The sequence below is a fragment of the Anditalea andensis genome, assembly GCF_000714815.1.
GTDB lineage: Bacteria > Bacteroidota > Bacteroidia > Cytophagales > Cyclobacteriaceae > Anditalea > Anditalea andensis.
Genome location: NZ_JMIH01000015.1, coordinates 1 through 230,686 on the forward strand (window position 1 = coordinate 1; position 230,686 = coordinate 230,686).

Annotated in this window: 191 protein-coding genes, 1 tRNA gene, 1 other RNA gene, 1 pseudogene and 1 riboswitch (1 of these 195 cut by a window edge); of the genes and pseudogenes, 129 read left to right on the forward strand and 65 right to left on the reverse strand. The window is 38.6% G+C overall.

What is annotated here, in order from left to right; genetic code table 11:
* Nucleotides 1-521 precede the first annotated feature (521 nt).
* Genes EL17_RS07410 through EL17_RS07430 form a run of 5 tightly spaced genes read left to right on the forward strand, consistent with a single transcriptional unit; the run spans nucleotide 522 to nucleotide 4,784 of the window.
* Nucleotides 522-1,769 (forward strand): dihydroorotase, encoded by a 1,248-nt coding sequence (locus tag EL17_RS07410; protein WP_035072236.1) that lies wholly within the window; start codon nucleotides 522-524, stop codon nucleotides 1,767-1,769.
* Complete coding sequence (locus tag EL17_RS07415; protein ID WP_240485949.1) at nucleotides 1,762-2,277, forward strand: DUF4199 domain-containing protein; 516 nt, start codon at nucleotides 1,762-1,764, stop codon at nucleotides 2,275-2,277. The genes EL17_RS07410 and EL17_RS07415 overlap by 8 nt, the downstream gene beginning before the upstream one ends.
* A gap of 3 nt (nucleotides 2,278-2,280) precedes the next feature.
* On the forward strand, nucleotides 2,281-2,853 hold the full coding sequence (locus EL17_RS07420) for a DUF4199 domain-containing protein (RefSeq protein ID WP_051719866.1): 573 nt from the start codon (nucleotides 2,281-2,283) through the stop codon (nucleotides 2,851-2,853).
* A gap of 6 nt (nucleotides 2,854-2,859) precedes the next feature.
* Nucleotides 2,860-3,822: a glycosyltransferase family 2 protein gene (locus tag EL17_RS07425; protein WP_035072238.1), complete on the forward strand. Its 963-nt coding sequence runs from the start codon at nucleotides 2,860-2,862 to the stop codon at nucleotides 3,820-3,822.
* Nucleotides 3,822-4,784, forward strand: coding sequence for a glycosyltransferase (locus EL17_RS07430; protein ID WP_035072239.1), 963 nt, complete (start codon nucleotides 3,822-3,824; stop codon nucleotides 4,782-4,784). The genes EL17_RS07425 and EL17_RS07430 overlap by 1 nt, the downstream gene beginning before the upstream one ends.
* Here the strand turns inward: EL17_RS07430 and EL17_RS07435 are convergent.
* Nucleotides 4,781-5,545, reverse strand: a complete 765-nt coding sequence (locus tag EL17_RS07435) for a class I SAM-dependent methyltransferase (RefSeq protein WP_035072241.1) — start codon at nucleotides 5,543-5,545, stop codon at nucleotides 4,781-4,783. The two genes, EL17_RS07430 and EL17_RS07435, sit on opposite strands and share 4 nt — an antisense overlap.
* A 265-nt stretch (nucleotides 5,546-5,810) precedes the next feature.
* On the opposite strand from EL17_RS07435, the gene EL17_RS07440 reads away from it, so the two are divergent.
* From EL17_RS07440 to EL17_RS07450, 3 genes are read left to right on the forward strand one after another with little or no spacing between them, the layout of a single operon-like run.
* Nucleotides 5,811-7,106, forward strand: a complete 1,296-nt coding sequence (locus EL17_RS07440) for an efflux RND transporter periplasmic adaptor subunit (RefSeq protein WP_035072243.1) — start codon at nucleotides 5,811-5,813, stop codon at nucleotides 7,104-7,106.
* Between the two features lie 36 nt (nucleotides 7,107-7,142).
* The gene (locus EL17_RS07445) at nucleotides 7,143-8,528 is read left to right on the forward strand and encodes an ABC transporter permease (RefSeq protein ID WP_035072245.1); all 1,386 of its coding nucleotides are present in this window, start codon (nucleotides 7,143-7,145) and stop codon (nucleotides 8,526-8,528) included.
* Between the two features lie 52 nt (nucleotides 8,529-8,580).
* Nucleotides 8,581-9,996, forward strand: a complete 1,416-nt coding sequence (locus tag EL17_RS07450) for a TolC family protein (protein WP_240485950.1) — start codon at nucleotides 8,581-8,583, stop codon at nucleotides 9,994-9,996.
* Nucleotides 9,997-10,014: 18 nt separating this feature from the next.
* On the opposite strand, the gene EL17_RS07455 is transcribed toward EL17_RS07450, so the two are convergent.
* From EL17_RS07455 to EL17_RS07465, 3 genes are read right to left on the reverse strand one after another with little or no spacing between them, the layout of a single operon-like run.
* Nucleotides 10,015-10,200, reverse strand: coding sequence for a hypothetical protein (locus tag EL17_RS07455; RefSeq protein ID WP_035072249.1), 186 nt, complete (start codon nucleotides 10,198-10,200; stop codon nucleotides 10,015-10,017).
* Nucleotides 10,201-10,203: 3 nt separating this feature from the next.
* Nucleotides 10,204-10,686, reverse strand: coding sequence for a hypothetical protein (locus EL17_RS07460; protein ID WP_035072251.1), 483 nt, complete (start codon nucleotides 10,684-10,686; stop codon nucleotides 10,204-10,206).
* 37 nt (nucleotides 10,687-10,723) lie between these two features.
* Entirely contained in the window at nucleotides 10,724-11,572 is an 849-nt protein-coding gene (locus EL17_RS07465; protein WP_035072253.1) for an SPFH domain-containing protein, read from the reverse strand.
* 405 nt (nucleotides 11,573-11,977) lie between these two features.
* On the opposite strand from EL17_RS07465, the gene glgX reads away from it, so the two are divergent.
* A complete protein-coding gene (glgX, locus tag EL17_RS07470; protein WP_035072255.1) occupies nucleotides 11,978-14,128 on the forward strand; it encodes a glycogen debranching protein GlgX in 2,151 nt (716 codons plus the stop codon).
* An 869-nt stretch (nucleotides 14,129-14,997) separates the two neighbouring features.
* Nucleotides 14,998-16,611, forward strand: coding sequence for an FG-GAP repeat domain-containing protein (locus EL17_RS07475; protein WP_051719867.1), 1,614 nt, complete (start codon nucleotides 14,998-15,000; stop codon nucleotides 16,609-16,611).
* Between the two features lie 250 nt (nucleotides 16,612-16,861).
* Here EL17_RS07475 and fabG read toward each other — a convergent pair whose 3' ends face one another.
* Nucleotides 16,862-17,608 (reverse strand): 3-oxoacyl-[acyl-carrier-protein] reductase, encoded by a 747-nt coding sequence (gene fabG / locus EL17_RS07480; RefSeq protein ID WP_035072257.1) that lies wholly within the window; start codon nucleotides 17,606-17,608, stop codon nucleotides 16,862-16,864.
* A gap of 292 nt (nucleotides 17,609-17,900) precedes the next feature.
* Here fabG and lpdA point away from each other — a divergent pair, with 292 nt between their 5' ends.
* From lpdA to EL17_RS07565, 18 genes are all read left to right on the forward strand, one after another.
* Nucleotides 17,901-19,298: a dihydrolipoyl dehydrogenase gene (gene lpdA, locus EL17_RS07485; protein WP_035072259.1), complete on the forward strand. Its 1,398-nt coding sequence runs from the start codon at nucleotides 17,901-17,903 to the stop codon at nucleotides 19,296-19,298.
* Between the two features lie 96 nt (nucleotides 19,299-19,394).
* A complete protein-coding gene (locus EL17_RS07490; RefSeq protein ID WP_035072261.1) occupies nucleotides 19,395-19,928 on the forward strand; it encodes an RNA polymerase sigma factor in 534 nt (177 codons plus the stop codon).
* The gene (locus EL17_RS07495; RefSeq protein ID WP_035072263.1) at nucleotides 19,928-20,749 is read left to right on the forward strand and encodes an anti-sigma factor; all 822 of its coding nucleotides are present in this window, start codon (nucleotides 19,928-19,930) and stop codon (nucleotides 20,747-20,749) included. The genes EL17_RS07490 and EL17_RS07495 overlap by 1 nt, the downstream gene beginning before the upstream one ends.
* Before the next feature lie 213 nt (nucleotides 20,750-20,962).
* Complete coding sequence (locus tag EL17_RS23455) at nucleotides 20,963-21,145, forward strand: hypothetical protein (RefSeq protein ID WP_164675001.1); 183 nt, start codon at nucleotides 20,963-20,965, stop codon at nucleotides 21,143-21,145.
* Nucleotides 21,146-21,610: 465 nt separating this feature from the next.
* Nucleotides 21,611-22,306 (forward strand): hypothetical protein, encoded by a 696-nt coding sequence (locus EL17_RS07500; protein WP_035072265.1) that lies wholly within the window; start codon nucleotides 21,611-21,613, stop codon nucleotides 22,304-22,306.
* Between the two features lie 184 nt (nucleotides 22,307-22,490).
* On the forward strand, nucleotides 22,491-22,940 hold the full coding sequence (locus EL17_RS07505) for a DUF2721 domain-containing protein (protein ID WP_035072267.1): 450 nt from the start codon (nucleotides 22,491-22,493) through the stop codon (nucleotides 22,938-22,940).
* The gene (locus tag EL17_RS07510) at nucleotides 22,937-23,863 is read left to right on the forward strand and encodes a glycerophosphodiester phosphodiesterase family protein (protein WP_035072269.1); all 927 of its coding nucleotides are present in this window, start codon (nucleotides 22,937-22,939) and stop codon (nucleotides 23,861-23,863) included. The genes EL17_RS07505 and EL17_RS07510 overlap by 4 nt, the downstream gene beginning before the upstream one ends.
* Nucleotides 23,841-24,854, forward strand: a complete 1,014-nt coding sequence (locus tag EL17_RS07515) for a threonine aldolase family protein (RefSeq protein WP_035072271.1) — start codon at nucleotides 23,841-23,843, stop codon at nucleotides 24,852-24,854. The genes EL17_RS07510 and EL17_RS07515 overlap by 23 nt, the downstream gene beginning before the upstream one ends.
* A gap of 117 nt (nucleotides 24,855-24,971) precedes the next feature.
* Nucleotides 24,972-26,234, forward strand: a complete 1,263-nt coding sequence (locus tag EL17_RS07520; protein WP_035072273.1) for a replication-associated recombination protein A — start codon at nucleotides 24,972-24,974, stop codon at nucleotides 26,232-26,234.
* A 255-nt stretch (nucleotides 26,235-26,489) separates the two neighbouring features.
* Nucleotides 26,490-27,977 carry a DUF5687 family protein gene (locus EL17_RS07525; protein ID WP_035072275.1) on the forward strand — a complete coding sequence of 496 codons (1,488 nt, stop codon included), beginning with the start codon at nucleotides 26,490-26,492 and terminating at the stop codon, nucleotides 27,975-27,977.
* Nucleotides 27,974-28,669, forward strand: coding sequence for an ABC transporter ATP-binding protein (locus EL17_RS07530; protein ID WP_035072277.1), 696 nt, complete (start codon nucleotides 27,974-27,976; stop codon nucleotides 28,667-28,669). Before EL17_RS07525 ends, EL17_RS07530 begins: the two co-directional genes overlap by 4 nt.
* 138 nt (nucleotides 28,670-28,807) lie before the next feature.
* Nucleotides 28,808-29,074: a SemiSWEET family sugar transporter gene (locus EL17_RS07535; RefSeq protein ID WP_035072279.1), complete on the forward strand. Its 267-nt coding sequence runs from the start codon at nucleotides 28,808-28,810 to the stop codon at nucleotides 29,072-29,074.
* A 335-nt stretch (nucleotides 29,075-29,409) separates the two neighbouring features.
* Nucleotides 29,410-29,616 carry a hypothetical protein gene (locus tag EL17_RS07540; RefSeq protein WP_035072280.1) on the forward strand — a complete coding sequence of 69 codons (207 nt, stop codon included), beginning with the start codon at nucleotides 29,410-29,412 and terminating at the stop codon, nucleotides 29,614-29,616.
* A 120-nt stretch (nucleotides 29,617-29,736) separates the two neighbouring features.
* On the forward strand, nucleotides 29,737-31,476 hold the full coding sequence (locus EL17_RS07545; RefSeq protein WP_084166139.1) for an alpha-amylase family protein: 1,740 nt from the start codon (nucleotides 29,737-29,739) through the stop codon (nucleotides 31,474-31,476).
* A 463-nt stretch (nucleotides 31,477-31,939) separates the two neighbouring features.
* Complete coding sequence (locus tag EL17_RS07550; protein WP_035072281.1) at nucleotides 31,940-35,170, forward strand: SusC/RagA family TonB-linked outer membrane protein; 3,231 nt, start codon at nucleotides 31,940-31,942, stop codon at nucleotides 35,168-35,170.
* A gap of 24 nt (nucleotides 35,171-35,194) precedes the next feature.
* Nucleotides 35,195-36,940 carry a RagB/SusD family nutrient uptake outer membrane protein gene (locus EL17_RS07555; RefSeq protein ID WP_035072282.1) on the forward strand — a complete coding sequence of 582 codons (1,746 nt, stop codon included), beginning with the start codon at nucleotides 35,195-35,197 and terminating at the stop codon, nucleotides 36,938-36,940.
* 166 nt (nucleotides 36,941-37,106) lie between these two features.
* Nucleotides 37,107-40,628, forward strand: a complete 3,522-nt coding sequence (locus EL17_RS07560) for a VCBS repeat-containing protein (RefSeq protein WP_035072283.1) — start codon at nucleotides 37,107-37,109, stop codon at nucleotides 40,626-40,628.
* 257 nt (nucleotides 40,629-40,885) lie between these two features.
* Entirely contained in the window at nucleotides 40,886-41,821 is a 936-nt protein-coding gene (locus EL17_RS07565) for a fasciclin domain-containing protein (RefSeq protein WP_051719869.1), read from the forward strand.
* A 270-nt stretch (nucleotides 41,822-42,091) separates the two neighbouring features.
* Here the strand turns inward: EL17_RS07565 and ssrA are convergent.
* Nucleotides 42,092-42,499, reverse strand: a transfer-messenger RNA (tmRNA) gene (ssrA, locus tag EL17_RS23065).
* Between the two features lie 254 nt (nucleotides 42,500-42,753).
* Between ssrA and EL17_RS07570 the strand changes: the two genes are divergently transcribed.
* The 3 genes from EL17_RS07570 (at nucleotide 42,754) to EL17_RS07580 (ending at nucleotide 45,261) form a co-directional block, all read left to right on the forward strand.
* Complete coding sequence (locus tag EL17_RS07570; protein WP_084166150.1) at nucleotides 42,754-43,461, forward strand: DUF481 domain-containing protein; 708 nt, start codon at nucleotides 42,754-42,756, stop codon at nucleotides 43,459-43,461.
* Between the two features lie 91 nt (nucleotides 43,462-43,552).
* Entirely contained in the window at nucleotides 43,553-44,698 is a 1,146-nt protein-coding gene (locus EL17_RS07575) for a DNA polymerase III subunit gamma/tau (RefSeq protein WP_035072286.1), read from the forward strand.
* A 77-nt stretch (nucleotides 44,699-44,775) separates the two neighbouring features.
* Nucleotides 44,776-45,261, forward strand: a complete 486-nt coding sequence (locus tag EL17_RS07580; RefSeq protein ID WP_051719870.1) for a hypothetical protein — start codon at nucleotides 44,776-44,778, stop codon at nucleotides 45,259-45,261.
* On the opposite strand, the gene EL17_RS07585 is transcribed toward EL17_RS07580, so the two are convergent.
* From EL17_RS07585 to EL17_RS07600, 4 genes are read right to left on the reverse strand one after another with little or no spacing between them, the layout of a single operon-like run.
* Nucleotides 45,258-46,250, reverse strand: a complete 993-nt coding sequence (locus EL17_RS07585) for a DUF3078 domain-containing protein (RefSeq protein WP_035072290.1) — start codon at nucleotides 46,248-46,250, stop codon at nucleotides 45,258-45,260. The genes EL17_RS07580 and EL17_RS07585 overlap by 4 nt on opposite strands.
* A gap of 54 nt (nucleotides 46,251-46,304) precedes the next feature.
* Nucleotides 46,305-47,891: a LysM peptidoglycan-binding domain-containing protein gene (locus EL17_RS07590; RefSeq protein ID WP_035072292.1), complete on the reverse strand. Its 1,587-nt coding sequence runs from the start codon at nucleotides 47,889-47,891 to the stop codon at nucleotides 46,305-46,307.
* Between the two features lie 10 nt (nucleotides 47,892-47,901).
* Nucleotides 47,902-48,546: an O-methyltransferase gene (locus EL17_RS07595; protein WP_035072294.1), complete on the reverse strand. Its 645-nt coding sequence runs from the start codon at nucleotides 48,544-48,546 to the stop codon at nucleotides 47,902-47,904.
* Nucleotides 48,547-48,548: 2 nt separating this feature from the next.
* Nucleotides 48,549-49,784, reverse strand: coding sequence for a M16 family metallopeptidase (locus EL17_RS07600; protein WP_035072296.1), 1,236 nt, complete (start codon nucleotides 49,782-49,784; stop codon nucleotides 48,549-48,551).
* Between the two features lie 116 nt (nucleotides 49,785-49,900).
* Between EL17_RS07600 and EL17_RS07605 the strand changes: the two genes are divergently transcribed.
* Nucleotides 49,901-51,190: an aminopeptidase P family protein gene (locus EL17_RS07605; protein WP_035072298.1), complete on the forward strand. Its 1,290-nt coding sequence runs from the start codon at nucleotides 49,901-49,903 to the stop codon at nucleotides 51,188-51,190.
* A 95-nt stretch (nucleotides 51,191-51,285) separates the two neighbouring features.
* Here EL17_RS07605 and EL17_RS07610 read toward each other — a convergent pair.
* Nucleotides 51,286-51,567, reverse strand: a pseudogene (locus tag EL17_RS07610) (translation elongation factor Ts); the annotation flags it as partial.
* A 241-nt stretch (nucleotides 51,568-51,808) separates the two neighbouring features.
* Here EL17_RS07610 and EL17_RS07615 point away from each other — a divergent pair.
* The 4 genes from EL17_RS07615 (at nucleotide 51,809) to EL17_RS07630 (ending at nucleotide 53,518) form a co-directional block, all read left to right on the forward strand.
* The gene (locus EL17_RS07615; protein WP_035072300.1) at nucleotides 51,809-52,057 is read left to right on the forward strand and encodes a hypothetical protein; all 249 of its coding nucleotides are present in this window, start codon (nucleotides 51,809-51,811) and stop codon (nucleotides 52,055-52,057) included.
* Between the two features lies 1 nt (nucleotide 52,058).
* Nucleotides 52,059-52,364 (forward strand): hypothetical protein, encoded by a 306-nt coding sequence (locus tag EL17_RS07620; protein ID WP_035072302.1) that lies wholly within the window; start codon nucleotides 52,059-52,061, stop codon nucleotides 52,362-52,364.
* Nucleotides 52,355-52,816 carry a hypothetical protein gene (locus EL17_RS07625; RefSeq protein WP_035072304.1) on the forward strand — a complete coding sequence of 154 codons (462 nt, stop codon included), beginning with the start codon at nucleotides 52,355-52,357 and terminating at the stop codon, nucleotides 52,814-52,816. The genes EL17_RS07620 and EL17_RS07625 overlap by 10 nt, the downstream gene beginning before the upstream one ends.
* A 318-nt stretch (nucleotides 52,817-53,134) precedes the next feature.
* On the forward strand, nucleotides 53,135-53,518 hold the full coding sequence (locus tag EL17_RS07630) for a hypothetical protein (protein ID WP_035072307.1): 384 nt from the start codon (nucleotides 53,135-53,137) through the stop codon (nucleotides 53,516-53,518).
* A gap of 250 nt (nucleotides 53,519-53,768) precedes the next feature.
* Here EL17_RS07630 and tsf read toward each other — a convergent pair whose 3' ends face one another.
* From tsf to EL17_RS07655, 5 genes are all read right to left on the reverse strand, one after another.
* Nucleotides 53,769-54,599 carry a translation elongation factor Ts gene (gene tsf, locus EL17_RS07635; protein ID WP_035072309.1) on the reverse strand — a complete coding sequence of 277 codons (831 nt, stop codon included), beginning with the start codon at nucleotides 54,597-54,599 and terminating at the stop codon, nucleotides 53,769-53,771.
* 135 nt (nucleotides 54,600-54,734) lie between these two features.
* Nucleotides 54,735-55,502 carry a 30S ribosomal protein S2 gene (gene rpsB / locus EL17_RS07640; protein ID WP_035072311.1) on the reverse strand — a complete coding sequence of 256 codons (768 nt, stop codon included), beginning with the start codon at nucleotides 55,500-55,502 and terminating at the stop codon, nucleotides 54,735-54,737.
* Between the two features lie 48 nt (nucleotides 55,503-55,550).
* Nucleotides 55,551-55,937, reverse strand: a complete 387-nt coding sequence (rpsI, locus tag EL17_RS07645; RefSeq protein ID WP_035072313.1) for a 30S ribosomal protein S9 — start codon at nucleotides 55,935-55,937, stop codon at nucleotides 55,551-55,553.
* A 12-nt stretch (nucleotides 55,938-55,949) separates the two neighbouring features.
* Nucleotides 55,950-56,393 (reverse strand): 50S ribosomal protein L13, encoded by a 444-nt coding sequence (gene rplM, locus EL17_RS07650; protein WP_035072314.1) that lies wholly within the window; start codon nucleotides 56,391-56,393, stop codon nucleotides 55,950-55,952.
* A 275-nt stretch (nucleotides 56,394-56,668) separates the two neighbouring features.
* Nucleotides 56,669-57,379, reverse strand: coding sequence for an RluA family pseudouridine synthase (locus EL17_RS07655; RefSeq protein ID WP_035072316.1), 711 nt, complete (start codon nucleotides 57,377-57,379; stop codon nucleotides 56,669-56,671).
* Nucleotides 57,380-57,669: 290 nt separating this feature from the next.
* Here EL17_RS07655 and EL17_RS07660 point away from each other — a divergent pair, with 290 nt between their 5' ends.
* Nucleotides 57,670-58,215, forward strand: coding sequence for a hypothetical protein (locus tag EL17_RS07660; RefSeq protein WP_164675002.1), 546 nt, complete (start codon nucleotides 57,670-57,672; stop codon nucleotides 58,213-58,215).
* Nucleotides 58,216-58,318: 103 nt separating this feature from the next.
* On the opposite strand, the gene EL17_RS07665 is transcribed toward EL17_RS07660, so the two are convergent.
* The 3 genes from EL17_RS07665 to EL17_RS07675 form a co-directional block, all read right to left on the reverse strand.
* Nucleotides 58,319-59,359: a sensor histidine kinase gene (locus tag EL17_RS07665; RefSeq protein WP_035072320.1), complete on the reverse strand. Its 1,041-nt coding sequence runs from the start codon at nucleotides 59,357-59,359 to the stop codon at nucleotides 58,319-58,321.
* Nucleotides 59,360-59,361: 2 nt separating this feature from the next.
* Nucleotides 59,362-60,051, reverse strand: coding sequence for a response regulator transcription factor (locus EL17_RS07670; RefSeq protein ID WP_035072323.1), 690 nt, complete (start codon nucleotides 60,049-60,051; stop codon nucleotides 59,362-59,364).
* A gap of 139 nt (nucleotides 60,052-60,190) precedes the next feature.
* Nucleotides 60,191-60,979, reverse strand: coding sequence for a DUF3108 domain-containing protein (locus tag EL17_RS07675; RefSeq protein ID WP_035072325.1), 789 nt, complete (start codon nucleotides 60,977-60,979; stop codon nucleotides 60,191-60,193).
* Nucleotides 60,980-61,165: 186 nt separating this feature from the next.
* Between EL17_RS07675 and recA the strand changes: the two genes are divergently transcribed.
* The 4 genes from recA (at nucleotide 61,166) to EL17_RS22600 (ending at nucleotide 63,689) form a co-directional block, all read left to right on the forward strand.
* Nucleotides 61,166-62,209, forward strand: coding sequence for a recombinase RecA (gene recA / locus EL17_RS07680; RefSeq protein ID WP_035072327.1), 1,044 nt, complete (start codon nucleotides 61,166-61,168; stop codon nucleotides 62,207-62,209).
* 609 nt (nucleotides 62,210-62,818) lie between these two features.
* On the forward strand, nucleotides 62,819-63,097 hold the full coding sequence (locus tag EL17_RS07685; protein WP_262482679.1) for a Spi family protease inhibitor: 279 nt from the start codon (nucleotides 62,819-62,821) through the stop codon (nucleotides 63,095-63,097).
* Nucleotides 63,098-63,211: 114 nt separating this feature from the next.
* Nucleotides 63,212-63,400, forward strand: coding sequence for a C10 family peptidase (locus EL17_RS24335; RefSeq protein ID WP_394332158.1), 189 nt, complete (start codon nucleotides 63,212-63,214; stop codon nucleotides 63,398-63,400).
* Nucleotides 63,401-63,452: 52 nt separating this feature from the next.
* Nucleotides 63,453-63,689: a polysaccharide deacetylase family protein gene (locus EL17_RS22600; protein WP_051719871.1), complete on the forward strand. Its 237-nt coding sequence runs from the start codon at nucleotides 63,453-63,455 to the stop codon at nucleotides 63,687-63,689.
* A 279-nt stretch (nucleotides 63,690-63,968) separates the two neighbouring features.
* On the opposite strand, the gene EL17_RS07695 is transcribed toward EL17_RS22600, so the two are convergent.
* Complete coding sequence (locus EL17_RS07695; RefSeq protein WP_240485951.1) at nucleotides 63,969-65,420, reverse strand: SLC13 family permease; 1,452 nt, start codon at nucleotides 65,418-65,420, stop codon at nucleotides 63,969-63,971.
* A gap of 26 nt (nucleotides 65,421-65,446) precedes the next feature.
* Entirely contained in the window at nucleotides 65,447-66,688 is a 1,242-nt protein-coding gene (locus EL17_RS07700; protein WP_084166152.1) for an ABC transporter permease, read from the reverse strand.
* Nucleotides 66,689-66,821: 133 nt separating this feature from the next.
* Here EL17_RS07700 and queA point away from each other — a divergent pair, with 133 nt between their 5' ends.
* The 7 genes from queA to EL17_RS07735 all read left to right on the forward strand — a co-directional run bounded on the left by queA (nucleotide 66,822) and on the right by EL17_RS07735 (nucleotide 72,985).
* Nucleotides 66,822-67,871 carry a tRNA preQ1(34) S-adenosylmethionine ribosyltransferase-isomerase QueA gene (gene queA, locus EL17_RS07705; RefSeq protein WP_035072333.1) on the forward strand — a complete coding sequence of 350 codons (1,050 nt, stop codon included), beginning with the start codon at nucleotides 66,822-66,824 and terminating at the stop codon, nucleotides 67,869-67,871.
* Nucleotides 67,872-68,217: 346 nt separating this feature from the next.
* Nucleotides 68,218-68,892 (forward strand): 2-C-methyl-D-erythritol 4-phosphate cytidylyltransferase, encoded by a 675-nt coding sequence (locus tag EL17_RS07710; RefSeq protein ID WP_035072335.1) that lies wholly within the window; start codon nucleotides 68,218-68,220, stop codon nucleotides 68,890-68,892.
* Nucleotides 68,893-69,016: 124 nt separating this feature from the next.
* Nucleotides 69,017-69,823, forward strand: a complete 807-nt coding sequence (locus EL17_RS07715) for a LiaF transmembrane domain-containing protein (RefSeq protein ID WP_035072337.1) — start codon at nucleotides 69,017-69,019, stop codon at nucleotides 69,821-69,823.
* Between the two features lies 1 nt (nucleotide 69,824).
* Nucleotides 69,825-70,862: a sensor histidine kinase gene (locus EL17_RS07720; RefSeq protein WP_035072339.1), complete on the forward strand. Its 1,038-nt coding sequence runs from the start codon at nucleotides 69,825-69,827 to the stop codon at nucleotides 70,860-70,862.
* Nucleotides 70,859-71,590: a LytR/AlgR family response regulator transcription factor gene (locus tag EL17_RS07725; protein ID WP_035072341.1), complete on the forward strand. Its 732-nt coding sequence runs from the start codon at nucleotides 70,859-70,861 to the stop codon at nucleotides 71,588-71,590. Before EL17_RS07720 ends, EL17_RS07725 begins: the two co-directional genes overlap by 4 nt.
* Before the next feature lie 80 nt (nucleotides 71,591-71,670).
* The gene (locus tag EL17_RS07730; RefSeq protein WP_035072343.1) at nucleotides 71,671-72,039 is read left to right on the forward strand and encodes a hypothetical protein; all 369 of its coding nucleotides are present in this window, start codon (nucleotides 71,671-71,673) and stop codon (nucleotides 72,037-72,039) included.
* 472 nt (nucleotides 72,040-72,511) lie between these two features.
* Nucleotides 72,512-72,985 (forward strand): hypothetical protein, encoded by a 474-nt coding sequence (locus EL17_RS07735; protein WP_035072345.1) that lies wholly within the window; start codon nucleotides 72,512-72,514, stop codon nucleotides 72,983-72,985.
* A 174-nt stretch (nucleotides 72,986-73,159) separates the two neighbouring features.
* Here EL17_RS07735 and EL17_RS07740 read toward each other — a convergent pair whose 3' ends face one another.
* On the reverse strand, nucleotides 73,160-73,381 hold the full coding sequence (locus EL17_RS07740) for a DUF2795 domain-containing protein (RefSeq protein ID WP_010855875.1): 222 nt from the start codon (nucleotides 73,379-73,381) through the stop codon (nucleotides 73,160-73,162).
* A gap of 86 nt (nucleotides 73,382-73,467) precedes the next feature.
* A complete protein-coding gene (locus EL17_RS07745; RefSeq protein WP_035072348.1) occupies nucleotides 73,468-74,706 on the reverse strand; it encodes a DUF349 domain-containing protein in 1,239 nt (412 codons plus the stop codon).
* Nucleotides 74,707-74,852: 146 nt separating this feature from the next.
* Between EL17_RS07745 and ettA the strand changes: the two genes are divergently transcribed.
* The 4 genes from ettA to EL17_RS07760 all read left to right on the forward strand — a co-directional run bounded on the left by ettA (nucleotide 74,853) and on the right by EL17_RS07760 (nucleotide 79,955).
* Entirely contained in the window at nucleotides 74,853-76,532 is a 1,680-nt protein-coding gene (gene ettA / locus EL17_RS07750) for an energy-dependent translational throttle protein EttA (protein ID WP_035072350.1), read from the forward strand.
* Nucleotides 76,533-76,801: 269 nt separating this feature from the next.
* Entirely contained in the window at nucleotides 76,802-77,011 is a 210-nt protein-coding gene (locus tag EL17_RS23460) for a hypothetical protein (RefSeq protein WP_164675004.1), read from the forward strand.
* 330 nt (nucleotides 77,012-77,341) lie between these two features.
* Nucleotides 77,342-78,682 carry a pyridoxal phosphate-dependent aminotransferase gene (locus EL17_RS07755; RefSeq protein WP_035072352.1) on the forward strand — a complete coding sequence of 447 codons (1,341 nt, stop codon included), beginning with the start codon at nucleotides 77,342-77,344 and terminating at the stop codon, nucleotides 78,680-78,682.
* A gap of 229 nt (nucleotides 78,683-78,911) precedes the next feature.
* Complete coding sequence (locus EL17_RS07760; RefSeq protein WP_035072354.1) at nucleotides 78,912-79,955, forward strand: DUF4407 domain-containing protein; 1,044 nt, start codon at nucleotides 78,912-78,914, stop codon at nucleotides 79,953-79,955.
* 272 nt (nucleotides 79,956-80,227) lie between these two features.
* Here EL17_RS07760 and EL17_RS07765 read toward each other — a convergent pair whose 3' ends face one another.
* Nucleotides 80,228-81,235, reverse strand: coding sequence for a zinc dependent phospholipase C family protein (locus tag EL17_RS07765; protein ID WP_035072356.1), 1,008 nt, complete (start codon nucleotides 81,233-81,235; stop codon nucleotides 80,228-80,230).
* Between the two features lie 253 nt (nucleotides 81,236-81,488).
* On the opposite strand from EL17_RS07765, the gene rpsT reads away from it, so the two are divergent.
* Complete coding sequence (gene rpsT, locus EL17_RS07770) at nucleotides 81,489-81,746, forward strand: 30S ribosomal protein S20 (protein WP_035072358.1); 258 nt, start codon at nucleotides 81,489-81,491, stop codon at nucleotides 81,744-81,746.
* A 221-nt stretch (nucleotides 81,747-81,967) separates the two neighbouring features.
* On the opposite strand, the gene EL17_RS07775 is transcribed toward rpsT, so the two are convergent.
* Nucleotides 81,968-83,149, reverse strand: a complete 1,182-nt coding sequence (locus EL17_RS07775) for an erythromycin esterase family protein (RefSeq protein ID WP_035072360.1) — start codon at nucleotides 83,147-83,149, stop codon at nucleotides 81,968-81,970.
* A gap of 245 nt (nucleotides 83,150-83,394) precedes the next feature.
* Between EL17_RS07775 and radC the strand changes: the two genes are divergently transcribed.
* The 7 genes from radC to EL17_RS07810 all read left to right on the forward strand — a co-directional run bounded on the left by radC (nucleotide 83,395) and on the right by EL17_RS07810 (nucleotide 90,327).
* Nucleotides 83,395-84,090: a RadC family protein gene (gene radC / locus EL17_RS07780; RefSeq protein WP_035072362.1), complete on the forward strand. Its 696-nt coding sequence runs from the start codon at nucleotides 83,395-83,397 to the stop codon at nucleotides 84,088-84,090.
* 7 nt (nucleotides 84,091-84,097) lie between these two features.
* Nucleotides 84,098-84,715, forward strand: coding sequence for a DUF1684 domain-containing protein (locus EL17_RS07785; protein ID WP_035072364.1), 618 nt, complete (start codon nucleotides 84,098-84,100; stop codon nucleotides 84,713-84,715).
* Between the two features lie 122 nt (nucleotides 84,716-84,837).
* Nucleotides 84,838-87,249 (forward strand): phenylalanine--tRNA ligase subunit beta, encoded by a 2,412-nt coding sequence (gene pheT / locus EL17_RS07790; RefSeq protein ID WP_035072366.1) that lies wholly within the window; start codon nucleotides 84,838-84,840, stop codon nucleotides 87,247-87,249.
* Between the two features lies 1 nt (nucleotide 87,250).
* Nucleotides 87,251-87,535 (forward strand): hypothetical protein, encoded by a 285-nt coding sequence (locus tag EL17_RS07795; protein ID WP_035072368.1) that lies wholly within the window; start codon nucleotides 87,251-87,253, stop codon nucleotides 87,533-87,535.
* A 1-nt stretch (nucleotide 87,536) separates the two neighbouring features.
* Nucleotides 87,537-87,821: a cell division protein ZapA gene (locus tag EL17_RS07800; protein ID WP_035072370.1), complete on the forward strand. Its 285-nt coding sequence runs from the start codon at nucleotides 87,537-87,539 to the stop codon at nucleotides 87,819-87,821.
* Between the two features lie 64 nt (nucleotides 87,822-87,885).
* Nucleotides 87,886-89,451, forward strand: coding sequence for a ribonuclease Y (rny, locus tag EL17_RS07805; protein WP_035072371.1), 1,566 nt, complete (start codon nucleotides 87,886-87,888; stop codon nucleotides 89,449-89,451).
* A gap of 69 nt (nucleotides 89,452-89,520) precedes the next feature.
* A complete protein-coding gene (locus EL17_RS07810; protein ID WP_084166143.1) occupies nucleotides 89,521-90,327 on the forward strand; it encodes a zinc-dependent peptidase in 807 nt (268 codons plus the stop codon).
* A 501-nt stretch (nucleotides 90,328-90,828) separates the two neighbouring features.
* On the opposite strand, the gene EL17_RS07815 is transcribed toward EL17_RS07810, so the two are convergent.
* The 3 genes from EL17_RS07815 to sucD form a co-directional block, all read right to left on the reverse strand.
* Nucleotides 90,829-92,463: an ABC-F family ATP-binding cassette domain-containing protein gene (locus EL17_RS07815; protein ID WP_035072373.1), complete on the reverse strand. Its 1,635-nt coding sequence runs from the start codon at nucleotides 92,461-92,463 to the stop codon at nucleotides 90,829-90,831.
* Nucleotides 92,464-92,773: 310 nt separating this feature from the next.
* Nucleotides 92,774-93,586, reverse strand: a complete 813-nt coding sequence (locus EL17_RS07820) for a glucose 1-dehydrogenase (RefSeq protein ID WP_035072375.1) — start codon at nucleotides 93,584-93,586, stop codon at nucleotides 92,774-92,776.
* A gap of 114 nt (nucleotides 93,587-93,700) precedes the next feature.
* The gene (gene sucD, locus EL17_RS07825; RefSeq protein ID WP_035072377.1) at nucleotides 93,701-94,585 is read right to left on the reverse strand and encodes a succinate--CoA ligase subunit alpha; all 885 of its coding nucleotides are present in this window, start codon (nucleotides 94,583-94,585) and stop codon (nucleotides 93,701-93,703) included.
* Between the two features lie 127 nt (nucleotides 94,586-94,712).
* Here sucD and EL17_RS07830 point away from each other — a divergent pair, with 127 nt between their 5' ends.
* The 5 genes from EL17_RS07830 (at nucleotide 94,713) to EL17_RS07850 (ending at nucleotide 101,864) form a co-directional block, all read left to right on the forward strand.
* Nucleotides 94,713-98,156 (forward strand): sensor histidine kinase, encoded by a 3,444-nt coding sequence (locus EL17_RS07830; protein ID WP_035072379.1) that lies wholly within the window; start codon nucleotides 94,713-94,715, stop codon nucleotides 98,154-98,156.
* A 19-nt stretch (nucleotides 98,157-98,175) separates the two neighbouring features.
* Complete coding sequence (locus tag EL17_RS07835) at nucleotides 98,176-99,360, forward strand: hybrid sensor histidine kinase/response regulator (protein WP_035072380.1); 1,185 nt, start codon at nucleotides 98,176-98,178, stop codon at nucleotides 99,358-99,360.
* On the forward strand, nucleotides 99,360-99,995 hold the full coding sequence (locus EL17_RS07840) for an ABC transporter ATP-binding protein (RefSeq protein WP_035072382.1): 636 nt from the start codon (nucleotides 99,360-99,362) through the stop codon (nucleotides 99,993-99,995). The genes EL17_RS07835 and EL17_RS07840 overlap by 1 nt, the downstream gene beginning before the upstream one ends.
* A complete protein-coding gene (locus EL17_RS07845) occupies nucleotides 99,992-101,272 on the forward strand; it encodes an ABC transporter permease (RefSeq protein WP_035072384.1) in 1,281 nt (426 codons plus the stop codon). The genes EL17_RS07840 and EL17_RS07845 overlap by 4 nt, the downstream gene beginning before the upstream one ends.
* A 151-nt stretch (nucleotides 101,273-101,423) precedes the next feature.
* A complete protein-coding gene (locus EL17_RS07850) occupies nucleotides 101,424-101,864 on the forward strand; it encodes a hypothetical protein (protein WP_035072386.1) in 441 nt (146 codons plus the stop codon).
* A 31-nt stretch (nucleotides 101,865-101,895) separates the two neighbouring features.
* On the opposite strand, the gene EL17_RS07855 is transcribed toward EL17_RS07850, so the two are convergent.
* The gene (locus EL17_RS07855; RefSeq protein WP_035072388.1) at nucleotides 101,896-102,717 is read right to left on the reverse strand and encodes an aminotransferase class IV; all 822 of its coding nucleotides are present in this window, start codon (nucleotides 102,715-102,717) and stop codon (nucleotides 101,896-101,898) included.
* A gap of 251 nt (nucleotides 102,718-102,968) precedes the next feature.
* Between EL17_RS07855 and EL17_RS24340 the strand changes: the two genes are divergently transcribed.
* Nucleotides 102,969-103,358, forward strand: a complete 390-nt coding sequence (locus tag EL17_RS24340) for a MerC domain-containing protein (protein ID WP_051719873.1) — start codon at nucleotides 102,969-102,971, stop codon at nucleotides 103,356-103,358.
* A 62-nt stretch (nucleotides 103,359-103,420) separates the two neighbouring features.
* Complete coding sequence (locus EL17_RS07865) at nucleotides 103,421-103,888, forward strand: hypothetical protein (RefSeq protein ID WP_051719874.1); 468 nt, start codon at nucleotides 103,421-103,423, stop codon at nucleotides 103,886-103,888.
* Between the two features lie 18 nt (nucleotides 103,889-103,906).
* Here EL17_RS07865 and EL17_RS07870 read toward each other — a convergent pair whose 3' ends face one another.
* Genes EL17_RS07870 through EL17_RS07880 form a run of 3 tightly spaced genes read right to left on the reverse strand, consistent with a single transcriptional unit; the run spans nucleotide 103,907 to nucleotide 105,578 of the window.
* On the reverse strand, nucleotides 103,907-104,347 hold the full coding sequence (locus tag EL17_RS07870; protein WP_035072390.1) for a c-type cytochrome: 441 nt from the start codon (nucleotides 104,345-104,347) through the stop codon (nucleotides 103,907-103,909).
* Nucleotides 104,344-105,030: an SCO family protein gene (locus EL17_RS07875; RefSeq protein ID WP_084166144.1), complete on the reverse strand. Its 687-nt coding sequence runs from the start codon at nucleotides 105,028-105,030 to the stop codon at nucleotides 104,344-104,346. Before EL17_RS07875 ends, EL17_RS07870 begins: the two co-directional genes overlap by 4 nt.
* 11 nt (nucleotides 105,031-105,041) lie before the next feature.
* Complete coding sequence (locus EL17_RS07880; protein ID WP_035072394.1) at nucleotides 105,042-105,578, reverse strand: CopD family protein; 537 nt, start codon at nucleotides 105,576-105,578, stop codon at nucleotides 105,042-105,044.
* Between the two features lie 243 nt (nucleotides 105,579-105,821).
* Here EL17_RS07880 and EL17_RS07885 point away from each other — a divergent pair, with 243 nt between their 5' ends.
* A complete protein-coding gene (locus tag EL17_RS07885; RefSeq protein ID WP_035072575.1) occupies nucleotides 105,822-106,490 on the forward strand; it encodes an HAD family hydrolase in 669 nt (222 codons plus the stop codon).
* A gap of 122 nt (nucleotides 106,491-106,612) precedes the next feature.
* Here EL17_RS07885 and araA read toward each other — a convergent pair whose 3' ends face one another.
* The 3 genes from araA to EL17_RS07900 form a co-directional block, all read right to left on the reverse strand.
* Entirely contained in the window at nucleotides 106,613-108,115 is a 1,503-nt protein-coding gene (gene araA / locus EL17_RS07890) for an L-arabinose isomerase (protein WP_035072396.1), read from the reverse strand.
* Nucleotides 108,116-108,147: 32 nt separating this feature from the next.
* Nucleotides 108,148-110,022 carry a sodium/sugar symporter gene (locus tag EL17_RS07895; RefSeq protein ID WP_035072398.1) on the reverse strand — a complete coding sequence of 625 codons (1,875 nt, stop codon included), beginning with the start codon at nucleotides 110,020-110,022 and terminating at the stop codon, nucleotides 108,148-108,150.
* A gap of 116 nt (nucleotides 110,023-110,138) precedes the next feature.
* Nucleotides 110,139-110,852, reverse strand: coding sequence for an NUDIX hydrolase (locus EL17_RS07900; protein ID WP_035072400.1), 714 nt, complete (start codon nucleotides 110,850-110,852; stop codon nucleotides 110,139-110,141).
* Between the two features lie 401 nt (nucleotides 110,853-111,253).
* Between EL17_RS07900 and EL17_RS07905 the strand changes: the two genes are divergently transcribed.
* From EL17_RS07905 to EL17_RS07950, 10 genes are all read left to right on the forward strand, one after another.
* The gene (locus EL17_RS07905; protein WP_035072402.1) at nucleotides 111,254-114,355 is read left to right on the forward strand and encodes a SusC/RagA family TonB-linked outer membrane protein; all 3,102 of its coding nucleotides are present in this window, start codon (nucleotides 111,254-111,256) and stop codon (nucleotides 114,353-114,355) included.
* Between the two features lie 34 nt (nucleotides 114,356-114,389).
* A complete protein-coding gene (locus tag EL17_RS07910) occupies nucleotides 114,390-115,952 on the forward strand; it encodes a RagB/SusD family nutrient uptake outer membrane protein (RefSeq protein ID WP_205623548.1) in 1,563 nt (520 codons plus the stop codon).
* A 107-nt stretch (nucleotides 115,953-116,059) separates the two neighbouring features.
* Entirely contained in the window at nucleotides 116,060-117,046 is a 987-nt protein-coding gene (locus EL17_RS07915; RefSeq protein ID WP_035072404.1) for an arabinan endo-1,5-alpha-L-arabinosidase, read from the forward strand.
* Nucleotides 117,047-117,185: 139 nt separating this feature from the next.
* Complete coding sequence (locus EL17_RS07920; RefSeq protein WP_051719875.1) at nucleotides 117,186-118,778, forward strand: alpha-N-arabinofuranosidase; 1,593 nt, start codon at nucleotides 117,186-117,188, stop codon at nucleotides 118,776-118,778.
* Nucleotides 118,779-118,810: 32 nt separating this feature from the next.
* Complete coding sequence (locus EL17_RS07925; RefSeq protein WP_035072406.1) at nucleotides 118,811-120,295, forward strand: arabinan endo-1,5-alpha-L-arabinosidase; 1,485 nt, start codon at nucleotides 118,811-118,813, stop codon at nucleotides 120,293-120,295.
* Between the two features lie 157 nt (nucleotides 120,296-120,452).
* Nucleotides 120,453-122,822, forward strand: a complete 2,370-nt coding sequence (locus tag EL17_RS07930) for a glycoside hydrolase family 127 protein (protein ID WP_035072408.1) — start codon at nucleotides 120,453-120,455, stop codon at nucleotides 122,820-122,822.
* Nucleotides 122,823-122,931: 109 nt separating this feature from the next.
* Complete coding sequence (locus tag EL17_RS07935; protein ID WP_035072410.1) at nucleotides 122,932-124,479, forward strand: alpha-N-arabinofuranosidase; 1,548 nt, start codon at nucleotides 122,932-122,934, stop codon at nucleotides 124,477-124,479.
* Between the two features lie 25 nt (nucleotides 124,480-124,504).
* Complete coding sequence (locus EL17_RS07940; RefSeq protein ID WP_035072580.1) at nucleotides 124,505-126,205, forward strand: ribulokinase; 1,701 nt, start codon at nucleotides 124,505-124,507, stop codon at nucleotides 126,203-126,205.
* Nucleotides 126,189-126,890: an L-ribulose-5-phosphate 4-epimerase gene (locus tag EL17_RS07945; RefSeq protein ID WP_035072582.1), complete on the forward strand. Its 702-nt coding sequence runs from the start codon at nucleotides 126,189-126,191 to the stop codon at nucleotides 126,888-126,890. The genes EL17_RS07940 and EL17_RS07945 overlap by 17 nt, the downstream gene beginning before the upstream one ends.
* Nucleotides 126,891-126,906: 16 nt before the next feature.
* Nucleotides 126,907-128,034 (forward strand): aldose epimerase family protein, encoded by a 1,128-nt coding sequence (locus EL17_RS07950; protein ID WP_051719885.1) that lies wholly within the window; start codon nucleotides 126,907-126,909, stop codon nucleotides 128,032-128,034.
* Between the two features lie 365 nt (nucleotides 128,035-128,399).
* Here the strand turns inward: EL17_RS07950 and EL17_RS07955 are convergent, their stop codons facing one another.
* The 3 genes from EL17_RS07955 to EL17_RS07965 are packed head-to-tail and all read right to left on the reverse strand — an operon-like array spanning nucleotide 128,400 to nucleotide 131,590.
* Entirely contained in the window at nucleotides 128,400-129,401 is a 1,002-nt protein-coding gene (locus EL17_RS07955) for an ABC transporter ATP-binding protein (RefSeq protein WP_035072412.1), read from the reverse strand.
* A gap of 1 nt (nucleotide 129,402) precedes the next feature.
* A complete protein-coding gene (locus EL17_RS07960; protein ID WP_205623549.1) occupies nucleotides 129,403-130,440 on the reverse strand; it encodes an iron ABC transporter permease in 1,038 nt (345 codons plus the stop codon).
* Nucleotides 130,433-131,590: an ABC transporter substrate-binding protein gene (locus EL17_RS07965; RefSeq protein WP_035072414.1), complete on the reverse strand. Its 1,158-nt coding sequence runs from the start codon at nucleotides 131,588-131,590 to the stop codon at nucleotides 130,433-130,435. Before EL17_RS07965 ends, EL17_RS07960 begins: the two co-directional genes overlap by 8 nt.
* 181 nt (nucleotides 131,591-131,771) lie before the next feature.
* Nucleotides 131,772-131,985, forward strand: a riboswitch (cobalamin riboswitch).
* Nucleotides 131,986-132,174: 189 nt separating this feature from the next.
* On the opposite strand from EL17_RS07965, the gene EL17_RS07980 reads away from it, so the two are divergent.
* The 3 genes from EL17_RS07980 to EL17_RS07990 all read left to right on the forward strand — a co-directional run bounded on the left by EL17_RS07980 (nucleotide 132,175) and on the right by EL17_RS07990 (nucleotide 135,830).
* Nucleotides 132,175-134,085 carry a TonB-dependent receptor gene (locus tag EL17_RS07980; RefSeq protein WP_240485952.1) on the forward strand — a complete coding sequence of 637 codons (1,911 nt, stop codon included), beginning with the start codon at nucleotides 132,175-132,177 and terminating at the stop codon, nucleotides 134,083-134,085.
* Nucleotides 134,082-135,155, forward strand: coding sequence for a YncE family protein (locus EL17_RS07985; RefSeq protein ID WP_035072420.1), 1,074 nt, complete (start codon nucleotides 134,082-134,084; stop codon nucleotides 135,153-135,155). The genes EL17_RS07980 and EL17_RS07985 overlap by 4 nt, the downstream gene beginning before the upstream one ends.
* Nucleotides 135,156-135,542: 387 nt before the next feature.
* Nucleotides 135,543-135,830, forward strand: coding sequence for a Dph6-related ATP pyrophosphatase (locus EL17_RS07990; protein ID WP_084166146.1), 288 nt, complete (start codon nucleotides 135,543-135,545; stop codon nucleotides 135,828-135,830).
* A 164-nt stretch (nucleotides 135,831-135,994) separates the two neighbouring features.
* On the opposite strand, the gene EL17_RS07995 is transcribed toward EL17_RS07990, so the two are convergent.
* Both EL17_RS07995 and EL17_RS08000 read right to left on the reverse strand, forming a co-directional pair.
* Nucleotides 135,995-136,411 (reverse strand): HI0074 family nucleotidyltransferase substrate-binding subunit, encoded by a 417-nt coding sequence (locus tag EL17_RS07995; protein ID WP_051719877.1) that lies wholly within the window; start codon nucleotides 136,409-136,411, stop codon nucleotides 135,995-135,997.
* A gap of 181 nt (nucleotides 136,412-136,592) precedes the next feature.
* Nucleotides 136,593-138,023, reverse strand: coding sequence for a S1C family serine protease (locus tag EL17_RS08000; RefSeq protein WP_035072422.1), 1,431 nt, complete (start codon nucleotides 138,021-138,023; stop codon nucleotides 136,593-136,595).
* 299 nt (nucleotides 138,024-138,322) lie between these two features.
* Between EL17_RS08000 and EL17_RS08005 the strand changes: the two genes are divergently transcribed.
* The 5 genes from EL17_RS08005 to EL17_RS08025 all read left to right on the forward strand — a co-directional run bounded on the left by EL17_RS08005 (nucleotide 138,323) and on the right by EL17_RS08025 (nucleotide 146,160).
* Nucleotides 138,323-139,489, forward strand: a complete 1,167-nt coding sequence (locus tag EL17_RS08005; RefSeq protein ID WP_035072424.1) for a 1-deoxy-D-xylulose-5-phosphate reductoisomerase — start codon at nucleotides 138,323-138,325, stop codon at nucleotides 139,487-139,489.
* A complete protein-coding gene (rseP, locus tag EL17_RS08010) occupies nucleotides 139,489-140,808 on the forward strand; it encodes an RIP metalloprotease RseP (protein WP_035072426.1) in 1,320 nt (439 codons plus the stop codon). Before EL17_RS08005 ends, rseP begins: the two co-directional genes overlap by 1 nt.
* Nucleotides 140,809-141,149: 341 nt before the next feature.
* Nucleotides 141,150-143,633, forward strand: coding sequence for an endopeptidase La (gene lon, locus EL17_RS08015; RefSeq protein WP_035072592.1), 2,484 nt, complete (start codon nucleotides 141,150-141,152; stop codon nucleotides 143,631-143,633).
* Nucleotides 143,634-143,724: 91 nt separating this feature from the next.
* Nucleotides 143,725-145,119: an ATP-dependent protease ATPase subunit HslU gene (gene hslU, locus EL17_RS08020; protein WP_035072428.1), complete on the forward strand. Its 1,395-nt coding sequence runs from the start codon at nucleotides 143,725-143,727 to the stop codon at nucleotides 145,117-145,119.
* Nucleotides 145,120-145,428: 309 nt separating this feature from the next.
* Nucleotides 145,429-146,160 (forward strand): SDR family NAD(P)-dependent oxidoreductase, encoded by a 732-nt coding sequence (locus EL17_RS08025; RefSeq protein ID WP_035072430.1) that lies wholly within the window; start codon nucleotides 145,429-145,431, stop codon nucleotides 146,158-146,160.
* Here the strand turns inward: EL17_RS08025 and EL17_RS08030 are convergent.
* Entirely contained in the window at nucleotides 146,139-146,648 is a 510-nt protein-coding gene (locus EL17_RS08030; RefSeq protein ID WP_035072594.1) for a SixA phosphatase family protein, read from the reverse strand. The two genes, EL17_RS08025 and EL17_RS08030, sit on opposite strands and share 22 nt — an antisense overlap.
* Before the next feature lie 87 nt (nucleotides 146,649-146,735).
* On the opposite strand from EL17_RS08030, the gene EL17_RS08035 reads away from it, so the two are divergent.
* Nucleotides 146,736-146,927, forward strand: coding sequence for a cold-shock protein (locus EL17_RS08035; RefSeq protein WP_035072432.1), 192 nt, complete (start codon nucleotides 146,736-146,738; stop codon nucleotides 146,925-146,927).
* 314 nt (nucleotides 146,928-147,241) lie between these two features.
* On the opposite strand, the gene EL17_RS08040 is transcribed toward EL17_RS08035, so the two are convergent.
* The 5 genes from EL17_RS08040 to EL17_RS08060 all read right to left on the reverse strand — a co-directional run bounded on the left by EL17_RS08040 (nucleotide 147,242) and on the right by EL17_RS08060 (nucleotide 150,999).
* On the reverse strand, nucleotides 147,242-147,595 hold the full coding sequence (locus EL17_RS08040) for a hypothetical protein (protein ID WP_035072434.1): 354 nt from the start codon (nucleotides 147,593-147,595) through the stop codon (nucleotides 147,242-147,244).
* Entirely contained in the window at nucleotides 147,577-148,086 is a 510-nt protein-coding gene (locus EL17_RS08045) for a hypothetical protein (RefSeq protein ID WP_035072435.1), read from the reverse strand. The genes EL17_RS08040 and EL17_RS08045 overlap by 19 nt, the downstream gene beginning before the upstream one ends.
* Nucleotides 148,087-148,209: 123 nt before the next feature.
* Entirely contained in the window at nucleotides 148,210-148,860 is a 651-nt protein-coding gene (locus EL17_RS08050) for a YiiX/YebB-like N1pC/P60 family cysteine hydrolase (protein WP_035072437.1), read from the reverse strand.
* Nucleotides 148,861-148,862: 2 nt separating this feature from the next.
* Nucleotides 148,863-149,153 (reverse strand): hypothetical protein, encoded by a 291-nt coding sequence (locus EL17_RS08055; protein WP_035072439.1) that lies wholly within the window; start codon nucleotides 149,151-149,153, stop codon nucleotides 148,863-148,865.
* A gap of 133 nt (nucleotides 149,154-149,286) precedes the next feature.
* A complete protein-coding gene (locus EL17_RS08060; protein ID WP_035072441.1) occupies nucleotides 149,287-150,999 on the reverse strand; it encodes a helix-hairpin-helix domain-containing protein in 1,713 nt (570 codons plus the stop codon).
* 107 nt (nucleotides 151,000-151,106) lie between these two features.
* On the opposite strand from EL17_RS08060, the gene EL17_RS08065 reads away from it, so the two are divergent.
* The 4 genes from EL17_RS08065 (at nucleotide 151,107) to EL17_RS08080 (ending at nucleotide 154,793) form a co-directional block, all read left to right on the forward strand.
* Nucleotides 151,107-151,517 carry an EVE domain-containing protein gene (locus tag EL17_RS08065; RefSeq protein ID WP_035072443.1) on the forward strand — a complete coding sequence of 137 codons (411 nt, stop codon included), beginning with the start codon at nucleotides 151,107-151,109 and terminating at the stop codon, nucleotides 151,515-151,517.
* Nucleotides 151,514-153,091: a hypothetical protein gene (locus EL17_RS08070; protein WP_035072445.1), complete on the forward strand. Its 1,578-nt coding sequence runs from the start codon at nucleotides 151,514-151,516 to the stop codon at nucleotides 153,089-153,091. The genes EL17_RS08065 and EL17_RS08070 overlap by 4 nt, the downstream gene beginning before the upstream one ends.
* Before the next feature lie 227 nt (nucleotides 153,092-153,318).
* Nucleotides 153,319-153,867: a bifunctional pyr operon transcriptional regulator/uracil phosphoribosyltransferase PyrR gene (gene pyrR / locus EL17_RS08075; protein ID WP_035072447.1), complete on the forward strand. Its 549-nt coding sequence runs from the start codon at nucleotides 153,319-153,321 to the stop codon at nucleotides 153,865-153,867.
* Between the two features lie 2 nt (nucleotides 153,868-153,869).
* Complete coding sequence (locus EL17_RS08080) at nucleotides 153,870-154,793, forward strand: aspartate carbamoyltransferase catalytic subunit (RefSeq protein WP_035072449.1); 924 nt, start codon at nucleotides 153,870-153,872, stop codon at nucleotides 154,791-154,793.
* Between the two features lie 161 nt (nucleotides 154,794-154,954).
* Here the strand turns inward: EL17_RS08080 and EL17_RS08085 are convergent, their stop codons facing one another.
* Together EL17_RS08085 and yidD are read right to left on the reverse strand one after the other, a co-directional pair.
* Nucleotides 154,955-155,485: a hypothetical protein gene (locus tag EL17_RS08085; RefSeq protein ID WP_164675006.1), complete on the reverse strand. Its 531-nt coding sequence runs from the start codon at nucleotides 155,483-155,485 to the stop codon at nucleotides 154,955-154,957.
* A gap of 26 nt (nucleotides 155,486-155,511) precedes the next feature.
* A complete protein-coding gene (yidD, locus tag EL17_RS22605; RefSeq protein ID WP_051719878.1) occupies nucleotides 155,512-156,651 on the reverse strand; it encodes a membrane protein insertion efficiency factor YidD in 1,140 nt (379 codons plus the stop codon).
* 383 nt (nucleotides 156,652-157,034) lie between these two features.
* Between yidD and EL17_RS08095 the strand changes: the two genes are divergently transcribed.
* The 5 genes from EL17_RS08095 to EL17_RS08115 all read left to right on the forward strand — a co-directional run bounded on the left by EL17_RS08095 (nucleotide 157,035) and on the right by EL17_RS08115 (nucleotide 164,194).
* Entirely contained in the window at nucleotides 157,035-157,745 is a 711-nt protein-coding gene (locus EL17_RS08095) for an ABC transporter ATP-binding protein (RefSeq protein ID WP_035072453.1), read from the forward strand.
* Nucleotides 157,738-159,360, forward strand: a complete 1,623-nt coding sequence (locus EL17_RS08100) for a putative ABC exporter domain-containing protein (protein ID WP_035072455.1) — start codon at nucleotides 157,738-157,740, stop codon at nucleotides 159,358-159,360. Before EL17_RS08095 ends, EL17_RS08100 begins: the two co-directional genes overlap by 8 nt.
* A gap of 189 nt (nucleotides 159,361-159,549) precedes the next feature.
* Entirely contained in the window at nucleotides 159,550-160,917 is a 1,368-nt protein-coding gene (locus EL17_RS08105; protein WP_035072463.1) for a cystathionine beta-synthase, read from the forward strand.
* 75 nt (nucleotides 160,918-160,992) lie between these two features.
* Nucleotides 160,993-161,625: a hypothetical protein gene (locus tag EL17_RS08110; RefSeq protein ID WP_035072465.1), complete on the forward strand. Its 633-nt coding sequence runs from the start codon at nucleotides 160,993-160,995 to the stop codon at nucleotides 161,623-161,625.
* 31 nt (nucleotides 161,626-161,656) lie between these two features.
* Nucleotides 161,657-164,194 carry an ATP-binding protein gene (locus EL17_RS08115; RefSeq protein ID WP_035072467.1) on the forward strand — a complete coding sequence of 846 codons (2,538 nt, stop codon included), beginning with the start codon at nucleotides 161,657-161,659 and terminating at the stop codon, nucleotides 164,192-164,194.
* A 1-nt stretch (nucleotide 164,195) separates the two neighbouring features.
* On the opposite strand, the gene EL17_RS08120 is transcribed toward EL17_RS08115, so the two are convergent.
* The 3 genes from EL17_RS08120 to EL17_RS08130 all read right to left on the reverse strand — a co-directional run bounded on the left by EL17_RS08120 (nucleotide 164,196) and on the right by EL17_RS08130 (nucleotide 166,371).
* Nucleotides 164,196-165,560, reverse strand: coding sequence for a sigma-54-dependent transcriptional regulator (locus tag EL17_RS08120; RefSeq protein WP_035072469.1), 1,365 nt, complete (start codon nucleotides 165,558-165,560; stop codon nucleotides 164,196-164,198).
* A 110-nt stretch (nucleotides 165,561-165,670) separates the two neighbouring features.
* The gene (locus EL17_RS08125; protein ID WP_035072471.1) at nucleotides 165,671-165,988 is read right to left on the reverse strand and encodes a hypothetical protein; all 318 of its coding nucleotides are present in this window, start codon (nucleotides 165,986-165,988) and stop codon (nucleotides 165,671-165,673) included.
* Nucleotides 165,985-166,371, reverse strand: a complete 387-nt coding sequence (locus EL17_RS08130) for a hypothetical protein (protein ID WP_035072473.1) — start codon at nucleotides 166,369-166,371, stop codon at nucleotides 165,985-165,987. The genes EL17_RS08125 and EL17_RS08130 overlap by 4 nt, the downstream gene beginning before the upstream one ends.
* A gap of 949 nt (nucleotides 166,372-167,320) precedes the next feature.
* Between EL17_RS08130 and EL17_RS08135 the strand changes: the two genes are divergently transcribed.
* Together EL17_RS08135 and EL17_RS08140 are read left to right on the forward strand one after the other, a co-directional pair.
* Nucleotides 167,321-169,204: an amidophosphoribosyltransferase gene (locus EL17_RS08135; protein WP_035072475.1), complete on the forward strand. Its 1,884-nt coding sequence runs from the start codon at nucleotides 167,321-167,323 to the stop codon at nucleotides 169,202-169,204.
* Between the two features lie 22 nt (nucleotides 169,205-169,226).
* Nucleotides 169,227-169,772: a hypothetical protein gene (locus EL17_RS08140; RefSeq protein WP_035072476.1), complete on the forward strand. Its 546-nt coding sequence runs from the start codon at nucleotides 169,227-169,229 to the stop codon at nucleotides 169,770-169,772.
* 51 nt (nucleotides 169,773-169,823) lie between these two features.
* On the opposite strand, the gene EL17_RS08145 is transcribed toward EL17_RS08140, so the two are convergent.
* From EL17_RS08145 to EL17_RS08155, 3 genes are read right to left on the reverse strand one after another with little or no spacing between them, the layout of a single operon-like run.
* Entirely contained in the window at nucleotides 169,824-170,177 is a 354-nt protein-coding gene (locus EL17_RS08145; RefSeq protein WP_035072598.1) for a response regulator, read from the reverse strand.
* A gap of 24 nt (nucleotides 170,178-170,201) precedes the next feature.
* Nucleotides 170,202-171,593: an ATP-grasp domain-containing protein gene (locus EL17_RS08150; RefSeq protein ID WP_035072478.1), complete on the reverse strand. Its 1,392-nt coding sequence runs from the start codon at nucleotides 171,591-171,593 to the stop codon at nucleotides 170,202-170,204.
* Nucleotides 171,594-171,627: 34 nt separating this feature from the next.
* Nucleotides 171,628-172,383: a sulfite exporter TauE/SafE family protein gene (locus EL17_RS08155; protein WP_035072480.1), complete on the reverse strand. Its 756-nt coding sequence runs from the start codon at nucleotides 172,381-172,383 to the stop codon at nucleotides 171,628-171,630.
* Nucleotides 172,384-172,557: 174 nt separating this feature from the next.
* Here EL17_RS08155 and EL17_RS08160 point away from each other — a divergent pair, with 174 nt between their 5' ends.
* On the forward strand, nucleotides 172,558-173,610 hold the full coding sequence (locus EL17_RS08160) for a M42 family metallopeptidase (protein WP_035072482.1): 1,053 nt from the start codon (nucleotides 172,558-172,560) through the stop codon (nucleotides 173,608-173,610).
* Nucleotides 173,611-173,718: 108 nt separating this feature from the next.
* Here the strand turns inward: EL17_RS08160 and EL17_RS08165 are convergent, their stop codons facing one another.
* Both EL17_RS08165 and EL17_RS08170 read right to left on the reverse strand, forming a co-directional pair.
* Nucleotides 173,719-174,171 (reverse strand): hypothetical protein, encoded by a 453-nt coding sequence (locus EL17_RS08165; RefSeq protein ID WP_035072484.1) that lies wholly within the window; start codon nucleotides 174,169-174,171, stop codon nucleotides 173,719-173,721.
* Nucleotides 174,168-174,764 (reverse strand): acyl carrier protein phosphodiesterase, encoded by a 597-nt coding sequence (locus tag EL17_RS08170; protein WP_035072486.1) that lies wholly within the window; start codon nucleotides 174,762-174,764, stop codon nucleotides 174,168-174,170. The genes EL17_RS08165 and EL17_RS08170 overlap by 4 nt, the downstream gene beginning before the upstream one ends.
* 76 nt (nucleotides 174,765-174,840) lie before the next feature.
* On the opposite strand from EL17_RS08170, the gene EL17_RS08175 reads away from it, so the two are divergent.
* On the forward strand, nucleotides 174,841-176,772 hold the full coding sequence (locus EL17_RS08175) for an AAA domain-containing protein (RefSeq protein ID WP_035072488.1): 1,932 nt from the start codon (nucleotides 174,841-174,843) through the stop codon (nucleotides 176,770-176,772).
* Here EL17_RS08175 and EL17_RS08180 read toward each other — a convergent pair.
* Together EL17_RS08180 and EL17_RS08185 are read right to left on the reverse strand one after the other, a co-directional pair.
* Nucleotides 176,751-177,602 (reverse strand): FIG domain-containing protein, encoded by an 852-nt coding sequence (locus tag EL17_RS08180; protein WP_035072490.1) that lies wholly within the window; start codon nucleotides 177,600-177,602, stop codon nucleotides 176,751-176,753. The genes EL17_RS08175 and EL17_RS08180 overlap by 22 nt on opposite strands.
* Before the next feature lie 9 nt (nucleotides 177,603-177,611).
* A complete protein-coding gene (locus tag EL17_RS08185; protein ID WP_035072492.1) occupies nucleotides 177,612-178,181 on the reverse strand; it encodes an NUDIX domain-containing protein in 570 nt (189 codons plus the stop codon).
* Between the two features lie 85 nt (nucleotides 178,182-178,266).
* Here EL17_RS08185 and EL17_RS08190 point away from each other — a divergent pair, with 85 nt between their 5' ends.
* Nucleotides 178,267-178,779 carry a pyridoxamine 5'-phosphate oxidase family protein gene (locus EL17_RS08190; protein ID WP_035072494.1) on the forward strand — a complete coding sequence of 171 codons (513 nt, stop codon included), beginning with the start codon at nucleotides 178,267-178,269 and terminating at the stop codon, nucleotides 178,777-178,779.
* Nucleotides 178,780-178,807: 28 nt separating this feature from the next.
* Here EL17_RS08190 and EL17_RS08195 read toward each other — a convergent pair whose 3' ends face one another.
* The gene (locus EL17_RS08195) at nucleotides 178,808-179,353 is read right to left on the reverse strand and encodes a DUF4924 family protein (RefSeq protein ID WP_035072496.1); all 546 of its coding nucleotides are present in this window, start codon (nucleotides 179,351-179,353) and stop codon (nucleotides 178,808-178,810) included.
* A gap of 87 nt (nucleotides 179,354-179,440) precedes the next feature.
* Nucleotides 179,441-180,028 (reverse strand): DUF922 domain-containing protein, encoded by a 588-nt coding sequence (locus EL17_RS08200; RefSeq protein ID WP_051719880.1) that lies wholly within the window; start codon nucleotides 180,026-180,028, stop codon nucleotides 179,441-179,443.
* A gap of 106 nt (nucleotides 180,029-180,134) precedes the next feature.
* Here EL17_RS08200 and lepA point away from each other — a divergent pair, with 106 nt between their 5' ends.
* From lepA to EL17_RS08295, 19 genes are all read left to right on the forward strand, one after another.
* Nucleotides 180,135-181,928, forward strand: a complete 1,794-nt coding sequence (gene lepA, locus EL17_RS08205; protein ID WP_035072498.1) for a translation elongation factor 4 — start codon at nucleotides 180,135-180,137, stop codon at nucleotides 181,926-181,928.
* Nucleotides 181,929-182,644: 716 nt separating this feature from the next.
* Nucleotides 182,645-183,523: a bifunctional methylenetetrahydrofolate dehydrogenase/methenyltetrahydrofolate cyclohydrolase FolD gene (gene folD / locus EL17_RS08210; protein ID WP_035072500.1), complete on the forward strand. Its 879-nt coding sequence runs from the start codon at nucleotides 182,645-182,647 to the stop codon at nucleotides 183,521-183,523.
* Nucleotides 183,524-183,663: 140 nt separating this feature from the next.
* On the forward strand, nucleotides 183,664-184,248 hold the full coding sequence (locus tag EL17_RS08215; protein WP_035072502.1) for a class I SAM-dependent methyltransferase: 585 nt from the start codon (nucleotides 183,664-183,666) through the stop codon (nucleotides 184,246-184,248).
* A 266-nt stretch (nucleotides 184,249-184,514) separates the two neighbouring features.
* Nucleotides 184,515-187,559: a SusC/RagA family TonB-linked outer membrane protein gene (locus tag EL17_RS08220; RefSeq protein WP_035072504.1), complete on the forward strand. Its 3,045-nt coding sequence runs from the start codon at nucleotides 184,515-184,517 to the stop codon at nucleotides 187,557-187,559.
* A gap of 12 nt (nucleotides 187,560-187,571) precedes the next feature.
* Nucleotides 187,572-188,987, forward strand: coding sequence for a RagB/SusD family nutrient uptake outer membrane protein (locus tag EL17_RS08225; protein WP_035072506.1), 1,416 nt, complete (start codon nucleotides 187,572-187,574; stop codon nucleotides 188,985-188,987).
* A complete protein-coding gene (locus EL17_RS08230; RefSeq protein WP_035072508.1) occupies nucleotides 188,987-190,516 on the forward strand; it encodes a S10 family peptidase in 1,530 nt (509 codons plus the stop codon). The genes EL17_RS08225 and EL17_RS08230 overlap by 1 nt, the downstream gene beginning before the upstream one ends.
* Nucleotides 190,517-190,650: 134 nt before the next feature.
* A complete protein-coding gene (locus EL17_RS08235) occupies nucleotides 190,651-191,277 on the forward strand; it encodes a 7-carboxy-7-deazaguanine synthase QueE (protein ID WP_035072602.1) in 627 nt (208 codons plus the stop codon).
* A 97-nt stretch (nucleotides 191,278-191,374) separates the two neighbouring features.
* Nucleotides 191,375-193,285 carry an OmpA family protein gene (locus tag EL17_RS08240; RefSeq protein WP_035072510.1) on the forward strand — a complete coding sequence of 637 codons (1,911 nt, stop codon included), beginning with the start codon at nucleotides 191,375-191,377 and terminating at the stop codon, nucleotides 193,283-193,285.
* Between the two features lie 582 nt (nucleotides 193,286-193,867).
* The gene (locus EL17_RS08245) at nucleotides 193,868-197,017 is read left to right on the forward strand and encodes a SusC/RagA family TonB-linked outer membrane protein (protein ID WP_035072512.1); all 3,150 of its coding nucleotides are present in this window, start codon (nucleotides 193,868-193,870) and stop codon (nucleotides 197,015-197,017) included.
* Between the two features lie 10 nt (nucleotides 197,018-197,027).
* Complete coding sequence (locus EL17_RS08250) at nucleotides 197,028-198,488, forward strand: RagB/SusD family nutrient uptake outer membrane protein (protein ID WP_035072513.1); 1,461 nt, start codon at nucleotides 197,028-197,030, stop codon at nucleotides 198,486-198,488.
* A 198-nt stretch (nucleotides 198,489-198,686) separates the two neighbouring features.
* The gene (locus EL17_RS08255) at nucleotides 198,687-199,031 is read left to right on the forward strand and encodes a transposase (protein WP_240485953.1); all 345 of its coding nucleotides are present in this window, start codon (nucleotides 198,687-198,689) and stop codon (nucleotides 199,029-199,031) included.
* A gap of 583 nt (nucleotides 199,032-199,614) precedes the next feature.
* Nucleotides 199,615-202,737, forward strand: a complete 3,123-nt coding sequence (locus EL17_RS08260; protein ID WP_084166148.1) for a SusC/RagA family TonB-linked outer membrane protein — start codon at nucleotides 199,615-199,617, stop codon at nucleotides 202,735-202,737.
* Between the two features lie 11 nt (nucleotides 202,738-202,748).
* Nucleotides 202,749-204,203, forward strand: a complete 1,455-nt coding sequence (locus EL17_RS08265) for a SusD/RagB family nutrient-binding outer membrane lipoprotein (protein WP_035072519.1) — start codon at nucleotides 202,749-202,751, stop codon at nucleotides 204,201-204,203.
* Nucleotides 204,204-204,329: 126 nt separating this feature from the next.
* Nucleotides 204,330-204,755, forward strand: coding sequence for a hypothetical protein (locus tag EL17_RS08270; RefSeq protein ID WP_164675008.1), 426 nt, complete (start codon nucleotides 204,330-204,332; stop codon nucleotides 204,753-204,755).
* 566 nt (nucleotides 204,756-205,321) lie between these two features.
* Nucleotides 205,322-208,213 (forward strand): SusC/RagA family TonB-linked outer membrane protein, encoded by a 2,892-nt coding sequence (locus EL17_RS08275; RefSeq protein WP_051719881.1) that lies wholly within the window; start codon nucleotides 205,322-205,324, stop codon nucleotides 208,211-208,213.
* A gap of 20 nt (nucleotides 208,214-208,233) precedes the next feature.
* Nucleotides 208,234-209,616, forward strand: a complete 1,383-nt coding sequence (locus tag EL17_RS08280; protein WP_051719882.1) for a RagB/SusD family nutrient uptake outer membrane protein — start codon at nucleotides 208,234-208,236, stop codon at nucleotides 209,614-209,616.
* 1,178 nt (nucleotides 209,617-210,794) lie between these two features.
* Entirely contained in the window at nucleotides 210,795-211,049 is a 255-nt protein-coding gene (locus EL17_RS08285) for a hypothetical protein (RefSeq protein WP_035072523.1), read from the forward strand.
* A gap of 632 nt (nucleotides 211,050-211,681) precedes the next feature.
* Nucleotides 211,682-212,374: a hypothetical protein gene (locus tag EL17_RS08290; protein ID WP_164675009.1), complete on the forward strand. Its 693-nt coding sequence runs from the start codon at nucleotides 211,682-211,684 to the stop codon at nucleotides 212,372-212,374.
* Nucleotides 212,375-212,765: 391 nt separating this feature from the next.
* On the forward strand, nucleotides 212,766-214,940 hold the full coding sequence (locus EL17_RS08295) for a bifunctional alpha,alpha-trehalose-phosphate synthase (UDP-forming)/trehalose-phosphatase (protein WP_035072527.1): 2,175 nt from the start codon (nucleotides 212,766-212,768) through the stop codon (nucleotides 214,938-214,940).
* 38 nt (nucleotides 214,941-214,978) lie between these two features.
* Here the strand turns inward: EL17_RS08295 and EL17_RS08300 are convergent, their stop codons facing one another.
* Nucleotides 214,979-216,760 (reverse strand): glycoside hydrolase family 15 protein, encoded by a 1,782-nt coding sequence (locus tag EL17_RS08300; RefSeq protein ID WP_035072528.1) that lies wholly within the window; start codon nucleotides 216,758-216,760, stop codon nucleotides 214,979-214,981.
* 357 nt (nucleotides 216,761-217,117) lie between these two features.
* Between EL17_RS08300 and EL17_RS08305 the strand changes: the two genes are divergently transcribed.
* The 5 genes from EL17_RS08305 to lpxB all read left to right on the forward strand — a co-directional run bounded on the left by EL17_RS08305 (nucleotide 217,118) and on the right by lpxB (nucleotide 222,404).
* Nucleotides 217,118-217,687, forward strand: coding sequence for a DUF2911 domain-containing protein (locus tag EL17_RS08305; RefSeq protein WP_035072530.1), 570 nt, complete (start codon nucleotides 217,118-217,120; stop codon nucleotides 217,685-217,687).
* 191 nt (nucleotides 217,688-217,878) lie between these two features.
* Nucleotides 217,879-220,305 (forward strand): penicillin acylase family protein, encoded by a 2,427-nt coding sequence (locus EL17_RS08310; RefSeq protein ID WP_035072532.1) that lies wholly within the window; start codon nucleotides 217,879-217,881, stop codon nucleotides 220,303-220,305.
* Between the two features lie 2 nt (nucleotides 220,306-220,307).
* Complete coding sequence (locus EL17_RS08315; protein WP_035072542.1) at nucleotides 220,308-220,670, forward strand: hypothetical protein; 363 nt, start codon at nucleotides 220,308-220,310, stop codon at nucleotides 220,668-220,670.
* A gap of 88 nt (nucleotides 220,671-220,758) precedes the next feature.
* Nucleotides 220,759-221,178, forward strand: a complete 420-nt coding sequence (locus tag EL17_RS08320) for a 6-pyruvoyl trahydropterin synthase family protein (RefSeq protein WP_035072544.1) — start codon at nucleotides 220,759-220,761, stop codon at nucleotides 221,176-221,178.
* A 119-nt stretch (nucleotides 221,179-221,297) separates the two neighbouring features.
* A complete protein-coding gene (gene lpxB / locus EL17_RS08325) occupies nucleotides 221,298-222,404 on the forward strand; it encodes a lipid-A-disaccharide synthase (protein ID WP_035072545.1) in 1,107 nt (368 codons plus the stop codon).
* A gap of 129 nt (nucleotides 222,405-222,533) precedes the next feature.
* Here lpxB and clpX read toward each other — a convergent pair whose 3' ends face one another.
* From clpX to EL17_RS08345, 4 genes are all read right to left on the reverse strand, one after another.
* Nucleotides 222,534-223,760: an ATP-dependent Clp protease ATP-binding subunit ClpX gene (gene clpX, locus EL17_RS08330; protein WP_035072547.1), complete on the reverse strand. Its 1,227-nt coding sequence runs from the start codon at nucleotides 223,758-223,760 to the stop codon at nucleotides 222,534-222,536.
* On the reverse strand, nucleotides 223,760-224,446 hold the full coding sequence (locus EL17_RS08335; RefSeq protein WP_035072548.1) for a ClpP family protease: 687 nt from the start codon (nucleotides 224,444-224,446) through the stop codon (nucleotides 223,760-223,762). Before EL17_RS08335 ends, clpX begins: the two co-directional genes overlap by 1 nt.
* Nucleotides 224,447-224,525: 79 nt before the next feature.
* Complete coding sequence (tig, locus tag EL17_RS08340) at nucleotides 224,526-225,851, reverse strand: trigger factor (RefSeq protein ID WP_035072549.1); 1,326 nt, start codon at nucleotides 225,849-225,851, stop codon at nucleotides 224,526-224,528.
* An 89-nt stretch (nucleotides 225,852-225,940) separates the two neighbouring features.
* Nucleotides 225,941-226,022, reverse strand: a tRNA-Leu gene (locus EL17_RS08345).
* 213 nt (nucleotides 226,023-226,235) lie between these two features.
* Between EL17_RS08345 and EL17_RS08350 the strand changes: the two genes are divergently transcribed.
* The 4 genes from EL17_RS08350 to EL17_RS08365 form a co-directional block, all read left to right on the forward strand.
* Complete coding sequence (locus EL17_RS08350; protein WP_035072550.1) at nucleotides 226,236-228,461, forward strand: RelA/SpoT family protein; 2,226 nt, start codon at nucleotides 226,236-226,238, stop codon at nucleotides 228,459-228,461.
* A 68-nt stretch (nucleotides 228,462-228,529) separates the two neighbouring features.
* A complete protein-coding gene (locus EL17_RS08355) occupies nucleotides 228,530-229,003 on the forward strand; it encodes a Fur family transcriptional regulator (protein ID WP_035072551.1) in 474 nt (157 codons plus the stop codon).
* Nucleotides 228,993-229,340, forward strand: coding sequence for an STAS domain-containing protein (locus EL17_RS08360; protein WP_035072552.1), 348 nt, complete (start codon nucleotides 228,993-228,995; stop codon nucleotides 229,338-229,340). Before EL17_RS08355 ends, EL17_RS08360 begins: the two co-directional genes overlap by 11 nt.
* A gap of 246 nt (nucleotides 229,341-229,586) precedes the next feature.
* On the forward strand, nucleotides 229,587-230,686 hold the 5' portion of the coding sequence (locus tag EL17_RS08365) for an adenylosuccinate synthase (RefSeq protein WP_035072554.1). 172 nt of this gene lie beyond the right edge of the window; 1,100 of the gene's 1,272 nt are visible here — the first part of the coding sequence; the start codon lies at nucleotides 229,587-229,589; its stop codon lies beyond the right edge, outside the window.

Consider the following 230,686-nt stretch of genomic DNA (forward strand, 5'->3'; position numbering starts at 1 on the left):
GGACATCTATTACTACAGCCGATGGCCTGATTCTCAAAAACAGCAGTTCCCATTTCTTCCTATTCCATACCTCCTGTGAGGCAAATCCCTACCGTTACGGTTATACTTCACCTAGGTCCGATAATGTGTAAAAGCCGCTGGGAATAGCTATTTTAGATGCCTTCAAAGGGATCTGGATGGTTTTCGCGACTGTGAAAACAGTATACTGGATGATTATATCCCACAGTTTGGCAAATATTTCTATTTATTGTGGGACCTCGTAAAGGAAATTTGATTAAATATGGAAATAAAACATGGTTTATCAAACACCAGATTTTCTTTACTTAAATGCAAAACATAATAAACCTAAGAATAAAGATTTAAGCCATTATTATCTGATATCACTAGGCAATATTTGGTGGGTTATGAGGATTTAATTTGTTTAAGCATCAACTTCTTACAGCTATCAGATACGAAAATACACTCTCTCTCATTTCCATTTTAGAGAATAAAATTGCAGTTTTGCACAAATCAAATCGCATATGGCTGTATTATTTAAATCACTCCAATTAATCAAAGACGATAAAATCAGCGCACCTGCTGATTATTTTTTTGATAATCAATCAATCCGATTAGTTCATGGAAAGGATTCACCGGAGGCAGATCAGATAGATTGCACGGGACTATATGCCTCTAAAGGCTGGGTTGATTTAAAATGCTTTAATGGTGAGCCAGGATTGGAGCATAAAGAGGATCTTAATAGTTTGAATGAGTCACTTTCCCATAGTGGTTTTGTAAAGGCAGTATTACTTCCCAATACGCTTCCATCCGTACAAACCAAAAATGAGGTTTCGTTTATAAGAAACAAAAGTCAAAATTATTTTTCAGACATTGTGATTCAAGCTTCAGTCACGCTAAATAACCAAGGTGAAGACCTTACCGAAATATTGGACCTGCACCACCATGGGGTAAATGTTTTTGGAGATGGACTTTTGCCAATTTCCAACTCTGATCGGTTGATGAAAATTCTTCAGTATCTACAGAAATTTGATGGGATACTGTTTGATCATAGTTATGATCCTTTACTGGCCATTTTTGGTCAGATGCATGAGGGAAACGTTTCTACCCGTTTGGGTTTAAAGGGTATTCCTTCTTTAGCTGAAGAAGTGGCAATCCAAAAAAACCTTGAAATACTTAAATATGCAGGGGGCAATCTGCATTTCCAAACCATCAGTACTGCCGGTGCTGTACGCATGATCCGCGAAGCTAAATCGCAAGGTCTTTCTGTTACAGCTGATGTATCCCTGTATCAACTTTTGTTTTCAGAAAATGATTTGGTGACATTTGATACAAATATGAAAGTGGACCCTCCTTTTAGGGGTGAAATAGATAGAGTAGCTTTAATAGAAGGATTAATAGATGGGACGATTGATGCCATAGTATCTAATCATAGACCTCAGGATATGGATGCTAAACATTTAGAATTCGATTATGCCAGTCATGGTATGCTTGGCCTACAACCCTTTTTGGCAGGTTTAGCAAAGCTTTCAGTGGAACTGCCCTGGCCTCTATTAATAAGTAAGGTTACGTCCGGTCCATTAAAAGTATTGAGGGAGGAAGCAAAAGCGGATTTTTGGACCACTATGACCGTTTTTGATCCACAAGAAAAATGGGTATATGATAGAAATACAAATAAATCTTTATCACAAAACTCTCCGTGGTGGGAAAATGAGCTCCAAGGAAAGGTGAAATATGTTATTAATGGTTCTAAATTTTTACAATGTGATTGATAAATATATTGATGCAGCGTATAAATTTGGAGTTATAGGAGGGGCGTTGTGCGGAATAGCATTTTGGCTAATGTACCTCTTAGGAGCAGAACCAGTAGGCATGACATTAGTATTTGGTTATCTGATCACACCAATATTTGTATTTATAGGTGCTAAGAATTTCAGGGATAATTATAATAATAGAGAGATGACCTTTGGTCAAAGCATGACAGTAGGATTTTTTGTCTACACATTAATTGCTGTTATATCGGCCATTATTGTATACATCTCTCTTTTAATGACACCAGATGTATTAATAGATTACCGAGCAGTGAATTTACAGTTACTGGATGGGAAGAAAAGCGAATGGATAGACCAATTAAATGTGGAAGCATTTGAAACGACCAGGTTAAGTATAGCGCAGATGTCAGCATATAATGTAGCTATGAATGATTTTCTTCGAAAAATAATACCTGGCTTATTTTATACCATTATTATTTCCATAATTTTAAAACAAACTAAAGAGTAGTCTATGGTTAACTTGTCTAAAAGCTATGAGGTAGAAGGCGGTACTGGTCTTCAGGCTGCAATAAAAGCTGGCATTATAGTAGGACCCGTGTTACTAGCTATATATTATGTAGCTTATTTTATGGAGGTGGCATTACTTTCATCCTCATGGTTGGGCTTAGTTATGTTTGGTCTTGCTTTAGTTTTGGTAATGTATTTTAGTATAGCCCTTCGTAATGATTTGGGGGGATTTATGTCTTTCACAGTAGCGTTTCAGTTTGTGTTTATTACTTTCGTTATCAGTGGATTTATATCTACGATAGGAAATATGCTCCTCTTTCACGTCATAGATCCTGCTTTACCCGTGCTCTTAGCTGATGCCCAAATGGAAAACACTTTGGCAATTCTAGATAAAATAGGGGCCGGCAGCCAGCTTTCATCTAAACAATTAGCTGAAATGCAAACAGATCTCGAGAAAGGTAGATCATTGATCGGCTTAGCGCAGTCATATGGTATTTCGCTTATCATCTATGCCATCATATCTTTAATATTGGGGGCAATTGTAAAAAAGAGAGATAAAACTCTGCACTATCAATAGATATAAATGATTCAGATTTCAATAGTGATACCTGTGTATAATGAAGAAGAATCCCTGCCTGAATTGGTTCAATGGATAAACCGTGTCATGTTTGATCATGGTTATGCCTATGAAATCATTTTTGTAAATGATGGCAGTACAGATAGATCTTGGGAGGTAATCAATGAGCTTGGGAAACAAAACGGAAATGTAAAGGCCATCAGTTTTACCAGGAATTACGGGAAGTCTGCTGCACTTGATGTAGGGTTCAATAAGGCAATAGGCGAGGTAGTGATAACTATGGATGCAGATTTGCAGGACAGCCCTGATGAAATTCCGGGTCTTTATGATATGGTGTGTAATCAGGACTATGATATAGTTTCAGGTTGGAAAAAGCAACGGTTTGACCCTATTAGCAAAACTGTGCCTTCAAAATTTTTTAATGGGGTAACCAGTATCATTTCGGGTATACCGCTTCATGATTTTAATTGCGGTTTAAAAGCCTACAAAAATAAAGTCGTCAAGAACGTCAACGTTTACGGAGAAATGCACCGCTATATCCCATTAATAGCAAAGTGGAATGGATTTACCAAAATAGGCGAAAAGGTGGTTGAGCACCGTCCCAGAAAATATGGTTCTACCAAATTTGGTATGGAAAGGTTTATCAATGGTTTTCTGGACCTGATGTCAGTATCATTTGTAAACAGGTATAAAAAGAAGCCTATGCACTTTTTCGGTGCATTCGGAATTTTATCTTTCATAACTGGATTCTTGATAACGGTTTATTTGATTGTAGAAAAAATAAGGGGCTTGCGTCAGGGTATATTTGTTAGGGAGATAACTGACCAGCCAATGTTTTTTTTAGCTTTAGTGGCCTTGATTATAGGGGTTCAGCTATTTTTGACCGGTTTTTTGGCAGAGATGATGACTTCAAACAATGCCAGACGAACTGATTATAACATAGAAAAGGAGTTAAATTTTAATCCCTGATGTTATTCAGTATCATAATCCCGGTATATAATAGGCCTTATGAAATAAAGGAATTGCTGATGAGTTTACTACATCAACGATACAAATCCTTTGAAGTTATCATTATCGAGGACGGATCCACCATCCTATGCAGTGAAATAATAGCGGATTTTAATGATAAATTAGATCTTAAGTATGTCTATCAGGAAAACACCGGCCAGGGGTTTGCCAGAAATAACGGGATGAAGCTGGCTTCAGGAGATTTTTATATTCTGTTTGATTCAGACTGTGTCATTCCTCCAGATTATCTTGAAACAGTGTACCGCCACTTAACTCAGAGAAATCTGGAAGCATATGGTGGTCCTGACGCTGCGGATGCTACTTTTTCATCTGTTCAGAAAGCCATGAATTACAGCATGACCTCTTTTTTTACCACAGGTGGTATTCGTGGCAAAATGAAAAATCCAGGTAAATACCAGGCAAGAGGTTTTAATATGGGCCTATCTAAAGAAGCATTTGAAGCATCAGGAGGTTTTATAGATCCCAATCGGGCAGAAGATATAGAGCTGAGCATCCGGCTAAAAAAAATGGGTTTTAGATTAGAGTTGATCAAAGAAGCCTATGTTTACCATAAAAGGAGAAATACGGTGCTTTCATTCTTTAAACAAAGCCATTCATTTGGTAAAAATAGGGTGCATGTCAGCAGGTATCATTCCGAGGCCATCAAATTGGTACATCTGCTACCATTGGCGTTTTTAATAGGTATTTTATTTATTCCGTTGCTTTACTTTTTATTCCCTCTTTTATTTTCATTATCACTTTTTTTGATGGCGGGGTGGTGTTTGGCAATTTTTATAGGCTCAGCTTTAGAGAATAAAAGTTGGTACATAGGATTGATCACTGTGCCAATAGCGTTTGGACAATTATGTTCGTATGGAGCCGGGCTGGCTACAGAAGGTATGAAAAAATTCTTTTACAGTTAATATCCTTTTGTACAATAGAAAATAACTTCATTTTTTGGCAGGGCATATTTTTGAATGATTTCTGGGGACAATGTTTTGACATAATTGTTTTCTGTTACTTTTAGCCCAGACCGACTGATTCTTGATGCGTAATCTTTTCCGTATTTTCTCACGTGATCCCGTTGCCCAAATAGCCTTTCCTTTTCTTTGGGATCAATTACAGTTTTATCTTCGATCGTTTTTTCTATTTCATATACAGGTGATTGGATGATGGCCCATCCATTTGGCTTAAGGACCCTGTTGATTTCTGCACAAGACCTAATATCATCATCGACGTGCTCCATGACATGGTTACAAAACACCACATCAAATGACTCAGATTCAAATGGAATATCATGAATGTCCATCTTTACTTTAGCCAGGGGTGATTCCAGATCCGCAGTAATGTAATCTATATTTTCCAAAGCTTCAAATCTTTCTATAAAGCATATTTCAGGCGCTACATGAAGCACTTTAAGGGAGGCTGTAAAAAAAGTAGTCTGTTCTTTCAGAAATAGGTACATTAACCTGTGTCGTTCTAAAGCCAAACAATTAGGGCAGAGGGCATTTTCTCTAGCCTTTCTACCATAGGGAAGAAATTTTTTGAATGTGTGGTCACATACGGAACAGGAGACGCTGGTTCCCTTATAAAAATGAGCAATTACCCGTAAAAAGAAATGACTTACCAGCTGCAGGTATTTCCTCGGTATATACCGTATAACAAAACTTATGATAGATCTCATGTTTGTAAAAATAATATTTATAAGCCGCAATTTAATAAATCTTCTTCACAGCTTGTGTAAAATTAATTTTATCAGGAAATACCTCATTAGTCATATGTAGTAACCGTTTATACCAGTGGTAAAAAGGTTTTTTAGAAAAAAACTATATTAGTATATCATTTAAGGAATATTATCTTTATATTTCAATCTAAAAATATAGTTGGTCGTTGTACGTTTTGCGTATAGGGCAATATATTCTCTAGCTACGTTTTAAACTGAGAGAACAATGAAAAAGAAAATTTACCTTGCTATAGGTATCGGTGTATTTCTAATCATTCTGATATATTTAATATTAAGTCCTGGACAGGTTGGGGATGGTGCAGATATTATCGTGTCCACTAAAAAAGGGAGTTTTAGAGTAGAAATCACCACTACTGGAGAATTGAAAGCGCTTCGGTCGGTGCAGATCATGGGCCCTAGCAGAGCTAGAGAATTTAGGGTGAACCAGTTAAAAGTGGAAAATATAGTAGATGAGGGCACTGTAGTAAAAGAAGGTGAATTTATAGCCGCCTTGGATAAGTCTGATCTTTTTGGAAGGGTAAGTGATGCAGAAAATAACCTTGAACAGGTGAAATCACAATTTGAACAGGCTCAATTAGATACTGCATTAACCCTCAGACAGGAAAGGGATAATCTTATAAATCTTGAATATAATGTAGAAGAACAAAAGCTAGTATTGGACCAGTCCCAATATGAGCCCCCTGCCACCGTAAAACAATACGAATATAATCTTGAAAAGGCCAAAAGAGATTTGAGACAAGCTCAGGAAAATTATAAAATCAAATTTAACCAAGCACTGGCCAAAATGGCTGAAGTTTCAGCATCATTGAGAAAAGAGGAAAGGGATTTTGCCCAGATGCAGGCTATGCTGGAAGAATTCACTATATACGCGCCTCAGGATGGGATGGTAATATATGAAACTGGTTGGGATGGAAATAAAGTGGCAGCTGGATCCAATATTAGTGCATGGAACCCAGTAGTAGCTACCTTGCCCGATCTTACTGTCATGCAGAGCATCACCTATGTGAATGAAGTAGATATCAGAAAAGTAAAGGTGGGACAGGCAGTAGGCCTAAGTTTAGATGCATTTCCGGAAAAAAGGTTGACAGGAAAAGTAACCAGAGTAGCCAATGTAGGCCAGCAGCGTCCTAATTCAGATGCCAAAGTATTTGAAGTGACTATTTTGATCAATGAAAGTGATCCGGTCATGCGTCCTGCAATGACCACCAGCAATGCTATCCTAGCTGAAGAGGTACCTAATGCGCTATACATACCATTGGAAGCGGTGCATGTAGAAAGGGATTCTATTAATTATGTGTATTTGAACAATGGGTCTAAGCAGGAAGTGAAGTTGGGACTGGCAAATGCTAATGAAGTAGTGGTGGATCTGGGATTAAATGAAGGTGACAGGGTATATCTTTCTATGCCTAAAGTCGGAAGAGAACAATCTGTAAGAATGCTAAAAGAACTGGACGGCAAAAGAGGAAATGACCTGGTCAATACCGTATCAACTATAGACTAATGGTAAGTAAGCTTCATCATTCAATAAGATAATTAAGTGAACCAGAATAACCAATTTAAAACCAAACAACGTTTAACAGCTAATTTTTATATAGCATTAGAAGCCGTAATTGCAAATAGGTTACGGTCTTTGCTCACGGCACTGGGGATCATATTTGGAGTCGCTGCAGTGATAGCCATGCTCGCTATTGGTAATGGTGCCCAGCAGGAGATTATGGAGCAGATCAAACTGGTAGGAGTAAATAATATCATCATAGAACCGATAGTAAATCAGGTAGAGGATAGGGTGGAAGAAAATCCTTCAGGCCCTGGGATAGAAAAAAATAAATTTTCGCCTGGATTAAAAATGTTAGATGTAGAGTCCATTAAGGCGACCGTACCTGGAATCAAAAAAATCAGCCCAGAGGTCATATTGGATACCTATATCGTAAAGGACGGAAACAGGCGTTCTGCCAAATTAGTAGGAGTACTGCCAGTGTATTTTGACGTAACCAATTTTGGATTACAAGAAGGTAAAATGTTTACCAGTTCTAATTTATTGAAAGGAGATCCTGTATGTATCATTGGCAGAAGTGTTCAGACCAAGTTTTTCAGCAAGGAAAATCCTATAGGGAAAAAAATTAAATGTGGTAACCAGTGGCTGGAAGTAATTGGTGTAATGAATGAAAGATTAGTCTCTGATCAGAGCATAGCCAAACTAGGTATCCGTGATTTTAATATGGATGTATATGTCCCTATCCAAACGATGCTCGTCAGGTATAGAAACAGAGACCTGGTGACAGCTGGTGGTTTAACTGCTAATGGAGGAGGCAACAGTGTATTTTCTGTCTCTACGGATGAGGGAGCCAAAATAGGCAGCAGTCCTAAAAATTACCACCAGGTAGACAAATTGGTAGTGCAGGTAGAGCAGAGTAAATTACTGAATCCAACGGCAGAAGTTATCAGCAGAATGCTGGAGAGAAGACATTTTAACGTAATAGACTTTGAAATCACCATTCCTGAACTTTTGCTTAAACAGCAACAAAGGACCCAAAATATCTTCAATATAGTATTAGGTGCCATAGCAGGCATATCCCTGCTAGTGGGGGGGATTGGGATTATGAACATCATGTTGGCTTCGGTGATGGAGAGAATTAAAGAAATAGGGCTGAGATTATCTTTAGGGGCAAAAAAGTCAGATATCGTAAATCAGTTTTTGTTTGAAGCAGTGATGATCAGTGTTTCCGGTGGTGTTTTGGGGGTAATATTAGGTATAGCTTTGGCCGAAGCTGTATCCCGTGTCGGTGAGTTCCCTACTATCGTCACCTTGAGTTCAGTATTGATATCCTTCAGTGTAGCAGCTACTGTGGGATTGGTTTTTGGCATTGCCCCAGCCAGAAGAGCTGCAGAACAAGATCCAATAACCTCTTTGAGACATGAGTAATACGCAAAAATTCACATTTCTTTTTTGTCCATTTTTAATAATAACCTTCTTAGTGAATGCTCAGAACAAAGCTACATTTACCTTAGAAGACATAGTAGCAAGAGCGAAGGCTGAATCTCCTGCAGCGCTAAGGGAGGAAACTATCCGTGAAAACAGGTACTGGGAATACCGGCTGTTTAGGGCTGATTATAATCCCCAACTCAGGCTGAATGGTATTTTTCCACAGTACCAGCAGGCGTTTAATAGGGTGGAACAGCCAGATGGTACTTTTGCCTTTGTACCTGTTCAACAAAATTTGGTGGATTTAGAACTAGGTTTACAGCAGGTCATAAGTCCTACGGGAGGTATGCTTTCTGTTAATTCAAGTACACAGCGTTTTGATAATTTTAGGCCTAGACCTGGATCACCTCAGACCCTTTGGAGTGGTGTGCCGGTCAATATCAGATTAGAGCAGCCTATATTTGCCTTCAACCGGTTCAAATGGAACAGGAAATTGGCTCCTTTGCAGTATGAAGAGAGTAAGCGTGACTATGTAGAAGGGATGGAAGAGGTGAGCCAGAGAGCAGCACAGTTGTTTTTTAGTTACCTTATAGCTCAGGTCGATCTGGAAATTGCAGAAAAGAACTTGGTCAATACAGAAGAGATCTATAAAATAGAAAGAGGAAGGTATGAGATAGGTACTACATTTGAAGATAAATTGCTGCAGGTAGAATTACAGGTACTACAGGCGAAGCAGGCCAGGGCACGGGCACGACTAGATATGGAAACATCCGCACTAGGTTTAAGGTCTTTTATTGGTATCAATGAGACAACAGAAATCAGTCTCATACTTCCAGATCAGATTCCAGAATTAAATGTAGATGTAGATCGCGCTATTGAACTTGCTTTCCAAAATAGGGCTGATGCCTTAGGGTTTGAAAGAAGGGTGATAGAGGCAGATGCAAACGTGGCACAGGCCAGAGGGGATAGGTTTCAGATGGATATAAGGGCTAGCTATGGTTATAACAACGCAGCCCTTAATTGGTCAGATATATATGCTGATCCGAATACCCAAGCATTGGTAAATATGACACTGAGCGTGCCTGTATTGGACTGGGGTAGAAACAAAGCCAGGATGGAAGTATCCAAGGCGAATAAAAGACTGGTAGAGTATACTGTTCAACAAGATGTCATTAATTTTGAAGAAGAAATATTCACCAGGGTGAAAAATTTCAATATGTTAAAAGATAGATTGGAAATAACCAAAACCTCGGATCAGGTGGCTGATAAAAGGTATGAAATAGCTCGTAACAGGTACCTGAGCGGAAAAGTGACGATAACTGACCTTAATATAGCACAGCAGGAAAAGGATACTAACCGGAAGGAATTTGTAAATTCTTTAAGGGAATACTGGACAGCCTATTATTATTTGAGACAGCTCACACTTTATGATTTTCTAAACGATCAACTGCTTTATGTGCCGGAATAAAAATGTGTCATATAATGGTCAGGGTTTAATGTCATCCTGACCATTTTTTTTGGAAGCAGGCAGTCTTTTTGATTTTTTTAAAGCTTCATGTATGATATATTCGATCTGCCCATTGGTACTCCGGAATTCATCTGCTGCCCATTTCTCCACAGCTTTCATCAGCTTCTCGTCTATCCTAAGTGCAAATGGTTTTTTAGCGGGCATATATTATTTATACTTTATGGATTTAAATTGTTCTATGGCTTTAGAAGCTTCATCAGGTTTATAAGTTCCAAGAATGAATTTTTTGTTTCCAGAAATAACTTTTATGCCATACCTACCTCCGGTGTTGTAAAGCCATGAATCAAAATTATACCTTATGCCCCATCCCCCAAATTCCCTAAGAGAGTGGTATTTTATGATTTTTATATCTTGAATCTCATCAGTAGAGTATGTTTTCCATGTGTTTATAAAAGGTATGTATCTAAACATTAGTTTATTATGGTCTATTCTCACCTGCATTCTTATAGATGATATAAGTATAATTACAGCGCAGAGAACCAATACAAATACCCAAATCCCATTCGAAATTCTATTTCCGAAGAAAGAAACAAGGGGTGCTAAGAGAAATATGGATAAAGAGAAAATCATTATCACCCATATGAATACTTTTTTAAATTTTTGATTTTCATTGAAAATATAGTCAGCCATATTTTTTATTTGTTTAAATATTTTCTGCTATAGCCTTTTATTGGTTTAGTGTACCTACGTTCACGACTGGACTTGCGTTTTTATCAGAGCAGAGCACTACCATCAGGTTACTGACCATTGCTGCTTTTTTCTCCTCCTCGAAATCAATAATGCCTTTTATCTTCAGGTCTTCCAATGCCATTTCTACCATGCCTACTGCACCATCAACTATCTTTCTTCTAGCTGCTACTATAGCGGTAGCTTGCTGTCGCTGCAGCATGGCGGATGCTATTTCCGAAGAATAAGCCAAATGGGAAATCCTTGCTTCGATAACCTTTATCCCCGCATGTTTTAATCTGTCAGATATTTCGGCTTCCAGAGAGTGATTAACCTCCTCTACACCTGATCTTAAGGTCACCTCCGCTTCAGGGGCTTCAAAATCATCATATGGATAAAGCCCTGCCATTTTTCTTACCGCAGCATCTGCCTGTAAGTGAACAAAGTTTTCATAGTCCTGCACATCAAAGCTGGCTTTGAAGGTGTCTTCCACCTTCCATACCACTATCGTGCCTACCATTACCGGATTCCCGATTTTATCATTTACCTTAAGGGGTTTGTTTTCAAAATTCCTAACCCTCAGGGATATTTTGTTTCTGGTCATAAAGGGGATTACCCAAAAAAAACCAAACGCTTTAACAGTGCCTTTATATTCCCCAAATAAAAGGAGTACCATAGACTTATTGGGTTCTACTATAAAAAATCCAGGTAGGGTAAAAATAAACATCAAGCTTGAAAATAACCCTAAGAAATGCATATCTGAAGTGAAAAAGAAAATACCTAGTCCTAAAAACAACAAGGCAATCAATACCATAAGGTATCCTGAAACTGGTTTTGTGATTTTTTCCATATTATTATGATGTTAAAATGATATCATTTCAATATACGAAAAGATTCTATAAAAGGATTTGAAATTGGGAAAAAATTACAATCAATTCGAGCATACTCTTTTAGGGAAGCTTCAATTGATTACGGAAACGGATGTTAAGGTATCAATTAGCGGTGCCAAATGATAAAGAAGTAAACCCCGATTACAGGAAGAAGCCTACTATGTTTCAAATATTTTTATGCGGGAAGAAGAAAATATAAGATTTATACTTTATGATTTATATCTGGTCGGAATATTGCATTAGATATTATGATTTTTTGCCTGCACGATGGTAGCTAAAATTTAGACTAACTGGATTTAGAAAACTTTTCAGTGCTGTATAAAAATAACAAGCAGAGTGAAATATAATTACAAGAAAAAAATAACATGGAAGATAAGAATTATCAAAATCAGGTGTGGCCGGGAAAACCCTATCCACTTGGTGCAAATTGGGATGGAGAAGGGGTGAATTTTGCTCTATTCAGTGAAAATGCTACTAAAGTAGTCCTGTGTTTGTATGACTCGAAAGATGAAAAGGAAAATGCACAAATACAACTTACTGAACATACTGATCAGGTTTGGCATGTATACATACCGGGAATTAGGCCTGGCCAGCTATATGGGTATAGGGTATTTGGTCCATGGGATCCAGAAAATGGAATGGTATTTAATGAAAACAATCTATTGCTAGATCCATATGCCAAAGCTATCAATGGAAGTATAGATTGGAGCGATGCTATGTTTGGATATCCTGTCCAAAATCCGGATGAAGACCGAAACCTTTTAAAAACCACCTCTGATAGTGCCAGTGGAATGAATAAATCTATTGTAATAGATAATTCATTTGATTGGGAAGGAGATAAATTACCGAATACTCCACTGCATAAATCTATCATTTATGAGTTGCATGTGAAAGGATTTACCGCTTCACATCCTACTATAGACCCTTCCATCCGTGGGACTTATAAAGCTTTGGCACATCCTGAAGTCATTGGCTATTTAAAAAAGTTGGGTGTTACTGCTGTAGAGCTGTTGCCTGTTCACCAGTTTGTCAATGACCGCCATCTGGTGGAGAATGGATTAAGCAATTATTGGGGGTACAATTCTATTGGGTTTTTTGCGCCTCACTTTGCTTACTCTTCCGCAGGATCTGCTGGTGAGCAAGTAGTTGAATTTAAAGAAATGGTCAAAGCGCTCCATAAAGAAGGCCTTGAAGTAATATTGGACGTAGTGTATAACCATACCGCTGAAGGTAATCACTATGGACCTACGTTAAGTTTTAAAGGTATTGATAATGAAGCATATTACCGTTTGGTGCCGGACAATAAAAGGTACTATATGGACTATACCGGTACTGGAAATACCCTTAATATGTTACACCCCAGGTCGCTACAGTTAGTAATGGACAGTTTGAGGTATTGGATCACTGAAATGCATGTGGATGGATTCAGATTTGATCTTGCTTCCACGCTTGCGAGAGGACTGCATGAGGTAGGAAAACTTTCTACATTCCTGGATACTATACATCAGGATCCTATTATTTCCCAGGTAAAACTCATAGCGGAGCCATGGGATGTGGGAGAAGGAGGCTATCAGGTAGGTAACTTCCCTGTACTTTGGGCAGAATGGAACGGTAAATACAGAGATAGTGTGCGTCGTTTTTGGAAAGGTGACGAAAGTCAGGTGCATGAGCTGGCTTACAGACTTAGCGGATCTAGTGATTTATATATGCTAAACGGACGCCAGCCATCAGCAAGTATCAATTTTATTACCGCCCATGATGGGTTTACCCTTAATGACCTTGTCAGCTATAATGAAAAGCACAACGAAGCAAATAAGGAAGGTAACAATGATGGAGAGAGTAATAATGAAAGTTGGAACTGTGGGGTAGAGGGACCTTCAGATGATCCTGAAATCAATGCCATTAGAGAACAGCAGAAAAGAAATTTTATGGCTACACTTCTGTTAAGCCAGGGGGTCCCCATGATTAGTATGGGAGATGAATATGGAAGGACACAGCACGGAAATAACAATGTGTATTGTCAGGATAATGAAATAAGTTGGTTTAACTGGGATTGGGAAGACAAGCACAAAGAATTTTTTGATTTTACCAGAAGCCTTATCGCTTTCACGCATGATAAACCAGTATTTCATAGAAGAAGGTTTTTTCAGGGAAGGCACATTTATGGTCAGGATGTAAAGGATATTCGTTGGATACGTACGGATGGCAAAGATATGACTGATGAAGAGTGGAATTCTTCCTATGTTAGAACACTCGGAATGCTGCTAAACGGGAAAGAAATGGATGAAGTAGATGAAAAAGGCAATCCCGTAAAAGGAGATGTTTATTTTATAATGGTCAGTGCATATTGGGAAGCGATTGAATACAAGCTACTTAAATATGGATCCGATGTGGAGTGGGAAATCATATTAGATACCGCAAATCCTTCGGGGTCATTTAAAGGTAAAAGTGTAAAAAAGAACACTTATTCTGTAAAGCCAAGGTCTTTGGTGATGTTGAGGCAAAAGGAGGATTGAAACTATCTATACAAAAAAGGAGCTATTTAGCTCCTTTTTTTGTGTGTGAGGCATGGTTATCACGTTATAGGGTGCAAGTCCCGGACGAGAGTGGCAGTATCGTTAACCAATATCAAGGGTGCCGTGGGCGACTGCAAATCTGAAAGAAGCTGGCGGCAAATGTTCGGTCCTAAGGACAGGAATTTCATATAAGGAGGGTATGTGTGGGTGATGTTGCAAAAGAAACTAAAGCCCTTTAAGAGTAAGATTACGCTTATGTTTATGGAAAGAATTGAAAATGTGTAGTACACGGGTTTTCAACCTATTGAAATTAAAGGTGGCTAAACAAATTCATATGAATGGGGAACAATAGCAGAGATTATTGCCGGGGGCACATAGTCCGATACTCTGTACCACACCTAACAATGCATATTCCACCAAGCTGGGATACACCGGATTTTACAGCATTTACAGCCGGCTGACCTATGAAAAGCAGCCACTATTATTTTAACAAACCGCCGTATACCGAACGGTACGTACGGTGGTATGGGAGGTCGAAACGGAAAATAATCCCGTTTCTCCTATCCTATTTTAGCATATATAATCACTATGTTTTTTTTTTTGATAGTCAGATGATGCTTAATTTGAACGCTACCTGTTTAAGTCCTGTCTAACAACACATTATTTTTGAAATGGATAAATATTTTAAAAACTGTTTGATCAATTTAATAATATTAAACTTGCCCTAGATGTTTTTCATATGAAATAGAACAGTTTGTAAATGGGAATGATGTCTACATCTTTAGTAAGATATATTTTTTACGTTGGCCATTTTTATTTACATAAAGCTATATTGCACCACTTTAATAGTGTCCTGATAAGGGAAGCGTATGGTTATTAAATTGAAACTTATGCGGTTGGATGGTTATTTATCTCAAGCTTATATTTATAAAGCAGTTCTTTTATTGTTTTTACTCGGCTGTACTCGGGAGCATAGAGAGTATATTCATAGTGACGAGGAGCAGGAAACAGCCAGACTTCAAGAATTAGCCGAAATGGATTTAATACTAGATGGGCACCAGTTAGCAAATGCTTACTGTAATGTGTGTCATATCAAACCAGAGCCTGATTTATTGACCAAAAACGTTTGGAAAGGGAATGTGCTTCCAGATATGCGAAAGAGAATGGGATTACTTTATCCCCATGAATCAAAATCTATTCCTGGTACAATAGAAGCTAAGATTTACCATGATCACACCTATATTAGTATAGAAAATTATGCTAAGATTGAGGAATATTATGTTCAAAATGCTCCTGAACAACCCCTGCCTCAAAATCAGCATCAGGAGATTCTATTAGGTATACCTGGGTTTGAATTAGAATCACCGGACTTTCCTTATAAAAAACCATCGGTCACTACCATGTTACGTAAAGGAGAAAGGGATAATTTGATACTATTGGGAGACAGGCTGAATAGCTTATATGTCATAGATCATAAAAATCAAATAATATTAGATTCGATCCCCATTGATAGCCCTGCTTCCGACATTAGGTTAAAAAAATCTAAAGGTTTTGACCTACTTACTATGGGGAAAATGGATCCATCTAGTGAAGCCATAGGAAGCTACTGGGATTATTCAATTTTAGGTGATGATAAAATTGATTCTAAAAAATTAATTAATAGTCTGAACAGACCTGTGAATTTTTCATTTGCGGACCTTAATCAAAATGGGCATGAAGATGTGGTTATCAGTAATTTTGGTAATCATATGGGGTCTTTATCCTGGTATGAAAAAAATGAAAGTGGATATCAGGAGCATGTTTTAAGAAATCATCCAGGGGCACGAAGATCTATCATTAAAGATATGAATGGAGATGGTTTGCCAGATATTGTTGTTTTGATGGCACAGGCAAAGGAAGGCGTTTATATATTTTATAATAAGGGGAGTGGGCAGTTTAAAGAGGAAATGGTTTTACAATTTCATCCATTGTTTGGTTTAAGCGATTTTGAATTGGTGGACTTTAATGGTGATGGACATCTAGATATTTTATTAACCAATGGAGATAACGCAGATTTGTCCGCTATTTCAAAAAATTATCACGGTGTTAGGATTTTTTTAAATGATACAAAGAATCATTTTGATGAAAAATGGTTTTTCCCAATGTATGGAGCATCCCGGGCGGTAGCGGGGGATTTTAATGGGGATGGGAATATAGATATTGCTGCCATTTCTTTTTTTCCGAATAAAGCTCAATCTCCTCGACAGGATTTTCTTTATTTTGATAATGAAGGAGATTTTAATTTTAAACCATATGCATTAGATGTACCACTAGATGCGAATTGGCTTATTTTAGAAAAAGCAGATATAGATGGGGATGGGGATGAAGATTTATTGCTGGGCTCTTTTAAATTTAGTGATATGAAATCATTTGGTTTTGCTTTAAGTGAATTTAATGAAAATTGGAAACCTTATTATATATTGAAAAATCAGTTTGTAAGGTAATTAAAAGATATACTACTGAGACTTTATCGTTTACAAATGTTAGGTTTATTATCAGGGGAGGGCTTATTGACTCAGGTGAAAATGATAATAAAAACCCTTCGAGGTTTCAGCTCAAAGGGTTTTTTGGTTTAAAGCAAGTTTTGACTTTGTGAATTACAAGAACTGGCCTTAGTCCATATTGCGTATCATTACTGTATTTCCAGGTTCGGATTTATATAATTTTTGTGAGTAATAAAATTAAAGGAATATTTTACGTCAGCATGGCCCCGTCCACCTGGATCACTTGTCCAGAAATATACGAGCTCAAATCTGATCCTAAGAAAACACAGGTATTGGCGACTTCATCCGGCTGTCCACCACGCTTCATTGGAATGGCATCTCTCCAGCTCTGTACTGTTTTTTCATCTAATACCCCGGTCATTTCAGTTTCTATAAAACCAGGAGCCACGGCATTGCTTCGGATGTTTCGAGAGCCCAATTCAAGGGCAACTGATTTGGTGAATCCAATGATGCCTGCCTTGGAAGCGGCATAGTTGGCTTGGCCTGCATTTCCTTTGATGCCAACCACCGATGTGATATTGATGATGGAGCCTGCTTTGGCTTTCATCATGGTGCGTGTGGCTGCTTTTACAGTGTTAAAACAGGACTTAAGGTTGATGTTTATCACCTCATCCCAGTGCTCTTCGGACATTCTCATCAGGAGGTTGTCTCGGGTGACACCGGCATTATTGATTAGGATGTCCAGTCCGCCAAATTCACTGACTACACCACTGACGAGGTCTTCGGCAGCTTTAAAATCAGAAGCATCGGATCTGTACCCTTTGGCTTTTATACCAAATTCAGCCAGTTCTCTTTCCAATGCTTCACCTTTTTCTACGCTGGATAAATAGGTGAAAGCTACATTGGCCCCTTCTTCTGCATATCTGATAGCTATAGCTCTGCCTATTCCTTTGGATGCGCCAGTGATCAGCGCGGTTTTTCCGGATAATAATCCCATATATATTCTGGTTTAAAATGTCTATTGATCACTCAAAAATAAGGATTTAAATTAAAGAATGGAATTTTTACTTATTGGTATCATATAGGCAGGCATAAAGGGTATATCTCCCGACTGTGCGCTTATATGGTAAGGTATCTATCTACCTACAAATGCCAATCCTATCACTTATTCCGGCTAAGCGTTATTTACCTGTTAACTATCAGAGAACTTATGTACCAAATTTTTTTCTGTGGTCAAAAAGCTTATTTTTGCATAGCTTAATTGATATAAATAATAAATTAAAACATATATGTCTTCAACTAAATTCGATGTTATAGTAGTGGGTAGTGGCCCGGGTGGTTATGTAGCAGCCATTCGCGCTTCCCAGCTGGGTTTAAAAACTGCTGTAGTGGAAGCCGCTGAATTGGGTGGTATTTGTCTTAATTGGGGCTGTATCCCTACCAAGGCTTTGTTAAAAAGCGCTCAAGTTTTTGAATACATTAACCATGCAGCCGATTACGGTATTCAGGTTGGCGAACCAACCGCTGATTTTGAAGGCATGGTCAAGAGGAGCCGTGGGGTAGCCGACGGTATGAGCAAGGGCATCCAGTTTTTACTGAAGAAAAATAAAATCGAACAGCTTCTAGGCTGGGGCAAGATTAAGCCCGGTAAAAAAGTGGAGGTTGAAAATAAGGAAGGGGACAAAACAACCTATTCAGCAGAACATATCATCATCGCCACCGGTGCTAGGTCAAGAGAGCTTCCTGCTTTGAAGATCGACAATGAAAAAATCATAGGTTATAGGAAAGCAATGACGTTGGAAAAACAACCCAAGAGCATGGTTGTGGTAGGTTCAGGTGCCATTGGGATTGAATTTGCCTATTTCTATAGGGCTTTGGGCACTGAAGTGACCGTAGTGGAATTTTTGGACAGGATAGTGCCTAATGAGGATGAGGAAGTTTCTAAAACTTTAGAAAAAGTCTATAAAAAAGCTGGAATGAAGATCATGACCGGCACTGAGGTAACGGGTGTGGATACCAGTGGCGAAGGCTGCAAAGTGACAGTAAAAAGTAAAAAAGGAGAAGAAACTATTGAATGCGATATCGTTCTTTCCGCTGTAGGCATTGTAGCCAATATCGAAAACTGTGGGCTAGAAGATGTAGGTATACTTGTGGATAGAGGAAGGGTCAAAGTAGATGAATACTATAAAACCAATATGCCTGGTTACTATGCTATAGGTGATGTGATCCCTGGACCTGCTTTGGCGCATGTAGCATCTGCAGAAGGGATCATATGTGTGGAAAATATAGCAGGACATCATCCGGAGCCACTGGATTATAATAATATTCCTGGCTGTACTTATTGCACTCCAGAAATATCTTCTGTAGGATATACAGAAAAAGCAGCCAAAGAGGCAGGCTATGAAATCAAAGTGGGTAAATTCCCCTTTTCTGCCTCTGGTAAAGCTTCGGCTTCGGGTGCTAAGGATGGATTTGTCAAACTGGTATTTGATGCGAAATATGGCGAACTTTTGGGTGCCCATATGATAGGTAATAATGTGACAGAAATGATAGCAGAGATAGTAGCTATTCGTAAACTCGAAACTACCGGTCATGAACTCATTAAGACTGTTCATCCGCACCCTACCATGTCAGAAGCTATCATGGAAGCTGCCGCTGCCGCATATGATGAGGTAATTCATTTGTAATACTCGTCTGATTGTTTTAATATTATAAGCACAAGGTCTTAAATTCGGCCTTGTGCTTTCTTTATAGGGATAAAATAACCTATTAACACTATACTTTTGGAAGAAGAACAGTTAATTGCCGGCCTTAAGGCTCAAAACCGGCAATCGGTAGAATACCTTTACGATAAGTATTCCAGAGCACTCTTTGCTGTAATTTCGCGTATAATTGCGGACAGAGATATTGCGGAAGAAGTTTTCCATGATGCTTTTATTAAAATTACCAAAAAAGTAGACGGCTATGATGAATCTAAAGGACGGCTTTATACATGGATGGCCATAATATGTCGCAATGCGGCCATAGATAAATTGAAGTCAAAGGAATATTCCCAAAAGGGTAAGACCAATTCAATAGATGAGATCGTATATGGATTAGGTGATGATTCCGGTACATTAGACCGAGTTAATGGTATCGGTGTGAAAGAGTTGCTTACAGAATTGAATGAGGAGCAAAGATTTTTAGTGGATTGCATCTATTTTAAGGGGTACACCCATTCCGAAGTTTCTGAGCAATTTGCTATTCCTTTAGGAACGGTCAAATCGAGAATACGTGCAGCAATCAATGTTTTAAAAAAGAATTTAGATAGGATCTAGTGGATATTCAATCTTATATATCGTCAGGAAAACTTGAACTCTTCGTATTGGGAGAGTTGAGTGAAAGGGAGCGGGAGGAAGTTATCCGCTTAGCAGCAAAGTATCCAGCCATAAATGAGGAACTTAGGTTAATAGAAGAAGCCATTTTGGCATTTGACAATAAATCAGGGGCATCGCCAAGTGAGGCTGTGAAAAACAAAATTTTTGAAAGTTGGGAAGATGAACAGAGACACGTACTAAGGCAAGGGGATGATTTTTCTGATAAATCAAGTTCTATTGTAGCTTTGCAGCCATGGAAAAACTTTGCCATAGCAGCATCTATAGCAGCCATTATTGCTTCAGTTTTTGCTATATACTATGCCAATAGATATTTTGATGTGGAAGGTAGGTATATGGCATTAGTACAGGACCAGGCTGTGATGGCAGAAGAACTGGATGCTTTTAGGGTTAATATTGAACAGGCAGAGGTGACCTTGGAAACTTTACTAGCGGGTGAGTTTTCAAAAGTGCCAGTAAGGGGAGAAAGTTTTGAAGTGCAGACGGATGCCAATGTAGTGGTTTGGTGGGAACAAAGTTCCGCCCAAGTATATGTATCAGTAGAAAACCTATCACCTTTAGGAGATGACCGGGATTATCAGCTATGGGCTATAGGTGATGATGGTCCTATTGGTATAGGACTGATCAATCCAGGCCAAAGGCTCAGTTTGCAACAGATGCAGGAAGTAACAGAAACAGGGGCATTCGCCATCACCATCGAACCCAAAGGAGGTAGCGAAAGCCCAAATCTGGAGCAGCTGGTAGGTTTGGGGCCTGTGGGGTAAAATTATAGTTTAGTAAATACATCATAGTCAGTTATATATAATAGTAAGGGGTACTATTAAGTTCTGAACTATTATTATAAAATAATAGTAAAAAAATTTGTAATTATATTTTATTTTTTTTAGTTTCATATAATCATTTTTATCGATAAATTTTTGATTGGGTTAAATTGTCCTACCTGTATAATTACAAATGGATTATTAATTATTTAAACAATGAAAAATTCATTAATTATTTTAGGAGTATTCTTTCTAGTGATAGGGTTCCCTATATTGTCTCCAAGTATGGTAAATGCTCAATCCTCTTCTCCATGTGGCATGTTGGTGATAATGACGGATGTGATGTATACGACTGTGGGAGTTATATCATGTGGGCATGTGGTTCTGATGGAGGTATGAATGTATGTGGTGTAGAGTAGGGACCAATTAAGTGAATCAAATTTATTACTCAATACGATACAGCGCTGTATTTTTAATTTAGTTGTTATTTTTTCAATAGGAATCTCTTCTTGTAATCTTAAAGAAGAGATTCAATTGATTTTAGTGAATTTGATATAGTAATTAATCAATCTATTAAATTAAATGATATTAAAGGATTTTATCAGATACTTGATAAAGTGGAATTAGTTTCCGATTCTATTATCGTAGCATTTAGTGGAATATCAGGTATTTCTATATATAATATAAATAATGGAAACCAAATTGAATTAATAAATCCAAAAAGCAATCCAAAAAGAACTTTATTTTTTTTCTTCGTTTGATGCAAGTGACTTTCCTAATATTTACTTATTAGAAGCACGGCAAAACAAAGTCTATATATATAGTTTCGAAAAAAAGGAATTTATAGAAGAAATTAAATTAGAAATGGAACGAGGAACTTCCATTCGAGTTTTAGGAGGAAAATTTAAAAGCTATAAAAATAAATTATATATTGAACTCAACCCAGAAGGTACTTCTTTTTTGGATCCAGATTATTATAAGAAGTCAGCTAATTTTTTGGGCGTCTATAATTCTAAAGGTTCACTTGAAAGCAGGATTTTAAAATATCCAGATGAACTTATAAATCCAAAAGGATATTTCGTGCCGGCAAATTATTATTCCTTTGATATTTTTGAAGAGGAATTATATATATGTTTTCCTTTTGAGTATATTATTCGAATTTATGATGTTAATTCAGATTTTAGTAATTTTTCGAGAATACCTATCCCACAACTTGATTACATGGATTTGGATTTAATATATATGCCACATAAGTTTAATCCGGATGAAATTTCAGTTCAAAATCGGCAAATTTCTGCTAGAGTAAATGGATTGATAGTGGATGAAAATAACCTTTATTTATCGGTTGCTTTAAATGATAATATTAACACTGATAGGTTTAGGACATATTCCTCCGTTTTTAAGTATGATTTGAAAGAAAAGAAATGGATGGTTCAGCGTGATCCGATAGATTATTTTGATCTTGGAGTTTTTGCGGGCAGCTTAAATGAAGAACTCTATCTGGATGCTGCATTAATTATAAAAGATAATAAATTTGTAAATAAAGCTAGCATTAAATAATAGTGTAGGCTTTCGAACTAAATCTGAAACGCCCTAAATATTACCAGGATTGTTTAAAAATAATTTGATAAAGTAAATATTTAAGTTGTTTTGTAAGACAGGATTTTAAAAAGGCATAGGTTTATAACTTATGCCTTTTCTTTTCTTTATTTATTCCCCAATTTTATCTTTCTAAAACATATTCATGGAACTCCAATTATCCACACCGGCTCTACTCTTCTCTGCCATCACACTTTTAATGTTGGCTTATACCAATAGATTTTTGGCAATCGCCAGCTTAATCAGGGGATTACACAAAAAGTTTCTCGATAATCCTGAGCAGGTAATCTTGGTAGACCAGCTCCAGAATCTCAAAAAACGGTTGAATATGATCAAAAACATGCAGCTTTTTGGGGTGCTTAGCTTTTTATTGTGCGTAATTTGCATGTTCTTAATCTATCAGGGCTATACTATGCCGGCTAATGTTGTATTTATTTCCAGCATGGTTGCTCTTTTGGTTTCGCTTGGCATCTCTTTCGTGGAAATTCAAATATCCACCAAGGCACTCAATTTGGAACTGGCAGATATGGAGGAGATTTTTAAGAAAAAATCCGGCAAACTGGATTTCATATTCAAAAAGGATTCAAAAAAATGATAAGATATATAAATCTTTTATTAGTAGTGTGCCTGGCATCATGTGCCGCACCGGTAAAGCAATTTATTACTAAAACCACTACACATACTTTAACACTTTCCTCTACAGAAGAAGCCCAGACTTTCTTTACTTGGAATGCTGAGAGAAAGCCGATGGTCAGTGCGCATAGAGGCGGTCCCTATGAAGGTTTTCCGGAGAATGCCATCGAAACCTTTGAAAATGTGCTTTCTTTTACGCCTGCTATCATTGAATTTGATGTGGAGCTTACAAAGGATTCCATATTAATCCTGATGCATGACAATACGCTGGACAGAACTACCAATGGTTCCGGTAAAGTTTCTGACCATACCTGGGATGAAATAAGGCAACTGAATTTAAAGGATCCAGCCGGAAATCTGACAAACTATCGTGTGCCCTCCCTGATAGAGGCTCTTGTATGGAGCAGAGATAAAACCATTCTTACCGTAGATGTGAAGAAAAGTGTTCCCTTTGAGCGGGTCATCAAAGTGATAGAGGCTACCCATACAGTTCCCAATGCAGCTGTAATCACCTATAACTTTGATGATGCCAGGAAAGTGTATGAAATTAATCCTGATTTGATGTTGTCCATTGTAATCAGAAACAGTGAAGAAATAGAACGTCTGGAAGCTACCGGTATTCCATGGAGCAATGTAATTGCTTTTACAGGCCTTTCAGAGAGGAGTCCCGAGTTCAATGAGCGGTTGCATCAAAAAGGTGTGTTTACCATTCTCGGGGTGATGGGTAATTTGGATAAAAAAGCCATAGCACGGGGTGATCAGGTTTATTTAGAACTTGTGAAAAGCGGTGCCGATATTTTGGCTACAGACAGGCCTATAGAGGTAGGAAAGATTTTGAACGAGGAATTTAGCATAATAGAAGATGATAATAGAGTTAAGGAGTGATACATTCACCAGGCCTACCCCAGCCATGCAGGAGGCTATGTTCAGCGCCAGTGTAGGGGATGATGTCTTTGGTGAAGATCCGACAGTCAATGCGCTGGAGCAAAAACTGGCTGATATGTTTGGGATGGAAACAGGACTGTACTGTCCATCCGGTACGATGACCAACCAGATCGCTATCCGTTTGCATACCGGGCCGCAAACAGAGATCATCTGTCACAAATACTCCCACATTTACCTTTACGAAGGTGGGGGGATTATGTCAAATAGTATGGCATCTGTAAAGCTTCTGGATGGTCCTCTGGGCAAAATTTCTCCAGCGGATATTCTGGAAAACATCAATCCTGATGATGTCCATGCTCCCGAGACGACGCTGGTGGCCTTAGAAAACACCATGAACAAAGGTGGGGGCAGTATATATACCTTGGAGGAAATAAAACCTATTAAGGATATCTGTGTAAATCATGGGCTCAGATTACACTTAGACGGTGCTAGGCTATTTAATGCCCTCACTGTTACCGGAGAGAATCCAAAAGACTGGGGTCAGGCATTTGATACGATTTCAATATGCCTAAGCAAGGGGCTGGGCTGTCCGGTAGGATCTGTATTATTGGGAAACAAAGCCTTTATAAAAAAAGCCCGAAAAGTAAGAAAAGCTTTGGGTGGAGGTATGAGACAGGCAGGGATTTTGGCGGCAGCGGGGATTTATGCACTGGATCATCATGTGGAGCGCCTAGCCGAAGATCATAGAAAGGCCAAAAAGATAGGGGAAATACTGGAAAAACAAAGCTGGGTTTTAGAAGTATTTCCTGTACAGACCAATATCGTAATAGTGAAACTTAAAGATGCCACCCCGGCAGAGATGTTGGCCAAACTCGCAGAAAAAGAAATCAGAGCGGTAAAGTTCGGCAAAGACCAGATCCGATTTGTGACGCACCTTGATTTCACGGATGAACATCTTGATGAGTTTGAAAACAGGGTTAATGAGATTTAGGATCGATGATTGATGATTAAGGATTTTAGATTGCATTTTCTTTTAACCTCAAGTCTAATATAACTAATTCCACTAATTACCTTACCTAACCTAACTAATTCTCTAATCTCAATCCCCATGAGCCAAACTCCCCTAGCCGAAAGAATGCGTCCTTCCCGACTGGAAGATCTGATCGGGCAGGATCACTTATCAGCTCCCAGTTCTTTTCTTTATAAAGCGATCAAAAGCGGTAATGTGCCTTCCCTGATACTCTGGGGTCCTCCCGGAGTGGGTAAGACCACTATCGCCAATATTATTGCCAATGAGATCAAAGCGCCGTTTTATACCTTAAGTGCCATCAGTTCCGGAGTGAAGGACATCCGGGAAGTGATCGAAAAAGCACGGTTCCAGATGGGCGTGGTATTGTTTATCGATGAGATCCACCGATTTAATAAATCCCAACAGGATGCTTTATTAGGTGCAGTAGAGAAGGGTACTATCCGGCTGATAGGAGCCACTACAGAAAACCCTTCCTTTGAAGTCAATGCTGCTCTTCTGTCCAGATGCCAGGTATTTACCTTAAATCCATTGGGAAGGACAGAGTTGGAGGCGATGGTAAGGCAGGCAATGGAGCATGATGTGTTATTGAAGAAGAAAAATATAGAGATCAAAGAAATAGAGGCCCTACTGAGACTTTCCGGCGGAGATGGCAGAAAATTGCTGAATTTATTTGAAATCGTGGTAGAAGGGATCAATGAGGATCCCTGCGTACTGACCAATGATAAAGTAACAGAAATAGCCCAGCAGAAGATCGCGATGTATGATAAATCCGGCGAGATGCACTATGATATCATATCGGCATTTATAAAATCGATAAGAGGCTCGGATCCGAATGCTGCTGTTTACTGGCTGGCCAGGATGATAGAAGGAGGTGAAGATGTGAAATTTATAGCCCGTAGACTGGTCATTTTGGCTTCTGAAGATATAGGCAATGCCAATCCAAATGCTTTGCTTTTAGCTACTAATTGTTTTGAAGCAGTAAGAATGATTGGATATCCTGAGTCAAGGATCATCCTTGCCCAGTGTGTCACCTATCTGGCCAGCAGTGCCAAGAGCAATGCCAGTTATATGGCTATTAATAAAGCTCAGGCTATTGTAAGACAGGAAGGTGACCTGCCGGTCCCGCTACACCTGCGCAATGCGCCTACCAAGCTGATGAAAGACCTTAATTATGGAAAGGAATATAAGTATTCCCATGATTATGAAAACAACTTTATCCAGCAGGAATTTATGCCCGATAGGCTGAAAGGATCTAAACTTTATGAACCTGGGAACAATGCAAGGGAAAATGAGCTACGTAAAAATCTGCAGAAGTTATGGAAGAATAAATATGGGTATTAAATGATAGTTCAGACAGATTTTTCAGATACATTCCTGCACTATGGTTGTTACTATAATTTTCCTTTTTCCATTAGGGTCCAGGGGGGGATGTAATCGTAGTAATGATTTTTTAATTATATATGAGCATTTTACAGGCTTTACGCTTCAGATTTTTAAAGGCCATAGCATAAGATAAATCTGATGATTTTCCTACAGCATTAAAAACTTTTGTTAAATTGTAACAGGATTAATGAATGTTTTATAAACAAAGAATTTATGATTTTTGAATTAATTCGGCTAGAATTTCTTAAGGCTAGCCGTTCCTCTTCATTTGGTAAAAGTTTGGCAGTGGGAATCTTCTTGTTTTTATTGGCCATTGTTCTACTGTTGTATATCCTTGCACTTGGATTGGCATTAAAATATATCATAACTGAAGTGATCCAAGAGGAGGATGCCTATTCATTCTTGAGTGGAACCGTGATATATTTTTTCCTTTTTGAATTTATGTACAGGTATTTTATTCAGAAACTTCCAGTGATAGAATTGGAAAGTCTGCTTCATTTACCGATCAGTAAGTCCAAGATCATTAACTTTCTTTTGTTACGATCATTTATTTCTCCTTTGTCTATCATTGCATTGCTTTTATTTATGCCATTCACAATCATGGAGGTGGCACCGCGTTTTGGGATTGAAGCCGCGATATACTGGTTGGGTACACTTGTATTTACCAGCTGGTCATTGCATTGGGTGATGCTTTGGTTTAAACAACAATTTGATGATACCCTGACGGGAATTATCATAGTTTTTTCCGTGATGATTCTGGGTATAGGTTCGACTTATTACGGTTGGTATAACCTAGGCGAAATCTTAAAGCCGGTATTTGACTATGCATTGGAAAGCCCCATTCCATTGGTTATAATGATTGGTTTTTTTTTATTGACCTATTATTTGGCTTATCAGTATTATGTAAAAAATGCTTATCTGGAGGATCTTGGAGAAGAGGAGCAGATTAGATTTGCTAACAGATCATTGGGAATATTTTCAAGATTGGGCTTGGCTGGAGAGATGGCTGACCTGGAGTGGAAGCTAATTATCAGACATAAAAAGAGCAGGAGTTACCTCATGTTAAGTGGGTTTTTCTTACTATACGGTTTGATATTTTATACCAATCCTACCTATAGAGGTGGTGAAGGGGTGCCCTTTATGTTTATTTTTGTGGGAGCTTTTATCACAGGGATATTTATGCTCCAGTATGGACAGTTATTTTTGAGTTGGAATTCCAGTAATTTCGACTTTTTTCTCAATAGAAGGGGTGGGGTGGAAGCTTTGGTCAAAGGGAAGTATTATCTATTTATAGCATCTGCATTTATGACTTTCCTGCTGTCTGTGCCTTATGTTTATTTTGGGTGGGATGTACTTATGATCCATTTAGTCACATTTCTATTTAATTTGGGAGTGACTATTCATTTGGTAGTCTATTTGGCCCTATGGAAACCAAAGCCAATGGACATCAATAAAGGAGCGGTTTTTAATTATGAAGGCATTGGAATTGCGCAGTTTTTAATGATAATACCAATGATGGGAGCACCCTATCTTATATATATCCCCATGTCTCTTATGTTTGGGGATGTGAGCGGGTTACTTGCTTTAGGGACTATAGGGATTACAGGTATTATATGTTTTCCTTTGTTAAGTGACCTTGCAGTACAAAAAGTAATACGAAACAAATATCAAATATCAGCATCATTTAGACAGGAATTATGATTAGGATAGAAGGACTAAAGAAACAATACAAAGAGGCAGTAGTTTTAGATGTACCTTTTTTGGAGATTGCAAAAGGTGAATGTTTTGGGTTGGTAGGCAATAACGGAGCAGGAAAAACCACTTTGTTCAGAATCATGTTGGACTTGGTAAGGGCATCTTCTGGTCATGTATTGATAGAAGGCCAAGAAGTGAGCAGGCATGAAGAATGGAAGGCATACGTAGGTGCATATTTGGATGAACACATGTTATTATCCTATCTCACTCCAGATGAATATTTTCAAAGTCTAAGAAAAATTTATAGATTGTCAGAAACGGACCTGCAGACACATTTAAATAAATTTAAAGATTTTTTCAACAATGAAATACTTGGAAAGAAAAAATACATCAGGGACCTCTCAAAAGGAAATATAAAAAAAGTAGGTATAGCAGCGGCCATGATAGCAAATCCCAAAGTGGTAATGCTTGATGAGCCATTTGAAAACCTGGATCCCACTTCCCAGAATAGGTTAAAGAAGCTTATACTGGAGGAAACTGTTAACAATGAATTGACATTTTTAATATCCAGCCATGATTTAAATCATGTCACTGAAATTTGTAATAGAATTGTCCTGTTAGAAAAAGGGACTGTCATAAAAGACTTGAAGGACAAAGGATTAATGGCAGGAGAACTGGATACCTATTTTAATTATTAAATAATATGTTTGATGATATCTAAGTCATTTATAAAAGAAAATTTGATAATGACTAGATATTAATCATTTATTGGCATATGGTAGTAGCTTACATAACTGATAGTTAATACTTAAATCACATATTTTTTTGTTAAGCATATGGAATGGATCACCATATTAGGTTTAGTGGCTGGGGCATGCACTTCTATAGCCGTATTTCCCCAACTTATAAAAGCTTATAAGTCCAAAAGTGTAGAAGATGTTTCCCCCGGCATGTTTCTGGTAATGATTATAGGATTTTCGCTATGGTTGATTTATGGTGCCATTCAAAAAGAGGTAGCCATAATCGCGACCAATGGTTTATCCTTAATTTTGAATGGAATCATGGCAATTTTTTTAATAAGATACCGGTCTAAAAGATATTGAGAGCAAATTCTATTCCTTGAGCCTATTTTTATAATCGTATGAACCGCACTATAGGTCTATCGAAATAGTCAATATGCTATACAGCTGGATCAATTCATCAAAATTCAATAAAAATAGAACTAATATAATAAAAAATATTTATATACTAGCATGTTAATGGCTCAACATTTGTTATCTTATAAATAAATATATCAAAAATATAGCATTTGTAAGGAACTATATTTAATTTTGTATAGTTAAATTTGTATTTCAAATAAATTAAAAAGTTTTTTGTGTTTAGTATTATCGATGGGATGTAGCAATTGATACCATTGTTTTAAATAAATGAAGTAGTTATGAAATATGTAATAAAACTTGAAATCAATGGGATTGACTTTGAAGTCAATACAGAGGCTTCCAATGAAAGAGAAGCCAAAGATCTGATGTGGGAAACCATCAGAAAAAGTACGTCTATTCACTCCATAGATGTGGAGCCTATTGCAAAACAAGCATCTATCAGCAGCCGGTTTGTAAGTGGGTTGAAAAGTGCCTTATTATTATAAAAATATAGGTTATAAAGATAATTGTTCATCATTTTTTTTAATCCGATTACTTCAGTATATTAACTGCTGATGTGATCGGATTTTGTGTGTATGCTATAATGATTTAAATCTTTATAAGATATGAAGAAAAAAATATCAGTACATTTTACGATAATTTTTTTATATGTAAGTACTTTTTTTATTTACGCACAAGAAAAAACAGAAGGCCAGACTTATAGTCCTGCAGCTAAAGAAGACCTTTGGTATAAAAACAGTATCATTTATAACCTTGATGTAGATTCTTTTTATGATGCTGACGGTGATGGTATAGGGGATTTTTCAGGACTAAAAGAAAAGCTTTATTATCTAAAATCTTTGGGCATAGATGCTATTTGGCTATCACCTTTTCAAAAATCACCAAACCGGGACAATGGGTATGATATTGAGGACTATTATATGGTGCATCCTGATTATGGTACAGCGGGAGACATGGTAGCTTTCTTCCATCTCGCCAATGCTTTAGGAATTCGTATAATTACAGATATGGTAGTCAATCATACATCAAATGAGCATAGATGGTTTCAGGAGGCAGTGAAAGATAAAGAATCAAAATATAGAGATTATTATGTATGGTCAGATGAAAGGCCCGATGATTGGGATAAGGGAATGGTGTTTCCCGGAGTACAGGACAAAACATGGACCTATCATCCCGAAGCAGGGGCCTATTATTACCATCGCTTCTATGAATTTCAACCCGATCTCAATAACCGGAACCCTAAAGTAAGGGAAGAGGTAGATAAGATCTTGGGATATTGGCTTTGGATGGGGGTAGCAGGCTTCAGGTTGGATGCAGTTCCATTCATTATTGAAGACCCATATACAGGAGTAGAAGATCCAGACCTTGATTTTGGGATGGTGTCTGATTTCAGGAAATTTATGCAATGGAGAAGAGGTGATGCGATCATATTGGGAGAAGCGAATGTAGAACCGGGGGAGAATAAAAATTATTTTGGAGATGATGGTGAAGGCATGCACATGATGTTTAATTTTTATGTCAATCAACACCTTTTTCATTCTATGGCTACTTCCGATAAATCCTCATTAGAAAAGGCATTGTTGGATACACAGGATATTCCCCAAATATCCCAATGGGCTCATTTTTTAAGAAACCATGATGAGTTAGATTTGGGAAGGCTAACAGAAAGCCAGCAACATGAAGTGTTTGCTGCATATGGTCCAGATGAAGATATGCAAGTGTATGAAAGGGGGATAAGAAGAAGGCTGGCTCCTATGTTGGACAATAACCGAAAAAATTTAGAATTTGCTTACAGTCTGATATTTTCCTTACCGGGTACGCCTGTGATAAGATATGGTGATGAAATAGGTATGGGTGATAACCTTAACCTCCCCGAAAGGGAAGCTGTAAGAACACCTATGCAGTGGAATGACGAAAAAAACGGAGGGTTTTCGATAGCAGAAAAACCTGAAAACCCGGTTATTGATGAAGGCCTTTATTCCTATGATCGAGTAAATGTGGCTTTACAGCAACAGGATCCAGGATCTTTTTTAAACTGGACAGCTAATTTAATAAGAATACGCAAACAGTGTCCAGAAATTGGAATGGCAGGATGGGAATTGATAGACACCGGCTCACCCCATGTGATGGGTATTCGGTACTTTTCCGGTAAGGAGTCCCTCATTGTATTCCATAATTTCAGTGAAGGTATTCAGAAATTAAAACTGCAGAAAAAATCATTTGGCGAGAAGCATGTATCACTCTTTCAGAATGGGGTAAATTTTGGTACAAGAGGTGACTTTTATCATATAGATTTTGAAGGGTATGGTTACCAATGGATAAGAGTAATAGGGGGCAGCTATTGAAAAAGAAGCGATGTAATATTAAGGATGGCAGGAATAGTTTGTTTTAATTATCGTTCTATAACGATTTTTTATTTTTTTTTGTTTAACCTTTTAATGTTCAATCACTATCTATAATATCCCCATATGTTGTGGTGTATGCTGGTTATTTTGTATTTAAATTTTTAAAAAAAATTCTTTTGCCAAATATCATATGATTTATTTTCATTCATTCTGTAAAATTTGTTATAAGTTTTTTCTAGTTTGACAAATTTTGATTAATATAGGGTTTAAGTTGTAAATCTTTTTTTTGTAAGTGAATTACGCCTGAAGTAGAATAAGTTTATTCGGTTAGGGGACTTAAAAAAATATATTTTTTATAACTCATATAAGTTCTTTGTTAAAATGTTTTTACAGCATCTAGATGCTAGAGAGTTTATACGTACATAGTCAATTAATTAATTATTAACCCAAACAAATCAGATTTATGAACAAATTTTACAGAATGCTAAGTGCATTTACCATGCTCTTGGCTCTTTCAAGCACCACCCTACTAGCTCAGCGTACAGTGACGGGTACGGTATTGGATGAATATGATATCGGTCTTCCTGGTGTCACAGTTCAGGTGAAAGGAACAGGGACAGGTACCGCTACAGATGCTGATGGTAACTTCTCTATTACGGTTCCCGGTAACGAGAGTACATTAGTGTTTTCTTTTATCGGCTATTTCCCAAAGGAAGAATTGGTGGGGAATAGAACAACTGTCAACCTATCATTGATTCCTGATGTACAGACCCTGACAGAAATGGTGGTGACAGGGTATGCCGTACAGGAGAAAAGGGATATTACCGGATCGGTAGGCACAGTCAATAGGGAAGAGCTAATCGCTGTTCCTGCTGCCACGGTAGAAAATCAGCTACAGGGACGGTTAGCCGGTGTGAATGTAACTAACAGTGGCCAACCAGGAGCAGCAGCACAGGTAAGGATCAGGGGATTTTCATCCTTTAGCAATAACAATCCCCTTTATGTAGTAGATGGTGTGCAGACGCTGGATATTACCACATTAAACCCTAATGATATCGAAACCATTACTGTATTAAAAGATGCTGGGGCTGCCTCTATTTATGGTTCCAGGGCTTCAAATGGTGTGATTTTGATCACTACAAGAAGAGGCGTAAAAGGAGGTACAAAAGTAACCTATAATGCATATTATGGTTCACAAGACCCGGGTAGGGGATTCGATAATTTATTGAATACACAGGAAATGGCAGATCTCCAGTGGTTGGTATATGATAATTCCGTTGATGGGCAAGGACAGCCTATTCAGACTGCTTCACATCCTCAGTATGGTAGCTATCAAAGAGGTGTCAACCGACCAATAATTCCTGATTACATAGTACCATCAGGTGCTATGGAAGGCGATCCACGGGTAGATCCATCCCTTTATGCATTAGATTTACCAGGCGGGAATATCAATCAGATAGTTCGTGCCAATAAACAAGGAACAAGATGGTTTGATGAAGTAACCCGGGCTGCACCTATACAGAATCACGATATCACTTTATCAGGAGGAGGGGATAATTCCCGTTTTATGGTTTCTTTGAATTACTTCAATCAACAGGGTGTCATATTGGAAACTTTCTCTAAAAGATATTCCATTCGTGGAAACTCTGAGTTCAATATCGGTGATAGGGTCCGCATAGGAGAAAATTTACAGGTAGTTTATAGACAAAATAGAGGCATAACCAATCAAGATGAAGGAAACGCTATTTCCTTTGCTTATAGAAATCAGCCTATAGTACCTGTATACGATATTATGAACAATTTTGCTGGTACCAGAGCTCAAGGAACCGGGAATGCTGCTAATCCAGTAGCTAACTTAGTGAGGTCTCAACATAATGATGCTTTTGATGTCAGGATTTTAGGAAATCTTTATGCTGAAGTAGATATATTAGAAAATCTTACCTTCAGAACCAGTATGGGTGGGTCTCTTCAGAATGGTTACAACCATAACTTTACCTATCAAACCTATGAAAGAGCTGAAAATATCAATACAAGTACCTTCTCTGAAGGAGCTTATTATAATGCAGATTGGACATGGACCAATACAGTTACCTACCGAGAGACATTTGATAAGCATGCAATAACTGCAGTGGGAGGTTATGAAGCCATTCAATTTGGTATTGGAAGAAATGTTTCCGGCACTAGAGGTGGGTATTTCTCCTTGAATCCGGATTTTTGGACATTAGCCAATGGAGCAACCATATTAAATGCTACCTCTGAAGTAATCACTCCCACAACAGGTGTTTCGTATTTTGGACGTGTGGATTATGGATTTGACGATAAGTATTTATTAAGCTTAACACTGAGAAGAGATGGCTCCTCCCGCTTCCGACAGCAATTTGGTACCTTTCCTTCTGTGACAGCAGCCTGGAGAATCTCCAGTGAGGAATTTATGAGAGGAAGTCAATTGATTTCTGATTTGAAACTAAGGGCTGGTTACGGCCAAATGGGAAACCAGCAGGCACTTAATCCAGCTAATCAATTCTTTCTTTTTGGTGGCGCACCCAACACTTCCTTTTATGATATAGGGGGAACCAATACCACTTCACAGCAAGGATTTCGTCCTACCAGAATAGGTAACCCTGATGCCCGATGGGAAACAGCTGAAAATATAAACGTAGGTATTGACTTGTCTTTATTTGAAGATAAATTACAGTTTATGGTGGACTGGTATAGAAAAGAAAACAGGGACCTTCTGTTTGCCCCAGAGTTACCAGGTACAGCAGGAGCAGCATCTCCACCGGCTGTAAATCTGGCCAACATGGTCAATTCAGGTATTGATGCACAGGTCATCTATAGACATAATTTTAATAATGATGTCCGTTTTGAATCTAATTTGACCTTTACTTCCTTTAGAAATGAAATCTTGAATATTGCTGAAGGACAAAATGAGTTCTTTTCCGGTGGATCTAGATTTGGTGATGTTGCTATTAACAGAGTAGGGCATCCTCTTTCTTCTTTCTTTGGATACCAGGTACAGGGTATTTTCCAGTCCAACGAGGAAGTGGCTAATGCTGTGCCTCAAGATGGAGCAGCACCTGGTAGATTTAGATTTCAACACTTTGAAGGTGTAGATGAAAACGGGGATCCAAGGATTGGTCCTGCAGACAGGGTTATCTTAGGTAGTCCAATTCCTGACTTTACTGCTGGTCTTAATTTATCTTTGGCAGTAAAAAACTGGGATTTTACAGCTTTCTTATTTGCCTCAGTAGGTAATGATATTTACAATTATACGAAGTGGTGGACAGATTTCGTCCCATCATTTGTGGGTGGTAAAAGCCACGATTTATTATATAACAGCTGGACGCCGGAGCGTCCAAATGCTACTACGCCGATTGCCGAAGGAGTAAGTAATTTCAGTACCAATACTCAGTCTAACTCTTACTATATAGAAGATGGATCTTTCTTAAGAGCAAGAAACATACAGGTGGGCTATACTTTTCCTACCAGAATTTCCAGTAGGTTAAAAATGGATAGGTTAAGGATTTATGCCCAGGGAGTGAATCTATTTACTATCACAGGTTATTCAGGACTAGATCCAGAGCTGCAGCCACAAAATGTTACATCGGGAGAAGCTGATAGGGCTATGGGGATAGATTATGGTAATTACCCTGTAGTAAAGCAGTTCATTTTTGGAATAAACGTAGGATTTTAATTCAAACTCAAGATTACTTATCAGATGAAAAAATATATAAATAGATATTCTTTAGGCGTAGTGGGTGTTATATGCATTTCATTACTCTCCTGTAAGGATGAATTCCTTGAGGTGAATGCCAGGGGAGCCTTGGATCAAACTGTATTGGCAACAGAAGCAGGCGCAAATGCGCTTCTTATAGGAGCATATTCTAATATTGACGGAACTACGCAGAATTTAGGAGGCGTGGAATGGGCAGGTGCCAGCTCTAACTGGGTATATGGGAGCATTACCGGAGGAGAGGGCAATAAAGGATCTGATGCCGGTGACCAACCTCCTATCAATGCTATTCAAACCTATACCGCTGATGCTGCCAATGATTTTATTAATTCTAAGTGGCGTGTCATTTATGATGGTATTGCCAGGTCCAACGCAGTACTAAGCTTATTACCTTTAATTCCTGATGGTACACCTGAAGTGTTGGATAGGATTAACGGGGAGGCTCGTGCCTTACGTGGTCATTATCACTTTGAAGCTAAGCGTATGTGGCAAAATGTACCTTATTTGGATGAGAATACTACTGATTTTTATGTGCCAAATGACAGGGATATCTGGCCTGAGATTGAAGCAGATTTAAGATTCGCCTATGATAATTTACCAGCTTTAATGCCAGAGATCGGAAGAATCAATAAATGGGTAGCGGGTGCAATGTTGGCAAAAGCTTTAATGTACCAACAAAAATTTGCTGAAGCAAAACCTATTGTGGAAGCGATAATGGCTGAAGGGGTAAAACCAAACGGGGTGAGATTTGCCCTATTGCCAAACTATAGAGATATTTTCGATACCGAATACGGAAATGCTGCAGAATCAGTTTTTGCCTGGCAGTATTCCGTAAATGATGGTGCGCAGGCATGGAACGCCGGAATGGGAGAAGTTTTGAATTTTCCTTATCTCCAAGGAGAAAGCCCAGGTGGGTGCTGTGGGATATTTCAGCCTACCCAACATTTTGTCAATTCCTTTAGAACTACTCCTACTGGCTTACCTTTATGGGACGGATCATATAATACGCCGGCTAATGAGGTAAAAAGTGATTTAGGCCTTGGAGAAGATGATCCGTTTACCCCGGATGCCCGGCCATTGGATCCAAGACTGGATTGGTCTGTAGGCAGAAGAGGTATACCCTATTTAGATTGGGGTATTTATTCAGGTAGACGATGGGTGAGAGATCAACCTTATGGTGGACCTTATTCTCCAAAGAAACAGGTTTACCGCAGGGATCAGGAAGGAACCTTAACAGAAGTAGGCAACTGGACGGCTGGATGGACAGCCAATAATTATCAGTATATCAGATTTGCAGAAGTCATATTATGGGCTGCAGAAATTGAAATCGAAGTAGGAAGTTTAGAAATGGCGAGACAATATATAAACCAAGTACGTACGCGGGCCAGAACCGGTGATGTGGTTACTATGCCTAATGGCACACCAGCTGCTAATTATGTTATCGCTGATTATCCAGCAGGTGTTGCACCTTTTGACAGCCAGACCAATGCTCGGTTAGCATTACAACTGGAAAGAAAGCTTGAGCTGGGAATGGAAGGACACCGTTTCTTTGATCTGGTAAGATGGGGTATTGCTAAGCCCTATTTGGATAGTTTTTTGGCTTATGAAAGGCGGTTAAGGCCTGATGCATATGTCGGAGCCAGTTTTGATGCGCATAATGTGCTTTATCCTATTCCATTAAGACAGATAGATCTTATGAGAGGCCAGCTGGTGCAAAATCCAGGTTATTAATTAGACTTTCAAAAAATAAATAAATAAGGGCTTTTCATTTGAAAGCCCTTATTTATTTGAAAAAATCAAAAATGTACATTGCCTTTTTTTTTAAAATGTGTGGAGCTTATAATATATTTATAAATATTTAAACCTATCATTTGGTTTCTGATTACATCCCAATACTATGCCCAAAATATCCAATATTTTTTCTGTATTAATTCTATTAGTGCTATGCCTTTCATGCAAGCAGGGTGAGAAAACACTATTCCAGTCAATTCCTTCTTCTTTCTCTGGTATCACATTTAACAATCTGATCACTGAATCAGATACATTTAATATTCTTACGGATGAATACATCTTTAATGGGGGAGGAGTGGCCGTAGGTGATTTTAATAATGACGGTCTTCCCGATTTATTCTTTACAGGTAATCAGGTGAGTAACAAATTATATCTCAATGAAGGAAACCTCCAGTTCAAAGATATATCCAGTATGGCAGGTGTTGAAGCTGTAGGTAAATGGTGTACAGGTATAGCTGTAGTAGATATCAACGGGGATGGCTTACTTGATATATATGTGACAGCCACGATGAAAAAAGATTCCCTTGGCAGGGCAAACATGCTATTTGTCAACCAGGGGTTGGACGAACAAGGAAATCCTATTTTCACCGAACAGGCAGCTCAATATGGTATAGCGGATATGGGCTACAGCATGTCGGCCACTTTTTTTGATTATAATAATGATGGTCTGTTGGATTTATATGTGCTCAATAATGTGCAAAGCAATACAGTGCCGGGAACTTTCCGGGAAAAAATAACGGATGGCTCTTCCGTAAACCAAGACCAATTGTACCGAAACAATGGTAATGGTACTTTTACAAATGTAGGAAAAGAAGCAGGTATCACTATTGAAGGCTTTGGTCTGGGCCTGGCCATAGCAGATTTTAATAATGACGGCTGGCCTGATATTTATGTCTGCAATGATTATCTGGCAAATGACCTTCTTTATATAAACAATCAGGATGGTACATTTACCAATGAAATCAAAGATAGGATGCGCCATCAAAGCCTCTTTTCAATGGGGGTAGATGCTTCTGACTTTAATAATGATGGGCTTCTGGATGTTATTACTTTGGATATGTTGGCAGAGACCAACCAAAGAAAGAAAACTACGATAAGTAAAAACCTTTACCAGACATTTATCAATAACGAGCTTTTTGGATTTGAGTACCAACATGTAAGAAACATGCTTCAGCTAAACAATGGTGAAGGAATTCCATTCAGTGAAATAGGTTTTATGGCAGGTGTCTATCAGACAGACTGGAGCTGGTCTCCGCTTTTTGTAGATTTGGATAATAATGGATATAGGGATCTATTGATCACTAATGGTTTTCCCAGAGATATTACCGATAAAGATTTTGCAAACTATCGAAAAGATGTAGGAAACGTAGCAGGTGTTCCTCATTTGCTTTCAATTATTCCAGTAGTAAAGATCCCCAATTATGGTTTTAAAAACAACGGGGACCTTACCTTTTCAGATTTAAGTAAGGAATGGGGACTGGATATAGCATCTTTTTCCAATGGGGCCGTATTTGTAGACCTGGACAATGATGGGGATATGGATTATGTGGTAAACAATATAAATGATGAAGCTTTTGTCTTTGAAAATACCACAAATACGCAAAAGGAAATTAAAGGCAATTATCTTCGGGTAGAACTGAAAGGTCCTGCTTCAAATCCATTGGGAATAGGAGCTAAACTGACGATCAACTATGGTGATAAGCAGATGCAATATCACGAACAATACCTTACCAGGGGGTATCTTTCGTCTGTAGATCCTATAGTTCATTTTGGACTGGGAGTGCAGGATCATGTTCAATCGCTGCATATAGTGTGGCAAGACGGAACCGAGCAAATCATTCCGGATATCTCTTCCAATCAATTGTTACAAATTAGCCATAGCGAGGCGGGTACAGTAAAGAATGCTCATCCAAGGGCTAAAAATTCACCTATATTTCAGTCTGCAAGTTCACATCTAAACATTCATTATTTTCACCAAGAGGATGATAAAATTGATTTTAACCTTCAGAGAACGGTCCCTCATAAAGTCAGTCAATATGGGCCTGCTATAGCTGTAGGAGATATCAATGGGGATGGATTAGAGGATTTTATACTTTCTGGAGCTGCCAACTATAGTGCTACAGCCTATATACAAAATAATGATGGCACTTTTAATAAAAAAGACCTGCCATTAGGTGATGCCGATTTTGAGCAGGAGGATTTAGGTCTATTGCTATTTGATGTGGACAATGACGGAGATTTGGATTTATATGTGGTAAGCGGGAGCATAGAGCATGAACCAGGGTCGAGTTTCTATCAGGATAGATTGTACCTAAATGATGGCTCTGGAGATTTCAGTGAACGGGGTCAATTACCAGAGATTGTTTCAAGTGGTTTCACGGTGAGAGCTGCAGATTATAACGCAGATGGATATTTGGATCTTTTCGTGGGCGGTAGGACAGAGCCTGGAAAATATCCCTATGCGGATAAAAGTTTTCTGTTAAAAAATGACAACGGCGCCTTAATCGATGTGACGGATAAAGTGGCTCCTGGTTTAAGAAATATAGGAATGGTGACTGATGCCTTATGGACAGATTTTGATAATGATGGTAAGGTAGACCTCATGGTGGTAGGTGAATTTATGTCCATTAGCTTTTTTCGGAATGAAGGGGATAAATTGGTGAAAGTAGAAAATACAGGGATTGATCACTATGTAGGGTGGTGGAACAGTATAACAGCGGGTGATTTTAATAACAATGGATTGACGGATTATGTGGTCGGAAACCTCGGGGAAAATAATTATTATCATGTCTCTGAAGATAGGCCTTTACGGGTAGTGGCAAGTGATTTTGATCAAAATGGCAGTATAGACCCTATTTTATTTGCCTATTTTAAGAACAATCAGGGTAATTACGAATCATTTCCGGTGCATTTTTGGGATGACCTATACGGACAGAGTGTCCTGTTTAGAAGAAAATATAAAGGTTATCATGATTATGCTACCGCTACTTGGGATAATCTATTGCTCCCAGACCAGCGATCAGCTGCTTTAACTTTAGAGGCTAATATGATGAAAACTTGTTTTCTAGAGAATTTAGGGAATGGCCAGTTTAAGCTCATACCTCTTCCCTTACAGGCGCAGATTGCCCCGGTAAATGGTATGCTGACAGACGATGTGGATGGGGATGGGTTTTTGGATATATTAATGGTGGGCAATGATTACGGAAATGAAATATTTGCAGGGAGACATGATGCCTTTACGGGGCTTGTTATGAAAGGTGATGGTAATGGGAATTTCCTGCCTATGAGAGCTGGTATCAGCGGATTTAATGTATTCCAGGACGGAAAAGCACTTGCCAGATTAACAGATAGAAACCATAATGACATTTATCTGGCAACCCAAAACCGCGGGGAATTGAAAGTTTATACCAAGCGTGATAAACATGCCTTCAAAATGTTTACTCCCGGCCCATTGGATCATCTTATATTTTATAGTTCAGATAAGGGACACCAGATAAGGCAGGAACTTTATCATGGGAGTGGCTTTTTGTCCCAATCCAGTAGGGGTGTGAAGATACCGATTGGAATCAGTAAAATAACTGTGGTTAATTTCAAAGGAGAAAGCAGGGTTGTTAATTTTTCAAAATAAAGGAAGCCTAATGCTGAAAACATAACTCTTCGATTTCTCTGGAAAAAATGAGTTGTATATTTAATGAGTTGTTCAGATTGTTTAGTTTAATTCTATATAAATTAAACTGATTATTTGTGTTTTTAAGCTTCCTGACGCCTATTTTCTAATAATTTCTATATATTGTTTAATTTTTTTTAATCTTTTTTAAACAATAATCTATTTTTTGACTTTTATAGCTATTGAACACATTAATTATCAACATAAACAATATAACCATGAAAACGCAGACCTTTAAAAAATTAATGCTGATACCAGCTTTGGCCTTTGGGTTAGTGGCTTGTAACTCAAATGACAATCCTGAGCCTATGCCAGAAAATGATATAGTAGATATCGTAGTGGCAAGTAGTCAATTTAATACTTTGGAAGCCGCCTTAATCCAGGCTGATTTGGTAGAGACTTTAAGAGGTGCTGGTCCATTTACTGTATTTGCACCTAATGATGACGCATTTGGCTCATTTTTAACTTCAAATAATCTGACCGCTGAACAGTTATTGGCAAATCCTGCACTTGGCGATATATTGACCTATCATGTGGTAGGTTCATCAGTAATGGCATCTCAAGTGTCTCCTGGGGCTGTTGCGACTGTCAATACAGCTAATTTTTATGTAAGTCAAGATCCAGCAGGTGATTTTTGGATCAATGGTTCAGCTCGGATAATCGATACGGATATCAGTGCTTCTAATGGAGTGATTCACGTGCTTAATAACGTTATCGTTCCTCCTAGCCAGAGTATTGCCGAAATAGCAGTAGGCATGACAGAGGGAGAAGAGCCAGAGTTTACTCAGTTAGTAGGAGCGCTGTCAAGAGCAGGTCTAGTAGGTGCGGTAAGTGGTGATGATGGTAATTTTACAGTATTTGCGCCAACAGATGCTGCTTTTCAGGCGCTTTATACTGCCTTAGGTGTAAATGGATATAATGATATTGATTTAGAAACATTGACCGCTGTATTGACTGCGCATGTGGTGGAGATTAGGGCTTTCTCTCAAGATTTAAGACAGGGTGATGCTTTAGAAACATTAAACCCTGAAGCCACGCTTGATATTGATCTTGCTGCTCTGACTGTGGGTGGTGCGGCCTTAAATGCAGATATGTTAAACATACATGCTACTAATGGTGTAATTCACGTATTAAATGAAGTAATAGTTCCATAATCCCATTTTTTCATTTTATTCAGTGTTCAGTAGTGAAGGCTGTCGGCTTAGGTCGGCGGCCTTTTGCTATTTAAATTTAATTTTTTATCATGGAATACCCGATGTAGCCTAAATACATATAGGAGGGTTAATAAATAAGGGTCCGAAGGCATGCATAATTGCTGCTTTTAATAAAAGTTCTATAAAAGCATACCTATCTTAGGATAAGGGCACATGTTTTTATCAAAAAAAATCCTGATATGTAAAGTAACACATCAGGATTTAATTTATCGGTGGAGCTGGCGAGATTCGAACTCGCGTCCAGATAGGGAAACACCGTACCGTCTACATGTTTAGTTACCTGTTGGGTTTTCGACACCGGACTGCTGGGCAACACACCTGTCCTGGTGCTTAGCTATTTGATTTTCGCACCTATTTAATAGCATGATAGGTGCTAGTCCTGCCTTATCGACACTCCATATACTGCTCCAACAAGACAAAAAGCAGCGGAATGTGGCCGGGGAACTCTTTTGAGCTCAACCCTAACGCCCTACATTAATCCTTTGAAGGTATTAATTAGGCAGCCATGGCGTAATTAGATTCGCCAATTATAGTTTGTATGAATTATTCACAGGCGTACATACTCCACCTGACATGCGAGCCCAATCTTCACACCTACTGTCAAAACCGGTCAGCCCCATTTTCATTAGGATGACAAATGTACGTTAAATTTTGTTCCAATGGAAGCAGTTATTTTTATGCTTTTTGACTATTATTTCTATATATCTGTTCATGTATTCCATTTTACCGTGGTTTTCACATAGGTTTTTATAAATTTGTGTTCCCTTAATTAAGCCTACCGCGTTTTGAAAAATATTATACTTATATTGTCAATTTTATTTTTATCATACATTTCAACAGAAGCTCAGATACTTAACATAGAGAGGTTAAGGATGGAGAAAGATACTTCCAGGAACTTCATGTTCAAGACTACATTTGGGCTAAATGTCTATAACCGCAGTGCAGCAGCAGATGAACCGGTGAATCTTTTTGGGTATAATCTAGATGTTAACGCCATTTATTATCCTAAAAAGCATGCATATATATTTGTTTCTAAATTTGATTACCTCAGAATAAATGATAGTGATTTCCTTAATTTTGGCTTTATTCATGGGAGAATCAATTTCCTTAGAGAGAACAGACTAAATTATGAAACTTTTGTCCAGTATTCATTTGATAATTTTAGAGGACTGGATCCCAGATGGATCGGCGGTGGTGCGGTTAGGTATAATTTAGTTAAGAATGAAAAAATCACCCTTATACTTGGGGTAGGGGGCATGTATGAACATGAAAGGTGGCAGCATCCTCATTCTGAAGAAATAGAGGAAGTGAATTTTTTAAAGAGCTCAAATTATTTTTCTCTTCGTGCCACCCTGAATGAATATGTGGACATAAATTTAGTCAATTATTATCAAGTGGGATATGACCGGAACATAGAGCGGTTTAGAAACAGAATCAGCAGCTCCACCATCATTAATACCAGATTGACGGACAGACTATCCCTAACCAACTCCTTTGATTTGGCATATGAAGATAGACCTATAGTTCCTATTACCAATGTTATTTTTAATTTCAGAACCGGGCTTTCCATTGATTTTTAATCTCCCATTATATCAAGGTTTTAAATGGAACCGTACCATGAATTTAATAGGTTAAGACGCTGGTATTAGAATAATTTTATATCTTGCAGTAATGGAAAATTTCGTAGTTTCGGCCAGAAAATATAGACCATCCAACTTTAAAAGTGTGGTAGGTCAGCAGCATATTACCACCACCCTAAAAAATGCGATTAAGAATAACCACTTGGCCCAGGCTTTTTTGTTTTGTGGACCTAGAGGCGTAGGTAAGACTACCTGCGCTAGAATTCTTGCCAAAACCATCAATTGCGAAAATCTGACTGCGGACTTCGAAGCATGTAATGAATGTGATTCCTGTAAAGCCTTCAATCAGAATGCGTCTTTCAATGTGCATGAACTAGATGCAGCATCAAATAATTCAGTAGACGATATAAGAAATCTGGTGGAGCAGGTACGGTATGCCCCTCAAAAAGGTAACTATAAAATATATATTATAGATGAGGTTCACATGCTTTCTACCCAGGCCTTTAATGCCTTTCTTAAAACCCTGGAGGAACCCCCTAAATATGCAATTTTCATCTTAGCCACCACTGAAAAACATAAGATTATCCCTACTATCCTTTCCAGATGCCAGATATTTGATTTTAACAGGATACAGATTAAAGATATAGCAGAACATTTAAAATACATAGCCTCTGAAGAGACCATAGCATATGAAGAAGAGGCTCTTCGTCTGATAGCTACCAAAGCTGACGGAGCTCTGCGTGATGCGCTGTCCATATTTGATCTTATCGTAACTTATTCTGCAGGCAATAAACTGACCTATCATGAAACAATAGACAATCTACACATATTGGATTATGACTATTATTTCAAAGTTACTGATGCACTTTTAAATGAAAGTATTAGTGAGACGTTACTGATCTTTGATGAAATTCTGAAGAAGGGTTTTGATGGACACAATTTTATAGTAGGACTAAGTGAGCACTTCAGAAACTTAATGGTTTGTAAAGATCCTGCTACTGTGATGCTGTTGCAAGTATCGGAAAATGCTCAGGAAAGATATGTTCAACAGTCTTCCAGCTCAAGCCTTTCATTCATACTTTCTGCTCTGAATGTTTGTAACCAATGTGATATAAATTATAAATCCAGTAAAAACCAGCGCCTCCATGTGGAACTTGCACTCATGAAACTGGCAAAACTTCCTCAGGCGATCAACTTAGCGGCATTGGCACAGGAAGAATCAAAAAAAAAAAACTGAGTATCCCTGAGCCATTAGAACAAAAGGAAGCCTCAAAGTCAATTACTGCTCAAAAGCAAACCCCTATAAAAAAAACCATGGCCATACCTTCCAACCTTATGGAAGTGACCAGAAAAATTCACGAGGCGCCTACGCAAACCATTGAAACAGATACCCCCGTATATAATGCTTTGGAGGAGGTTTCTCAGGAGGAGGAAGTGTTTGATTTTTATAAGGTACAGGGCGTAGTCAATGATATTATATATGACTATAAAGAGCAGGGAAGGAGTATGGAGCTGGCTGTATTAAAGCAACCATTTGATCTGAGGGATAATGTAGCGGTTTTTAAGCTGATCGGTGAAATCCAAAAGGATATTTTTAATAAAGCAAAGCCGGATATTCTCAAGTTGTTGAGAAAAAAACTCAATAATTACAAAATTGATCTGAATTTTGAAATCAACTCAGAAGCTATAAATCCAGGTAAAAAACTTTACACTTCTACTGATAAGCTGAACTACCTAAGGGAGAAATCACCTGCTCTGAAGGAGTTACAGAAAAGATTTGGTTTAGAAACTGATTTTTAAAAGTCTATTCCCAAACCAAAATTTATGAGGTTTTGAAGTTGGATAGCCCTTGATTTGGTACCATCTTCCATTTCAATAAATACATTTTCGTCATAGATAAGAATGGTTTCTATACGGGTGGTGATAAATCGGTTTATTTTCATGTTAAGTATAGAATTAAAATTGACAACCATGTTTCCTAACCTTTCATAGTTGGAAAAGAGGTTTAAATCAGCTCTCCATGATATGTTTTCCATAAGCGTCAGTTTAGCCGAAGAACCTAATGATATACCTGCTTCTGGTCTCACCATTTCCCCGGGCATTACCCCGAAAGCACCTGCCCGGCTCAATGAATCATTAAGTACTACGGTAAATCTCCCCGTAAACGGTGAAAGTATAACCGAAACCATATCTTTATTTTTAAATTCTTTTTGGTAGTTAAGCCCCGTGGACGATTGGATATAAGCGGGACTTAACAAATCAGAAATGAGGGTGCGTTGTTCTCTTTCTTGTGCCGCTGGTCTAAAATACCTATACCCTTTTAGCAACTGTGTACGGGCATCAATCTGAGTGGACAGATAAAGCTGGGGAGAAAGCTCCCGACCATATTTACTTATAAAGATAAAATTGTCATTGGTTTTTCTGGTGGGAAAATTACGTTCTGTTTGCCTGTTGAAACCATAACTTACGGTTAGTTTAGTGTCCCATATTTTATTGTCCTTATTAAAATTGGCAAACAAAGTAATGCCGGTATTTAACGCCAATGAACTCTGCCCCCCTGCGGACCAGTTAGTAAGGCTTACCTGCTGTATGCTAAGGTTAAAATTCCCACCTTTTTCCCAATATACTGGTTGAGCTTCAGGTGTGATAAGGAGTGAATCACCTAATATGATAAGCGTGTCCCCATCTATAAATACAGTATCAGCTTTGATATTGCCCAAATCCTGCGCTATGGCGGTAGTTTCACTTATTAAAAATAAAAGTAAAAAAAGCCCAAAGATCCGCAACATCAACTTATAAGTTATATCAATCAAAGCATTTAGAATTTATCATTACAAATTTATCTATTTTCTGATAACTATCTGCTGTCCTACGCTTAAAATACTGTTAGTGTTCATATTATTCCACTGGCGGAGTTGATCCACAGTTACATTATACCTTTTTGACAATGCATATAAGGTTTCACCCTGGGTCACTTTGTGATAAATGGCCTGGCTCCGCGTACTGTTCACAGGTGCAGAGGCCTGTACAGATGGAGAAAGAGTTTGTCCTGGAGGTTGGTGTATGGTGACCTCTCTTTCATTCCTTTGTGCTATCTGTGGGGGGGAGGCGAATTGCTTTTGCTGGATTATTTCGATATCCTCGTTTCTCTTTCTGTAATCCTTCAGCTTTAGGACCATACCTGTCTTAAGATCGGCATCTTTATAAATACGGTTTTTGGCTTTTAAGGAATGTAATCTTATTCCATATCGTTGGGAAATCTGCCATAAGTTTTCTCCAGGCTGTACGATGTGTTCTTCGGCGTCTGATTTACCTTTTTTCCTTTTTGTATAATAATAGTTACCAGCTACTATTTTATCCTTTTTCTTTAGATCGTTTACTCTCCTTAGTTTTCCTTCACGGATGCCTATTTCCTCTGCTAAAGCTTCCTGACTGCCGGTCTTTTGGGCCTGCACTGCCTTAATGCTGTTTACTTTTATCTGATTAGGTTTTCCTGCATTGCTGGTATTGCCCGTTACATTTGGGTATCCAGCTTTGTTTTGCTTAGATGGGATATAGTTTACCTGTGAGGGTGTTGATGCAGGTTCATTGGAGGTAAGTACTGGTCTAATAGGGGCACTTCCTTCTCTGATATAAACTACCGTATAAGGTTTCCCTGCCGGGATCTTACCGTTGGTGGCCCACTTATTGTATTCCTTAAGGTGATTTTCACTTACACCAATGGTGGAGGATATCCTCCCCAAGTCTGTGGGGCCGTGTACCACCATTTCTTCCAGGTAGCTACCATTACTTACGAGCTGTCCTATCTGACCTTCAAAGGCGATTTTATGGGCTAGGAATTTTTTAAAATACCAATGGCTGTTTTTGTCTATGTCTATTACTTTTTTACCTGAATACTGTTCACCAAAGTATCCCCGTGCTCCCCCGAGGCCCATTTGGTAGGAGACTACAGCGCACATCCAATTATCCAGATAGCGGTTATGTTTTTTGAGATACAGCGCTGCTCCCCGGGTGGAGGCTACAATGTTTTTTCTTTCATCTATTTGGTTGTCCACACGCATAAATACTTCTTCAGCAGTACCCTGCTTAAATTGCCAAAAACCCACCGCATTGGAGGTAGATACAGCATCTGAAATTAAACTGCTTTCTTGGATAACCAGGTACTTTACATCAGGTGGAAGACCTTCTTCCCGCAAAACCCTTTCTATGGTAGGCATATATAAGTTTACCCTGTCCAATTTGATCTTAAAATAGGTCTGATTACGATATAATGCATCTACATCCTGCTGGATTTCTCTTTGGGCATGTTGGTTTAGACGTAGGGTAAGGTCAGCAAACTTTAGTTGACTTGGCACCTGTGGCACCTGAGCATATCCCTTTACCGTAAAAAAACACAGGGTTAGGACTATTAGTAATCTATTGATGATCATATTTACAAACTTATAGTTTTCGGGCCATAAATATACCGTCCCTTATAGGTAAAAGTACATTTTCTACCCTAGGATCCTCATGGATCTTTTTATTAAAATCTAGTATGGCTCTCGTGTCCTTATCTACTTTTTTATCAGGGCTAATCAATATTTTGCCGGACCAGAGTACATTGTCAGCTAGAATAATTCCTCCTTTCTTTACCCGATCTATCACCAGATCATAGTACTTACCATAATTTATCTTGTCTGCATCTAAAAATACCATGTCAAACTCTTCCTCTAATTGTGGGATTAGTTCAAGGGCATTGCCGAGTCTGTATTCTATTTTTTCGGTTAGACCTGCTTTATGAAAAAAGCCCCGTACCATCTCTTCCAGTTCATCATTGATATCCAGTGTGATCAGTTTTCCATTTTTTGATAATCCTCTGGCCATACAAACGGCAGAATAACCGGTGTATGTACCGATTTCAAGAATAACGTCAGGATTAAGCATTTTAGTAAATAATTCGAGGACTTTTCCCTGCAGCTGTCCCGAAAGCATTCTGGGCATGAGTACTTTCGCATTGGTTTCTCTTATGATGTGCCGCAGCAGATCATCTTCTGGAGAGGTGTGTTCCTGGCAATACTCTAGTAGTTCTTGGCTTATAAATTCCATAATCAATATTTCTTAGGCAAATAAGTAAGGTAACTAAAATCTTCTTCAGCTAGATATTCGTTTGCCAATTCCTGAAGCTGCTCTGCTGAAGTTTCTTTGATAATCTTAAATATCTGATCCAGCTCTGTTACTTTGTTTTGGTCAAGCAGGTTTTTGCCAAAAATAAGCATCAATGAGGCATAGTTTTCTTCAGCCATGGCCATCTGACCTACCGCTTGTTCTTTGGCCATATGTATTTGCATAGAGCCCAGTTTTTGGTTTCTCAGTTTGGCCAGTTCTTTCATAACCAGCTTTTTGGCTTTAGCGGCGGTTTTTTCTTCGGTGCCGTAAAATATGCCTAGAAATCCGGTATCTGTATATGCCTGATAGGTAGATTCCACACTATAGACATAGCCATGCCTTTCCCGTAATGCGAGATTAAGCCTACTGGTCATGCTGGGGCCGCCAAGGATATTATTTAACAGATAGAGTTTAAATCTATCAGGGTGATAAAGGCTAATAGCAGGTTTCCCAATGGCAAAGAGTGATTGTGTGATATCTTTTTCGACTGTTTTGTGAATAGGCTGATAATTGGAGAATCCGCTGCGGATGTATAGTCTTTTTTTCACTGGTATATTAGTAAGAAATCCTTCTATCTGCTTCAGTACTTTTGAGAAGCTTATATTACCAACTACTGAAAAAACAATCTTCGAAGTATCTAACCTCGAAGAGACAAAATCGAAAAAGTCCTTTTGGGTAAACTTGCTGACCGTTTCTTCCCTGCCAAGAATATTCCTGCCGAGGGCATGGTTTTCAAATATCTGTGCATCAAAATCATCTTGAATGGCATCTTCCGGGGAGTCTCTGTACATGGACATCTCTTCCAGTATGACCTGTCTTTCTCTGTTGATCTGATTTTCCGGAAAGGTACTGTTGAAGGTGATGTCACAAAGCAGTTCAGCAGCTTTGTTGAAATGCTGATTTAAAATACTGGAATAAAAGCAGATTTTTTCTTTGGTAGTGTAGGCATTTAACTCACCACCTACAGAATCCAAGCGGTTTAGGATGTGAAATGCTTTTCTTTTTTTGGTACCCTTGAAGGCCATGTGTTCCCAAAAATGCGCTATACCTTCCTGTTCCTTGGTTTCGTCCCTACTCCCGATGTCTAAAATAAATCCGCAATGGATCAGTCGGGTGTGGGTTATTTCTTGGTGAATGATGCGTATTCCGTTTGCTAACTCTTTAATGTTATATGACATGTGTGATATTCCGGCGATCAATATGACAAAAATAACAGACTTTATCCGGATATTTTTTTGAGGGGGATAAATATGTTAATTTTAAGTACCGAACATACATATAATTTAGAAAGTTTATGAGATATACACCACTGAATAAGTCTCTTTATATAAAAAACAGACAGAAGCTCGTCAGTAAATTAAAACCCAATTCAGTAGCTATTTTTAATGCTAATGATATCATGCCTACCAATGCGGATGGGACCATGAGGTTTAGGCAAAATAACGATCTTTTCTACCTGACAGGAATAGATCAGGAAGAAACTATTTTAGTACTATGCCCGGATTTTCCCAATGAAGATATGCGTGAAATCCTATTTATCAGAGAAACCAATGAGCATATAGCGATATGGGAAGGTCATAAATATACCAAAGATGAAGCTTATGAAGCTTCAGGCATACAGAATATCCAGTGGGTAGAAAATTTTAACGGTGTGATTAATACACTCGCTGCACTACAGGAAAATATTTACCTCAATACAAATGAACACCTGCGGGCTGACGTTCAGGTGGAAACCAGAGATACCAGGTTCTTCAAAGCCTTTAAAGATCGATTTCCGTTACATCATTATCACCGGGCAGCACCCCATATGCATGAACTTAGAGCAGTAAAAGAGCCGGAAGAATTAAGGCAGCTGCAGAAAGCCTGTGATATCACAGATAAAGCTTTCCGAAGAGTGCTTCAGTTTGTGAAACCTGGTGTGATGGAGTATGAAATAGAGGCAGAGTTTATCCATGAATTTACCCGTCAGGGCAGTATGGGGTTTGCTTATATCCCTATCATCGCCTCCGGGGCCAGTGCATGTGTACTGCATTATGTGGATAATAATCAGCCTTGCAAAGATGGGGATCTCATTTTATTTGATGTGGGGGCCGAATATGGCAATTATAATGCGGACATGAGCCGTACCATACCCGTAAACGGCAGATTTACCAAAAGGCAGAAGGATGTGTATAATGCGGTACTTAGGGTACAACGGGCTGCTATGGACATATTGAAGCCCGGAAATAATATTCAGGCATATCACAAAGAAGTCGGCAAGATCATGGAAGCAGAGCTGATCAACTTAGGTCTGCTGGATAAAACGGATGTAAAAAATCAGGATCCCAATAAACCATTATATAAAAAATATTTCATGCATGGGACTTCTCACCATTTGGGATTGGATGTGCATGATGTGGGTACTATGTATGGGCCGATTTCCTCCGGGATGGTATTTACCGTAGAGCCGGGGATTTATATCCAAGAAGAGGGATTAGGCATACGTTTAGAAAACAATATTGTAATCCTACCAGATGGCCACCTCGACCTGATGGGGAATATTCCTATAGAGGTGGAGGAGATAGAGGAGTTGATGAATAGGTAGGTTGAATAATTTGCCAAGAAGACTGGAAACTCAAATAAAACAAAAAAGGCTGATCCGTATGAATCAGCCTTTATATTATCTAAAATTGGATATAATTATCCGATAGAAATTCTCTTGAATTCTTTTACAGCCAATCCTTTGGATACGCTGTCAAGATACTGAGCGATGGTTTTGCTGTTGTCTTTTTCAAAAGACTGGCTTAGCAAAGTGTTCTCTTTGTAGAACTTCTGCAATTTGCCCATGGCTATTTTTTCAATCATTTCTTCAGGCTTGCCTTCTTGTCTGGCTTGGTCTTTACCTACTTCGATTTCTCTCTCTACAGTAGTTGAATCCACTCCGTCTTTATTTACGGCTACCGGGTTCATGCCCGCGACTTCATATCATAATCTTAAGATACGATCTATTTAAATACTTAATATAATTTTATTAATATAATTTTAATCTATGAAAAATTATATTAAAAGTATTTAATGATGAGCTTAATCTTCAATTTTTACAATATCTTACAATATAAATTGTATTATTTATAGATTAGTTTATCCTTATGACGTTTGGAATATAATATTTTAATTATTATATTTATTAACTAAAATTTTGGATAATATAAACTAAAAAATCTTGAAAAACTCGTATCTATCTATCCTCTTTTTTGGATTGGTAGCTATTAGTTCTTGTGAAGATGCAGGGCAAGATGAATTTACAGATCAAAAAAAACAAAAATTATCTGTTCAAGATCGTGAAGCTTATGAAACGAAGCTAAAGGAATTTACTTTGTTTATGGGAGAAGTTTTTAAAGACCCTGAGGCAAGACGAGAGTTGTTTGATTTTGCTAAAATTGAGGGAAATGAAAATGATGTTTTAGTATAATATGAAATTGTTATTTACAGAAAATGATAACCCACTTGCAAGACAAAAATCGGCTATTGTTTCTGCATTTTATAAAAATGCAGAAAATTACAGGTTATTAGAAGATGATGAGTTTAATGAACAAGAATTAATTGATTTTATTAATGATAATAATGTGGGAGTTTTAGCTCCGTATCTATATGACAATTTTGATCCGGAATCAATTACAGAACTGACAGTATCTTGGTGGACTGAAGAAATGGAACTTGAAGGAATGGCACAAGATCGGGATTGGGATGGTGAACCCCTGGTTTTAAAGTGGCATTAAATGAAGATGGTAATTTTATTCAGTTCAGGACTTCAGGATCTGCTTTTGTAGAAAATGATTTAATATATGCCAATGACGAATATGCTTATGAAAACCCAACGGTGGTATTTGGGAGTTTTAATGATGATGAAATGATCGTTGATCCAGGAGATCCTTGGTATGGTGGTAGAAGAGGTAATCCAAGCCCTCAACCGTCAGTTCATTACCCTTATGATTTAGGGCTTAATTGTACCAATGTCAGTAATACTGATATTATAAATTGGAGTATGAAAAATTTTAAAATTACTGGGAATACAAGAGGGTGGCCTCATCCAAATAGAATTTCCATGTGGGTATTAGGAACTAATCCAACTTCAGCACCATTTTTTGATAGGGAAAAAATAAGTAGAGGTGACTTTGATTGGAAAAATGATTTTATTCCTTATGGGGGTGTAATTGCAACAGGCTGGTAATTATCTAATTATAATCAAAATATAATAATAGGAGTCAAAAGACCTACTAATTCAATTGAACAAACCGTTCTTCTTTATCAGACAAATTCAGATGGAGAAGCGGAAATTAGTACTTCTGTTACTATTAGTAGAGCTCGTACTTTTTTAGTCACTAATCAATCTTGGTTAAGGTGCAGTGAATTGAATGGTAATTATTTGGTTGATAGGGGTAACGATTTTATAGGGCCTGTAGCTATTTGGGCATATGATGTGGGAAGAAAAGGGTTTGAAGTTCAATTTACTGTAGCACCACAGGTTATTAGATTAAATTAAAGAGTTATGAAAAAAATCTTTCTTATACTCACACTATTATATACAAGTCAAGTTAAAGCCCAACATTCTTCTGAATGGTTTGCCCGAACCAATGCCAATATTGTTCAAAATTATACCTTTGACCGAGGATATGCCTTAGGCATAGGTGCTCATTTGGGTTATAAGCCAAGCAGTAAGATAGCTAGAAAATGGAGTCCAGTGTTTTTATTAGGTATGGAGACTGTTCCAGGATGTATCAATCCGGATAATTGTGATGTGTTTTGGTATGATTATAATTTTAGGATCCAGGGTGGCTTTGAAAGGATAATTTTGGATACAGGGAGAGATAAGCTGACACTTGGTCTAGGCGCATCAATTTTTGCTGGTAGACTTTTAACTGGTAGGTTATAATCTATAGAAAATAATGGTAATGTGCAATCTTCCTATATTAAGGAATTTGAGGCAAGTCCTTCCCCTCAAATATCACTTAGGTATACTAATCCAGCTATTTCTTCCAGGTTATCTTTTGGATATATATTAGACTGGGGTATAATTGATGATGTGTTGCTTCATGGTTTTTCTATAGACTATAGAATAAAGTAAAATAAAAGGCTGATCCATATAATGAATCAGCCTTTTTAATATCTTAAATCGATTAGGATTATCCGATAGAAATTCTCTTAAATTCTTTAACAGTCAATCCTTTGGATACGCTGTCAAGGTATTGAGCTATAGTCTTGCTGTTGTCTTTTACGAAAGACTGGCTTAGCAAAGTGTTTTCTTTGTAGAACTTTTGCAGTTTACCCATAGCGATTTTCTCAAGCATCTCTTCAGGCTTGCCTTCTTGTCTTGCCTGGTCTTTACCTACTTCGATTTCTCTTTCTACTGTAGTAGAGTCTACTCCGTCTTTGTCCACTGCTACAGGGTTCATAGCAGCGATCTGCATAGCAACATCTTTACCGGCTTCTTCTACGTCAGAGCCGTTTGCATTTGTCAAAGCTACCAATACACCTAATTTACCATTGGAGTGGATATAAGGAGTAACTGCTTCACCTTTCACGATTTCAAAATGGCTGATATCGATTTTCTCACCGATCTTACCTGTCATTTCAGTGATTTTTTCACCTACGGTGATATCATCATAAGGAAGCGCAAGGATTTCTTCTTTGGATGTAGCGTTGTTTTCTACTGCCAGGCTAAGGATATTGTTGGCGAATGAACCGAACTCTTCGTTTTTAGCTACGAAGTCAGTTTCGCAGGTCAAAGAAAGAATGATACCGGTGGTGTTATTATCGCTGACTTTAGTTACTACCACACCTTCTTTAGTTTCACGGTCTGCTCTGGAAGCAGATACTTTTTGACCTTTTTTTCTAAGGATATCAACAGCTTTTTCAAAATCTCCTTCAGCTTCGGTAAGGGCTTTTTTACAGTCCATCATACCGGCGCCGGTCATTTGTCTTAGTTTGTTTACCTCTTGTGCAGTAATAGCCATTATTATAGGAAGTTTAAATGTGATAATTATTTAGTAAAACCGCTGGGGTTGATATGTCGGGGGTATTAACGAAAAATTGAACATAGGTAGGGATACCGTATGTTCAATCTCACGTCAATAAATAATCATAGTGGATTACTCTTTTGTTTCTGCTTCTGTGTCTACAGCTTTTTTAGCTTCTTCTTCTTCAGAAAGTTTAGCATCGTCTTTGTCTTTTCTTCTTTCAGAAAGACCTTCTTCGATAGCTGTACCAAAAGCTTTAATTAACAAAGAGATGGATTTGAATGCATCATCATTGGCTGGTATAGGGAAATCTACCTCATTCGGGTTAGAGTTCGTATCTACCAATGCGAAAACAGGGATACCAAGCTTTTTTGCTTCGGAAATAGCGATGTGTTCTCTTTTGATGTCCACTACAAAAAGTGCAGCAGGTAATCTGGTCAGGTCAGCGATACCGCCCAAAACTGATTCCAGTTTCTCTCTCTGTCTAGAGATCATCAAACGCTCCTTTTTGGCAAGGTTTGTATAAGCGTCTTCCTTCTGCATCTTATCGATGGTAGACATCTTCTTTAAAGACTTACGGATAGTAGCGAAGTTTGTCATCATACCACCTAACCATCTTTCGGTCACGTATGGCATGTTTAATCTCCTAGCTTCTTCAGCCACTAAGTCTTTCGCCTGCTTTTTGGTAGCTACGAACATTACTTTCTTTCCTGATCTTACGATCTGCTTGATTGCGTTGGATGCTTCTTCAAGGCAAACGAGCGTTTTATTAAGGTCGATGATATGGATACCGTTCTTCTCCATGAAGATATATGGTGCCATTCTCGGATCCCACTTTCTTGTTAAGTGTCCAAAGTGAACACCAGCATCCAGTAAGTCTTTATATTCAATATTAGCCATTATATATATGTGTGTATCTTAAAATATATGATTGAATAAAATCCCAAATTAACGTTTTGAGAACTGGAACTTTCTTCTTGCTTTCTTTCTTCCCGGCTTCTTACGTTCCACCATTCTTGGGTCACGGGTAAGGAAACCTTCTTTTTTCAAGGGAGATCTGTGCTCTTCGTTTATTTCACAAAGTGCTCTGGAGATTGCCATACGGATAGCCTCAGCCTGTCCTTTGATACCACCACCGTCTACATTGATTTTAATGTCATACGCATCGTTCTCGTTTACTAAAGCGAGAGGCTGCTTCACAACAATCTGATGCAAATCAAAAGGGAAGTAAACTTCAAGAGATCTGTTGTTTACAGTGATCTCACCTTTACCTGACTGCATATAAATTCTTGCTACAGACGTTTTTCTTCTACCTATTGTATTGATAACTTCCATTGATTGCTAGAATTAAAATTTAACTTCTTTTGGTTGTTGAGCGCTATGAGGATGCTCAGAGCCTGCATATACATACAGGTTACCATAGAGCTTGTTACCCAATCTTGTCTTGGGCAACATACCTCTGACTGCCTTCTCTACCAACATGATAGGAGATTTCTGCATCAGCATCTTTGGAGTAGCGATACGCTGGCCTCCTGGGTATCCTGTGTGACGGACATATACTTTGTCATCCCACTTTCTACCGGTAAGTCTGATTTTCTCTGCGTTGATGACAATTACATTGTCACCGCAGTCTACGTGAGGAGTATAACTAGGCTTAGTCTTTCCTCTCAAAATTTTTGCTACCTCACTGGCAAATCTACCTAGAACCATTGACTGGGCATCCACTACGATCCAGTTTTTCTCTACGGTAGAGTCATTTGCCGATACGGTTTTATAGCTTAAAGTATCCACTGTGTAAACGTTTAATTATTAGCTTGTTAAATACATTTCACCCTCAAAAAGGGACACAAAGATATAAGCTTTAATTTTTATATGCAAAGGAAATAGAAGTTTACTGCCTTATTTTCACGAGAATAGCTTCTTTAAAGCCTTCCCAATTCAATAATTTTAGAAAATTTCACAACGTATATTTCATTTGGCTTCAATGTAAGGTTTTTTTATAGAAAAAACGCTGTAACCTCTTTGCCCAACTTTTTTAACGCTGCCATTAAATTCTTTCTGACAAACTATCTGTTCTTCTCCAGCTGCTTCATCATCACTGCATAGTCCTTATGGTAAGGAGCTTCGACTTTTATAGTCTGCCCGTCCAATCCCGTAAAGCCTATGGAGTAGGCATGAAGTGAGACCCTCTGCATGATAGGCTGCTCTTCTGTGTCTTTCTTAAGGTTAAATCGCCTTTTTAGGTTAGATAAGTATAATGGCTTTCCCCCATACAGATCATCCCCACATATTGGAGCCTTCAGATAGGCCAGGTGAACCCTGATCTGGTGAAGCCTTCCGGTGACCGGCTTGCACTCTATTAAGGAGTGGGCATAGTAGGTCTTCAAAGTGGTGAAATAAGTGGTGGCAGGCTTGCCTTCCTTACTGACCTTGGCGATACCTTTATTATTGGCGAGCAGGTTTCGGTCCACAAGCGTATTATTGTGCTCATGTATGCCGTCCACTACTGCATGATAGATTTTTTCCACTTTCCTGTCTTCAAACTGTATCGCAATGTTACGGTAGGCTTCCTGGTGCTTTGCTATGACCAGGCATCCTGATGTTTCTTTATCCAGCCTGTGACACACCTGGGCATCAGGGGTGTACAACTTGGCCAGATGCAGGATGTTTTGAGACTCATGCCTATCGTCCAAAGTCGATAAATACGGAAGCTTATTGATTACGATGTAATCTGCGTTTTCAAACAGGATAAGATTTTTGAAATCTATTTTCTTCATACAGCTTTACGCTCTTCCAAATTAAGGCGCAAAATTAATATTTTTTGTAGTGATATCAAAATTATATTTTATGGGGGGTGTATATCTTTAGGATTACTTTATCTTTTGTAACCTGTTAGACCTGAACGGGATCTGTAATATAAGTACTATCATAAAATTGGAATAAAAGGATATTATTGATATTAATTTTTCAGTCTCAGCACTGCTTACTAAATTCATATTCTGTTTTTCATTCTCCATTAACTTATTTGGATACTTATACCCCAGTTGCTTTTAAAAAACGATTGAATGTGAAAATCTTATTGTTTACTGTACTCCTTTTAGGATTTACCTTATTCGATCTATTTGCACAGCGGGGCAATAACCAGTTAGCAATAGGAGCAGAGCTGGATCCGGTAATATCAGTTGATTCCTTTTTGGAGTATAATTTTCAAGTAGGTTTGCCTATTAAAATTTATTATGGTACGGGAAACCATGGTCAGTGGATGTTCCGTACTGGGCTACACTATTTATGGACGTATCCGAAAAACTTATTTGATCCCGTCAATAGCATAACGGCTAACGTGGTCCCTTTTGCTTTGGGATATAGGAGGAATTTCCAACATTTGTATGCGGAAGGGAGTGTCGGTTTGGCCTGGCAAAATAATAGGGTTGATACTGGAGATCCTGTTGTTGGATTTTCAGATTACCCGCTCGATTATGGATTTGAAGTAGGCTACCAATTGCATAAAATAGATATAGGGATTTCACTACAGAATTTGCCCTACACCTTTGAGCACATAGGAGGAAATACGGTACTGGTTGGGCTAAAAGCTATGTATAGATTCGGGTTATAGTATCACAATATTTTTCTATTCAATATGTTCAAATAAGGTCATACATGATGCTTTTAATAATAGCTTCTTAAATAAAGAGCATGAAATTCCCAAAGGGGTATGATTAAGATTTAGCTTCAGGCAGAGAAAAGCTGAAAGTAGATCCCTTCCCGAGTACACTTTCTACCTTGATTTTACTATTGTGGCCCTCCAGAATATGCTTAGCTATGGCTAAACCCAAACCGGTTCCACCACCTTCTCTAGAGCGGCTTTTATCTACACGGTAGAATCTTTCAAAAATTCTTTTTACATCTTCTTCCGGGATACCTTTGCCGTTATCCTTTACACTAAGATGGACTTTCTTTTTCTCAGCTTTTAAATCCACATTTACTTCGCCTCCTTCATTGTTGTATTTTATAGCATTGCTGATGAGGTTTTGGCATACGCGAAAAATTTTGTCCTTGTCTGCAGTGATATGGTATTTCTTTGCTTTATCAAAATAAAACCTTACTGTCACATCTCTTTTTTCAGCCTTGTTTTCCAGCTGTTCGATCACTTCCAGGATAAGGTCTTTCAGGTCAAATGTCTCCAAGTGAAATTTGACTACCCGGTTTTCCATTCTGTTAAGCGTAAGCAGGTCACCTACCAGATTATCGAGGGCATTAAGACTTTTGGCAGCACGTTCTAAAAATTTATAACGAACAGCTTCATCTTCTACTGCACCGTCGAGCAGGGTGTGAATGTATCCGGATGCCGCAAAAATGGGGGTCTTCAGCTCATGTGAGATGTCAGCTATGAATTCTTTTCTGAAAGTAGCATTTTCCTGAAGTGTTTCGATCTCTTTATCCTTGGCCAAAGCATAGGAATTGATAGTACTGTTGAGATTTTTTAAAGGGGATATGGATGGTTTTTGCCTTTTCTTTCCCACTAATGAAAGATCTTTTTTTTGGATTTTATCCAGTACCATATAGATCTTGCTAATCTCCCGGAATATTAAAAACTCCAAAGTGATATTGGTAAGGATGAATGACAGGGCGAATGAAAGCACACCTGCCACTAATAATATCGTGGTGGTGGCTTCGTCCAAAAGAGAAAGAAAGGCTAATGTAAGGGCAGATATGGCAAATGCCAAAACAATAGATATCCCCCTTGATGTGGTAAACATGGTTAGTTTAATTCAAATTTATAACCTACTCCCTTTACAGTAGTGATATAGTCATCCCCTATTTTCTCCCTTACCTTTCTAATGTGAACATCTACGGTACGGGCTAAAACAAAAACATCCGCTCCCCAAATGTTCATCAATAAATCATCTCTGCTAAATACCATATTGGGGTTTTTGGCAAGGAAATATAACAGTTCAAATTCTTTTTTGGGAAGTATAATTGTTTTGCCGCTTTGATCTATGGTGTAGCTGGTACGGTCTATTGTTAGGTCTTTAATCCTGATCTGTAATACTTCCTGTTCTTTTTTCGTTTCTCTTCTGAACAGCGCAGAAATTCTGCTTAGAAGTGCCCTTGGTTTGATAGGTTTGGTGATGTAATCATCAGCGCCTACATCAAAAGCCGCAACTTCTGAATATTCCTCTGACCTGGCAGTAAGAAATATAATGAATGCGCTTTTCAGCTCAGGTATATCTCTTATCTGGCGGCATGTCTCTACGCCGTCCTGATTTGGCATCATGATATCCAGTAATATGACATCAGGCTTAAATTTAATAGCGGCTTTGACAGCTTTTATGCCATCACTAGCGGTTTCTACCTCGTAACCTTCTTTTTCCAGGTTGTATTTTAATAAATCAATAATGTCAGGTTCATCGTCTACGACCAATACCCTGGTTTTAGTTTTTTCACTCATGTGAGTTCAATCATTAATCTTATATAAACACTGCTAATTTAGAAAAAGAAACATCAGGATGAAGACAAGCTACAATTATTTAAAAGTTAATCGGGAATTTCTATCAGTAATTGTTAATTTATTGTGAAGGAAGTGTGAATTAATTGTTGCGAAGGTTTTTTGCTTCCGTTATTTCCATATCCAGGGCTCCGACGACCATATTGGCTTTTATCTTAACAGGAATTTTGTTTTTATCATTTGTTATCCAAACTTTAATGGGAAATTCTCCGCTAAATAATTTATTATTGGGCATTATCGGGGAGAAAATTAATGTTTCAAAACTGCCTATTTTAGTAGAAAGCCGTTCCCTTCCTTCATATATTAATTTTAAGTTATATATTTCTTTGTCGAAAAAACCTTTTATTACTATTTCCTCTCCTTTTTTAAGTTTGCTGAGGTTCATGGTCCTAAGCTGATAAAAACCACTGACGATATCCTGGGCATTGGGCGGTATATCATAAGTATTTGTTTCTTCCACTCGCTTATTTTCCCTATCAAATAGTTTTACATTCGCTTTTCCTTTTGAATGATCAAAGGATACCTGTTCATGCTTCCTGTAATTACCTTCTTCTATATGTCTATATGACTGGAGCGGGATAAGCCGCGTAGTATCTACAAAGGTCCCCCAGTTATCTTTTACATAGAATATTTTAAATATGCTGAGGGTTCTTCCGTAAACATCTATTTTATAGGTAGGTTTTCCATTTATATTATAAATATCAGGATTGGTGATCATTTTGGCTTCCGCAGCATTAAAAAAAAGATATTTAACTTTAAAGGTAAGTTCCTCTCCATTAGAAAAAGCTTCATTCCTTGCCATCTGAACCGTGTCGGCAGCTGTCAAGGTAATAGCGGTAAACAAAAAGAGCAGTTTAATCTTTATACGCATACAATTTATTTCAATAGTCTATACAAACTCAAATGATATTTCAATTAGTTCTTCAAGACATCCGTAGGAATGTTAAAAGTACTAAAAGACGATTGTAAAACAATGCTTATTATTAAGTTGATATTCATCAGCCGAATGTTTACTTTCACATAATTATTCTATATACGAAAAAAACACCAATTATATATGAGCGATAACAGTGAAAAATTAAAAGCACTTCAACTCACCATTGATAAGTTAGAAAAAGCATACGGTAAAGGGACCGTCATGAAATTGAGCGATAACCATGTGCAGGATATTCCTGCCATTTCTACTGGGTCTTTGGGTTTGGATATGGCTTTGGGGATAGGTGGTATACCCCGGGGCAGGGTTATAGAAATATATGGGCCAGAATCATCCGGTAAAACTACCCTTTCTATGCACTGCATAGCAGAAGCTCAAAAGGCAGGCGGCATGGCTGCATTTATAGATGCAGAGCATGCTTTTGATAAAAGTTATGCCGAAAAGTTAGGGATCGATACAGAAAACCTACTCATATCACAGCCGGACAATGGAGAGCAGGCATTGGAAATCGCTGAACACCTGATCCGTTCGGGAGCTATAGATATCATTGTCATAGATTCAGTGGCTGCATTAGTGCCGAAAGGTGAACTAGAAGGGGAGATGGGGGACAGCAAGATGGGCCTACAGGCACGTCTGATGTCCCAGGCACTGAGGAAGCTTACCGGAGCTATCAACAAAACAGGCTGTGCCTGTATCTTTATCAATCAGCTAAGGGATAAAATAGGGGTGATGTTCGGAAGTCCAGAGACTACTACCGGTGGTAATGCCCTGAAATTTTATGCTTCTGTGAGACTGGATATCCGTAGGATCGGTCAGATTAAGGAAAACGCTGATACCATACTCGGTAACCGGACAAAAGTTAAGGTGGTGAAAAATAAAGTGGCACCTCCATTTAAAGTTGTCGAATTTGATATTATCTATGGTCAGGGAGTTTCCAAGGTAGGGGAGATTATTGATCTCGGCGTTGAGTTTGAGATAGTGAAAAAAGCCGGGTCATGGTTCTCATATGAGGGCACCAAGCTGGGCCAGGGCAGAGATGCTGTTAAAAGCTTACTTTTGGATAATCCTGAACTGATGGAGGAACTGGAAGTGAAGATCAAAGAAAGGGCAGGCCTGGCACCGGCTGTCCCTGAAAAGAAAGGAAAGAAAGTAGCAGAAGAAAAATAATAGAAGGGAAGCGGAAGCTTCCCTTTTTGTTTGGTCGTTTTATTACAAAGAAAATGATAATTATGATTATCCGCTCGTATATGAGTAGGAAAAACGTTTGTAATAACTTATCTGTCAATCAGTTACTTCTGAAATATTTCCAGTTAAGTTTTGTTATAGCTTAACAGGAGGTATTTTAGCAAAAAGGCCCATCGATAGATTAGTTATTGATTCAAATTAACCCTACTGTCATAGTAGCGGATATATTTAAAAATAAAATATAACGTAGCTCTTAAATTATTAACTACTTTTTCTGTATTTATCCAATAAACAAAACAGTATTAAGTAAAGTCCTTTTTAAAACATTTTATCTATGTTAAGCAGCAAAAAAATAACTTACAGTTAATTTAGCATTCTCTTTTCTTGGCAGTTTATGGTCTTGTACTGAAGAGTTCTCTGAAATCATATAGGAACAAAATAGTAAGGAAAACCTTATTACGTTAGAAAATGCCATTGGATTTGCTTCCGTCTTAAAATTTCCAGTGTCTTCGTATAACGAAAGTCCAGAGAGTAGGTCAAAAGATGCTGAACCTTTTATAACTTATAAAACTGTGAATACATCTTCTTTCAATCTTAGACACAAATGAACTACCCGCACTTCACATAGTAAATTACGAAAAAGGGGGTTATGTCGTGATAGCAGGAGATAAAAGGGTTTCCCTTATTCAAGCTTATGCGGAAAATGGTAGTTTAACGCCTGATACCGAGGAATTACAAGAAGGCTTAATTATGTGGTTATCAAAAATTACTGAAGTAGTTATTAAAACTAGAAATGACATTGTTTATGGCAATGCTCCCATAGTGCAAAAATTTGAACCTAGTCAAACCAGAGCGTTAACAAATGCCTAACAGTAATTCATGTCCAGAAAATTGTCTTAGAAATAGTTATTCTAGAGTCAATCCATTATTGAGTACAACTTGGGGGCAGGGGGGTGGCTATAACAATGAATTAGAGAATTTAGGCTGTACCATTACTCAAAAGGGAGAGCTCCGGCTGGGTGTGTGGCAACTGCAGTTGACCAAATAATGAAGTACCATAAATTTCCTAATACATACAACAGGGACGCAATGCCAAACCATTCGGGAAGTGCAGCGACTTCAATACTTATGAGGAACATAGGAAACGGGTTTATGAATAGACTCATTAGTTAATACTGCTCTGATCAAAGAATTTAAGGGGGATAACCCTACCGGAAGTACAGCTGTGCTTGTAGAAGTGCTCATGGCCAGTAATGTAGGAAGAGAAGTATGGGATAAAGGGTTGCCCGTATTGGATGACCTGCATAATATGAATTACGGATGGAGGCTACCCGAGGGGGTTCTGGCTACTGATGAAAATCTCCAGGAATTCAAAACTGATAAATACATAGAAGACCTCCGCGAGTTAAAGCCCGAAGTGACGATGGTCATCATGCACTGTACGGATCACAGAAGTATTTGAACATATCTCTGCATCAGGTGAAACACGTAAAGGGGACATGCTGGCCATGATAGATCCCAGGTTCAAAAAATTTATAGAAGATGAGGGATTTATTTTGACTACTTGGAGAGAGCTTAAAGAAAGAAGGGATAGGATAAAATAAAATGGGCGTGGGTTTCTACATCTGCAAGCAATCAACTACCCCATGGTCAGGGAATAAGCTATATATTATTTCTTCTTTGGTTCTCTTAAATCAGGAAAGGTAAGATGCCTATATAAAAAAATGGCGACCGCTTCAAATCAATAAATCCACTTTATTATAGTAAGTGCGAAAAACACGATAATTAGTGTGGCGATGAGATTAAGCCATATACCTGCCTTAATCATGTCTTTCATCCTGATCAGTCCGCTGGAAAAAAGGATAGCATTTGGCGGGGTAGCTATAGGTAGCATAAAGGCGAAGCTAGCCGCCAATGTCACTGGTATGACCAAAATCAGAGCCGGTAAACCCATGCCTGATGCTATTCCTATTACCACAGGTATAAAGATGGTCGTAAGGGCTACATTGCTCATCAGTTCTGTTAAGAACAGAGAAGTAAACGTCAGTATTAGGATCAGGGTCCATTCTGGTATGTTTTCAAAAGAGCTGACAAAATTGCCTACCTCCAATACGATTCCTGAGGCTTCCATGGCTTTAGCCAAGCATAATCCGCCTCCAAAGAGCAGTAATATGCCCCAAGGCATCCTGTCCATTTGCTGCCAGCCCATCAGTCCCTTTTGGCCTGTTTGCCCAGCTGGTATGATAAACATCAGCACGCCGCCTACCATGGCTATCAGTGTGTCGTTTAAGACCGGGGTTCCTATCACATTATTAATCGGAGATCTAAGGATCCAGCCTAATGCTGTAGCCATCACAATGAGGCTTACTCTGATTTCTGCATTTCCCATTGGCCCCAATTCGGCCAATTGTGATTTGATCAACTGATCCGAACCAGCTATTGCAGCCATTCTATTGGGGTACAGAACATAGACAAGCAATCCATACATGATGACTATCATCAGAAGTCCCAACGGAATACCGATCAATAACCATGTGTTAAAATCTACCTCCATATTTAAAAACTGCCGCATCATTCCTACCATCACCACATTGGGCGGTGTGCCTATGATGGTCACCACTCCGCCTATATTAGCAGCGTAAGCTATGCCCAGCATCAAGGTAAGAGCAAAGTTTTTATATCCTTTATCCTGTTCTATTGAGGGTACCTGGATTTTAAATAAATTAATGATAGATAGTGCTACAGGAAGCATCATGACCGCCGTGGCTGTGTTGCTGATCCACATGCTCAAAACAAATGTGGCAGTGTAGAAACCCAGGATGATGCCGTTAGGTTTACTTCCTGTCAGGGTGATCAGTTTGAGTGCTATTCTTAGGTGCAGCTTATTATGCTCCATAGCTAAGGCGATAATAAAGCCACCCATAAATAAGAATATGACAGGATCTGCATAAGGGGTGGTAGCACTCATCATGTCGAATATTCCTAAAACAGGGAATAAAATTATCGGCAGCAGGGATGTAGCTGGTATAGGTACAGCCTCTGTGATCCACCAGGTGACCATCCACGCGGCTACTCCTAATACCAAAACCATGTCAGGTACCTCAGAAGTGAGGGAAATAATATATGAAATGAAAAAAAGTACCGGCCCTATGATCAAGCCGACACTTAACTGAAATTTTTTAGGAATACCCACTGCGCATACTTATCTAAAGCACTAATTTACGTGGACCTGATAGCTTCCACGGGATCTAATCTTGCAGCGAGAGTAGCAGGTATGATGCCCGAGACTACCCCTATGGCAGATGATAGGCCTACCCCTAGCAAAATGTTTTTAAATGAGATAGTGACCTCCAGCGATCCTAAAGGCACAAAAGTCATCAAGAAAACGATTAATAGACCAGCCATACCGCCAAACAAACTAAGGAAAGTAGCTTCAAACAGAAACTGCAGCAGGATAAAATAATTTTTGGCTCCAAGGGATTTCTGTATGCCTATTATATTGGTTCTTTCTTTGACTGAGACAAACATGATGTTAGCTATTCCAAAACCGCCTACTAATATAGAAAATCCCCCTATTACCCATCCCGCTATGCTGATCACATCAAAAATGGAACCTATAGCATTTTGTATATATTCTGATTTATTTAAAGCGAAGTTATCTTCTTGGGTAGGTTTGAGTCCTCTTTTGTTTCTGAGAAGTCCTGCCATTTCATTTTCCAACGCGATCAGACCAATGTCATCTTCAGTGCCTTGGGCGGCTATAGTAGGTTCAATGCCGAAACGGCCTACATTATACATCTTGGCAAAAGAGCCATAGGGTACCAGGCAGGCCTCATCTTTAGAGGGCAAGTCAAAAAGACCTTCTCCTTCTTCTTTAAATATACCTACTACCAGGAACTTATGTCCCTTGATTTTTAATTCTTTTCCCAGCGGATCTTGTCCTGGAAAAAGGGCATTGGCAATTTTCATTCCGATGAGTGTCACGTTTCGGGCAGCACTAATTTCCAGCTCCGTGAAAAATCTCCCCTGATCTACAGGAACATCAAAAACTTCCTTATAATCAAAGAGTACACCTTCCAAATTTGCACCTGAGAAGGAATTGCTTCCTGCTTTTAAAAGGGCATCGGCAGACGCAGAAATAGTAACAGATTCTGCGTTTTTTAAGCGTTGTTTTAAAAACTGATATTCTTGGAAGGTGGCAGGAGGCCTTTGAAAATATTTCCACCAGGGATATTCACCTCCTCCGCCAAAAGGAAACCTATCTACGCGGATGACATTTGTACCAAGGAACGAAAAACTCGCTTTGATGTTCTTTTCTAAAGAATCTACGAGTGTAAATACTGCTATGATAGCAAATATACCTATGGTTACCCCTAGCAGGGATAATATGGTACGGGTAAGGTTTGATTTTAACGCTTGAAGAGCAAATCTGAAACTTTCCCAAATCAGTTTTAAGAATATTACCACCTTCTTTTTGTCTTGGTTGAAAAACTAATTCCCAATATAGATAGATTTGGGTATTATTCTTATTATATTTGCAGTTTTTACGAACATTTCGTTAAAATCAAAAAACCAGAAACATTCAACCTAATATATGAAATTATCAGATTTCAAATTCGACGTTCCTAGAAAGCTTATATCCCTATACCCTCAGTCAAACAGGGACGAATCCCGTCTTATGGTGGTACATAAAAAAACCGGTCAGATTGAGCACAAGGTATTTAAGGATATCATTGATTATTTTGATGAAGGGGATGTTTTCGTTACTAATAATACAAAAGTTTTCCCTGCCAGACTTTATGGCAACAAAGAAAAAACTGGTGCTAAAATAGAAGTTTTCCTTCTTCGTGAATTGAATCAGGAACTTAGATTATGGGATGTACTCGTAGATCCAGCCAGAAAAATTAGGGTAGGAAATAAACTGTATTTTGGGGACAGTGATCTGGTAGCCGAAGTTATAGATAATACTACCTCAAGAGGGAGGACCATCAGGTTTTTATTTGATGGTACTGATGAGGAATTTTATAAAACCATCGATACATTAGGCGAAACACCTATCCTAAAAGAATTTATAGAAAGACCTATTGAAACAGAGGATAGAGAGCGCTATCAGACTATATATGCTGAGCACGTAGGTGCTGTGGCAGCTCCTACAGCAGGTATGCACTTCACTCATCACCTGATGAGAAAGTTAGAAATCAAGGGTGTGGAGGTAAGTCCTATCACACTTCATATCGGTTTGGGCACTTTTAGACAAGTGGACGTTGAAGATCTGACCAAGCATAAGATGGACTCTGAAAACTATGACATCCCTTCTGAAACAGTAGAGCTTGTAAATAGGGCTTTGGACGCCAAGAAAAAGGTGGTTTCTGTCGGTACTACTTCTCTTAAAACGATAGAATCTTCAGTGACAGCTAATGGTCGACTTAAGCAGAGCAGTGGATGGACTGACAAGTTCATCATCCCGCCGTATGATTTTAAAATTGCCAATGCTTTGGTGACTAATTTCCATTTGCCTGAATCGACACTTTTGATGACTACTTCTGCTTTTGGGGGATATGACCTGATCATGAAGGCCTATCAGGAAGCTATCAAAGAGAAATACAAGTTTTTCTCCTACGGAGATGCTATGTTGATCATCTAATTAAAGGCTCTTCGGAGCTTTTTTTTATGTTCATTATTGGTTTACTCGATCGAATCAAAATGTGACATAATTAGTCATTCCACATCAGGCTTCTTGCCAATAGTATGATTTTCATCCTTTTGATTATTTTTGGAAACTTTTGGGCCAAGGATGTAAATTATCTGAGCTAATTACGAGCATAGAATGACTGATTTCATGCTTTAGGTTACTAAACATTAAAGCCCATTCATTACCTTAAGCATCTTCTGCTGGTATAGGTTTATTAAAATGTAGTTTTCATCTATTTGCTATACTAAATTTTTTCTGCTAAAAACCAGTTCTACCTTTCATTTTGCTATTTTTGGACATGAATAACTGTGCCATCATAGTAGCCGGTGGAAGCGGTACCCGTATGGGGGCTCCGCTTCCTAAGCAATACCTGGAAATAGGTGGAAAACCTATCCTTATGCATACACTTTCTAAATTTCTTAAATTTTCACCCAAAATAGATTTGATATTGGTCCTTCCTTCTCCGGATATGGATCTATGGAAAAGCCTGTGCCTACAACATGAATTTACTGTGAAACACACCGTTATATCAGGTGGAAAAACCAGGTTTCAGTCTGTAAAAAATGGATTGGCCGCTTTGGGCGAAGATCATGATCTGGTGGCTATCCATGATGGGGTCAGACCATTTGTGAGTGTGGAGGTGATAAAAAATTCATTTATAGAGGCACAAAAATCAGGCAGTGCTATAGCTGTGGCACCTTTAAAAGACTCTCTGCGAAAACTCCGTGTGCATGGAGGCTCCCACTTTCAGGATAGGCAACAGTTCAGGCTGGTACAAACACCCCAGACTTTCCAGGTAAAGAAAATAAAGCGGGCTTTTCAGATAGATGAACTGCCTATATTTACAGATGATGCCACTGTATATGAACATCAGGGATGGGAAGTGAGTCTCATATCTGGAAATCCCGAAAACATTAAAATCACCACTCCCGAAGACCTGGATTATGCGGAATATTTACTAAGTAAGCAATAGCTTCTTTTACCGACATAAGGCTGACGTTTACCGATATCATGCTATCCTTTGTCCGGTTGGCATTTTAATCATCTGACTTTCTATTTAGATTTGATTATAATTTACACTGTTAAACATCTATTTTATGAGAGGAAGAGATTCAATAGCTAATAATGGTAATGTAACCTTTGGATTAGTGATCTTAATTATCGGTACGGTATGGCTGCTCAAGACCATGGGGGTATTGATCCCCGGTTGGGTGATATCTTGGCCTGTGGTGCTTATTGCCATTGGCATAGTTGTCTCGGTGAAGCATAGTTTTCGAAGTAGCGGGGGCGCGATCCTAATATTGGCAGGTAGTTATTTTCTTCTGAAGAGAGAATTTTTGATTCCATTGGAGTTTGAGCAGTACCTATTGCCAGTAGGGCTTATACTCCTAGGTATAATCATCATGTTTAGAAGAAGGAGGAGATCCCATATATGGGAAGATTCAGGAAACTGGGATGATAAAAAAAAAACAGTAACTGAAGATACTTCTGGGCAATCGGGTAAATCTTGGAGCCCAAGATTTACTGAAGGGGCTGGAATTTTTTCCACTATATTTAATGATAGTTCAGAGCATATCAATCTGGAAGCAGTATTTACCAGTGTGCAAAAAAGAGTGCTTTCAAAAAAATTTAAGGGGGGTAAAGCTTTTGCTTTATTTGGAGGTATGGAAATAGACCTCTCACAGGCTGACCTTGGCGAAAATCCGGTGTTGGATGTAGAGATTTCCTTTAGTGGCTTAAAGCTTATATTGCCGCCACATTGGGATGTGCAGTTGGATGTGACCAATATGTTTGCAGGAGTGGAAGATAAACGTATTTATCCACAGACTACAGCTGAGCCTGCCAAAGTGTTACTGATCAAGGGAACGGTCATATTTGGAGGTTTGGAGATAAAATCGTACTGAGTTGGTCACCGGGATTTTTAAACTGAAAGGGGTAACACTGGCTGTCATTACGGTGGGCGTCCTCCTTTGGATTGTCTTCGTTACCTTTTTGCTTTACCATTATGGAGTTAGATTATCTGTTGCTTTTGTGGATAGTTTCCTTACTACAGTTTTTGTGATCGCTGGATGGTTACTCTTAGAGAATGTCTTTAAATTCTACACCCCTAAAAAATCTAATTATTGGTTGATCGTGTTTTTGCCATTGGTGATCAGTTTCCTGATTACGCTGGTATTAAAATTTGTTTTACCCGCACTTATAGAGGATCTTTTGTATACTGGATTTTTATATGAATCTATAGCAGTAAGGGGAGCTATGATATTTATATTGTTCATAGCCTTTACCATTATTGCAGTCATTTATAACCGGCTAGAGGATCAGTTTAAGTCTAAGGAAAGAGAAGAAGGGGTGTTGAAAATGTCCCGGGAAGCTGAATTATATCACCTGCGCAGCCAGCTGCAGCCGCATTTTCTTTTTAATAGCCTTAACTCCATCAATGCTTTGATGATCAGCCATCCTGAAAGTGCCCGGCAAATGGTCTTTCAGCTATCAGACTTTTTGAGAGGCACTATCAGAAAGGGAGCGGAGCAATGGGTGTATTTCCCCTCAGAATTACATACTTTAACGCTCTATTTGGATATAGAAAAAGTGAGGTTTGGACACCGTCTAGCTGTAGATATTCAGGCTGATCCCAATACTGATGCAATGCTATTGCCTGCTTTATTGTTGCAGCCATTGGTAGAGAATGCAGTTAAGTTTGGTTTATATGGGCTTGTCGGGGAGGTTTCCATATCTTTAATGGCAATATCTAAGGGAGGGAATCTTTACATAGAGATTACTAATCCCTTTGATCCTACAGATACCCCGCCAAAAGGTTCTGGTTTTGGGCTCAGTGCGGTAACAAGGAGGCTTTATCTTTTATTTGGTCGACATGATCTGCTAGAGACAAATATTGATCATAATATTTTTAAGGTGAAATTAAACATACCACAGCTCAGATGATAAAAGCAGTTTTAATAGACGATGAACCATTAGCCATAGCCATACTTCAGGAGTATCTTTCTGGATACCCTGATATTGAGATAGTAGCTATTAGCCATGATGGGTTTTCAGGATTTAAGGCCATACAGGAGTATAAGCCTGAATTGATTTTTCTAGACGTACAGATGCCTAAAATCAGTGGGTTTGAAATGCTTGAACTTCTAGAAAATCCTCCAGGAGTTATATTTACCACCGCTTTTGATGAATATGCTATTCAAGCGTTTGACAAACATGCTGTGGATTATTTATTAAAACCATTTTCTCCCGAGCGGTTTGATAAAGCCTTGCAAAAATTCAGACTGCAGCTTCCTGAAGAAAGGAAACATGCTTACCAAAATTTGTCTACCACAGGAGCAAAAAGTGTTCATCGCGTAGTGGTGAAAACTGGGAATAGCATCAGAATAATCTCACTTCAGGATATTGTATATATAGAAGCATCTGATGACTATGTTATTTTTTATACGGCAAGTGAAAAGTTTATCAAAACCCAAACGCTAAAATCACTGGAGAGAGGGCTTGATGAGAAATTATTTGTAAGAATACACCGATCTTACATAGTACAGTTGCAGCAAATTGCAAAGATTGAACGCTATGAAAAAGATGGACATGTAGTGATTCTTAAAAATGGTAAGCGTCTCCCGGTAAGCAAAACCGGTTATCCTAAATTAAAGGCTTCTCTTAGTTTTTAAAGAATAGGGTTAGTAAAATATACTATCTTGATTATTTAGTTGATGATGATGTTTTAGAAATTATTCTCAACTCCAATGGGATGGTACAAATAAGTAACTATATTTTTAGAGTTGATCTTGAGAATGAATTAGTTTATGCCGTATCTAGCCATGATGATGGTGATTATGCAGATTTATTTAATCCTGAAAATAATTTTTCTGGATTAATGGTTTTCTCTACAGATGATAATGTTCTTGACATATTAGAATCGGGCTCCGGAAAGAGTATCAGTATAGCTAATCTAGCTATCTTATGTGGAGGAAGATGTAGTTCTTATGATTTTTCAAAAGGGGTGTCGCTTGGTAGTGATAATTATGTATATTCAGAAAACAAGTACAGAAAGGCTGGGATTTATTTTGAACTATCCCATTATATATATTCTACATATATGTCTACCAAGTGGAACTGATCCGAACAACGAAAATATACCTGATGCTCCTTTGACATCCTATAATGCTCGGTATACTGCAAATTGTAAAAGCAGCAGTGAAATATTTAATAATCAATCCAATCTGGATATGAAATATAAAAGTAGAGAAAGTGGTTTTTTTGTGGGATCATATACCTATAAATATAAAGACTCTTTATATAAATCGACAAGAGGTCTGAAAAAATCTCTTTTTCACCAGTTTATTCGACTAGGGGAATCATTTTAACTGCAAGGCCCATTAATTGTATCTAATCAATTCAAAATGAAGCTAGTTCAAATATTTGTTTTGCTATTATTTCTTTCTCCAATTGTAGGTTATGCTCAATGGGAGAAGGTTGAATTTTATAGTGGAGTAAATTTAACCTAGCCTACTTTTAGTGAAAAATTTGCCACTTCAGAAGCAAGGTTAGGCTATACCTTTGGTGGGTTATATACTATCAAGGAAAGACCGATGTCAGGGGTTTCTTATCAACTCGGATTGGGATTTGCCCGTAGGGTTTATAATGTAAACTTAGATTTTAGCATGCCAACTGATGTTCCTAGTGGAGTATTTGCAAAAAACTTAATTCAGGACATTGAAATTCCTTTCTTAGTTGCCTATACTTGGCACTTTAATGAATTTCAAATTAAATTGAATACAGGGTTGATTCCTGGGTTTAATGTTTTTTACAAAAGTGAACTGAACTTTATCAATATGCCTAATAATGAAGGAGGCCGAGAATCTTATGATGAAATTAGGTCAGTGAGACCTAATGCATTCAAGAGAATGAATGTGTTTACAGGCATATCATTCATCAAACAGATGCAAAATTTTAAAGTAAGTCTACAACCGCATTTGCAGTATAATTTTCTGCCTGCCCTTCAAGAAAATAGCTTAGGCCCAGAATTTTGGACCATTGGTTTGAACTTGACCCTTTCAAAATAAACACTAATGGCCGGATAGAAATGACTGGCTATTTTTTATATCCATGATGGATAATAGGACTATTAAATAACTCTAGGTTTGTTTAAGTGGTTCTAGCATCTCAATGAAAAGCCCTAAAAAACTTGTGGTGCAGCAAAAAAAAAATCTGTCCCGAGCTAGCGGAACAGATTTTTATTAATATTCATCTTCGTTAAAGAAGAAATCATCTTTCGTAGGATAGTCTGGCCAGATCTCCTCGATATTCTCATACGGTTCACCGTCATCTTCAAGTTCCTGAAGATTCTCTACCACCTCGAGAGGAGCCCCTGAGCGAATTGCAAAATCAATTAACTCGTCTTTGGTAGCTGGCCATGGAGCATCTTCTAAATAAGACGCAAGTTCTAAAGTCCAATACATAGTTTCAAAATTTTTATGTTGCCGTGTTAACGGGTTGCAAAAATATAAATTCTTTTAAGATTTCATATCCAAACCCACAAATACTTTTATAGTTCCTTTAGGATATAATTTTTTACGTCTAATTTCCTTTTATATCCTCCGATTTTTCTTTGGAGGATCATATCAAAGCTTCCTTCGGGGGCTCTGAAATTCTCTGCATTGTTTTGAATAGTTTCCAGTTCTTTTTGGTCCCGATGTATTAAGTCCCTCATCAGATGGATTTTCGCTTGTTTTTGTTCTGTGACATTCATTTTGTCATAGTCCGAATTTTTTGATTTAACCAAACGCTGAAGAAAAGATTTTTCAAAAACCACATCTGAAAAAAAGACGAATGTTTTAGAAAATTGTTGTGCATCGCGGGGTTTTTTTGGTGGAAGTTGTTTCCAGTCAGCCTGTAGTTTTTTTGCTGCAGCAAATACTTCAGAAGTAGGCTCCGATTTGGCAAGTCTCTTCATCTCATTTGCCATTTGTTCTGTTTTTTTGATCAGTTCACGTGGAGGTAGAAATGCAGCCTGCTGGGCTACTCTTTTAAACTTGCTGAAGATTCTGTTATTGAGTTTTGAAAATTCATCCCAAAGGGGCTGTCTTTTTTCTGCAGGCACCCTACCTGATTCTTTCCACTGTTTCTGTATTTTTTTGCTTATTTCAAAAGCTTGCTTTACATCGTGAAGATCATGTGCATCCCGCGCCTGCTGGACGAGTGATTCATATACTTTAATGTTTTCTTCTGCCTGGAGCGCTAAACCGTCATAATAATCTTTTCTCTTCTGGAAAAAATGTTCTACCGCTTCATTGAATTGGTTTTCTATCTCCATTTCAATTTGCTTTTCCACGGGGCCGGTTTTGATCCATCTGAGTTTAAGGTTTTTATATGCCTCAGTGGTGTTTTTCCAGTCGGTATCGTTTTTTAAAGCATCTGCTTCTAGGATTAATCCTTTTTTGATTTCCAGATTCCGTTCTCTATTGGATTGGATGATTTCTTCCAAATAAGTCTCCAGGTGGTTGAGTTCTTCTATCAAAGGCACAAAATCTCCCAGGGCGTCATACTGCATCAGGGCGTCACGCAGGTGGATCAGTTTCATTAGAAATGATCCTTTATTTTGATTTTCTTCGATATCTTTCTTTAAAGTGGCTACCTTTTCTTCCACCATTTTAAAACGCTCCTCAAAGTATTTTATAGTAGATGCTTCGTCCTCCTTCACTTCTCCGATAATCCTGTCTCCCTGATTTAAAAAGCCTTTTAAATAAACTTTATCTTCTTTAATGTATCCGTATGGATGCTCCATTGTGATCTAATAGGTTGGTGGTTGTTATTCTCCTACTGGGTTTTTCTGCAAATTAATTAATTAAGAAGCATTTATCCTAAAAAAGAGCTTTTTTTGCCATCTTTGTTGCATATAAATATTCAGACCATAAGATAAAACATAATTCTATGAGTTCAGAGAAAATTATATTTTCAATGGCCGGGGTGTCCAAAATTTATCCTCCCCAAAAAAAAGTATTAAACAATATATACCTTTCATTTTTCTACGGCGCCAAAATTGGCGTGCTGGGTCTCAATGGATCAGGTAAAAGTTCCCTGTTAAGGATCATCGCCGGTATGGACAAAAACTTCAACGGTGAAGTAGTATGGTCCCCTGGGTATACAGTAGGTATGCTGGAGCAAGAACCCCAGCTAGATCCAGACAAAACCGTAAAGGAAGTAGTGGAAGAGGCTGTTGCCGAAACAGTAAACCTCCTTAAAGAATTTGAAGCAATCAATGAAAAATTTATGGACCCGGCCCTAATGGAAGATCCGGATGCCATGGATAAGCTCATAGAACAGCAAGGTGAAGTGCAGCAGAAGCTCGATGCTGCAAATGCATGGGAACTGGATGTCATGCTGGACAAAGCCATGGATGCGTTAAGACTTCCCCCCAGTGATGCCATAGTGAAAAACCTGTCCGGTGGTGAGAAAAGAAGAGTGGCACTTTGCAGATTGCTTCTTCAGGAACCGGATGTATTATTGCTGGATGAACCTACCAACCATCTGGATGCCGAATCTGTGCACTGGCTGGAGCAGCACCTTAAAAATTATAAAGGAACAGTGATCGCAGTGACACACGATAGATACTTCCTGGATAATGTCGCCGGATGGATTCTGGAACTGGATAGAGGTGAAGGCATTCCTTGGAAAGGGAATTACTCTTCCTGGCTGGACCAGAAGCAGCAGCGGTTAAAGCAAGAGGAAAAAACAGAATCCAAACGTCAGAAGACCTTGGAAAGGGAGCTGGAATGGATCAGAATGTCTCCTAAGGCCAAGCAGTCCAAAGGTAAAGCCCGTCTGAATGCCTATGATAGGCTGGTAGGCGAAGATGCAAAAGAAAGGGAAGCCAAACTGGAACTTTATATTCCGCCTGGACCTAGATTGGGATCCAAGGTGATAGAGGTAAACAATGTTTCCAAAGCTTTCGGCGATAAGTTATTGTTTGAAGACCTTTCTTTCTCACTGCCCCAGGGTGGTATAGTAGGGGTGATAGGACCAAACGGTGCCGGTAAATCCACCTTATTTAAAATGATCACCGGAAATGAAAAGCCGGATTCAGGAAATTTTGAAGTGGGAGAGACCGTGCAGCTGGCTTATGTGGATCAGGAGCACGATACACTGGATCCCAATAAAAGCGTTTACCAGCTGATTTCTGATGGTAATGAGTATGTTAAGCTAGGTAACAAAGAGATGAATGCCAGAGCTTATGTCAGCAAGTTCAATTTTGGCGGAGGCGACCAGGAGAAGAAGGTAGGCGTACTCTCGGGTGGTGAAAGAAACCGTGTTCACCTGGCCATGACATTAAAGGAAAATGGCAACCTCTTACTTCTCGATGAACCTACCAATGACCTTGATGTGAACACCTTGAGGTCATTAGAGGAAGCACTGGAGAATTTTGGGGGCTGCGCGGTAGTCATTTCCCACGATAGGTGGTTCCTGGATAGGATCTGTACCCATATTCTGGCATTTGAAGGAGAATCGCAGGTGTATTGGTTTGAAGGGAATTTTTCTGATTATGAAGAGAATAAGAAGAAAAGACTGGGAGATGTAACTCCTAAGCGGATTAAATATAAGAACTTGAAGTAATAGTATTCAGTGAAAGTAAAGCCATCTTTTTCGTTATTAAATCGAATGAAGATGGCTTTTTATTATTTGTGATATTATAAAAATTTTAGTCCCAATAAAGCAAAGACATGAAAAATAGCTCATTTAGGATACTTAAACAAACTTAATATTTATGTATCTTAGGGTCAATATCCATAATGTAAGAAATCAATCAGGGGAGAATACACATAATAGTACTGATTATAATCCAATAAAACCCTCCTGACCGTTAAAAAACAAAATATAAACAGATGAAAAGAGTTTTATTCATCCTTTATAATCTATCAATGGCAGCTATTTTACTATATCTGGCCAATCATTTTTTAGGATTGTTCTTCATCCCCAGATGGATAGTTTATACTATTTTAGTGGTAGGGGCCATCAGTTTTTTTGGCAATGCCATGGTCAGAAGATCTGAAATAAGAAAGCAGCGGGATGATGAGAAAAATATGAAAGATTAATGAGGGTGATCCTTAAATAAAAAAGCCATCAGGTTTTATTTACAATATAAAAAGCCAAATAACCAGAGGGGGGCTTGGTGCCAAATCCAGTGGAAGTGTCATCATCAATGTAATAGGCCGGAATTGTACTATATACTTTTATATAATTTTTTGATTTTATACTACAGCACTTAACTTATATATTTTTGTGGAATAAGATAAATAGGTCTTTAAGATTAGGCATTTTCGTATATTTTAAAATTTTCTAACTAAGGCTTATATTTTTTAAGTAATCCATAATTATTTGTTCTAATTTCTGTTTATTTGCTGATAACCATATGAGTTATGATGATGAGACAGTTACTATTAAGACCAGGAGCAGAAGAATTGAGTTATGAGATAAGGGGTATAGTGAAAAAAGCTAGACAGATAGAAGCTTTAGGTGTTAAAATCACCTGGGAAAACATCGGAGATCCTATCCAAAAAAACAATACGGTGCCTCAGTGGATGAAACAAATCATTTCCGATCTGATGACGGAGGACAAAACCTATGGCTATGCAGACTCCAAGGGTGTACTGGAAACACGTAGTTACCTGGCCGATCTTAACAACCTAAAAGGAGGCTGTCAAATAAATGCCGATGATATTTTGTTTTTTAACGGTCTGGGAGATGCTATAGCCAAGCTGTATCAGTTTCTCATCCCTACAGCCAGGATCATAGGACCATCACCGGCTTACAGTACACATAGCTCAGCAGAGGCTGCACATGCCAATACAGCTCCCATCACTTATAAACTTGATCCAGATAACCAGTGGCTTCCGGATATGGAAGATCTGTATTATAAGGTAAAATATAATCCATCCATCGTAGGCATCCTGATCATCAATCCTGATAATCCCACCGGAATGGTGTACCCCAAGGAGGTGCTGGAAGATTTTGTGAAAATTGCCAAAGAATTTAACCTCCTGCTCATAGCAGATGAAATATATCAGAACATTACTTATAACGGCATTACATCCGTGGCTTTGGCCGAAGTGATAGGAGATCTTCCGGCGATATCTTTAAAAGGCATATCGAAAGAATTTCCCTGGCCGGGGTCTCGCTGTGGCTGGATGGAGTTTTATAACAGAAAGGCCTCACCTGAATTTGACAAGCTCTGCCAGACACTGGAAAATGCCAAGATGATAGAGGTATGTTCAACGATTCTTCCCCAGCTGGCGATTCCTAAAATCATGAGTCACCCTGCCTATGCGCTTTATAGGAAAGAGGCAAACAATAAAATAGGGAGGAGGAGTGAAATTATGAAGGAGATATTAGGTGACATTCGCGGAATAAAATTTAATCCAACCCAAGGAGCTTTTTATAATACCATCATTTTTGATGAGTCTTATCTAAATACAGGTCAGTATTTGCCGATTGAGCATCCGAAAGTTCAGGGCTTTTTAGATTCTTGGCTTGAGGAAAGGGTGATGCCTTTGGATAAACGGTTTGTTTACTGCCTTTTGGCTTCCACCGGAATATGTGTAGTACCCATAAGTTCTTTTTGCTCGGATTTGAGAGGCTTTAGAGTGACATTATTGGAGGAAAATGAGGAAGTATTTAGAGAAACATTTGAAAAGATGGCTTTTGCTATAAAGTTTTATTTAAAATCAAACATCCTAAAATCAGCAGAAGACAAGGTGCTTAACTGACCGATTACGTACAAAAAAGTGGTCGGTTATGATAGTAGCTTTCTCCAGATTTTTGATGTCATGCCTGAAGTAAAAAATTAATTCACACCACTGTACGTGATTCCACATCAGGAAAGGGGTTTTTTGTCACAGTTTTGCTTTAAAACATTTGATTATTGATATATTCATAGGTATGAGTCCGATATTTGAGGATTTATTAAAGCTTATCTAATTTGTAGCAAAATTTTATATGAATAAAGTTGCCCGTTTTTTATGGTTTTGTAGTGGAGCCCATATTCCGCTATTGTTAAGGTCTCCCACAGATACCAATAAATATATAGGCATAGGAGGGACTGTTTTATTTACGGGAATATTAGCGGCACTTTCTGCAGGATACGCTCTTTACACTATATTTCAATCCCTCTTGCCGGCTTTATTTTTTGGGATACTATGGGGTTTGATGATATTCAATCTGGACCGTTTTATAGTGTCCAGCATGAGGAAGAAGGCATCTGCCTGGAATGATTGGAAACTGGCTACGCCCAGATTGGTCTTTGCCGTACTATTGGCCCTGGTCATCTCCAAGCCACTGGAGCTTAAGATGTTTGAGCGGGAGATCAACCGAAAGCTGGATGAAAAAAAAACCGTTTTTCTGGCCGAAAGTAAGGCGGCCATAGCAGCTGGATTTCCAGAAATAACAGCATTGGAAGGAAAGGTAGATACACTGAAATCAGAGACAGCAAGGGTAGAAGCCTATAGAAACCGACTTCAGCAGGAATATGACTATGAAAGGTTCGGTACCAAAACTGACGGGACCAGTGGCATAGTAGGCCTCGGCAGCAATGCCCGCAAAAAAGAACAGCAGCTGGATGCGGCCCAAAACGCATTGGATCAGACTAAGGCGGATAACTTGGTACGGATCGATACACTTGAATCTCAGATCAGGGGACTGATGGCGATAAGACAGGCTGAATTTGAAAAGCAGCAACCTGGAATCGATGGTTTCGATGGCCTGGCTGCCAGACTGGATGCCCTGCACCTGCTGACAGAAGAAAGCATCGCGATGAAATACGCCAATATCTTTATCATCCTGCTGTTTATAGCCTTGGAAACTGCACCTATATTTGTAAAGCTCATCGCCCTGCGGGGACCGTATGACTCTTTGCTGGATCTGCACGAGGACTATGTGGAAGTCTATGTGGACGAGCAGACGATCAAGAGCAGGGAGAAGAGTGAAAGGAGGATTAAGGAATTTAGGCTGGAGAATGGGGTTTCGGAGAGTTTTACTACATAGAGGGAAATTAGTAAGAAGTAGTAAGTAATAAGTAAGAAGTCAGATCGTCCTAATTTTCCAAGGCACAATTCCTTTCTTATCAAAGCTTTAATATTCCGTACCTACCTGCCTTTGCCGCAGGCAGTCGGCACAGCATAAAATCTTATTTTGAACTATCTACCAACATTCTGGACCTGCTTTAGGGTCAAATTTTTCGTATGATTTCGATCTTCCGTACTTTCACTTCTTACCTTTTACATCTCACTTTTTACTAAATAACATATTATTAAACGTCACCCACCCATCCTCCACATCGCCGCAATAAACTGCTCCCTTGGGGAGGGTAGGGATACAGATCCCTCATGCTCCCTTATCCGAAGATCAGGATCCTGCTTCTCTACTTCATCTTTTGGAGTAGGCAATTTAAGCAGGACTGAGAGATCGGGCTGGCCGGCGTCTATCCAGGCGGTGTACCAGAAGTCTGCCGTCATCTTGATGGACCTTCTCATCTGCCTTTCTACCTGACCGGAGAGCATTTGGTTATAGGCCTGGGTAAATTCTCTGGAATAAACCCTTGTATTGATGTTGCCACGCTCTTCATAGCTGTATTTTTTATCTTTGGGGAATTTAGCAGATAGATCCTTTTCAAATTGCAGAACACTGTCTAGAGCTTCATGGGCCTGGATAACAGCTTTCCAAGCGGCCTGTTGAGTATTGGTCAGGTATTCTGCTTTGCCTACAAAAAAATCAAAATCATCTGAGAGCAGTTCGGGTATTCTACTCTCCCAAAACGCATGTATGCCTATCTGATCTGTATATTGACCATTGTAGTTTTTGGTAGTATGTAGCGGGACATTAATGTCTCCAATATAATGCCCAATATCCGCAGCAAGCCTTAGTATAGCTTTCTTGTTTTTAATTCTAAAAGCTTCTGTCAGTTGCAGTTTTACTTGATAGGCGTTCCAAGGGCCTATACCGTATCTCCTCAATGAATCCTCCCCGTAAAGGTCCACTGCATCTTTCCAGTATCTGGGAAGTTGGTATATGGCACTGTCTCCATAGGCGTCCGCATCTATATAATGCTTTTCAGCTTCTCCCTTTACAGCGTACCTCCTGCGATCAGGATTGACAGCGTTTTCGGTGATGTATTGTATATTTTCTTTGAAAAACCCAAGCATTTCAGGTGGAAGCGAAAATACTGCAAGTCTATTGATCCGTCGATGGGCAAAAAATCCCCAAGCAGAAAGCTGCCCATATCCTAGCAGGCAAAATATCAGGCAAGTAAATATTTTTTTTGCCATATTGATGGTTTACGAAAAAATACTCTTACAAAAATTAGCTGGATTAAAAATACACAATATTTATAATATGATAAAATAAATATTCATTACATTTGCAGCCATAGCAGAAAAAGCAAAAAGCTCTTTTAGCTTGATTTTAAATCTTTTCCACGGATAAGTTTTTAAAATCTTTTGTAATTAAAAATTATTCAATTAAATTTGCACTCCCAATTACTCATAGCGGAAGCAAAAAAAGAAATTAAGTTATATAGATATGGCAAATCATAAATCAGCTCTTAAAAGAATTCGTTCTAACGAAGCCAAGCGTTTAAGAAACAGATACCAAGCTAAAACGACTAGAACGTTTATCAAAAGGCTAAAAGGTTCTACAGACAAATCAGAAGCAGAAGAACTTTTGAAAAATGTTTCTGCTATGATCGATAAATTGGCAAAAAAGAACATTATTCACAAGAACAATGCTTCTAACAAAAAATCTAAACTGGCTAAGTTCGTTAATACATTAGGTCAGTAAGATCTTTTTATATAGATATATCAAGAAGCTCTACCATTCGGTAGGGCTTTTTTTTTGTTTACCCACCAAGCCATGAAGGTTCAAAGTTTTTATTTTTTAACTACAGATTGCGCAGCATTTTTTACTACAATAAAGGGGTTCACTTATTCATCGTAATGAATAATTGAACCAGTTCATTCAAGACTATTTTATCATGTTTGTTTTATTCAGTACTGATACTATTACTGCACTCTTCTACTGGCCTTTACCTGAGGAAAAACAATAACACCATCAAAATTTTTACCCCAATTTGCTTGAATCAATTCAAACCCCAGTATACCACTAAAATAAACAGAATCTATTTTTCTTAAGTCCACAATTGTTATAGCTTGGTTTTTTTCATAAACATTCATTTCTAGGTTTGGTATAGAATCTAATTTGAAATTTATTTCTTTTTTATCCACAAAATCATAAAAACCGCCCTCATATGCGGAAAACGCCAGGTTCAGCATTTTATCTCCAAAATGCGACTTAGCTAAATTTCCTAAAGTAACCATGTCTGCGTAAGTTTGCCCTATTTCTTTTAAATCATCCGGATCTACGATATTTGAGGGGCTTTCCAAAGCGTGTGCACTAGCAAGCCAGACTACAACTTTTTTATTGTTATTAGCATGACTTTTAATTGATTCGAACATTAAACTGTCCCGATAATTAAATTTTGTCCAAAACCCTTCGTGAAGATGAGGCAGACTTTCGAAGGCAGCATATTGCATTAGGTTATCGATTCCTTCCTTTAAATAAATTGACTTTTTAGTATGCTTTAATTTGTTTTTTAAGAGATCCAGCTTTGCTGACTCATGGGGGCTTAAATAATATCTTCTGGGCAAAAGTTCAGTGGTTGCTATGGAGTCTATCATAGATTGTAAAAGTTGCTCTTCTGCTTTGGTCAGATTAACAGCATTTTTTAATTCATTTAAAAAATGCTCTTTCATCACCGTGTGTGGATAGTGGTCCATTCCTAAAAATTTTACATTATTATTGTCCATTAAAAACTGCCATAATTCTTGTAGTTCTAAGGTGTGCCCCCATATGGAAAATGTGCTTTGCCCGAAATGTTTTTTATCTATCTCACCTCTTCTCCTCAATTCATTAATGTGATAGGCATCATATCCATTGCTTTCAAAAATGACAGCATCAAAACCATGCATTTCAACAAGATATTTAATAATTTTAATTCTCGCAGTAAAAATGGTACCATCTCCATGTGTAGGTTCGCCTAAAAATATTATCTCTTTATCATGTACCCATTGATCTAAGATTGATAAATTTTCGAAATTCTCCTGAATTATCATTGGATTTTTCTCTGTAGGAGAGCAAGCTAAAATCTGAACATATATTAATAGGGCAAATATTCTTTTAACCATATAGTTGGTGAATTTGTCTACAACTAGCTCTTTTAAAGCCGTAATGTAATAGATTATCTTTAAACCCTATGATGACTTAAATCAAATTATTTGTTAGATCTTAAGATTTTGTTAATTATGATTACCCCAGGTTCTTATAAAAAAAAAAACTTAGTGGCTTTGTGGCAAAAACTTAAATCTATTTCCTGAATTTTACTTATTTTTATAACTATATTCTTTTTATTTTTCATCATAATCCTATTTTTATGGATTCATATACCTCTATCAAGATAGCTTCGCTCGCTGAAGAAGATAGGCCAAGAGAAAAACTATTGCTCCAGGGTAGGTCAGCGCTTACAGATGCGGAGCTGATAGCCATTCTGATCAGATCGGGGACTAAGCATACCAGCGCGGTGGATCTTGCCAAGAATATCCTGGGGAGTGTAGACAATGATCTAGGTCAGCTGGCCAAAATGACAGTAAATGAGCTTCAGAAATTTAAAGGGATAGGAGAGGCAAAAGCGATCAGTATAGTCAGTGCCTTAGAGCTGGGCAGGCGGCGTAAAAGCACTGAGCCAAAGAAGAGAGCCAAAATAACATCTTCTTCTGACGTATATGAACTGATGAAGCCTGACCTGATGGATGAACCAGTGGAGCATTTCTATATCCTATTGCTTAATAGGTCTAACCATGTCATCAAAAAATATAAGATCAGTTATGGGGGAACCAACGCGACCATTGCAGACCCCAAAATGATTTTTAAAGTAGCACTGGAATATTTGGCTACTGCCATAGTTTTAGTGCACAATCATCCTTCTGGAAACCTAAGACCGTCCCAGGCAGATATGAATTTGACCAAAAAGCTTGTAGCGGTAGGCAGAAATTTAGATTTAAACGTTATAGATCATGTAATATTCACCGATGTTGGTTACTTTAGCTTCGCGGATGAAGCCATGATGTGATTAACCTATGAACCAAAGATATGTGATATGGGCCGGTGTGGCAGTAGTGATCGTGATCGCCATATTTTATGCCCTTTCTGCTGGAGAGACCACAGAACAGTATGTAGAAAAAGTACAGAAAGAAAGGGGTAGGCAGTTTAAATACCTGCGTTATAATGCAGATTCACCCCTCACGGATGAGCAAAAAAATGAATTGGATCAGCTCCATCATTATCCTATAGATCCCGATTATCGTGTAAAAGCTAGAATAGTGCCCGTCACTAACCGTGTGATTCTCGAAATCCCTCTGACGGATGGCTCCGTAGAGAAGTATGTCAAGCATTCCTATGCTGAATTTACCGTAGCTGGCAGTAACGAAAGACTCTTGCTCCTTCAGTCTGTGAAAGAACAGGACAAGCGTAAATTTTTTCTGGCTTTTGCAGATGAAACCAGTGCAGATGAAACATATGGAGGTGGACGATATGTAGATGTAAAGTTGGATGGGCAACATACCGCCATCATAGATTTTAATATGGCCTATAACCCATACTGTGCCTATAATCCTGACTATGCCTGTCCTATACCTCCGAGAGAAAATTTACTGGAGATACCTATTAGAGCAGGGGAGAAAAATTACTCCAAATAAGCTTTAAGGGTCGGGCAATTATCTTAAATTTGTTGTTACCAAATATTTTGCGGAACCCATAAGGGCTTTCCTTATCAATTACCTTTGATATATGTCTGAGGTTTTAATCATTCTATTGATCAATGAAAATATCTATAAATAGGCTTAAGGAGTTTATCCAGCTAAACCATACATCCGAAGAGATAGCAGATATGCTTACCCAAAGCGGTTTAGAAGTGGAAGGGATCGAGCCTTTTGAATCTGTACCAGGGGGGCTAAAAGGCATCGTGATAGGAGAAGTCATTACCTGCGAGCCCCATCCAAATGCGGATAAATTAAGTTTGACCACAGTGGATATCGGTGGAGAAGTGCTGCCTATCGTCTGCGGTGCCCCAAATGTAGCTCAAGGTCAAAAAGTGGTGATCGCCACTGTCGGTACAACTTTATATCCAAGCAAGGGAGAAGGATTTACTATAAAAAAGGCTAAAATCCGGGGTGAAGTATCCATCGGAATGATCTGTGCCGAGGATGAACTGGGTATTGGTGAAAACCACGCCGGTATAATCGTATTAGATACGGATCTGCCTAATGGTACCCCTGCGGCTGAATATTTTAATATCAGCTCTGACGATGTTCTGGAGATTGGGCTTACCCCTAACAGGGCCGATGCAGCTTCCCATCTTGGAGTAGCAAGAGATCTCAAAGCTATTCTAAAAACAGACCTAACCATGCCATCCGTGGAGGCATTTGCTGTGGATAACAACAGCAGACCCTTTCAGGTAGAAGTGGAAGTAGCTTCAGACTGTCCGAGATATGCAGGTCTTACTGTTTCTAACATCAAAGTAGGGCCCTCACCTGATTGGCTTCAGAAATATTTAAAGTGCCTGGACCTTGAACCTATCAATAATATAGTGGACATCACCAATTTTATCTTACATGATCTTGGGCAGCCACTCCATGCTTTTGACGCAGATAAAGTGTCCGGAGATAGCATAATAGTAAAAAAGCTTGATAAAGATACTCCTTTTATCACCTTGGATGATAAGGAAAGGAAGCTGTCAGGAGAAGAATTGATGATTTGTGATGAAAGTAGTGGCCTTTGTATAGCTGGGATCTTTGGAGGCAAAGGGGCCGGTGTTTCGGAGTCGACTACTTCTATTTTTCTCGAAAGTGCTTATTTTTCTCCTGATGTCATCAGAAAAGGAAGTCAGCACCATGGTTTAAAAACAGATGCTTCTTTTCGTTTCGAACGAGGAACAGACCCGAATATGCCAATCTATGCACTGAAGAGAGCCGCCATCCTGATAAAGGAGATCGCAGGGGGAGAAATAACATCCGAAATAATCGATATATACCCTCATCCTATAGCCGATTTTGAGGTGCATGTTTCTTATAAGAACATCCACCGCCTGATCGGTAAAGAGGTAGATAATGAAGAGATCAAATCTATTTTGGAACACCTAGAAATAAAGGTAGTGGATGAAACCGAACACGGATTTAAAGCTATAGTTAAACCTTACAGGGTGGATGTGAACAGGGAGGCGGATATCATTGAGGAGATCTTGAGGATATATGGATTTGACCGGGTCGAGCTAACAGAGCATTATAAGGCAGACTATCTGGCCGAGCATCCAGCCAAAGATGGTAATAAATTACAATACAGGCTTTCTGAATTGATGGCTGGTTTTGGCTTTCATGAGATGATTACCAATTCACTCACTAAGCCTATCTATGGTGAGAAATCAGGATTTTTGGACCCAGTAGATAATGTAGTGATACTGAACAAACTGAGTGAGGATCTGGGTGTGATGCGGCAAAGCCTTCTATTTTCCGGATTGGAAGTGCTTTCCCATAATATCAATAGGAGGCAAAAGGATCTCCGATTCTTCGAATTTGGCACGGTTTATAAAAAGTCCGGAGAGGGGTATCAGGAAGATAAGGTGCTTTCTATATTCCTCACAGGAGATAAGGCAGCTGAAAGCTGGCTAGAACCCTCTAAGTCGATGAGCTTTCCTGACTTATTTTCGGTAGTGGAAAGGGTTTTGGAAAAACTGAATCTCCCGGATCTTGAGATGGAAATCACTCATGAACTGCCTTTTGACTATGCCCTCCAATTGTCACTGGGCAATAAAATGGTAGGGAAAATAGGTTTGGTTAATGATAAAATCACTAGATTGGCTGAGGTGAAGCAGGAAGTATTTTATGCCGAACTAAATTGGGACTATTTATTGAAGAGATCCACAGGGTTAAAGCAATATGCAGAGATCTCTAAATTTCCAGAGGTGAGAAGGGATCTGTCTCTGGTGATAGACAGGGAGATAACTTTCGATGCCATCCGGAAGGTGGCAGTCAAAGCAGGGGGCAAATTACTTAAGAGGATTGGGGTTTTTGATGTGTATCAGGGAGATAAGATAGATAAAGAAAAAAAGGCATACGCTTTGAGCTTTTATCTACAGGATTTGGAAAATACTTTAACAGATAAAGTAATAGACAAAACCATGGGAAGACTGATGCAGTCTTTTGAAAATGAAATTAATGCTTTGATTAGAAAATAGAATGATCCACGAGGAACTTCATCGCTTAGAGCGACTTGCTCATCAGATAACTAAAAAATTACAACAGGTAGAAGCAGAAAAAGCGGCATTAAAGGAAGAGCTGGATATGGCAAAAACTATCCTGCGGGAGCGAGATGAAAGCCTGGATCATTTTAAAAATCAAATTAAAATTAGTAAAATTGTAAATAACATACCGGTAGAAAATACAGAGTCTGCGGAATTGAGAGAAAAGATCAATAATTATATAAAAGAAATCGATAAAATCATCACTTATCTGTCTGAATGATATGAATACACTTTCCATTAAAATAAAAATAGGAGATAGAGAATATCCTATGAAAGTAAAAGTGGAAGATGAGGCTAAAATCAGGCGAGCGGGTAAATTGATTAATGATAAACTTAAAAGATATAGAGAAGAATTTGGATTGGATGACAGGCAGGATTTATTAGCAATGGTCGCATTTGACTGTATGGTAGAGACCATGGAGTCAAGTGAATTGAACTCCGAAGAGAGTGATCAGATCAGATCCACCCTTACCCAAATCAATGACCAATTAACATCCTTGATATAATTATACATTATCTCAAATCGGGACTTTTTAAGCACTGCCGGTAGGTCTAAACCAAAATATACCTATGGGAGTAACACTATACATCATCATAGCAGGCGTGGTAGGTCTCGGACTTGGCGCACTGCTAGCAGGAGTTTTTCTTAAAAGCAACAATAAAAAGATAGAGGATGAAGCTCGGGAAAAAGCCAAGAGCACTGTAAGAGAGGCTGAAATCACTGCAGAGGCCATTAAAAAGGACAAGATTCTGGAAGCCAAAGAAAAGTACCTTAGGCTGAAATCGGAATTTGAGGAGGAAACTAATAAAAAGAAAAATATCCTCATCACTAATGAAGGCAAACTAAAGCAGAGAGAGCAAGTGCTCTCTAAGGAAATGGAACAGCTTAAACGCAAAGAAGCTGAACTGGAAAGTAAAAAAGAAAACCTCAATGCACAGCTGCATTCTGTACAGGTCAAAAAAGAAGAACTAGACAGAGTGACCAGTCAAAGGATTTCTGATTTGGAAAAAATAGCCCTTCTATCCAAAGAAGAGGCCAGAGAGCAGATCATTGAGATGCTTAAAGATGAGGCCAATACCAAAGCCTCTTCGCAGATCAAAGATATCCTGGATCAGGCCAAGCTTACTGCTACCAAGCAGGCCAAGAAAATCGTACTCGATACTATTCAGAGGACAGCTACAGAGCATGCCATCGAAAACTGTGTGTCTGTCTTTAACATAGAAAGTGATGACATCAAAGGTAAGATCATCGGTAGAGAAGGTAGAAATATCCGTGCCTTGGAAGCTGCTACTGGTGTAGAGATAGTAGTGGACGACACTCCGGAGGCGATCATCATCTCAGGATTTGATCCAGTGAGAAGAGAAGTGGCCAGACTGGCACTTCACCGTCTGGTGCAGGATGGAAGGATCCACCCGGCCAGGATCGAAGAGGTAGTGGCCAAAACTGAGAAAAACATAGAAGAGGAAATCGTAGAGATAGGTGAAAGAACCTGTATCGATCTAGGTATTCATGGCCTGCATCCTGAGCTTATCAGGATGGTAGGGCGTATGAGGTTCCGTTCTTCCTATGGTCAGAACCTGCTACAGCACTCCAGAGAAGTAGCCAAGCTATGTGCTACCATGGCAGCTGAAATGGGATTAAATGCGAAACTTGCCAAGAGAGCTGGATTGCTTCACGATATCGGAAAAGTGTATCCTGAAGAAGCAGAACTGCCTCATGCTATCCTAGGTATGGAGCTGGCCAAGAAATATAAAGAACACCCTGAGGTAATCAATGCCATCGGTGCCCACCATGATGAGATTGAGATGACTTCTATGATCTCCCCTATAGTACAGGCTTCTGATGCCATCTCAGGTTCAAGACCTGGAGCAAGAAGGGAAATCATGGACAGCTATATCAAGCGTCTTAAGGATCTCGAAGAATTGGCTTTGAGTTTTGATGGTGTTAATAAATGTTTTGCTATGCAAGCTGGCCGAGAGTTGAGAGTGCTCGTGGATGCAGATAATGTGGATGACAACACTGCAGGAAAGCTCTCCTTTGATATTTCCCAGAAGATAGAGAAAGAAATGCAGTATCCCGGACAGATCAAGATTACAGTGATCAGGGAAATGAGATCGGTCAACTACGCCAAATAAACTAAGGGCTCCTATTTATCGTTTTAAATGGGAGCCCTTTTTTAATTTTTACGTCTATTTTATTGCTGTATGAGATCACTATTTAGGAAATCAAATTATCTCAGTACTCTTTGGTACCAGCTTTTAGTAGAATTTGGATTTTTAAAATTAAGTAAAGCCGAACTTGATGTTCTTAGTACCTATTTTCCTTATTATCACCGCCTGTCTTTGAAGTTTCAAAGAGAATTTAGGGAAAGATTAGTTTTATTTATGAATAATAAAAGCTTTTATGGAAGGGGGGGGTATTCAGAAGTAAGCGTAGAAATGAAAGTGTTGATCTCAGCCACAGCTATCAAAGTATTGTTCGGGTTTCCCAAAACTATTACACTAAGCCATTTTGATAAAATATTGGTCTATCCAGATCGATATTATTCCAGCCATAGTCTGCAATATCATAATGGAGAGGTCAATCCCAAGTATGGTATTATTGTTATTGCCTGGAAGGAATTTATTAAAGGATTAAATAATCCTACGGATGGCTGGAATGTGGGCATCCATGAATTTGCCCATGCCCTTAAGATTGAGAACAAAATAAAATATAACGGAGAGTATGGTTTTCTGATGCCCATGTGGTGGTCTAAATATGTGCATTTGGCTACCGATGAACTTAAAAAGATCAAAGAAGGAAATAGCATTTTCAGAAGCCAGGCGCGCGAAAATATACATGAATTTTTTGCTGTATCAGTGGAGGCTTTCTTTGAAAACACAATAGCCTTTAAAGCTTATCATCCCGAGATGTACGAATGCCTCGTCTTCCTACTCCGACAGGACCCTATGTTGCTCTACACTGGTGTAAATGTCAAAAAAGACGCTAATGAAAAAGAAGAGGGGACATAGAACTAGTCAATAGCCTATAGATACTTTATAGTAGATCGATTTTAAATAATTATTCTAATTACAGGGAACGGGCTGGATTCATGGATGCCGTCCTCTGGTCCGTACCTAAACTATTATAAGTATATTTGAGAGGCCAGATGTCTATTCTATTGGAGATTTAAATATGATCATTTGCTGCATTCCCTCTTTTAAAGTAGCTGTTTAAAAATGATTGACAACGCAGTTAAGTTTACGATCCACATAGTTGTTTAGTTTCATTGTTTCTCCGAAAAGGTTTTTAATGCCCCTAAAGTGGGCAGCAGCAACGGAAATACCAGCTTCGGGTATAGGTGGATCTTAACTTTTCTTGTCTCCGAGGAAATTTATCCATTTGGCAGGATGCTACAAACCAAAATTCACTAACTTTTAGCTAGTGCCAAACCCCCGATTTTTATATTTAAGCTTCAGTTAAAATATCATCTAACTAAACCAAATTAGAAATCAGAAATCTTCCATTAAAAATCATTTCCTCTCCACTTCCCTCAAATTCTCCAGCTTCTTATTTCTCAAGAATCCATTGATATCCTCAAAGTGCTCTCTTACCCGCTTATTGCCAAATTCAAATACCTTACCGGCCAGTCCGTCCAAAAAATCCCTGTCGTGGGAAACTAGTATTAAGGTACCATCAAAAGCTTTCAAGGCATCTTTGATGATGTCTTTGGTCTTCATGTCGAGGTGATTGGTAGGCTCATCGAGAATAAGTAGATTGACAGGTTCCAATAACAATTTGATCATGGCCAGTCGGGTCTTTTCTCCACCGGATAGCACCTTGACCTTTTTCATAGAATTGTCTCCACCAAACATAAAAGCTCCCAAGAGATCTTTTACCTTTGAGCGAATCTCGCCTACAGCTATTCTGTCTATGGTGTCGAAGACTGTCAGGTTTTCATCCAAAAGCGAAGCTTGGTTCTGCGCGAAATAGCCGATTTGGGTATTTTGGGCTAACTCCAACTTGCCTTCAAACTCTATCTGGCCCATGATAGCCTTAAGCATAGTGGATTTACCTTCACCGTTTTTACCGACAAAGGCCACCTTCTGTCCGCGCTCTATAGTCATAGAAGCATTCTTAAAGACTACGTGATCTCCGTATGTTTTGGTAAGTTCTTCCACTACCACAGGATATTTTCCGGATCTAGGGGCAGGAGGGAAACGTAGCCTAAGGGCTGAGTTGTCTACTTCGTCAATTTCTACAATATCCAGTTTTTCCAGCATCTTGACTCTGGACTGTACCTGAAGGGTTTTAGAGTAGGTTCCTTTAAAGCGCTCGATGAATTGCATATTGTCCGCAATCATCTTTTGCTGCTCATCATAAGCTTTTTGCTGGTGCTCGCGTCGTTCCTTGCGAAGTTCTAGGTAATGGCTGTATTTGGCTTTATAGTCATAGATACGGCCCATGGTCACCTCGATAGTACGGGTAGTGATATTGTCCACAAAAGCCCTATCATGGGATATAACGATTACAGCTTTCGCCTTCTCGGTCAAAAAATCCTCCAGCCACTGTATGGATTCGATGTCCAGGTGGTTGGTAGGCTCATCCAAAAGAATAAGGTCAGGTTTTTGAAGCAGGATCTTGGCAAGTTCTATTCTCATTCTCCAGCCACCGCTGAATTCGGAAGTAGGTCTTTGAAAATCTTCCCTTACAAATCCTAATCCTAGCAATACTTTTTCTACTTCCGCCTCATAATTGACCTCTTCTATGGCATAGAACTTTTCACTGATTTCGGATACTTTTTCTATTATTTTATAATATTCATCAGAATCATAATCTGTACGTACGGTCAATTCTTCATTGAGTCTTTCTATCTCAGTCTTCATATCCAGATAGGAGGCAAATGCTTTGGCTGTTTCATCAAATACCGAGCAGTCATCCTCTGTCAATAAATGCTGTGGGAGGTAGGAAATCACAAAATCCTTGGGAGCTGACACGCCTCCGGACGAAGCTTTGCTCTCACCGGCTATGATTTTCAGTAGTGTAGACTTGCCTGCCCCATTTTTGCCCATCAGGGCTATTTTATCATTTTCATTGATAGAAAAAGAAACGTTGCTAAAAAGAGGGGAACCTCCATGCAATACCGTAAGTGCGTCTACTGAAATCATGCTACTGGATTTTTTGAAGGAGCAAAGATATCAGTCTCTTATGGATTATAGAGAAACAGAGCATAAAAATTATTGTTAAAACTCAAATAGGTGCATAGCGTCATCAGCTGACTAAGATACTAAAAATACGGTACAGCCGGTCTCAAAATTCAATAATCGCCCAGGTGACTGAAATGGATCTATAAATTATGGATTTCCAGTTTATAATTTAATAAGGGCTCTGCTAAATACAGAACCCTTTTATTTTTTCGGTCAATTCCAATTATCTGATATGATACATCCTTTATAGGACATCCAACCTCCATGCATTTTAATCTTCCTCCTGGAAGGAAGGATATAGTGTCATCCCCCCATCTACATAAACAGTAGTACCGGTAATATAATCTGCCTGGTCAGAAACCAGCCATGCCGCCACTCCACCGATATCATCCGGTTCTCCTATCCGTCCATAAGGGATTTTTGCAAGCATTTTCTGTTCTCCTTCTTTATTTCCCCATTCGTGTTCGTTGATTGGCGTTTTGATGGCTCCCGGTGATATGCTGTTTACCCTTACCTTGCTGGGGGCCAGTTCCTGGGCGATGGATTTCATCATCATTTTCATACCGCCTTTGGAAGTGGCATAATTTACCCTTCCAGACCATGGTATGGTATCGTGTACTGAACTGATAAATACGATCTTTCCACTGGCTTTAGACACCTCTTCGTCCACACCCTGTTCATCAAAGCATTTGGCGGCTTCTCTGGCGCATAAAAAAGCACCCGATAGATTTGTCTGTATAACCTGTTTCCAGCTTTCATAAGAGAGTGATAAAAAAGGTTCATCTATCTGTATGCCGGCATTGTTGATAAGAATGTGTACTGCTCCAAACGTTTCCTTCGCTTTTTGAAAAAGTTCTATAACATCTTCTTCTTTCCCTACATCTCCTTTCAGGATAAAAGCCTTACTGCCTGCGTCTACAATCGCTTGCTGTGTTTCTTTGGCACCCTCTTCATCTTTATAGTAGTTGATAACCACATTGGCCCCTGCCTTTCCCAGTGCTATGGCTATGGCTCCTCCTATACCTCCACTGGCACCTGTTATTACTGCTGTTTGGTTTCTTAAAAGTAGTTTTGTATTGCTCATGGTATCTGATTGTTTTACGGTTAAGTCGTAAAAAGAATCAAAAGTGGTTCCAAAAAACAAATAAAAAAGGGAGACTGTTAAGATCTCCCTTTTTATAATTAATATATACCTAGTTTACTGCACCTCTACACCTAAAGCCTTTGCCATTACGGCTCCGATTTCGGCAGGTGATTCGGCTACATGTATCCCGTTTTCTCTCATTATTCTCATTTTAGCCTCAGCAGTATCATCTGCACCGCCTACGATAGCTCCGGCATGTCCCATCCTTCTACCTGGAGGTGCAGTCTGGCCTGCGATAAATCCTACCACCGGCTTTTGGTTGCCATTTTCTCGGATCCACCGGGCAGCATCAGCTTCGTAGTTACCGCCTATTTCTCCGATCATCACGATCGCATCTGTTTCAGGATCATTCATCAATAGCTGAACAGCATCTTTGGTAGAGGTACCGATTATAGGATCACCACCTATACCGATAGCTGTAGATACTCCCATGCCCGCTTTAGCTACCTGGTCGGCTGCTTCATAAGTTAAGGTACCTGATTTAGATACTATACCCACTCTTCCTTTTTTGAAAACAAAACCCGGCATGATACCGACTTTAGCTTCTCCCGGAGTGATGACACCTGGGCAATTTGGACCTATCAAAGTAGCTCCTTTTTCTTTAATGTAAGGCTTAGCCTTCATCATATCTTTAACCGGAATACCTTCAGTGATGGCAATGATCACTTTAATTCCTGCATCTGCTGCCTCCATGATGGCATCAGCGGCAAAAGCAGGCGGAACAAAAATTATAGAGGTATCAGCACCAGTTGATTCCACCGCTTCTTCAACAGAGTTAAATACAGGCTGGTCCAGGTGGGTAGATCCGCCTTTACCTGGTGTCACTCCACCTACTACATTGGTGCCATATTCGATCATCTGCTGCGCATGGAATGAGCCTTCTGAGCCCGTAAATCCTTGCACGATTACTTTTGAATTCTTATTTACTAATACACTCATGTCGCGATTTTTATAGTTTGTTACAAAAATAAAACAATAAGCCCACTCACAAAAGAATTATCAAACAATCTCATTTTATTTATTCTATATCATATCTTTTTATAATTTAGTGTACGAATATACTCTTATGCAAAAGTTTTTTATTTCTTTAATCTTTATGTTTTGGGTTTTTACGGGATTTTCCCAGTCATTTCAGCAAAACAAGAATATAAAGGGACTGAATTTACCATCAAATCAAATATTGAGTTTATGTCAAGATGATGCGGGGCGGATATGGGTTTCTACAGCTAAAGGTATATACTATTCGGATGGTATCACTACCTATGGCATTCCAGATTCCATTCATCAAGTGCTGCAGAACCGACCCAATACCTACGTAGATACAGATGGGGTTATATACATGTTCAATACTGAAAGGACAAAGAAAATCTATTATGTTTCTGATTATAAGTGGGATGAACTGGTAATTCCGGGTCCGGTCATTGAAAAAGTAGGCAGTATAGGTAAAGTTTCCGTTTCAGTAGCCTATGTCAATGGCAATAAAAATCTATTTTTGGTCGTACCGGGATTCATAGCTGTATATGATTTTTCTTCAAGTAAATGGGATTATAGACCTTATGATGTTCCTACCTTGGGTGATTTCAGTTCTTTTTATCAGTCAGGGGACACCACTTATTTTTATTTTGAAAAGATAATTCTGAAATTATACAATAGTGAAATCTCTTCAGAGGAAAATTGGTCAGATTTATTAGATGGACCTGTTTATAAAGTAGTCCTTGATGCTGAAAATACCTTTTATTTCCTGGGACATGGAAAATTGGCAAAAGGTAAGGAGTTTAAAAAACCCCAGGATATTATCCATAGCGGGTTTGCACAGGCCAAATTTGGTAATCATCATTACTTTGATTTAAAAATTAATGATGGGAAGGTTTTCTATTACTTTAATTCCCATCTGTATAGACATTCCAGTATGGATAGGTTGCCACTTCTGATTTCGGCTGAAGAAAACCTACGTATTTATCTTATTCAGGCTTTGTTGATCGATAGAGAAGATATCATATGGATAGGCAGTCAGAGAGGACTGGTTAATGTACCTACCCTAAGGTTTCAAAATTATACAGTTAGGGATGGACTGTTGGATAATGAAGTCACTGCCATATACAAAGACAAGCCGCAAAAATTTTATCTGGGGTTTAATAATGGCATTCAACTATGGGAAAACAATGTGCTGAAAACCTTGGATATTTTCGATCATTTAAAGGGAACATCCGGTAATAGGATTAATAATTTTACCCCTACTAAAAAGGGCATATATTTCTCAGCCGGGCAAAAAGGGGTAGGCTTGATCAATCTATCCAATAACCAGGTGACCTATAAAACCGCACCGAATGGCCAAGGAGTTCAGTTTACCTCCATTATTGATGACCATTTATATATATTGGCAGGTTCTAATGTCTACAAAAGCCATATTACTGGCAATAATGTTTTTGCCCAAGATGTTACTTCTACAATATATTCTGGCCAAGGCGAAGGCAATTATTTAAGGAAAATAGATAAGCTGAGTGATGGTAAGATTATTTATCTCCACAGCACCAGTACTTCTGGCATTCAGGAGGGACTCGTGGAGAGCCAACATTATTTAAGGGTGGGTGGATATGATTTTTTGGAAATAGAGGAGGGTGTCTTATTGGCGACAGAGGAAGGGTTAAAAATATATAAACAGGGAAAAATCGAGGTGTTCTCTGTAAACAACAAGACCGTGGACAGACCTATTTTCTCTCTTTTGCAGGATGAAAGAGGAGCTGTCTGGATGGGTACTGACAAAGGGGTGTACGTGCTTTACAATGGTTATATTACATGGTTTGATTCTTCGCGGGGACTTGTAGGGGATGAAGTAAACCGGGGAGCATTTATAAGGGGTAATCCAGGGAGGATATGGATCGGTACTGAAGAAGGTATTTCTATATACAGACAGGATGAAGACGAGGAACTATTGGCCAGCCCTATAGTGAAGATAGAAAATATAAGACTGCTCACAGATGGGGAACAGTCTTACAGTTTTTCTAATATTCCCTATAATCATAATAATATACAGATAGATTATTTGGCAGTAAGTTTTATGCAACAGAATAACCTGCACATTCACTATAGGTTAATGGGGTTGTCAGATAAATGGGAGACTGTGATAGATCCCAGGTCGAAACAGCTGATTTTTGAAAACCTACCTCCAGGAACCTACCACCTTGAATTGAAAGCCAGTTTGGGAGGACAGTTTGAATCACCTGTAGTAATTTCTGATGGATTTATTATTGATCAGCCATATTATTACAAACCTATATTTATATTCTTTGTGCTCGTTCTTTTTTTGGCCCTGGGATTTATACTCAATACGCTGTTAAACCAGTTTAGGAATGAGATGCTTTTAAGAAAGACCATTTCCCAAAAAATATCAGAAATCCAGTTGGCGGAAGAACAGTTTAGAAATGTGTGGAACAGTTCTAAAGATGGTTTGTGCCTATCTATCATCAGCGGAAAAATCATCGCAATAAACCCTGCTATGACCAAACTCTGTGGAGTACCGGCCAAAGAACTTAAAAAGGGACATCTGGGTGAAATGTTTTCAGACCCGAATTTCTATAAAAACCAGGAACCTTATATACTAGAATCTCTTCATAATCACGGTAAAGCCGGGATGACCAAAGAATTGACCATGCCGTTTAAGAATGGACCTAAAACCATTGAACTTTATAGTACTATGGTGGACATCAAACATGGCAATGATACTGTGATGTTGAGTGTGTTTAGAGATATTACTGAGAAAAAGAACAGTGAAATCCAGTTACGATTAGCCAAAGAAAAAGCTGAAGAATCCAATCAGTTAAAATCCAGGTTTTTAAGTAATATGAGTCATGAGATCCGAACCCCCCTTAACGGAATTCTGGGAAGTGCTGAAAACCTAATTATAACCAATCAAGATAAGCCCGAGTTGCTGTCTGGATTGGAAATAATACTGGAAAGTGGAGAGAGGCTATTGAAAACCATCAACAGCATTCTGGATATGTCAAAAATAGAATCAAGGACTATGGAAACCAGAATGGAAAAAACCAATATCAATGATTTTATTTCCAAGATACTCATGCCATTAAAGGCAGCAGCTATGAAAAAAGGGCTGCTCCTTACGGCTAAGTTCGAGACTAAATCTTTTGTGGCACCAATAGATAAGGCGTCTCTGGATATGATCCTAAATAATATTGTGAGCAATGCTATCAAATATTCAAATAAAGGATTGATCCAGGTCAAAATAAAATTATTGGACCAATCATTATATATACAGGTGCAGGATGAAGGAATAGGTATGAGCGAGGATTTTTTATTGAAAATTTTTCAGCCATTCCAGCAGGAAAGTGGTGGATATGCCCGTAAGTTTGAAGGTAGTGGATTGGGGCTCTCTATAACCAAAAGTCTAATGGACATGTTGAAAGGACAGATTTATATCACCAGCAGTAAAGGTAAAGGTACCACAGTGACCATTACCTTACCTTTAGACCTACAGATAACCAAAGAGCAATAATTAAATTTTTACTTCGCCCATGTTAAAGCTGAATATATTAATTACCGAAGACGATACTGTTTCTGCCCTTTTATTAAAAAAGGCGCTGGAAAGGAATAACCATAATATTTTAGCCATAAAAGAAACCGGTGAAGAGACCCTGGAATTTTTGGAGCACCACACTGCTGATATGGTCATGATGGATATTAACCTTGCCGGGGAACTAGATGGTATCCGCACGACAGAAATTATTAATGAAAAATACCATATTCCGGTAGTTTATCTGACAGCTAGCTCAGATGAGGAAACATTGCAAAAGGTGGTAGGGACAAACCCCAGTGCATATGTGATCAAGCCATTTAATATACGGGAACTTAATATGGTCATCGAGCTGGCTATTTTTAAAGACCGGGAAGAAAAAGAGCTTAAAGCACTCAATAAATTGCTAGAAGAAAAAGTAGCTATTCGGACTGCGGAGCTATATGAAGCTAATAAGGAGCTTCAGCGAGCTTTGGAAAAAGAAAGAGAAATTAATGAACTCAAGTCAAGAATAGTACTTAATGTATCGCATGGGTTTAAAACACCGCTTACTTCGATATTGAGTTCGGCACAACTGCTTCAGAAATATGCCGAAAAAGATCATCCTTTCAGGGTAAAAATGATGAAGCATGCTTCAAAAATAGAACTTTCAGTCAGAAATTTAAATAATTTACTGACGAGTGTACTTTTCTTCGGAAAAGCAGATGCCAATAAGATTGATTATAAACCGTCTACTGTATTTACAGTCGCATTCTTCAACGAAGTGATAGACGTGGTAAAAGCTGGTGTGGAAAATAATTCAGAAATTAAAGTGGTACTGAAAAAATTGCCCAAAACCATATTCTGTGATCAGGAACTTCTTTACCAGATTTTTGAGAATCTCCTTTCCAATGCTACAAAATATTCTAAACCCGGTGGGGTGGTGGACTTCACCGTCTGGATGGAAGGGGATGAACTGAATGCTACAGTAGTAGATTCTGGGATAGGCATACCTGAAAAGGAACAAACGCAACTGTTTGATAGATTTTTCAGGGCAAATAATGTTGGCATCATAGAGGGATCTGGGCTTGGACTGTCTATAGTGAAAAAATGCATGGATGTATTGGAAGGTAAGATCACATTTAAAAGTACAGTAAATAAAGGCACCTCTTTTCATATTCAGATACCTATAAAAAAGAAAAAGTAATGTTGAATACCCATAACATTTATTTTCGATATGATGCCGAAAATGAATTTCATCTTCCCGATTTAAGTCTTAAAGGAGGGCAGAACCTATTGATATTAGGCCAATCAGGAAGCGGTAAGACTACACTGTTAAATATTCTGGGAGGACTGTTGAAGCCTATAAATGGGGAGGTTATTATTGATAATACTTCCATATATAAACTTTATGAAAGTAAACTGGATAAGTTTAGGGGCAATAATATAGGCATCGTTTTTCAAAAACCTCATATTATTACCGCTCTGACGGTAAGGGAAAACCTGCAATTGGCAGCATATTTTGCCCATTCACAGAGCGGTGATAGAATAGATTATATTTTAAACGAGCTCGATATAGGCCACAAAGCGCAATCAAAAATCCAGCATCTCAGTGAGGGTGAAGCTCAGCGCGTTTCCATTGCAAGAGCTTTGGTAAATTCTCCAAAAATTATATTGGCTGATGAACCCACTTCTAGTCTGGATGATGTCAATTCACATAGAGTGATGGAACTGCTTATGGAGCAAGCGGGTAAAATGGACGCTGTTCTTATCGTCGTAACGCATGATCAAAGGGTGAAAAACCACATTTCTAACCGTATAACTGTAGGAGTAAAGAAATGAATATATTAAAATTAAGTTGGAAATACCTCATTTCAAAGCCCCTGAATACAGGTCTGAATATTTTACTGCTGGCACTGGGCCTATCTGTTATTACGGTGCTGATTCTGCTGCAGCACCAGTTTGAATCTAAACTTACAAAGGGAGCAGAAGGAATAGATTTAGTAGTAGGTGCCAAGGGCAGTCCTTTACAACTGATACTTTCCAGTGTATATCATATCGATTTTCCTACAGGTAATATACCTTTGGAGGAAGCACGGAGACTGTCCCAAAACAGATTGGTAAAGAATGCTATTCCTTTGGGGCTTGGTGATAATTATCAGGGATTTAGGATAGTGGGTACAAATCATGATTACCTGGCGTTATATCCACATGCATTTTCGGAAGGAAGAGTATGGGATAAGCCATATGAAGTAGTATTGGGAAGTATAGTAGCGGACAAAACATCTCTTTCTGTGGGAGATACATTCATCGGCTCTCATGGCATCTCGGCAGGCAGTCATGATCATGATGAGCATCAGTATGTAGTGGCAGGGGTATTAGAAAGTGGAAATAATGTTCTTGATAATCTTGTCCTGACCAGTATAGAGACGGTGTGGTTTACTCATGATGAGGAAGAGGAAAATGACCATAACCATGACCATGATCATAACCATGACCATGATCATAACCATGACCATGACCATGATCATGAGAAGACTGATGTAGTGGTTAAATCAGGTCTGCCGGAATCAGAAGAAGAAAGGGAGATTACCACCTTACTTGTCCAGTATAGAAATCCTATTGCAGCGGTTCAGCTTCCCCGGTTTATAAACAGTAGAACTTCTATGCAGGCAGCTTCTCCTGCTTTTGAAATCAATCGGTTGTTCGAACTATTGGGCATAGGAGTTTCATTAATGCAGGGATTGGCTATAGCTATAATAATTGTGGCGGGGTTAAGTATCTTTATTGCACTATATAATGCTATGAAGGAACGTAAATATGATTTAGCTGTGATGAGGACTTTAGGAGCCTCCAAGGGGTTGCTTTTTTTTCATATTATATTGGAAGGGGTAATTCTTACCGGAATAGGAGCTGTGGCAGGGATTTTAATGGGGCACCTTTTTCTAAGTGTTTTAGTTAATATAAACGAGCAGGGACCTATTTCCGGAATTTCTGCTTGGGTATGGCTTCCTGAAGAGATATTTATCTTGCTATATGCTCTAGGGGTGGGGATTTTAGCTTCTATTATACCGGCGTGGAGGGCTTACCAAACTGATATAGCAGGACAATTGACCTAAATGTTAAAAAGAATTTACAGTTGAAATTAAATATGATCCAATTATCATTCAGTAAAAATATTGCTTTGATAGTTCGGCAAATCAGGCTATCTAATGTGATTACACCTGCCTGACGGAAGTCAGGCTTGACCTTTGAAAAAAATATAATCAGATGAATAAAATTAAAATATCTTTAGTTGCTTTAATCACCTTTTTGGTATGTAACGCATCTTTCTCACAGGAGGTTAATGTCTGGAAGGACCTGTCTAATGTTACTTATAAAATAGGTGAAGACGATTTTGGAGAATTGTACTTGCCGGTTTTTGATGATAAAATCAAAAAACTGGAAGGAAAAGCCATTACGGCAGATGGCTATATCATTCCTTTTGAGGGGATGTTTAAGCCCGAGCATATTATACTCTCATCTCTGCCCCTGGCTGAATGTTTTTTCTGTGGATCAGGTGGACCAGAGACAGTGATGGAAGTCATGCTTAAAAAACCTATAAAATATACCTCTAAAAGGGTTCAGGTTAAAGGGACGTTAGTCTTAAATTCAAAGGATCCTGAAAAGCTCATGTATATTTTGAAAGATGCAGAACTGCTGACCAATTAAAATAGGCTCCATAAAATAAAAAAAAGCTCCATTAATTGGAGCTTTTTGCTTCTTCAGCTTTAAAGTTTTCCAGGACAGAAAGTGTTAAAGGCCCAGGTTTGCCGTTGCCGATGATATGGTCATCTATCTGTGTAACTGGCAGCAGACGCTTAGTGGTACTGGTCATAAAAACCTCATCGGCAGATATAACCTCTTCCAAAGTAATATCGCGAACCTCTGTTTCTGGTACTAGTTTTAAGACATTTTTCCTGGTTATTCCATTTAAGATGTTTGATTGGGGGGTGGCCAATCTACCTTTTTGTACTATGAAAATATTGCTTCTGCTACTTTCCGATATAAGTCCTTTATGGAAATATAATACATCTTCTGCATTTTTTTCTTTCCATGTTATGCTGGAAAAAACCGCCTGGCTATAGTTGGTAGTTTTTATAGTTGGAAGGGGTCTGACATATTCTTCGGTTATTAATTTAACACCGTTCCTAAATTTTTCTTCTCCAGGGAGTAATAAATCTTCGCAAAATATAAACAATTTTCCTTCTGCCGGGCTAAAATGATTGGCAGAGACTCCACCGGATAGCACCATTCTCACCCCCCCTTGTTTGAGGTCATTTTTATCTATAAGCATACCAATTATCTCGGTTAATTCCTTTTTGCTGTAGGATAAAGGAAGATGGGTGTGGGAGGCGGAATTAATAAACCTATCTAAGTAATCTTCCAAAAAAAGGGGTCTGTAATTTACTGTTCTGAAAAAGTCAAATATACCATATCCTCTGGTCAGTCCTATATCGGAAGGATGAATACGGGCTTCTTCAGTCAATATTATTTTTTGCTCTGCGAAACAATAGGTTTTCATAAATCAGGAAGTTGTTTATTAATAAAGTCAATCAATACCTTTAAAGGAATTGTTTCTATAAATGTGGCCGCTTAATAATAGGCCTATTCTGTCCATAGCGTTAACATTTATTTATGTCAGAATTTTTTTGGTGTTGTAAAATTTTGTTTTTTATGATGCATTAAAGGTAATTATAATTTGCTATTAAAGTAAATGGTTAGAATTTCAGCATTTATTTTTTTAAAAGGGAAACATATTTTATATTTGCAATTATGTTGCATAAACTTAAACTTATATCTCAAAGCAAATCCGATTTTATCGGTATATCTGCCTCTATAGCCTGCATAGTTCACTGTTTGGCTGCACCTGCTCTGGTATCTATAGGGTATATATTCAATTATACCATTCTGGGGCATTGGCACATATTGGATTATTTTTTTATTGTTATAGCAGTTATTGCTGTATATTTTAGTACCAGAAACTCCCCGTCCTCCAGATTAAAGTATTTATTTTGGATAATTGTATCTATGTTTTCTCTTAGTATTTTACTTCACGAAAGATATGAAGGACTGGAAGTAATTACGCTATTGAGCTCTATATTTTTAATCATATTACACTATCTTCACCATCGGTTGTCGGCAGTCAAAAAGCGAACGAAATAACTGTTATATAGATTCCTTCTGATTTTTTCATAACTTGGGGGGATTATTAAATACGCTGCATCATGATTACTAAATGTCCCCAGATTAGTTTATTATATGGTATATTTTTAGGTGTTTTATTGAGTTGTGGATCACCTGGATCTTCCAATAAAGAACAAAAAGTCACAGTAGAGGAAAAGAGCACAAATGATGAATTAAAAAATGAAGTGATAGCCATCCATGATGAAGTTATGCCTAAAATGGGTGCCCTGAAATCTCATCAAAAAAGATTACATGATGAAGTAGCGGATCTTCAATCACGAAATGAGGGTCAGTATCAAGAGGGAATTGAAATACGTCAGCGGCTGGCACATGATCTAGACCAGGCATACGAAGATATGTTTATCTGGATGAGGCAATTCCGTCCTGAGTTAGAGGGTATGGATGAACAAGAAAGCAAAGCTTATTTATTGGATCAGAAAGAGAAAGTGATTATAGTCAATGAAAATATAAAATCTGCTTTGAGTCGGGCTGAGGAGGTGACATTATAAAGTAAAAAAATTTATTGATTAGTCTTTTAAGAAATCTGCTACTTGATTAGCATCAATTACACCAGTATGATCTCCCCAGATATTATAAATATATGTAGTGATTTGCGCTATTTCCATATTAGTAAGGTGAGGATTACTCGGCATGTTTTGATTATAAACTACCCCGTTTACAGTTATTTCTCCTCTTAATCCATGTTTAATAATTTTTACAGTTCTGCTTATATCATCCTTCATATAATCTGAATGAGCAAGTGGAGGTATGACCCGTCCCAAACCCGATCCATCTGTCTGGTGACAATTAGCACAGTTTTTTTCATACAGGTTTTTGCCTTCTACTGCATATTGCTTTGTTTTGGTATCTTTAATATGGGATAAGGATGGCGATTTACCTTGTTCACTATCACATCCTATAAAACACAATAGTATGCAGAAGGTCAAAAATGGAAATTGAATTTTCATTCTATACTGGGTAATAGTTTGGGAATATCATTCATCAGCTTGTTTACCTGATCAGATTTGGTGCCATCATAGATGCCCCTTATATGGCCGTTTTGATCTACCAGTATGAAAGCACCACTGTGAAGAAACCCCCCGGGTTCATCCTTATCTTCCATAGCGGTAGTCATATAGCTGGTTTGGCCGATTTCGTATACATGCTCCTGATCTCCTGTAAGGAAATGCCAGGTATCCGCATTTGCTACCCCCAATCTTTCAGAATAGTCTTTTAATAATGGGACAGTATCATAGCTAGGATCTATACTGTGGCTCAATATTTTAAAATCCGGATGATCTCCAAAGCGATCATAGACCCTCAGCATTTCTGTTTTCATAACAGGGCAGATGGTGGGGCAACTGGTAAAAAAGAAATCAGCTACATATACTTTCCCCTCTACTGTTTCATTGGTTACTGTGTCGCCATCTTGGTTTACAAATGAGAAATCTGCTATTTGATGATATACGGTATCGATGATTACCCTTCCGTCTACTTCCCTGTTTTCTGTATATCGGTGGCCTAAAATAGGAAGTTCCCCTCTTTTATCCCCTTCTGTATTGCAGCTGGGGAACAGTAAAGTAGAACATATCGCGGATAAAATTAAAACAAACTGATTTCTAAACATCGAATTTTTATTAGCTCTACACATCAAATATATTTTTAGTTCCTTTCCCTCACTTTCTTATATGCCCATATTCCAAACATAAGAGCAGCACTTAATAATATGAGGCCTGCTAGTCCCCAGGCCATGTCAACAAGGTTTTTTAATACTATCAGAAATACTATGGCAAATAATAGTACAGTAGCTCCTTCATTCCATAGTCTTAGCTGGTTACTGGTCCATTTAGTGATGCCACTTTGTAGCTCTTTATAGATAAAATGGCATTTGAGGTGATAGATATAAAGGAAAAAAACAAATGCCAACTTTGCCTGCATGAATCCCATCTGCAAAAATCCCCACCTGTAATATAAAGTCCAAAACCCGAATAAGAGAGTCAGTATGGCCGATGGCCATGTTATTCCCATCCAAAGCCTTTTAGCCATGAGGTCCAGTTGGGGCTTTAAAATTTTTATTTCACCTTCTGGTCTTTCCATAGCCTCTGTTTGGTATATGAATAGCCGTACAATGTAAAAAAGGCCTGCAAACCAGGTGACGATAAATATAATATGTAAGGATTTAATATAATCGAATGCCATTACTGAATTTTTCCCCTAAATTAAGGCCTTATCTGTTTACCTGCAATTGGCCTCTAATCTATTATCTCATAAATTACAAATGTGATTAAATAGACTCAAGGCTGCATTTATTTATTTGATTATATGTAGCATATCTTATTTATGCTGGACGGCATATTTTTTTATAGCTTTTGAAATATTTATAATTTATGAATGGCAGATTTCTTGCGTAAAATTGACCATAAACTATTTACCAGATGTTATATGGCAACTACTAATAAGTATAAAGCATTTATTTTTGATATGAATGGCACTTTAATAGATGATATGAAATACCATACTGATGCTTGGTATGAAATTCTTACTAAAGAACTGGGTTCAGATCTAAGCTATGAAAATCTAAAAGCTGAGATGTACGGAAAAAATGCTGAATTGCTTGTCCGGGTTTTTGGAGAGGATTATTTTCAGCCTGAGGAGATAGAACAGCATTCGGTCAACAAAGAGAAGCAATATCAAAAAATATATAAACCTCACCTCGAAGCCATTTCAGGGTTACAGGATTTTTTGTCAAAGGCAGAGAAAAATAATATAGCCATGGGCATAGGGTCAGCCGCTATAATGTTTAATGTCGATTTTGTTTTGGATAATCTTGATCTTCGCAGATATTTTGCCTCATTGATCAGTGCAGATGAAGTCGAACGGAGTAAACCTGATCCTGAAACATTTTTAAAAGGAGCGGAAGCTTTAGGGGTAAAACCCGAGGAATGTCTGGTATTTGAAGATGCCCCGAAGGGAGTGGAAGCAGCCAGGAATGCCGGGATGGATGCTGTAGTTTTGACTACGATGCACGGGAAAGAGGAATTTGCAGCGCTCGATAATATCAAGTTCTTTATAAAAGACTATGAAGACCCCCAGCTTGACCAGCTGATTTAAAAAATAAGAGGCTGTCTCATAAGTAAAGACAGCCTCTGTTTCATTCGGGTCAGTATCTGAATCAATTTTCATACAGCCAAGTCCCAGGCTATTGAATCGACTTACAAGACAGCCTCTTTATATTATTTATCATAAATTTTATAATAAACATCACTCCATCTCAGCTCATTTTGAAGCTGTCTTAAATCAGTGGTTCTATCGATATTTACTGATTCTATTCCCGCAATATTAGCAAAATCATTGAGTATTTCGGTACTGATATTTTGGCTAAAGCAGGTATGGTGTGCGCCACCTGCGAGAATCCATGCTGCGCAGCCTGTTTTCATATCGGGTAATGGCTTCCACATTACTCTGGCTACAGGTAATTTGGGCAAGTCATGTGTAGGGGCCACCGCTTCCACTTCATTGATGATCATTCTGAATCGATTGCCCATATCTACGATAGAAGCATTTAATCCCTGACCTCCATTTACATTAAAAACTAGCCTCACCGGGTCTTCCTTTCCTCCTATACCCAGTGGATGAACTTCACAGGAAGGCTTATTTGCTGCAAGACACTCATCCACTTCAAGCATATGAGAACCGAGTACCAAGCTATTGTCTGGATCAAAATGATAAGTGTAATCTTCCATAAATGCATTGCCTCCTTCCAGACCTGTGCCCATCACTTTCATAGCCCTTACCAGTGCAGCAGTTTTCCAATCACCTTCTCCAGCAAATCCGTAACCTTTGGCCATCAGTCGCTGGACTGCTATGCCGGGCAATTGTTTCATTCCATGCAGGTCTTCAAATGTGTCCGAGAAACCTTTAAAGTTTCCGTTTTTAAGAAAAGTTTCCAATCCTATTTCAATACGGGCTGCCTCTATCAAAGACGCTCTTTTTTCTCCGTTTTCCAATAAATTATCCGAAAGATCGTACGAGGTTTCATATTCAGTCACCAAATCTTGGATCTGAGCATCTGATACGTCATTGATCACCTTCACCAGGTCGCCTACTGCAAAGGTATTTACAGAAAAACCGAATTTCAGTTCTGCCTCGACTTTGTCTCCTTCGGTAACGGCCACATACCTCATATTGTCACCAAAACGGGCAAATTTCGCCCCCTGCCAGTCATGCCATCCACTTGCAGCCCTGGCCCATCCGTCTATTTGCTGGTGGACTTGGTTATCCTGCCAATGGCCTACCACCACTTTACGGTTGATACGCATACGGGTGGCCATAAACCCAAACTCCCTGTCTCCATGAGCACTTTGATTAAGGTTCATGAAGTCCATATCAATGCTGTTCCAGGGAATGTCCCTGTTATATTGCGTATGGAGGTGAAGTAATGGTCTGTTAAGTATCTTTAGGCCATTGATCCACATTTTGGCAGGGGAAAATGTATGCATCCAAGTAATAACTCCTATACAGTTCTCAGCTTGATTGGCCTGCTGACAGACAGCATAGATTTCTTCCGTAGTGGTTACTATAGGTTTGAATACTATTGATACTGCTATGGAATCGGAGTTGTTCAATTCTTTGGCTATTGCCTCAGAATGATCTGCAACTTGCTGCAGTGTTTCTGGCCCGTATAGGTGCTGGCTTCCGGTTATAAACCAGACTTCATTATTTTTTAAGCTTTTCATTCTTTACGTGTTGATTTATAAAATTTCATTAATTACATCCAAAAGAAATAGTAGAGTAGGCCTACTATTAATATAATTCCAGCGGCACCTAGGTTAAATGGTGTAGCCGTATCGAATAGTTCTGGATCTGTGTCCAGTGCATTGACATCAGCGTTTTTGAATTTTACATTTGTGTATAATATTACGCCAAGCATGGTAAACATCGTAGCAGTCATAAATATGGATTCTATACCGATATGCTGGTATCTACTGAAGAAAACCGTCCCTAGTATAAGGCAGATCACGCCCCAAGCTATAAAGAAATAACTTGTATTTTTTATAGACCTCTCGTTACCGTATTCGGTTGAATTTGTTTTAGTAGAGTTACCTTTTTCATATAAGCTGATGAGGGAGGCTATAAAGCACAATACTATAAACACATATCCCATTCTGATGAGGAAAGGCATGTCCGGGTACAGAACTTTGCATACTATGCCTGCAGGTATAGTGGCTATGGCGGTCCATAGTGCGGCATTGGAGGTAATGTGCTTCCAGAAGAGGCCCATGCAGAATACTGCCACTACTCCAGGATAGATATATCCAGTATATTCTTGTATATATTGGAATACCTGATCCAATGTTTGAAGGGCAGGTGCCACATATATGGCGATTAATAATGCTATGATGGCTACTATTCTTCCGGATCTTACCAGTTGCTTATTACTTGCATTTTTATTGAAATATACCCTGTAGATATCCATTGTGAAAATGGTGGAGGTACTATTGATCATGGAAGCTAGAGATGATACTATGGCCGCTGCTAATGCAGCAAAAGCCAGACCCCTTACTCCTTGAGGAACAAAATTTTTCAAAAGCCAGGGATAGGCCTCATCTGATCTGTCTATAGTTCCTACCTGGTCCACCGGAACATTTAACATAGCAGCCAAATCCTCCGGACTGTATTCATTAATCAGGACATAAGCCGCTATACCGGGTATAACCACCAGAAGAGGTATTAGTATTTTAAGAAATGCAGCGAAAATAAGGCCTTTTTTTGCTTCATCAATACTTTTAGCAGCCAGGCCTTTTTGTATGATATATTGGTTAAAACCCCAGTAGCCTATATTCGTTAGCCACATTGCCCCAAAGATTACAGCTAGACCGGGTAAATCCTGAAAGGCATCTTTCACTCCCCCAGTTCCATCAGGAACCATAATTTCTCCTCTTGGGACTATCATGATAAAATGCTCACGTGCATTGGTATAGATGCCCTGAAGACCTGCCAGGACCCCATCGCCATGACCTACAGCATCAAGTGCCAAATAAGTAGTGATAAGCCCTCCGCCTATCAGTACAAATACCTGTAATACATCAGTCCAAGCCACTGCTTCCAGCCCTCCATAGACTGAATAAATACCGCTGAATAACAATAGGCCTATTATGCCATATATAAGGGGTACACCCATTATCTTCTCTAAAGCTAAAGCTCCCAAATAACTGACAGATGTTAAATTCACAAATACATATACCAGAAGCCAGAATACTGCAAAGGCTGTACTAACTCCCTGGCTGAATCTTTGGCTGAGGAACTGAGGCATAGTGTAAATTCCGTTCTTGATGAAGATCGGTAGAAAAAACTTAGCTACAATGATGAGCGTTATTGCTGCTATCCATTCATAAGCAGCTATACCTAACCCAATAGCATAACCTGAGCCTGAAGTGCCAATAAAATGTTCCGCAGAAATGTTTGCAGCGATTAGTGATGCTCCGACTGCCCACCATGTCAGCGACTTGTCGGCTAAAAAATACTCTTGAGCTGTTTTTTGTACCCCTTTTTTAGTGCGGGATACCCATAGGCCTAAGGAGATGATCATCAATCCATAGACTGCAAATATAATGTAATCCAATGTAGAAAATCCAGCATTCATTTAAATTAGGTTTGGGTTTGAGTATAGCATATATTTCTTAAAAGGTATTAACCAGTTTCAATGAAGTGTTATATTTACACTTAAATTTTGAAATTTAAAAATGCTATCAAAAATTTTTATTCATTGAGTGCTGTAATCTCTGTTTTGGGTACAAAATTTAATAAACTTTCAAACTTTTCTTTGTAATGTTCTTTATCGATAGAATAATAGAAGGCCCCTTTTTTTGAACTGGATTTGTCTTTTTCTTGCTCTTTTATTAAAAGGTTGGTGGATAGGACCTTTCTGCTAAAATTTCTTTTGTCTATTTTAGTGTCATATAGTCCTTCGTACATGGCCTGAAGCTGTGGAAGGGTAAATTTTTCGGGCAGTAATTCGAATAAAATTGGATGAAAGGCAGCCTTGTACCTCAGTCTTTGGAGAGCGGTATCGACCATTTGGGCATGGTCAAAAATTAATTTTGGCAGTTCTCTAAGTAAAAACCATCTTGCATGAAAATCATCATTGATTTGTTGCTCGTATTTATGGATATCGATCAAAGCAACATAGGCCATGGCAATGACCCGTTCGATGGGATCTCTGTCAGGTTCACTGAATGCCTGCAACTGTTCTAAATACACGTTTTTTAAACCGGTCAGCTGTTTCAAAACCCGGTCCGCCGCCTGTTCTAACGATTCTTTTTCCTGAACAAAACCGCCCATAAGGCTCCATTTTTCCTTTTCAGGGGCAAAACCTCTCTGGATCAACAATACCTTATAATCAGTGCCATCAAAACCGAAAATAATGCAGTCTACGGCTACCAACATGCGGTTCTGGCTAGAATATTTAATCATATTACATGGGTTTTTAAAATTGGTATTAAAGATACCATTCTATAATTAAAACACAAATTTACACTTATCATATCAAGAATGTATTTATTGAATTTTCTAGTCATTCTATCCTTTTAAATGATGGATTTATACTCATATGAGCTCAATATTTTAACAGGGCTGGATCAATATGATTGATAATTGAAACAATATAAAGGGGATATGATTATGATTAAAATCAATTAGTGTAAAAAATACATTTAAAATTTTGCATGCTATCTTTTAATTTTCTAATATTCGAAAACAAACGATTGCTGAAATCAAATTGACCTTGATGATTATCAGCTATTGTAGGCTTAACGGTCCTGTTAAAAGCAGGTGTTTTTAAATAAAAATCTAATTATACTATAAACCCCCACAAAATGAAATTAAAATTTTTACCCCCCAAGCTACTGATGGCTTTTATGGTGCTAGTTTCTAGCATCGGGCCCATACAGGTAATAGCTTCTCCAGCTTCCTCAAATGTTACGGTTAGTGATTTTGAGGATATTACAATTACAGGTAGGGTCATTTCGGCTGCAGATGGTGAGCCTATACCAGGCGCATCTGTTACAGTAAAAGGAACTACCAGAGGTGTTCCCACGGATATGGATGGTGCCTTTGAAATATCCGTACCCGATGAAAATGCGGTCTTAGTTGTATCATTTATCGGATTTATGTCCCAAGAAGTGCCTGTTGGTAACAGGACGCTACTCAATGTGCAGCTTCAGGAAGATGTAAGCAGCTTAGATGAAGTAGTAGTAGTAGGATATGGTACACAGAGAAGAGCTGATATCACCGGATCTGTGGCTATAGTAGAGACGTCTGAGATGAAAAAGTTTGCCACAAGCGATGTCGCCCAAATGCTTCAAGGCAGGGTTTCGGGTGTTCAGGTAACAGCAGATGGACAACCTGGTGCAGTTCCGAATGTGCGTGTAAGGGGAGTAGGTACATTTGGTAATAACCAGCCACTATATGTAGTGGATGGTGTGCCGGTGGGTACTACGGTAAGGGATTTTAACCCGAATGATATTGAATCGATGCAAGTATTGAAGGATGCCTCGGCAACTGCCATATATGGTAGCCGTGCTGCAAATGGCGTCGTCATCATTACTACCAGGCAGGGTAGGAAAAATACTGATCTTACCGTAGAGTATAATGGCTATTATGGTATCGATCAAGTATGGCAAAGAATGCCAGTATTGGGAAGAGAAAATTATCAAATGATGGCCAATGAAGTGAGGGTCAATGCTGGAAGGCCTTTGATTCCAGGCAATAACCCCACTTCTCCAGTTTATATCAATGATGTAGACAATGATTGGCAACAGTTAGGTTTTAAAAATGGAATGCGGCAAAACCATAATCTAGGTTTTTCCGGGGGGGGTGAACGTACTACTTATAATTTATCTCTGGACTTTTTTGGTAATGATGGAATATTGGTAGGTAATGGTCCTTCTTACGACCGGTATTCTGCGAGATTGAATACCACCGCTGAGAAAGGCATATTTAAAATGGGATCATCTTTTTATTATACCCATTCCAGAGAAAACACCTTGACTTTTAATGACCAAGTTTTAACCGGTGGCAGGCCCCCTCTAGTGAATGATCTGCTCATGACCCCGCCTACTATGAGATTATATAATCCTAATAATGTAGGGGGTTTTGGCGGTACTGATGCAGATGTTCATAGTGTGATAGCGCTAAATGCCCCTGGAATTAATACTTTATTTGAAAACTGGGTGGATGTAGACCGGATTTTTGCCAATATTTTCGGAGAACTTCAGCTATTGGATAAAGACGGTCACCGGTTAAAATACAGGGTAAATTTAGGATGGGACAAAACCATGACCCGAGATTTTTCATTAGTCCCGGAATTTAATATGGGATATTTCTTTAATAATGCTATAGCAAGGCTAAATGACGGGTCTAGGATTTTTACAGTAGGACTAGTGGAAAATACCTTGAATTATAACAAGTCATTCGGCAACCATAATTTAGATGTTCTGATAGGTCATACATTTCAAGCAAACAGTACCATAAACAGAAACGGGTATACTGAAGGCCTTCCAAGACCCTATTATCCTGTTTTGTCAAACGGTACAAACCAGACTGCCAGCGGATCAGAGTTCCGTAGTGCCTTAGATTCTTACCTGGGTAGGATAAATTATGATTATGATGGAAAATACCTTATGACGGCCACTATTAGACAGGATGGTTCATCGAGATTTGCCCCTGCTTCTAGATATGGAGTATTTCCATCGCTGGCATTGGGTTGGAGAATATCTCAGGAGGAATTTTTCCCCTTCAATCAAGATGCCGTATCAGATCTGAAAATAAGAGGAAGTTATGGTCAGTTAGGAAACCAGGAAATTGGAGACTACTTATATCAAAATTATGTAAATAGAAATATACCTTATCACTTTGCCGGTGATGATGTAGTCATCGGTGGTATACAGACTGCATTGGTGGATCCGGATATACAGTGGGAAACAGCTACTTCTATGAATATAGGTCTAGATGGTACCTTGTTTAAAGGAAAACTGACTTTCGCTGCTGACTATTATAATAAAACTACTACAGATTTGTTGGTAGGCGTGCCTATACCTGCCTCGACAGGGTCGATAAATACTGCTCCTGTGGTAAATGCAGGGTCTCTTCGTAATAAAGGATTGGATTTTGATCTTGGATATCATAAGTATGAAGGGGAATTTACCTTTGATATCAATGCCAATGTGAGTACACTATCTAATGAAGTGTTGTCTTTGGGTGGTTCTAATGAGCCCATATATGGTGTAGGGACTATCACCCGGGTAGGTGGTGAAGTAGGGGAGCATTTTGGTTGGCTTTATGATGGATTGTTTCAAAGCCAAGAAGAAATACAGAACCATGCCTTCCAAAATGCCAGTACCTCTCCAGGTGATGTTAGGTTTGTGGATGTAAATGGTGATGGAGTGATCAATGATGCAGATAGGGTAGCTTTAGGTAGTTCTATACCTTCTTTAACCTATGGATTTAACTTTTCAGCCAGATACAAAAGTTTTGACTTTACTACTTTCGCTTCCGGCGCGAGTGGATACGATATACATAGCAGGCTATATAGAACACTGATGCATACATCAGATTTTATAAACTGGCATGAAGATATTCTTGAAAGATGGACACCGGAGAATACCAATACTGATATACCAAGAGTAGTGGAATTTGATCCTAATAATAATGGCAGAGATTCCAACCGTCCGGGATGGTTGCAGCCAGGAAGACACCTCAGGTTAAACACAGTATCTTTAGGCTATACGATTCCAGAAAATTCCATACAAGGTATTAGAACAGCCAGAGTATATGTTACGCTGCAGAACTTATATACCTTCCAGAATTATAAAGCATACAATCCCGACTTTACATCTGGCGTGTTTGAGCCCGCATTTGACAATGGATCTTACCCATTGCCAAGAACCTACATGCTGGGTGTTCAACTTTCATTTTAACTGTAGTGATTACTGAATCAAAGACTTTATTATTATGAAAAATATACAAAAAATATACATTTGCCTATTACTCCTTTTCGGAGCGGTGGGATGTGGTGATCAGTTGGACCTCAACAATCCTAATAATCAGGTTCCAGCCGATTTTTGGCAGACGGAAAGCCATGCGTTAGAAGGTATAAACGCTGTCTATACTGCACTGATCATAGATGGTACCTATATGAGAATGATACCGGCCCTTACAGATGGGAGAGGGGATGATTTCCAGCAGGATACTCCTTGGTTGGATCTTGCACAGGTAGCTAATTTTTCTGCATTGCCTTCCACGGGCCCCATTCAATGGTTATGGCATGCCCATTTCCAGATCGTATTCAGGGCAAATCAGGTCTTGGAAAATGTACCCCCTATCGACATGGATGATGAATTGAAAAACCGAATAGTAGGTCAGGCACATTTTTTAAGAGGACTCGCTTATTTTAATTTGGTCACTAATTTTCAAAGGGTACCCCTGATCACATCTGTTCCTATAGAAAGTGCTGAATTTTATCCAGCCACTGCCTCAGAAGAGGAACTTTGGAGCCAGATCACAGCAGATTTTGAGCAGGCTAAGCAATTATTGCCAATCTCCTACTTAGGCGTAGGAGGTCCTGATAACAATCAGGTGGGAAGGGCTACCAGAGGTGCTGCCGCAGGCATGAAAGGAAAAGCTTTGTTATATCAAAGAAGATGGGCGGAAGCCACTACTGAATTTGAATTTGTGGTAGGATTAGGCATTTATGGATTAGTAGATAATTTTAGAGAGAATTTTGGTTTTAATAATGAAAACAACAGGGAGTCATTATTTGAAATTCAGTTTGCTACTCCCGATAGAGTTGGAGGCAATACATATAATTATGGTGGAGAGCCTAATGCCAACTGGATGCAGGTTTCATCGGTAGGCCATACCTATGCCCAGCCTGGGTTCGGATATAATGATTTTGTTCCGTCAAGAGGTTTATATGATGCTTTCCATTTAGAAAGAACAGTTGACGGAAGAAAAGATCCTAGGCTTCTGTCTACCATAGCTTCATATGAGCCTGAAGAGAATTCTACCACTGTATATAACGGGGTGCCATGGCCTCATGCTCAAGATGCTATTTTTCCAAGGAAATATACCCATGATGGGTTAGGAGTAGCTACTGAAAGCCAAGGAGGTGTAGAGCGTTCAGGTATTAATTATAGGGTATTAAGATATGCTGATATTTTATTAATGCATGCTGAAGCACTGAATGAATTAGGAAGAACTGCTGAAGCTTACGATTTTATACAAATGGTGAGGGACAGAGCTAATTTACCTAGCCTATCAGTAGTAAGGCCCAATATGAATCAAAACCAGATGAAGGATCAGATTGCCCACGAGCGTTTTTTGGAATTTGCAATCGAGAGCCTACGCATCCATGATATTATCAGATGGGGTTGGTTTTATGACAGTGAAAAGCTGGCTATGCTAAGAGCAAATGATGTAGAGTTTACTAGATGGTCTCCGGGTAAAGAATACCTACCGATACCGCAAACTGAGCTGGATGTGAATCCAAATCTACTTCCAAATGATGCTAACTAAACAGGTAGAGATAAATAGATTTATCAAGATATAACCTATTACACCTTTCTAAGAACACACGGATGTTTATTTGACATTCCTGTGTTCTTGGATTTTAAATATTAAAAATGAAAAATCACCTCATTCTCATATTTTATTTTGCTTTTTCTATAATAGCCTATGGCCAAGAAAAGGTTACTGAAGTACCTGCACATGATCCTGTGATGGTCAAAGAAGGAGATAAGTATTTTTTGTTTACTACAGGTCTTGGCATTTCCGTATGGTCATCGGATGATATGAATTCATGGCAGAGGGAGAAACCCGTATTTACAGAAGCACCAGCATGGGCGAAAAGCGTAGCTCCTGATTTTAAAAATCATATATGGGCACCGGATGTCATTTTGCATGAAAACACCTATTATTTGTATTACTCGGTATCCTCTTTCGCAAAAAATACTTCCGCCATAGGTGTGGCTACTAATAAAACACTTGATTCTTCATCTCCAGAGTATAAATGGGAAGATCATGGAATAGTCATACAGAGTGTCCCCGGCAGAGATCTATGGAATGCCATCGATCCCCATATTATCAAAGATGATAACGGAACTGCATGGATGAGTTTCGGATCTTTTTGGAATGGGCTTAAACTTGTAAAATTAGCTGATGATCTTCTTTCAGTAGAAATAGGCCCAGAAGATTGGTTTACCATAGCACGCAGGGAAAGAACCTTCACCCTCGATGATAGAGATCCTGGAGATGGCGCTGTGGAAGCTCCCTTTATATTTAGAAAAAATGGGGAATATTATCTGTTTGTATCATTTGATCTGTGCTGCAGAGGGGATAAAAGCACCTACAAAATAGTGGTGGGCAGATCGGATACCGTTCAAGGTCCATATGTGGATCGCGAAGGTACTAGCATGTTTGAAGGAGGTGGAACATTGGTCGTGGAAGGAAATAAAGACTGGTACGGTGTGGGTCATAACTCTACTTATACATTTGATGGTAAAGATTTTCTCCTATTCCATGGATATGAGGCGGCAAATGAAGCACGTCCTAAATTACTCATTCGAGCAATAGAGTGGGATGAAGACGGATGGCCCACAGTTAAACTTTGATACAATTAAATCATGACAGCGCTTCAGATGAAATCGATCATGACGGAAGCGTCACACAGAGGGAGGACTGGACAGTATGAGAGATACCATCCCTACCTATCTGGAAAAGTTATGACCATTAAAAACAAAATGTAAACAGATGAAATTAAAATTTATCTATGCTGGGGCAATTATAGTTGGATTAGAACTGGCAAATGTGATTGGCGTTTTTGCCCAAAACGCAAGAATAAAAATTGACCTAGATAGGACTATAGGTGAAGTAGACGAAAAAATTTACGGTAATTTCGTGGAGCACCTTGGCAGGAATGTTTATGGGGGAATTTATGATCCGGGTAATCCTCTTTCAGACGAAAAAGGTTTTAGAAAAGATGTACTTGAAGCTGTCAAAGGTTTGAATGTTTCTTTAACAAGATACCCCGGGGGAAATTTCGTTTCCAATTATCAATGGCTGGATGGTGTAGGGCCACGTGAAGACAGACCTACCAGACTCGAACTGGCCTGGAATAGACTGGAGAGTAATGAGTTTGGTACCAATGAATTTATGGAATATGCCAAACTGATGGGGACCCAACCTTATTTTGCTGTTAATTTGGGTACTGGAACCATAGAGGAAGCCCGCCGGTGGGTAGAATATACCAATGTAGCTTCCGGTCCAAAATATGCAGAGCTGAGAAAAGAACATGGGTATACTGAGCCACATAATATCATCTACTGGAGTCTGGGCAATGAGATGGATGGTCCATGGCAGATGGGGCATCTGAGTGCAGAAGATTATAGTAAAAAAGCTAGAGAAGCCGGCAAACTGATGAAATTGACTGATCCCAGTATCAAATTAGTGGCTGCAGGATCATCTAACTTCTATCCCGGCGCTGATCCTATGCAATGGAACAAGGTGGTTATAGATGAGCTTAAAGATGTGGTGGATTATCTGGCTTTACATATGTATGTAGGGAATGTTGACGATGATTACTATTCATTTGTAGCCTCACCACTAGTGCTGGAGCAGCGTACCCGTCTGGTAAAAGGATTAATAGACGAAGCGATGCACCGTGCCGAAAGAGCAGATAGAGATCCTATATATATAGCATGGGATGAATATAATATTTGGTACCGCTGGCGGACCGGTGACGCTATGACAGGTGAGAGGGCATTGGAAGAGCGGTATAATCTAGAGGATGCCCTCGTAATAGCATCATTCCTCAATGCCTTTATCAGAAATTCCGACGTAGTAAAAATTGCTAATATGGCACAATTGGTGAATGTGATAGCTCCGATTTTTGCCGAAGAAGATGGTATGTTTTTGCAAACAATTTATCACCCCATGGCACTTTTTGCAAATCATGTATTCGGTACAGCCCTGGATGTATATGTCGATTCAGAAAAATATGATACAGGAGATTTTGCATTGGGAATGGGTGAGCAGCGGGCAGATCTAAAAGATGTTCCATATCTGGATGTATCTGCTACTTATCATGGCGATGAAGTTATAATTAATGTTGTAAATAGGCATAAAGACAAAGCCATTACTACTGACATAATAGCTCAGGAAGGGGCCTTCACAGGTGAATTTGAAGTATATGAAGTGAACGGACCGGATATTAAAGCTGAAAATGATTTTGGAAAAACTAATGTGGAGACAATGAAAAAAAGTCTTAAAGGGAAAGGTGATAAAATTACATATAGTTTTCCTGCACATTCCTTTACGCTTATTAAAGCTAAGGTACAAAGGTAATATTACCTCATGCAGAGCTTAATAATGAACCCATGAAATCCATAGAATCTAATCATATAAATAAGATCTTACTTTTATTTATTAGTCTTTTATCCTTATGGGGATGTCAGGAAGAGGTAGGGGAAGAAAGTCAGCCTGACCAAGTTCCCGAGGCGGAAAAACCTTTTGAACTTACAGATATCCGGGATTCGTATGGGGAGATTTCTTCATTCCAGTTTGCCAGTTATTGGGGTCCATATAATGTTCATGATCCTTCAGTATTGAAAGATGGAGATTGGTTTTACAGTTACTCTACGGACGTAGCTTATGGACAGCCGATTAGTCGTGTTGGTATACAGATAAGAAGATCCAGAGATCTGGTGGAGTGGGAATTTGTAGGTTGGGCATTAAATGGAAGACCAGCTCAGGCTGTAGATTATATCAGAAGAAATGGGGTAGAGCCTTTTGGCAATGTATGGGCACCATACATTATCAGAGTAGGAAATGAATATAGGTTGTACTACTCACTGGCATCTGAAAGGCATAAATTAAGTGCTACGGGACTTTTGGTCGCTGATTCTCCGACAGGCCCCTGGTCCGAAAGAGGATTAGTAGTGACTTCTAATACCCATATTCCTATGACCAATGCCATAGATCCTGCCGTTATCATAGATAAGACCGGTGCACATTGGATGTATTACGGGTCTGCATTTGATGGCATATACGTCATGGAACTGGATCCTTCATCTGGATTGGCTAAAACCGATAACGATAAAGGGTTTAGGATAGCCCAAAGGGGTTTTTCAGGTACTAATATCAATGGGAATATCGAAGCACCAGAGGTGATTTTTAATGAAGCTACTGGATTTTATTACCTTTTTCTTTCTTATGACTGGCTGGAGACCAAATACAATATCAGAGTAGGAAGGTCTGAAAATCCTACTGGGCCTTTTTTGGATTATAATGGGAATGATATGAACGGAAAAAATGATGATATCCCGATGATAGTCGCTCCGTATCAATTTCAGGGGCACTCCGGATGGCAGGGGGTGGCACATAATGCGGTGTTTAGAGATGGTGATACTTTTTATATAGCTCATCAAGGTAGGCCGGCGGCGGATAAGTTTTACATGATCATGCATGTAAGGAAGCTTTATTGGACAGATGATGGATGGCCCCTGGCTTCTCCCCAGCGATTTGCCAATTTGGAAACGGTAAACGTGAACACGGAAGATCTGGTGGGTAACTGGGAGGAAATAGTACTTAATTATAGGATAATTCCTGGCTATGCAGATGAGCAGTTTTTACCCGATATGCAGCAGGCCTCAGATCTTGTGTTCAATGCGGATGGATCTATTGGAAATGAAGCAGGACAAACCTGGACCTATGCCGCCCCCTGGCTTACGGTGAACCGTGGCGATGGTAATATTTTGAAAGTTTTTGTAGATAATGGATATGACTGGGAAAATCATAAACCTACTATACTCTTTACCGGATTAGATCAAAAAGGCACAGCAATATGGGGAAAGAAAAAATGAAAAAACAGATCTTGTCATACCGTAGGATAAAAGCTGATGTGCCATGTTGATAAGTTAAAATCCTTACTCAGTATAGGGAAGGTAAATGAGTTTACATGAATATATACTATCATCTTTATAGGTAACGTAGTTAGAAATTCAATATAAAATAAAGAATATGAAGAAAATCCAGGGCTTAATAGTAATTATGTCTATAGTTAGCTGTTCCAGCATAGCTTATGGCCAAGGGCATTCAAAGGCCAAATTATTTAATCTCGAAGATGTCAGGCTTTTGGAAAGTGATTTTCTCAAAGCTCAACAGACAGATATCCATTATATGTTGGAAATGGATATGGACCGTTTGCTAGCTCCCTATATGCTGGAGGCCGGTCTGCCCTGGAATGCTGAGCGGTATACGAATTGGGAAAACACAGGTTTGGACGGGCATATCGCTGGCCACTATCTATCTGCGCTATCAATGATGTATGCCTCTACCGGACGAATGGATTTAAAAGAGCGGTTGGACTATATGGTATCAAATTTATCCATAGCCCAGGAGGCACATGGTGATGGCTATCTAGCAGGGATACCCAATGGCAAAAAAATATGGGAAGAAATTAAGATAGGAAAAATAAATGCAGAGACTTTTTCTCTTAATAACCATTGGGTTCCTTTATACAATATACATAAAATTTTTGCGGGACTGGCTGATGCCCATTTAGATGGGGGCAGCGTAGAGGCTAAAGTGGTATTAGATAAATTGGGAAAATGGTTTTTGGATATCTTTTCTGATCTTTCTGAGGAACAGGTTCAGCAAATACTTGTGAGTGAGCATGGTGGATTTAATGAGATTTTTGCCATCATGTATGAAATATTTGAAGATGATGGGTATTTAGAAGCAGCCAAAAAAATGTCTCACCATGAAATTCTTAACCCCCTTCTGGATAAAGAAGACAAGCTTACTGGCTACCATGCCAATACCCAGATTCCAAAGGTTATTGGTTACCAAAAAATAGGGTTAATCGAAGATAAAGAAGAATGGAAGTCAGCTTCTGCTTTTTTTTGGGACAGAGTGGTTAATCACAGGTCTGTCTCTATAGGCGGGAATAGTGTAAGGGAGCATTTTCATCCAAAACAGGATTTTTCTGAAATGCTGTCATCCAATCAAGGACCAGAAACGTGCAATACTTACAACATGCTTAAGCTCACGGAGCTTTTGTTTCAGGACGACCCCGCAGCACGGTACGCTGATTACTATGAAAGAGCCCTGTACAATCACATATTATCTTCACAGCATCCAGACGGAGGGTTTGTGTATTTTACACCTATGCGTCCAAAGCATTATAGGGTTTATTCCAAACCTCATGAAGGATTCTGGTGCTGTGTAGGGTCTGGTTTGGAAAATCACAGTAAATATGGGAAATTTATATATGCCTATGAAGGTGAAAATTTATATGTCAACCTATATGTCCCATCTGTATTATCATGGAAAGATAAAGGCATTGAAATAACCCAAACTACAAAATTTCCTTTTGATGACAAGATTACTCTTACTATTAACACCCATAAGGAGCAACAGTTATCATTAAAAATCAGAAAACCCATATGGGTTACATCTTCTGATAATATTAGTTTGAAGGTGAATGATGAGATCATAGGTTTAAATATACAGGAAGATTATATTACAATGGATAGAAAATGGAAGGATGGCGATAAGATAACGGTAAATCTTCCAATGGAAATCCATAAGGAATATTTGCCAGATGATTCTAAGTGGGTGTCTATCCTATATGGACCGATAGTTTTGGCAGCTGCAGACCGAAATGAGGAGGTGCTAGATGGTATCTGGGCCGATGACAGCAGGATGGGCCATATAGCACATGGTGAAATGAAGCCTTTGAATACCTCTGATATGTACTTAGCCGACCGTACCCAGAAAATTAATCAAGAAAGAGAAATCCTTACCTTCGACTTTACTGACCAAATCACTTCTATTAAAAATGAGAACATTTTATTAGAGCCTTTTTACAAAATTCATGAAGCCAGGTACCAGATATATTTCCCTGTAATAGATCATGAAGAGGAGATTACATCCCGCAGAGTAATGCTCTCTGAAAAAGACGAGGTATTCATGAAATTAGCATCTAGGACTGTGGATGAAATTGCCCTGGGTGAGCAGCAGCCGGAGTCAGACCACTTTTACCGTAGCGGCAGGACCAGATCAGGTAATATAGATGGTTTTTTTTGGCGCTCCCCGATAGATTGGATGTCATATCAGCTCCGTAATATGGATAAAAAAGCCCAAGAACTTCAGCTTACTTTCATCCCTCAAGATGCTTCTACTAAGGTGGATATATTTATCAACGATACATTATTGGTAGAAGAAGAAATAAGTAAGCGTTCTGATAAAGCTCCTTTTACTAATAATTATATTTTATCCGAAGATATGATGAATTCGGAGATTTTGGAGATCCGGTTTAAAACTAAAGAAGGGCATCAAGCTCCAAATATCCATCATATCAGATTACTCAATGGCAGTAAGAAATAATAAGTTTAAAAAAAATAATATCTAATATACAATGGAAAGCTCCCATAAAATTCCAAAAGGGCAGTATTAATAGTTTTTATCAATTATATCCAATAGTAACGATTAAATTATGATCAACTTACGAAAGAAATTTCTAACAGCAGCCGTTTTGACAGCGGCGGCTTTCTCTGCAAATGCCCAAACGAATAGGCTAATCATCAATGCCGACCAGGGTGATGTCACCATTAATAAACATATCTATGGCCATTTTGCAGAGCATCTTGGGACTGGTATCTATGGTGGGATTTGGGTAGGAAAAGACTCTGATATAGCTAATCAAGATGGCTATAGAAGTGATGTGCTTCAGGCGCTTATAGATTTAGAAATCCCGAATCTAAGATGGCCCGGTGGATGCTTTGCAGATGAATATCACTGGACTGACGGTATAGGTGAGGACAGGCCTACGATGGTAAATACGCACTGGGGAGGTGTGACAGAAGATAATAGTTTTGGGACGCATGAATTCTTAGATCTATGTGAAAAAATAGGCACAGTACCCTATATCACCGGTAATGTGGGGAGCGGGTCTGTAGATGAAATGAGCAAATGGATAGAATATATCAATTTTGATGGTATAAGCCCTATGGCCAAACTCCGTGAAAAAAATGGCCGGTCAGAGCCTTGGAATATAGAATACTGGGGTGTGGGAAATGAAAGCTGGGGATGTGGTGGCAACATGACACCGGAATATTATGCCAATGAATATAGACGATATGCGACCTTTGCCCGTAATTATGGAGGGAATAAACTTTTCAAAATAGCTGGCGGTGCAAATGATTGGGATTTTAGATGGACAGAGGTATTGATGCGCGATATTCCCTTAAACATGATGGATGGCATATCTTTGCATTATTATACTATTCCTGGAACTTGGGAGAAAAAGCAGTCCGCTACCGACTTTACCAAAAAACAGTTTTTGGAGACTTTAATCAAAGCAGGAAGGATGGATGAATTACTGGTAAAACATGGTACCATAATGGATAAATTTGATCCAAACAAAAAAGTAAAATTAATAATAGATGAGTGGGGTACCTGGTTTGAAGCCACTCCTGGGTCTAATCCTGGTTTTCTTCAGCAGCAGAATACCCTTAGAGATGCCTTGGTAGCCGGTATTACATTAAATGTCTTCAATAAGCATGCAGAAAGGGTTCATATGGCTAATCTGGCCCAGACCGTAAATGTGCTGCAAGCCATCATTTTAACTGAAGGCGACCAGATGTTGTTAACGCCTACTTATCATGTGTTTGACCTTTATAAGCCTCACAAAGATGCAAAGTTGGTTCCACATCATTTGACTTCGGAAAAATTTAAAATAGATGAATTGGAAACCGAAGCTTTGCATGTAAGCACCTCCCGGTCTGAGGATGGGATGTTAAACATTTCCATAGTAAATATTAATCCTGACAAAGAAATTAACTTAGATTGTGTTTTGAGAGGTATCAAGGGAAAAAGAATTACAGGACAAGTGGTCACCACTGATGCCATGGATGCCTATAACACTTTTGACAACAAAAACAGAATAGGTATAGAGGAATTCAAAAACTTTAATTTAAAAGGGGATAATCTCCAGGTTAAAGTTCCATCCAAATCAGTATTAATGCTTCGGGTGGCAGAATAAAAATATATATTAGATAATGATAAAAATGGATAATAAAACATATGTAATAGGACTTGATTATGGATCTGATTCTGTCCGGGCCGTACTGGTAGATACCGCAAATGGAGAGTGTCTGGCCAGCGAGGTATTCTACTATCCACAATGGAAGGAAGGTAAGTTCTGTAATCCTGTCAAGAACCAATTTAGACAACATCCTTTAGACCATTTAAAAGGGCTGGAAGTTACCATAAAAGGCGTAATAGCTGCATCGGATATAGATCCTTCATTAGTAAAGGCTATTTGCGTAGATACCACCGGATCATCCCCACTTCCAGTAGATGAAAGAGGGGAGTCTTTGGCTTTTGACCCGCAGTTTGCCAACAATCCTAATGCCATGATGATTTTATGGAAGGACCATACCTCTATCAAAGAAGCGGATGAAATCAATTCGGTAGCCAAAAATTGGGGTGGGGAAGATTATACCAAATATGAAGGCGGAATTTATTCTTCGGAATGGTTCTGGTCAAAGATCCTCCATATCGCTAGGGTAGATCCAGCTGTAGCAGAAAAAGCCTACTCTTGGATGGAGCACTGTGATTATATCACCAGTCAACTGATAGGTAATGAAGATCCCCTTTCTCTGAAAAGGAGCCGATGTGCAGCTGGTCATAAAGCTTTATGGCATGAGAGCTGGGGTGGCTTGCCCTCAAAAGAATTTCTTGGCCACTTTGACCCATATCTGGTGGATCTCCGAGACAGACTATATACAGAAACCTATACTTCTGACGAAGCTGCCGGCAATCTTTCTACTAAATGGGCAAAGAAGTTGGGGTTAGATGAAAATGTATTGGTAGCAGTAGGAACGTTTGACGCCCATGCTGGCGCTATAGGTGGAGAAGTGGCTGAGAATACTTTAGTTAAGGTAATGGGTACATCCACCTGCGATATCATGGTAGCATCTAGAGAAAATCTGGGTGACAGTCTTGTAAAAGGAATATGTGGACAGGTAGATGGGTCCGTTATACCAGGTACCATAGGGCTGGAGGCTGGACAATCTGGATTTGGGGATGTCCTGGCCTGGTTTAAAGACCTTATAGCAAAACCTGCTATAGATATTATAAAATCCAGTAGTCAAATAGAAGTTAACCAAAAGCAAAATCTCATAGATGAAATTGAAGCCAACACCATTGCTCTCCTTTCAGATAAAGCTGAAAAAATACCAGTAGAAGAGTCCACTTTAGTAGCACTGGATTGGATCAATGGAAGGCGGACACCGGATGCCAATCAAGGCCTTAAAGGTGCCCTGATGGGGCTCAGTATGGGTTCTGATGCGCCTAGGGTATTTAAGTCATTGGTAGAAGCTATATGTTTTGGCTCTAAAAAGATTGTAGATCGATTTGAATCCGAAGGTGTAAGGATAGACAATGTAATTGGAATGGGCGGAGTGGCCAAAAAATCTGCCCTAGTGATGCAGACCCTGGCAGATGTATTGAATAAGCCTATTAAAGTGGCCACATCAGAACAAGCCCCGGCACTGGGTGCTGCAATGTATGCTGCAGTCGTCTGTGGGGCCTATCCAGATACCCAGTCAGCTATTAAGGGCATGTCTAATGGATTTGATAAAGAATATCAACCAATACAAAAAAATGTAGCCATCTATGAAAAATTATACGAGCAGTATAATAACTTCGGAAATTTTATAGTCAAAAATACCAAGAATCAAAATGAATATGAGCAAATACATTGAATTGAAAAAAGAATGTTACGAGGCTAATATGGAATTGCCTAAACTGGACCTAGTGGTATACACTTTTGGCAATGTAAGTGCAGTGGACCGTAAAGAAGGAGTTTTCGCCATTAAACCCAGTGGTGTTCCGTATGTGGATTTGAGGCCTGAAGACATAGTGATTCTAGATTTTGATAATAATGTGATAGAAGGAAACATGCGTCCTTCTTCTGATACTAAGACGCATGCTTTGATGTATAAACATTGGGAGAAGATAGGTGGAATATCACATACCCATTCCACATATGCCGTAGCATGGGCGCAGGCCCAGCAGGATATTCCTATTTTCGGGACCACCCATGCTGATCATACGACATTTGACATTCCATGCGCCCCTCCTATGGCTGATGAACTGATACAGGGGAATTATGAGCATATGACCGGTCAGCAGATTTTTGACTGTTTTATAGATAAAGGATTTTCCTATGAGGATGTAGAAATGGTCCTTATCGGCAACCATGGTCCATTCACTTGGGGCAAAAGTGCTGCTAAGGCAGTCTATAATAGTAAAGTTCTTGAAGAATTGGCAAGAATGGCCTATCTTACCTTACAAATAAATCCTAATGCTCCAAGGCTAAAAGATGCTTTGATCAAAAAGCATTATGAAAGGAAACATGGAGCCAATTCCTACTATGGACAATCTTAATCTTAACAGTATCTATATGAGCAAATTTGGAGTTTTAGCATTGGCTTGCCTTATGTTTTGGTCCTGCGGTACCGATAACGGAACTGCTGAAAATGAAACAGAAAATGAAAATTCTATCACTATGATAAATACAGAAACCATCAATGGAAAAGAGGTTAAAACCTTTGAACTCAAAAACAAAAATGGAACTACCATACATATTACCAATTATGGCGCAATAGTTACCAAAATGCTGGTAGCAGACAAAGAAGGTAATCTGGAAAATATAGTATTGGGTTTTGATAGCGTAAGTGAATATCAACAAAACGGATATTATTTTGGAGCAACAGCCGGTAGATATGCAAATAGAATAGCAAAGGGGAGATTTTCAATAGATGGAGAAGCTTTTCAGCTTACCACCAATGATGGACAAAATCACCTTCACGGTGGTAATGAAGGTTTTAATGAGGTGGTTTGGGAAGCTGAATCCTTTGAAGACAATTCTGGAGTAGGTGTAAGAATGGTTTATGTAAGCCCTGATGGTGAAGAAGGCTATCCGGGAGAACTAACTACCACTGCTACCTTTTCCTTAGATGATAATGATGTATTGACTATTTTGTATGAAGCCAGCACGGATAAAGCGACTATAGTCAACATAACCCATCATGGCTATTTTAATCTGAGTGCCATGAAGGAGGATATTTTAAACCATGAACTGACCATATATGGTGACCACTATACACCTGTGGATGAAACGTTAATCCCCACCGGAGATATTGTAGAGGTAAATAATACACCATTTGACTTTACCAGTGCACATAAAATAGGTGAAAGAATAGCGCAAGTGGAAGGCGGATATGATCATAACTATGTGATAACTAAAGAGTATACAGGTGATCTTAAAAAGCAGGCAGAGTTGTACCACAGTGGTTCAGGTAGATTGCTAGAAGTCCATTCAGATGCACCTGGAGTACAGTTTTATTCAGGCAATTTTTTGGATGGTGCACAGGGCACGGATGGCAACACGTATAATAAGCATACCGGATTATGCCTGGAGCCCCAGTTTTTCCCTGATTCTCCTAACCAACCTAATTTTCCTTCAGCTTCTTTAAAACCTGGCGAAACATATTCACATAGAATAGAACTACATTTTAAAACGAGGTAGACACCTATTACAAGAAAAGAAGCCTGATAGTGTATGCTAAGCTGCTGTTTTATGGCTTGTGAAGGCAAGTGAACTTATGTATCAATAAAAAAGGAGCAATTATCTGCTCCTTTTTTATTGATAAACAGAGGGGTGTATATCGGTTTATGTAGAATAAAATAGGTTGAGATGGAATGTAATGGGATTTGTTTTTTAAGAATATATAGTATTCGGAATTTCTTCAGCCCAATTTAATATATAGGACCTTTGTGAAAGTTACCGACAGTTTAATGATTGTATTACATCCAAAATGGAGGTAATCTAAAAAGTAAGTGGTATCAAAACCTGAAAAATATATGCTTTTAGTTATAATATAAAAAGTAAATCTATAAAGATCGAATGGTCAACTCCCTAATCACCGTTTCGATATTATCATGGATACTCTTATTAATATCATATTCAAGTTCAAATTTTAGAGGATTCTTTGAAATTGAAATTTTAAAATCTGTTTTATCCAATTCTGCTTTCCCCAATGCCTTTTTGACCCATTGTACGATCTCATGAGGTCCATCTATGGTATAATCTATTTCTGCCGTCAAAGGCAATATTTTTCCTGATCTGATATCAAAAGAAAGTTGGTCATCTGGCAATAACCTGTTGATCTCTCCGGATAAGATGAGGTCTTCTGGTAGTCCTGCAGTGAGAGGGAAGCCACACTCCATCAGCCAAAACTGATCGGCAGTCTCTATGGCTATCTCCAGGTCATGGGTGACTACCAATACCGATTTGCCCTGTCTGTGGGCAATGTCTTTGAGCAGGTGCATGATCTCATAGCGGTTCACCAGATCCAGGTGGGCGGTGGGTTCGTCCAGAATCAAGAGTTCTCCATCCTGCGCCAGGGCACGGGCGATCATGACTTTTTGCAGCTGCCCATCACTTAATTCTGACAGTCTTCGGTCATGAAGATATCCTATTTTAGTAGATTCTATTGCATGCTCTACCTTTGATCGGTCTTCGTCCTGAAGCCTCCCCAACCATCCAGTATGGGGAATCCTGCCTAAAGCTACCAGTTGACCTACGGTTAGGTTGCCTGAAGTAATCTTATCGGTGAGAACTACAGATATATTTTTGGACATAGCCCGACGGTCATATTGGGCAATGGGTGTATCCCGAAAAGTCAATACTCCACCGATAGGAGGGTTTTGACCCAATATGGCTTTCAGCAATGTGGATTTACCGACTCCATTAGGACCCAGCAGGCACGTAAGCTCTCCTTTCATTAGAGAAAAGGAAATATCTGAGGTGACCTCAAAAATCTTTTTCCCTTTACGGTAGCCAAGTTGGAGGTTTTTGCCTTCCAGTATGATATTTTTCCTGCCTTCTGCCATCTTAAAATTCTTTACTGAAGTTTCTTTTTAATATCAACCAGATGACCATAGGGGCACCTACCAATGAGGTGACGGCATTGATGGGCAGGGTCTGGGCCGACGTTGGCATCTGGCTGATGGCGTCGCAGACCAATAGCACCATGGCGCCGATCAGTGCTGAAGCTGGAAAGAGTACCCGGTGGTCTGCTGTCCGGAATATTAGCCGTGCCATATGCGGGACGGCTATGCCTATAAAAGCTATAGGTCCACAAAATGCCGTGGCGCTGCCCGCTAAAATCCCGGTACTGATGATCATCGCCCAGCGGAGTCTGTTAATATTGATGCCCATACTTTCTGCATAGGTTTCCCCGAGCAGCATCGCGTTATAGGATTTGATAAACATCAATACGGGTATAATGCCTATTATCTGAGCCACAAAGAATGCCTTGAGCTGAACAGGTGCAGTGGCCCCCAAGCTTCCCATAGACCATACCGTAAAAACCTTCAGCTGCTCCGCATCACTAAAGTATGCCAATACACTGATCACGGCTGAAGTGGCACTGCCAAACATCAGTCCTACGATCAATAAAGTCATGCTATCTTTAACTTTCCAAGCTGTGAGGCTCATCAGCAGCAAAACGAGTACAGCCCCGGCAGTAGCCGCCATGATCACAGACCATAGCCCTACCCCTGTCTGGTAGAGCATGGTAATCCCGAAGGCCGATCCCGCCATTACCAAGAGGGCCACCCCGAGCCCCGCCCCGGAACTGATCCCCAATACAAATGGGCCTGCCAAAGGATTGCGGAAAAATGTCTGCATCTGTAATCCGCTTACCGAAAGGGCTATCCCTGCCAATATAGCCGTAAAGGCTTTTGGAATCCGATAATTATAGATAATGGTTTCCCATGATCTTCTATTGAACTCCCCTCCTGTCAAAGCTGAAATAATATCGCCAAAAGGGATGTAAACAGACCCTATACCTATATTGAAGATAAAGAGAAGCCCACAAAGGAATACCCCTATGAGGAAAATCAAAGCATATGTATTTGACTTAATCATCTAGTCGCGAGTAAAAATATGGCTCGTATTCCGGTAACAAATCCGGATGCAAAATTTTGATCAGGTCCTTCAGTATCCAATCCGGTCTCATATAGCCAAGCTCAAAATATTCAATTCCTCCGGTTTCACCTTTTTTAGAGGTATAAGAATAAACATTCCCTATCTGGAACGCTTTAAAGTCAGCATATCTTCTATCTGCGGTACCCATGGCCGAAAGGCTTTGAAAATCCGAAGCGCCAAGCCAATAATCCGCATCCTGGGCCTCATCAAGTACAAATTCATAATTGAGTTGGATACTCCCGGTTCCTTTTTGGGCATCAAAAATGTAATTGCCCCCAGCAGCATGGAGCAATCTTGCTCCCCATGAATCCGCCCCCGGCACATACCAGACATCTTTATACATCACCCCGGCCATTACTGTAGGTCTTTCGTCTTGCTTAATTTTTTTTGCCAGATTTTCTGCAGCCAGGTATTCTTTTTCTATCTCCTTAAAGATAATGTTAGCTTCCTCAAATTTTCCCATTAGGGCACCGGTAAATTTGATCCATTCAGCCCTGCCGAGTGGATTTTGTTCTACATATTCCCCGTTGATGACTGCCGATATACCTGCTGCCTGCAGTAGATCCAGATTTTTCAGATCTTCTCCGAGCGTGGAGATCATTACCCAGTCAGGCTGTAGGTCTATGATAAGCTCTATATTGGTTTGCGCCCCCCTGCCCAGATCCCTAATACGGTGCTGTTGGATCAATTTTCTGGTCTGCTCAGAGGATATAAGATCTAAGTTTGGGAAACCTATCAGTTTATCAGAGGCGTGCAGCAGGTCAAGGTGGGGGATGTGGGTAGTGGAAGTGACGATAATTGTTTCTGCGGGTAGTAGGATGGTAGCATCATACATCTGTTCCGGAAGGTCCGCCTGTATGTCGTTTAATATCAAATATCTAAATGGGCGGTGGTTTCCAGGGAAAGCTTGGGTTACTTCTATGATTTGATAACCGGCACCCTGGTATATTTTAAAACCTTTGGCATGGTCCATCAGAATTTCTTGCAGTTCTATGCCTATTTCTTCTTCCCGGGGTGCTGAACAGGAAGTCACCATGAGGATCAAAATGACAGGAATTAAAAAAAAAGATAGGAAACTTTTTTCGGACATGCTTCGGAAAGTTGGTTAGTTTTTAAGTGTTTGTAATTTCAAAATAAAGCATTGTTTTGTCTAGATCCAAAAACAAAATCTTAAACAATATTTTTTCAAAGCATTTTTTACTTTAAGTTTGCAGTATAATTTGCCATCATGATAAAAGCACATAAGCTTCGAATATGATGTTGGCAATACTGTAATATACCTTGAAATTGGTTTTCATGCTTCTGTCTGAAGTATGGAATTAATAGGGAATTCGGTTTAAATCCGAAGCTGTCCCCGCAACTGTAAGCTGTACCGGAATGTATCCGGAAGCTTTTGTCTACCTCATGCCACTGTCCTGCTTTGCAGGGTGGGAAGGCGGCAAAAGTCAAGCGAGCCAGGAGACCTGCCTGTTTCAAAAAAAAACATTTAATTCAAAGCTTTCGGGTGAAAGGCTGGGATGGATACTTTCTATATAATTACCGCTAAGGCTGCTCACAGTATTAATCCAGATTAAAGCATCCTCTTGTATGAATTTATACGTGTAGATCTCCAATTTCCCCTCTATTATGCTTTGAAAATAAAATTGATCCATTTCAATTTATGATTCTTACCCATTGAAAATCATTTCGTCCATTATATTCTTAACCGGCGCGGTGCTGCTGACGGTGGCACCTGTAAATCATGCATCTGCCCAGCAAGTAGCGGGACAGCTGGATCGGGATACGATTCCATTGGAACAAGTGGAGGTGTATGCCCCACCATTGGACAGGTTTACCAACGGGCAGACCGTCCGTACGGTGGATAGCCGGACATTGGAGGAGTTTGCCGGGCAGAATTTAGGGGAAGTCCTTCAGCAGCGGACGGGGATTTTTGTCAGACAATACGGGCCGGGAATGATCGCTTCAGTGACCATGAGAGGTGCAGCAGCAGGGCATACTGCGGTGTTTTGGAATGGAATCCCTATTAATAGCGCCTCATTGGGACAAAGTGATTTCTCTATCCTCCCGACTAATGGCTTTGACCAGGCCACTGTACACCAGGGATCTTCGGGCGCACTATATGGTACCGATGCCATAGGGGGTTCCATACACTTGAACAGTAAACTCAGCTTTGGACTAGGGAGTAAATTTTCCTTTTATCAGGGTATAGGTTCCTTTGGAAGGATGAACAACCAACTTCAGTACAGCTACTCTAATCAAAAAATAGCGACCACTACCCGGATCTACAGAAATTTTACGGAAAACAATTATCCCTATACCAACAGGGCAAAATTCGGAAGTCCTACCGAGCGGCAGGACCATGCTGCCATAGAGCAGTATGGGGTTAATCAGGATATTGGCTGGAATGTGGGTGAAAATTCCCAGCTCAGCACTTCACTCTGGTGGAACCTTACTGATAGAGAAATACAGCCGGTAATGGGTTCCAATACCCATGAAGTCCAAAAAGACCAAAATCTGAGATGGGTGATGGATTACTTCCGTTTTGGAACCTCGGGTACCTGGAATGTAAAACTTGGAGCTGTCCATGATGAACTCCTGTTTAACAGATCTTCGCAGAATTTGGTCACCCAATATTTTGCTTCCAGTGACTATGAGCATAGCTTTTCCGAAAATTGGCAGATCAAGTCTGGGATCAGATATACCCAGATAGAAGGAAATCTCAGTACCTATGAAGCTACAGATAACAGATTGGAGTTGTACCATTCTTCCAGCTTGGAGGTTTCAGATAAGTTAGCGCTTTCGGTAAACCTACGGCAGTTGGTTTATGAAGGTACATTTGCACCATTTACACCATCTATCAGCGGTGGTTATGCTATTTATCAGGCGGATAGAAATGCATTGAAAATTAACGGTGCTTTTTCCAGAAGCTTTAAAGTACCTACTATAAATGACAGATTTTGGGTGCCTGGAGGAAACCCGGATTTGCTGTCAGAAGATAGCTGGAGTGGAGAGATTGGGCTGGTTCATACTTTCGAAAAAGAAAGGTTTAAAGTAGAAACTCAAGCGACATATTTTAAAATGTGGGTAGACAACTGGATCATTTGGCTGCCTACGGGAAATTTTTGGAGTCCTACTAATTATCGCGAAGTACAAAACCAAGGTTTGGAAATTTTTACCGATGCTCTCTGGAAAATCAATGAATGGTCTATTATCGGAAATGTAAATTATGCCTATACACATGCACTGATACTATCGGAAGACAATGAAAATACTCATGAAAAACAACTTCCATATACTCCTGTCCATAAAGGATCAGCTAAACTAGGTTTAAGACGAGGAGCTATTGGAAGCTACATCAATCTCATGTACGTAGGTGAAAATTTTGTAACTACTGACAATACATTAAGCATTCCTTCTTATGAAATATTAAGTGCGGGGATGGATTATAAATGGAGATTTAAAAAAATGAGTGGCACGGCTAATTTTCAAATTTTCAATTTATTAAATACAGAATATCAAGTGATGAGGCAGCGTCCTATGCCCGGAAGAAATTATCAATTAAACATAAATATTAATATACTATGATGACTAATGTTACCAAATCAGCATTTTATGCTATTGCGCTCACGTCTGGATTTCTATTTAGCTGCAACAACGACCCTGAGAATCCAGCGGAAGCGTTCGGTAGATTTGGAGAAGGGGTTTATATAACCAATGAAGGAAATACCCAGACTAATACAGGGACTATTTCTTATTTCAACCCATCCACCTCGCAAGTTGAAAATAATATCTTCAGCACTGAAAATGATATGGATCTTGGGATTTATGTACAGTCTATAGCTGACCATAATGACAAGGGATATATAGCGGTGGATAATATGAACCGTGTGTATGTAGTGGATATTAATTCATTTGAATTAGAGGCAATTATTGAGGATTTGGCTAAGCCGCAACATTTCATTGGACTAAACGACACGAAAGGTTATATAGCCCAGTGGGGGGCAGATGGATTTGGGGGTGATATAGCAGTGGTGAATCTGGCTACAAATACTGTGTCCGGTAATATTGCGGTAGGTTTAGGTCCCAAGCAAATGCTTTTGCATGGTAATAATCTAATTGTCTTAAATACGGGAGGATTTGGCTTAGGTAATAGTTTTTCAGTCATAAATACTCAAAATGATCAAGTAACCCATACGGTAGAAATTGGCGATAACCCTAATAGTGCCGTGATAGATAGAAATGGGGCATTATGGATCCTATGTGGAGGACGATATAAATCAGACTGGAGTGGATTGGAGACAAAAGGTAAGATATATAAAATCAATACTTCTTCGTACAGTATTGAAGCACAATATGAATTCGAAAGTGATTCAAGCCAGCCTGGCAATTTGGCTATAGACAATACGGGGGATAACTTGTTCTATACTTACAATAGAGGCGTTCATACCTCTAGTATTACTGATTTTGCCGTTACTAATCCTATTATTAATAGAAGCTTTTATGGGTTTGGCGTAAGTAAAAGTGATAACATGATATATGGAGCCAATGCAGTTGATTTTGCATCTGCTGGATGGCTTATACGATTTACATCTGCCGGAGTTCCCCAGGATTCAGTAAGGGTGGGAATAGCCCCTTCAGGATTCTTGTTCAGATAAAAAATCCAATAGCCCCATCTTTCGGTGGGGCTACACTTTTATGTTTACTACCTTTGAATATGTACAATAAGGGCTTCACTTTTCACTGAATGAAAGTTCGGTAAGTCCATCATGTAAGGAAACAGTAGCTCATCCAGCTCATTTTCGATTTTGAAAAGGTCGGTAAGCTCTAGGTTTTCGCCAAACTATTAGCCATTGGGGTTGACCAAATTTTATCTCTTTTATAAAATTGCCCATTGTTCTTTAAAAAGTGGTTTAATAAATGAGTATGATCAGAAAAATTAAAAATTCCCTTTCCTGGTCGGGAGGTAAAGGCAGCTCCCATATCCTTTTTAAATTGCTTCAAGGTGACCGCTAAGAGGTCGATAATCTCCAACCACTTTAGGTATACATCATATAACCTATGGAGATATCTTTATTGAAGACGTAAAGATGTATAGAGAAGAACAGCTGGCAACAAAAGGTTTTAAAGCTGTTTTTACTATAAAGAAAAATGAAAATTCTGATTTAGCGGTAGAATTTATCGATCAGGGATTTAAAACTATCATCTGTGCAGCAGATGCCGATAAAAGAGGTGATAAGTGGGTGGGACATGATTTCAACCACAGATTTCTCGATGTGCTGCCGGACTCGGTAGATCCCTGTGGGAAAAATGGAGAATTTCATTCCTTTTGATACGATGGGCCGATTTGTGAGCAATCCATCCAAATCGTAGTCATGGAAAAGATTAAAAATTCCTATAGATTTAAATATGCAGATGGTACCGATGGAGATTAGGGGTTCTGGTTTGCCGGGGTGGACTTTCTCTCAAAAATCTAACATGTGTCAACCGTTTTCAATTAATTATCTTCAAGCCACTTCATTTTCCTTTCAAAGTTCTCCAGATGGATAATAAAGCGTTGGGCTGTTTTATCCACTAGTTTTTTATTGACATCTTCATTATAAAGCGGGGAAGCTTTGATCCGGCAGATGATCATGTCCAGCCAGGCTTCACCGTCATCGATAAGGTCGGCATGAAAAGCCTCTGTAGTAGCATCCCTAGGCCCAGTGATGCCTTGATGGCCCTGTTCCCTGAAGTATTCCATCATGGTATTTAAGGCAAGCTCATGTGTTACTTCAAAAGATCGAAGAATTTTCTGTTCAAGTCTGTCGGATATTCCATTAATTTTATATTCCCCGGTATATTCTTTTAGCTCACTAAGTGCTTCAGAATAGCTAGAAAGTCTGATATGCCAATTTATGGTTTGTGTTTTCATGGGTTTTTGCTTTGATATAAAAATAACAAAATTCTCTATAGGAAAGAACTAACAGCACAGAAAAATGGAAGACATTTATAGCCTTCCATTTCTACTGTATTTAATTATCAGATAAAATTCCGCATATCAAGATAATCTTCCCGGGGTGTGAAGTTCTCGTCTTGTTCGTTTTTATTATTGATTATCTCACATTATATGACTGCATAAATCGCTGACCGTTGGCAGACAAACCTTCTATAAGCAATTTTCCGCTATATTTTTCCAAAAACACCCCGACCTCATTGGGATCTCTTGCCGGTTCCTTATTGATATGTGTGAGGATAAAGCCGTTTCCAAGTCCCAGGTCTCTCAAATATCCTCTAGTCAGTCCACTCACTTTCACACCATAAGGAATATCCAGCCTGTCTCTTTCTATGGCATTTACAGTTTCTAGCCTGGCACCTAAAATACTAGAAGTAAAAAATTCCCTTTTTAATGTTCCGGTTCCTCCTTCTAGGTTCTGTAGAGTAAGGTTGGCGGTGTTTTGCCGGTTGCCACGCTGAAAATTAACCGTAATCTTATCACCTGGATAATGATACGATATGGCTTCTTCAAAACTTCCTTTGCCAGTTACTTGGATCTCTTCTATCTGATATATTACATCATCTTTACGCAATCCTGCCTGTTCGGCAGCACCTCTGCGCTGTACATGGGTGACGATGACCCCATCCATTGAAGAAAGATTCATCTCTTCAGCGAGTTCGGGGGTGATTTCTACTACTTCGATACCGGGAAGGGCCTTTTGTACCTCTCCGAATTTGATAAGATCATTGGCCACTTTTACTGCTATGTCGACCGGTACAGCAAAGCCATATCCAGTATAAGAACCTGTTCGGGAGAGAATGGCGGTATTGATCCCTACCAGTTCTCCATTTGTATTGACCAGCGCGCCTCCGGAATTTCCCGGGTTGATAGGCGCATCTGTTTGGATAAATGATTCTAATGGAAACTCTCCGCCCAGAATATTGATCTGTCTCTCTTTGGCAGAAACGATTCCAGCAGTGACGGTGGAGGTAAGATTAAATGGATTGCCCACTGCCAGTACCCATTCTCCTATTCTAAGATCCCGGCTACTGCCCCGTTTGATAGCGGGTAGGTTTTGAGCTTCTATTTTGAGCACAGCTATATCTGTATTTTTGTCAGTTCCTACTAGTGAAGCTTTATAAGTTCTTTTTTGATGAACCACTTCTATGGTTTCTGCCCGGTCTATTACATGATTATTTGTGATGATATAGCCATCTCCGCTAAGGATTACTCCAGACCCCGTACTTACCCGCTGCGAAGGACCCTGCCCGAAGAAATATTCAAACATACTGTTTCGTCGGGGATCAGAGCCGGAGAAATTTTTAATAAATACTACCGATGCAGTACTGTTTTCCGAAGCATCTACGAATGAAACAGGTATTTCTAACCGTTTTGGGCGTTCAGAATATGCGATTGAATGGACCTGCTGCGCATATGGCACCTCCTGAACCACCTGTGTAATGGTGCCTGTTTCTATGGTTTGGTAGAAAGCCCATGAACCTGCTATCCCACTAATGAAGGAAATAAGGATGGTTTTAATCGACTTCATATTTGATTTTTATATATGTTTTTATTCATAGGAACTGGAAATTTATACGAAAGATTTAAAATATCATTTCCTTTTTAACATATTTTAATTTTACTATTAAGGTGGAAGAGTGAGCTGACAGGCGCTTTTTTTGCCTCCAGTAAATTTATAAAAAGATGAAGAGAACTTCAAGCCTGCCAAAAAGTAGGGAAAAAACAACAGATTTACTTTTAACCTTGTAAATTTGTGGGCATATTGAGCAAGTTTGTCAGCTGATAGAATTGACTGCATCAATACCCATTTGAGGAATAGATAATTACATGTCAGAAAAAAAACGAGTGGCCATTTTAGGTTCCACGGGAAGTATAGGTACACAGGCTCTAGAAGTGATTAAGAGCCACCCAGATAAATTTGAAGTGGAAGTGCTCACGGCCCAAAATAATGCCGAACTTTTGATCCAGCAGGCCATTGCTTTTCAGCCCAATGCTGTAGTCATTGCAAACGAATCATTGTACAAAAAAGTCAGTGATGCACTTTTTACCCATGGTGTTAAAGTTTTTGCCGGAGAAAAAGCTTTGTCACAGGTGGTAGAGATGGAGGGCATAGATGTGGTGCTTACAGCGCTGGTAGGCTATGCAGGTCTTATCCCTACTATACATGCTATCCAAGCGGGGAAACCCATAGCTTTGGCCAATAAAGAAACGCTGGTAGTAGCGGGGCAGTTGATCACCAGTTTGGCCGCTGAGAAAGGGGTAAATATTTATCCTGTAGACTCGGAACATTCTGCGATCTTTCAGTGCCTGATTGGTGAATTTCACAACCCTATCGAGAAGATCATCCTTACTGCATCAGGGGGACCTTTTAGAGGAAGAGATAGGACATTCTTAAGCAGCGTAACAAAAGCTCAGGCTTTAAAGCATCCCAATTGGGATATGGGTGCAAAGATTACAATAGACTCTGCCTCTCTTATGAACAAAGGGCTGGAAGTAATAGAAGCCAGATGGCTGTTTGGTGTGCAGCCTGACCAGATTGAGGTAGTGGTCCATCCACAGTCTATTATACATTCTTTGGTTCAATTTACCGATGGCTCGATAAAAGCGCAACTCGGATTACCAGATATGCGTATTCCTATTCAATTTGCGTTGAGTTATCCTGATAGATTTAAGTCAGAGTTTCCAAGGTTTGACTTTGTAAATTATCCAAATTTAACATTTGAAAAGCCAGATACTAAGACGTTCAGGAACTTACAGCTGGCCTTTAACGCTTTAGAGAAAGGCGGTAATGTACCTTGTGTATTAAATGCTGCCAATGAAATGGCAGTATCAGCATTTTTAAAAGATGAAATAGGGTTTCTAGAAATGTCTGACGTAATAGCTGACGCCATGAGTGCAGTAGAATTTATTAAAAACCCTTCCTTGGAAGACTTTATTGAGTCTGACAAAGAAACCAGAATAATAACAGAAAAATTAATTAAGAGTAAAGTCTAATGGATACATTAATAATGGCGGCCCAGTTGCTGCTGGGATTGTCACTTTTGGTAGGTCTTCATGAGTTAGGTCACCTGCTCACTGCAAAGATGTTTGGAATGAGAGTGGAGAAGTTTTCCATCGGATTTCCTCCTAAAATAATAGGATTCAAATACGGTGAAACTGAATATTCTATAGGGGCTATACCTTTGGGAGGATTTGTAAAAATATCAGGCATGGTGGATGAGTCCATGGATACTGAGAAACTTAACGAAGAACCACAGCCCTGGGAATTCAGATCTAAACCTGCCTGGCAGCGATTAATAGTGATGCTGGGAGGTATAATAGTCAATGTGGTTACTGGGGTAGTAATATTTACTTTTCTAATGTATGACCGTGGAGATACCTATTTTTCTAGAGACCAGGTATTAGAGCACGGCATTGCTGCCTATGAAATAGGAGAAGAAATAGGATTCAGGGATGGAGATCGGGTGCTAGATATCAATGGAGAACCTTACAAAAGATTTGATGACCTGAGCAGTGGTAATGCCCTGCTGAACAGCGGTGGATATTATACCGTAGAAAGGGATGGAGAACATGTGCAGATACAGGTTCCGAGAGGTTTTATCAATGAATTTTCAGATGAAAAAAGTATAGGGAATTTTATCGAAATAAGAAGGCCATTTCAGGTAGAAAGAGCTACCCAGGGAGGCCCTTCTGAATCAGTTGGTTTTCAGCAAGGAGACAGGATAGTCAGAATAAATGGAAATCAGGTAGCTTATTTTCATGAATTTCAGAAAGCTTTAAGGGCCAATGCATCTGAAGAAGTGCTGCTAGGGATCCAGAGAAATGGAGAAGAGATTGAAAGGGCAGTAAGGGTAACTGAAGATGGTACTATAGGCATTGAGATTTCGTCCACTGTAGAACCTGTGAGAGAAAGTTATACTTTCTTTGAAGCCATTCCACGCGGAGCTGAGAGAGCCTTCAGTGCTGTGATTATCAATGCCAGAGCACTGGGCCGGATGTTTACCGGAGAAGTTTCAGCCAGAAATGTAAGCGGGCCAATTGGCATGGCCAAAATCTACGGGAATCAGTGGGACTGGATCAAGTTCTGGAGCATTACTGGCTTGATTTCTATGATCCTTGCTTTCATGAACTTACTTCCTATCCCGGCACTGGATGGTGGACATGTGGTTTTTTTACTCTATGAAATGATCTCAGGCCAATCCCCTTCAGAGCAGTTTTTAGAAAATGCACAGAAGGTAGGCATGGTGCTTCTACTTGCGCTGATGGTTTTTGCTATCGGTAATGATATATTGAAGATATTCACCAGTTGGTAAATAATAAGATAAACTTATATTATAGTCTAAAGGTCTGAAATTTATTTTTCAGACCTTTAGTTTTTATTGACCTCTATACGTGCATGGCTTTAATATATTTCTGAAGTATGAAATAGAGATCAGAGCAATGCAGAAATATAATTCCGACATTATGTGTATCTTTAGGAATAAAATTTTGATGTGATATTCATTGTATTTTTCTTAAGGGAACATATCCTGACATTATGCCCCTTCTAAACTATTGGCATATCCCTTGAGTTTTATAGGAGAACGCTCAAAATTGAGGGTTTTGCTTTTAAATAATCATTAGCATGGCAGGCAAACTGTCACAATGTCTTTATATGAATAATTTCGGAAATCAATTATACCAATCAATAATGTTAGGCGACTATGCGGGGGAGGGAGACCTTATCCAACTGATCACAGATGATGAAGACGATGAGCAGATTCTGCAGGAAAACTATTCTGAGCAGATACCTATTTTGTCTGTTCGTAACACTGTATTATTTCCTGGAGTAGTAATACCGATTACTGTAGGCAGACAGAGGTCAATTAAACTGGTCAAAAAAGCTCAAAAAGGAGATAAATTAATAGGAGTCTGTGCTCAGATCAGCCCAAATAATGATGATCCAGGATGGGATGATATCTATCAGGTGGGCACATTGGCCAAAATCATCAAAATGATAGTTTTGCCTGACGGCAATACCACTATTATAATCCAAGGCAAAAAAAGATTTAAGATTACAGAGCAAATAGCGGATGATCCTTACTTTATAGCCAAAGTTGATTATCTGGAAGAAAATTTCCCTGAAGGGAATAAAAAAATAGAGGCATTGGAAGAGTCTTTGAAGGAGGCTGCGGCCAAGATTCTTCATCTTAATCCTGAAATCCCGAGAGAAGCTCAGGTGGCTCTAGATAATATAGACAATACACCATTCCTTACGCACTTTCTATCTTCAAATATAAATGCTCCTGTAGAACCTAAGCAGCGTCTCCTTGAAATAAATGATGGTATAGAGCGGGCCACGCTCTTACTGGAATTTATGATGAAGGACATTCAGATGCTGGAACTGAAAAGCGAGATACATAAAAAAGTTCATACCGATATTGATCAGCAGCAAAGGGACTATTTTCTCCGACAGCAAATGAAAGTGCTGCAGACAGAGCTGGGCGAAGAAGGGCCTGAAAAAGAAGTAGAAGACCTAAGGGCAAAGGGGCTGAAAAAAAATTGGCCCAAAGAAGTGGCTAAACATTTTGAAAAGGAGCTGGATAAAATCTTAAGGATCAATCCTGCTGCAGCTGAGTATCCCATTGCGCTGAACTATGCAGAATTGTTGGTAGAAATGCCGTGGAATGAATTTACCACAGATAATTTTGATCTGAAAAGGGCCAAAGCCATCCTTGACAAAGATCATCATGGACTGGAGAAGGTCAAGGAAAGGATCATAGAATATCTGGCGGTATTAAAACTGAAAAATGATCTGAAGGGGCCTATCTTATGTCTGTACGGACCTCCAGGAGTAGGCAAAACATCTTTGGGAAAATCGATAGCGCGAGCGCTAGGCCGAAAGTATATCAGAATGTCCTTAGGTGGGCTGCATGATGAAGCGGAGATCAGAGGACATAGAAAGACTTACGTCGGAGCCATGCCTGGAAAGATCATCCAGAATATGAAAAAGGTGAAGACTTCAAACCCCGTATTTGTGCTGGATGAGATAGATAAATTATCTTCTGACTTTAGAGGTGATCCTTCATCCGCTTTCTTGGAAGTCTTGGATCCAGAGCAGAACAATGCCTTTAATGATAACTATCTGGAAGTAGAATATGATCTGTCCAAAGTCCTGTTTATAGCTACAGCCAATTCATTGGAGAGTATTCAGCCAGCATTAAGAGACAGGATGGAAATCATTGAGGTGACGGGCTATACGTTAGAAGAGAAAGTCGAGATAGCCAAGAAGCACCTGATTCCAAAGCAAAGGAAAGAGCATGGGCTTAAAGGAAAAGATATCACTTTTGATGCTAAATCAATAGTGAAAATAGTAGAGGATTATACCCGTGAGTCCGGTGTGAGAAATCTGGAAAGGATGATAGGTAAGGTAGTCCGTAATATAGCCAAATCCATAGCTATGGAAGAAGTGCACAATAAGAAAATCACTCCTGCCATGGTCCGTGAAATATTGGGAGGAGAGGTGTTTGATAAAGAAATCTATCAGGACAATGGAGTGGCCGGAGTTGTTACAGGTTTGGCCTGGACATCTGTAGGAGGAGAAATTCTATTTATAGAAAGTGCTCTGAGTAAAGGTAAAGGAAAGTTAACGTTATCGGGGCAATTGGGAGATGTGATGAAAGAGTCTGCTATGACCGCGATATCGTATTTGAAATCAAAAGCTGATAAATGGGATATAGATCACCGCGTTTTTGACCAATATGATCTTCACATACACGTGCCTGCCGGAGCGGTACCTAAAGACGGGCCTTCGGCTGGTATCACGATGCTGACAGCTTTGGCTTCACTATACACCCAGAGAAAAGTCAAAGGCAAATTAGCCATGACCGGGGAGATTACGCTTCGAGGTAAGGTAATGCCGGTAGGAGGTATTAAAGAGAAAATACTGGCAGCCCGAAGGGCAGGATTGACAGAGATTATCCTTTGCAATAGGAATAAGAAGGACATTGAGGAAATTGACCAGCATTATCTGGAAGGTATGAAATTCCATTTTGTGGAGAGTGTAGATGAAGTCCTACACATAGCCCTCACTGATGAGAAAGTAGAAGACCCCATTCATTTTCATTTTGAAAATGATCATAAGGTATTAGAAAATTAAGATTTAAAAAGGGATGCTTGATAGCATCCCTTATTTAATATTCCCGTAATTAACTGGGAAGTAATGATATTTAAGAACCATAAAATTTACCATGGATAATTTAAAACACTTAACACCTAAGCAGATTGTAGCAGAACTTGATAAATATATCATAGGTCAGCATGATGCTAAAAGGAATGTAGCTATAGCCCTTAGGAATAGGATCAGGAGACTGATGGTAAAATCAGACCTTCAGAAAGATATAGTCCCCAATAATATACTAATGATAGGTTCTACGGGTGTGGGTAAAACGGAAATAGCAAGAAGGCTAGCCAAAATTGCCAATGCTCCTTTTACCAAGGTAGAAGCCTCTAAATTTACCGAAGTGGGATATGTAGGTAGAGATGTGGAAAGTATGGTGAGGGATTTGGTGGAGCAATCTGTAAATCTTGTAAAATCTACAAAGAATGAAGAGGTAAAAGAGAAAGCCACTATCATAGTTGAAGACCTTATCTTAGATATACTTATCCCTCCTGTCAAAGGGCAATCATTTTCCGGAGCAGGATCCCAGGGTAGTTTTAATCCAGATAATGCTTCTGAGCAGGAGCTCAATGAAAAGACACGGGAAAAGTTTAGAGATAAGCTAAAGAACGGTGAACTGGAAGACAGAAAAATAGAAATCAATGTCAAACAATCATCTCCTCTTGGAGTCGGGATGATAGGCAATGGTATGATGGACGATGCCAGTATGGCAGGCCTCCAGGATATGATCAGTGGCATGATGCCTAAAAAGACAAAGAAAAGAAAACTAACCATTGCTGAGGCCCGTAAAGTCCTGATGGAAGAAGAGGCTTCTAAACTTATAGACTTCGATGAAGTGAAAGAGGAAGCTATTCGTTTGGCGGAAAACAACGGGATTATATTTATAGACGAAATAGACAAGATAGCTAAAAGTGGCAAAGGTGGGGGCGGTGGTCCAGATGTAAGTAGGGAAGGGGTACAGCGAGACCTATTGCCAATAGTGGAAGGCAGCTCAGTCAATACCAAATATGGCATCATTAACACAGATCACATCCTGTTTATAGCTGCTGGCGCCTTCCATGTAAGCAAGCCCTCGGATTTAATACCTGAACTTCAAGGTAGGTTCCCTATCAGGGTAGAGTTAAGCAGTTTGACTGAAGAAGATTTTTATAAGATCCTTCGAGAACCAAAAAATGCACTTTCAAAGCAATACATTGCCCTTTTTGAAGCTGAAGAAGTTTACTTGGAATATACAGATGATGCGTTACAGGAAATAGCCAGGCTGGCCTTTCAGATAAATGAAGAAGTAGAGAACATAGGGGCCAGACGGCTACAAACTGTAATGGTTCATTTATTGAATGATTTCTTGTTTGATGTGCCTGATACTATTCAGGCAAATTCTAAAATCATGATCACAAAAGAGATGGTGACAGATAGATTAAGTACATTAGTTAAAAACAGAGATCTTTCTCAATATATTCTATAATTTCATCTGTTTATATTTTGATTTTTAATGGGCAGATGGAATCTCTCAATGTTTATAATCATCCCGGTGTGTTAAGGATACTTCATGCTCGATTTCATATGACAAAATTCAATATTCTTATATAGAATAATTAAACAGCTCGGATATTTTTTCGAGCTGTTTGTTTTTCTATATTATAAGCATGTTATAAGTCCTAACACAGGAGGATACCGTTGCGATAGTTTTTAAGGCGATAAAAAAAAGCATGCAGATTTTCTTCCCAACCTTAGGTTCAAAACTTAGATAACCTAAAACATACAAGACACAAAGATGAAAAAAAACTTATATATCGTCACCGGAAGCAGTAAAGGCCTGGGCAAAGGGCTGGTCCATGTATTATTAAGAGATGAACACCATGAAGTCGTGGGAATATCACGGACTGGACTTGATTTACAGCTCACAAACTATATAGATTTGCGTATAGATTTGGCTGATACACAATCACTGATAGATAAATTGCCTGAAATATATCTAGAAAAGGATTATGCGAAGATAGTATTGATCAACAATGCAGGATGGATAGGCCAGATAGGCCCCCTTGGCAGGTTAGATCCTAAAGGTATATGGGACATCCATGCGGTAAACGTCATAGCTCCAGCGTTGCTTATAAATGCTTTTATCCGCACATATCAAAATCATCCCGCTGAAAAGATTGTTGTCAATATGAGTTCGGGAGCAGCCGAAAAAAACATTGACGGATGGTCTGGCTATGGAAGTTCCAAAGCAGCTCTAAACCGTATGTCACAAATAGCACAGGAAGAAAGTGTTCTAAATAATTACGGAATAAAATATTTTGCCCTTTCTCCAGGAATAATAGACTCACCTATGCAGGAATCCATAAGATCCGCGGATCCGTCTGATTTCAGTAAAGTAGGTGTTTTTCGAGACTATAAAAACAGCCAACAGCTAGCTAGTCCAGAAGATGTAGCTGAGAAAGTTGTATATCTTATCGACCATGTAGAGAGATTTAACGATGTGCTTCAGGATGTTCGTAAGTTTTGAATATTATTTTTAGGAAAGTCATAAAACCAGTGTTCCGCTTTGTCCTTATGAATTTCTGACCATTTATTTACTTTTAAATTAAACCCATATTGTCCAGCGGTGGGCAGGTTGTCAATTTCTCCACCTAGCATCCATATCAATTCATTAAACCCTGGATTATGGCCATATAGAAAGACAATATTGATATGGTCTGAAATCATCTGGAGGTGTTCCAAAATTGTATTTGCACTGGCGTGAAATAAAGATGCGTGCTGCTCAATTTTTTCTTTGTTTATTCCTAATATATCAAAGGTAAAAAAAGCAGTATCCCTTGCTCGTTTAGCATCAGAGGACAGGGCCAGATCAGGTTTTATGGAGCGGGATAATAACCTTCTCGCCATCTCTTTTGTGTTTATTAAACCTCTGGCTGCAAGTGGCCTATCATGGTCAGATAGATAAGGGTCTTCCCAAGAAGATTTTCCATGACGGCATATTAAAATTTTTTTCATATAATTTTTCATAAGTTAAATTTTTCTTGTACTTTAACATATATATTTACATTAATTATTCTTTTAACCACATACCGCTATTATATTATGCTTACCGGAACAATTAAATTTTACAATGATTCTAAGGGTTTTGGATTCATCATCGATGACCAATCTCAAAGTGACGTTTTCGTTCATGCTACTGGTTTAGTAGATAAAGTCGCTCAAAATGACAAAGTATATTTTGATCTAAAAGAAGGAAAGAAAGGCCCGAATGCTATCAATGTTAAGAAAGTCTGATCAAAGCATTGAAAACTGGTAAAAAGGAGCCTATATTCTTATAAGGTTCCTTTTTTTTTACTCAGGAAGTTTTTTGATTTTATAATATTTGGCTTTATGTTTTTTAACCGAATATTATTCTTTTTAATTTTAAATCTGTATTAAATTTGTAAATTTTAATATAAAGATCAAAGCGAAACGGGATTGAATATTAAGAGGGTCATGTATTAAAGAAATAATGCTGTCATGTTCTTAAACTGTCTTTTTGCCAGAAGTCAAATCACAAATTAAAATAGATAGCTTAGCTAGTTAACATCTCCAAAGAATATTTCATATTAAAATATCCTATATTTAATTCCTATATTCGTACCTAAACTATTAAAAAATGTTGTATTGGTTAATTCGTCAGCAGGTGCGTTTTCATTTATGTTTGGATTAGTTCTTGGGTTATTGCTAGATGGTGTCAATTCATTTACATAATTTGTTTCTATGTTATACCGGTTCAGTTGGGGAAGCGCATCATTACCATTTACACTATATGATGTCACTAGGCTGCTTTGCCTTTGTATAGCCAGATGAATAGCTTCTACCTCGGCAAATATATACATCCTTTCGTATAAACGGTATTGAGCCCCTAGCGTACCTGAATACCCTACACCAAATTTTCCCTTTATCTCTTCGGTCTGCAATGTTTGCGTTCATTAGTAGTAAAGGTACCCGGAATATCATATTTCACAGTGGTCACACCTCCTAGGGGGAGTACCAGACCTACTCGAGAATAAGCACTTAGGTCCAGATCTCTATTCGTAGAAAAAACAATAGCTGGATTTAGCCGCGCTTGTCTGGTCTGGCCACTGACGTTTGCCATTTCACTATTGGCTAAGATTTGTGAAACTACCCTTTGTTCACCTATGAGATAATTGAAGCCTAGATCTGCACCGACAAAATTATTGATCATGTATCCAGCTCTAACAGTCAGCGGAACTCCTGCACCTAGTTCACTGCGGGTGTTTTTTATATTTAAAAGATTGCCATTAGGTCCCAGGGTAACGATTTCACCCCCCTGACCGGCCGATGTAGGGAAGGTGTATCCTCCTCCTACCTGAAAATAGGCATGTTGTCCAAGGCAGGAGAGGCTGATCAAGAAGATCGGAAGTAGGATGATAAATTTATTGTTCATTATGCAATTCCATTTTATGAATTACTAAAATATAGAATTAATACTATAAAAATTTATATAAAACCAATTAAGTTTAAAACAATAAATCTGTTTTGGTTTTATTATGGGTTATATATCAAATGGTCAGCGTTTTGTAAAATCATAGATTATAGTTAGAGCCGGGTCAGTGGACATTCCACCTGGGTTTAATCCTGGTTCGTTTTCAGGTATGTCTATTCCTAATTTATTAAAATATGTCACCCAAATATCAAACGGCTCCATGGTATCTGGATCCATAAATGTCATAGGATAAATCTGAAATACAGGGATGCCTTCATTAGCTTTTTGGAGAGATAAATGGATCAGTTCAGAGCAATAATAGGCGTCATTATTTAAATCAAAGTAGGCATCGTAGGGTTTTCCTTCCAATGAGGATGCATGCACCAAAGCATCCTGGATTAGGTGGCGATATTTTGCTTTGAGCCTTCCCACTATTATTTTTGGGTTGCCATTTACATCCATATCCCTGTTAAGAAAATCCTCGAGAGGTGTTTTGCTCACACCTTTAGAAATAGCTTCTAATACATACCATTCGCCATTTTCATTTGTCAATATACCATTATGGGAAAAATCCCTTCCCTGATAACCTACCGTTACTTTTCTGATGGCTTCACAAAAATCCCCGCAATCTCCATCCTGAAATAGAATATCTCCTTCCGACCATTCTAAACCGGATGTATGTTTACTACCAAATAATATAAGAAAACATGATATTAATATATATAAACCATGCATACCTAAACAGCTAGAAAGAAAAACAATAGAGAGACAGCGAGGACTAAGGTCATTTTTTTTGCTTTTTCCTTTGTTTCTTCTTTTATTTTCCGTTTTCGCATGACTAATACAGCTATACTCATAGCCAAGAGCTGTGCCGCTAATCCTGCCCCATGGACCACGGTAATGATGCCTGTAGGGGCAAAGGGGCTGTAATTTTGGTAAAGGGCAATAAGACTAAGGATAATTCCCACTAGACCAATGGTAAAGGACCTTTGGAGTAAAGCCCCCTCGTTTTTATCAAAATATTTCATTTTTTATATAGTTTTTAATGACCATAACTTGTCCTGTACCGAAATTGGACGTGGGGTCGCGCAGAAGTGATCATCAAATTGGTGAGAAGACTTCGTCCTGACGGAATCTATTTGTTAAGCTTTTGGTGTCGTCCTATTGTACTTTTCCTATGCTTGCTTTTCTGTTATTGAAGTAGGAAGAAATCTCAGTAAGAGACATTGCATTTAAGGTCATTTCTTTTGTCAATCCCCCTTTTCTTCCGACCAATACGCCATATTTCATATGGGCAAAATCCACTTTGTCATGAGCATCAGGATTGATGGATAATTTTATACCTTGGCTGATCGCATAGTGAACCCAGCGCCAGTCCAGGTCCAGTCTCCAAGGGTTAGCATTGATTTCTATCACTACATTGTGCAGGGCACAGGCATCTATAATGGCTTTGTGATCGATAGGGTATCCATCTCGTCTCAGCAGCAGTCTTCCTGTAGGATGGCCTAGCATAGTAGTATAAGGGTTCTCTATTGCCTTTATTAATCGGGTAGTTGCTTTTTTCTTGTCCATATTCAGGATGCTGTGAATGGATGCCACAATGAAGTCAAAACTGGCCAATACATCATCAGGGTAGTCCAGGCTACCATCACCCAGTATGTCACTTTCAATTCCGGAAAATATTTTAAATGGTGCCATTGCTTCATTTAAAGCTTTGATTTCCGATTGCTGTTTTGTCACTTTATCTATATCAAGTCCTCCGGCGTATATTGCCGTACGGCTGTGGTCTGATATCCCAAGATATTCATACCCCATCGATTGACAGTATTCAGCCATTGCTCTTAAGGTATGTTTGCCATCGCTGTATGTACTATGGTTATGGAGTACACCTTTAAGATCACTTTCTTTCAAAAGAACAGGAAGCTTATTGTCCTTTGCCAAATCTATTTCAAAAAAACCTTCTCTGAGTTCAGGTACAATATATTGTAGTCCGGCTGCTTCATATGCTTCTTGCTCTGTGCCAAAAGGCCTGCTACGGAAGACCGTTGCCAGTGGCGTTTGATCTTTGGCCAAGGCATGAAGATGAGCCCTGCTCGATGTACGGATAAGGAGCTCATTTATAAATTTATTTTCGTGAATAAAGTGAATTACTATTTTTATCTCCGGACTAATGAGCTGTCCTCTCCATGTGTAGGGGGAGGAACTTTTTTTATCATGGATCAAATAACTTTCCTTATTGATCAACATGATGGCATAAGGGGTATCATTACTTTTGACAATCCACTCCACAGTTTCAATAATCTCGGCATTTCTGGCGAATTCACCTACTGTCTTAATATTTCCTTCCCCAAATACAGCTTCCAGCTTTAGCTTCAAATCCGATATAGCATGGTCCACCTGACCGTATAGCCATTTCCCTTTATTGGCATCGCGGAAGTTTAATGAGGCTATAATCGTTTCCTGCGTTTTTACACCAAATCCCTTTATAGCAGCTACCTGGCCTGATTGGCAAGCTTCCAGGAGTTCATGTGTAGATGTAATGCCTAACTGCTGCCAAAGCGTCCTGATTTTTTTAGGCCCCAACCCTTTGATTTCCATCACTTCTAGCAGGCCCTCAGGGGTCTGCGCTATCAGCTCTTCCAGATAGGGAAAGGTTCCTGTATCCAAAAGTGCCTTTAACACTTCAGCTATACTTTTGCCGATACCATTTATATCCTGGAAATTTTCAGGGTCAGTTTCTTCCAGACTGATATCACCTCTGTCGATGGTGTTGAGTGCAGACTGGTAGCTACGGATTTTAAATGGATTGGCTTCATGCAGCTCCATAAGCTGTATGGCCAGCTTCAGTTTTTTAATGATACTTTTATTATCCAAAACAGATTAATTTTCATAGTCAGAAAGGACAAATGTCCGCATTTTAACTTTCATAATAAAATCCTATCCTGTATCTTAAAGGACTATTTAGGCTTAAATGTTTAAAAATGAAATATTGGTTAGTTAAGACGGAGCCAGAAACATATGGATGGCAAGATCTTGCCTCAAAAGAGGAAGATGTATGGGATGGGGTCAGAAATTTTCAGGCGCGTAACTATCTGAATAATATGTTGGTAGGGGATGCCGTTTATATTTATCACAGTGGAAAGAAAAAAGAAATAGTAGGAATAGCTCAGGTGGTTTCAGGCCCATTTCCTGATCCGACAGATAAGGAGGGCAAAGGCTGGCTTTCTGCTTCAATAAAGGCTGACAGACTACTCCCCAGGCCGGTAGGACTAAAGGAAATAAAAGAACATGATGTTTTACAGGAAATGCTTTTGGTCAGACAGTCCCGGCTATCGGTCATGCCCCTTACTAAAACTGAATTTGAAGCTGTTTTAAAAATAGCACAGGGATGAAAAAAATTATACTTCTGTATGCATTCATAGCCTTTACATCGGTATCCTCTTTTAGTCAAATACAGTTTGTCCATCGGGTAGAGCAGCCAGTAAAGCAGAACGAGGAAAACTATATCGTCATGCCTTACAAAACAGGGCTGATAGCATTTCGGACACAAGCTGATAGGGGCAGTTTTTCGAATAAAAAATTTCAATATTTTATTACAGACCAACAACTGCTTTCCGAAGAGCCCGCAGCCTTTGAACTTCCGGAGCACTATGAAATGGCAGGATATGATATAGAAGGGGATATGCTTTATTTATTATTAAAAAAAAACAATTACAATAAGGATCAGATGATTTTTGAAATTGCATTGGAGGGGGAGGCTGTGAACGATTATAAAATCAATTCCGTATTGGCAGCAGAACTTCAGGAGTTTTTTATAATAAACCAAAAGGCAGTATTAATGGGGACTATGGAGAATAGACCCGTTATTCAGATATATGACTTCAGCTTGGATAATGTGATCACCCTTCAAGGTATCTATGCCAATGACGCCAAAATTATACAGATGAGGAAAGATCATGAACTAGATGTTTTTGATGTGGTGATGAGCAAAAGGGATTTTTATAAAAATAAAATCATCTCCATCTTGACCTTTGACATCGATGGCAATAAACTAAGGGAAGTAAAAATAGATCAGTTGGACGACCCTAAAATGGAAATAGTGGAGGGGGTGCTCACGGCTCCAAGCCAGTACAGGCAGGCTATGGTAGGCCCCTATGGCCTTCGGAGAAAAGAATCCTTTCAGGGATTTTACATGTCTACCATCAATGAATTTGGAGAGTATAATAATGTTTATTTTTCGTTAGAGGACCTGCCGAATTTTTATAATTATCTACCTGATCGAGCAAGGAAAAGAAAGGTGAGGTCTTTGGAAAAATCAATCCAAAAAGATAAAAAACTGACTATTCCCAATGTATTGGCTACCAGGGAAGCCATAGCTTTAGGAGATTATCTGTTAGTCTATAATGACTACTTATCTCCCTCTTCATCTAGATATTCCAATAGAGACGGTATGTATAACAGCGGGTATTATCACAACTCACCTCTACAGAGACGGATGCCTCCCATGTACTATGGAATGTGGCCAGGGGTAGGTCCTATGCCTGCAAACACAAACTATCGTCAGTTCCGTTATTTGGCGGCCCAGTTTCTCCTACTGGATAATAAAGGTAACATTATATGGGACAATTCTCTTTCACTGCAAAACAGTGTATTACCTCACGAAAGCAAATTTGGTGAAGTCAGTTTTGACGGATCCGATCTTTATTATATGTACCTGGACAAAACTGAACTGCAGTTAAGCCATATCAAAGATGGAGAGGTGATTTTCGAGAATGAAAGTTTCCCTATAGAACTCATCGATGCCAATGAAAGAATTAAGGATACGGACGAGAGCAGCCTTTCATTGATGTGGTGGTATGATAATTATTTTCTGTTGTCTGGAAAGCAGCGGGTTAGGTATCAGACCGGGTCGGGGAAAGAAGAAAATAAAGAAGTGTTCTTTATCACAAAGATTAAAGTGGACTAGCTGTATAGGGGCAGTTGGGTTTATTGGGTTTTTGAAGAACCCAGTATACCAATATGGAATTTGTAATAAGGACACCTATCATATACCAATCTAAGGCCCCACTGATCAACTTTTTTCTCTAACCAAATTTCAGTGTTCAAATAAAAAACCTGCTGTAATGGTCATTTCTTTTTCTGAAAACTTCAGTCAGTGACATTTATTTTTATCTTTGCAAACAAATCTTTCCCATGAACAAACGACTCGTCTTAGACCAAAAGCAAATCGATATTACCCTGAGGAGATTCTGTCATCAGTTAATTGAAAACCATGATGATTTTGATAATACGGTGCTGTTAGGCCTTCAGCCGAGAGGCCCGGTAGTATCTGACAGACTGGTGGAGCTTATTGAAGAGATCAAAGGAATCAAAGTTCCTTATGGGTATCTGGACGCTACTTTTCACAGAGATGATTTCCGTAGGAGGGAATTTCCCCTTAAAGCAAATGAAACGAAGATAGATTTCCTTATAGAAGGCAAAAAGGTTATTCTGGTAGATGATGTGCTGTATAAAGGCAGGTCTGTACGGGCCGCTATGGATGCCATGATCGCCTTTGGCCGGCCTCAGAAAGTAGAGCTAATGGTGCTGATAGACAGGAAATTTACAAGAGACTATCCTATTAAACCTGATTATTTTGGCAGGCAGGTCAATACTTTGGAAAGCCAATACGTAAGTGTAGAGTGGGCGAGCAAAGGTTTTGAGCAAGATGCTATTTGGATCACAGAAAAAGTAAAAAGCTAAACATGTCACAGCTGAGTACCAGACACCTCCTTGGAATCAAAGATATAACCGAACAGGATATCAATACCGTCTTTGAAACTGCTGATAATTTTAAAGAAGTCCTTAATCGTCCGATCAAAAAAGTGCCTTCTCTCAGGGATATAACTATTGCTAATATATTTTTTGAAAATTCCACCCGAACAAAGTTATCTTTTGAACTGGCCGAAAAAAGACTATCTGCTGATGTGGTTAATTTCTCTTCCAGCACCAGTTCCGTCAAAAAAGGGGAAACACTCATAGATACTGTCAATAATATCCTTTCCATGAAAGTGGATATGGTAGTGATGAGGCACAGTAGCCCTGGAGCAGCCCATTTCCTGAGTCGAAATATAAAAGCCAACATTGTCAATGCCGGGGACGGCACTCATGAACATCCTACCCAGGCGCTACTAGATGCATTTTCTATCAGGGAGAAGCTGGGAGATGTCGCTGGTAAAAAAGTAGCCATTATAGGAGATATCCTTCATTCCCGAGTGGCACTGTCCAATATCTTCTGTCTACAGAAGCTTGGGGCTGAGGTTATGGTATGTGGCCCAGTTACATTGTTGCCAAAACATATCGCCAGCCTTGGAGTCAAAGTAGAATATGATGTAAAGAAAGCGCTCCAATGGTGTGATGTGGCCAATGTGCTGCGTATCCAGCTAGAAAGGCAACAAATCAAATATTTTCCTTCGCTGAGGGAGTATTCTCTGTATTTTGGTATCAATAGAAAAATGCTGGAACAACTGGATAAGGAAATAGTCATTATGCATCCTGGTCCTATCAATAGGGGAGTGGAACTGAATTCAGATGTGGCAGACAGTGAACATTCCATAATCCTTCACCAGGTAGAAAACGGTGTGGCAGTAAGGATGGCGGTATTATACCTTTTGGCTGGGGTAAGATAGGTGATTTATCATCTTTGGCAGAACTTAAATAAGTAAATGCTTCACTTTAAAATTTAAAAAGTTTGTTTGAAACTATTGGTTAAATTGCAGGATTTTTCCATAAAAAAAGTCTGGACCAATAGCCCAGACTTTAAATTGAAGTACTCTTTTTGTATTTGTTTTTAGTTAACTGAGATCTGGAAGTCGTTAGCTACTCTGGCATCCACTGCATATCCTTTTGGTATCACAGCATTTTTACCTTTCATCGTAAGAAAAAGAATACATACTAAAACTCCTAGAAGGATAGCGGCAGTTTGACGGTCGTCGCCTTCTTCAAAAAGGCGGGCACCTGTAAGTAGAATTTCAGAATCGTCTACCGCCTGTACAGATCTAATTTCTACTTCTACAAACCCCTCTTTACCTAAACCTTTGGCTTTTTGTACCCTTACTACCTGGCCACGCGCTAACGATCCGCGCTTGATGACAGTAGATCCTTCTACTTTGACGTCATTTCTCACAAAGAAATCCATTGTTTGACCTGCCACTAGAGTAGAGGAATTGATTTCATTTGCATTCTCCAGTGGTATCACTGTACCTGAAGGAATTATAATGTTTACATCTTCTTTTGTTCTAAAAGACATAGAAAGTACCGATAGGATCATTAAAAATGAAAAAATCCTAAGTGATTTTGATTTGTAAATAGTCTGTATCATATTTAATTTTTAAAAGATTGAGATTATTATTTATTGAAAGAGTACATTAATTTTCTTTTTAGCTGTGATTCTTTTGCTTTGTTGTACCGGTCTGCGGATTTGATTCCACCCGTAATATTGCTAATATAGAATGACATAGAGAATATTCCTGTCAAGACACCCATTCCATAATTACCAGTATTAAAACTGGTATAGCTAGCATATGTGAGTAATCCAGTCAGCACTAGTGAGGATACTGCTGTGGTCTTATGTCCTGTATATAGATAGCCTCCCCCGGGTATTATACTTGCCAAACCTGCAGCAGTCTTACTTTTTCTTTTTAAATTTGCAAGCTCATTTACTATTCTTTTGTTATGCTGGGCATAATCTGAATAGATAAATTCTGGGCTGATATGGCTAAATTCTTCCATGGCTGATTCATAATTTGCAGCATGGGCATGGACTAAGCCTTTAAAAAGTTTGGTGTGATCATCGTATTTAGTAGGGGATGGTATTGATTCAACAGTTTCTAACGCTTTTTCGAAATTGTCAAGGTGAAACCAGGTTTCCCCCACCTCCAAAAGTATCAATGGTTCATTTTTTAAACTTGGATGTAATTCAAACTGGTAATCATAAAGTATTTTCTCATATTCCCCCAAGGCTGAAAGGCTGGAATAATAATTATATTCCAATATAAGAGATGTGCTCGTAACTCCTCCATAATGTTTTATCCGTTGATATTCAGAGATAGCAGCAGCATATAGTCCTTTATTAATCAGATGTAAAAAGAAGGTGGTGTCATTCTTTTCACGGTAAAAATTTAAATTTTTACCAAACCTCTGTGGAGCTGTTTTTATATCTATAGAATCGAGTTGGCTGGCCATTACTGGATCAAGTAGCTTAACTTCACCATTTATATAAGCCCTGGAGTATATCTTATGCTCATGACCACACCTCATTAATCTATCCGTAGTGTACAGCAGTCCAGTAAGAGCTCCTTTATTTTGGATAGCAGATATTGCGTATTTAGAGCAACTAGGGTACATGGGGCATTTCCCACCTCTTATATCACTTATAAATGCCTGGTAGAAGCCAAATAAGTCTTTCACACTTTCATCTTGGGCATATGAAGCTATTGGATGAATAAATGCTATCCATAAGAGAAAAATGATCTTAACTGAATTCAAATTTATTGCCTATTGTATATTGAACTAAAAATTATTGTACAATTATAATCAAAAAAATAGTAAGGTAAATGGTTTTTAAAGATCCATATATATGCCTGCTATATAGAATTATACATACAAATGTATGAAAAATGTAATTTTCGTTATAATCGTCATATTATGGTATATTAAATTGTGTTATAAATGTATTTTTCATTTTAGAAATTTTTGTGAGAATAGATCAACATTTTACTAATTTAACATAGCCAAGCTTAATTGTTAATTGGGATAATCATTTGGTTTGGTATCTAAAAAATAATAATTTTCTTTTATAAATTGATGCTTATTAGTGTTCTAAAAGAAATCACGTAAATTTATTGTAATATTTGTACAAACTAATAAGTATGCTAGAAGTAAATGGCCTTGTCAAAAGATATGGTGACCAAGAGGCCCTGAAAAACATTTCCTTTTCCCTTGCAGGGGGTGAGGTAGTAGGGCTGCTGGGACCAAATGGGGCAGGGAAAAGCACTACCATAAAGTGTATAGTGGGGCTGTTGCGCAAAAATTCAGGCGACATATTGATAGGAGGATATGATCACCAGTCCATAGAAGCGAAAAAGATTTTCAGTTACATTCCGGAAACCCCTCATGTATATGATTTATTGACTGTTCAGGAGCACCTACAGTTTGTCTCTCAAGCGTATTATGTCACTGACTGGCAATTAAAGGCGGAAAGATATCTGGAACTTTATGACCTGATAGACAAAAAAGACAAGTTGGGCAGGGACCTGTCCAAGGGGATGCGGCAGAAAGTTTCTATCTGCTGTGCGCTGATCTGTGATCCACAGTTGCTCTTTTTCGATGAACCCATGATAGGTTTAGATCCCAAAGCCATTAAGCATACAAAGATGCTCTTTAAAGAACTGAAGGAGGATGGAAAGACTATTCTGGTCAGTACACATATGATAGACAGTGTGGAATCTTTAGCAGACAGGGTCATGATCATGAAAGACGGGAATATCGTAGGCAATGATACGGTACCCAATCTTAAGGCAAATTCAGATGCAAGCCTGGAAGATTTATTTTTAGAAATGACCAGTGATAGTGATGAATGATTTCAAATTACTTTTCAAAAAAGACTTTTATATAGTCCTGAATAATATCAAATTAATATTAAGAAACCCATTTCGACTCATACCTTATGCTTTATTGGTAGGGTATTTCAGTCTGTTTTACTTTAGGGGTAGGAGTCAGCGCTTTGGAGATAGCAGTACGGATCTGAAAGAGCTTCAGGGCATAGATTATGGAACTCAGAATGTGATAGGTACTCTTACAGTTATTGGACTGATATTTTTAACATTTCAGCTATTCAGGGCGACCAAAAAAAATGTTAGCTTTTTTACGATGGCTGATGTTAACTTTCTTTTTACATCACCGGTATCACCTGCCAATATTCTTATCTACTATATGGTTCGCTCACTCCTACCGGCCATTGGAATGAGTTTGATTTTTATTGTATACGGAGCCAGCCAAATGTCAGCTGCCTTTGACCTTCAATATTCCGATATGATACTCATGGCCATAGCCATAGCATTATTTTTCTTTATGCTTTCACCTATAAAATTTTTGATTTATACACTTAATACCAAGTATGGTATTTTACCGCAAATCAAACTTGGTATTTTGGCTATGGGGGTAATATTAGCATTGATGATAGTCATTCCGGGGATTTTGGCTGACAAATTTTGGCAAGGGATGTTTGCATGGATCAGCGCGGACTGGTTCAGCCTGTTCCCACTGGTAGGATGGAGTAGGGGTATATTTGGTTATCTTTATCATAGGAATTTTTGGATAAGCTTATGTTTTATGTTACCTTATTTGGTTTTATTTTTTATAGTATTAAAACTAGTACTGGTCCATTCGGATGAGTATTATGAGGATGTGCTGGAGACTACCCAAAGCAATGAGGAAAAGAAAGATAAGATAAAGCAAAAAAAGGGAAATTCTGAATCTGCTTTTAGCCTCAATTCTGGCAAAAAGCTGAACTTACCGGATTTTGGGTGGGGTGCCAATGCGCTTTACTGGCGAACATACGTCCATAGCAGCAGGCAGGACTTCCATCCATTGTTTGGGATATATAGTTTGGGTTTGGCAGCTATCGGGGTAATATTGGCTATCCTTTCGCGCATGGATATCATGACGCATAAATTAGTGTATGGGTACTTTCTTTCTACCGTTTTATTATATTTTATAGCGGGTATGAGCAGAAGCCAAATGGGCGACCTAAAGAAGCCTTTCTATATCCTCATCCCGGACACCTGGAGTGCCAAGTTCTGGAATTTAATTAGATTGGATATCTATCAGTCATTAATTTTTTCTGTCCTGCTGATTGTTCCTACGGTATTTATTGCAGAACTGGACGGGTGGCTGATAGTGATGTTTCCTATTTGTCTGCTGAGTTTTTATATTACAGGTTTTACCATTTCACTCACTGCACATGTGGGTTTTGAAGAAGCATGGGATAGAAAATTCATTAAACCTCTTATTACAGGAGGTGTTTTGGTATTTGGAATTCTTCCGGCGTTGGCTATGGGGCTGTTTGTGTATTTGATCTCCCATCAGTTTGCTTATGGGATGTGGGGAATAGGTATTGCCATGCTTGTGGTAGCCGGTATCATGTTGCACGTTTCTTTGGATATGATGAAGAAAGTAGAATTTAAAGAAGTTTAGTCATTTGGAATTTTTTCATCCCTAAACGGAGTTGAGTAATAGTGACTTTAAGAAGGGAAGATGATATGGATGCTTTTTAAAAAAAAAAATTCTTTTATTAAACCAAATAATATTTGGATCCGTTACTTTCAATATGCCTTCTTCCTCACATAATATTCGTAACTTGCGACAAATAGAAACCCAATAAATATGATCTATAATTCCATCATCGAGACCATCGGAAATACTCCTATGGTTAGGTTAAATAAATTGAACCAGGGTATAAAAGGTGAAGTACTTGTCAAAGTAGAATACTTTAACCCTGGAAACTCCATGAAAGACCGTATGGCCATTAAAATGGTGGAAGATGCGGAAAAAGAAGGTCTGTTAAAGCCAGGAGGAACTATAATAGAGGGCACCAGCGGCAATACAGGGATGGGCCTGGCTTTAGCTGCTATAGCTAAAGGGTATAAATGTATCTTTACCATGGCTGATAAGCAGTCAAAAGAAAAAATAGATATACTAAAAGCAGTGGGTGCAGAGGTGATCGTCTGCCCTACCAATGTATCTCCAGAGGATCCCCGCTCCTACTATTCAGTAGCAAAAAAACTGAATCAGGACATACCCAATTCTTTCTATCCCAACCAATATGATAACTTATCCAACTGGAGGGCACACTATGAAACTACAGGCCCTGAGATCTGGAATGATACTGAGGGAACGGTTACTCACTATGCTGCTGGTGTGGGTACTGGCGGTTCTATGTCCGGTACTGCTAAATATCTGAAAGAACAGAATCCGGCTATTGTTACTGTAGGAATAGATACATATGGTTCTGTCTTTAAGAAGTATAAGGAAACAGGTATTTTTGACGAAAATGAAATTTATCCTTATTTGACTGAGGGCATAGGGGAAGATATATTGCCAAAGAACGTAGATTTTTCCGTTATCGACCACTTCGTCAAAGTCACTGACAAAGATGCTGCTGTAATGACCCGTCGTTTAAGTAGGGAAGAGGGGCTTTTCGTAGGATGGTCCTGTGGATCTGCAGTACATGGAGCACTGGAATATGCCAGAGAAAACCTCCAAGAAGGGGACAGGATGGTGATTATCCTACCGGATCATGGAACCAGGTACCTTGGGAAGGTGTATAATGATGACTGGATGAGAAACCACGGCTTCTTAGAAGATAAAACGTACGGCACAGCCAGAGATATACTGTCAGGTAGAAATGGCTCATATGAACTAACGGTAGTTAGAAAACAAGATACGGTGAAGGAAGCTATAGCGATCATGAACAATAAAGGGGTATCGCAGATCCCCGTATTGGAGAAAGGTAATGTGATAGGAAGTCTTACAGACAGTAAATTATTGAGCAAATTAATCGATAATCCTAAGCTTAAAGACGCTCCAGTCAGTGATGTAATGGAGGATGCTATGAAATTTGTTGCTTTGGACAGTACACTTGATGTATTATCTTCATTGGTAAATAAAGAAAAGGCAGTATTGGTAAGAGATCATCTCGACCAGATCCATATCATTACTAAGCATGACATTCTCGAAGCAGCCACTAAATAAGAGTATTAAATATAGATAATCATTTTAACTTAAAACAAATGCACAGTCATCACTGTGCATTTGCTGTTTACTAGTATGAATAAAAAAAGTTTGTTGCTGCTAATAGAAGAGGGGTATGAATTTGATGTAGAAAATTCACTTAGAAAAGGCTGGGAGATTTTTAGTTTAAATATCATAAACTCATTAGCTTATATGATGTTTATATTTTCTATTCAGCTTATGGTGGTGCTATACATGCCTGAGTTGATGTTGTTATATAGCATATTGGTATTTCCAGCCCTGATTTGTGGGTTTTTTCTAGTAGCTAATAAATCCAGCCAAAATGAACCGGTAACTTACCCGGATTTTTTTAAGGGGTTTAAATATTATATACCGCTGGTGCTTATAAATGTAGTTGGCCAGGTTTTGGTGGCATTGGGTATTTTTGTGCTCATATTACCAGGGATTTTTCTGACAGTAAGTTATATGTTTGCATTTTTGATTGCGTTATTTGCTGGAACTGACTTTTGGCAGTCGTTGGAATTAAGCCGTAAATTAATCTATTTGAATTTTAAGAAATTTTTTATATTGTTTTTATTGTTAGTGGTACTGAATGTGATAGGAGCACTTATACTTATAGGTCTTTTGATTACAGTACCTTTTTCTATGTACGTGATTTATGCAGCTTTTGAAACCGTCACCCGGAATGCTGTTACAGAAGAAGAATAAAGATGGGAATTGAATCATTGATAAAAATAAATTGGAAAAAACAAATTCGAATTTCAAGGCACGTTCAAGGGTAATAACTGGGTTTATACTGGCCATTCTTTTAATAGTAGTGGTGAGTATCATCACCTTTTTCAGTGTCAGCAAACTACTGAATACAGTAGAAGCTTTGGCTGAGCCAAGCGATCGCTTAAGGCAATTAAATGGCCTTTTGGCTGATATTTATCAGTTGGATCGGGCTCAGGGCAGGGTGGAGACAGATTCCGCAGAGGAGCTTAACTATCTCCAGAAGATCGAAAACAGATTGCTGGAACTAGAAAGTTATTCCACTGATTCAGCCGAAGTCTCTCAGTTAAAAAAAATCAGCTACAATGTCAATGAACTTCTATTGGTTTATAATGGCCTAGATGAGGTGAAGTATAATCTTATTAACAGGAATTTCAGCCGCGAGGCATTGAAGAATATTGAAACTAAAATCAGGCGTCAGGAAGAGTTAAACCGCCATCAGAGCATAGGGAGGATAAGGGTAAACTCACCTGTAAGAAGGACTCTAAACGAAAGGAATCTGCCTGAATCCGACACCAGTCCAAGGAGAGCCCGCCGCGATACACTTTCAAGCCCTACCGCTGAGCTTTTGACCCCTGACGAAAGGGCGAATCTAAGACAGATTTTTTCTATTTTAAACATCAATCCTAACCGTGGGGATACCACCTTAGCCGCACTGAACCAGACCAGGGCTGATTCCATTCTTTATGCTGTCAGAAACACCGTGTTGGAAATCAATTCGCAGGAGCAACAGTTAAGGTCACAGCTGGCTGCATTGGAATATGACCTGCAGGAAAAGAACAAAGTCATTATAGCTGATATTCAGACAGTCATAACCTCTTTGCAAAGAGCTGTCCTGGCAGATGCCAGGTCACAGAACCACGCTGCATATGACCTTACATTTAATGTCTCCATCCTTTTAGGAGTATTGATTATCATAGGGGTTATAGGCTCCTCAGCATTTATTTATAGCATCCTATCTGAAATCAATAAAGCCCAAGAGTATAGGCAAAGACTGGAGGAAGCCAAGTTACGATCAGATAATCTGGCAAAAGCAAAACAGTATTTTTTAGCCAACATGAGCCACGAAATCAGAAACCCTTTACATGCTATACAAGGGTATAATGAAGCGCTTCAAAAAACTATTCTGGATAAGGATCAGAAAGGATATGTGGATATGGTAAGTTTTGCTTCTCAAACCCTTTCATCTATTGTAAACGATATCCTGGATTTATCTAAATTAGAAGCAGGTAAAATTACGATAGATCAGCGTCCATTTGATCAGCATAAGTTTTTTTCTACCATCAGGGATTTTTTTAAAATGAAAGTAGAGGAAAAAAATCTTCAATTTATCTGGGAAGCCACGCTTCCGGAAAACAAATGGCTGGAAGGTGATGAACTGAGGTTAAATCAAATTTTGAATAACCTGATCAGTAATGCCTATAAATTCACTGATAAGGGTTCTATACATGTGGCCATCCAATATGAAGACGGTAATTTATTAATGACCGTGGCGGATACCGGCATGGGTATGTCTAAGGATATTAAAGAAAATCTTTTTCAGGAGTTTAATCAGGGGGACAGTTCCATTACCAGAAAATTTGGGGGTACAGGACTCGGTTTATCTATAGTTAAAAAACTAGTAGAACACCAAAATGGCCAAATCTCTTATGAAAGCGAGATCGGGAAAGGAACGACTTTTAAAGTAGTGCTTCCTGCATTGTTGGTAGATCCAATTAAGGAAGCATGTGAAGAGGTTACTTATGCGCTGGATGGGATAAAAGTTTTATTGATAGATGACGATAAGATAGGTATTAGGTTTGCACAGTTGCTGTTAGAAAGCAACGGAGCTATTGTTACGAAGTATATCGGGGGATTAGCCTTTGTGAAAAATTTTGTGCCCCAGCATTTTGATATTGCATTGGTGGATATACAGATGCCGGAGATTAGTGGTTATGATGTTTTAAAAAGATTAAGGAAGGAGCACGGATTTAAAGATCTTCCTATTTTGGCCATTACTGCCAATGTATTTGCAGAAGAAAAAGAAAAACTTTCTGAATATGGCTTTGATGGGATCTTACTTAAACCTTTTAAAGAAAATGAATTGAAAAAGGCCATAGCCGAAACTATTGGTCTGTTACCTTTAGATACGCTTAAAATGGAAAATACAGCAGGTCAAAGCCAGTCTTACTCTTTAGAAGACCTCGAGAAATTTTGTATGGGAGATAAGGATTTATTGGGTGAGGTTTTATTTGATTATTACCATGAAACCCTAAATAATTTGGAGGAAATTTCTTCAGCCCTATCAAAAGATGATTATCAGGCGATATTAGAAATAGCACATAAATTGTCCAGTAGGTTAGGCCAGTTGAAAATAAGCGCTTCGGCACTCGCCAGAGATATAGAAATCGATATCAAAAATGATAGGTTTGAAAATGTAATACCTCAGGTCAATAAATTGGTTACAGAGACCGAAGCGGTAATGGAAGAACTCATGAAAAACGAAAAAATAGAGATTACACCTTAAACTAGGACTGAATGCTGTATTTTTCTATTTTATTATAAAGTGTTTTCCTGTCCATATTTAAGATTTTTGCTGCTTTAGACTTATTGTACCTGACTTCTTCCAGGGTTTTGATGATCAGGCTCTTTTCCTGTTCTTCAAAACTACTTTTCAGATCTTTGGCCGCCCCTGTTTCTTCGATTGAATATTCAGGTAAAACGAGTTGAACGGGCAATACGCTTTTTTGGACCATTCCCTCCTTTGTCAATAACACTGCTCTTTTTACTATATTTTTTAATTCCCTGATATTGCCCGGCCAAGAATAAGATGAAAAGATTTCTATAACTTCATCTGAAAAACCTGGGATTTGTTTGTTAAGCGACTGATTACTTTCATTAAGAAATTTGTCTACGAAATCAAAAAGTTCATCAGGTCGGTCTCTGAGTGGGGTGGCGTGAATACTAAATTCATTGAGTCTATGGTAAAGATCTTCTCGGAATTCACCTCTTTTAGAAGCTTCTATTAAGTCCTCATTAGTTGCCACTATTATCCTTACATCTATGTGAATATCTGTATTGCCGCCAACCTTTCTAATTTTTCTTTCCTGTATAGCCCTCAGGAGTTTGATCTGGACGTCATAGCTTAAATTTCCTATTTCATCAAGGAATATAGTGCCTCCTTTTGCGCTTTCAAAATCCCCTGTTTTGTGATCCAATGCACCGGTGAAAGCTCCCTTTACATGTCCAAATAACTCGCTGGCAGCCAATTCTTTTGAAAGGGCCCCACAGTCTATGGCTATAAATGGCCCTTTGCTTCTATTGCTTTTTTCATGGATTCGCTTGGATATAAACTCTTTGCCAGTTCCGCTTTCACCCAGCACAATTACGCTCATGTCCGTGGGAGCTACTAACTGGATGTATTCCTCCATTTTTTGGGCCTGAGCACTCCTTCCAGTCACATAGGCACCTTCAGCATTAGCATTACGGGAAGATGTGTTTTGTAGTGGTGCGTTGCTTTCCTGATCTGAAGATTGTTTTTTAAAGGATTCTTTGACTGTAAGAAGTAGTTCATCAGGATTTACAGGTTTGGTTATGTACTCAAATGCACCCATCTTCATCGCTTTCACTGCTGTCCTGATATCTGAATAATTGGTAATAAGAATGACAGGTTTACCTGGATAATCCTGAATGGCCCTTTCCAATATCTCCATGCCAGTCCCATCAGGTAGTCTATAATCAGTAATGATCAGATCAGGGTTTTCTTTTTCTATGCACGTAAAGGCTTCCGAAACCTTTTGAACTGGAATTACTTCAAAGCTATTTGCTTGTAAAAAGTTTTTTATGATTTTGGAATAAGTCAAATCATCTTCTATCAAAAGAATTTTTTTCATCTTTGTAATCAGGGTAGTATGTATTTTAATACAAAAATACATTAAAAAAAAGAAATGGCACAGAATTATTATCTGTGCCATTTGCCTAAAATTAAGAATAGTTGGTTTAGTTAGGTTAAATCCTCTTTTACGGCTTCACCGGCTGCATTATATTTCTTATTTAAAATTTCCCCTGCATTGTCAAAGAACACTTCGTAATGAATTTCGCCTTCTTCGTTTGTGATTTGGTAAGCTTCGGTCATTTGTAAATCTTTTGTCTCCGCTTTTTCAGAAATGGTTGTTTTGACAGCTTGTGGTAAGTCAGCTGGGTTTATTTTAACCCTGTCCTGGGAAGTCTGTTCTATAATTGTCGGCGTAGGGGATATGATTTGGGCTTTTACCGTAATAGCTAAAAGACTAATGGCGATAATGATTATTGATTTTTTCATGGCTCTTCATTTAAATTGTGTTTGTATATCTTATTACCCTCCTGATCCATGAGTATGGATTTCTTTGGCTCCATGCCCGATAAGGATTCGAAAGTTAAATCATACAATACCGCATCTTGTGATTCTTGGCTGTATTTGATCACATTAGTCAGCTGCATATGCCTTAATCTCCTGTTTTTTTCAATCTTTAATACTACTTTTATTGGAAGCTGTCCCATCAGTATGTCTTCCCCCGATACTGGGTCTGAAGGTAGGATGCTTTCATTGGTATAGCCAAAGCCAGCTTTTATGAAAGGTGTGCCATCATGAACTTCAGTTTCTGATTGACAGGCATGTAGGCTAATTATAAAAATCAGGGATAAATAAAATATATGTTTTTTCATTTTAAAAATTATTTTGAATAGTGAAATTGGGTTTTACCGTATTATATCAATAATAGGTAAATTGACTTTTTAATATTTTTTAATCATATAATCACATTATTTATGCCAGAAAAAAATGTGCCTAATTTACTTTAATACAATTAATTATCTGAAAAAATTACAGTGATATTGATCAATAAAGGTAAACGGGCTAGGAATATGTATGGATAAGGTTAGTCTTCCCCAAATATAGATGGAATAGAAATCCTTAAATTAAAATTCTTTTATTAATTAATAATGTTTAAGGCCTTAAACATTTTAGAAAAAAGTAAAGGTTGTTTTACTTATTGGTAAGGATTTTGTATAATTGTATATAAATAATCTATAACTCTTTGCTTGCACTTAACCCTCGGATGTGTGAATCCGAGGGTTTATTTTTAAAGTCAGTTTAAATTTAATAAAGAAACTATTTCCACGTATTTTTTTCAGCATAAGATAGCTTACATTATATATGAACCGTTAGTACTGCTGATTATATTAAATGCTAAATTATCTACTTGACTTTACCTTCATAAGATATGATTTTACAAATTGTGGTGTAATGCATATTTGATTTTTGCAAATAAGTTTAAAAAAGATAGCTAAAAAGTTATTTAATTAGTCTTATATCGTAAATATGTGGTCTTCTACTTCACCAAAGGATATGTTTTATGGAAGTATACATAGTACAGTTGATTTGGTTAATTTAGGCTAATGTTAACTTTATTGCAATACTATTGATGGTTATTCAGTATAAAGGATATGTGGCAGGACCTATAAATTTTAAGTAATGGTGTTAAATATCATCAACGGACAGGCTATTTTGAATTAAATTTGAGCGGTGTGGGTTAGCATTAACATGAATAACAATCAGAAATTAGATTGAAAAAATAATTACCTTTGATGTTCCTATTAATCCCTGCTACACCAAATGAGTGATCAGATAAAACACGAATGCGGGATCGCCATGTTAAGGCTGCGCAAACCGCTTCAATACTATATAGATAAGTATGGCTCTCCTATGTATGCCCCAAATCGCCTTTATGTGCTGATGCAAAAGCAGATAAACCGGGGGCAAGATGGGGCAGGATTGGCCAATATAAAAATCGGTACTTCCCCAGGCACTAGGTATATAAGTAGGTACCGTTCTGTGGAGCCCCAGGCTGTTAATGATATCTTCTCTAAAATATCTAAAAAGTACAAAAAAGCTAGAAAAATAGGAGGAGATGTATTGGGCATGGATGCAGAGTATCTTAAAAACAACATTGCATTTTCGGGAGAAGTATGGTTAGGCCATCTTCGGTATGGTACTCATGGAGAGAACAGCATAGAAACGTGCCATCCATTTCTTAGACAGAACAACTGGAGGAGCCGAAACTTGGTCATGGCAGGAAATTTTAATATGACCAATGTGGAAAAGTTATTTAGCAAGTTGGTAGAATTAGGTCAGCATCCTAAGGAAAAGACGGACACCGTTACTGTAATGGAAAAAATCGGTCATTTCTTGGATGAAGAAAACCAGCGTATATTTGACAAATATAAAGGAGAGTATACAAATGAGGAGATTACTGAGGTCATAGAGCGTGAATTGGATGTAGCCCGTATATTGAGGAGGTCTTGTAGGGATTTTGACGGAGGGTATGCCATGGCCGGAATGATCGGAAATGGGTCCAGTTTTGTGGTGCGTGATCCTTCAGGAATACGTCCTGCATATTATTATGCCGATGATGAAATAGTAGTAATAGCCTCTGAGAAGCCTGCCATTAAAAGTGCCTTCAATATTGATTATAACCAGATCAAGGAAATAAGCCCGGGAGCTGCTTTGGTGGTAAATAGGGATGGTTCATTTGCGGAACATCAGATTATGACCCCTAGAGCAAAAACCTCCTGTTCATTTGAAAGGATTTATTTTTCCAGAGGAACTGATCCCGATATATATAGAGAGAGAAAAAACCTGGGTAAGTTATTGATACCCCAAATATTGGAGGCTATAGATTTTGACCTTAAAAATACGGTTTTCAGCTATATTCCCAATACTGCTGAAACAGCATTTCTCGGTATGATAGAGGGGCTTGAAGATTATCTTAGTGCAAAGCGTAGAGAGGTGTTGTTGGAAGGGAAGCCCCATTTGGGAGATATAGAAGATCTATTACATTTCCGCCCCAGGGTAGAAAAGTTAGTCAGCAAGGATGTAAAACTCAGAACATTTATCACTAATGATAATGATCGTGATGAAATGGTTGCTAATGTTTATGACACTACATACGGTGTCATCAGGTCAGGTGTAGATACTATAGTGGTGATAGACGATTCTATTGTAAGGGGGACTACTTTAGAAAAAAGTATCCTTACTACCTTGGACAGACTTCAGCCAAAGCGGATCATAGTGGTGTCTTCTGCGCCACAGATAAGGTATCCAGACTGTTATGGTATCGATATGTCTAAAATGAAGGAATTTATTGCCTTCAGAGCTACTTTAGAGCTGCTTCATGAGACTGGTCAGACAGATGTATTGGATAAGGTGTATGATCAATGTATTGATCATCCCCATTCTAAAGAAAATTTTGTGAAGGCTATTTATGCATCATTTACGGATCAGCAAATTTCGGATAAAGTGGCTGAAATTATTACCTCTCCACAGATAAATGCCGAAGTAAGGGTGATTTATCAGACCGTTAAAAACTTAAATAAAGCTTGTCCTGACCATATTGGTGATTGGTATTTCACGGGTAATTATCCCACTGACGGAGGCATGCATGTAGTGAACCGCTCATTTGCCAATTTCAGAGAAGGTAAAATTGTAAGGGCATATTGAAATCATTTCTATTTAGTTGATTATGAAAAATTGTATATTAGTTTGCTTATTGTTAATGTTTTTCGGCTCAGCTTATGCGCAAGAGGAATTGATTATGTTCCGGGAAAATCTGGAACCCCTTTGCGGCAAAACTTTTGAGGGAAGGCTGGTCTTTCCAGCAGAGGGGAGGGAACCTTTTTCAAGTAATCCTATGACCATGACAGTGGCGCATTGTTCTCCAGATACTGTAAAAATACCTTTTCATGTAGGGACTGATAGGTCTAGGACCTGGGTACTTTCTTTTGGCAATGATGGCCTTCAGCTTAAACATGATCATAGACACGAAGATGGCACTCCGGATGAAGTAACAAATTATGGAGGTCTTTCTTCATCAGAAAGCACGGCATGGGAGGTTCACTTCCCTGCCGATGAAGAAACAGCAGCTATGCTTCCCCGGGCTAAAGACAATGTTTGGACCATGGCCATAGACAGAGATGCGAAGATTTTTAGTTATATACTGTCAGTAGATGGTAAAAAAGCCGTTCAGATAGATTTTGATATAGATCTGGGTACGGAAAGCGGACTTTGATTATGAAAAAATAATAGAGGCGGACCAAATGATCCGCCTCTATTTCGTAGTTTACAATCCTCGGATTACTGTGAGGAGTTCATCAGGATTGATAGGCTTACTTATATAAGCATCCGCTCCCAGTTCGATTGCTTTACTGGCTACTTCTTCATCACCATAACGGGTGATCATAATGACTTTCCCTACCTTATTGTCTCTTTTGATGGTTTCCAGTATATGGAGCCCGTTATCATCGGGTAATCTATAATCCAAGATGGCAAGATCATAAGATTCCTTTTCTAATAGGCTCAGTGCTTTTTTAGCAGACTGTGCATCGTGTGTTCGATACTGGTTTTTATCTAAAAATCGCGTCAATAGTTTACAAAAAACCACATCGTCTTCTACCACTAATATATTTTTTATCATATTCATTTTTTATATGTGGTTAAATTAATTAAAACTCATTTCCTTATCAAATGTCTTGATAGCATTTTGGTCAATTGCGTATACCGCCATGACACTTTGGATAAATCCTCTGATGAGTTCATCTATTCCTAAGCCAAGCAAAGCAAAGTTTCTAACATCAAATAATATTAACCTTTCATCAGCATAAGACCAGCCATCATCACCTTTTACAGATAGATTAGTGCCATATACTTCCCAACTGCTCATGTTTTCTGGTAGGGGCTGGTTAAGTGGAAACCTGGATTTTCGGCTATACACCGCTAATGGGCGCATGCCTTCAGAAGTGGCATGCATCATCATTCTTAGATCAAATGCATAACTTCTACCTTTATTGTCCGGTATAGTCCCAACATGGTACCAAGTGTCTTTAGTATGACTGCCTTCGTTATAGTTACTATGGATAAGCTGCTGTACTATATAAAGTTCGTCTGGATCTGAAGCGAGTTCACTTAGCGCCACATCGAGTTCTTTTTGGTTTATAATAGTATAGACGCCCTGTCCAGCATTACTGTCAGGTACTTTTATTACCATACTTCCTCCTAGTTTGTCAAAATGTGACTGCAGCTGGTGGTATGGTATATTTCGGAACGTTTTGGGGGTGAATATCTCTATCCCTTTATCTTTAAATTGCTCATTGAACTCATCGTACGCCCTACTGGCTACCTCTTTGTTTCGTCCTCCGGCCAGACAGGCTTCTATTGGGTTTAAGAGAAGTGTTCTAGAGTTTTTGGGTAACCTGTTCCAAGGCTCCTGGGTAACATATCTAAATGCTGCCCTGATTTCCACCCAGTGATCTTCACCTTCCCGGACAAACATTTTTCCGTTCCTAAATTGTACAGGAGGATCTGTATCTTCATTTTTGAACTGGGCCAAATATACATTTTCATCAAAAACTTCAGCGATGGTAGCTGCGTAACCGATGTTCTCCATAGGATTTTTATCATAAATGACAGCCAGCGCTCCAGATTCATCATGCTGGTCTACCATATCCTTGAAGGTTTCTTCGATCAGCCTTCTGTACCCACCCTGTTCGTAATTAAAATCCAGAAGGGGCATGGATTTTTGCCCTGATGGGCAACTGTTAGTTTCTATTAATGTGAGTTTTCTGTTACCTTCATTATTGGTCACATGCATCATATCCGTACCAGACCAACGGAAATATTTGGGTTGATACTTTAGTATGGACAGGATAGCATCCAGGTTTGCTTTTGGGTTGAGCCTGAGGTATCTTTCTGCTATCTGATGATGGGATAAATTTAAAAAAGTAGATACCAAAGGGTGGATATTAGAGTTAAGGGCCCTTGGATACCAGTGATCTGCCGGCTCAAAATCTCCTGGTTCTACCAAATGGACATTGGGTGATATGGAAAGTTTCATATAATTTTCATTAGCTTTTTGTGTTGTATTTTAATTAAGCAGCTTGTATAATATCTGAAATAAATGCTTTGTTCTGCCATAGCATTAATATGCCACTGACTACCATACTGGCTACTACTATTTTTCGGAAGACTTCATCTGACATCCGGCCTAAAATTAGTTTACCAAAATATATAGCAGTCATAGAGACTACTCCTATTAAAAGGCCATACTTTAGTACTTCTCCATTTACATACCCTAGGTAAGCATAGCTGATGATCTTGGTGAGGTGGAGGAGGATGGCATTGGCAGAACGGGTACCCAATAAAGCCTCTTTGGAAATTCCATAGCTTAGATACGCAGAATTCATCAGAGGGCCTACACCTCCTATTAATCCCGATAAAAAAGCTACACCCAGCCCCATGGGAGCAAAGTGCCAGGCTTTTATTTTGAATCTACTTGGTTTGGTTTTTTTCTTAAATTGCATCACTGTAGATACAAGTAAAAGGCCTATCAGTATCTGTAAATAATCAGAAGAAAGTTCGGCAAAGAGCCTGGCCCCTATGATAGATCCTATAATAGTGGAGGGAAATAACCATGCAAATAATTTCCAATCGATGTCTTTCCAAAAAAAGAATACTTTCGATGTACTGCTCATCCCGATGCTGATAGTCATGACCGGGGCTACTGCCTTTACTCCCACTACCAGTGCCACTAAAGGCATTAACAATAAACTGGCCCCACCGCCGCTGAGCACACTAAGAATAAAAATGACAAAGGCCCCTAATAGGACCAAAATGATTTGCAACATATTTAAAGAAGCTGTTTAAATTTATACCTTTACAGGTATATACGAATTTTGTCAATTGATTATAAATATTATGCCAGAAAATTATAGCAAACCCAAATCATACCTTCATTACCTTCTGGATATTAAAGGTATGTACTGACGTAAGGATCTGGCGCTGATGTATAAGTAAAGAATATGAATATAGAATTATTGAAGAAGATCTGTGAGGTACCAGGTGCTCCAGGCTTTGAATCACAGGTGCGGAATCTCATTTTGGCCGAGCTTAAACCTATCTGTAATGAGATCCAAGTGGACAACATGGGGAGCGTAATCGCTATCAAAAGAGGGGTTTCGGACGTTGACGGTCAGCAAAAGAAGGTAATGGTAGCTGCACATATGGATGAAATAGGGTTCATCGTTACTCATATAGATGATAACGGTTTTATAAAATTTCATCCCTTGGGCGGTTTTGATCCTAAAACACTTACTGCTCAAAGGGTCATCGTACACGGAACAAAGGATTTGATAGGAGTGATGGGGAGTAAGCCCATACATGTCATGTCTCCAGAGGAGAAAAATAAACTTCCTAAACTCACTGACTATTTTATAGATATGGGAATGAGCAAAGAGGAAGTGATGAAATTCATAAAAATAGGAGACCCTATTACCAGAGACAGGGCACTTATTGAAATGGGGGACTGTGTAAATTGTAAATCTATAGATAATAGGGTAGCTGTTTTCATTTTATTGGAAGCTTTAAAGTCTCTGGAGGATATTCCATATGATCTCTATGCCGTCTTTACTGTGCAGGAAGAAGTCGGTCTTAGAGGTGCCAATGTAGCTGCGCACGCAATAAATCCAGATTTTGGAATAGCGCTTGACACGACTATAGCTTATGATGTACCTGGATCTCAGGCCCATGAAAGGATAACTGAATTGGGCAAAGGAACCGCTATCAAAATAATGGATGCAATGACTATCTGTGATTATAGAATGGTGGATTTCATGAAGAAAACCGCTGATAAAAAACAAATCAGATGGCAGCCCGAAATCTTGACCGCAGGAGGTACAGATACCGCGGGACTACAGCGTATGGGTAAAAACGGTTCGATAGCAGGGGCAATATCCATCCCTACCCGCCACTTGCATCAGGTGATAGAAATGGCCCATAAAAATGACATCCAAAGCAGTATAGATCTATTAAAGGCTTGTGTAGAGGAGATTGATCAATATAGCTGGGAACACTAGATATAAGTTGTTTAAAAAAATATAGGGTTTACAAAAGAGGATAATACTATTCGATAATTTCTTGATTAGGAAATGTCGGATAGTGCTATCCCAAACTTTGGCGGTATGCTACGAGGTTTTAATCTTTTTTTTCGGTAATTTTTTTTGCAAATAGCCTACCAAATCTTCATAATGGGTGTGTTCATGGTTACTCATGCTGAAAGATGTTTTGTCGGAAAAGACCATGGTCAATTGTTTAAATTCTTTTTTATTTGCAATGATTTTTTCTTCTTGCCATGCCAGTACCTCATTTAACCTGTATTCATTTTTCCATCCCCTCAGCGGTATTTTAACAAAAAACGATTCTTTACCTGCTGAAATAAACCTGTATCCTGCCATCATTTTCACCAAAATGACCAGCAGCACAACAGTAAGTAAGGAAGCACTAAATAAATAAAACCAAAAATTATAAGTTTGGTATCTACTATAATCGAGTATGATGTAGACCAATCCTGCGAATAGGATCCCTATTACGATTAAGAGCGAAAAGTAGGTACTGCTTTTAGGCTTACAATGAATCATACGCTCTCTTTTAAAGCTTCAAACCTTTCCTTGGAATAAGTTACGAGTAGAGGGAAAAATTCTTTAAAATGCGCTAAAAGTACATCGTAGTTTTCTTCTAAAAAAAGATGTGCAGTTTCCATTTTTGAATTAAAGCTGGTCCGTTTAGAAACTCCTATCATAGCATCTCTTATGCCATCAAGTCTTCCATATGATACAAGCCAGTTATAACTGACCATCATATCAAAAGCGATCAGAAAGTTGGGAGGAAGGATAGCTTTGTGACCATTTAGTATTTCATATACCTGAGCGGCATAGATGTCGATGGGTACAGGATGATATTCTTCCCAGAACTTTGATAGAAAATGATCAAAATACATGTCTGTAATTACGGTAGAATACCTTGCATATATAGGCCTGAGCAGAGATTGGGCTTCCTTTACGACAGGGTGGGTATCTGTAAATGTATCTATTTCCCTGTGAAGCTGTACTCCTATAATGATCTCTGGCTCATAGGTTTTTGTAAGGTCTCCCCTTACAAAATCTCCAATATAATTTCCGATCAATACCTTCGGATCTCCAAATGACAGATATGCGTGTGCTAGAAAATTCAAATTGCGAAAACTTAAGGTGTTGATCTTTATTAACCTAACTTATTATAGTAATTTTATGTCCTAAAAATAAACATTGATGAGGAATATTTATGAAGAATTGTCATTTACTTTGAAACTTTTGAAAAAGGAGTGGGAAGAGGATCTGGAGCAATACAGGAAGAAAACATTATATACCTCCATAGCGGATAAAAAAAAAGAAGGAGTATGCTGGTATCCAGTAGTTATCAAAAAGCATAAAACCGGTTATGGGGAAAGGTTGATTATAGAGGTAGAACGTAATGATCAGGAACTTCCCCACCTATTTCAATCAGGGAAATCTGTATCAATATTTTCAAATTCAGGACTTAGTGACTCCCACATTGCTCAAGTGAACGGTGTGGTGAATTTTGTAAGGAAAAATATCATGACTATTACCCTACAGCACCATGAGCTTCCAGACTGGGCCAATGAGGGGAAACTTGGAGTGGATCTTCTGTTCGATGAAGCCAGTTATAGAGAAATGGAAGCTGCGATAAACATACTTCTTAAAGGAGGAAATGGCCGTACAGGAGAGCTACGGGATGTTTTATTGGGCGTCAGGCCACCTGCTATCAGGAATAATTCATCAGTAGATGTCTCCTATTTAAATAGTAGTCAGAATAAAGCAGTAAATATGGTAGAGGATGCTGGAGATGTAGCGGTGATCCATGGCCCCCCTGGAACTGGTAAAACGACTACCATGATAGCAGCTATAGAGCAAGCTATAATCTATCATTCACAAATAATGGTCTGTGCACCCAGTAATGCAGCAGTAGATCTGATGGTAGAAAAGTTACTGGACAGGGATATCAGGACACTGCGTTTGGGGCACCCTGCCCGGGTAGATGATAAGATGCTTAGCCAGACACTGGATGCCAAGATAGTTTCACATGCCAGTTATAGAGAACTGAAAAAGGCAAAAAAATCAGCCGAGGAATACCGGAATATGGCCAGAAAATATAAAAGGAACTTCGGTCATGAAGAAAGAATGCAGCGTAAGCAGCTTTTCGAAATGGCCGGAAGGATGAAAGAAGAAGCGGTCCAATTGGAAGATTATATTACTTATGATATTTTACAGCAGAGCCAGGTCATAGCTACTACTTTGGTAGGTGCAAACCATCATGTCCTACGGGGGAAAAGTTTTCCTGTAGTCTTTATAGATGAGGCAGGTCAGGGACTTGAACCTGCGACGTGGATACCGATACTTAAAGCACAGAAGGTGGTTATGGCCGGAGATCATTGTCAGCTGCCGCCTACTGTCAGATCTTTTGAGGCGGGCCAACTTGGCCTGAAAGAGACCCTTTTTGAAAAAGTAATTGAAAGGCAGCCACAGCTGTCATCACTGCTATCGCTTCAGTATAGAATGCCCGAAATCATCATGGGTTTTTCTAATCAAGCATTTTACAAGGGTGCCCTGCGATCAGCAGAAAACACCAAATATCACCTTTTGGATGATGGAGAACCACAAATGATCTTTATAGACACAGCCGGAAGCGGATATCTGGAGCATACCGAAAAAGATTCCTTAAGTACTGCTAATTATGAAGAAGCGAATTTTACTATGGGATTTCTGGAAAATATGCTGACCGGTTTGGGTGTGGAGAATATAATTGTTAAAAAATGGGGAGTAGGTGTGATATCTCCCTACAGGGCACAGGTAAGGAGGTTTAAAGAACTGGCTTTGGAAACATCCACATTCCCTACCCTTACGCAGCTGGAAGGACAAATTACAATAGATACTATAGATGGGTTCCAGGGCCAGGAGCGGGATATTATAGTGATCAGTCTGGTAAGGTCTAATCCCAAAGGGGAAATAGGATTTTTATCTGATACCCGAAGAATGAATGTAGCTCTTACCCGGGCCAAAAGGAAACTGGTAGTGATCGGAGATAGTGCTACTATCAGTCACCATCCATTTTATCAAAGCTTCCTCAAGTATGTAGAAAACCATTCTTTATACAAAAGCATTTATGAATTTCTGACCTTTTGAGGAGAAATTTGAAGCTCATCTAAAATCTGGAAAAGAAGTATTTGGTTACTGCTGGCTATGAAGTCATATGGTGCATCTAAATTAAATTCCTTATCTATCATGTCCAAACCTTCCAGGTCTGTTATTATACCACCAGAAGCATGGAATATTGGGTAAGAGAGCAGGTTATAGAAGTCAGATAATTGTCTGGCTTCTATGGCAAAATCAGCGGCTCCTCTTGCTATTTCACAGAGGTCCATACCGCTGTTATCTATGGCTCGGATGTCTTTTACTTTGAAATAAAGAGGGAGACAAAAATCAAAATGGAATTTAGCTGCAGAATAGCCAGGCTTAAGATAGGCATGGGACTGAGCCAAAGACTGAACTCTATTAAGCTCATTTAAGAAGATTTTTTTATTTAGCCTATGGGATTCAAATACAGCGGATTTGTCTTCTATATAATATTGATCGAGGGAATGATAGCCTCCTGTAAAAGAAAAAATCAAATCTTTAAAAGTCAGTGAAGGTTTGTTTTGGCTGACAGCCAGGCAGAAGCAGGGGTCACCTACCCCTCTGTCCCAATTTCTACTCCCATCTACCGGGTCAATATATAAATTAAAATTTGCATCTTTTTTATAGATAGGCGGGAACCCTTCCACATAAATATTTATTGTAAACTGATCCATATATTTTCTTATCAGCTGAAAAGCAACCTCATCTATATGATGGGTATCTTTAACTCCTTGGTCCCCAATTTTATTGATGCCATAAAATCCGTTGGATTTTCGGATAGCATTAAGCTCATGATATAAGTGATTAAAGAGGTCTTTGCTGATTTGAATGAAATCCATATATAAAATTTATTTGAATACCATCATCAAGCCGATGAGGGTTTTAGCATCTTGGATGCCGCTGTTTTGTAATAGGTCATTAATTTCAGCACGACTGTACTGAATAACTTCTATTCCTTCATTTTCATCTTCAGCTCCACCGCCCTCATTCTTTTTATGTGCTGTCGTGCTGTGGCAAAGATACAGATGGATTCTTTCTGATGTTCCTCCTGGGCTTAGAAAAAAAGAAGATAAAAATTCAATACTCTTTACCTCATAGCCCAGTTCCTCCAATATCTCCCTTTTTATACTGTCTTCATATGTTTCATCTTCTTCCACTATACCTGCTACCAGTTCAGTGACCCATCCCCCTCCTTTGGCATACGTAGGATATCTGAACTGCCGTGTAAAAAGGTACGTATCTTCATCTTCCAGATACACTACTGCCGCTACTGCATCATTTCTATCTACATACAACCTGTCTAATACCGGGCTCATTTCACCATTGGGCATGGTAAACTGAATCTTTCCTTTTTTTACTTTTAAAAAATCATCGAATACCACTTTTTCACTTGATATGTTTACTTTTTTATGTTTCATGGGTTTTTATTTTAGTGCCAAGAATACAAACAAATAAAAGCACATATGGTTGTATGTGGTAGAAAGAATATAAAAACCAAACTATATGACCACTACTAATAACCAGGAGAGAGCAAGACTCAGAGAATTAATAGAAAAAATAGAACTTGCCATGATGGTAACCAGCCACGGAGAGGAATTAAGGGCGCGACCTATGAGTACCAGCCAGATGGATGAGGATGGTAATCTATGGTTTTTCAGTAACGAATTTACTGCTAAAACGGAGGAAATTAAAGAAGACCAGCAAGTTAATCTCAGTTATGCTGACCAATCGTCAAATTCTTATGTATCTATAAGTGGGACTGCTACCATGATTCATGATCGGGCAAAAATTGATGAACTTTGGAGCCCGATATTAAAAGCATGGTTTCCTAATGGTAAAGATGATCCGGATATGACTTTAATAAAGGTGGTACCGCACGCTTCGGAATATTGGGACAGCAGTGCAAGTAAAATGGTGAAGCTATTCAATATTACAAAGGCTATCATAAAAGGGGAAACCTACCATGAACAAGCTGATGATAATGAAAATGTGAAACAAGATCATGACAATCAATAATATGTGATATCAATCAATTAGATCAAAGCTAACCATGTGTTAGCTTTGTTTTTTTATTATCCATATAAACTGCGTTTAGATAGCCCAATACTTGTCCAAAGGATGTTACGGCCTCTTCTAATTTTTCTGTGACAGTCCTGCCCGTAAGCCTGCATAATAGCAAACCGTAGACGCCGTTCAGGCATATCTGTATTTCGTGACCCAAATCCTGACCCTCAGCAGATGCTATAAAATCAATTACATGGGGTTTTGCATACCCATATATTTTAAAATAATCTTTGTCTTTTTTTAAAAGGTCCCAATGTATGTGCGCCAGTTCATCTACCACGGATTTCACTTCATTTAAATGCCCTTTTTCCTCTATTCCCTGCACTTTCATTTTATGCGCCAGCTCATCAAACCATTTTGCTATGACTGTCTTTTCTTCTTCACTTACAGGATAGTGACTGACCACATACTGCTTGATGTCATTGGATTCAAATTTATAGGATCTTAATAAATCCTCCATTTGATACATGTAGATGATGTACTCGCCTATATTTGTTTTTTTCTTCTTTTCTGCTAGGTCTTTCATAGAGGTTTAGTCAATCAGTCTATGCAAAGGTCGTAAAGAATTTTAATATACCATGAACCCCTTATGTATATGATACCCTTAATGCAATTAATGTCTATTTAGTTCGGTCCTGAAAAACATGTCCCATTCCTCCTGTTTTTCGTAATTTCTTGGATTGGTTGTTTCCAGGTCATATTGCTGGTCCATTTTTCTCCATTCTAAAAACTGTGATCTTATCAGGCTGTCAAACTCAGCTTGGTGTGAGGATGGGTGAAAACGGTAAGATTTTACTTGCTCCAAAATTCTGTATCCCATGATTTGAGCAATTTTATAGTGGCCATTTTCGTGGTTGAGTACCGCATTTTTTGTAGGTTGATCCGCTCGGGCCATAAATGAACCTGATACCTGGGTAAGTTCTTTATCTATGCCCACTTCCAGCGCTACGATTATTTTAGCATATCCATTTTTTTGTTTTATGTTTCTTATAGTAGGTTCTATAAAGGTAATACAGCGCGCATTTATCCTTGGGCGATTATTGATTTTCTCTACCAGTTTAAAATCCCTCCACTGCAGCTTACGGTCAGGACTGATGCTCAAGGAGGAGGAGTTTAAGTAATATAACCAAAATCCTCCCAAAACAGCGGCTGTGAAAAACAATATATAAACGATGTACCTGTATATGGTCTTAGTAGTCATAATTATAAATTCTAAGAAGCAAAAACGGATCACTTTTACTTTGAGTCACAATTTAAGGGATAATATAAGGTTAAAACCCTAACATTTTACTAATTTTGCTGATAGTATGAATATGCAAAAAATAAGAAATTTCTGTATCATAGCCCATATTGATCATGGGAAGAGTACACTGGCCGATCGTTTACTGGAGTTTACCCATACGGTATCCGGTAGGGAGATGCAGGCCCAATTACTGGATAATATGGATCTGGAGCGTGAGCGTGGTATCACCATCAAGTCTCATGCTATTCAAATGAAATACATATATAAAGGCGAAGAATACACCCTTAACCTTATTGATACCCCTGGCCACGTAGATTTTTCCTATGAGGTGTCACGGTCTATAGCTGCCTGTGAGGGTGCGCTACTGATAGTAGATGCCTCACAGGGTGTGGAAGCTCAGACGATTTCTAATCTATACCTGGCCATGGGCCATGATCTAGAGATTATTCCAGTATTGAATAAGATAGATCTACCCGGTGCAGATCCAGAGGTGGTAGCAGACGAAGTGATCGATCTTATCGGTTGTGACCGTGAGGATATAGTGTTGGCATCGGGTAAGGAGGGGATTGGTATTGAAGAGATCTTAAATGCTGTCATTGAAAAGGTTCCAGCACCTACAGGCGATGAAGAAGCACCGCTACAGGCGATGATCTTCGACTCTATGTACAATCCCTTTAGAGGTGTTGAAGTACTATTCAGGATCTTTAACGGAACCATCAGTAAGGGGGACAAAATAAAATTTGTCAATACCGGTAAGGAATATGAAGCGGACGAGATCGGGATATTAGGTATCAATCAGATGCCACAGAAATCCCTGATGGCAGGTAATGTGGGTTATCTTATCTCAGGTATCAAAGTAGCCAAGGAAGTAAAAGTAGGGGATACGATTACCCATATCAAACGTCCATGCCAGACCACAGTAAAAGGTTTTGAAAATGTAAAGCCGATGGTTTTTGCGGGTATCTATCCTGTAGAAACTACCGACTTTGAAGAACTCAGAGCTTCCATGGAAAAACTTCAACTAAATGATGCCTCCTTAGTATGGGAGCCAGAGACATCAGCAGCATTGGGGTTTGGATTCCGTTGTGGATTCTTAGGAATGCTTCACATGGAAATTATCCAGGAAAGGTTAGAACGGGAATTTGACATGACGGTGATCACCACTGTACCTTCTGTGCAGTTCCGTGCCCTTATGAATAATAATGAATACCAAGTAATCAATGCGCCATCAGATATGCCCGAACCAACATTCTTTAAGCATATAGAAGAGCCATTTGTAAAGGCATCGATCATTACTGCTGCAGAATATGTAGGCCCGGTAATTCAGCTATGTATGGAAAAAAGAGGCCAGATCAAAAATCAAATATACCTCACCTCAGAAAGGGTAGAACTTACATTTGATATGCCTCTGGCTGAGATCGTATTTGATTTCTTTGATAAGTTGAAGACTATTTCGCGCGGATATGCTTCTCTTGATTATGAGATGAAAGGCTATCAGCAGTCTACCATGGTAAGGCTGGATGTGATGTTAAACGGTGAAGTGGTAGACGCCCTATCTGCAATCGTGCACCGAGACAAAGCCTACGAATGGGGCAAGCGCCTATGCGAAAAACTAAAAGAACTGGTTCCTCGACAGATGTTTGAGATAGCCATCCAAGCCGCCATAGGGACCAAAATCATCGCAAGAGAAACCGTCAAAGCCTTACGAAAAAACGTATTGGCGAAATGTTATGGTGGTGATATTTCCCGGAAAAGAAAGCTTCTGGACAAGCAGAAAAAAGGGAAGAAGCGTATGAGACAAGTTGGTAATGTAGAGATTCCGCAGGAGGCATTTATGGCTGTGTTAAAATTAGATTAAAATGCAGCCAAAGACGTGATTTAATTCTTAGTCATCATTCGGCATTCTGACTTCTTTCTTTGTTTTGAATATTGAATGCCGAATGTTATTCGCTGAGTACTGAAGTTAATATATCCTGTCCTGTCTATTTTTTTTATGGCCTTAATATATGTTAAGAAGAGGGTAATAAATATTGCGGTTAAGATTAAAAAAGTTATCCGACATCATTACACTCCATATAGGGGTGAATCATTCAGGGACGCAATCTTTCGGTCCGATACCGCTCCTGATTTGTATTATGAATGAGTTCAAGGCCCTGAATTTACAAAAGACTTATTGGCGAAGACAGGAGTTGTATAAAATGAGTTGAAGAGGGTTTTGGTCGGTTTGAGGATTAATCTCAAATTATATAATAACCAATGATTAGTGAATAACTGGTTATTGATGGAATAAATTGAGATCTATTTTAGTAAAAAGTGTAGCGCCTACCCAGAAATGTCTAAAATAAATTGCATGTTAACGATGTTTAATTGGTTCAGGTTTCCAGTATGTATTAACTTCGTAAATCTATTGAATTAGCTATTAAAGAAAGAATTGAAATTCTCTCGATGATAGCATCTTAAAAAAGCTAAAAAAATTTATCTATTAACAGGAAAGTATTCAAATAGAGCGAGTTGATGGTAATAATATTGTATTAGTGTCATCCCTTTTACTTCCTGTTTCCAACATCGTACTTCATGATAATCGACGGTAAAAAAACATCAGAAGAAATAAAGAATGAAATAGCGGCCAGAGTAGCTGAGATAAAAATCGAAGGGGGGAAAATTCCCCACCTAGCTGCCGTTCTGGTAGGATATGATGGTGCTAGTCAGACATATGTAAATGCTAAAGTGAAATCCTGTGAGCAGGTCGGTTTCGAATCTACGCTCATTAGATTGGAAGATGATGTGACTGAAAAGGAGCTGCTTAAAGTAGTGGAGGATATAAATCAAAATCCAGAAATCGATGGGTTGATCGTTCAGCTCCCTCTTCCAAAGCATATTTCTGTAGAGAAAGTGACAGAAATGATCAAGCCTGAAAAGGATGTAGATGGCTTTACGCCTTCTAACGTAGGCCGACTCGCCCTAAACTGGCCCTCATATGTCTCAGCTACTCCAAATGGTATCATGGAGCTGCTTAAAAGATATAATATTGAAACTTCAGGTAAAAACTGTGTAGTAATTGGCCGCAGTCACATTGTGGGCTCCCCGATGAGTATCCTGATGGCCAGAAACACTAATCCGGGAAATGCTACCGTTACACTGACACACAGCCGGACGCAAAACCTACCGGAGATTACCCGGAATGCTGATATACTAATAGTAGCGATAGGAAAGCCTGGATTTGTCACAGCGGATATGGTAAAAGAAGGGGCTGTAGTAATAGATGTAGGTATCCATAGAGTGGAGGATACAAGTAAGAAGAGTGGATTTAAATTGATAGGAGATGTAAAATTTGATGAGGTATCAGAAAAGGCCTCTGCTATTACGCCTGTACCCGGTGGTGTAGGGCCTATGACCATTGCTTCATTACTGTCCAATACATTGTTAGCTGCAGAGAAGCGTATATATAGATAAATGGTGTTTGTGAATTTTTAAGGCTGTCTTAATGACGGCCTTTTTTTTTTTTAGTATTAGAGGTTGTTGAAATAATGCTGGACCGGTAGTACTGGAGGTCATTTTTAGAAAGTGTTTTCCAATTATTAATAGTTAGATCTATGTCTGATAGCTTGCCTTTCTTTTCAGATGAAGCGTTTGATAGTTTTTATCCGATGAAGGTGCGGAAATTATCCAGCACGCATTGGACACCAATAGGAGTGGCTATAAAGGCGGTTATATTCTTGGTAAAAAATCACCGTACCAGGGTGTTGGATCTTGGATCTGGAGCAGGTAAATTCTGCGTGGTGGCGGCTATGAATACCGATGCTCATATCACAGGAGTAGAACAAAGAGCTGGATTGGTTTTTCTTTCTAGGAAACTTGCCCTCCATTATAAAGTAGAAAATGTTTCATTTATTCATTCAGATATAAAGGAAATCAATTTCAGGCAATTTGATTCTTTTTATTTTTTTAATTCGTTTGAGGAAAATCTAAACTTGAAAGATAAAATTGATGCTGATAATAATTTTAATCCTGTTAAGTATTTGGAATATTTTGATTTCCTAAAACAAAAGCTAGATGAAGCTAATGTAGGCACTAGGGTAGTTACTTACTATGGTGACAGTGATATCATCCCAGAGAGCTATATCAGGGTTAAAAGTGTCAATAATGGGAAGCTATTGTTTTGGGAAAAGAAGCATTGATATTATCAGTAGAAATGTCCATGATGCAGTCAGTATTAGTAGATCTGATCGTACCAAGAATTAAATAAATTTAATATATCCTGTTTTTTTATCCTATATGTGAAAATATTAAAGTGTTTTTTAAAGTATTTAATTCTTATTTTTAGATATTTTACCTTTTAAAATATTGTATCTATTAAACGTGTAGTGATTATATTATGAGTGGTTAGGATTTATATTACTTTTCCACCAGATTTAAGTATATATAAACTTTAACCCTACATAATATGAAGAAAGCACTACTATTTTGTACATTGGTTTTGCTCACCGCAAACCTTTCATGGGCGCAGACCAGGACCGTGACTGGCCGAGTCACTTCAGGAGATGAACCTGATGGTATACCTGGTGTGAATGTATTGGTAAAAGGTACTTCCATAGGTACAGCCACGGATCTGGACGGAAGTTTTTCTTTAGGAGTACCTGCTGACAATGACGTGTTGCAAGTAAGTTTCTTAGGTTACTTAAGTCAGGAAATTAAAATTGGTAACCGTTCCCAAATCACCATTACCTTACAGCCAGATCTTCAGACGCTGGGAGAAGTAGTCGTGGTGGGATATGGTGAGCAGGATAGAAAAACCCTCACAAGTGCCATATCTTCTATAAGAGGAGCGGATGTTGCTAATCTACCCATCACCAGTCCAGATCAATTGCTACAGGGCAGGGCTGCCGGAGTGGTGGTAAATACGGAATCAGGAGAGCCAGGTGGCGGTATGAATATCCGAATCAGAGGCACCACTTCTATTACAGGTAATTCTGACCCACTATATGTCATAGATGGTGTACCCATTATTTCTGATAACCTTGCAGCTACTACTTTTGGCCAGCCGGTAAATCCACTAGCTGATTTAAATCCCGCTGATATAGAATCCATGGAAATCCTAAAAGATGCATCAGCTACTGCGATATATGGAGCAAGGGCTGCCAATGGCGTAGTATTGATTACTACCAAAAGAGGACAAAAAGGGAGACCCACAGTCAATATTAGTGCATATGGCGGGATATCGAAGCCTTGGAGAAGTCCCGATGCATTACGGGTGGACGGGCCTACTTTTGAAAGGCTGCAGAATGAAGCCCGTAGAAATAACTGGTCGGACAGATACGGTTCTGCAGAGGCATTGAACGAAAATGGTCAGCCTTTTGTCCCTCCATTTCCTAATCCGGATCAGGCAATTGATACCAATTGGTTTGATGAAATTTTTCAGACCGGTAGTATAAGAAGCTTAGATGCTTCTGTAGCCGGAGGAGATGAAAAGATAAAATACTTTGTTTCCGGAAACAACTTTGTGCAAGAAGGATTAGTTCGTCCATCAAATTTTGAAAGAAACAGTGCCCGGTTAAACCTTGATTTTATGGTGACCCCCCGCCTTAAGATTGGGACGAGCACTACCTATAGCGTGAATACAAGAAATAGAGCTCTAAATGGAAATGCGATAGAAGGTGCCCTTTCTACTGCTTTTTTCTATCCAAGTAATTACCCGATATATAATGAAGACGGTACTTACTATCGGCCATTTTGGGAAAATCCTGTAGCGGTAGCAAACGAGACGGATTACCTGATGAGGACCACCAGATTGATAGGTAGCATTTATGCTGATTGGGAAATTTCCAATGGACTGGTTTTCCGAAGCACTTGGAGTATTGACAATAATCTGGTAGAAGAGGACCAATATTTTAACACTTTTTTAGCAGCAGGTGCTGCTTTAAATGGATCAGCTCAGTCATTTGTAACCAGAAGCAATAACTGGATCAATGAGAATGTGTTAACCTATCAGAAATCTTTTAATGATCACAGCTTAAATGTGCTTGTGGGGAACACACTTCAGGAAAATCAATTTTTAAGAACACAAGCTTTTGGTCAAGGGTTTCCATCTAACTCCTTTCAAAGAATTGAATCCGCAGCAGTCAAGAATGCCAGCAGTACAGGCAGCTCATGGGGGATAGCCTCATTCTTTGGAAGAGTCAATTATGGGTTTCAAAACAAATACCTCCTCACTGTAAACATGAGAGCGGATGCGTCTTCGAGATTTGGAGCGGATAACCGTTGGGGATATTTCCCATCTGTAGCAGGTGCTTGGAGAGTGATAGAAGAGGGTTTCTTACAGAGAGGAAGTACTTTATCTGATCTGAAAATTAGGGCTAGTTATGGTATCACCGGAAATCAGGGTGGTATTGGTGATTTTCAGGCCATTGGTCTCTGGGGAGGCATGCGTGGGGGACTTAATTTAGGAGGTGTGGGCCAACCTGTAGGTCCCGCATCCTATGTAGATGCACCTGGGATTGCACCAAATCAGTTGGCAAACCCAAACTTAAAATGGGAAACTACAGCTCAATTTAATATAGGAATAGATATAGGGCTTTGGAAAGACAGGTTGACTCTGACTATGGATTATTATGATAAGCAGACCAAAGATCTTCTATTAAATGTACCTGTTCCCAAATCCTTGGGTTACAGCATCCTTACACAGAATTTCGGTGAAATGGAAAATAAAGGGGTTGAATTGGGTATCAATTCCACTATTATAGCTAGACCTGACTTTACTTGGAATGCAAGCTTTAATATAGCCAGAAACGATAATTTAGTAAAGAGGCTAGCATTTCCATTTACCACCTTCACTAGAGATTATGTAAGAGTAGAGGAAGGATATCCATTAAATTCATTCTGGGTACATGTGCAGGAGGGCGTAGATCCACAGACGGGCGATATCATTTGGGATACAATGGGAGATGATGTTTTTAATCCTAATATTCATCGTCAAATATTCGGTAGTGCCATTCCAAGATATGTAGGAGGCTTGACCAATACCGTTAATTTTAAAAATTTTGATTTTATGGTTTTCTTTCAGTTTAGTGAAGGGAACAATACATTGAATTACGGTAGGTTTTTCTTTGAGCATGGAGGAGAAAGAACTACCGGGTACTCCTCACAGCAGTTGGACAGGTGGCAGCAGCCCGGTGATATCACAGATGTACCTAGAATGGCATCCAAAAATTATAGTGCCGACCTGCGTCCATCCAGGCATGTGGAGGATGGATCGTTTCTTAGGTTAAAGAATACCAGTTTAGGTTATAGTCTTCCAGGAGTGGTTTCCTCAAGAGTCGGAGTATCTAGGGCCAGGATTTATGTAGCTGCCCAGAACCTGCTTACTTGGACCAATTATACAGGTTTGGACCCAGAAGTTAGTACTAGTCCTACTAATCTGGTGTCAGGAGTGGATATAGCGGTGATGCCACAGCCAAGGACTTACACATTAGGTTTAAATTTGACATTTTAAAAGGCAGAAAAAATGAATAAGAACATATATAAATCATTTTCGATTGCTCTGATGCTTTCCTTAGCAGTAAATTTTGGCTGTAATGTGCTGGATCATGAGCCTCAATTTCAGATCGCTACAGATGAAGCTTTTGCCAATCCCGTAAATGCTGAAGCTTCACTCAATGGCCTATACAATGAGGCACAATTAGTTTATAATTGGAGAGTGCAGACGCTAGGCGAATTAGCTTCTGACTTGGTTCAAAGTGTAGATACTTGGGATAATTTCAATGTCATTGATGAATTTCGCCAAACACCAGACAATACTGAATTAGACGATCTGTATACGCAAATTTATCGAACTATCGATTTGGCTAATAATATTATAGCTTTTGCGCCAGGTGTTCCTGGGTTGGATGAAGCGCGAGTCAATAATATGCTAGGGCAAGCATATACATTTAGAGGTATGATGTACTTCGAATTGGCAAAGTACTTTGGTGGAATCCCTGGGAAATACGGTGAGCTGGGAGTAGTGATAGAGACTGAACCTTCCATAGGGATTAATGATCAATCTTTTAAGTCCAGAGCTACATTAGATGAAACTTGGAACCAGATCAGAACGGATCTAGAGATGGGAGAATCTTTATTGCCTGAAACCAGGACGGGTAATTTTCTCACCCGTTCGCGCTTAGTAAAAGCGGCTGCTACTGCGATGTTGGCTAGATATTATCTATATCTTGATAACTGGGCACAGGCAGAATCCTATGCCACACAGGTGATCAGTCAGGCAAGTTATCAGTTAGTGACGCCTTTTTCTGATATATTCAGAACAGATTTTTCAGCTGAATCCATTTTTGAAATGCATTATAATGTCGTGGATTTCAGTGGTTTCAGGCAATGGTATTATCCTGCCAGCTTAAACGGTAGAGGAGGTTTATCCTTTCATCGTCCTTTTGCAGCTGAACTCTTGGCTAGAGTAGGCCTAGATACAAGGAGTGATATGATAGCATTGAATCCGGCATTCGGTGGCGTATATTATTCCACTAAATTTGACCAACTTCAAAATGCCAGTAATGTCCCCGTCATAAGAATAGCTGAGATGTACTTAATAAGAGCAGAAGCTAGAGGTAGACAAGATAATATTAATCCTGGGTTGGAAGATTTAAACGCGGTGAGAAACAGGGCTGGCTTACCTGATGCTTCTGCTGCATCTGGTGCTGAACTGGTGGAGTTGGTTTTGGATGAAAGGAAATTTGAGTTTGCTATTGAGGGGCATCGATTCTTTGATATGGCACGGACTGACCGGGCGATAGCGACATTTTCCAATATCCCCAGAACTACCGGGGCTTCCCTTTATTCTATTGGATCCAGAGATCGATATATCATGCCCATCCCTAATTCAGAAATATTTACTAACCCAAATATGGTTCAAAACCCAGCTTATAGATAATGAGGATATATAATATGAAAATAGGTGTTTTTATTTCTGGTACACTATTGTGGTGTACCAGTTATTCAATATTGTTTGCTCAGGGGATTTCTGCGTCCGCTACTCCACATCAGCTTATAGCTGGAGACATGGATATAGTAGAGCGCGACCATTCCATTTCTGCTAATGGTAGGAATCTAAATTATAAGTCTACTGCAGGATTTATGAACATGACCAATGAGGATGGAGTACCCAAGGCAAAATTTTATTTTACTGCCTATACATTAAACAATGTGGCCAGTGCGAGAAACCGGCCCATTACCTTTGTTTTTAATGGAGGTCCAGGATCAGCTTCCGTATGGTTACATATGGGCGGGCTCGGACCCCGTATGATCATGATGACAGAAGAGGGGGAAGCGACTAAGCCTCCTTACGAAGTGATCAATAATCCGGATACTTGGTTAGATAAAACTGACCTGGTATTCATTGATCCTATCGAGACCGGATATAGCCGGCCAGCCGAAGGGGAGGATAAAAAACAGTTTCTCGGATATGTAGAAGATATAGCCTCTGTAGGAGATTTCATAAGGGCTTATGTTTCAGAATATCAAAGATGGAACTCCCCCAAATTCCTGTCCGGTGAAAGCTATGGTACTACTAGAGCTGCTGGGCTTTCCGGATATTTGCAGGATAGGTATGGAATGTATCTTAACGGTATTATTATGATCAGTGCAGTGACCAATTTTGCTACTATATTATTTGAAAAAGGTCACGACCTGCCTTATATCATGTATTTGCCCACTTATGCAGCTATAGCCGAATATCATAAAGTTTTACCGAATGAGGTCACAGATCTAGAAGCTTTTATAGCGGAAGTCAGTGACTATGCGAGAGGTGAATATGCTACCCTGCTGATGAAAGGAGATAGGTTAACGGCTGAGGATAAAGATAAATTAGCGGACAAACTTCATGAATATACAGGGCTATCAAAGCAGTATTTGGCCCACACGCATTATAGAGTTAACATAAGTCGATTTGTTAAGGAACTGCTGAGAGATAGAAAACAAACCGTAGGAAGATTGGATGGTAGGATCTTGGGAGTAGATTATGACCATGCTGGAGAAGGATACGATTTTGACCCAAGTTATAGCAAGGCTATCTACGGTCCCTATGCGATGGCGATAAATGATTATATCCGCGGTGAGTTGGGCTTTGAAACCAATAATGCATATGAAGTACTTACAGGGCGTGTAAGGCCGTGGAACTATAACAATGTACAGAATAGCCACCTTAATAATTCAGAAACTTTGAGAGGGGCCATTCATAAAAACCCTTATTTGAAAGTCCTTTTTATAAATGGGTATTATGATCTTGCTACACCATTTTTTGCTACCGAATATACGGTGGACCATATGTTTTTAGATCCATCTCTTAGGGATAATATCGAAATGGCATACTATAGATCAGGCCACATGGTCTACATCCATAGGCCCTCACTGGAAAAGATGACCACTGATGTGAGAAGCTTCTTTGATAGGGTTCTAGAGTAATTAAATGTTTGATTATGAATAGTAGGGAGTACGAAAACTTCGTGCTCCTGCTTTCTACTCTAAAGATAAACCTCTACCTTTGCAGGCTAAATTAAATGTCAGCGGTTCAATCACCCCGCTTAATCAAAAATTATATGCAGGTAAGAGAAGAAGTAGCGAAAGGGAACATGCTTCCATTAATGGAAGCTTTTTATACTATACAGGGTGAGGGGACGTTTACTGGGCACCCGGCCTATTTTATAAGACTGGGGGGATGTGATGTAGGTTGTGTCTGGTGTGATGTGAAGGATTCATGGGAAGGGGAAAAATGGCCTGTGAAACCTATTGAAGAAATAGTCGCTGAGGCTGAAAGATTTCCGGGAAGATTGGTAGTGATTACAGGAGGGGAACCATTAATGTATAATCTTGGGCCTATTACTTCATTGCTTAAAGATAGAGGGTTTACTATCAATATAGAAACATCCGGAGCCCATCCTTTTTCCGGATCATTTGATTGGGTGTGTTTTTCTCCCAAAAAATTTAAGGCCCCCCATCCGAGTATATATGAAAAAGCCGACGAACTCAAAGTTATAGTCTTTCATAAAAGTGATATCGGATTTGCTGAAAAGCATGCTGCTCAAGTTCAGAGTCATTGCACCCTTCTTCTGCAGCCGGAATGGAGCAAAGCTAGAGAAGTGAGCAGTTTGATCGTGGATTATGTAAAAGATCATCCAAACTGGAAAATATCTCTACAGACACATAAGTTTATGGATATTCCTTAAGTAATTTTGGAAATAATCTTGGTAATTTATACTGGTGGAATATTGCTATCCCTTCATTGGGGAAGGGGGGATTTGTGATAATTAAAAGGTTTGTACTATGAAAAAGTGCCATTTTCTTATTCTTCTATTTATTTTTCCCTTCTGTGTACAGGCGCAGGAGTACTCTATAGCTGACAAAAAAGCTATCAGGTTACATGAAGAAGCAGAGCAAATGGTTCTCAGAAGAAGGTATGATGAAGCTATCAATAATTATAAAGCCTCAATAGATAAAAACAAAGATTTTTTAGAATCCTATATTAGGTGGGCCCAGCTTTTACTAACAAAGGGTGATGCGCTTCAGGCGCTTGCTGTGGCAGAGAGGGGGGCTACCAGGGTGAACAATAATTCCCAAATGCAGGGGAGTTTTGGCTGGCTGATTACTAACATCCTAATGAGTACTGGTGATTTTAATAAAGCTATTGAGAAGTTCAACCAGTCGAAACCATATTTTTCGCCAGGTTTAAAACAGAACAATAACTATATCGCATTAGAGCAACAACTGGATTTTATACAAAACCAACTTGCTTCTCCTATATCTATCCAAAAAGAAAGGTTACCACATCCATTAAATCAATTTAATCTTCAATATTTTCCTGTACTTACTGCCGATAGCAGAAAAATATTATTTACCAAAAGGGACGGACTTTCACAGCAGGATCATGAGGATATTTTTATGTCGTACTACGAAAACGGCAGTTGGTCAACTCCTGAACCGATAGCCGAGACTGTAAATACTTTATATAACGAAGGGACATGTACCATATCAGCTGATGGAAATATACTTATTTATACATCTTGTGATGCCCCCGATTCATTTGGTAGCTGCGATCTCTACATCACGTACAAATTAAATGGCATATGGCAAAAACCCGTAAACATGGGCCCAAGTGTTAATTCCAAACAGTGGGATTCCCAACCGTCGCTTTCTGCTGATGGAAGTATGTTGTTTTTTTCATCCAATAGAAGAGGGGGATATGGGGGCAATGATATATGGTATACTGTAAGACAGAAGAATAATGCCTGGGCTGAGGCAAAAAATCTAGGACCAGCAGTCAATACTCCTAAAGATGAGGTGTCTCCATTTATATATTTTAATAACGAGCTATTGTTTTTTGCTTCCAATGGTCATATTGGATTTGGAGGAATGGACTTGTATATGTCCAAAATGGAGGAGGGAGATTTTGGTCGACCTGAAAATATGGGCTATCCTATCAACGATCACAAAGACCAGTTGGCTTTGTTTATTACTGCACAGCGGGATTATGCTTATTATACGGAAAATTCATTTACAGATGGTAAGCTCGAGGGTTCATATCTCTATCGTTTTGCTTTTCCAGAGGAGGTAGATTTAGGTGAGAAAATCATTGTTACCGAAGGGAGGGTTCTGAACAGCAGGACAGGGCTACCTGTAAGTGCCAAATTATCCTTGGTAAGTCTGGAGAACGACAGTACACTTTACGAATTCAGATCAGATGGAGAAACTGGTGATTTTATGATGCTATATCCTGATCAAAGTTTTTCCGGTTTGTATGTCGAGAAAGAAGGGTTTTTACCGAAGATATATAATGTAGAAAAGGACAGCTTGAAGAATAAGAAGAATATGGAAATAAGCCTTACTCCAATAGCACCAGGGGAGCAGTTCATTTTTGAGAACGTATTTTTTGATTTTGATAAGGCTGATCTCAAAAGTGAATCTATGAGTTCTCTTCGAAGGCTTCATGAATTTTTGACATCTAATCCTAAGGTAAGCATCACCATAGTAGGTCATACCGATAACGTAGGAGCTTCCCAGTATAATCAAAAGCTAAGTCATAGGAGAGCAGATGCTGTAAAAACATATCTTTTAGAAAATGGCGTGTCCGAAGATCGATTAGGGATAGAAGGGATGGGTGATAAGCATCCCATAGCCCCCCATCATACACCTGAAACCAGGGCTTTGAACAGAAGAATAGAGGTGGTGATTAGATAGGACATTTCCTTTTATGGATAATTAAAAACGAATCCTAATTAAATTATAATTTTCATTTGTGCATTGATAGCGACTTTTTTATAAAGGATGTTTAATATTTATAGAATTTCATCTTTTTGTGTTACTTTATGTATGTATGCCCAAAATCCTTAAAGAATATACATTTTTAGTAGGATGATGCTTGAATGCTATCCATTTAGTGATTTTTTTGATGATTAACATCATGAAACCCTTCAGCCCACTATAAAACATGCTCTTAAAAGGTAATAGCTAACTTATTTGTATATTTTTAATAAATTATCTATATGATGGTCAAATCTGTAAAAATAGGTCTATTATTTTATCTGTTTCTTAAAAAATAATTAATGATATATAAAATTTCAAATCAGGGTATTTTGTTAGTATAATTTTTAACTTTTTTATAAATAAAATTATATAATCAGAATTTTATTTTGAAAATAAAAAATAAGTGTAGGTCAATGTTTGTATAAATGGGTATTTGTAAAAATTTATTTTTTGAATCTATTGTATTTTAAAAGGTTTACTCTTACAATTGCGATATCGTTAAACCAAAAATTAAAAATGAGGAAAATTTTACTAATGCTAATGATAGCCATGACAGTACATGTTACTGTAATGGCTCAGACAAGGGTTATTACTGGAAGGGTAATTTCCTCTGAAGACAGAGAGGGATTTCCTGGAGTAAATGTTCTTGTAAGAGGTACCTCTATAGGGGTCGTCACTGATTTGGAAGGTTCCTTTTCCATATCCGTACCTCAAGGTGCTTCAGAACTAACTTTTAGTTTCGTTGGATTCAATAGTCAGGTGGTTAATATTGGGAACCGCAGTGTGCTAGAGGTGGTTTTAGAGCCTGATCTAAAAACCCTTGGCGAAGTAATAGTCGTTGGATATGGTGCTCAGTCTAAAAGAACAATAACAGGGGCTATTTCTTCAGTGGGTGGGGAACAAATATTAAATACTCCGGTTCAGAGCTTTGATCAAGCACTTCAAGGTCGAGTAGCCGGTGTTAACATTACTACACCTAATGGTGTTCTTAATAACCGTCCGGTTATTAGAGTAAGAGGTGTGAATTCACTGAGCCTTAGCTCTTATCCCTTGGTAGTAATTGATGGAGTACCTACTTATACTGGAGACTTATCTAGTAATTCTGCAGCTAATAATCCTTTAGCTAATGTTAACCCTGCTGATATTCAGTCGGTTGAAATACTTAAAGATGCTTCTGCCGCTGCAATTTATGGTTCTAGAGCCTCGAATGGTGTAATATTGGTTACCACTAAACGGGGACAGGAAGGTGCATCTAGGGTTACATTTGACTCTTGGGTTGGTCTTACTGAACCTGTACGACTGTTCAGTCTTCTAAATGCTGCTGAATATATGGAGGTTAAAAATGAAGCAAGAAGAAATGCAAATCAGTCTGAAGCATTTTTTCCAATATTGGATGCAAACGGAGAAGTAGTAGATACTAATTGGTATGATGAAGTGATGAGGAATGGACTAGGTCATTCTCATAATCTAGGTATATCGGGAGGAAATGCTAAAACCAATTATTATTTCTCTACAGGGTATACCTCACAGGAAGGTATAATCAGAGGGAATGATTTTGAAAGGTTCAATGGTCGTCTTAATATTGACCATAAAGTTTTTAATAGGTTTATGGTGGGGGCTACAATGAACTATACTAGTTCTACCAATAGGGCTCCAAATACTGGGTCCTTGCCAGGTCAGAGTTTTGGCACATCTGGATTAGGAAGAATTCCGCTGGTGAGTGCACCAAATGTTCCAGTGTATTTGCCTGATGGCAGTTATAATATTACACCAAACAACCAGTTAGGACCAGGTAATAATACAGTTCAATCAGGATTTGTAAATCCTGCACCTATAATTGACTTAAACAGAATGAGTTCAGTGAATAGTCATTTATTAGGATCTGTATATGGTGATGTCGAAATAATCAAAGGGTTAAACTTTAGATCTACCTATGGTTTGGATAGGTTGACTATAGAAGATCAGACATTTTACACTGCACTTCATGGAGATGGTTTTGGTTCTGGCGGATTAGCATCTAATTCATATAGAACACTAAACCGATGGAATTTCCAGCATACATTATCTTATAATACTGGTTTTGGTGAAAGCATTGATGCGAACTTTTTGTTGGGAAATGAACAGCAGTATAGCCAAGATGAAAGATGGGGAGCACAGAGAACGGTAATAGCTGATGATTTTTTTGAATCATATCAAGGGAATTATACCACTATAATACCTGTTAATAATATACAGACTGAAAATTATCTTACTTCATTCTTTGCCAGAGCCAATTTTAATGTATTGAATAAATACCTTATATCTATGAATATAAGAAGAGATGGGTATTCTGCGTTCTCAGAGGGTAACAAGTTCGGCAACTTTTGGGGAGGTTCAGTAGGATATATATTGTCTGAAGAAGCAGCCTGGAAAAATTCAGTAATTAATAATACCATTAATTATTTTAGAGTAAGAGCGAGTTATGGTTTAGTAGGAAATAATGGAGTGACAAATTTCGCTTCCCTAGGTCTATATGGTACAGGATTATACGGTGCGGATCCCACCATATTATATACTCAGCCATCTAACCCCAATCTTTCTTGGGAAACCAGTAAAAAAACAGATGTAGGTATAAATTTCAATATGTTCCAAGATAGACTGGAAGGTGAATTTACTTATTATCATACTTTAGTAGATGGTCTTATACTGCCAGTGCCTCAGGCTCCTTCCAAAGGTGTTCCGGGTACTGCTACCAATATGACTGGAAGCGGTTCTATAGATACCAACATTGGTTCGATGTCTAACCAAGGTATAGAGCTTTCGTTAACTTATAAGGCAATTAATACCCCTAATTTTAAATGGGATGTAAATTTTAATTTTTCCACTTTAAAGAATAAAGTGCTTTCTCTTGAATCGGAAGATTCTCAGATTATAAGTGCTACTTCTGGACTTGAGACTGTAAATATTACGAAAGTCGGAGAGTCTGTAGGAAGTTTATATGTGGTTGAAACTAGAGGGGTAAATCCTGAAAACGGCCGTAGAATATTTGTAAGAAGAGGAGCTAATGGCGAAGAGATATTGGTGCAATATGATCACCTTGGCACAGGATGGACCACGTTAGATGGACAGCGTGCCTCCCAGCCCACTCAAAATGCTGATGGGATTATTATGGGGCCCACTATTCCAACATGGTTTGGGGGCTTAGATAATACTTTTAGATTTGGAAATTTTGATTTGGGAATATTTATTCAATATACTGGGGGAAATTACATTTATAACGGTACCAAAGCGGGATTAAGAGATATGAGATTCTGGAATAACCATACAGACGTCCTAGATCGCTGGACCCCGGAAAATACTGGAGGATCAATACCGAGAGTTGTTTATACAGACAATATCTCAAATGGAAGTGCTTTTCCTATATCTGAAAATGTTGAAAAAGGTGACTTTTTGCGAGTAAGAAATCTATCATTAGGCTATTCTTTGCCATCTTCACTTGCCCAAAGAATGAAGATAGGAAACGCAAGAATATATGGACAAGTACAGAATGCTTTCTTATTAACTGGTTATTCAGGATCAGATCCAGAAATATCTACAAACGGTAACACTCCTACTGCTTCTGGTGTAGACAGAAATTCAATAGGTCAGGCAAGGGTTTTTACAGTAGGTGTTAATATTGGAATTTAAATTATCAACTATGAAAAAGATATTATTAAATATATTTATAGGTTTGTCTGTAGTACTTACTTCCTGTAACGAAGAACTTTTAAATCCCATACCTCCTATTACGTTTTCTGAGGCAGTAGTATTTGATACTCCGCAGAGAGTAGAACAGGTATTAAATGGGTTATATGCTACATTGATTAATGGCCAATTTTATGGAGGCCGATATCAGGTGTATAATGATATCAGAGCGGAAGAGTTTTCCAACAGGACTACAAATGGTGTAACAGGATTGGCTACATGGCAACATACTACAGTGTCCACCACTAATGAGGTACAGAACCTTTGGTCAGTAGCTTATTTAGCCATTAATCGTGCTAATATTTTTATAGAAGGCGTAAACACAGCCAGAACAGGAGTTCTTGAGCCGGCAGTAGCCCAAAACTATATTGCGCAAGCAAGATTTATTAGAGGGCTGACTTATTTTGCTTTATTGCAGTTGTATGCTAGGCCGTATATTTCAGATAATGGTGCCAGTCCAGGGTTACCCTTAAGGTTAGTTCCCGAATTGAGTGATGCTAATAATGATCTTGCAAGATCTACAGTGGCACAGGTTTATGCACAAATATTGGAAGATCTAAACTTCGCTGAACAAAATTTAGCTGCTACCAATGCAAGTCCATATTTAAATACAACTCGTGCTCACAAAAACTCCGCTATAGCGCTAAAAACTAGGGTATATTTAGCGATGGGTCAATATGATAATGTAATATTAGAAGCGAATAAAATTGTTTCTGCCATAGCGCCATTCACGGCTACTTCAGGAGTATCACACAGTCTGCAGCCCACGGTGGCAGCTGTGTTTAGTACACCATATACTACTACTGAAAGTATATTTTCAGCTCCATTTACGGAATTGGCTTTACCTGGAACTCAAAATGCGCTTGGAAGTTATTATAACCCGGGTCCAAGAGGTATTGGAGATTATTCTTTGAATTTACAAACAGGTATTTTTGCAAACCCAGTGTTTAATGCTGCTAATGATGCTAGAGCAGCATGGCGTTTTGTAGTAACGAATGATGCAGGTGTATCGATTACCTATCTTAATAAGTTTCCTAGAGGTCCTCAGCACTTAGATTTTGCTCCTATAATCAGGTATGCTGAAGTTCTTTTGAACCTTTCAGAGGCATTGGTAAGAAGCGGTGGTGATCAGGGCCGTGCTTTAGCTCTACTTAATGCAGTGAGAACCAGGTCAAACAGTCAAGGTGCATATGCTGCTTTTTCTACTTCGGCTGCTTTTATTGAAGCCATTTTGTTGGAAAGAAGGCTTGAATTTGTAGGTGAAGGCTTAAGATCTTTCGATCTTTTAAGGACACTTCAGCCTATACCGGGGAAAGAGAACGTTCAGGCAGTTCCTGTTTCCTCTTCAAATTATATTTGGCCCATTCCTGCAGATGAGCTATTGTTTAATGATTTAATGGAGCCTAATCCATAATATTAAAGAGAGTATTGATAATAGAGGGCTTTCTGTTGCGGAAAGCCCTTTTTTTAGGGCTTATGGTTTAAATCCTAAGTATTTGATTTTCAGATAAAAGCTTAACAAAATAATAACACAAAAACCCCGGAATCAGCTGCTTAAGGCTTTTTTCGGGGTTTTCTTTTTTGTATTTTAATGTTGCAAAACAAAAATACTATGAAAGATATATACCAGCTTCCACTTTTCAAAGATTTCGATGGATATTCTCCAAAATATCACTTTTTTAAGAATTCATTTTTCGGTAAAATCCATGATTCCTTACCCTGGGACGACCTTGTGGCCTGTCTTCCGGAAGAACGTTCCGGTAGGGGTGCACCCTGCTGGTTCGGTGCAAAAGGCATGTTTGCCCTCATGTTCCTCAAGACCTATCTGAACATCAGTGACAGACAGCTTCTTGAGCGTTACAATACCGACTGGGCCCTGCAGTACTTTTGCGGCAAGGTGCTGGCCGAAAATGAGCAAATTAAGGATATGACCATCATGACCAGGATCAGAGCTTAAATCGAAAAGCATTGTGAATGGGAAAAAATACAGGATGTTCTGATTGGTCACTGGAAACATGATGTTAACAACAGCCATGAGCTTGTCTTGGATGTATCCATAAACTAAGGATTTAAATTTACCTTAATTGGTCATTGCTAAATGAATTTTCCAAGAAGGCCTAAATAGGTACAACCCATGAAATTCCAAACTTGGTTTTTAGTACCTGTGATAAATTTATTCATATTTTTTAAGGTTTAAAACTTATTATATGGTTTGAGGTATAGATAATATTTAATTTTTAATTCATGTGTTATGGTTTTTACATAATATATTTGGTGTATATGACTTTATTTGAATGAAAATATTATTTAAAATATTTAAAAAATATATAATTTTGTTTTTGTATGTGTATTTGTTTAAATTAATTGCATTTTGACAAATTATTTTATTTTTAAAGTATAAAATTTTATAAAAAATGGTTTCTCATATTTTGACCAAATATTATTTCCATTTTAGAGAGTAATAGATAAGTAATCCCTATTGTAAAATCAAAAGAATAGAGTTACAATTGTTCCATCGTTAAACCAAAAATTTATTATTTATGAGGAAATTGTTACTCTTAGGACTATTTGTTCTCTGTGCATCGTTGTCAACTTTTGCTCAGGGAAGGGTGGTCACCGGACAAGTTGTTTCGGCAGATGATGGGGAACCAGTATTGGGCGTCTCCATTTTAATTAAAGGTACCACTACAGGTGTGCCAACAGATATCGACGGTAATTTCTCTATAGAAGTTCCTAATGAAAATTCTGTATTAGTTTTTAGATACATTGGCTACAAGGTAAAAGAGGTAAGGGTGGGAAATCAGTCCAGACTTAATGTTACATTGGAATCAGATGAGCGGGCATTACAAGAAGTAGTAGTTACTGCATTTGGTGTTGAAAAAGAAACAAGAGCATTAGGTACTTCCGTAACTGCGGTTCGGAATGATGAGCTTGTAAGGGGTAGGGCTACCAATCTATCAAATGCGCTAGCCGGAAAAGTAGCAGGAGTAAGAGTACAGGGTTCTAGTGGAATGGTAGGGGCTTCTTCTAATGTTTTTATTAGAGGTTTTACTACCTTCACAGGATCTAATCAGCCTTTGATGATTGTAGATGGCATTCCTATCGATAATGGAGGTGGTACAAACCAATTGCAGTCTGGGGTATCTAATTCAAATAGAGGAATAGATATTAATCCAGATGACATTGAGGAAATGACTGTGTTAAAAGGCCCATCAGCAGCTGTTCTTTATGGATCTCGTGCTGCAGGTGGCGCTATCCTTATTACTACTAAAAAGGGTAAAGCTGGAGCGAAAAAGGCTAATGTTAGCTTTACTTCTAACATCAATTTCGCTGAAGTCAATAGGTTTCCTGAATACCAGAACACCTATGCTCAAGGCTTAGGAGGGAATTTTTTAACAGTGAATACTCCAGAATCATGGGGGCCTAGAATAGCAGGACAACAAGTAACCAATTTCCGTGGAGAGCAAGAAACACTCACCGCTTATCCCAATAACGTAAAAGACTTGTTTAAAACTGGAGTGAATTTGCAAAACAACCTTTCCGTATCTGGAGCCTCCAATACAGGTGATTATTTCCTTTCTTACGGTAATTTGAATGAAAGCGGTATATTGGATAACAATCAGCTGACCAGGAATTCTGTTACTTTCAATGCAAATAATAGAATGACAGATAGATTGACTGTTGGGGTAAACATGATTTATTCAAACAATAGATCTCAGAGAACCCAGCAAGGAAATCAGTTGGCGAACCCATTCTTTAGATCTTGGTTTATGCCTAGATCTATAGATCCATTTGCTAATCCGTTCGAAAGGCCTGATCAGACACAAAGAAGTCCATCTAGTATAAATGATTTAGTTTCGGAAAATACTTGGTATGGCAATGATGATCATCCTTTGTTTACAATCAATAGGAACCTATACAATGATCAAATAAATAGATTGATTGGTAGCGTAAACCTTTCCTATAAAATTTTAGATAACCTTACTTTCAATTACAGATTAGGTACGGATACTTATACAGAAGAAATTAAGATTATTAATGCTAGGAGTTCCAGAGGTGGGTCAGCCGCTGGACAAACCGGAGCTATAACGGACGAAATGTTTAGACGTACAGAAACCACTTCTGATGCAATTTTAAGATATGCCGAAAGATTTGCTGATGGGGAACTTGGTTTGACTGTATTATTAGGGAATCAAATTAACCAGCGAACTCAAAGAAGAAATCGTGTGACCGGAAGTAATATTCAGGTTATTGGATTTGAAAATATTACCAACACCCTTCAGTTTGACCCATTTGGTCAAACTCAGCAAATTGGTTTAATTGGGGCTTTCGGGGACATTGGATTAGATTATAGAAATACTTATTTCATAAGTTTCCAAGGAAGAAATGACTGGTCCTCTACTTTTGGTAAAGAAAATAGATCCTATTTTTATCCTTCAGTGAATTCTTCGATTGTCTTAACAGATGCAATTCCGGCGCTTGCTGATAATAATGTCTTAAGCTTCTGGAAAATTAGAGGAGGATGGGCACTAGTAGGTAGAGAAGCTCCAGTCTTCAGTACTGATTCATATTTTAGTAGACAAACCATTGGAGATAGTTACGGCGTAAATATGTTGTTACCATTTAATGGTCAACTTGGACAATCTCTTAACTTGACAGGTGGAAACCCTAATCTAGGTCCTGAATTTACCAGATCTTGGGAAATTGGTACTGATATGAGACTCTTTAATGGCAGGATTAACTTGGATGCGACTTATTACGAGCAGCATAGTTATGATATTATCTTTGGTGTACCTGTATCGGGTTCTTCAGGTATCACTAACCAATTCCAAAATGCTGGTACGTTAAATACTAAAGGCTTTGAATTACTTCTAGGTGGGTCTCCAATTCAAAGGGCCAATTTTAGCTGGGACCTTTCAGTTAATTACTCTTTTGTCCGTCCTGTAGTAGGTGAATTGGCTGAAGGAGTAGAGCAAATTACACTTGGTGGTTTTACATCTCCTTCTACTCGACTTATCGCAGGTCATCCATATGGCGTATTCTGGGGGTCTTATTTTGAACGACATACCAATGGACAATTATTGGTTAATCAGGATGGTAGACCAAATTTAGCAAATGATAACAAAATTATAGGTGACCCTAATCCGGATTGGTTTGGTGGTATTACCAATACTTTTAACTATAAAGGGTTTTCACTTTCTGCACTCATTGATATCAGAAAAGGAGGGGACATTATCTCTAGAAATATCTCTGATTTAAGAAGAACAGGTGCCGTAGTAGAAACTGAAGATAGGGATAGAGGGTGGATTGTAGACGGCGTAAATGCAGATGGCTCGCCAAATACTGTTCAGATCAGCGCTCAAAACTATTTTAACGATCTATATGGATTTGGTAGAGCTGAGTTAGTGACTTTTGATGGATCATGGATTAGATTGAGAGAAGCAGAGCTTTCTTATAGATTCCCATCTGCGATCCTTAATAAGACATTTATGGGAAGAGCTGAACTTGGAATAGTAGGAAGAAATCTTTTCTTATACGCACCTAATGTGCCTCATATCGATCCTGAAGTGAATGCCCAAGGTCAAAGTAATTCTTTGGGTCTGGAATTTAATGCAATGCCACAGACTAGAACTTATGGTGCATTCGTAAGAGTTACATTTTAACATCATAGAAAATGAAAAAACTTAAAAATATAAGATTATTTGTAATCGGGCTTTTAGCTTTTAGTATTACAAGTTGTGATGAATTTCTCGATGTCAATGAGAATCCGAATCAATTAATAGAAGTACCTGCAAATACATTACTTACTTCTTCAACATTAGGTACAGCAACACTTATGGGTACACATTTGCACAGGTACAGTGCTGTGTATACTCAACAATTTTCAGCGGGAACTGCTCAAATATGGGATCTGTCTAGATATTTACTTACGGAAACGGACATGAACGATGTTTGGAGGCCAAGGCTATATTCAGGTGTTCTAAACGATCTGAAAAGACTGGAAGAAAGAACGCTCACTACCAGTCCTCACTATGCTGGAATAAGCAGAATTCTTCAAGGGTTTTTATTTATGACAGTTGTGGATAATTGGGGCGATGTTCCTTTTACAGAAGCATTGCAATTAACCGATAACCTAACACCTGCCTATGACAATGATGAAGCAATTTATACTGGAATCATAGCGATGATTGATTCTGGAATTGAATTGACGAATAGCGCAAATTCTACTTTTAGACCGGCTGGAGATGATTTAATTTATAACGGAGATTTGGCTAAATGGAGAAGATTGGCCAACACCATCAAGTTAAGGCTTTATCTACACTATTATCCTACAAATGCTGCATTAGCTACACAATCTATCAGTACATTATTAGGTTCTGGTGCTGAGTTTATAGCTGGAAATGTGGATAATTTCCAAGTTAGATTTCTTCCTGGAGATGCGGATAGAGCTAATCCAATTAGTCAATTTGAGGTAAGAAGACAAAACCAATTTTTCCCAGCGGAATATTTTGTAAGTCTAATGAATACAAAAGCTGATCCTAGAAGACCATTTTATTTCACTCAATTTGGGACGAATTATGTTGGAATTCCTGTGAATTCAAATCAAAATACCTCCACTAATTACTCCCGGATGCACGTATATCTAAGAGGTGCAGTGACCAGTACCAATCTTATTACTGGTTATGCAGGAGATGCTCCACTTAGAATGTTAACCTTTGCTGAATACCATTTTATCTTAGCCGAATATCACGCAAGAAATAATAGGATAGCTGAAAGCCAATTGGCTTATACAGCAGGTATTACTGCTTCCATGACGAATGTGGGCGTAGCGGTAGCTGATATAGCTACATATATAGCAAGCAGACCTATTTTGACTTCTGCAAATGCTATACAACAAATTATAGAAGAAAAGTATGTGGCTAATTACGGTGTGGCTTCAGAGCCTTGGGTAGATTGGAGAAGAACAGGATTTCCACAATTAACTCCTATGTCTGCAGCTGATCAACCTCAAATACCTAGAATTCTTCCTTATGCTGAATTAGAAAGGGTAACAAATAGGGCAAATACACCGGCAAGGGGTAAACCTGAGATAATTCAACCGGGTGTGTTTTGGGATCCGGGACTTTAAAATTCTAAAAATATGAAATCGCCATTCTACAAGTTCTTTATGACAAAACAAGTGGCAGTGATTTCATGTGGTTTTTAAAAATCTAAAAATATTTATATGAAAAATAAATTAAAATATATATTAGGCTTGTTTATTGTCTGCAGTCTACAAAGTTGCTTTGAAGTAGATGAACCAATTGATGTAATTCGACCTGTAGCAAGTTTAATCTTTGATGATAATTCATTATCTGATGGAGGTTCGACTGTATTCTCTACAGGTACCGTGACATTTAAAGTAACAGTAATACCTCATACAGGAACAGTTAGTAACGTGACTTTTGACAACAGGTATACGATCACAGGAGTAACTGCCCAAAAGAATAAGCCATTAGGTACTTTAACTCCCAATGCAAATGGAGTTATAGAATTTAGTGTACCGATTAATGAACTGAGATTAGCTGAGGACCCACTAATGACATTTGCAAATCGAGGAAACAATGCTATCCGAGTGACAGCTAATACTTCTACCGGTCAGACTACTAGGTATTTCTTTATAACATTTACCAATAGTTAAGTAAAAGCTCAATTTTACATTATTGGCTCCCACATTTATGTGAGGAGCCTTTTTTTGTTTTGTATGGCGCAAATTATACGGGGAAAGTATGAGTAGGATGACAATTTGCTTTAAATGAAACTAGGAGCTTCAACTGATGAGGGGTAATAGTGTTAATAAAGACTTGAGTGGTTAAAGTATTAACTATCTAAAAGCTTATTTGCTGAGTCTATCAAATTATAAAACATAAATGTATTACAAAAAGTGAGTTTACTTATTTTTTAAAACTTACATTAATTTTGATTATATATTATGAAGGATTTAAATAAGAATATAATTTTTTTATGTAAATTTTTTTATTAAAAATGATATTTATTATACATTAATTGAGTATTTAGCCAAATAATCTTCAAAACAGTTGTAAAAATGATTTTTAATTTTAATTAAAGCACAAGTGTGTTTCTTAATAAAAACTATTTATTTATAAATAAAAGACTATAATTTCACCTCCGGTATGCTAAAATGTTAATTATAAATGCAAATGTCTATTTTGTCGATATTAAATAAATACAATCATTTATTAGACCATGTTAACATTTTTTAATATATATGAAAAAAAATTTTATTTTGTTAACATTGGATTTGCCACTGATATTGATGGTAATTATTCTATTAGTGTACCTACTGGGAGCAATGTATTAGTTTATAGCTTTGTTGGATTACTTACTCAAGAAAGATCTATAGGCAATCAGTCTATCATTAATGTGGATTTACAACCAGATCTTAAGCAACTTCAAGAAGTTGTAGTAGTAGGTTATGGTGAAATGACTAAAAGAGAAGTTTCAGGTGCCATATCGTCAGTTGGATCGAAGGATATTCAAAATTTACCTGTAGCTGGTTTGGATCAAGCCATTCAGGGTAGAGCCGCAGGTGTATTGGTTAGCTCAGCTTCTGGAACTCCAGGTGGGGCGATCAATATTAATGTAAGAGGTACTGCTTCTATTTCTGCTAGTAATGAACCATTATATGTAGTTGATGGAATGCCGATTTATTCTGGTAACACATCAAGCGCAGCTTTAGGAGGACAAATAACAAATGTGTTATCTCAAATAAATCCCAATGACATTGAGTCTATTGAAATATTAAAAGATGCTGCGGCAGCGGCTATTTATGGTTCTAGAGCGGCTAATGGTGTAGTGTTGATTACTACGAAACGCGGTAGAGTTGGAAAAGCTCAAGTAGATTTATCGATATATAAAGGGATTCAAGAACCAACTAGGAGAGTAGAAAATGTTACAGGTTCTCAGTGGAGACAGATTATGAATGAGGCTAGAATAAATGACGGAAATCCTGCTCAATACACAGAAGAACAAGTTGCTAATGCTCCAGATGCCAATTGGTATAATGAAATATTTAGAACTGGAACAGTGGAAGATTATAATGTTTCTGTACGTGGAGGTAATGAAAACACTCAATATTTCGTATCGGGTGGCTTTTTTGAGCAAAATGGTTTTATAAAGTCATTTGACTTTACACGTTTTTCTACCAATATGTCAATAGATCATAAATTTAGTGAGCATTTTGACATGCGAACTGGTATAAGGTTAGTTAATACCCGGCAAAACTTAAATAATAATGATAATAACATCTTTGGTGCTTTTAGTTCAGCTCAGTTAGGTAGACCTGATTTTAATGTGTATACTGAAGATGGAGGATATAATCACGCATTCAGTACTTTAATAGGTCATCCCACAGCTATTGTAAATGAAGTCAAAAATGAGCTAAACGAATACAGACTACAACCAAACATGGCTGTCGGTTATACAATTATTCCAAATTTAAGGTTTGAGACATCGTTTAGGGCAGATATTATATACGGAAGACAAGACAGGTATAATCCTAATACTGTGAGAAGTGGTTTTGCGACTAATGGTGAAGGTATTCAAAATAACAATTTGTTTACTACTTATTTAAATGAAAATATCCTTACTTATAGTAAATCAATAGGCCAAGATCATGTAATAGATGCTTTACTTGGGCAGTCTTATCAGAGATATATAACAGAAACAGGATCAGTGACAGGTATTAACTTTCCTGGCCCGGCATTCCAATACATCACTTCAGCGGCAGAAGTCAATACAGGAACATCTACTAGGACAGAATATGCACTATTGTCCTACTTTGGTCGGGTAAATTACCGGTGGAAAGAGAAACTTTTGCTTTCAGCAAATATTAGAACTGATGGATCTTCTAGATTTGGTCAAGAAACTAGATTCGGTGTGTTTCCGGCTGCTTCTGCTGGTTATATTTTGTCGGAAGAAGGCTTCATTAGAAACTCATCTGTAATCAGTTTACTAAAAGCAAGAGTCTCTTATGGGGTTACTGGTAATCAGGACGGAATAGGTAATTTTGATGCTCTTAATTTATATTCTGGTGGAGCTAATTATTTAGCTTCCCCTGGTTTTGCTCCATCTCAGTTACCGAATCCATTATTAAGCTGGGAAGAAAGCTCAACTCTTAACTTTGGTTTAGATATTAACTTTTTAAATGATAGGTTTCAGGTTTCAGCCGAATATTTTGATCAAAATACTACTAACCTTCTACTTAATAAACCAATACCTAATACTTCTGGATTTACGACTATTACGGAAAATATTGGTTCAATGAGAAATAATGGTATAGAGTTATCTTTATCTGGTAATGTAATTAATGCTAGAGGTTTTAATTGGAATGCCCAATTCAATATTTCACATATAAAAAATGAAGTTACTGGTATTGTAGACGAAGCTACTCCTATTAATTCATTACAAAGTAGAGCTGCAGTTGGTCAACCTTTAGGTGCTTACTTTCTTATCGAAACTCAAGGAGTAAACCCTGAGACTGGCGACCTTATATTTGTAGATTTTAATGGAGATGGTCAAATAACTCCTGACGATAGGCAATATTTAGGTAAGCCAAATCCTGACTTTTTTGGAGGTTTTAACAATACATTTACATATAAAGGATTTGATTTAAATGTGTTTTTCCAATTTTCTTATGGTTTTGATGTAATCAATAGATCGGCTCAGTTTAATCAACATTTAGGTTTTTCCAATTGGGGTATGAGCGAATTAGTGCTTGATAGATGGCAACAGCCTGGTGACATAACGAATATGCCAAGAGCAACTGCTCTGGATCCGAATAGAAACAATAGGGTAGATTCTGATAGATGGATGGAAGATGGTTCTTTTATGAGATTGAAAAATCTATCGTTGGGGTATACCTTGCCTCAAACTTTAACTCAAAGAATTGGCGTTAGACAAGCAAGGATTTATGGTATGGCTCAGAATTTAATAACTTGGACAAATTATACTGGATGGGATCCGGAATTAAATTCAAGTCCAGGTACCTCTACCGGTGCAAATATAGCTCGTAATTATGATTTCTTAACTTTCCCACAAGCTAGAACTTATACCGTTGGTCTAAACATTGGTTTTTAATAACATAGATAAAAATTAATATGAATAAATATAATAGAAATAGAATTCTTACGGTCTTAACTATAACAGGAATGTTGTTTTCCAGTTGTTCTGAAGAACTATTAGAATTAGAGCCTGTAGCTGCTTTGTCATCAAATGCTGTATTTGTTGATCAGGCTGGTGCAAATGCGGCAGTGTTGGGTATGTATAGTGGATTAGCTAACCATACCCTCTCAGGAGTAGCTCACGGAGCTAATAACTTAGGTTTTAGAATGAATGTCGTAGGTGATATAGCAAGTGATGACTTGTCTCATGTGGGTTCATTTAATACATGGAGAGATTTAGCATTAGGACAATGGGATCAGGTTAATGGGGAGATTAGTGCGATCTGGTCATCGGCATATAACAATATCAACCGGGCGAACAATGTTATCGCTCAAGTGGATGGTATAGAAATGGATCAAGCACTTAAGAACCAATATAAAGGGGAGGCTTTGTTTGTTAGAGCATTAAATCACTTTAATCTTACTCGTTATTTTGGTGATATTCCTATTGTCACTACAGCTACTGCAGCACCTATAGACGAAAGATATTTTGTATCTCGAGAACCACAAGCTGCAGTTTACCAACAAATCCAACAGGATTTGAATCAAGCTATAGAATATCTTCCTCTTAATTATGCCACCAATAACAATACAAGGCACAGAGCTACTAAAGCTGGTGCACAGGCTCTTATGGCACGGATGCATCTTTACACGCAAAATTGGGCATCGGCCGAAACTTTTGCTACTGAAGTTATTACCAATGCAAATTATAGCTTAGTCCCTTTTGAAACGCTGGTTTCAACTAAAGGTACTGAGGAAGCCATATTCGAATTGTTCTTTGATGCTAACAATCAAAATCCGGTTACATTTTGGTATGGTAGAAATAACGGAGGTAGATTTGAATTTGGCGTAACGTCATCTTTATGGAATGCTTATTCGCCAAACGATCTCAGAAGAGTTTCATCAATAAGAGAAGAAGCTCCAAATATATTCGTTAACTGGAAGTATAGAGATAATACTACAGGCACAGATGGTATTCATATAATTAGATTGGCTGAAATCTATTTGATTAGAGCTGAAGCTAGAGCTAGAGTTTCTAATTTTATTGGTGCAGCAGAAGATGTACAGGCTGTAAGGAGAAGAGCATATGGTAACCAATCATTGGTGGTAACCCCACCTGCAACTATTGATGCCGCTGTTGATTTAATTTTAGCAGAAAGAAGGTTGGAGTTGGCTTTTGAAGGTCATAGATGGCATGATCTGGTAAGAACTGGTAGAGCTACTAGTGTTCTAAATATTGCAGAGCATAGAACATTGATGCCTATTCCACAATCTGCTACTGAAGTAAATGCTAATTTAACTCAAAACCCTGGTTATTAGTTATAGCAATTTATATTTAGAAAATTTAAACGGCTAGTTCATTGAACTAGCCGTCTTTGTATGGTTTACATTGGATGGAAGTGATTGAACTAACTACGTGGTGATAGTCCACTGAAAGGGTTTATAATCACATATCACCAGCCGAGGTCAAGAAGGCCCCTTGTTAGGAGTAATCTGAAGGAAGTTGGCGACAATATTCCGCTTTATGGAACACGAATCTCATCAGGCATAACCAATGGTATGAGGCTAACCTATAAATTGAAGGGAAGAGTTTCATGTAGATAATGACCAAACTGGAAAATCTTGTCAAAAATGGGATTAAGAAATCATAAGCTTAGGAGTGGGAAAATACAAGTAAGGGGTATTGGCACATTGTCAATAGCTTTACTTTTAGAACCACTATAACGAAAGATATATTTAGACGGGCAAGTTATGAATTTTATTAAGACTATTACTAAAAGGTTAGAATCAAAACTCAAAAAAACGTCCTGTACCTAACGGTATCTGAAATGGTTCAAAAGCACGGAAAGGGGATAATCTTATCTTCCTACTAATATATTTAAAGATATTAAAAACTATTGACTGTAATTAGTATTTTGGATGATAAAGAATTTGAACGAAGGTAATAAACAACCAACTAAACACAAAGATGTCTCAGCTGAGAAATCCCTTCCTTCTTTCAATCCAAAGCCAGAACAGTACCTAAAGGCATACTTTGTTTATGCTGTGAGTAAAGGTAAAAATGGGTAGAAAATTTATTGACCAAAACAAGCTGTTATATGGAAGTTAGTAGATCGTTATTAATTTAAAATATAGGATTGACGTTTCCAAGGATACTTTAGATGTTGGATTATTTCAATGGATATCAGGCGGTAAGTAAAGGTTAAGGACCCGCATAATTTCTTACAGCGTACAAGTATTCTGGGTAATTCGTTAAATGGTTGGAATCCAAAAATGCAAAATTAGTTGAATTACTTGTTTTAATGGAAGCCACTGGCATTTACTACGAAAAGCTAGCCTGGTACCTACATGATCGAGAATAAACATTTTTAGTCATTTTACCTGCCAAGACAAAGTGATACGTCCAGGCAATCAGCAACAAGAGTAAAAATAGCAATATTGATGCAAGGGGACTGGCAAAAATAGGCCTTTAACTGAATTTACAACAGGGGCTGACCTTGTCAAAAAAAAATATTTACCGATTACGGTGGATCACCTGTCAGATTGGGGACTTTAACAACCAGCGGACGGTATTTATAAATCAGTTACATACCCTTGAGCACAGTGCCTATCCGTGGAAAGAAGTTGAGATAAATCTTAAAAAATTGATAAGAGAACTGGGAAAGGGCATAGGAAAGATAGATAGTTCAATTGGACAACTGATTAAGGAATATGAAAAGCTCTCATCCAGATTAGAGAAAATCAAAAATTAAAGGGATTGGATTAAAAATTATAGCAGTAAATAATGGTTTTAAAACCTTTGAAAAGCAGGGACAACTTGTAAGCTATTCAGGATATGACATAGTGGAGAATCAATCCGGGTAAACACAATGTGAAGACAAGAATGTCCAAAAAGGCAACGCCAATATCCGTAGGGCAATGCACCTCCCAGCTTTGGAAGTGGTCAGATATCAAGAAGGTCCATTTATAGCAATGTATGAAAGGCTATTTGCCAGAGGGAAAACGAAAATGCAAGTATATGTAGCTGTTCAAGGAAAATTGTCGGCTTTGATATGGGCTTTATAGAAAAAAGACCAGGAATATAACCCAAATCATCATTTAGAACATTATATTAAATCCGGTAAGGATGAGTTTATGCCTCTCTTTTCGCTTGGATCCGCAAGATCTACCAAAAAAATTAATATACCAGCACTACAGAAGATGAACTGCAACGAATCGCCGCTTTTCACTATCACAAATTTAGAAAAAGATAGAGAAATTACTTACTATTTAAGACAGTACTTAGATTTTTATAGCATTTATTATTTTTCTTATTTATGGATTTTCTTAAATTTATATAGTACATGAAATATTAGATCTATATAAGTCATAAATAAATATCCTTATGAATAAGTATATGATATCAACTTTTCACCTATATTTTGTATTATTATGCTCCAGCATTTCCCAAACAATAATTGGAAACAAGGATGGAAGGCAAACATTAATGGATCTTAGGAATAATCATGGAATTTATATAGGCTTGCAGCCCCAAAGTGAAGGGGTTATAGGAACTCCATTCCTATTCGAGGATATGGTTAAAGCTCATATATTTTTAGACAATGGTAAGGATCATGACAATGTTATGATTAACTTTTATCCTGAAAAAGGGGAAGTTTTTGTAAAATTATCTAACAACCACATAGTTTCTCCAGAGCTTAAAAATATTCAGAAAATAGTAATAAATGACAGTAAAGATATCTATAAGCCCAAATCAATAAAAGGACGACATGAAATAGTTCAAATTTTAGCCGAAGACGAGGAAGAAGAGTTTGTTGCACATAAATATAAAAAATTTCAAAAAGCTACCATTGGAGGAGCTTACAACACAACTTCTAATTTAGATGAATATAAAGATGTCATTTATTATTACATAATAAAGAATGGGATCTTGGAAGAAATAAAACAAAATAATTCTGGATTAAAATCGCTCGCAGGTGATAATTGGAGGACTGTAAAGTCTTTTATCAATGAAAATAGTTTAGACTGGTCAAAACCATCAGATGTTATACAGATTTATAGTTTATATAGAAAATGATTTTTTAACCTGTTATAGATATAGCTTCTTTTATATTTAAAAGCTTGGGTTGAAATAGATGTTTAATTGTATTTTATCTTCTATGTATTGAATTTCACATGATCAGAGATACTATATATATAACGGATTATGGTATAAATTTATAGTTGCCCTAACTAATATTCATAAATAAGAAGTCGGTATCTAAATTATATAATAGTGGTTTATTGTAAGTCTTTATTAAATGATAACTTTTTGCGTTTATTTGAGGTGTAGCTATTAATATAATTAGAAAATGCTTTGTATTCCTTATATATTTTCCCCTATCTTAGACATATACTGCATAAACCCAAACAACTTTATCTGCTGAGGGTTCTTTCTTATATAGACTTTTAAATAACATTTTGTTAGCATGGGAAAAACAATCATTGTCTCTAACAGGCTGCCTATCAGCCTGGATTATAAAGACGGTAAACCTGATTTTAAAACGAGTGCCGGTGGGCTTGCCACCGGATTGGGATCTATTTTCAAAGAGGCTAATAACATATGGATCGGATGGCCCGGCAATTATGTGGAGGATCCGGAAGTGCGCGCAGAAATTTATCTGGAACTTCATGAACACAAGATGTCTCCAGTCTTCCTCACTCAGGCTGACATTGAAGACTTTTATGAAGGTTTTAGTAATGAGACTCTTTGGCCTGCATTTCATTATTTTACACAGCACATTATCTATGAAAAAAGATTTTGGGAAGCTTATGTGAGGGTGAATGTAAAGTTTTGTGAAGCAATCTTAAAAAAAGCAGACCCTGATGACACCATCTGGGTACATGATTATCAGCTGCTTCTGTTGCCGCAAATGTTGAGAGAAAAACTACCCAATGCCACAATTGCCTTTTTTCAACATATACCTTTTCCATCTTATGAAATTATCCGGATGCTCCCTTGGCGTAAGGCTATCCTGGAGGGTATGTGTGGGGCAGATTTAATAGGCTTTCATACCTATGATGATATGCGCCACTTCTTAAGTTCTGCTGGAAGAATATTAGGCTTATCCAACGAAAGCGGTTACATGCAGGCAGACAGCAGACTGATAAATGTCGATGCCTTCCCAATGGGTATAGATTACGAAAAGTTCGAATCAGCCGCCAATAGCACCAAAACGCAAAATTACGTCACCAAATTTAAAAAACTTCTTGGTGATCAAAAGTTATTGCTTTCTATAGATCGACTGGATTATTCAAAAGGGATCCCCCAGCGATTAAGGGCATTTGATGAATTGCTGAAGACTTATCCCCATTATCACAATAAGGTTTCTTTGATCATGATCGTGGTACCATCCCGTGATACGGTCAAAAAATATAAAGAACTTAAAGAAGAAATAGATACCCTTGTAGGTAGGATAAACAGTGCATATTCCACCTTGAACTGGGTGCCTGTCCATTATTTCTATCGTGCTTTTCCCTTTGCTGAATTGAGCGCTTTCTATCATATGTCAGATATAGCCCTGGTCACACCCCTAAGGGATGGGATGAACCTGGTATGTAAAGAGTTTGTAGCCAGCAAGACAGATAAAATGGGAGTTCTGATTTTATCAGAAATGGCAGGGGCGAGCAAAGAACTACAGGATGCAGTTCTCGTCAATCCCAATGATCTGGATGCAGTCACTACAGCCATATATGAAGCCCTGAATATGGATGAGGAAATTCAGAGTGCACGAATGACAGCGATGCAAGAAACCATTAAACGGTATGATATTTTTCAATGGGTAAAGGTATTTATGGACCGTTTGAAAATCGTAAAAGAAAAACAAGCGGAATTTCAATCTAAAGAAATGGACGAAGAAACCATTGCTGAAATGGAATCTTATTTTCAAAAGGCCAAAAAGCCCGTTCTCTTTTTAGATTATGATGGGACTCTTAGTGAATTTAAAAATAAACCGGAAGATGCCTTTCCAGATGAGCATCTTTTGACTTTATTGGCAGGACTAGCTAAAAAATCTAGGGTGGTACTCATTAGCGGAAGAGACAGGAAAACTTTAGAAGAATGGTTTGAGGGTGTTCAGGTGGATATCATCGCCGAACATGGTGTTTGGGTAATGGAGAAAAGCAAAGGTAAAAATGAGTGGACTGCTTTTACTGAGGTAGATAATTCATGGAAAGAGGATATACGTCAGGTTATGGATTACTATGTGCAGCGTACACCCGGAGCATTTATCGAAGAAAAACACCATTCCCTTGTTTGGCATTACCGTAAGGTGGAAAGTGGATTAGGGGATCTTCGTATGCGAGAATTATTCAGCCATGTTAAATATATGGCAAGAGGTCACAATTTACAAGTTTTGGAAGGAAACATGGTGCTGGAAATAAAGCGTCCCGACATAAATAAAGGAAGGGCAGCTACTTCATTAATGAAAGGTCAAAAGTATGATTTTATCCTGGCTATAGGTGATGATTGGACCGATGAGGATACATTCAAAGCTATGCCCGATAATGCTTATACCATCAGGGTGGGATATAACTATACGAAAGCCAATTATAATATTAAATCTCCCAAAAACGTAAGGTTACTTCTTCAAAAATTAATTTAATAGAAAAGGCCGCCCATTTTAATGGACGGCCTTTTCCATTATAAGAAATTTGGTTTATCCAGCTTTCTCCCTATTCGGAATGCTGCATTCATAAGGCCTACATGGCTATAGGCCTGGGGGAAATTGCCCCACTGGCTTTTTGAATCCTGATCTACATCTTCTGAAAACAGTTTGAGATGGTTACAATATTGTATTAACTTTTCAAATCCTTCTTCCGCTTCTTCAAGTCTATTGACACATGCTAAAGCTTCTATATACCAGAAGGCACAAATTAAAAAGGTGGTATCTGGTTCTCCAAAATCATCTTCATGCTTATATCTATAGAACAAAAAATCCTGTGCTAAAAGCTCTTTTTCCAACTGTATAAGGTGATTATTGGCGCGTTCTATGTCATTACCAAAATAACCCATAGTGATGAGTTTAAGTGTGCTGGCATCCATATGTTTAACACCTACCGCTTGGGCATATGCTTTGAGTTCTGGAACATAGCAGGATTCAATTTTTCCTTTAGACCTATCCCTAAGCATGATGGCTTTATCTTTAAGGTCAGAATCTTTTAAGGTTTCTGCTATTTTAATGGCTGCGCAGGATCCTGCCCAGTGGAAAAGAAAAGTATAACAATGCTCTTGTTTTAAATTTCTAAATTCCCACAACCCTGCATCAGGTTCGTCCATAGTTTCTTCTATACTGGAAAGTAACCTTTCGATCATCGGTTTGGAGTGGCTTTTTTCTGATTCTACAAATCGCTTATCTGAATACAAAGGGAGCAAACTAACCAGTACCTGCCCATATAGGTCATTTTGGATATGTGTATATGCTTGATTTCCGAATCTCACGGGTTGGTTACCTTTATATCCCTGTAGATCATGGACCACTTCTGTAAGTTCAGATTCCCCAGTTATGGAATATAAAGGCTGGTAGCGTCCGTTGCCGTTAGTTGGTAAATTTTGAATGTATTCGAAATATTTTTCAAGTTCTTCAAAGTGCCCAATATTATTAAAAGCATTTAGTGTATAGTAACTATCCCTAATCCAGCAGTACCTATAGTCCCAGTTTCGTGTAGAGTTGGGTGATTCCGGTAAACTGGTAGTAGAGGCGGCAATGATAGCACCGGTATCTTCATACTGGTGTATTTTAAGTACTAATGCGGAACGTAGGACAAAAGATTGATGGAAGCTGGTGATACTGGTAGATTTAATCCAGTCTCTCCAATAGGCAGTAGTGGCCTGCTGAAAATTTTCTGCAGTAGTTTCTATTGGAGCTTCCAAAGGCTTTCCATATGTAAATATCAAATATATAGGTTGATGAAGAACAAATGGTTTCTCATCCAAAACATAAGTTAAAGAAGCATTAGTGGTCAGCCTTATTTCTTGATCTTCACCCATATAGCGTATGTGATTACTTGCTACACTTGGAGAAAGTTGTCGTTTGCCATGATTGCTCATAGGGCGGCATGTAATTTTTATTTGGGGAGTGCCTTTTACTGCTTCTACTTTTCTGATGAGCATTAATGGTTTAAAATAGCGGCCATGATTATGAAATCTTGGGGCAAAATCAGTTACTTTATATGCGTTCTCTTCATAAGAAATAGTGGTTTCTAATATATTTGTGTTTTCCAGATATTTTTGCTGGCAATGTATATGCTTTGTTTCTGGTAGTATACTAAACTCTCCCCCTTTTTCCTTGTCAAGCATTCCTCCGAATATGAAATCACTATCAAATCGCGGCATGCAGAGCCAACTTACATTTGTGTTCTTTTCGATGTGAGCGAGGTATGCACAATTGCCAATCAGACCACTGCTGTAAGTATGTGTTTCCATGTTGTAGAGGATAAATATTTTTAATGATAAATATTAGGTACCTATTTTAATTGTTTTTTACAAAAAATAAGCCTAAAATCCTTTTGAGTATTATTTAACCTATTTAAACCAGAATAGTTGGTTTAAATTTAATAATAAGTCAAATATCTATTCAAAGTACGGATAGACGTATGTGAATAAGAGCTGACCCATATGCAGGTACATATGCTAATAATATTGTAATTATTAATTTGGGTTGATACAAAGCATTTTCATGATAGTAATTACTATATTTGGATGGGTGGATATAGGTGTATTCCGAACTACCGGAATGAAGACACCTTTCAATCTACTTGTTTAATTATAACTTAAAAAAATATGAAAAAATTAGAAATTTTATTTTTCGCATGGGTTATCTCAGGCTCTATGTTTCTCTCTAGCTGCGAGCGGCCTGCTCAGGAAGAAGATACCACTACCGAGACAGCAATGGTTTCCGACTCCCGGGAGGAAAGGGTAAGTCCACTTCGGAACATCCAAGGTACTATAAATCAAAACGAAGTAAAAGTTCAATATGGAGCCCCATCTGTAAAGAATCGTATTATTTGGGGAGATATGGTACCCTATGATGAAGTTTGGCGGACTGGTGCCAATGAAGCAACAAATATTGAATTTTCTGAAGACGTAAATGTGGAAGGAAAACCATTAAGGGCCGGCAGGTATTCTATTTTTACCATACCCAGACAGAAGGGACCCTGGACTATAATATTTAATTCAGACTGGGATCTTGAGCATGGTCATTTCCAGTATAAGGAAGAAAATGATGTATTGAGAGTAGAAGTTAATCCTATAAAAGGACAGGAACATCAGGAACAGCTGGTCGTAACAGTAGAAGATCCGGGGATTATAATCAGGTGGGAGCAAATTGAGCTTCCCATTAAAATAAATTAATATGAAAAGAGAGAGGTTTATACCTTTCTCTTTTTGTTTAGTATGGGTATATCTGGAAAGGGTTATAATATCACAATCTTATTCGCTAAAATGTGCTTATTGATATTTTTCAAATAATATGAAAATAGAATGGAATAATAGTTAAGAGTATTTTAACTTTCGGATATTTTAAATACGAAAAAACGTTCCTGATGAAATATGTAGTTTTTTTGATTTCCCTGGCTTCGACCCTTGGATTAGCGATCGCACTTTCCATAAATTTTGGACAAACTCCTCCATTAGGGCTATTATTAGACCCTTTCCATGGGATTTGGCAAAATGCATATAGCGAGGATGAAGTTTATCAAGACGAGATAAGGATGCGAAATATAACTTCGGACATCACTGTACAATATGATAAGCATTTAATTCCCCACATTTTTGCCCAGAATGAAGCAGATCTTTATAGGGCCCAGGGATATGTCACCGCCCAGCACAGGCTATGGCAAATGGAGTTCCAAACTATGGCAGCAGCAGGAAGGGTTTCTGAAATAGTGGGTTCAAGAGCTATTGATTTTGATAGAATGCAGAGAAGAAAAGGGCTGGGATACGGTGCTGAAGCGGGACTCCATGAATTGCATTTAAATGATACGGTTTCACTTAAATGGATTGAAGCTTATTCGGATGGGATAAACCAATATATAAATTCACTCAACTATGCCGATCTCCCCGTTGAATATAAACTTTTGAATTATAGACCAGAACCATGGACTGCTTACAAGACGGTACTCCTATTAAAGTATATGGCAGATATGCTAGTAGGGGATAAGGATATTGAGTATACCAATATGAGGTCTCTCATCGGGGAGGAGTGGATGGCCGATCTTTTTCCTGATTTACCCGAAAACGTAGATCCTGTAATCGAAAACGACAGGAAATGGGATTTTACACCACTTCAGGTAGAGCGACCACAAAACCTGAACTATCCCAATGAAGCTATTCTGATAGAACCTCTACCGGATCATGAGCCGGGTATCGGGTCTAATAACTGGGCGGTAGCTGGAAGTAAAACGGAGTCAGGAAATGCACTCTTGGCCAATGATCCCCACCTTAGCCTTAACCTGCCCTCACTTTGGTATATTATGCAGCTTTCTACGCCCACCTATACTGTCAAAGGAGCCACATTACCAGGATCATTAGGAATAATCAGCGGATTCAATGAACATATAGCCTGGGGGGTAACTAATGCTACACGTGATGTACGCGACTGGTACAGCATTTCGTTTAGAGGTGAGGACAGAACGGAATATTTATATAATGATCAATGGATCAACAGTAGTTTAAAGCTCGAGGAAATAAAAGTTAAAGGACAATCTTCCTTTATAGATTCAGTCATTTATACCCATTATGGACCTGTGGTATATGATAAAAATTTCAGGAGCGATAATCAGCTAACTAATTTCGCCTTGAAATGGACTGCCCACATGGGATCCAATGAACAGCTTACATTTATAAAGTTAAACTCTGCAAAAAATCATCAAGATTATCTGGATGCTTTAGACCATTTTACTTCTCCGGCCCAAAACTTTGTATTTGCCAGTACTACGGGGGATATCGCCATGAAAGTACAGGGAAGGTTTCCTCTCAAATGGGATCAACAGGGAAAATATATCATGGATGGAAGTGATCCTGTATATGAGTGGCAAGAATTCATTCCATCTGCACACAATCCTAGTACACTCAATCCCAACCGTGGATTTGTCAGTTCTGCAAATCAACATTCTGTAGACAATTCGTACCCTTATTATGTATTTGACAACAGCTTTGAACATTACCGAAACAGACGTATAAACAGGCAACTGGAACAGATGTCTAAAATCACTATAGAGGACATGAAAAATCTTCAGTTTGATAATTATCACCTTCATGCTGCCGAAGCATTACCCGTTATGCTTCAATATGTATTGGATGATTCCGCCGATGTCAATATTCAGGGAGTAGAGGAGATCATTCATCTACTCCAGACTTGGGATTATTTTACACATCCAGACCAAAAAGCACCACCGATATTTGAAATTTGGTGGAAAAACTTTGAACATATGGCGTGGAACAAATGGAAAATCAATAATCGCCCTACAGTATTGCCAAATAAATACCAGACGACAGTCTTAATGCAGCAAAATCCAAATCATGAAGCTTTTAATGATCCTTCTACTGATCGAGTGGAAAATGCAGGGCTTTTGGTTAGAGAGAGTTTTCAAAAAACGGTTAGCGATTATACAGCTTGGATAAGTGAAGAAGCAGGAGACACCTGGTCTGATTATAAACAAACCTCTATCCAACATCTGATCCCAAATTTCAAGTCCTTTAGTTTTGAAAAAATTGAAACAGGAGGAGGAAGAGGAATGATAAATGCTACAAGTGAAAGACATGGTGCCAGCTGGAGAATGGTAGTTGAATTGGGAGAAAAGATCAACGCATATGGTATCTACCCTGGAGGACAGTCCGGAAATCCAGGAAGTAAATATTATGATAATTTTATTGATCGGTGGGCGATAGGAGACTACCTCAATGTTGATCTACGGGACCAAAATCAGAAAGGTGATCTTTTATTCAGTACTACATTTAAATCAAATTAAATATGAAGTTTTTCATACTTTGTGTAATTTCTTCTATCACTGCACTTTTACTGGGACCATTAATCCCCTACTGGGGTTTAATGATCATAATAGGCCTGGCCGCTGCCCTAGTTGGCGGAAACAGAATGACTGCCTTTTTGGGAGCAGGACTTGGAATGGCTTTAATATGGTTTGCTGTACCTTTATGGATATCCATACGGACAGGTTCAGCACTTCCCATGCGGATAAGCGCAATTATGGGATTTCAGGATCCTGTTATATTAATGGTTTTGACCAGTACAATAGGCTTTTTAATAGGTGGGGTAAGCGCATGGACAGGTAACAGCTTTCGGAAAATTTTTACTGATAACAATTTGCCATACTAATGATGATCGCTATAAAATGAACTACTTGATTTAATAAGGGGACAATCCATACTTTTTCCTTAGATTTGCACCTTGGAAATTAGGAAGTATGATACACGTTTGTAGGAAGGAGCATTTTAATGCTGCTCATAAGCTTTGGAACCCGAAGTGGAGTGATGACAAGAACAAGGAGGTATTTGGCCCATGTGCTAATGTAAACTGGCATGGTCATAATTTTGAGTTGATCGTTACAGTAAAAGGGAAGCCGGATCCGGAAACTGGATTTGTGATAGATCTTAAACAGCTCAGTAATGTGATCCGTAAGCATGTAATAGATAAAGTGGATCATAAAAATCTCAACGTAGACGTTGATTTCATGGAAGGTAAAATGGCTAGTTGCGAAAACCTAGTTATTGAGTTTTGGCGCATCCTACACCCTGTCGTAGATGAAATCACCCCCCACGGTGGCCTATACAAACTAACCCTATATGAAACACCTAGGAATTATGTAGAGTATTATGGTGAATAGGTATAAATATTTGAATATGAGTAATAATAAAGGGTGAGATGTAATTTGACATCTATGATTTTAAAACCATTATCATTTTGCCAATTTTTATATATTACTGAATAGAACCATTTAACTTAATGAAGTACTACATTATAGCCGGTGAGAGATCTGGGGATTTGCATGCTGGGAATCTTATCCATGAAATAAAGAAATTGGATCCAAAAGCCAGTTTTAGGGGAATGGGTGGTGATTACGCTATTAAGGAGGGACTTTCTATCGCTGCACATTATGATAAGGTAGCTTTAATGGGGTTTTTAGAAGTTGTTCTGGGATTTAGGAAAGTTCTTAAATACCTTTCATTGATCAAAAAAGACCTTTTAGCATATCACCCAGATGCGCTGATATTGGTGGATTATGGTGGCTTTAACATGAAGATCGCCAAGTTTGCCAAAGCCAATGGGATTACCGTCCACTATTTTATCCCACCAAAAGTGTGGGCTTGGAATCAAAAAAGAGCGTATAAATTAAAAGAAACAGTAGATCATATTTATTCCATATTGCCGTTTGAAAAGGCTTTTTTTGCTGGATTTGGAATGGACATCCATTATGTAGGTAACCCTTTGCTGGATGAAATAGCTAAATTCAAGCACCATGATTTTTTTCATCAGAAAAACGCACTGAACTATCAGCCTATTATTGCGCTACTTCCAGGCAGCAGAAAACAGGAAGTAAGAAACATGCTCAGCACTATGGTAGGAGTGATTCCCCAGTTTCCCAATGCCCAGTTTGTCATAGCGGGTGTAGCTAATCTTGAAGCCAAACTTTATCAGCCAGCCTTAGATCTGGGGGTGAAGATCGTGTTTGATCAGACCTATGATCTGTTACATCATGCTACTGCTGCAGTGGTGACTTCGGGTACTGCTACTTTAGAAACAGCTCTTTTTAGGGTACCTCAGGTGGTAGTTTATAAAACCAGCTGGATGAGTTATGCCATAGCTAGGAAGCTTATAAAAGTTACATTTATATCTTTGGTTAATTTGATAGCAGGTAAAGAAGTGGTCAAAGAACTGATACAAGATGACATGAGCGTGGAAAAAGTCAGTTTGGAATTAAATACTATCTTAACATCAACATTAAGGAAGGCTGAAATTTTCGATGGATATACTGAAATTAAAGAAAAGATAGGGGAAAAAATGGCTTCTGAAGAAACAGCTAGGCTTATTGCTATTGGTATGAAAAAATGAAATAAAAGGTTTAACATTTGCCTTATTGTTCATAATAAGCAAAAGTATACTATATAATATAAAATAAGCCTCAGGAATATCTCTTGAGGCTTATTTTATATTTATCCTTGGTTCTAGTTTCAAAAACTCCTACGCTACTTGAAGCTTTTTAAATTTTGATTTATCAAACTGCATTCTGGCATATTCTTCATCTATGATGAGTTCTTTGACAGTGTTATTGGACGGAAGTTCGTACATCGCATCAGTAATGATGGCTTCACATATAGATCTAAGGCCTCTGGCACCCAAGTTGAATTCCACGGCTTTCTCTACTATGTAGTCGATTGCACTATCTTCAAATAATAATGAAACTCCCTCCATCTCCATCAGTTTTTGATACTGCTTGGTTAGGGCATTTTTAGGCTCTGTTAGGATACTCTTAAGCGTATCTTTATCTAATGGATCCAGGTGGGTTAGCACCGGAAGCCTACCGATAAGTTCAGGTATGAGACCAAATGATTTAAGGTCAGTAGCGATCACATATTGTAGCAGGTTATTCCTATCTATGTGCTGCTCAAATTCCTTAGATTTGACAAATCCCATTTGTTGGGTATTCAACCTGCTGCCTATATGTCTTGCGATACCGTCAAATGCACCTCCGCATATAAACAGAATGTTTTCTGTATTTACAGAAATCATTTTTTGATCAGGGTGCTTTCTTCCTCCCTGAGGCGGAACATTTACCGATGTCCCTTCCAATAGTTTAAGTAGAGCCTGCTGAACACCTTCACCGCTTACGTCTCTGGTAATGGATGGGTTGTCTGATTTTCTGGCTATTTTATCTATCTCGTCTATATATACAATACCTCTTTCAGCTGCTTCTACATTGTAATCAGCAGCCTGTAGTAATCTGGTAAGGATACTTTCCACATCTTCACCTACATAACCTGCTTCAGTAAGAACAGTAGCATCGGCTATACAGAAAGGGACTTCTAAAATTTTGGCTAAAGTTTTAGCTAAATATGTTTTACCTGTTCCGGTATCGCCCACCATAATGATGTTGGATTTTTCTATATGGATTCCTTCATCATTAGATTTCTGTCCTAGCCTTTTGTAATGATTGTATACCGCTACAGTTAATACCTTTTTAGCTTCACTTTGACCAATTACATATTGATCGAGATATTTAGTGAGCTCCTTAGGTTTTTTAAGCTTAAATTTAGGTTTGCTATCCTGCTTTTTAGTTTTCTCTTCTTCACCAAGAATCTGAAAGGCCTGATCGATACAGTGATTACAGATGTGTGCTGAAATACCCGATACCATCAGATCTACATCTTTCTTATTTCTCCCGCAGAAGGAACATGTTACTTGAGCCATTATTTTTGTTTTTTAACGAGTACTTCATCGATTAAGCCATATTCTTTGGCTTCGTGGGCTTTCATCCAGTAATCTCTATCAGAATCTCTTTCTATTTCTTCATATGTCCTGCCACTATGTTGGGCCAGGATTTCATAAAGTTCCTGCCTCATGGATAGGATTAGTTTTAAAGATATTTCCATATCCCTGGATTGTCCCTGCATCCCTCCCGATGGCTGGTGTATCATTACTCTAGTGTGAGGAAGTGCTGATCTTTTATCTTTTGCTCCACCTGCAAGCAGTACTGCTCCCATAGAAGCGGCTATTCCTGTACATATAGTAGCTACATCTGGACCTATATATTGCATGGTGTCATAGATACCAAGCCCTGCCGTCACCGATCCTCCCGGACTGTTTACATATAGTAACACATCTTTTTTAGAATCAACAGATTCTAGAAATAAGAGTTGGGCAGTGATAATATTGGCAATATGATCATCTACCTGGGTACCCAAAAATATAATACGGTCCATGATCAGTCTGGAGAAAACATCTATTTCCCTGAAGTTTTGAGGCCTTTCCTCTATTACTGACCGGGTCATGTTTTCGATGTGGGTAGTATATTGGTCAAATGCCGTACCGCTTACACCTTGATTATGTATAGCATATTTTCTGAATTCTTCTGTTGTAAAATCTTTGTTGATCATCAGTTGAAGTTTTTTAGTATTGTACAAAAATAAAAAAAGCCCTTAGAAAGGACTTTTTATTAACGTTTAATTCTTAAAATTAGTTTGCTAAAAGTTCTTTAAACTTATCCATGCTAATTTTCTCTTCTTGTATAGTGATTTTTTCCTTGACTAAAGCCAGTACTTTATCATTTTGAACAGCAGTAAGCATTTGCATATAGTTCTGCCCTTCATTTCCTTCCAGATAGTTATTAACAAACATATCCATCTGGTCTTCCATTTGGGCTCCAAGTCCTGACGACGCAAGTTGTTCTCTGACCATTTCCTGGGTTTTTTCTACCACATCTTCATGTTCCGCTTTTATGTCGTTGTCTTTTGCTATTTTATTAGAGACCAGTGACCAGGTAAGTTGTTTGGCGTATAGAGGAAATTCCTTATCGATATCCTGTTGTGAAACTTTATCGTTAGCTTTAGAAAGCCATTCTTTTAAGAAAGTTTCCGGCAGATCGACTTTAGCTTTGGCTACTAAGAGATCTTTGATTTGCTCTTCTGTATAGACCTTCGTTTCTTTATTGTAATTTTCTGAAAGGATTTCCGTTACTTTGGTTTTAAATTCTTCTTCGGTCTTTACATTTTCAGGACCAAATACTTTTTCAAAGAAATCTTCGTTGAATTCTGCCAGTTCTGTTCTGTTGATATTCTGTACTTCAAATACAAAAGCGCCGGTAAGATTGGCCGCTTCTTCTTCGCTGATATCCAAAAGTTCAGACAAGCTGCCTTTTATAGCTTTAGAAGGATCCAGATCTATGGAATCTCCTTTTTTTACTCCAATGAATTTTTTGATGGATCTCCCATCTATTTTAGATAGGGGTAGGGAAAGGGTTTTGGTAAATGAACCATCAGCAGCTTTGAAGTCTCCGTAAAGGAAATCATTTTCTTCACTGATTTCCGGATTGGTCATTTTGCCATACTGAGTTCGGATATTAGTAATGGCATCTTCTACCACCTTTTCATCTACTTCTAAAGTATATGCTGTAGCTTCAATGCTGTTATCTAATGTTATATCTACCTCTTCCACAAAACCTATACGGTATTCGAATTCAAAATCCTTTTGGTTTTTCCAATCTATGGCATCAGCATCCTCTACCACAGGAAGTGGTTCACCCAAAATCCTAAATTCTTGCTTTTTGATAAAATCATTAAGTGAAGAAGATAAAATGTTATTGATTTCGTCTACCAATACTGAAGTCCCATATAGGTTTTTCACCATAGAAACTGGCGCTTTTCCTGGCCTAAAGCCTTTTATGTTTGCTTTCTTGGCATGCTCTTTAAGTTTCGAATCAACTTTAGGTTGATAATCTGCTTCATTTAAGTTAATTTTAATAGAAGCTTCATTAGCAGAATGCTTGTCTAATTTAATTTCCAAGGTAATATTGATTAAAGTTTAAAGAACAAAAAAACCCCAACCTCGATCCCAATTTTAGTCGGGACCGTGATCGAGGGTCTTATTTTAAGTGCGGATAGAGGGACTCGAACCCCCATGCCTCACGGCGCTAGATCCTAAGTCTAGTGCGTCTACCAATTTCGCCACATCCGCTTCTGTAATGTGGATGCAAAGGTAATAAAGGAATTTGTATCTGCAAGGCTTTGCTAAAAAAAATCGGTGAAAAAGTGTTATTTTTTTTCATGGTATTGATGATCGTTTGAAGTAGTATTACTATTTCATTGAAAATGAATATGTTGTTAAAAAGGCATGAAATTAGTGTTAAATAGATTATTTTAAAAAAGGATTTGTTATAACTTCGATTATATGATTAATGTAGATCTCGAGCTTGAAAGGAAAGAAATATTAAAGCGATATAGGAAGTTATTAAGAATGGCGAAACCTGTCTTAAAATCAGGCGATGCCAAACTGATTAAAAAGGCATTTAACATATCGAGTGAAGCCCATAAAGAAATGAGGCGTAAAACTGGTGAGCCTTATATTTACCATCCCTTGGAAGTAGCTTTGGTGTGTGTAGAGGAAATTGGCCTCGGTACCACTAGTATCGTAGCTGCACTGCTTCATGATGTAGTAGAAGATACTGATTGGGAGCTAGAAGACATTGAAAGGGAATTTGGCCCTAAGGTGATGCAGATTATCGATGGTCTGACCAAGATTTCAGGGGTGTTCGAATATGGCAGTTCGCAGCAGGCTGAGAATTTTAGGAAAATGTTACTTACACTTTCCGATGATGTAAGGGTGATCCTGATAAAGTTGGCTGACAGGCTTAATAATATGAGGACACTGGAAAGTATGCCCCGGCATAAGCAGCTGAAAATAGCATCGGAGACCATGTATCTATATGCACCGCTGGCTCACAGACTGGGGCTTTATGCCATCAAATCAGAACTGGAGGATCTTTACCTCAAATATACAGATACTGAAACTTACGATTTTATTGTCCATAAAATCAGTGAAACCCGTGTTTCCAGGAACAAATTCATCAAAAACTTTATCGCCCCTATTGAATCAGAACTTAATGTACTGAACTACAAATATACCATCAAAGGCAGGCCAAAATCTGTTTACAGTATATACAATAAAATGAAAAAGCAAAATATACCCTTTGAGGAAGTATATGATCTTTTTGCTGTAAGGATAATAATAGACACCCCCTTAGAAAATGAAAAAGCAGATTGTTGGCAGGTCTACTCTATTGTAACAGATTTTTACCGTCCCAATCCAGACAGGTTAAGAGATTGGATTAGTACGCCCCGTGCCAATGGTTACGAATCTTTACACTCCACCGTAATGAGCCAAACCGGCCAGTGGGTAGAAGTTCAGATCAGGACTCTACGAATGGATGATATAGCCGAAAGGGGATATGCTGCACACTGGAAATATAAAGAAATAGATGTAGCCGCTTCTAAGGGAGGTAAAGGGTTGGATGAATGGATCACCCAGGTCCGTACATTAATGGAAAATAATGACGGTACCGCCATAGAGTTTATGGATGATTTTAGGGGAAATCTTTTTCATGATGAAGTTTTCGTCTTTACTCCAAAAGGAGATCTTAAAGTTCTTCCATTCGGGGCCACTGCACTGGATTTTGCTTTTGAAATCCATACTGAAGTAGGAGCCAAATGTATTGGTGCCAAAGTAAATCAGCGTCTGGTACCCATCAGCCATACTTTAAAAAATGGGGACCAGGTTGAAATATTGACCTCCAACAAACAAAAACCTTCTGAAGACTGGCTCAAATCGGTGGTCACTTCTAGGGCCAAGGCTAAGATCAAAGATGCTTTAAGGGACGAAAAAAAATCCACTATCTTGGACGGCAAAGAAATCGTCCAGCGTAAATTAAAGCAGATGAAAATGGATTTCAATTCGGTGGCCATAGAACAGTTAAGGGCATTTTTTGAAACCAAGACCGCAAGTGAATTTTATTATAAAGTAGGGAAGGGGATTATAGATCCTACGACTATTAAAACTTTTAAAGAATTTAAACAGGCAAAGAGCCAGAAAGCGAAAGTTTCACCTTTAGAAAATGTTACAGATGAATCGAGTTTCGTCAAAGAAATCAGAAACCTGAAAGGACCTGAGCATGATCAGCTTTTGATAGGTGATGATATGGATCAAATAGATTATATCATAGCAAAATGCTGTAATCCCATCCCCGGGGATGATGTCTTTGGGTTTGTTACCGTAAATGAAGGGATTAAAATCCACCGTACCTCCTGTCCAAATGCATTAGAACTGCTATCCAATCATGGCAATAGGGTCATTAAAGCCAGATGGACGAGCCAGCAGAAAATTGCATTTCTGGCTGGTCTGAAAATAATCGGTACAGATAGGGTGGGACTGATAAATGATGTGACCAAAGTTATATCAAACGAGCTGAAAGTGAACATGAGGTCAATAACTGTGGATTCAGACAGTGGTATATTCGAAGGAAGTATCAAACTTTATGTGCACAGCACCCAGCATCTGGATGACCTTATTACCAATTTGACCAAGGTTGATGGCATTATTAAAGTGATGAGATTTGACTGAGTTCTTCCACAATGGAATTTTTTGTTAAATACTAATGTATATTTGTATAGAAATAACCTATAGACATAATGGCTTTGAATGAAACTCTATTTGAAGAGGTAAAGAAAATATTTACTGCTTATCTGGAAAACAAAAAGCTTCGGAAAACCCCTGAACGGTATGCTATTTTGGAGGAGATATATGGACGGGTGGGACATTTTGATGTCGAATCACTTTATATTTCCATGAAAAACAAAAACTATCGGGTCAGTAGAGCCACTGTTTATAATACCCTTGACCTTTTGGTGGAATGTGATCTGGTTACCAAACACCAGTTCGGTAAAAATCTCGCTCAATATGAAAAGTCATATGGGTATAAGCAGCATGATCACCTTATATGTACAGAATGCCATAAAGTTATGGAATTTTGTGATCCCCGTATCGGCAATATTCAAAATACTGTAGGAGAAATTCTGGATTTTAAAATTATACATCATTCGCTTATTTTTTATGGAAGTTGTACAAAAGAAATATGCGAAAACAGGACAGTCTATGAAAGTTAGTTATGATGTTCTTAAAGAGAACAATATTTTAATATTGCAGATTAAAGGTGATCTCATAGGAGACGATATAGGTCCCCGGTTGGTAGAAGTAGTGTCTGATGCTATAAATGAGAAGATGATAATCTGTATCATCGATTTAAAAGATGTTCGTTATATCAGCTCGAGCGGAATAGGAGTATTAATAACAATGCTGACCAAAATGAGAAATGTAGGGGGGGAAGTTTATCTTTGTTCACCATCTGAGCATGTTAAAAAGCTATTAATCATCACCAAATTAAACAATATCTTCACAGTCTACGAATCTATTTCAGAAGCTAAAGAAAAAATATCAGGTTAAAGGACTTTATATAATATTATTAATTTTCGTGTTGGTATAATCATACGATATGAGGGGAAAATCAGGTTTTCCCCTTTCTTTTTGCCGTTTTTTGGTTGGAAGCTTGATAGTGGTGCATAGTTTCAATTTGTTTTTTAGACTCTCTTTAGAATAAATAACCACTTTTACTTGTAATATTTTCAGGTTATCGCAAACTTCACGCTTCAAAAGAAAATACGTAAATCAAAGAAATTTTAAAATATCAATATGAAAATGGACGTTCTTTTAGGCCTACAATGGGGAGACGAAGGAAAAGGCAAGGTAGTAGATTATCTCGCGCCCAAATATAATGTAGTAGCCAGATTTCAGGGAGGTCCCAATGCAGGCCATACATTGGAGTTTGACGGCATCAAACATGTACTGCACCAGATTCCAAGTGGGATATTTAGAGAAAATATCAATAACATCATAGGTAACGGGGTAGTACTGGATCCTGTAGTGTTGAGAAAAGAAATAGATGGCCTGAAGAAATTCAATCTCAATTATCAAAAGAACCTTTTTATCTCCAAAAAAGCTACGATAATCATACCTACCCATAAATTACTGGATGCTGCTTATGAGACTTCCAGGGGAGTCAATAAAATCGGGTCCACCCTAAAAGGTATAGGACCAACGTACCAGGATAAAATCGGTAGGACAGCTTTAAGGGTAGGGGATATATTGAGTCCAGATTTCAGGAAAAAATATGATTCTCTGGTAGAAAAGCATAAGTCTATTTTGGCTTTTTATGATTTTGAAATGAAGGATCTTCCTTCTTTAGAGGCAGTCTTTTTTGAATCTATCGAATTTTTCAAAACCCTAAATCTTATAGATAGCGAATATGAAATAAATGAACAGATCCAGCAAGGCCAAAAAGTATTGGCGGAAGGTGCTCAGGGATCTTTACTAGATATTGATTTTGGGAGTTATCCTTTTGTGACCAGTAGCAGTACCATGACGGCTGGAGCATGTACTGGATTGGGAGTTGCTCCATCGGTCATTGGTGAGGTTTTGGGTATTTTCAAAGCATATTGTACCAGAGTTGGAAGTGGCCCTTTTCCTACCGAGCTGTTTGACAATGATGGTGAGAGGATGAGAAAGGAGGGTAATGAATTTGGTTCTACGACCGGCAGACCTAGAAGATGTGGCTGGATAGATTTACCGGCATTGAGATATTCTATAATGATCAATGGGGTCACACAGCTATTCATGATGAAAGGAGACGTACTTAATATTTTTGATGAGATAAAAATATGTACCCATTATGAATTACAAGATGGGACTAGAGTAGATAGGCTTACGTATGAATTTAATGAGCAGGATGTAAA

What these genes read in the sequence shown, in the direction of transcription:
- fabG (WP_035072257.1), bottom strand. Translation starts at nt 17,608, where the DNA reads ATGGGATTATTATCCGGAAAAACCGCGCTGATCACTGGCGCATCCAAA.
- EL17_RS08065 (WP_035072443.1), top strand. Translation starts at nt 151,107, where the DNA reads ATGAAATATTGGTTAGTTAAGACGGAGCCAGAAACATATGGATGGCAA.
- EL17_RS07895 (WP_035072398.1), bottom strand. Translation starts at nt 110,022, where the DNA reads ATGAATGCTGGATTTTCTACATTGGATTACATTATATTTGCAGTCTAT.
- EL17_RS07910 (WP_205623548.1), top strand. Translation starts at nt 114,390, where the DNA reads ATGAAAAATATACAAAAAATATACATTTGCCTATTACTCCTTTTCGGA.
- EL17_RS07465 (WP_035072253.1), bottom strand. Translation starts at nt 11,572, where the DNA reads ATGGAAAAAATCACAAAACCAGTTTCAGGATACCTTATGGTATTGATT.
- araA (WP_035072396.1), bottom strand. Translation starts at nt 108,115, where the DNA reads ATGAAAAGCTTAAAAAATAATGAAGTCTGGTTTATAACCGGAAGCCAG.
- EL17_RS07940 (WP_035072580.1), top strand. Translation starts at nt 124,505, where the DNA reads ATGGATAATAAAACATATGTAATAGGACTTGATTATGGATCTGATTCT.
- EL17_RS07550 (WP_035072281.1), top strand. Translation starts at nt 31,940, where the DNA reads ATGAACAAATTTTACAGAATGCTAAGTGCATTTACCATGCTCTTGGCT.
- EL17_RS07545 (WP_084166139.1), top strand. Translation starts at nt 29,737, where the DNA reads ATGAAGAAAAAAATATCAGTACATTTTACGATAATTTTTTTATATGTA.
- EL17_RS07985 (WP_035072420.1), top strand. Translation starts at nt 134,082, where the DNA reads ATGATGACTAATGTTACCAAATCAGCATTTTATGCTATTGCGCTCACG.
- rpsI (WP_035072313.1), bottom strand. Translation starts at nt 55,937, where the DNA reads ATGGAAGTTATCAATACAATAGGTAGAAGAAAAACGTCTGTAGCAAGA.
- EL17_RS07580 (WP_051719870.1), top strand. Translation starts at nt 44,776, where the DNA reads ATGGCCATACCTTCCAACCTTATGGAAGTGACCAGAAAAATTCACGAG.
- EL17_RS08125 (WP_035072471.1), bottom strand. Translation starts at nt 165,988, where the DNA reads ATGAAAAAATCAATAATCATTATCGCCATTAGTCTTTTAGCTATTACG.
- EL17_RS07795 (WP_035072368.1), top strand. Translation starts at nt 87,251, where the DNA reads ATGATCCACGAGGAACTTCATCGCTTAGAGCGACTTGCTCATCAGATA.
- EL17_RS07820 (WP_035072375.1), bottom strand. Translation starts at nt 93,586, where the DNA reads ATGAGCAATACAAAACTACTTTTAAGAAACCAAACAGCAGTAATAACA.
- pyrR (WP_035072447.1), top strand. Translation starts at nt 153,319, where the DNA reads ATGAACAAACGACTCGTCTTAGACCAAAAGCAAATCGATATTACCCTG.
- EL17_RS07715 (WP_035072337.1), top strand. Translation starts at nt 69,017, where the DNA reads ATGAGAGGAAGAGATTCAATAGCTAATAATGGTAATGTAACCTTTGGA.
- EL17_RS07810 (WP_084166143.1), top strand. Translation starts at nt 89,521, where the DNA reads ATGAGATCACTATTTAGGAAATCAAATTATCTCAGTACTCTTTGGTAC.
- EL17_RS07875 (WP_084166144.1), bottom strand. Translation starts at nt 105,030, where the DNA reads ATGTGTAGAGCTAATAAAAATTCGATGTTTAGAAATCAGTTTGTTTTA.
- EL17_RS08355 (WP_035072551.1), top strand. Translation starts at nt 228,530, where the DNA reads ATGGCTTTGAATGAAACTCTATTTGAAGAGGTAAAGAAAATATTTACT.
- EL17_RS07585 (WP_035072290.1), bottom strand. Translation starts at nt 46,250, where the DNA reads ATGTTGCGGATCTTTGGGCTTTTTTTACTTTTATTTTTAATAAGTGAA.
- EL17_RS07865 (WP_051719874.1), top strand. Translation starts at nt 103,421, where the DNA reads ATGATTACTAAATGTCCCCAGATTAGTTTATTATATGGTATATTTTTA.
- EL17_RS07590 (WP_035072292.1), bottom strand. Translation starts at nt 47,891, where the DNA reads ATGATCATCAATAGATTACTAATAGTCCTAACCCTGTGTTTTTTTACG.
- EL17_RS08185 (WP_035072492.1), bottom strand. Translation starts at nt 178,181, where the DNA reads ATGAAACATAAAAAAGTAAACATATCAAGTGAAAAAGTGGTATTCGAT.
- EL17_RS08105 (WP_035072463.1), top strand. Translation starts at nt 159,550, where the DNA reads ATGATCTATAATTCCATCATCGAGACCATCGGAAATACTCCTATGGTT.
- EL17_RS07830 (WP_035072379.1), top strand. Translation starts at nt 94,713, where the DNA reads ATGCAAAAGTTTTTTATTTCTTTAATCTTTATGTTTTGGGTTTTTACG.
- EL17_RS07915 (WP_035072404.1), top strand. Translation starts at nt 116,060, where the DNA reads ATGAAAAATCACCTCATTCTCATATTTTATTTTGCTTTTTCTATAATA.
- EL17_RS07760 (WP_035072354.1), top strand. Translation starts at nt 78,912, where the DNA reads ATGAATAAAGTTGCCCGTTTTTTATGGTTTTGTAGTGGAGCCCATATT.
- EL17_RS08175 (WP_035072488.1), top strand. Translation starts at nt 174,841, where the DNA reads ATGAGGAATATTTATGAAGAATTGTCATTTACTTTGAAACTTTTGAAA.
- EL17_RS08030 (WP_035072594.1), bottom strand. Translation starts at nt 146,648, where the DNA reads ATGAAAAAAATTTTAATATGCCGTCATGGAAAATCTTCTTGGGAAGAC.
- EL17_RS08035 (WP_035072432.1), top strand. Translation starts at nt 146,736, where the DNA reads ATGCTTACCGGAACAATTAAATTTTACAATGATTCTAAGGGTTTTGGA.
- EL17_RS08095 (WP_035072453.1), top strand. Translation starts at nt 157,035, where the DNA reads ATGCTAGAAGTAAATGGCCTTGTCAAAAGATATGGTGACCAAGAGGCC.
- EL17_RS07440 (WP_035072243.1), top strand. Translation starts at nt 5,811, where the DNA reads ATGAAAAAGAAAATTTACCTTGCTATAGGTATCGGTGTATTTCTAATC.
- EL17_RS07605 (WP_035072298.1), top strand. Translation starts at nt 49,901, where the DNA reads ATGAGATATACACCACTGAATAAGTCTCTTTATATAAAAAACAGACAG.
- EL17_RS08305 (WP_035072530.1), top strand. Translation starts at nt 217,118, where the DNA reads ATGAAAAAATTAGAAATTTTATTTTTCGCATGGGTTATCTCAGGCTCT.
- EL17_RS07510 (WP_035072269.1), top strand. Translation starts at nt 22,937, where the DNA reads ATGATAAGATATATAAATCTTTTATTAGTAGTGTGCCTGGCATCATGT.
- tsf (WP_035072309.1), bottom strand. Translation starts at nt 54,599, where the DNA reads ATGGCTATTACTGCACAAGAGGTAAACAAACTAAGACAAATGACCGGC.
- EL17_RS08165 (WP_035072484.1), bottom strand. Translation starts at nt 174,171, where the DNA reads ATGATTCATTGTAAGCCTAAAAGCAGTACCTACTTTTCGCTCTTAATC.
- EL17_RS08240 (WP_035072510.1), top strand. Translation starts at nt 191,375, where the DNA reads ATGAAAAAGTGCCATTTTCTTATTCTTCTATTTATTTTTCCCTTCTGT.
- EL17_RS07800 (WP_035072370.1), top strand. Translation starts at nt 87,537, where the DNA reads ATGAATACACTTTCCATTAAAATAAAAATAGGAGATAGAGAATATCCT.
- EL17_RS08180 (WP_035072490.1), bottom strand. Translation starts at nt 177,602, where the DNA reads ATGGATTTCATTCAAATCAGCAAAGACCTCTTTAATCACTTATATCAT.
- EL17_RS08055 (WP_035072439.1), bottom strand. Translation starts at nt 149,153, where the DNA reads ATGAAATATTTTGATAAAAACGAGGGGGCTTTACTCCAAAGGTCCTTT.
- EL17_RS07565 (WP_051719869.1), top strand. Translation starts at nt 40,886, where the DNA reads ATGAAAACGCAGACCTTTAAAAAATTAATGCTGATACCAGCTTTGGCC.
- EL17_RS07955 (WP_035072412.1), bottom strand. Translation starts at nt 129,401, where the DNA reads ATGGCAGAAGGCAGGAAAAATATCATACTGGAAGGCAAAAACCTCCAA.
- EL17_RS07570 (WP_084166150.1), top strand. Translation starts at nt 42,754, where the DNA reads ATGGAGAAAGATACTTCCAGGAACTTCATGTTCAAGACTACATTTGGG.
- EL17_RS07530 (WP_035072277.1), top strand. Translation starts at nt 27,974, where the DNA reads ATGATTAGGATAGAAGGACTAAAGAAACAATACAAAGAGGCAGTAGTT.
- EL17_RS07995 (WP_051719877.1), bottom strand. Translation starts at nt 136,411, where the DNA reads ATGAAAACACAAACCATAAATTGGCATATCAGACTTTCTAGCTATTCT.
- EL17_RS07745 (WP_035072348.1), bottom strand. Translation starts at nt 74,706, where the DNA reads ATGGAGCATCCATACGGATACATTAAAGAAGATAAAGTTTATTTAAAA.
- hslU (WP_035072428.1), top strand. Translation starts at nt 143,725, where the DNA reads ATGGATAATTTAAAACACTTAACACCTAAGCAGATTGTAGCAGAACTT.
- EL17_RS08045 (WP_035072435.1), bottom strand. Translation starts at nt 148,086, where the DNA reads ATGAACAATAAATTTATCATCCTACTTCCGATCTTCTTGATCAGCCTC.
- EL17_RS07845 (WP_035072384.1), top strand. Translation starts at nt 99,992, where the DNA reads ATGAATATATTAAAATTAAGTTGGAAATACCTCATTTCAAAGCCCCTG.
- EL17_RS08230 (WP_035072508.1), top strand. Translation starts at nt 188,987, where the DNA reads ATGAGGATATATAATATGAAAATAGGTGTTTTTATTTCTGGTACACTA.
- EL17_RS07710 (WP_035072335.1), top strand. Translation starts at nt 68,218, where the DNA reads ATGAATAACTGTGCCATCATAGTAGCCGGTGGAAGCGGTACCCGTATG.
- EL17_RS07925 (WP_035072406.1), top strand. Translation starts at nt 118,811, where the DNA reads ATGAAATCCATAGAATCTAATCATATAAATAAGATCTTACTTTTATTT.
- clpX (WP_035072547.1), bottom strand. Translation starts at nt 223,760, where the DNA reads ATGGCTCAAGTAACATGTTCCTTCTGCGGGAGAAATAAGAAAGATGTA.
- EL17_RS08130 (WP_035072473.1), bottom strand. Translation starts at nt 166,371, where the DNA reads ATGAAAAAACATATATTTTATTTATCCCTGATTTTTATAATTAGCCTA.
- EL17_RS08295 (WP_035072527.1), top strand. Translation starts at nt 212,766, where the DNA reads ATGGGAAAAACAATCATTGTCTCTAACAGGCTGCCTATCAGCCTGGAT.
- EL17_RS08120 (WP_035072469.1), bottom strand. Translation starts at nt 165,560, where the DNA reads ATGAAAAAAATTCTTTTGATAGAAGATGATTTGACTTATTCCAAAATC.
- EL17_RS07535 (WP_035072279.1), top strand. Translation starts at nt 28,808, where the DNA reads ATGGAATGGATCACCATATTAGGTTTAGTGGCTGGGGCATGCACTTCT.
- EL17_RS08225 (WP_035072506.1), top strand. Translation starts at nt 187,572, where the DNA reads ATGAATAAGAACATATATAAATCATTTTCGATTGCTCTGATGCTTTCC.
- EL17_RS08350 (WP_035072550.1), top strand. Translation starts at nt 226,236, where the DNA reads ATGATTAATGTAGATCTCGAGCTTGAAAGGAAAGAAATATTAAAGCGA.
- EL17_RS08245 (WP_035072512.1), top strand. Translation starts at nt 193,868, where the DNA reads ATGAGGAAAATTTTACTAATGCTAATGATAGCCATGACAGTACATGTT.
- ettA (WP_035072350.1), top strand. Translation starts at nt 74,853, where the DNA reads ATGAGTTCAGAGAAAATTATATTTTCAATGGCCGGGGTGTCCAAAATT.
- EL17_RS08025 (WP_035072430.1), top strand. Translation starts at nt 145,429, where the DNA reads ATGAAAAAAAACTTATATATCGTCACCGGAAGCAGTAAAGGCCTGGGC.
- EL17_RS08320 (WP_035072544.1), top strand. Translation starts at nt 220,759, where the DNA reads ATGATACACGTTTGTAGGAAGGAGCATTTTAATGCTGCTCATAAGCTT.
- EL17_RS08220 (WP_035072504.1), top strand. Translation starts at nt 184,515, where the DNA reads ATGAAGAAAGCACTACTATTTTGTACATTGGTTTTGCTCACCGCAAAC.
- EL17_RS07460 (WP_035072251.1), bottom strand. Translation starts at nt 10,686, where the DNA reads ATGGCTGACTATATTTTCAATGAAAATCAAAAATTTAAAAAAGTATTC.
- EL17_RS08360 (WP_035072552.1), top strand. Translation starts at nt 228,993, where the DNA reads ATGAAAGTTAGTTATGATGTTCTTAAAGAGAACAATATTTTAATATTG.
- EL17_RS08255 (WP_240485953.1), top strand. Translation starts at nt 198,687, where the DNA reads ATGAAAGATATATACCAGCTTCCACTTTTCAAAGATTTCGATGGATAT.
- EL17_RS07600 (WP_035072296.1), bottom strand. Translation starts at nt 49,784, where the DNA reads ATGTCATATAACATTAAAGAGTTAGCAAACGGAATACGCATCATTCAC.
- EL17_RS07740 (WP_010855875.1), bottom strand. Translation starts at nt 73,381, where the DNA reads ATGTATTGGACTTTAGAACTTGCGTCTTATTTAGAAGATGCTCCATGG.
- EL17_RS07930 (WP_035072408.1), top strand. Translation starts at nt 120,453, where the DNA reads ATGAAGAAAATCCAGGGCTTAATAGTAATTATGTCTATAGTTAGCTGT.
- EL17_RS07620 (WP_035072302.1), top strand. Translation starts at nt 52,059, where the DNA reads ATGAAATTGTTATTTACAGAAAATGATAACCCACTTGCAAGACAAAAA.
- EL17_RS07515 (WP_035072271.1), top strand. Translation starts at nt 23,841, where the DNA reads ATGATAATAGAGTTAAGGAGTGATACATTCACCAGGCCTACCCCAGCC.
- EL17_RS07730 (WP_035072343.1), top strand. Translation starts at nt 71,671, where the DNA reads ATGGTACAAATAAGTAACTATATTTTTAGAGTTGATCTTGAGAATGAA.
- EL17_RS08290 (WP_164675009.1), top strand. Translation starts at nt 211,682, where the DNA reads ATGAATAAGTATATGATATCAACTTTTCACCTATATTTTGTATTATTA.
- EL17_RS07920 (WP_051719875.1), top strand. Translation starts at nt 117,186, where the DNA reads ATGAAATTAAAATTTATCTATGCTGGGGCAATTATAGTTGGATTAGAA.
- EL17_RS07670 (WP_035072323.1), bottom strand. Translation starts at nt 60,051, where the DNA reads ATGAGTGAAAAAACTAAAACCAGGGTATTGGTCGTAGACGATGAACCT.
- EL17_RS08000 (WP_035072422.1), bottom strand. Translation starts at nt 138,023, where the DNA reads ATGAAGTCGATTAAAACCATCCTTATTTCCTTCATTAGTGGGATAGCA.
- EL17_RS07960 (WP_205623549.1), bottom strand. Translation starts at nt 130,440, where the DNA reads ATGATTAAGTCAAATACATATGCTTTGATTTTCCTCATAGGGGTATTC.
- EL17_RS07575 (WP_035072286.1), top strand. Translation starts at nt 43,553, where the DNA reads ATGGAAAATTTCGTAGTTTCGGCCAGAAAATATAGACCATCCAACTTT.
- EL17_RS08150 (WP_035072478.1), bottom strand. Translation starts at nt 171,593, where the DNA reads ATGAAACTTTCCATATCACCCAATGTCCATTTGGTAGAACCAGGAGAT.
- EL17_RS07735 (WP_035072345.1), top strand. Translation starts at nt 72,512, where the DNA reads ATGTCAGGGGTTTCTTATCAACTCGGATTGGGATTTGCCCGTAGGGTT.
- EL17_RS07725 (WP_035072341.1), top strand. Translation starts at nt 70,859, where the DNA reads ATGATAAAAGCAGTTTTAATAGACGATGAACCATTAGCCATAGCCATA.
- recA (WP_035072327.1), top strand. Translation starts at nt 61,166, where the DNA reads ATGAGCGATAACAGTGAAAAATTAAAAGCACTTCAACTCACCATTGAT.
- EL17_RS08315 (WP_035072542.1), top strand. Translation starts at nt 220,308, where the DNA reads ATGAAGTTTTTCATACTTTGTGTAATTTCTTCTATCACTGCACTTTTA.
- rpsT (WP_035072358.1), top strand. Translation starts at nt 81,489, where the DNA reads ATGGCAAATCATAAATCAGCTCTTAAAAGAATTCGTTCTAACGAAGCC.
- lpxB (WP_035072545.1), top strand. Translation starts at nt 221,298, where the DNA reads ATGAAGTACTACATTATAGCCGGTGAGAGATCTGGGGATTTGCATGCT.
- EL17_RS07945 (WP_035072582.1), top strand. Translation starts at nt 126,189, where the DNA reads ATGAGCAAATACATTGAATTGAAAAAAGAATGTTACGAGGCTAATATG.
- folD (WP_035072500.1), top strand. Translation starts at nt 182,645, where the DNA reads ATGATAATCGACGGTAAAAAAACATCAGAAGAAATAAAGAATGAAATA.
- EL17_RS23455 (WP_164675001.1), top strand. Translation starts at nt 20,963, where the DNA reads ATGAAAAATTCATTAATTATTTTAGGAGTATTCTTTCTAGTGATAGGG.
- EL17_RS08135 (WP_035072475.1), top strand. Translation starts at nt 167,321, where the DNA reads ATGAGTGATCAGATAAAACACGAATGCGGGATCGCCATGTTAAGGCTG.
- EL17_RS07520 (WP_035072273.1), top strand. Translation starts at nt 24,972, where the DNA reads ATGAGCCAAACTCCCCTAGCCGAAAGAATGCGTCCTTCCCGACTGGAA.
- EL17_RS07425 (WP_035072238.1), top strand. Translation starts at nt 2,860, where the DNA reads ATGATTCAGATTTCAATAGTGATACCTGTGTATAATGAAGAAGAATCC.
- rseP (WP_035072426.1), top strand. Translation starts at nt 139,489, where the DNA reads ATGGATACATTAATAATGGCGGCCCAGTTGCTGCTGGGATTGTCACTT.
- EL17_RS07560 (WP_035072283.1), top strand. Translation starts at nt 37,107, where the DNA reads ATGCCCAAAATATCCAATATTTTTTCTGTATTAATTCTATTAGTGCTA.
- EL17_RS07850 (WP_035072386.1), top strand. Translation starts at nt 101,424, where the DNA reads ATGAATAAAATTAAAATATCTTTAGTTGCTTTAATCACCTTTTTGGTA.
- EL17_RS08310 (WP_035072532.1), top strand. Translation starts at nt 217,879, where the DNA reads ATGAAATATGTAGTTTTTTTGATTTCCCTGGCTTCGACCCTTGGATTA.
- EL17_RS07835 (WP_035072380.1), top strand. Translation starts at nt 98,176, where the DNA reads ATGTTAAAGCTGAATATATTAATTACCGAAGACGATACTGTTTCTGCC.
- EL17_RS08215 (WP_035072502.1), top strand. Translation starts at nt 183,664, where the DNA reads ATGTCTGATAGCTTGCCTTTCTTTTCAGATGAAGCGTTTGATAGTTTT.
- EL17_RS07900 (WP_035072400.1), bottom strand. Translation starts at nt 110,852, where the DNA reads ATGATTAAATATTCTAGCCAGAACCGCATGTTGGTAGCCGTAGACTGC.
- EL17_RS07500 (WP_035072265.1), top strand. Translation starts at nt 21,611, where the DNA reads ATGGAACGAGGAACTTCCATTCGAGTTTTAGGAGGAAAATTTAAAAGC.
- EL17_RS08200 (WP_051719880.1), bottom strand. Translation starts at nt 180,028, where the DNA reads ATGACTACTAAGACCATATACAGGTACATCGTTTATATATTGTTTTTC.
- EL17_RS08100 (WP_035072455.1), top strand. Translation starts at nt 157,738, where the DNA reads ATGAATGATTTCAAATTACTTTTCAAAAAAGACTTTTATATAGTCCTG.
- EL17_RS08140 (WP_035072476.1), top strand. Translation starts at nt 169,227, where the DNA reads ATGAAAAATTGTATATTAGTTTGCTTATTGTTAATGTTTTTCGGCTCA.
- EL17_RS07540 (WP_035072280.1), top strand. Translation starts at nt 29,410, where the DNA reads ATGAAATATGTAATAAAACTTGAAATCAATGGGATTGACTTTGAAGTC.
- EL17_RS07870 (WP_035072390.1), bottom strand. Translation starts at nt 104,347, where the DNA reads ATGAAAATTCAATTTCCATTTTTGACCTTCTGCATACTATTGTGTTTT.
- EL17_RS07775 (WP_035072360.1), bottom strand. Translation starts at nt 83,149, where the DNA reads ATGGTTAAAAGAATATTTGCCCTATTAATATATGTTCAGATTTTAGCT.
- EL17_RS07630 (WP_035072307.1), top strand. Translation starts at nt 53,135, where the DNA reads ATGAAAAAAATCTTTCTTATACTCACACTATTATATACAAGTCAAGTT.
- EL17_RS07675 (WP_035072325.1), bottom strand. Translation starts at nt 60,979, where the DNA reads ATGCGTATAAAGATTAAACTGCTCTTTTTGTTTACCGCTATTACCTTG.
- EL17_RS08145 (WP_035072598.1), bottom strand. Translation starts at nt 170,177, where the DNA reads ATGATAAAAAATATATTAGTGGTAGAAGACGATGTGGTTTTTTGTAAA.
- EL17_RS08280 (WP_051719882.1), top strand. Translation starts at nt 208,234, where the DNA reads ATGAATAAATATAATAGAAATAGAATTCTTACGGTCTTAACTATAACA.
- lpdA (WP_035072259.1), top strand. Translation starts at nt 17,901, where the DNA reads ATGTCTTCAACTAAATTCGATGTTATAGTAGTGGGTAGTGGCCCGGGT.
- EL17_RS08275 (WP_051719881.1), top strand. Translation starts at nt 205,322, where the DNA reads ATGTTAACATTTTTTAATATATATGAAAAAAAATTTTATTTTGTTAAC.
- EL17_RS07555 (WP_035072282.1), top strand. Translation starts at nt 35,195, where the DNA reads ATGAAAAAATATATAAATAGATATTCTTTAGGCGTAGTGGGTGTTATA.
- EL17_RS07880 (WP_035072394.1), bottom strand. Translation starts at nt 105,578, where the DNA reads ATGGCATTCGATTATATTAAATCCTTACATATTATATTTATCGTCACC.
- EL17_RS07435 (WP_035072241.1), bottom strand. Translation starts at nt 5,545, where the DNA reads ATGAGATCTATCATAAGTTTTGTTATACGGTATATACCGAGGAAATAC.
- EL17_RS07765 (WP_035072356.1), bottom strand. Translation starts at nt 81,235, where the DNA reads ATGGCAAAAAAAATATTTACTTGCCTGATATTTTGCCTGCTAGGATAT.
- EL17_RS08265 (WP_035072519.1), top strand. Translation starts at nt 202,749, where the DNA reads ATGAAAAAACTTAAAAATATAAGATTATTTGTAATCGGGCTTTTAGCT.
- EL17_RS07595 (WP_035072294.1), bottom strand. Translation starts at nt 48,546, where the DNA reads ATGGAATTTATAAGCCAAGAACTACTAGAGTATTGCCAGGAACACACC.
- EL17_RS08070 (WP_035072445.1), top strand. Translation starts at nt 151,514, where the DNA reads ATGAAAAAAATTATACTTCTGTATGCATTCATAGCCTTTACATCGGTA.
- EL17_RS08260 (WP_084166148.1), top strand. Translation starts at nt 199,615, where the DNA reads ATGAGGAAATTGTTACTCTTAGGACTATTTGTTCTCTGTGCATCGTTG.
- queA (WP_035072333.1), top strand. Translation starts at nt 66,822, where the DNA reads ATGAAATTATCAGATTTCAAATTCGACGTTCCTAGAAAGCTTATATCC.
- EL17_RS07755 (WP_035072352.1), top strand. Translation starts at nt 77,342, where the DNA reads ATGAGACAGTTACTATTAAGACCAGGAGCAGAAGAATTGAGTTATGAG.
- EL17_RS07525 (WP_035072275.1), top strand. Translation starts at nt 26,490, where the DNA reads ATGATTTTTGAATTAATTCGGCTAGAATTTCTTAAGGCTAGCCGTTCC.
- EL17_RS08155 (WP_035072480.1), bottom strand. Translation starts at nt 172,383, where the DNA reads ATGTTGCAAATCATTTTGGTCCTATTAGGGGCCTTTGTCATTTTTATT.
- EL17_RS08080 (WP_035072449.1), top strand. Translation starts at nt 153,870, where the DNA reads ATGTCACAGCTGAGTACCAGACACCTCCTTGGAATCAAAGATATAACC.
- EL17_RS08110 (WP_035072465.1), top strand. Translation starts at nt 160,993, where the DNA reads ATGAATAAAAAAAGTTTGTTGCTGCTAATAGAAGAGGGGTATGAATTT.
- EL17_RS08300 (WP_035072528.1), bottom strand. Translation starts at nt 216,760, where the DNA reads ATGGAAACACATACTTACAGCAGTGGTCTGATTGGCAATTGTGCATAC.
- EL17_RS23460 (WP_164675004.1), top strand. Translation starts at nt 76,802, where the DNA reads ATGAAAAGAGTTTTATTCATCCTTTATAATCTATCAATGGCAGCTATT.
- EL17_RS08335 (WP_035072548.1), bottom strand. Translation starts at nt 224,446, where the DNA reads ATGATCAACAAAGATTTTACAACAGAAGAATTCAGAAAATATGCTATA.
- EL17_RS08250 (WP_035072513.1), top strand. Translation starts at nt 197,028, where the DNA reads ATGAAAAAGATATTATTAAATATATTTATAGGTTTGTCTGTAGTACTT.
- glgX (WP_035072255.1), top strand. Translation starts at nt 11,978, where the DNA reads ATGGAAGATAAGAATTATCAAAATCAGGTGTGGCCGGGAAAACCCTAT.
- EL17_RS07430 (WP_035072239.1), top strand. Translation starts at nt 3,822, where the DNA reads ATGTTATTCAGTATCATAATCCCGGTATATAATAGGCCTTATGAAATA.
- rpsB (WP_035072311.1), bottom strand. Translation starts at nt 55,502, where the DNA reads ATGGCTAATATTGAATATAAAGACTTACTGGATGCTGGTGTTCACTTT.
- pheT (WP_035072366.1), top strand. Translation starts at nt 84,838, where the DNA reads ATGAAAATATCTATAAATAGGCTTAAGGAGTTTATCCAGCTAAACCAT.
- EL17_RS07505 (WP_035072267.1), top strand. Translation starts at nt 22,491, where the DNA reads ATGGAACTCCAATTATCCACACCGGCTCTACTCTTCTCTGCCATCACA.
- EL17_RS07815 (WP_035072373.1), bottom strand. Translation starts at nt 92,463, where the DNA reads ATGATTTCAGTAGACGCACTTACGGTATTGCATGGAGGTTCCCCTCTT.
- EL17_RS07935 (WP_035072410.1), top strand. Translation starts at nt 122,932, where the DNA reads ATGATCAACTTACGAAAGAAATTTCTAACAGCAGCCGTTTTGACAGCG.
- EL17_RS08085 (WP_164675006.1), bottom strand. Translation starts at nt 155,485, where the DNA reads ATGATACAGACTATTTACAAATCAAAATCACTTAGGATTTTTTCATTT.
- EL17_RS07855 (WP_035072388.1), bottom strand. Translation starts at nt 102,717, where the DNA reads ATGAAAACCTATTGTTTCGCAGAGCAAAAAATAATATTGACTGAAGAA.
- EL17_RS07655 (WP_035072316.1), bottom strand. Translation starts at nt 57,379, where the DNA reads ATGAAGAAAATAGATTTCAAAAATCTTATCCTGTTTGAAAACGCAGAT.
- EL17_RS07885 (WP_035072575.1), top strand. Translation starts at nt 105,822, where the DNA reads ATGGCAACTACTAATAAGTATAAAGCATTTATTTTTGATATGAATGGC.
- lepA (WP_035072498.1), top strand. Translation starts at nt 180,135, where the DNA reads ATGAATATGCAAAAAATAAGAAATTTCTGTATCATAGCCCATATTGAT.
- EL17_RS07665 (WP_035072320.1), bottom strand. Translation starts at nt 59,359, where the DNA reads ATGTTTACCACATCAAGGGGGATATCTATTGTTTTGGCATTTGCCATA.
- EL17_RS08235 (WP_035072602.1), top strand. Translation starts at nt 190,651, where the DNA reads ATGCAGGTAAGAGAAGAAGTAGCGAAAGGGAACATGCTTCCATTAATG.
- EL17_RS08160 (WP_035072482.1), top strand. Translation starts at nt 172,558, where the DNA reads ATGAATATAGAATTATTGAAGAAGATCTGTGAGGTACCAGGTGCTCCA.
- EL17_RS08190 (WP_035072494.1), top strand. Translation starts at nt 178,267, where the DNA reads ATGACCACTACTAATAACCAGGAGAGAGCAAGACTCAGAGAATTAATA.
- lon (WP_035072592.1), top strand. Translation starts at nt 141,150, where the DNA reads ATGAATAATTTCGGAAATCAATTATACCAATCAATAATGTTAGGCGAC.
- EL17_RS07785 (WP_035072364.1), top strand. Translation starts at nt 84,098, where the DNA reads ATGAACCAAAGATATGTGATATGGGCCGGTGTGGCAGTAGTGATCGTG.
- EL17_RS07950 (WP_051719885.1), top strand. Translation starts at nt 126,907, where the DNA reads ATGAGCAAATTTGGAGTTTTAGCATTGGCTTGCCTTATGTTTTGGTCC.
- EL17_RS08005 (WP_035072424.1), top strand. Translation starts at nt 138,323, where the DNA reads ATGTCAGAAAAAAAACGAGTGGCCATTTTAGGTTCCACGGGAAGTATA.
- rny (WP_035072371.1), top strand. Translation starts at nt 87,886, where the DNA reads ATGGGAGTAACACTATACATCATCATAGCAGGCGTGGTAGGTCTCGGA.
- EL17_RS07840 (WP_035072382.1), top strand. Translation starts at nt 99,360, where the DNA reads ATGTTGAATACCCATAACATTTATTTTCGATATGATGCCGAAAATGAA.
- EL17_RS07475 (WP_051719867.1), top strand. Translation starts at nt 14,998, where the DNA reads ATGGTTATTAAATTGAAACTTATGCGGTTGGATGGTTATTTATCTCAA.
- EL17_RS07420 (WP_051719866.1), top strand. Translation starts at nt 2,281, where the DNA reads ATGGTTAACTTGTCTAAAAGCTATGAGGTAGAAGGCGGTACTGGTCTT.
- EL17_RS08195 (WP_035072496.1), bottom strand. Translation starts at nt 179,353, where the DNA reads ATGAAAGACCTAGCAGAAAAGAAGAAAAAAACAAATATAGGCGAGTAC.
- EL17_RS07965 (WP_035072414.1), bottom strand. Translation starts at nt 131,590, where the DNA reads ATGTCCGAAAAAAGTTTCCTATCTTTTTTTTTAATTCCTGTCATTTTG.
- EL17_RS24340 (WP_051719873.1), top strand. Translation starts at nt 102,969, where the DNA reads ATGTTGCATAAACTTAAACTTATATCTCAAAGCAAATCCGATTTTATC.
- EL17_RS07905 (WP_035072402.1), top strand. Translation starts at nt 111,254, where the DNA reads ATGAAATTAAAATTTTTACCCCCCAAGCTACTGATGGCTTTTATGGTG.
- EL17_RS07455 (WP_035072249.1), bottom strand. Translation starts at nt 10,200, where the DNA reads ATGCCCGCTAAAAAACCATTTGCACTTAGGATAGACGAGAAGCTGATG.
- EL17_RS07410 (WP_035072236.1), top strand. Translation starts at nt 522, where the DNA reads ATGGCTGTATTATTTAAATCACTCCAATTAATCAAAGACGATAAAATC.
- EL17_RS08050 (WP_035072437.1), bottom strand. Translation starts at nt 148,860, where the DNA reads ATGCATGGTTTATATATATTAATATCATGTTTTCTTATATTATTTGGT.
- sucD (WP_035072377.1), bottom strand. Translation starts at nt 94,585, where the DNA reads ATGAGTGTATTAGTAAATAAGAATTCAAAAGTAATCGTGCAAGGATTT.
- radC (WP_035072362.1), top strand. Translation starts at nt 83,395, where the DNA reads ATGGATTCATATACCTCTATCAAGATAGCTTCGCTCGCTGAAGAAGAT.